The sequence below is a fragment of the Polaribacter aquimarinus genome, assembly GCF_003129485.1.
In the GTDB taxonomy this organism is placed as follows: domain Bacteria; phylum Bacteroidota; class Bacteroidia; order Flavobacteriales; family Flavobacteriaceae; genus Polaribacter; species Polaribacter aquimarinus.
This window is the reverse complement of the sequence record NZ_QFFG01000002.1, coordinates 230,686-461,371: the sequence shown is the minus strand read 5'-3', so window position 1 is coordinate 461,371 and position 230,686 is coordinate 230,686. Positions and strand designations below refer to the sequence as shown.

Here is a 230,686-nt window from a genome sequence, read left to right as displayed (position 1 = left end):
TTGATTGCTAAATTGAATAGCAGCTAACCCTTGTTTGTTTTTTTCAACTTTAGAAGAAGCATCCCCGCCAAAAACATAAATATTTCCATTTTTAATAATGCTAGCAAAAGAATAAGTGGCTACAGGTAAATTGCGAAGAACTTTATACTTAAGGTTTTTTTGTAATGTATTATTGGATGTAATTTCTACACCATCCAAAAATTCTTGTTTTTCCATAAGGTAAAAAACCGCAACCGAATCTGTCTTTTTAAAAGTAAACTTAGTTGTTTGATAGTTAATATGTGATATGGTAAAATTTACATTTTCTAATGTTTTTAAATTGATTAGAAAATTTCCTTTCTCATTCGAGTAAATAATTTTATTTGGTAAAAAAATATGGGCTTTTTCAATTGGTTGTTTTGTCTTAAAATCTAAAACTACACCTGTAACTTTTTGAGAAAAACCCTTCAAGAAAAGAAAAAAAAAGAATGTTGAAAATATGTATTTCATTTAAGAAGTTTAACTAGTTTTATCAAAAATTATACCTATTTCTCGTTTTCTTCAATATCTTTTGTTAAATCTAAGTTTCTCAACGTAGGGTTTACAGCTCCTATGGTAATTACTGTTAATAACGTCATGGTTCCTCCAAAAACAACAGCAGTTACAGGGCCTAAAAGTTTTGCAGCCAAACCACTTTCAAAAGCACCTAATTCATTAGAAGAACCTACAAACATGGAGTTTACAGAAGATACTCTTCCTCGCATATCATCTGGGGTTTTTAATTGTAAAATTGTCTGACGAATTACCATTGATATTCCATCAGCTGCTCCACTAATAAAGAGTGCTAAAACACTCACCCAAAAGAGTGATGATAAACCAAAAGCGATAATACTTAACCCGAAAATAAAGACAGAAATCAACATTTTTTTTCCTGTTTTTTTATTAATAGGAATATAGGTGGTTAAAAACATGGTTACAATACTACCAATAGAAATAGATGCGTTTAAAATTCCAAACCCTTCTGGTCCAACTTTTAAAACATCTTGTGCAAAAACAGATAAAATAGCTACAGTTCCTCCAAATAAAACTGCAATCATATCTAAGGTTAAGACTCCTAAAATTTCTTTTGTTTTAAACACAAATTGCACTCCTGCTTTTAAACTATCTTTAATCGGTTCGCCTATTTTTTTATTTAAAATTGGCTTTTTCTTGATAAAAAACATAAAAAACAGAGATAGAATTACCAAAACAAATACCAAACAAAGTGTCATATCTACACCAATCCAACTAATAAAAAACCCTCCAAATAACGCCCCAGAAACAGATGCGGTTTTCCAGGTACTTGTACTCCAGGTTGCTGCATTATGGTATATTTTTTTAGGAACTAATAATGCTACTAAAGAGAAAATTGTAGGGCCAAAAAAAGAGCGTAAAAATCCGCCAAAAAAAACTAAAGCATAAATGCAATATAAGATTGATTTTGTAGACCAATTACCCACAATACTATCTGATGTTAAAAAAAACAACCCCAAACTTATCATAGAAAATGCTGCTGTACATAGTGCTAATAAATTGCGTTTTTCTCTTCGATCTACAATATGGCCTGCAAATAAAGCCATAGAAAAAGCTGGAATAATTTCCATTAACCCAATAATTCCAAGAGATAAAGGGTCTTTTGTAATAGAATAGACTTGCCATTCTATAACAATAAATTGCATTGACCAACCAAAGACCAACAAAAATCTTACAAATAAAAAAATATTAAACTCTTTTATTCTTAATGCTGCATAAGGGTCTTGTTTAGCCATGAATTGCTATGGTTGTTTAATAAAGTGTGTAATCTTTTAGAAAAAAATTAACTCAATTTCATATCCATTAAAATGGCAAAAGTTTGATTGATGTCTTCTTCTTTAACTACAATTGTCATTTCATTAGTAGTAGAAATAATCTCTTGCAGCGGAATATCTGCCCAAGCTAACTGTTTTAAAATAAAATAGTAAATACCTGATTGTTCTAAATTTTCTTGAGGCAACTTTATAGTAATGGATGCCAACTCTAACATACTATGTGTAAGCGATTCTTGTTCAAAAATTTCTTCTACATACGGCCTTAAATTCTTACTAGTAACAATATTTGTTTCAAAAATTCCTTGAGAAACCGTTAAAAAATAATCTGAATTCTCTGACGATTTTGTTAATATTTTCGCAATTTCCCTTAATAACGAAGGTGTGTTTTTAAAGGTAAAATCGCATAAATCTGATCGTACTATAACATCGCCTAGATCTAATGCTAGCTTTTTTATGTTTTTTCTTATGCGTAATTCACTTGCAGGAGACAATCTGTTAATTGCCATCATTACTGCACCAACTTTAACTTCTTTTTTTAAAACAGTTGATACTTCAGGTAAAATAATTCTTGCTAAGGAAGAAACATTAATTAATTTTTCATTTAATGCTTCTTCAATAAATGGAGTTTTTCTAATTGTACTTTCAACAACTTCTTGTATTGTTTTCATAATAATTGTTTAATAAATTACAACAATGTTCAAAATTAAACAATTAATCTAAATTATCAGCCAATTTTTTAAATTCTTTTTTAGGATTTTTATTCTTGTACAAAATACCGTAAACAGTATCTATAATTGGGGTTTTTGCTCCGTTATTTTCCTTAATTTTAAAAGCGCTTTCAGTTGCATAATACCCTTCTGCAATCATACTCATTTCAATTTGAGCGGACTTTACGGTGTAGCCCTTACCGACCATGTTTCCAAATTGTCTATTTCTACTAAAAATAGAGTATCCTGTAACTAATAAATCTCCTAAATAAGCAGAATTGTTAATGTTTCGTTTCATTTTATGTACTTTTTTTATAAAACGTTTCATTTCACGAATGGCATTACTCATTAATACAGACTGGAAATTGTCTCCGTAACCCAAGCCATGCGCTATACCTGCAGCAATGGCATAGATATTTTTTAACATTGCTGCATATTCTGTTCCAATAATATCATCAGATATTTTTGTTTTGATATACCAACTTTCTAAAGAGGTGCCAACAAAAGAAGCTTTTGTTTCATCTTGACAAGCAATCGTTAAGTAAGATAAGCGCTCCATGGCAACCTCTTCTGCATGACACGGTCCTGTGATTACTCCGATATTTTCTAGTGGAATATTATGAACTTGGTTAAAATGCTCTCCAATAATTAAACCTGTTTCTGGCACAATACCTTTAATTGCTGAAAAAATAATTTTATCATTTAAAGAAATCGACAACTTTTCCATTTCTTTCATCAAAAAAGCAGACGGAATTGCAAAAATTAAAACATCATAATTAGCTACGGTCGTATTTATATCTGAGGATAAATCTAATTGTTCAGCATTTAATTCTGCAGAACGTAAATAATTTGGGTTATGTTCATTTTCTTTAATATGTTCTATGGCTTGTTCATTGCGCATATACCAACCTACTGTCTCTAAATTTTCTGATAGCATTTTTACAATGGCTGTTGCCCAACTTCCTCCTCCTAAAACCGCTATTTTATTTTGTTCGTTCATCATACATTCATTTAACTGTTTCAAAAGTAATAAAATTACTATCTTTTAATGAATGCTTATTTGAATTATTATATTTGTGATGTATATAAGCTTGTTTATGAAAAAAATAATTCTTTTATCTTTTTTACTTTTTTTGATAGTTTTTTCTTGCAAAGAAAAATCAACTACAAAAAACACAACTCAACCTAAAAAAGAAGAAAAAAAATCGACAAAAGCAATAAACGTTTCTATTTTAAAAAAAGAGTTTATAATTAAAGATTTAAACGATATTTCTCATAAAATTTGGGTGTATTTACCTCCAAACTATCAATCTTCAAAAGAGAATTATTCTGTAATTTATATGCAAGATGCTCAAAATTTATTTGACAATGTTACTTCTTTTGTTGGCGAATGGGGTGTTGATGAAACCTTAAATGAACATTATAAAAAAACAGGAAATAGTTTTATTGTTGTTGGGGTTGAAAATGGGGGAGAAAAAAGAATTGAAGAATACACACCTTGGAAACACAAAAAATATGGAGGAGGAAAAGGAGCAATTTATGTTGATTTTTTAGCCAAAGAACTCAAACCTTTTATTGATGCAAATTATAGAACTAAAACTGATGCAAAAAACACAGCTATTATTGGTAGTTCTCTAGGTGGATTAATCTCATTTTATGGCGGTTTAAAATACCCTGATATTTTTGGAAATATTGGTGCTCTTTCTACTTCTTTCTGGTTTTCTGACAATGTAATTGATTTTGTCAAAGAAAATGGAAATCAACAAAACACCAAACTTTTTTTATTAGTTGGCGGAAAAGAAGGTGACTCTATGGTACCCGATACTAAAAATATATTCAATTTATTAATAGAAACAGGGTTTCCTAAAGAAAATATCGTAAAAAAAATTGTTCCAAAGGGAGAACATAACGAAGCTTTTTGGAAATCGGAATTTCTAGAAGTTATTACATTTTTATATAATTAATAAACCATGAACGTACAAATAATTAATAAATCAAAACACGCAACTCCTAATTACGAAACTGGTAGTGCAGCAGGAATGGATTTAAGAGCAAATATCGATACAGCTATCACATTAAAACCATTAGAAAGAGCTATTGTAAAAACAGGGTTGTTTATAGCTTTACCTGATGGTTTTGAAGCTCAAGTAAGACCTAGAAGTGGTTTGGCTGCAAAAAAAGGAATTACCGTTTTAAATTCTCCAGGAACCGTAGACGCAGATTATCGAGGCGAAATTGGAGTTATTTTAGTGAATTTATCTAATGAAGATTTTATTGTAAATGATGGAGAAAGAATTGCACAATTAGTTGTTGCTAAACACGAGAGAATAAATTGGAAAGAAGTAGAAACTCTATCTGAAACAGAACGTGGAACAGGTGGTTTTGGAAGTACCGGAGTTTAAACAAATTATTAATAATAAAAATTTAAAAATATGATTTTAGGAGTTTGCGAATGGTTAAGCACCAAAACAAATTTTACCACAAAAAATATAAGAATATTATTTGTTTTAATGGTTTTATTAGGTGGTTTTGGTATTGGAGCTTATTTAATTCTTTGGTTGGTAAAAATATTGTCTAAGGAATAAATTTAAATGTTTTTATAAACCTGACTCATTTTTCTAAACTTATCAAGTAATAATTTGTAAGGAAGAAAACTATGAGAAAAATATCTATACCCTTGTTTTTTATAAAACTGAAATGCTTGTGGTTGCTCGTCCATAGCATCTAACCAAACAATTGAGTATTCTTTTTGATGTGCTTTTTTTTCTAACCAAGTAAGAAGTCTTTTTCCAACTCCTTTTCCTTGTATTTTTTGATGTAAATAAATACGATGTAATTTTACCTGTTTTTCTACCAACATACCTTCTAATTTTTCATCCCAAATTATTCTAAAATTACCTACAACTTCATCATTAAATAGAATAAAATAATACTCTGCATTTTGTTGAGATAATTCTTTTAAAATATTTTCTTTAGCATATTGAGTTTTTACATACCAATCTCCGTCATCATTCCAAAAATGATTATAAGCTATAGGGTAAATTTCTTTCATTAAAAGATACAGCCTTTTGTGGTCTTCAGCTTTTATTTCTTTTAAACTTATTTGTTTTGTTAACCTTATCATTCATCTAAATTATAAAAGAATTCTTGGTTTGATAAAAAAACATAAAATTTACACAAATCTTAAATTATATGTTCTTTTTGAAAACAAAAAACTGCCATAGATTGATTACTTCTATGGCAGTTAATAATAATAGTTAGAACTTTTAAAACTTATTCTTGATTTTCAATAGCATCTTTTATTTTACCTTCTAGTTCTTCCATTAACTCAGGATTGTCTTTTATAAGTCCTTTTACAGCATCTCTACCTTGACCTAATTTGGTTTCTCCGTAACTAAACCAAGAACCACTTTTCTTTACAATCCCTAATTCTACACCAATATCTAAAATCTCTCCAACTTTAGAAATTCCTTGTCCATACATAATATCAAATTCTGCAATTTGAAAAGGTGGTGCAACTTTGTTTTTTACAATTTTAACTTTAGTAGAGTTTCCAATAACCCTGTCTCCGTCTTTAATTTGGGTTCTTCTTCTGATGTCTAAACGAACTGAAGCATAAAACTTTAATGCGTTTCCTCCGGTTGTTGTTTCTGGATTTCCAAACATCACTCCAATTTTTTCTCTTAATTGGTTGATAAAAATAACCGTACAATTCGTTTTAGAAATAGTACCCGTTAGTTTTCGTAATGCTTGAGACATTAAACGAGCATGAAGACCCATTTTCGAATCTCCCATTTCTCCTTCAATTTCAGATTTTGGAGTTAATGCGGCAACAGAATCAATAACAACAATATCTATTGCTCCAGAACGAATTAAGTTATCTGCAATTTCTAATGCTTGCTCTCCATGGTCTGGTTGAGAAATGATTAAATTATCAACATCTACTCCTAAGTTTTCTGCATAAAACTTATCAAAAGCGTGTTCTGCATCTATAAAAGCTGCAATTCCTCCTGCTTTTTGAGCTTCTGCAATGGCATGAATTGTTAAGGTTGTTTTACCCGAAGATTCTGGTCCGTAAATTTCAATTACTCTTCCTCTTGGGTAACCTCCAACTCCTAAAGCTAAATCTAACCCTAAAGAACCAGATGAAATTGCATCTACATCTTCTGTAACCACATCTCCTAATTTCATTACAGAACCTTTACCGTAAGTTTTATCTAACTTATCTAAAGTAAGTTGTAAGGCTTTTAATTTGGCTTGCTTTTCTTTATCTGTCGCCATAAATCGTGCTGAGTTTTTTATTTTTTAAAGTGAGACAAGTTACAAAAAACTACTTTTAAAATCCTAATATTTTAATTTCATTTTTATAGTATTTTTACACAAATTAAATCTTAAGATGAGTTCTAAAGTTTCTATTAAAAATTTAAACAGTATTGTTATTATTGATAAAGGTGAACTTATTAGTTTTAGGGTATATGATACCGAATATATTCATCAAAAAGGAAATAAAGGTTGGCGAAAATCTGACGATGAAATGTTTCCTATCATTGGTCCTGTTTCTAAAAATAATTATGTAGTTCATACCAAAAACGGAGATGCAATTCAAGATCAACATGGTTTACTAAGAGAATTAGAATACGTTCTTAATTATTCTAATGAAACTTCTGCTAGATTTATCAAAAGATACAAAAAGAATACACTTGTTAAAAACAGTAAATATCCAGAAAAATCTTCGGAAGAATTTTTGAATTGGCCTTTTAATTTTACTTTCGAAAAAACTTTTACTTTAAAAAATAATGTTCTCACAATTGAGTTCATCATCAATTCTGAAAAAGGAATGCCGTTTATGTTGGGTTATCATCCTGCTTTTTTATTATCTAATTCTGGTAAAGAAACTTTTATTTCTAAAGGTACAGAACACAATTTAGAAGATGTTTATAAAGCTGGTTCAAATGCATTTCCAATATTAAATTCCAATGCTATTTTACTAAAAAATAGCGATAAAAAAGATGTGAAAATTTCTACAATAGGTTTTAATAATTTTATGCTTTGGACAGAAGTAGATAATATGGTTTGTATAGAACCTATTACACAATATACTTCTTATACAAATCAAAAATTTTCTGAAGAAAACATGTCTTTATCAAAAGGAAAAAATATGTTTTCAGTAGCAATAAAATTGATGTAGTTTTGATAGAAAAACATCGTCATTTTATCATTTATAAACCTTACGGGTTCTTATCTCAGTTTATTAACAATCAAACTAAACGAAAGAAAAAATTATTAGGAGAATTGTATGATTTTCCAAAAAAAACCATGGCAATTGGCAGACTGGATGTAAAATCTGAAGGTTTGTTATTATTAACAACAGATGGAAAAGTAAGCGACTTTATAACAACTAGAGGTAATGTTGAAAAAGAATATTATGTACAAGTTAATGGTGAGATAAATCAAGATAAAGTTGATCTTTTAAAAAATGGTGTGGAAATAGGTTTTGATGGAAAAAAATACATCACAAAAAAATGTAAAGTTTCTATAATTAAAACACCTAATTTTCCAAAAAGAACTCAAAAAATTAGAGATGATAGACATGGACCTACTTCTTGGATTTCTATAACCTTAACTGAGGGCAAGTTTAGACAAGTTCGAAAAATGACTTCTGCTATTGGACACCCAACATTAAGACTAATTCGTATTAGAATTGGAAATGTTAATTTAGGAACTTTAAAAGTTGGAGAAGTTAAAGAAATATTATCTTTTTAAAATTCGTTTTTTTACTTTTGTTCCATCAAAAAAAATTATTATGAAAAAATTACTCCTTTTAAGTTTCTTTCTAGTTCCTTTATTTGCCTTTTCTCAAGAAAATGAGCAAATGACTTTAGAGCAAAAAGAAATTTTGAAAAAAAAGTTTGATAGTATTGAAGCTTCTTTTAATTATAAATATGGTAAAATAACCCTTCAAAATGGTATTGCAGAATTAAATGTACCAGAAGGTTATAAATATCTTGGACCTAAACAAAGTGCATTTGTTTTATCAGATTTATGGGGAAATCCACCTTCTGAATGTTTAGGTTTATTATTTCCAAAAAATATGTCTCCTTTAAGTGAAGATTTTACTTACGCAGTAGAAATCACTTATTCTGATGAAGGATATATTAGTGATGAAGATGCGAAAGATTTAGATTATGATGATCTTTTAGATGAAATGCAACAAGATACTAAAGTTGGTAATGAAGAACGTAAAAAACTTGGTTACGAATCTATTTTTTTAATTGGATGGGCTTCTGAACCTTATTATGATGCTGAAACAAAAAAATTACACTGGGCTAAAGAATTATCTTTTGAAGGATATGATAAAAACACGCTAAATTATAATATTAGAGTTTTAGGTAAAGAAGGATATTTAAATTTAAATGTTATTGGAGATATTGATGTTTTACCTACAGTTAAAAAAGATGTAGATTATATTTTATCTAGTGTTTCTTTTACTGAAGGAAATACCTATGCTGATTTTAACCCTGAATATGATAAAGTTGCAGCTTATGGAATTGGTGGTTTAATTGCTGGAAAAGTGTTAGCAAAAGCTGGTTTTTTTGCTTTAATTTTAAAATTTTGGAAAGTTATAGCTATTGCGGTTGTAGGCGCTTTTTCTATATTTAAAAAGAAAATTTTTGGTTCTAAAGAAGCTTAAAATTATTAACTAAAGAGTGTAACTTTTATTACAAAAAAAGAAAAATTATCTTTCTAATTTTGAATTATGAATGATAATTCTAATACAACTTTATATATAGTAGCTGTAATAATTATTTTACACTTTGTAGTTGGTTTTGGGTATTTGGTTTATAAAATGACAAAAAAAAATGATCAAATTTAATCCCTTTCCATTCTAATATGTGGAATTCCATCTTCTAAATACTCCTCTCCTACTTTATTAAATCTAAGAGAATTGTAAAATTTAGTGAGATAAACTTGCGCAGAAATTGTAATTTTTGAAGAATTAAAATGATCTTCTATGGCTTTAATAGAAGCTTCCATTAAATGAAAACCATAACCATATTTTCTTTCAGAAGCAGCTACCACTACTCTACCAATACTACTATTATCAAAATAATCTCCAGGTTTAAAAAGACGCGTATACGCTATAATTTTATCATTTTTAAAACCAAAAACATGTAATGCTTTCTGATCTTTAAAATCTAAATCTTGGTAGACACAATCTTGTTCAACCACAAAAACTTCAGAACGTAACTGTAGTATTTGGTACAATTCAGAAGTTGTTAATTCAGAAAAAGATTTTGTGATGAAGTTCATTAACCAGCACAAGAAATTTTGTTTACTCTATTTTGATGTCTTCCACCTTCAAATTCTGTATTTAAGAAAACATCTACAAAACCTATTGCTTGTTGTAAAGACACAAAACGAGCAGGAATCGTTAAAATATTAGCATTATTATGTTGTCTTGTTAGTGCAACCAATTCATTATTCCAACACAAAGCAGCTCTTATACCTTGGTGTTTGTTTGCCGTCATTTGTGCTCCATTACCAGAACCACATAAAATAATACCTAATGCTGCTTTACCAGATTCTACAGCATCAGCTGTAGGGTGAATGGCATCAGGATAATCCATAGAATCATTTGTATTGGTTCCAAAATTTAAAACTGTATAACCTTTATTCTCTAAATGTTTTATAATTTCGAACTTATATGCTGTACCTGCGTGATCATTACCAATGGCAATTGTCATAATTTATTGATTTTAATTGTGTTGTATAGTACAAAAATATAGAAAATAGCGGTTATGAACAGTTATAAACAATCAAAATTTATCAATTTTTAATAACTACTTATTTTTAAAGCTTTTACCTGTTTTAAGGGAATGTTAAGAACTTATCATTAAAAACTCGAAACTTTTTTTGGTAATTCTAATTATTATTACAATACAAGGAAGAACTTAACATATGCAAATTTTATTATGCCTTTTTGATAAAAGTTTATCAACAAAAAATTTACAATTTGTTTACATTAAAAATTATAAAACTTATGAGATTTTTATGTGAATACCTGTTTATAACTTATGTTAATAACTCTAAATTTTTATTGATTTTTAAGCTTTTAAATATCTAATAACTTGTCAATGATTTTTAATAAGTCAGTTTTAAAAATAGAAAAGTAAAATTTTATAGTAACTATTCACATACTATTATAAACATCATTGTTTTTTTAAAATTTTATAAAAGAAAAATAATTATAATATAAGATGTTGATAAGTGAAAAGAAAAAAATATAAGAAAGGAAAATAAAATTTAAACTGTTTCTATTTTCTTTTCAGCTTTTAAAAGATAAGTGGTGTCTTTTTGAATTTCTGAAGCTTTTGTAGGTGTATCAACTTTATTTAAAGAAGAATTTACAGTCATCACTGTAACTACTACTCCAGTAAGGAATATAATTGCAAATAAAACGATTATTTTACGTAGATTTTTCATCTTTACAGTTAGCTGTTTGTATTATAAAGACGTATTATTTTAGAAAACGTTACAAAAAAATTAAGATTTATTTAACTTTTTAGTTAATTGATAATAAAGTTAATAGCTTTTTCTATGATTTTCACAGTTACTTTTCCAGTTCCAATCAACTCTCCATCTGCTTGAATAAAAGGTTTTGAGTTTTGTGGAATTATGGTAATTTCTTTCGTTTTATAAGTTTCCACTTTTTTATGATTTACTATTTTACCAGAATATAATTTTGGTAAATTAAAAACCATATCAAAAAAAGTTAAATTTTTAGCAATGGTAATATCTAGCAAACCATCAGAAGGATTTACATTTTTAGTAAACTGCATACCTCCACCAGAAAATTGACAAATTCCGATTACTGTCATCAAACAGCTTTCTTCTAGCTTTTTATCATCAAAACTCATTTTAAAAGTAGATTTTTTATAAAATAGCAATCCGTAAATTCCGGCTAAAACATAAGAAATACCTCCTAACTTTTTTAAAGATTTTAGTTTGTTAACAATATAACCATCATACCCTAAACCTGCTACATTGTTAAAATAATGTACTTTTTTATTCTCTGTTTCTAAAACACCAATATCTTGTAAAATGGTCTTTTTTTGATGGATGATTTCTATAGCTTTTTCAATATTGTTAGGTATGTTGTAGGTTTTTATCCAATCATTTCCAGTACCTAAAGGAATCACACCAATAGTTATATCCGAAGTTTTTATGTATGTTTGCAGCATTATTCCGTTAACTACATGATGTAGTGTTCCATCTCCACCAATCGAAATAATAGTTCTAAAACCTTTTTGAATTGCAGCTTGCACCAATTCAATTTCGTGTTTAGAAAACTGTGTAAAAACAAAATAATAGTCAATTTTCTTGAGTTTTAACAATTGCTGAATTTTACTCCACTGTTTAGAAAAATTCCGATTTCCAGAAGTAGGATTTGCAATTAAAAACCAAGAATTAGACATAAAATAAAATTAATAAACTACCAAAATACAAAATTACTATCATAACAATTTTTTAATAACAATAGTAGTTAATTATCGTATTTTGGTAACATAAATAATAGAAAGGTTATATGCCAAGAAAGAAGAAAAAAATATATAAAAAGAAAGGGAAAGTTATTAAAGATTTAACCCGAAATATATTTAAAATATTAAACCAAGACAGTGATAAGTTTTACAATTACAAACAGATTGCTGCACAATTAGGGATTTCTGATACCGATGGAAAAACCCAAGTTTTAAAAAAGTTAGCAGAACTAACTGCTACTAAAAAAATTAAAGAAGTAGATAGAGGTAAATATCAAATTAACGAAGACCGAAAGTATTCTATTGGAAAAATAGATACCACATCTAATGGAAATGGATATTTTATTTCTGATGATTACGAAGACGATATTTTTGTACCCAATGTTAACCTAGGAAAAGCGTTACATAACGATACTGTAAAGGTTTATGTTTATAAAAAACGAAGATCTAACAAATTAGAAGCAGATGTTGTAGAAGTTTTAGAACGTGCAAAAACAGAATTTGTTGGTGTTTTACAAATGAGTAAAAATTTCGGATTTGTATTGCCAGATAGTAATAAAATGTATGCAGATATTTTTATATCGCAAAACAAACTAAATGGTGCTGAACACGGAGATAAAGTACAAGCTACGATTACTGATTGGCCAGAAAAATCTAAAAATCCGTTTGGAAAAATTACCAAAGTTTTAGGGAAACCAGGAGATCATAACACAGAAATGCATTCTATTTTGTTAGAATACGATTTACCTTATGAATTTCCAGAGGAAGTAGAAAAAGATGCAGAAACGCTTTCTTTAGAAATAACCAAAGAAGAAATTGCCAAACGTAGAGATATGCGAGGTGATTTAACCTTTACCATAGATCCAAAAGATGCTAAAGATTTTGATGACGCATTATCATTTACAAAATTAGAAAATGGGAATTATGAAATAGGAATTCATATTGCAGATGTATCTCATTATGTACAACCAAAAACCATTTTAGATGATGAAGCTTATGACAGAGCAACATCTGTATATTTAGTAGATAGAGTAGTACCAATGTTACCAGAAATGTTAAGTAATGGTGTATGTTCTTTAAGACCGAATGAAGAAAAATTAACTTTTTCTGCTGTGTTTAAAATTAATGAAAAAGCACAAATTATCAACCAATGGTTTGGTAGAACAGTTACGTATTCAGACAAACGTTTTGCCTATGAAGAAGCTCAGGCAATCATCGAAAATAAGAACAATATCATTCCGTCAAATGTTTCTTTAACAAGACAAGAATATACAGTTGATGAAAACATTGTAGAAGCCACTTTAAAATTAGATGAATTGGCTAAAATCCTCAGAAAAAAGAGGATGAAACAAGGTGCAATTTCTTTTGATAGAGTAGAAGTAAAGTTTAATTTAGATGAAGAAGCGAATCCTGTTGGAGTGTATTTTAAAGAAGCGAAAGATGCTAATAAACTCATTGAAGAATTCATGTTGTTAGCAAATAGAAAAGTAGCAGAATTTATTGGAAAAGCAAAAGGCGGAAAACCATCAGGAAAAACTTTTATTTATCGTGTACACGATGAACCAGATGTCGAAAAATTAGCGTCTTTGCAAAACATCATCAGTAAATTTGGGTATAAAATAGATACCAATACAAGAGAATCTACTTCAGATTCTTTAAATAAATTATTAAGTGATGTACATGGTAAAGCAGAATCGAATATGATTGAGACTTTAGCAATCCGTTCGATGTCTAAAGCAGTGTATACTACACAAAATATTGGTCACTATGGATTAGCATTTGATTATTATAGCCATTTTACATCACCTATAAGGCGTTATCCTGATGTTATGACACATCGATTACTTCAACATTATTTAGATGGCGGAAATAGCGCAAAACAAGATGTTTATGAAGAAAAGTGTAAACATTCTTCAAAACGCGAAGAATTAGCAAGTAAAGCAGAACGTGATTCTATTAAATATATGCAGGTTAAATATATGCAAGACCACAAAGATGAAGTTTTTGATGGTGTAATTACTGGTGTTACAGAATGGGGAATTTACGTTGAAATTACAAAAAATAAATGTGAAGGAATGGTTAGAATTAGAGATATAAAAAGCGATTATTATATTTTTGATGAAGAACAATATGCAATTGTTGGGCAATCTACCAAACACTTGTATCAATTAGGAGATGATGTAAAAGTGCAGGTAAAAAAGACTGATTTAGAACGTAAACATTTAGATTTTAATTTAATTGAGGATTAAATTAAAAAAAAAATGATATTCCAAAAATTAATTATAAGTTTCCTTTTTTTATTATCAATACCTGTTTTGATTTTCTTTAGAAAGAAAACTAGTCAGAATATTAGAAAAAGTATTAGTTATAAAAATGATAAACTTTTACATTTTTATAAGATTAGTTATTTTGTTGTAAATAAGATTTATCCAATATTAATTCTAATTTTTTTAATGCTTTTTTGGTTTGATATTATAGAAATCCCAATAAGAAAATAAAATATTATGATTTTAACCACAACAAACAACATCGAAAACTTTAAAATAGTAGATTATTTAGGCATTGTAACAGGTACAGCTTACGATTCTAGTTATTCATCAAACGGAAAAAAAATGTCTTTTAAAGATATGTTTAGTATGTCTAAATATAGAGAAATGTACACTTTAGGATTAGAAAGTATTAAAGAAAAAGCCTTTCAAAATTTAAAGGAAAATGCACTTAAATTAAAAGCGAATGCGGTTGTAGGTATTCAACTAGATGTAGAACCGCTTGCAAATTCTAACACTTTATTAGTTTCTATTACGGGTACAGCAGTTAGAGTAGAATAGTTTTGTAATTACTTGTAAAATAGTAAAATACGTCATATGACGTATTTTTTTTGGTTTCTATTTGGATGATTTTTGTAAAAAACAAACGATTATGAAATCAAAATTACTTTTATTATTCTTTATTCCTTTTTTAAGTTTTGCACAAACTCAATTAGGAAGTCAAATTAATAATCCAAATGAAAATAATATTAAACCAAGTAAATTTGGAACAGGTGTAGCAGTTTCAGCAGATGGAAGTATTGTTGCTGTTGGAGCTCCTGGTAATAACGAAGACAGTTTTGTTAGAGTTTTTAAATACATAAACAACGATTGGCAACAATTAGGAAATGATATTGTAAACGAATCTGTTTTAGAAAAAGTAGGTTCAAGTGTTTCTTTATCTGCAGATGGAAAAACAATTGCTATTGGAGCTGTAGATGGAGGAAATTTAGATGAAGGAGTTATTAGAATTTATCAATTTATAAATGATAAATGGGAAAAACAAGGAGAAGATATTGTTGGTGATGGTACTCAATTTTATTTAGGTTATAAAGTTATTTTAACACCTAATGCTAAATTTTTAGCAGCAACTGCATACAGAAATAACTCTTCTAAAAAAGGTACAGTAAAAGTGTATGAAAATATTTCTGGAACTTGGACACAAAGAGGTACAAGTTTAGAAGGAGAATTTAATTATGATGCTTTCGGATATTCTATAGACTTATCAGATGATGGAAATGTATTAGCAATAGCTAACAAAGGGAGGCAAAAAGTGAAAGTTTTTAAATTTAGTAATAACGATTGGATTCAAATAGGTAATGATTTTACAGATTTAAAAACGACCACAAGAGAGTTTTTAAGTGTTTCTTTATCTTCTAATGGAAATAGAGTTGCAGTAGGATCTAGTACAGGAGTATCTATTTATGAAAACAATAACGATTCATGGAATTTAGTAGGTAATAAAATTAGTTATGGAAGCGTAAATTCTATATCATCAGATGGTACAAAAATAGCCATAAGTTCTCCCTACAATTACACTGTAAAAAATTATAACCTTATTAATAATACTTGGACACAAAGAGGTATAGATGTATCTACTTGGAGAAGTAGTAATTTTGGTGAGTCGTTAGCTTTATCTTCAGATGGAGATACTTTTATAGCTGCAAGCAATAAAGCTTTCCCAAGAGTATATTCTTTTTCTAGTGAGTTGCTCTCACTTAAAAAAAGTAGTCTTGTAAAATCGATTTCTATATATCCAAATCCGGTTAGAACTAATTTAAACTTGAAGGTTTCTAATAGTATTGTAATAAAAGAAGTAACTCTTTTTAATCTTTTAGGAAAAGAAATGTTTAAAATTAATAATTCTTCTATTGATATTTCATTGTTTCCTAAAGGAATTTATATTGCTAAAATAATTACAAATAAAGGTTCTATATCTAAAAAAATAATAAAAAATTAAAGTTCTTGTATCGTTAATTTTTTCATCTTTGTCACAATAAAAGACTAAAAAAGTCTTTATAATGGTATACTTATTGATTTAAGTATATCAACTAAACCCTAAAAAGATGAAAAAATTATTTTTTATATGTGCTTTTTCACTGTCTTTATCAGTATCAGCACAATCAATAATCACAAAAAATTTAGGAGATTTCTCTACGTTAAAAGTTTATAACGGAATAGAGTTAGAGTTAATAAAATCAGATTCTCAAAAGTTAGAAATTACAGGCGAAAAATCTGGAAAAGTAAAAATTAAAAATGTAAACGATATTTTAAAAATTTCTTTAAAATTTTCTTTAAACCCATCTGAAAACTCAGCTGATGGTAAAGTATTAATAAGGTTATTTCATAATAAAAATATTGTTATTATAGATGCAAACGAAGGAGCTACGATTACTGGTAAAGATATTAATCAAGATAAATTAACAGTAAATGCACAAGAAAGAGCTTTTATTAATTTAACAACTGTAGCAAAAGATTTAAAAATTAGAACTTCATCTGGAGGAATTGTTAAATTATCGGGTTCAGCTATTAACCAAGAAGTTGATGTAGATTTATATGGAATTTACAATGGTTTTAATATGAATATTTCTGGAAACTCTTCAGTAAAAGCTGGAACAGGTGCTAAAGCAGAAATTTTTGGGGGTGAAACTTTAAATGCCAAGGTAAGTTTTGGTGGTTCTATATTTTATAAAGGTAACCCCGAAGTTATTAAAGATAAAAAAGTTATTGGAGGGATTATTCAGAAAAGAAGTTAGAGTAATAATAAACTTACTATAATAACCTTTTTTGTATCTTTGTATTATTAAAAATTAAAAAAATGAACAGTTTAGCGATATATTTTGGAATGATTGGTGGACCACAAATTATAATTATAGTTGTGGTAATTCTCTTATTATTTGGAGGAAGAAAAATTCCTGAGTTAATGAGAGGTTTAGGAAGTGGAATTAAAGAATTTAAAAATGCTGCTAAGGAAGAACCTGAGGAAAAATTAGAAGAAAAGAAGTAATTCTAAATTATACAAGAACATAAAAAAAGCTCAATTTGTATTAACAAGTTGAGCTTTTTAGTTTCTTAAATTAAAAAAATCCCCCAATATTTTTAATTCAATTTCTTATTCAACAAATATATATTTCAAAAAGAGATTTTTCAAAAATTTGTTTTAAACAGGAAGGTTTTTGCCTTTTTTGGGACGAATGGGAATATATTAATTTAACAAACCTTGCAAAGATTGTCTACTAAAACTTCTAGAAACAGGGATATAAAATGAAACAAATTGAGATTTTAACAAATAACCTCTTGCGTTTCCTTTAATATCTGATACAAAGCTAGTATTTATAATATAAGATTTATGACAACGTATAATATTTGGATAATCGTTTAAAGTGTCTTCAATTTTAGTTAATGTAACACGAAGTATTTTTTCTTTTAAAGTGTCTTCATCTTTTTTAATAAAGAAACTAGCATAATTTCCTTGAGAAGTTATATAAATAAGATCCTTGATTTTAATTTTTAAGTGTTCTTTTTTGTTGTCAGAATAAATAATAATTTCATTTTTAAACGTTTTTTGTTTCTCTAATATTTTTTTCTTTTTTTGGTCACGAATTTCAGATGCTCTTTTTTCTCTTTTCTCTCTTACATTTTTTTCATTAGTAAAAATGACTAAAAACACAGGAAGTACACCCACAAGAAAGGTGTAAAGTAAAAAATCAACATAAGTAATGTTTGCAATTCCTCTCTCTTTTTTATAAAGACCTCCATAGTACCATAGAATAGATCCAACAAAAAAAATTGTAATAATGGTAAAAAAAACATTTTTTCCAATAGTCCAATTATCTTCGTCAAAATAATTTTTAAAAAAAAGAGGAGGAGCATATAATGCAAAAAATGAACCTAAAAAAGTTATCAAACCTATTCCTAAAGTATATTCAAAAAGAATTTCTTCTAAAGAAGCTAAAGTAAAAGGTTTAAAAATGTATAGAAAAACAAAAACAAAAACCCCAAAAGTAAAACTTGTTCTTAACTTAAATTGTACTGAAGGATTAAAATAATATGGTGTAGACAACCAAGAAAGAATTGATTTCATATTGATTAAGAAATTAAATTTTTAAGATTATCTTTTTTAAAACTTCTTGATATTGGAATTTGATTTGGTAATAAATCTGACTCCAAATAATAACCTCTTGCGTTTCCTGAAATAGAATTCATAAATTTAGAATTTATGATATAAGATTTATGACAACGGAAAATAGTTGATTTTTTATGAAGCTTTTTAGCAATATTAGATAAAGTGTTTCGAATAATTTTTTCTTCTAAACCATCCCCTTTTTTCAAATAAAAACTAGCATAATTTCCTTGAGAAGTAATGTAAACTAAATTGTCTAAATTAAAAGTAATGGTTTCTTTTTCATTATCTCCAAAGATTTTTATTTCTTCATTTTTACTTTCTAACTGCTGAGAAACTTTAAACTCCATAATTTCTTTAGAAGTTCTTTCTCTGTGAATTCTATGAAGCTTTTCACTAATATAAGTAAAGGTAATTAAAGGAAATATTGCTAGAGAAAAAGTATAAACAAAGAAGTTTTTAAGAGTTAATAACTTCATATTATCAGTATTTTGAAAAAAGGAATTATAATAATAATTACCAATTGTAATAATAAAAACTAGAAGAAATAGAAATAAAATATTTTTCCCCACAGTCCAATTTTCATCTTTAAAAAAATCTTTAAAAATAAAAGGTAGAAAAACAAAGAAAAAAAGCATGGTAAAAAAAGTTACCAAACCAAAACCTCCTGTATATAAAAAGATATTGTTTAAAATACTAGGTATACCAAAAGGTTGAAAAGTAAAAAGAAATAGAAAAATAAAAAAACCAACTCCAAAAGATAATAGTAAATTAAATTTTGGAGAATCAATAAAAAAATATGGTTTCTTAATCCAGTTAAAAAATTGCATTTGTTTGTGGTTTCACAGCTAACCTAACAAATATAAAGTATTTTATTCATTTTTCTTTTTTGGTTTTGCATTCTTCATGGCTTCACCAATCTGATTACTAGCTGTAAAACTTGCTACCATATCATTTAACATTTGACTACCAGCTTGTGGTGAGTTAGGTAGTAAAATTAAATTACTGTTGGTTTCTTGTCCAATAGACTGTAAAGTATCATAATGTTGAGTAACTACAATTAAAGCCGATGCCTCTTGACTATTGATTCCTACTTTATTTAAGACTTCTACTGATTCTTCTAAACCACGAGCAATTTCACGTCTTTGGTCAGCAATACCTTGTCCTTGTAAACGTTTACTTTCTGCCTCTGCTTTTGCACGCTCAACGATTAAAATACGTTGTGCATCACCTTCAAATTGAGCAGCAATTTTTTCACGTTCAGAAGCATTAATTCTATTCATTGCTTCTTTTACTTGAGCATCTGGGTCAATGTCTGTAACTAATGTTTTTATAATATCATAACCATAGGTCATCATTGCATCATTTAATTCAGACTTTACAGCAATGGCTATGTCATCTTTTTTTACAAAAACATCATCTAATTTCATTTTTGGAACTTCTGCACGAACAACATCAAAAACATAAGAAGTAATTTGATCATGAGGGTAATCTAACTTATAAAAAGCATCATATACTTTATCACGAATTACTTTGTACTGGACAGATACTTTAAGTTTTACAAATACATCGTCTAATGTTTTGGTTTCTACAATTACATCTAATTGTTGAATTTTTAGACTCAACTTCCCTGCAACTCTGTCAACCAAAGGAATTTTCATTTGTAGACCAGAATGACGAATACTTTGAAACTTACCAAAACGTTCGATAATAGCAGCGGTTTGTTGTTTTACCATAAAAAAGGCAGCAAAAACAATTAATACACCAAGTACAATAAGAATAGGAATTACAGGTAACATAGTAAATTTTTAAAAAGTTAATAATAGGTTTATGTAAAGATACTTAATCTTTTAAGTATTTATATGTATAAACTATATGTAAAATGTTACAAAAAAACCTCATAAAATATTTTATGAGGTAAGTTTAAACAAACTGTATATTATAAATGTTATTCTTTTGGAAAGATTTTGTTCAGTTTTTTATTGAACTTAATCCATTTTTTATATTGTTTTTTAGAAAGTAAGTTTTTAACTTTTTTATCGAGTTTCTTATCTTCAGCTTTAAGGGTTTCAGTGATAGGTTTTAAGTTTTCTTGCACTTTTTTATAAACCCTTGGTTGTTCTGAAAAATCACCCGTTTTTATGGCTTTTTTCTGAAAACTTTCAACCATTACTTTGGTACTTTTTAATAAAAAAGAGTTAATTCTTTTAATATCATTAATAGACTTATTATAACTTTCTAAAGTTTTAGAAAACGTTTTACCTGTTTTAGAAGAGAGTTTTACTCCCGATTTTTTTACTGCTTTTTTTACATCATAGATTACAATACCCACTTGTTTTTCAACTTGAAAATTTGGTTTTGGAGGGGCGTCATGTACCTGGGGTAATCCGTTTTGACGTACACCGTTATTTCTCATTTGTGCTTGAGAAACAATTGTAAAAACAAGAATAAAAAGGATGAATAAATTTTTCATAATTATAGTTTTTTTATCGCGTTACCAATTCGTTTAATGGTTTCTTCTTTACCAATCATAGCGATAATATCAAATAAATGAGGTCCTGCTAATTTACCAACTAAAGATAAACGCAAAGGTTGCATTACTTTACCAAAACCAATTTCCTTGCCAGAAATCCATTCTTTGATGACTTTTTCTGTGTTTTCTGATGAAAAATCTTCAATGCCCTCAATAACAGTGATCAACTCTTGCATTAAATCAGCAGTTCCTTCTTTCCAGTTTTTCTTCGATGCTTTTGCATCGTATTCAGTTGGAGTTTCAAAAAAGAATGATGATAATTCCCAAAAATCTGCAACAAAAACAGCTCTTTCTTTTATTGATGAAACTACTTTTAAAACAAAATCTGAGTCTTTAGAAATTCCTTTTTCTGCTAAAATAGGAAGAAATAAATCAGTTAATCCTGCATCAGGTTTCTGTTGCATATATTGTTGATTGAACCATTTTGTTTTATCCGGACTAAATTTTGCCCCAGATTTTGAAACGCGTTTTAAATCAAAAGTTTCCACTAATTCTTCTAAAGAAAAGATTTCTTGTTCCGTTCCAGGATTCCATCCTAAAAATGCCAACATATTTATAAAAGCATCAGCAAAATATCCATCTTCTTTATATCCTCGAGAAACATCACCTGTAACCTCATTTGTATATTCTAACGGAAATACTGGGAAACCTAATTTATCGCCGTCACGTTTGCTTAATTTTCCTTTTCCAACAGGTTTTAAAATTAAAGGTAAATGTGCAAATTTTGGAGATTCCCAACCAAAAGCTCTGTATAGTAAAGAGTGAAGTGGTAGAGAAGGCAACCATTCTTCTCCACGAATTACGTGAGAAATTTCCATTAAATGATCGTCTACAATATTTGCTAAATGATAGGTTGGCATTCCATCAGATTTAAACAATATTTTATCATCTAAAGCATTGGTATCTATTTTAATTGTTCCACGTATTTCATCTTCTAAAATCAAGGTTTCATCTTGTGGTGTTTTAAAACGAATCACAAATTTATCACCCGCATTAATTCTTTGTTGTACATCATCATCAGACAAAACTAAAGAATTTACCAAACGCCCTTTTTCTCTGTTGTGCCAGTTGTAAATAAACGTTTTTCCTTCTGCTTCATGACCTTTTCTATGAGAATCTAATTGCTCTGAAGTATCAAAAGCATAATACGCCCAACCAGTTTCTATTAATAAATCAGCATATTTTTTATACAATTCTTTGCGTTCTGATTGTCTATAAGGACCAAATTTTTCGTTTTTTCCTGGGCCTTCATCAAAAGGAATATTACACCATTCTAGAGCATCAATAATATATTGTTCTGCATTGGCAACATAACGCGTTTGATCTGTATCTTCAATTCTTAAAACAAAAGTTCCGTTATTTTTTTTGGCAAAAAGGTAGTTATACAAAGCGGTTCTTACACCTCCAATATGTAAAGGTCCTGTAGGGCTTGGGGCAAAACGAACACGAACATTAGATTCCATTTTTTCTAAATTTTAATGGCGCAAAGATAGTTTTTATTAGAGAGAAGAGAAATTAGAGCTAAGAAAAAAGACGACCTTTTTAGAGGTTTTAGTATTTTTAACTGATGAAAATGAAAAGACATTGTGATTTATGCGATCATCAAACATTTAACTTAAAAAAGGGAAGTATTTGTGGAGCTACAAAAAGAAAACCTGATTTTAATGGAACATGTGTAAGAATTGAGTTTAACAATAGCTTAAAAGAACAATTAGAAGAACTTCATATAAATCTTGAAGATCAGATTATTATGAAAAAGAAGTTTGATTCAAGCTTAATATTGAACCCGGTTTTTGGTCTTATTGTTGTTGCAATGGGATATTATTTGTGGAAATATATTCTTAATAAAGGCTTTATTGCTTTTATACCTGCAAGTATAATTGCTATAGGTTTATATATAATTAGGAATCCTTTTACTCAAAAAAAGATAATTAAAAATGAAATTTCTATTATTAAAGGTGAAATAAATGAAATTAAAAATGTCTTAAAGTTATATCAAGTTTCTTATGAAGCTAAAGTTGAATTTACCAAAGAAGTTCATGGAAAACAAAAAGGAAAAGGACACATTAAAATTTTAAAGTAATCTAAAACTTACGATAAACCCCAAAATTAATCGCTGCTTTTTTAGGTACATTATTACCAAAGAAAGCGCTTGCAAAACTTGCAGTTACTCCAAAATTATCAGAAAACTCCCCAATTCCTTTTAGTCCAAAAGCTCCATATTCTTGGTCGTTTACATATAAACCAGTAAAAGTATTCTCGGTTGGTAAGGCAATATTTCCGTTTTTAAAGGATTTTACAATATCTAAAAACCCAACAACCCAAATGCTTTTTGAGATCTTATGTCCCAATTCTCCACCAACTTTAAAGTTGGAGCTGTAATCATTGGTTCTAATATTCGCTCCAGCAAAAGTTTGTAGGTATGTTTTCCCAAAACTCTTTCCTGCTAAAAACAAAGGTGTTAATGTCCAAGCATCATAGCCAGTTCTAATCCCTGAAGTTGGCTCATAAGAACCCGTATTTGCCTCTAAAGATACTTGACCTGATAACAACCAGTTTTTGTTAGAAAAATTACGTTTTACGCCAATTTCTATATTTCCTAAAGCGGGTTTTTTATAATCTTGTCCACAGTTAATACAACTTACTCTTGGGTCTTCAAAACCTTTGATAGAAATATTTTTTAGAGGAAGATTTACAATTAAAGTTGTTTTATCGTTTAAACCATATTCTCCATAAAATTGAAATGTATTGTCTGTATAGTTTCCAAAATTACTGTAATCTGGATCACCAAATAATGTATCGTAATTTGAAATTGTTGTGAAAGACAATTGGGTATAGAATTTACCTTCTTTTTGTGTCCAAGGACTTTGTGAAAAGGCAGAAATACTAATGAATAAGAATAAAAGTTTTGTTAGATGTTTCATTTTTATAAAATTTATAACAACTTAGTAGTAATGTTTCTAATATACTTACAAAATTGTTTTAACAATTATTTGATGCTAAATTTATTCTAAAAAGAGTATTTTTATTAGTTGATTATGAGCGGATTTAAAGTCATAGAGAAAAAACTACATCAATTTACACGTAAGTTTTATACAAGCGAGTTGATAAAGGGCGTAATTATGTTCTTGTCTTTAGGTTGTTTGTATTTGTTTTTCACTCTTTTTTTAGAATACTTTTTATGGCTAAAACCAACTGCTAGAACCCTATTATTTTGGTTGTTTATTGTTGTTGAAATTTTTTTATTGATACGCTTCATTGCTTTTCCTGTTTTTAAATTGATAGGTTTCCGAAAAGGAATTTCTTACGAAGAATCTTCAAAAATTATTGGAAGTCATTTTCCAGAAGTAAAAGACAAATTATTAAATGTTTTACAATTAAAAGAAAACGCAAATCCATCTGATTTGTTATTGGCAAGCATCCATCAAAAATCGGAAGAATTGCAACCCATTCCGTTTGTAAAAGCAGTGGATTTTAAACAAAACACGAAGTATTTAAAATATGCTGTTATTCCTTTTTTAATCTGGTTAATTACTTTATTTACAGGAAATAAAACTATTTTCTCTGAAAGTTTTGAACGTGTGGTAAATCATCAAAAAGCATATACACCACCAGCGCCATTTGCGTTTTCTCTTACCAATTCAACTTTAAAAGTCATTCAAGGAAAACCGATAACAGTTCAACTAGAAACTGTAGGAAATGTTTTGCCAATTGAAGCTAAAATTTTGTTTGATAATCAACAATACTACCTTCAAAATAACGGAAATGGAAAGTTTTCCTACACATTTTCTGATGTGCAATCACCAATTGATTTTTATGTTGAAGCAAACGGAGTTCAATCTCAAGATTATCAGATAGAATTGATAAAAACGCCTACAATTAATAACATTTCTTTGGAGTTACAATATCCAAGATATTTAAGAAAACGTAATGAAACTGTACAGAATTCAGGAAACATTATTGTTCCAGAAGGCACAACAATTACCTGGTTAGTTAAAACAAATCAAACACATTCTGTAGCTTTTATTAATAATAACTCAAGAGCTCTTTTTGATGTAAAAAATGATAATGAATTTGCTTATTCAAAACGAATTAGAAAAGCTTTGAATTATAAAATAGCCTCCTCTAATCAAAATTTAAAAGATTATGAAAATTTACAGTTTTCTGTAGATGTTGTTAAAGATGAAAGCCCACAAATTTCTGTCACCACAAATATTGATAGCATTTCACGTGCCACCGCTTTTTTTGCAGGACAAATTTCTGATGATTATGGGTTAAAAAAACTACAGCTTATTTACTACGATGAAGACAAATCTGATGAAAAAAAATCATTTGATTTACCAGTCACTAAAGAAAATATTCAAAACTTTTTTTATCAATTTCCAGAGGGATTGAATTTAGAAAATGGTGTTAATTACGAAATGTTTTTTGAGGTTTCTGATAATGATGCTGTAAACGGTAGCAAAAAAGCGAAGAGTAAAGTTTTTAATTATCGTCAAAAAACCGATGAAGAGGTAGAAGAAGAATTGTTACAAGAACAGAAAAACACACTAAACAATATAGAGAACTCTATTACCAAACAACAAAAGCAGCAAAAAGAGTTAGAAAAGGTTCAGAAAGATTTACAGGGTAAGAAAAAAATTAATTGGAATGATAAAAAGAAGATTCAGAAATTTATAGAACGTCAGAATCAATACAACCAAATGATGCAACGTCAAACAGATAAGTTGCAAGAAAATTTAGATGAAAAGAAAGAGGAAAGTGAAAATCTTCAGGATAAAAAAGAGGAATTAAAAAAGAGAATTCAAGAACTTAAAAAATTACAAAGACAGCAAAAGCTATTGGATGAAATTCAGAAAATGGCTGAGAAACTGAATAAAGATGATTTGTTAAAAAAGTCAAAAGAATTAGCACAACAAAGCAAACAACAAGAACGTAGTTTAGAGCGTATTTTAGAATTGACAAAACGTTTTTATGTTGAACAAAAAACAATGCAAATTGCCAACAAAATTGAAAAACTATCTAAAAAGCAAGAAGATTTAGCTAATAAAAAAGAGAATACTTTAGAGGCTCAAAAAGAAATCACAAAAGAATTTAATGAGATTAAAGAAGAACTCAAAGAACTCAATAAAGATAATGAGAAGTTAAAAGAACCTATGGAGCTTCCAGATGTTGATGATGAAAAAGAGGAAGTAGATGAAGAGTTGAACAAATCAGAAAAAAACCTAAAAGAAAATAAATCATCAGATGCAAAAAAGAATCAGAAGAACTCATCAAAAAAGATGAAAGAAATGAGCTCCAAAATGCAACAACAAATGCTAGAAATGGAAGGGGAGTCTATGGAAGAAAATATGGAGGACTTGCGCAAAATTTTAGAAAATCTGGTCATATTTTCTTTTCAGCAAGAAAATCTAATGAACAAATTTAGCGAAACTTCAACTTCTCATCCAGATTTTGGTAAAGATTTAAAAAGACAAAATCAATTAAAAACCTACTTCGAACACATAGATGATAGCTTGTATGTTTTGTCCATGCGTTTGCCAAAAATTTCTGCAAAAATTAAAGACGATTTATCCACAACACATTACAATTTAGATCAATCTTTAGAAAATTTTTCTGAGAATAGATTCACAAACGGAGTTTCTAACCAACGTTATGTAATGACTGCTGTAAATAATTTATCAGACTATTTAAGTAATATTTTAAATAGTATGAAAAATTCTATGTCTATGAAAATGGGCAAAGGAAAAAAAGGCAAGGGAAGTGGTTTTAGTTTACCTGATTTGATAAAAAAACAAGAAGGTTTATCAAAGAAGATGAAAAATGGAATGAAGAAAGGCAAAGGAAAGGAAGGAAACAAACCAGACAAACAAGGTAAGGAGGGTAAAAAAGGTGAGAACGGAAAAAAGGGTGATAAAGGAAAGCAAGGAAAAGGAGGTAAACCTGGAGAAAATGGCAAGAAAAATGGAAAAGGAGAAGGTGGTTCTAATGATGATTTAGACGGTGAGATTTATGAAATTTATAAGCAGCAAAGTTTATTAAGACAAGAGTTACAAAATCAGATTAGAAAATCTGAAGAAGGAGGAAATGGTGTGAATACTGAAGCAAGAAAAGCTTTAAAAAAAATGGAAGACCTAGAAAATGAAATCTTAGAAAAAGGATTCAATGCTGGAACACTCCAAAAAATGCAAAACTTAAATTACGAATTATTAAAGTTAGACAAAGCAGCTTTAGAACAAGGTAAAGACAAAAAGCGCAAATCAAATGCTAATTTAAAAGAGTTTCAAAAGAGAAATATAAAAGCGCTACAGTTTAAAAAACAGTATTATAATCAAACCGAGATATTAAACAGACAATCCTTACCTTTGCAGCAAAATTATAAAAAGAAAGTCAGAGCATATTTTTCTGACAAAAAGAAAGAGTAGGTATGATTACTTTTAATTATGAAACTTCATTTGAATTAAAAGATGAAAATCTTTTAGAAAAATGGATTGAAAATGTAGTGTCAGATCAAGAGTTTTCTATTGGTGAAATCAATTATATCTTTTGTGATGATGCTTACCTTCATAAATTAAATGTACAGTTTTTAAATCATGATACTTTAACAGATATTATCAGTTTTGATAATACTTTGGGTAAACAAGTTAGTGGCGATATTTTTATTTCTGTAGAAAGAGTAGTGGAAAATGCAAAAGACTTTAAAGTCAGTTTTGATGAGGAATTACATCGTGTAATGATTCACGGAGTTTTGCATTATATGGGATATAAAGATAAAACGGATGATGAAAAGCAGCAAATGAGAACAGCTGAAGACAAGGCGATATTAGTTTTAAGTAATTGGTAATCAGATAAATAAAACCAAAGTTTCACGTGGAACTATAAGATAATGAGTTTATTTTCAACAACATACGATGTAATTGTAGTAGGTGGTGGTCACGCAGGAAGTGAAGCTGCTGCTGCTGCTGCAAATATGGGTGCACATACCTTGTTAATTACAATGAATTTGCAAAACATTGCACAAATGAGTTGTAATCCAGCAATGGGCGGAATCGCAAAAGGACAAATTGTAAGAGAAATAGATGCTTTAGGAGGATACAGTGCAATTGTAACCGACAAAACAGCAATTCAGTTTAAGATGCTGAATAAATCTAAAGGTCCTGCAATGTGGAGTCCAAGAGCACAGTCAGATAGAATGCAATTTGCGGAATGTTGGAGAACCATGTTAGAGCAAACTGATAACTTAGATTTTTATCAAGATTCTGTGAATGGGTTGTTGTTTGATGGTGATAAAATTATTGGAGTAAAAACAGCTTTAGGCTTAGAGATAAAATCTAAAACGGTTGTGATAACTGCTGGAACATTTTTAAATGGTTTGATTCATATAGGTGATAAATCTTTTGGTGGAGGTAGAGCAGGTGAAGGAGCATCAAGAGGAATTACTGAGGATTTAGTTGCGAAAGGTTTTGAAGCCGGAAGAATGAAAACAGGAACACCTCCAAGAGTAGACGGTCGTTCTTTAGATTATTCTAAAATGACGGAACAACCAGGAGATGAAAATACCGAGAAGTTTTCATATTTACCAATTACAAAAAATCTAACAAAACAACGTTCTTGTTGGTTAACATATACCAACCCAGAAGTGCACGATTTATTAAGAGAAGGTTTTGAAAGATCTCCAATGTTTAATGGTAGAATTAAATCAACTGGACCCAGATATTGTCCTTCTGTAGAAGATAAAGTAAATCGTTTTGCAACAAAAGATAGGCATCAAATTTTTGTTGAGCCAGAAGGCTGGACAACCTGTGAAATGTATGTAAACGGATTTTCTACATCTTTGCCAGAAGACATTCAAGACAAAGCAATTCGTTCTATAGCGGGTTTTGAAAATGTAAAGTTTTTCAGATACGGTTATGCTATTGAATACGATTATTTTCCGCCAACACAATTGACACATTCTTTAGAAACCAAGTTGATTCAGAATTTGTTTTTTGCAGGTCAAATTAACGGAACTACAGGTTATGAAGAAGCTGCGGCTCAAGGTTTAATGGCTGGTGTAAATGCGGCACTAAAAGTACAGGAAAAAGATGCTTTTATTTTAAAAAGAAATGAAGCCTATATAGGTGTTTTAATTGATGATCTAATTACAAAAGGTACAGAAGAGCCGTATCGAATGTTTACGTCAAGAGCAGAATACAGAACATTATTAAGACAAGACAATGCGGATTTGAGATTAACTCCAAGGTCTTTTGAATTAGGTTTGGCGTCTCAAGAAAGAATGGATCGTGTTTTAGAAAAGCAACAAAAAACAGATTTATTAATTCAGTTCTTAGAAAAAACTAGCGTAAAACAAGAAGAAATAAATCCGATTTTAGAAGCTAAAAATTTAGCTGTAGTGAGTCAATCTATGAAGCTTTTTAAAATTGCATCAAGACCACAATTGGATTTTTCTGATTTTTCTGATGTAGAAAAATTATCTATTTTTATTGAAGAAAACAATATTGACCAAGAAATTATTGAACAGGCAGAAATTCATTTAAAATATTCTGGTTACATTGCAAAAGAAAAAAATAATGCCGATAAATTGAACAGATTAGAAAACGTTTCAATTCCTTCTCAGTTTAATTATCAAAAAGTAAAGTCGCTTTCATTTGAAGCAAGAGAAAAGTTGAGTAAAATTCAACCAACATCTATATCACAAGCCAGTAGAATAAGTGGTGTTTCCCCCAGTGATATTTCTGTTCTTTTGGTTTATATGGGAAGATAAAAATTGTGTGAAAATTGCAAATGTTCCTCGTGGAACATTTTAGAAAAAAGAAAAATTATGGGGAAAAAAAGAGAACTTCATAAAAGGCTTGTACCTTTTATAAACTGTAAAGACTATACAGTGTCCAGAGAAACTTATGAGGTAATGTTTAATCCAGAATACGATATGATGGTAACGTCTCCAGTTCCTGTTGATTTGGAAAATTATTATCAAAGTGAAGATTATATTTCTCATACAGATAGTAAAAAATCGATTCTAGATAAAGTTTATCAATCTGTAAAAAACATCACTTTAAAAAGAAAATTATCTTTAATCAATTCTTTTAAAACGGAAGCAAAAAATATTTTAGATGTTGGAGCAGGTACAGGAGATTTTTTAAAAATATGTGTAAGTAATAATTGGAATGTTTTAGGAGTTGAACCAAATTCTAATGCACAAAACATTGCGAAAGAAAAAGGAATTATTTTAAAAGATGATTTATTAAAAATCACAAATCAGAAATTTGACGTCATAACACTTTGGCACGTTTTAGAACATGTAGAAATGTTATCAGATTACATTACCAAACTAAAAGAATTACTATCAGAAAACGGAAGGTTAGTTATTGCTGTTCCAAATTATAAAAGTTACGATGCTAAATATTACAAAGAGTTTTGGGCTGCTTTTGATGTTCCAAGACATCTTTGGCATTTCTCTCAATGTTCTATTCATAAAATTTTCTCTGAAGAAAATATGATCGTAGAAAAAACACTCCCAATGAAATTTGATGCGTATTATGTTTCTTTGTTGAGTGAAAAATATAAAACAGGTAAAATGAATCCGGTAAGAGCTTTTTACCGAGGATTTATATCAAATCTTAAAGCCAGAAGTAGTTCTGAGTATTCTTCTTTGATTTACGTACTAAAAAAGTACTAAAAAACGATTTTAAACAACGTGTTTCGGTTTTTATTGTAGAAAACAAACAAGTTGTCGCCAAAAACAATAAAACCTCTTAAAACGGCTATTTTAAGAGGTTTTATTATAAGAGTTTCTTATTGTTTGTGTTTTATGTAATAAGTTTTAACTATTTAACAAAAACACACCCCAAAGCGTAATGATAAAATAGACAGCTAACGACATCGCTCCTGCATAATCTTTTGCCAAACGTTGTCCAATCAATAAGAAAATTAAAGTGATGGCAGAAAGCTCTACACCCAATAAAGCAATTTCTTTTGTTCCTGAAGTATATAATTGGTAAACTCCAAAAACCATTAATAAGCTAGCAACAACTTCTATTACTAAAATAATAGCCAATAGCAAAGGAACACTATTTTTAAAAGGAGAGTTTTTAAAGTGATCTTTGATAAAATCTATATTTCCTTTCCAATCTGTTAATTTATCTATTCCAGATTGTAAAAAAGTAACAATTAAAAAAAGTAAGATTAAAACTTCTGTTGGGTGGTCAGATAAAAATTTCATTAGCATTATTTCTTAGTAAAGTTTTTAAAAAAATTTTGTACTTTTTTAGAAGCTTGTTTAATATCTTCTTTTGCGTCTTCTGCAAAATCGGCTATATGTTCTGCAGCCTCACTAGCAAACTCTGATCCTTTTTCTGAAATTACATCAAAAGCTTCTTTTGCGTCCTCAGAGAATTCATTTGCTTTTTGTTTTACTTTGTCTATATTTTCGTCACTAAAAGCATCATTGAGTTTTTCTTTAGAACTTTCTAAAATATCTTTAGCAGCATCTTTAATTTTAGAAATACTGTCTTTAGTGTTTACTCCTTTAGAATTAAAGTTTTCAGGAGTTTCTCTTTTGTATAACAAACTCTTTTTATATAACATAACTATTTGATTATTAATTAAATATACTGTATTTTTAATTTATTTAAATGCCTGATCTACAGGTTCCCAAAGTTCTATTTTGTTGCCTTCGTTATCTAAAATCCAGCCAAATTTCCCATATTCAAACTCTTGTATTTCACCAAGAATAGTAACGCCTTCTTTTTTGAGTTCTGCCAGTAATTCAGTTAGATTTTCAACTCTATAATTGAACATAAAATCTTTTTTTGATGGCTCAAAATGATTGGTGTCTTTTGTAAAAGGACTCCATTGTGTAGAACAATCATTTCCTTCTTTGTCTTTCCACCAAAAAGTACAACCCCAATCATCTGTATTAAACCCTAAATGTTTTTTATACCAATCTTTAGACGCTTTTGGGTTATCACTTTTAAAAAATAAACCACCAATTCCTGTTACTCTATTCTTCATTGTTATTTGTTTTTAATTGCAGATTCATAAGTGCTTATCCATTCGTCAACTGATATTTTACGAACCAATTCAGCAATCAATTCATAAGGGATTTCTTCTAGTTTTTTAAAACGGACACAACTTTTTCCCATATCTAATTTTCGCTTACAATATTTTGGGTATTCTGCAACAAACCAGTCGTGTATTTCTTTGTTTGCATAAATACCTGAATGGTAAAAGTTTACAGAATTTTTTTGTGAAGCAAAACTCATAAAAGGTAATGGCTCTTTTGGATTACAATGGTAGCCATCAGGATAAACAGAATGTGGAACAAAATAACTTATAAAGCTATACTGCATACCTTCTTCAAATCCTTTAGGCAAATTATCTTTAATTGTTTTACGTAGTCTATGCAACGTCTCTTTGCGCTCTTCTGGAACTTGTGAAATATAATCTTCGGGTGAATTTGCTTTATACTGCATAATTTTATTTTTTACGTTGCAAGATAATTCCAGAAATTAAGGAAATGATAAAACCAATTATGGTTACTAAAATAAGCATAAATAATGCTGCTGTTGTACTTGTCATTTTTACAATTTCATCTTCTTTTCCTTGTTCTATTAATTGTTGCTCATAATTTGCAAAAAAAGAGGGATCAATAAATTTGGTATAGATAAAATCTGCAAAAGCAATACCCAAACCAACTAAAAACGCAATTAAAACTCCTATTTGTATTGCTTTCCCTAACGATATAAATCCATCATTTTCTTTGTCTCGGTAATGTTTTATCCCAAAGAAAATAAATGAAAGCGATAGAAATATAGATAAATACCCTAATAATTCATTAGTAGAATAGTCTAAATTATCAATTCCAAAAAAAAGATGGATAAAGAAAATTATAAACCCTACAATTAATCCATAAAAACCAAATTTTAAAACTGTACTTTTCATCTGATTATAAATTTTAAGTTAAGTAATCGAAAGTAGAAAAAGAGTCCTAAAGACAGTTCATACTAAAGTACCAAAATCAAAAATCAATGCTTAAATGTAGGAAATTTAAATGATTTGATAGGATTTTGCAATCTGAATTGCTTGTGTTCTTCTTTTTGCATTTAACTTTAACAGTAGATTAGAAACGTGCGTTTTTATAGTGCTTTCGGATAAAAATAAAGTATCAGCAATTTCTTTATTGGACAAGCCTTCTGCTATTTTTTGAAGCACTTCATACTCTCTTTTGCTGATTTCTAAAGCTTCAATTTTTTTGTAATCAATTTCAGTTGATACTAAAACAGGCTTTTGTAAACTTTTTTTATGAATGTAAATTCCTACAAAAAAGAAAACTACTGCTATGATTGCAATTACAATTTCGGTTTGTAAATTATTAGATATTAAAGCGTATTTACTAAATTGAAAAAGTAAAAGAATAGCTAAAATTAATAAGCTAAAAACAAGAACTGTTTTTTTCATTTAGCAAAATTTTGCTTTAATTTTATCTACGATTGTTTGCGCTAATTTTTCTTTGCTTTCAATTGTCCAACCTGCAACGTGAGGAGATAATATCACATTTTCAGCATCAATTAAATATTGGAAAGCATCAGGCATTTTATCATCAGAAAATAAATTTTCGAAAGATGATTTTTCGTATTCTAAAACATCTAAACCAGCACCTAAAATTTTTCCTGATTTTAATGCATTAACTAAATCTTTGGTAACTACAGATGTTCCACGTGCAGTATTTATCAACCAGAAACTTTTTAGAAATCCATTGATGAAATCTACATTTACCATTTGTTTTGTGAGGTCTGTTTGTGGTGTGTGTAAACTCAAAACATCTGCTTTTTCTTGCAACTCTTGTAAAGAAACTTGTTTACAATTATCATCGCCAACATTTGGTTTTATATCGTAACAAATGACATCAACATCAAAACCACGTAATTTTTTTGCGAATGATTTCCCCATATTTCCATAGCCAATTAAACCTATGGTTTTTCCATCGAGTTCAATTCCTCTGTTTTCTTCTCGCAACCATTTTCCTTTTCTAACCTCTTTATCGGCTTTATTAAGTTTATTGAAAAGCGATAATAACATTCCTAAAGAATGCTCACCAACCGCATTTCTATTACCTTCTGGAGCTGCAATTAATTCGATGTTTTTAGACGCAGCATAATCACAGTCTATGTTTTCTAAACCCGCACCAACTCTACCAATAAACTTTAGATTTGTGGCTTTGTCTAAAAAATCTTTGTCAATTTTAAAACGACTTCTAATGATAAAACCATCATACAAATGAATTTTAGCTTCAATTGCTGCTTTTAATGAGGTGTAATCTTCATCGTTTTGAAACCCTAAATCATTTAATTGATTAATTAAAAGAGAGTGATTTGTATCTAGGTGTAGGATTTTCATTGTTAATTTCTTATTCCTTTCATTTTTAATACTCTATCAAATAAATCATCATCCTGAATCAAATAGAATTCAGCATATTTTATAAATTCTTTTTTTGTTTTTGTTAGAGCTTTTAAACATTGTATTTTACCATATGGGAAGGGGTAAAATGATTCTTTCTTCTTTTTATTTGCAATACTTGAGTATCGATTAAGTGAAATACAATACCCTTCGAATTCATCAGTTTCAAAATTAAATTTTTCTCCTAAATAAATCTCAAAGTAAGATTCACCTCTAGGGTCAAGTTCATTAACACTCATTATTTCAATGAACTTCTTACCCTTTTTATATATTATTTTAGATTGACTTAATTCTTTAGAAATTTTTATTTTTTTAAATCGGTTTTCTAAAAACAAATCATCAAAGACTTTGGATGATATTTCTAAAAAGATCTTCTGATAATCTGAATGTGATAGTTTTTTTTGAAAAAAATTAAACATTTACTTGTTTTCAGGAATAAATCTCTTCCATTAAGGAAGGTTAGGATAGGCTTTTAATATTGTTCTTTTTCATTAGGGAAATCACCACTTTTTACATCATCAATATAAGATTTAAAAGCACCAGTCATATCTTTGTATAAATCTAAATAGCGTCTTAAAAAACGAGGATGAAACTCGTGTGTCATTCCAATCATATCGTGAGTCACTAATACTTGTCCGTCTACACCATTTCCACCTCCAATTCCTATAACAGGAATCGAAATTGCTTTTGCTACTTTTTGAGCTAATTTAGCAGGCACTTTTTCTAAAACTACCGCAAAACAACCTAACCTCTCTAACAATAAAGCATCTTCCATAAGTTGTTCAGCTTCCTCTTCTTCTTTCGCTCTAACAGTATAGGTTCCGAATTTATAAATAGATTGCGGAGTTAAACCTAAATGTCCCATAACCGGAATTCCAGCATTTAAAATTCGTTTAATAGATTCTTTAATTTCTTTACCACCTTCTAATTTTATAGAGTGTGCCCCACTTTCTTTCATAATTCTAATAGCAGAACGCAACGCTTCTTTTGGGTCAGATTGATAACTTCCAAAAGGTAAATCAACCACCACTAAACACCTATCAATTGCTCTTACTACAGAACTTGCGTGGTAAATCATTTGATCTAATGTAATTGGCAAAGTGGTTTCGTGACCAGCCATTACATTAGAAGCAGAATCGCCCACTAAAAGCACATCTATACCTGCGCCATCTAAAATTTTAGCCATAGTAAAATCGTAAGCAGTTAACATAGAGATTTTCTCTCCATTCTTTTTCATATCTACCAGAGATTTTACGGTAACTTTTTTATATTCTTTCTTTGCTACAGACATATATTTAGTGTTTTAGAATGATGTAAATGTAAGAAAAAGGAACAGATATAAAACAAGTTAATGTTTCGTTAATCTTAAAAAGCTTAGAAAAAGGAACTTGTTTTTTTGATTAGTTTTAGCTTTTTATAAATCAAACTTTTATGCCAAGAATTATCACATTCCTAATTGCAGTTATTTTTTCGATAACATTATCAGCTCAAAATAAATCAGAAGAAAAAGCAATTAAACAAGTTATATCAACTTTTTTTGATGGTTTACACAAAGGAGATAGTACTATTTTAAAAAGCACATTGCACAAAGAAATAAAAATACAAACAACATTCACTAATAAAAAAGGAGAAAAAAACTTAAGAACTCAAACTAAAGAAAACCTATTAAAAGGAGTTACCAATAAAAAACCATCTGATACCTATTTTGAAAAACTACTCTCTTATACTATTAAAATTGATGGAAATTTAGCTTCAGTTTGGACGCCTTATGAGTTTTATTTAAATGATAAATTTAGTCACTGTGGAGCCAATTCTTTTCAACTATTTAATAATAACGGAAAATGGGAAATTATTTATTTGGTAGATATGAGAAGAAGAGCAAGTTGTAAGGCTTCAAATCAAAAAAAATAGCATTATATTTGGGTTTTATTTTTATAAATGGCACAAGAGCAAGTTGTATTAAATACCGATAAATGGATAGATAATTATGCAGATTATATGTATAATTATGCTGTGGTTCGAGTAAATAATAGTGATTTAGCAAAAGATTTAGTACAAGACACTTTTTTTGCTGGATTAAAATCTGCTAAAAATTTTCAAGGAAAATCTACAGAAAGAACTTGGTTGGTGTCTATTTTAAAAAGAAAGATTATAGATCATTATAGAAAAATTAATTCTAAAAAAGGACAAGCAGAGGTTCGAATGAATTTTTATACTGATGGAGAAAATGAAGGAAATTGGCTAGAGGAAAGAGTGCCACAAAGTTGGGATAACCAATCTGAAAAATCTATTGAAAACGAAGAACTAAAGAGTCAGTTAGAGTCTTGTATAGACGCTTTACCAGAAAAATACGGGATGGTATTTAGGATGAAAACCATTCAAGAGTTTGAAACAGAGGAAATTTGTAAGGAGTTAGATATTACATCGTCAAACCTATGGGTTATTATACACAGAGCAAGAACGCAGCTTAGAAAGTGTATGGAAGATAACTGGTTTAATATTTAGAAAATGTTTAAGAGTTTAAAAATAACTTGCGATGAAGCTACTACCATATGTGATAAAAATCAATATGGTGAAGCTACTTTGTTAGAAAAATTAAAGTTAAATATTCACTTTATACGATGTAAAATTTGTTTTAAATACACAAAACAAAATATGACATTGACTAAGATTTATAAAGGTCACGCAAACAGTTGTAAAAGTTTGAAGCACTGTATGCCTGAGAAAGATAAAAAAGCTCTTAAACAAGAGTTGGAAAAAATGAAAGCATAAAAAAGATTTTTCGTAGTTTTTAAAAAACTACATTTTTTGATTTTTTGTTAGATTGAAACGGGATTTATAGAAATATAGATTCCGTTTTTTTATTTTTGACAAAACATTTAGCAATTCACTATGCACTTCTTACCTGAAAATATTGACAATTACGTAGTAGCACACTCTCAAGAAGAGCCTATAATTTTACAAGAATTAAGTAAAGAAACTTGGCAAAAGGTTCTAAACCCAAGAATGTTAAGTGGCGCTTTTCAAGGACGTGTTTTGTCTATGATTGCTAAATTGACTCAACCTAAAACCATTTTAGAAATAGGAACTTATACAGGTTATTCTGCATTGTGTTTAGCAGAAGGATTACATTCTGATGGAAAAATCATCACTATTGATAAAAATGAGGAATTAGAAACCTTACAAAACAAGTATTTTGAGAAGTCTGGTTATCAAAATAAGATTGAGCAATTGGTGGGAGATGCCACTAAAATCATCCCCAAAATTGATGAGAAATTTGATTTGGTATTTATTGATGCAGACAAATCGAATTACATTAACTACTTTAATTTAATTATCGATAAAATGAATCCTGGAGGTATTATTTTATCAGATAATGTACTCTGGAGTGGAAAAGTAGTGGAAGAATTAAACCCAAAAGATATTGATACAAAGATATTGATAGCTTACAACAAGCATCTAAATACAGATGATAGAATTGAAACTGTTTTATTGCCTATTAGAGATGGTTTAACAGTAAGCCGTGTAAAATAAGTTTTTATTATTTCTGCTTTTGCAAGAATGACAAACTGAAAAAATTAATCTTTAAAAACTTCTAAAGCTGGAGTTGCTTTTAAGTTAAAATCGAATAATGCTTGGTTTTCCCAAGAAGAACCATTTGTAGCACTTGCTCCATTAAAAGCAACCCATTCTGCACCCCAATACCCAAACCCAACTCCTTTTTTCAAGGACTTTACAATGTTTTTAATTTTTACCAGATAGGCTTTTTGACCTTCTAAAGTTGCCGGAAATTGAGGATAAATAATTTGAGAATTTTCACCAATAACGTTATTAGTATGGTCATTCCACCCCAAAGTAAAAGGATAGGAAGTTTCTGCTAAAACAATATCTTGCGTGTAATTATTGTCTAAAAACTGTAATTGATTTTCAAAAACATCCAAATCTTTTCCATGCCATTTTGGATAATAAGAAACTCCAATTAAATCGTACTCTAAAGGTTTTACCAAATCAAAAAACCATTTGGAGTCTTTAAAATCTGCCTTATGTATCATAATTTTGGTTGTAGAATTATGATTTCTAACTGCGGCAATTCCTTTTTCTAAAAGTTGAATAAATTGTTCTTTGTTAGAACCAATATTTCCGATAGGTAGTAAAATTCCTGGATCAATTTCATTGCCTATTTGAATAATATCAGGCTCGATTTTATCCATAATTTTAGAAGTATAATTGTAAACACTGTCTTTTAAAATAGTAAAAGAAGCATTTTTCCAAGCTTTCGGAATTACTTGATTTCCCGGGTCTGCCCAAGTATCTGAATAATGAACCGTTAACCAAACCTTAAAACCTAAGCGTTTTAATTCTTTAGAAAATGTTTGAACTTCTTTAAAACTTGCGTGTTCGTCTTTTGGAGAATGCCACAAACGCAAACGAATGGTGTTTACATCATTTTCTTTTAAAATTTGTAAAAGGTTTCTTTGTGTACCATTTCTGTTATAGAAAGAAAGTCCTTTTTTTTGAATTGTTGGGTAGTAAGAAATATCTACTGCAGCATAAAAAGGTTTGCTTAAGGGTTTGGTAATTTCTTCCTCTTCTTCTCTTTCTTCAGAAACAACTGAGGTAGCATTTTTACAGGAAATAAGTATAATTAAAAAGAATAAAAGTAGATATTTTATCGCTCTTTTCAAGACTAAAGGTTACGTTTTATAGGCCCCGTTAAATCGTCTATATCTTTTTTAACTCTTTGAAATTCATCACTAATACCTTTGGTAGTTTCTTTTGCAGTATCAGTTACAGAGTCAGTAGTAATTTTTTGCTTTTCAGAACTATCTTTAATCTCTTTTTTAATATCGTTGGTAGCATCTTTTACTTGACGCATTCCTTTACCTAAACCTCTTGCAATTTCTGGGATCTTATCAGCACCAAAAACCATTACTACGATTACCATAATCACCATAATTTCTGGACCACTAATAAATAACAACATAGAATTCATATTGCAAATATAATTACTTTTTAGTCAACATTCGCTTAATCTCGTTCAATTTCATTAACGCTTCTATTGGGGTTAATGTATCTATATTGGTGGCTAAAATTTCTTCTCTAATATTTTCTAACAATGGGTCATCTAACTGAAAAAAACTAAGCTGCATATCTTCATGTTGAGTTTGTTTCAATACATCTTTTACTTCATCATTTTTGTTGTTTTCTTCTAATTTTTTTAGAATTTTATTAGCTCTATGAATCACCATATTTGGCATTCCAGCTAATTTTGCAACGTGAATTCCAAAACTATGATTAGATCCACCAGAAACCAATTTCCGCAAGAAAATGATATTGTCTTCTAACTCTTTAACAGATACATTATAATTTTTGATGCGCTCAAAAGTAGTTGTCATTTCATTTAGTTCGTGATAATGTGTAGCAAACAATGTTTTTGCTTTTGATGGATGTTCATGCAAAAACTCAGAAATTGCCCAGGCAATTGAAATTCCATCATAAGTAGAGGTTCCTCTTCCAATTTCATCTAACAACACCAAACTACGTTCAGAAATATTATTTAAGATGGATGCAGTTTCATTCATTTCTACCATAAATGTAGATTCGCCCATAGAAATATTATCACTAGCACCAACTCTGGTAAAAATCTTGTCTACAATACCAATTTTAGCATTTTGAGCAGGCACATAACTTCCCATTTGTGCCAATAAAACAATTAAAGCAGTTTGTCTTAAAATGGCAGATTTACCAGACATATTTGGTCCAGTAATCATAATGATTTGCTGTTGATTTCTATTTAAAACAACATCGTTAGCAATGTATGTTTGATCTATAGCCAATTGTTTTTCAATAACAGGATGACGTCCATTTTTGATGTCTAAATCTGTACTTTCATCCATAATCGGACGCACATAATTGTTGTCAATTGCTAAAACAGAAAAACCTAACAAACAGTCGATTTTTGCAATAATTTGTGCGTTTTCTTGCACTTTTTGAACAAAACCAATAATATATTGCAATAATTTAGAAAAAATTTTTTGTTCTAAAACCTGAATTTTTTCTTCCGCGCCTAATATTTTGGTTTCATATTCTTTCAGCTCTTCTGTAATGTATCTTTCAGCAGAAACTAAGGTTTGTTTTCTAATCCACTCTTCAGGAACTTTATCTTTGTGCGTATTCCTAACCTCAATATAGTAACCAAAAACGTTGTTAAACGCAATTTTTAAACTGCTGATACCTGTGCGCTCAGTTTCACGCGTTAACATATTGTCTAGATATTCTTTTCCAGAGGATGAAATGGCACGTAAATCGTCTAATTCTTGATGTACTCCATTGGCAATTGCATTTCCTTTATTAATGTTTACAGGCGCATCATCAAACAAGGTTTCAGAAATTTTTTCAATTAAATCACTACAATTGTGCAACTGATTTCCTAGTACCTTAACAGTAGCGTTTTCGCTACTTTCAGCTTCATTTTTAATGGGCAAAATCGCTTTTAAAGAATCTTTTAAAAGCACAATTTCTCTAGGAGAAGCTTTGCCTGTTGCCACTTTAGAAATGAGTCTTTCTAAATCTGATATTTGTTTGAGTTGATAGGTAACTGTCAGAGAAAAATCATCAGAATCTATAAAAAACTTCACCAATTCGTGACGGTTTTTTATTTCATCAATATTTTTAAGTGGTAATGCTAACCAACGTTTTAACAAACGCCCACCCATTGGTGAAATGGTTTTATCAATAACATCTAAAAGCGTTACAGCATTAACAGAATTCGGATTGTATAATTCTAAGTTTCTAACCGTAAAACGATCCATCCAAACATAATTATCTTCAGCAATTCTGCTAATTTGTTGAATGTGCTTTAATTTATTGTGTTGTGTTTCCGATAAATAATACAATACTGCACCAGCAGCAATAATTCCGTTTTTTAAATCCTGAACACCAAAACCTTTTAAGTTTTTAACTTCAAAATGATTTTGTAAAGTTTCATTGGCATATTCAGTTTGAAAAACCCAATCATCTAAATAGAAAGTATAGTATCTGTTTTCAAACAATTCTAAAAATTGTTGCTTGTTTTGCTTTTGCACTAAAACTTCACTTGGAGAAAAATTTTGCAACAATTTATCAATGTATTCTGCGTTACCTTGTGCTACTAAATACTCACCCGTAGACACATCTAAAAATGAAATTCCGAGTTGTTTTTTATCAAAATGAACCGCAGCTAAAAAATTATTTTTCTTGGTTTGTAAAACTTCATCATTCAGAGAAACCCCTGGAGTTACTAACTCTGTTACACCACGTTTTACAATGGTTTTAGTCATTTTTGGATCTTCTAACTGATCACAAATGGCAACACGCATTCCTGCTTTTACCAATTTAGGTAAATAGGTATTTAAAGAATGATGTGGAAAACCTGCCAAAGCAGTTTCAGAATCGCTTCCTGCACCTCTTTTTGTAAGCGTTATTCCCAAAACTCCAGCTGCTTTTTTAGCGTCTTCACCAAAGGTTTCATAAAAATCTCCAACACGAAAAAGCAACATTGCATCAGGATATTTATTCTTGATGGCATTGTATTGTTTCATTAAAGGAGTTACCTTTTTCGCTTTTGATTTTGCCAAGTTTTTGGAAATTTTCAGTTAGTTTTGCGAAGTTACAAAAAGTAGGCTGTATACAGTATTCAGTAAAACAGTTTTTTACTGTTGACTGCTACTGCCAACTGAAAACTGAATTATGAGGAAATTAAAGAATAACGAGTTAGGTAGAATTTCGGTGGATGAATTTAAATCTACTCCAAAAACACCACTTATTGTCGTTTTAGATAATATAAGAAGTTTAAACAATATTGGTTCTGTTTTTAGAACTTCAGATGCTTTTTTGATTGAAAAAATCTACTTGTGCGGCATTACTGCTACTCCACCAAATAAAGATATTCATAAAACAGCATTAGGCGCAACAGAATCTGTAGACTGGGAATATGTAGAAGACACGCTTACGCTTATTCAAAAATTAAAAGATTTAAAAATTAAAGTTTTAGCTATTGAACAAGCTGAAAATAGCACAAAATTGAATACTTTTTTTCCTGAAAAAAATCAAAAATATGCTATTGTGATGGGTAATGAAGTTAAAGGTGTACAACAAGAAGTGGTAAATGCTTCAGATATGTGTATCGAAATTCCGCAATTGGGGACAAAACATTCATTAAATATATCTGTAACAACAGGAGTTGTTTTATGGGATTTGTTTCAAAAACTACAATAGAAATCTTGTTTTTTAAATCTAAAATTCTATTTTTAGGAGTTGAACAATTTAAAAGGAAATAACATGTACTTAAATGAAGAAAATTTAGATGGGTTTACAATATATTTAATGCCTGACCCACCAGGAGAACAAGAAGAAGAAAATTCGAGTAATGAAGATAAAGAAAAGTTAAAATAAATTAAAGTTAAACACCTTGTTTTACAAGGTGTTTGAGTTTTATGAAGAAAAGATGTTTTGTATATATATTTATTTTTTTGAGCTTAAATAGTAAGTCTCAAGAGGTAAATAATGTATTTAACAAAAAGGATTCTATTTCTTTACTTTTAAAAAAATATAGAACAACAAAAGATTCATTATTTTTAAATGAATATTATTATCAGAAAGCCTTATACTTTAAAAAAAAATACAAAACAGATAGTAGTTTCTTTTATTATAATAAATCTAAAAATATTTCAGTTCTATTAAAAGACTCTCTTAAGGCAGGAAAAACGCTCTTGTCTATGGCTTCTATTCTAAGAAAAGAAGGAGATTTTTTAGGTAGCGAAATTACTACAATACAAGGTTTACGACTTGTTGAGCCTTTGGGAGATATTAGATTAATTTTTGATTTATATAATGAATTAGGTATAGCGTTACTTAACCTTAGAAGATATAAAGAGTCTCGAAAGATGTTTAACAAAGCTTATGAAATGGCTTTAAAGGGTAATAGCAAATCTAAAAAAGATAAAAATACAGCCATTTTTTTTATTAATATGGCAATTAATTACACTAAAGAAGGAAACTACAAAAAGTCAATTGAGTATAGAAAAAAATGTTTGAAAATAGACAGTTTAAAAACCAATCATCCTAAGACTTATGCGGGTGTTATAGGTGGTATTGGCTCCAGTTATTTTAATTTAGGAGATGCAGCTTTAGGGTTAAAATATTATTTAGAAGCTTTAAAGCTTAGAAAAAAGATAAATTACAAACTAGGAATCTGTACAAGCCATACAATGATAGGGTATTTGTATCTTCAAGAAAAAAACTTTAAGAAAGCAAAAGAACACTCTCTTAAAGGGTTAGAATATGCAAAACTAATAAATTCTTCGCCTAGAATGTTACAGAATTACTGGCAACTGTCGCAAGTAGTAGAACCAAAGAAAGCAAAAGAATACTTAAAAGAATATATTTTATTAAATGAAAAATTAATAAAAAAAGAACGAAACGCTAAAAACAGGTTTGCAAAAATTATTTTTGAAACAGAGAAAAAAGATATTGAGAATGCTACTTTAAAAACAGAAAATGATAAAAAACAACTCCAATTAGAAAGTGAAAAACAACAAAAATTAATTGGATGGTTAGTTGCTGGTACAAGTATTTTATTTATTGCTTTTGGATATGTAATTGTTAACAATAGAAAGAAAAAATTATTATTTAAAGCTAAGTTACAACAAATAGAAGCTCGAGAAAAAGAACGACAACAAATTGCAAAATCGTTGCATGATGAAGTAGCAGGAGATATTAGAATTTTATATAAAAAACTTAAAAAAAATAATTTAACAGAAGAATCTAAAGAGCTAGATAGAGTTAATAATAATGTTAGGAATTTATCACATCAACTAAGTAGTGTTTCTTTTGATGAGGTTTCTTTTAAAGACCAAATTGTTAATTTAGTATCAGATTATTTTGATGCCAATTTCTTAATTAGAGTTAAAGAAATAAACACTGTTCAATGGAAAGAAGTTAACAACTCTATAAAAAGAACTTTATTTTTAACTATTAGAGAAAGCCTTCAAAACATTGATAAATATGCAGAAGCTAACAATGTAATTCTAGGTTTCGGTTGCTCAAAAAAATCATTAATTTTATCCGTTAAAGATGACGGAAAAGGATTTGATATCAACTCAAAAAAATCAGGAATTGGCCTAAAAAATATGAAAGAAAGAATTGAAGAAGTTAATGGTCTTTTTTCAATAGAAAGTGAACCCAAAAATGGAACTACTATAACTATAGAAATCCCTAACAATGGAAAACAAAACTAGAATTTTAATCGTAGACGATCACCAATTGGTAATTCAAGGAATTCTATGTTCACTTAAAGAAGTGGGAGATTTTCATGTGGTAACTGCAAATACTTGTGATAAAGCTTTTCAGTTAATAAAAACGCATCAGAACACCAACCCTTTTCAACTTTTATTTACCGATTTAAGCTTTGATAACACTACAGAAGATTCTCTTTTAGATGGCGGTGAAGAACTCATAAAAGCGATTAGAAATAATAATTTTGACATTAAAATTGCTGTGATTACGGGGCACACAGAAACCAATAGGGTGTATAATGTAATTCGTAATTTAAATCCGAATGCGTATTTACTAAAAAGTAAATGCGATGCTACAGAAATTGGTTTTGCTGTACAAAAAATGTTAGTAGATGATTACTATTATACACACGAGATTCATCAAAAAATAATGAGAAGAAACATCATTCAAATTCAAATGGACGATGTTGCAATTCAAATTTTAAAAGAATTACCCAATCACCCAAAGATTTCTAATTTAGAAGGAATTATAAATAAAGGAGATGGATCTTTTTTAAAATTACGTTCTATTGAAACCAAATTAGGTAATTTAAGAGCAGACTTAAATGCTAATAATAATACAGACTTGGTTTTAAAAGCCAAAGAGTTAGGTATTATTGATTAAAAACACACTTTTGCGGAAATCCACATTTTAAACTTCGGTTTTTTACAATATTATCTTTTTTTTCTAATTTACTTTTGAAGTGTAGATGTTTAACCAAACAAATACAATTAAAAAAGGGATTAATTGCAGATATGAAATTAGGGGTTCATGTCTAATATTAAGAAGAAAAAGGAAAAAGCCTTTCAGTTTAACTGAAAGGTTTTTTTATATGCCTAAAATCATTTTTGCAATTAAGAAATAAATTAATATTCCAAAAATATCGTTAGAAGTGGTTATAAAAGGACCCGTGGCTATTGCTGGATCAATTCCTCTTTTATTTAAAAACAATGGCACAAAAGTACCTATGAGGCCTGCAACTACGATAACAGCAACTAAAGATACTGAAACGGCTAAAGCAAGATCAATTTTTCCTTTAATAATCCATACAAACAAAAGTAAAAAAAGAGCTAAAATAAAACCATTTAAAAGAGCTAAAAGCATTTCTTTTAACAGCCTACTGTTAATACTTCCTTTGACATCATCGTTAGCCAAACCTTGAACTATAATTGCAGATGATTGCACACCTACATTGCCTGCCATTGCTGCAATTAAAGGTGTAAAAAAGAAAAGTGCAGCATATTTTGAAAACACTCCTTGAAATCCTTCCATAATTAAAAAAGCTCCAATTCCGCCCACTAAACCTAGAAATAACCAAGGTAAACGTGCTTTGGTAAGTTGTAAAATACTGTCATCAGAATCTACATCTTGTGTTAAACCTGCTGCCATTTGATAATCTCTTTCTGCTTCTTCCTTTAAAACATCAACAATATCATCAATCGTAATTCTACCCACTAGAACATTGTTATCATCTACAACAGGTATGGCCTCTAGATCGTACTTTGCCATGATTTTTGCAACCTCTTCATCGTCCATATTAACATGAACCGCATCTACTTTAGACTTAGAAATTTCAGCAATTTTTTGATCAGATTTTGCAATAATTAAATCTTTTAAAGATAGTCTTCCAACCAATTTTTCTTCTTTATCTACTACATAGATAGAATGTACTCTGGTAACATCTTTTGCTTGACCACGAATTCTTCTCATACAACCAGCAACCGTCCAAGTTTCATAGACCTTTACCAATTCTTTTGCCATTAAAGAACCGGCAGTTTCATCATCATAAGACAATAGTTCTTTAATATCTGCAGCTAATTCATCATCGTCTAAAGCATTAATTACGCGTTCTTGTCTGTCTTCAGAAAGCTCTCCAATAATGTCTGCGGCATCATCAGAATCCATTTCCTCTACTTCTTCAGCAATCTCTTTGGCAGATAGATTTTCAAGAATTTTCTCACGAATATCTTCGTCTAATTCCATTAAAATTTCAGACGTTTTTTCACTATCTAAAAGTTTAATGATATAGATGGCTTCATCAAAGTTAACTTCATCTAAAACTTCGGCAATATCTGCATAATGTACTTCCGCAAACAATTTAGAGATTGCTTTGTCATCGCTATTTTGAATGAGGCTTGTTAGGTTTTCGAAAAAGTCGTCAGTGATTTCAAATGCCATTATCTGAGATTTTTTGCGTGAGTAAAATAAAAGCCTCAACAGATAATTGTTCAGGTCTTTTCGCAAATATAGGGTCTTCTTTTAAAGAATCCGAAAGTTTAAAGGATTTTAAACTAGAACGCAACATTTTTCTTCTTTGATTGAATGCCGTTTTTACAACTCTAAAAAACAAATTTTCGTCTACAGGAAGTGTGTAATTTTCTTTTCTGATGCATCTAATAACTCCAGAATCTACTTTTGGAGGCGGATTAAAAACGCTTGGAGGAACAGTAAATAAATACTCAACATCAAAAAAAGCTTGCGTTAACACAGATAAAATTCCGTAAACTTTACTTCCTTCTTTTTCGGCAATTCTTAGAGCAACTTCTTTTTGAAACATTCCAGAAAACTCTGGCACATATTCTCTGTTTTCAATAGCTTTGAATACAATTTGAGAAGAAATATTATAAGGAAAATTACCAATAATTGCTACTTGTTTTTTTTGAAAGAGTTCTTGAATTTTTTGCTTTAAAAAATCGCCTTCAATAATTTCGAATTTTTCTTTTGTTGTATCTAATTGAATGTGTTCTATAGGAAAGGTTTCTTTTAGGTATACAACAGATTCGCTATCTAATTCTAAAACGGTAACTTTTGGTTTTTTCTCTAATAGGTATTTGGTTAAAACCCCCATTCCTGGACCAATTTCTAAGACATCTTCATATCCATTTTCTGTTAAAGTATCTGCAATTTTTTTTGCGATGGTTTCATCCGTTAAAAAATGTTGACCTAAATATTTTTTTGCTTTTACAGACATAATTAATTCCTAGTATTAGTAGGGTAAAATTCTTTAATCAATTTTAATTCGGTTCTAAACGCTAACATTTTATCTCCAAATTTTTTGATCCCTTCTAAACGTAATTCATCTGCATCTTCTTTGTAATATGCATCTAAATCTTCTCTAGTATTTGTGGTATATTGAACAGAATAGGTTCTACCTCCCATTTCTTCATCAACTAAAACTTCAGTTAATTTTGCTGAAATAAATTTACCTGAATTTAGCACATCAAGAATATGTGTTTCCATCCACGTTAGCCATTCATTATGTAGGCTTTCATCAATATTTATAGTTACGTTGTATATATACATTATTTTTGGCTTTTTGGTTGGTTGTTATTTGTTGTTGGTAATTTATAAAAGTTTTCAGACTAGAAACCAACAACTAAATAGTATCTCCTCTAATTTTTCGGTATTTTTTTCTAGCTTCCACCAAATAAATGCTAGAAGGATAATCAAAAATAATCTTTTGATAGTATTCTGAGGCTTTTTCCGGATTATTTAAATGATTGTTGTACAATTCAGCCAATTCGTAATGTGCGTCATCAATTAAAATTCCTTCTGAATTTAATGCGATTACCTTCTGAAAATTTGCAATTGCTTTTGTAAATTCTTTCTGTTTAATGTAAAGTTTTGCTTGTTTAAAAAGTGCTTCATCTTCAATAGGTTGCCCTTTAAATTTTTGATGAATAATATTTAAAGTGTCAATTGCCTCTTGTGTTTTATTTTGAAAAGCTAATAATTCTGCTTTTGAATATTGAATTAAACCTGAAGGAATAGAATCTACAGGTTCATTGTCTGTGATGATTAAAAATAATTCTACAGCATCATTAGCAATGAGTTGAGTTGTTGAACCTTTTAAAACTTTTAACTGCGCTTTTGCCCAAGTAAAATCTCCTTTAAAATAAGAAGTTTGCGCCACTTTAAAACGTGCTTTTTGCGCTAATTCATCTCCTTTTAATTGGGTTTGAATTTGCGAAAAATAAATTAATGCCTTATTGTATTTACCTGTAAACACTAAAATATCACCTAATTTAAGTTTGATTCTTGCCTTGTCGAATTTTGAACGAGAAAAACGTAAAGCCTCTTCTAAAACTTGCTTTGCTTTTTCAGGTTGATTTTTCTGAAAAGTTAAAAAATCAGCATATTCAACTTGTAATTTTATAGTGAGTGTATTTTTCCCAAATTCTTTAAAAAGTGTTTGAAAGAGCGCCTCTGTTTCTGGATTGTTGGTAGCAACAGCAATTTTAGAAAGGTATAAGTTCGCATCAATTTTTTCTTCGTTTAAAAAGGAATTATTTGTGATGAAATCAAAAACCTGTTGTGCTGCATCATAAGCTGCATTCTCAAAAGCGATTTTACCCAAACTAAAAATAGCCGCTAACTCTTCTGGATTTCTTTGATACAATGCTTTTTCTTGAATAAATGCTTTTAAATAATCTTTTTGTTGGGTGAATAACCAGCTTAATAAGACGTTCCAAACATCTTTTGGATTGCTTGCAGATTTTCTTAACAATGTTTTTCTGAATAAAACATTGGCTTCATTTTCTGCATCATCAGTAATGTATCTGCTTGTATAACGCTGCACTAAATTGTAGTAATTAATGTTTTTATCAACCAAATCTATGTACGATTCAAACATTTTTTTAAAGTCGCCTTTTTCTCCATAAATCTGAGCAATTTGAAAACTATAATTGGCATTTTCGTTTTTAGCCATCGTTTTTTTATAAGCTAAAATTGCATTATCCAACAAATTATAATCTTTAAAAACACGACCTATAATTCCGCCATAAGAAGCATTTTTATCAATAGAATTTAAAGCAATATCATAGTTTGTTTTTGCCAATTCTTTTTGCTGTTGTCGCTCATAATTATACCCTAAATAGACATACAAATAACCTTGGTGAGCGTTTCTTTTTATTTTTGATTTTAATAAATTTTCTGCTTCTAAAAACTTTTCAGTTTCTTGATAGCAGGAAATCAATCTACTTAAATAAGTGGTGTTAAAAGGACTCTTGTTATAGAGTTTTTTAAAAATTTGTGTAGCTTTTTCATATTCACCTTCTCTATAATAACTTTCACCTAACAAATAATCGCTTTGTGAATAGCTAATACTACTGATAGTAAGGAAAAAAAGGAAAATAATTTTTTTCATATCATTCAAAGATAATCAACATATATGTTAAAATTTTATTAAACCAAGAGTTTTTGAAACGTTCTTTTGTAACATTTTGGCACGAAAGTTGTCTATACTATAAATAACCAATCAAAATTAAGATTATGAAAGATCTAACCAAACAATACGAAATCGCAAAAAACAACTCAATTGAGTTTATGAAAAATGGACAAATAAGCGCTTATTTAAATGCTCTTATAGAGATGAATAGATATAAAAGATTAATGGTTGCTATTGTAGCAAATTAATCAATTACACTAAAACCAGTATAGGGAATCAAGACTTCCGGAACTTGAATTCCATTTTCTGTTTGATAATTCTCTAAAATTCCAGCCAAAACACGTGGTAAAGCCAAAGAGCTTCCATTTAATGTGTGTGCTAATTCACTTTTACCTTCCTTATTTTTAAAACGAAGTTTTAACCTGTTTGCTTGAAACGTTTCAAAGTTTGAAGCAGAACTAATTTCTAGCCATCTGTCTTGCGCTGTAGAAAACACTTCAAAATCGAAAGTTAAAGCAGCCGTAAAACCTGTATCACCTCCACACAAACGTAAAATTCTATACGGTAGTTTTAATTCACGCAAAATATCTTTTATGTGTTCTACCATTCCGTTTAAGGCACTGTAAGAATTTTCTGGATGTTCAATTCTAACAATTTCTACTTTATCAAATTGATGTAACCTGTTTAACCCACGAACATGCGCACCATAGCTTCCTGCTTCACGTCTAAAACAAGGTGTGTAACCTGTTGCTGTTATTGGAAATTCAGATTCTTGCATTAAATTTCCACGAAACATATTAGTAATGGGCACTTCTGCAGTCGGAATCAAAAATAAATCGTCTTCAGTAGCGTGGTACATTTGTCCGTCTTTATCTGGTAATTGACCTGTTGCAGTTGCAGAGGCAGTATTTACCAAATGCGGAACTTGATATTCTTTGTAGCCAGCTTCAACATTTTTATCAATAAAATAATTGATTAAAGCTCTTTGTAATCTTGCACCTTTTCCTTTATACACAGGAAAACCTGCGCCCGTAACTTTATTTCCTAATTCAAAATCGATGATGTCATATTTCTTGGCTAATTCCCAATGAGGTAAAGCATTTTCACCTAAATTAGGGATGGTTCCTTCACTAAAAATAATCTCATTATCTTCTTCAGAAGCTCCAACTTTTACAGAAGTGTGAGGTATATTAGGAATTTGATATAACAAGTTCTGCAAGTCATCAGCAAAAGTATTTAAGCTTTCTGCTAATTCTTTAGATGTTGTTTTTAACTGACCTGTTTTTTCTTTTAAAATGTTTGCTTTTTGGATTTCTCCAGATTTAAAAAGGCCGCCAATTTCTTTAGACATTTTATTAGATTCTGCCAACACATTGTCTAACTCAACTTGAGTTTTTCTTCTGTTTTCATCAGCAGTTAAAACCTGCTCAATAATTGTTTCAGCATCCGCAAAATTACGTTTTGCTAAACCCTCTAAAACAATTTGCTTGTTGTCTCTAATAAATTGTACTTGTAACATTTTCTATGCTTTTAAAGCAGCAAAGATACAGTAAGCTTAAGACTTAAACAACGCAGATTTAGAGATTGTTTTTTATATAATCTCTTGCTGTTTTCTCGTCTTTTTTTATCTGATGAATTAATGCGCTAATTGAGTCAAATTTTTGTTCATCACGCAAAAAATAGAGGAGTTCAATAGTTAAGTTTTTGCCATATAAATCTTGGTTAAAATCAAAAAAATGCACCTCTATGGTTTGATGATTTCCATCTACTGTAGGTCTATTTCCAATATTCATCATTCCAAAAGTTTCAAGACCATCTATATTGGATTTCACAACATAAACACCTGTTTTAGGAATGAGTTTATAATCTTCTTTTACATCAATATTTGCAGTAGGATACCCAATTTTACCCCCCAATTGTTTTCCGTTAACAACGTTTCCGTTTAGCATAAAATGATACCCTAAATAATTATTAGCCGTTTTTAAATTTCCGGAGAGCAAAGCGCGTCTTATTTTGGTAGAACTTACAGAAACATCATCAATATCTTGAGCAGGAATTTCTTCTACTACAAAATCATACAAGTGACTATATTCAGTTAACTGAACAATATTTCCTTCTCTATTTTTACCAAAATGATGGTCGTAACCAATAATTAATTTAGAAATATTTAATTGATTTACTAAAAGATCTCTTACAAATTCGAGAGCAGTCATTCTTGAAAATTCTTTACTAAAAGGGTGTATTATTAAATAGTCTAAACCCGTTTTTTGAAGTAGAGATTTTTTTTCTTCAATAGTATTAATTAACTCAATATTGCTATCTTTTTGCAAGACCATTCTTGGATGAGGGAAAAAGGTTAATAATACTGACTTTTTATTTGCATTTTTAGCATCAGAAACCAATTTTTCAATAATTTTTTGATGTCCAAAATGGACACCATCAAAAGTACCAATAGTCACAAAGGTTTTTTCTTGAGAAGAGAATTTGGAAATATCTTGAATTGTATTCAAAAAAGGAAATTTTAATATTACAAATGTACAATAACTTGGTAGTAATTTTTAAAAATCTATGTGGTTGTTTTTTATTGTAAAAACATAAAAATGAGGTGATTTTTTGTTAAAATCATAAAATTAACATCCTAATAATAGGAAATTCAAAAAAATTTGTATTTTGCATATTAGTTAACAAATAATTCAAATTATGATAAAAAAGATTTTACTTCTAGCGTTTATAGCTTTTAGTAGCCTAACAATGGTCGCTCAAACTACTGTTACGGGTACTGTTACCGACGCAAAAACAGGAGAAACAATTCCCGGAGCAAACATTAAAGTCTCCAGAAAAGCGGTTGGAACAAACACAGATTTTAATGGTAATTTTGTTCTAAAAGTTTCAAACAACCCACCTTTTACATTAGAAATATCTGTTCTTGGGTATAAAATGGAAAAAGTTGAGATTACTAAAAACAATCAAAAACTTTCAGTTAGACTTAAAGAAAATGAAACCTCTTTAGATGAAATTGTAGTTTCTGCATCTAGAACTCCAGAACGTATTATGGAATCTCCAGTAACCGTAGAAAGAATGGACACCAGAGCTATTAAAAATACCTCAGCTCCAACTTTTTATGATGGCTTAGAAAATTTAAAAGGGGTAGATGTAAATACCAACAGTTTAACATTTAAATCGGTAAATACCCGTGGTTTTGCAACTTTTGCTAACACGCGTTTTATGCAATTAGTTGATGGAATGGACAATTCATCACCAGCATTAAATTTTGCTTTAGGTAATTTATTAGGAATGTCTGAACTTGATGTTAAAACTGTAGAATTATTACCAGGGGCGTCATCTGCACTATATGGTGCAAACGCTTTTAACGGAATTATGTTTATGACTAGTAAAAGTCCATTTGAAGATCAAGGTATAAGCACTTCTTTAAAAGGGGGAATCACAAGTCAAGATGCAGCAGGAAACAACGAATATTATGATTTTAACGTTCGTATGGCTTACGCTTTTTCAGATAAATTTGCTGCAAAGGTTACTTTATCATACTTAGATGGTACAGAGTGGCATGCAACTGACTACAGAAACACAAGAAGTAGACAATTTATTGCTGGAGATAGAAACTCTGACAGAAACTACGATGGTTTAAATGTTTATGGAGATGAGGTTTCAACAAACTTAAGAGGTGTAGCAGAAACTTTAGAATCTTTAGGGATATTACCTTCTGGAGCATCATCTTTAGTGCCAAGTGAAAGTGTAAGTAGAACAGGTTATGATGAAAGAGATTTAATGTCTTATGAGGCTAAAAGTGTAAAGTTTGGAGGTTCTTTAAATTATAGACCATTTGGTGATGATCGATTGGAAGTTATTTGGAACACCAAGTATGGAGTTGGTAACACAATCTATCAAGGAACTAACAGATACAATATACAAGATTTCTTTATGGAACAACATAAATTAGAGTTCCGAGGAAAGAATTTCTTTGTAAGAGGATATTTAACCAGCGAAGATGCAGGGAATTCTTACGATTCTCGTTTTGCAGCAATTAACATTAACAGACAATGGAAAGATGATAATACTTGGTTTGGTGAATATGTAGGAGCTTATGTTCAATCTACTTTAGGAGGAGCAACTTCTGATCAAGCACATGCTATAGCAAGACAAACAGCTGAAACTGGTAGGTTAATTCCTGGTACTCCAGGTTTTAAAGCCGCTTTTGATAAAGTAACAGCAGATCCAGACTTAGTTACAGGTTCTAAGTTTCAGGACAATACAAAATTATATCACGTAGATGCTAATTACAACCTAAAAGATCACATTGATTGGGCTGAGTTTCAAGTTGGTGGATCGTATAGATTATATTCATTAAATTCTAATGGAAGTATTTTTACTGACAACGATGGTCCAATTGATTATGATGAATTTGGAGTTTACACACAAATGCAAAAGAAATTTTTAGAAGATGATCGTTTAAAGTTAACAGCTTCTATTCGTTATGACAAAGCGCAAAACTTTGATGGTAATTTCTCACCAAGAGTATCATTTGCATACGCAGCAGGAGATAATAAAAACCAAAACTTTAGAGCTTCTTTTCAAACAGGTTTTAGAAATCCAACAACTCAAGATCAATATATTGGTTTAAATGCGGGTAGAGGGTTTTTAGTTGGTTCTGCTCCAGATAACTTAGATAGATATAAAACACAACCTTTAACGGTTAGTGGTAGTGGACAGCAATTTACGGGTTCACCAACTGTTTCTATTTCAGGAAGAATGGCATACGAAAATGCTTTTTCTGAGGCTTCATTAAGAGCATTTGGTGGAGCAGTAGCGACAGGAGTTGCTCAAGGTATGACTTCTCAACAAGCTGCTTTTGCTAATGCAGGATTATTAAAATCTGCTAATGTACAATTGGTTAAACCAGAAAGAGTAACTGCTTATGAAGTTGGTTATAGAGGTTTGGTTCCTGCAGGAGATTCTAGAATTACTGTTGATTTAAGTGTTTATTACAATATTTACGAAGATTTTATTGCAAATAAAAATGTTGTAGTTCCTTTTTATGGAACAGTAAATAATTTTAGTGGAAACCCAAATACTCTTCCAACTGATGTAAACTCACAGATACTACTTGGAGCAATTTCTAGCGAAGATTATACAGCATTTCAAACCTATACAAATTCTGCAGCAGATGTAAGTTCTTATGGAGCATCAATTGGATTAAATACAAGAATTTTAGATGGTTATAATTTAGGTGTAAATTATACTTTTTCAAAATTCGATTTTGATCAAGCTAGTGACCCAGACTTTCAAGCAGGCTTTAATACACCAGAACACAAAGTAAAAGTTCAGTTTGGTAACCCGAATGTATTCGAAAACTTTGGATTTAATATCAATGCAAGATGGCAAGATGAATACAGATGGGAGGCAACTTTCCATGAAGCTACAATAACAGCAAGAACTATTATTGATGCTCAAATTAACTATACAGTACCAAGTTTAAAATCTGTATTTAAATTGGGAGGATCTAACTTAACAGGTAATGAATATCTAAGTGCACCAGGTGTAGGAGCAATAGGTTCTCAGTATTATTTATCATGGACAATTAATAATTAAAAAATAAAATCTTTTATGAAGAATTATAAATATTTAGTATTGTTTCTTTTATCACTTGGTTTTGTCTCTTGTGATGATAGTGGAGACTTAGATGCAATTGTAGAAGAAGTTGTACCAGTGGTGCAACTAGAGGCAAACGGATTAAATTTCTCAAAGTACATTTCTTTGGGTGCATCATTTACAGCAGGTTTTACAGATGGAGGGCTATTTAAAGCAGCTCAAGAAAACTCTTTTCCTAATATTTTAGCGGGTAAATTTAAATTAGCAAATGGTGGGGATTTTAAACAACCTTTAATGAATGATAATATAGGTGGTTTATTATTAGGTGGTAATGTTATTCAAGGCCCAAGATTATTTTTTAATGGAGCTACTCCTCAAGTACTTTCAGCAACACCAACAACAGAGGTAACCACACCTGTTGGAGGAGGTTTAAATAACTTAGGCGTTCCTGGAGCAAAGAGCTTCCACTTACTCGCAGCAGGTTATGGTAATGTCCAAGGAGTGGCGTTAGGTTTAGCAAATCCTTATTATGCTAGAATGGCAACGAGTCCTACTGCAACTATTTTAGGAGATGCAATGGCACAACAACCTACATTTTTTACATTGTCTGAAATTGGAGGAAATGATGTGCTAGGTTATGCGACTTCAGGTGGTTCAGGAGTAGATCAATCTCCTTCTGCAGCCAACCCAACAGGAAATTTAGACCCAAGTACCTACGGAGGTAATGACATTACAAATCCTTTGGTTTTTAAAAATGTCTTTTCCAATTTAGTGACTACATTAACTTCTGGAGGTGCAAAAGGTGTTGTGGCCAATGTACCTTATATTACTACATTAGCACATTTTACAACGGTTCCTTATAATCCAGTACCTTTAGATGCAGCTACTGCAGGTCTTGTTAATGGTGCTTATGCGCCTTATAATGGAGGAATACAACAAGCCTTTGGTACACTAGTTCAATTACAAGTTATGACTCAGGCTCAAGCTGATGCAGAAATAGCTAAAAGAACTATTAACTTCTCTGCAGGACAAAACGCAGTTGTAATTGTTGATGAAAATTTAACAGATTTAGAAGCAATTAATCCAGCATTTGCAGGATTAAAGCAATACAGACAAGCGACTTCAGATGATTTATTAGTACTGACAAGTTCTTCTTTTATAGGAACTTTAGCTGACCCAAATAATCCGTTAAGTATCAACGGAGTTGCTGTTCCTTTAGCAGATAGATGGGTATTAACACCAGAAGAGCAATTAGCTATAAAAACTGCTACAGATGCTTATAATCAAGCTATAGACGAAGTTGTTGCATCAAACCCTAATATTGCCCTAGTAGACTTTAAAGGGGTATTGCAGGAAGCATCAATGGGTATTTCTTTTGATGGTTATAATATGACTACAAAATTAGTTACTGGCGGATTAATCAGTTTAGATGGTGTTCATTTAACAGCAAGAGGTTATGCTTTAATGGCCAATAAAATTTTAGCTGCTATGGATGCTAAATTTGGTTCTAATTTTACGAAAGCTACTAATGGTTTAGCAAAAGCAGGAGATTATCCTACAAACTTTTCTCCAATGTTGAGATAGAAATCATTAAATTTTAAAAATAAAAAAGGTTGAGCATTATTTATGCTCAACCTTTTTTATATAAAGTCTCATGGTTATTAAGAAAGCATCATCGTAGCTTTTTTAACTCCTTTAACTAATGTGTCAATTTCTTCTTTTGTATTGTAAAAAGAGAAGGAAGCTCTTATGGTTCCTGGTATTTTATAGAAATCCATAATAGGTTGTGCACAGTGATGTCCCGTTCTTACAGCAATACCTAATTTATCTAAAATAGAACCAATATCATATGGATGAATTTCACCTACATTAAAAGAAATTACAGCAGTTTTATTTTTTGAGGTTCCAAAGATTTTTAATCCATCAATTTTTAGTAATTCAGCTGTAGCATATACTAACAATTCGTTTTCATATTCAGCAATAGCTTCAAATCCTATTGAGTTCATATAATCAATGGCAGCTCCAAAAGCAATTCCACCACAAATATTTGGCGTTCCTGCTTCAAATTTATGAGGCAAACCAGCATAGGTTGTTTTTTGAAAAGAAACAGTTTCTATCATTTCTCCTCCACCTTGATAAGGAGGTAGTTTTTGTAACCATTCTTCTTTACCATACAACATTCCTACTCCTGTTGGACCACATAATTTATGAGCAGAAGCTACATAAAAATCGACATCTAAAGCTTGTACATCTGGTTTTATATGAGGAGTTGCTTGAGCCCCATCAATTAAAACTGCTGCACCAAACTTATGCGCAGTAGAAATAATTTCTTCAATTGGATTTATGGTTCCTAAGGCATTAGAAACGTGATTACAAAATACTAATTTAGTTTTTGTAGAAACTAATTGATGAAAGACATTCATTTGCAATTCGCCTTCATCATTCATTGGAATTACTTGTAATATTGCACCCGTTTTTTCACATAACATTTGCCAAGGCACAATGTTAGAATGATGTTCTAAAGCAGAAACTATAATTTCGTCACCTTTTTCTAAAAGAGAAGCAAATCCTGATGCTACCATATTAATACTATGTGTTGTACCAGAAGTTAAAATGATTTCATAAGGCTTTTTTGCATTAAAATGTTTTTGAATTTTAATACGTGCTTCTTCATATTTATCTGTAGCTTCTTGACTTAAAGTATGTACACCTCTGTGAATATTCGCATTATAATTACTGTAATAATCTACAATAGTATCTATAACAACTTGAGGTGTTTGAGAAGTGGCAGCATTATCAAAATACACCAAAGGTTTTCCGTGAACAGTTCTATTTAGTATTGGAAAGTCTTCTCTAATTTTATCAACATTCATCATACAAATCATTTTATGATGCAAAGATAAAGGTTGATTTTTTAAACCAATAAAAAAGGTAATAAGAATTTCTTATTATACTACTTTAGAAACCAATTTTACTAAAAAACCAACTCCGTTTTGAATATTAGCAATCGAATTTGCTTTTTGATTGTTCGATAAAGTAGCATTATTAATCTCTTTTAAAACAGCTAGGGCATTAGCATTACTGATATTACTTTCAGAAATAAATGTATCTATTTCTGATGTTTTTAAACTTGTTAAACCCGCTAACTGATTTTTAAATTCTGCGTCTGTTTGGTTAGCAGCTTTTTCTGCTAAAGCATTCCAATCGATATCACTCATAGCTTTTATTTTATAATCTGTTCTACGTTTAATAATTTACCCATTCCTAAACCTGTTTTGTTTAGTAAACTATCCATTTTGCTTTCTATTTCTTTAAAATTTAGCTTGTTACCTGTCAACTGATTTATAGCTGACAAAGCACTTTCTTCAGCATCTTTAACCTTTACAGCAGAATTGATAATGTTTTGCAATGATGAAGTTGCTTTAGCGTAAGAAATAAAATTGGTGTTTAAACCCGAAACTATTTTTTGCTGTTGATTTAACAGTAAATCTTGTAAAGAATCTCTTTTTCTGTTGATAACGGGAATAATCGCTTCAATAATATTTGGTAATTCTTTTTTATAATCAACATCTGCAGGTAATAAATTTTGATACTTTTTAATAATTGCTGGAGTGTATTTGTTAGTGATAAAATTGTTTAAACGTGCTCTTCTTTCTGTAAATAATTGATTAACCAAAGAAATGTTTAATTGATGCATAGCATCACCTTCATCAATCACACTTTTAGAGAGTTTTGCTGTAGAATTAGGCAAACTTGCACAAGACAAGAAAAAAGCTATTACAAAGAATAAAATGAGGTTTTTATACATTAGTTGGATGGATTAGGAGTTAGAAAAATATTCTTTATTCTGTTGATGATTCCTTGTAAAATGCTAAAAATTGCATCCGAAGAAAAACCACCTATTAAAGCCAAAACACTTTTATTAAAAAGATTTATTTTTTGTGGATCAGAAGTATAAAAAGCTATAATTTCTGACATAATTAAACCGGCAATAATCCCTAAAATGATTTGTGATAAATACGAAATGGCATTTTCTGGAATTAGAGAACCATTTTTTAAAGATGTACTAACATCTTTTAACAAATAGAATAACACACCTAAACCTGCAACTGACCCTAAATAAACAACATTTAGAAGAAGTGGAACTCCACTGTTATTCATCATTCCTTTGTCTAAAGAATCATTATTCACCTCAGTTGTCATTCCAGTAGCGATGTATGCAACTAGAAAAAATAATGCCAATAGAATTAAATTTCTGAGTAAAGGAAGTTTTTTAAAAATCGATTTTCCATTACTATCCTGATTGAGCTGCTTGGTAAAACCAATGGATTTTGGTGTAGCAGGTGCAATGTTTTTGCACAACAAATTGTGTGCGTTTATCAAATCATCAACATTACTATTTTGAATTAAAGTATTCACTTCTGTGTTTACAATAATTCCGTTATAAACAGCAAAAGAAAGCATACTGTTTATTTCTTTACTAAGTTCAGATATAACATCTTCAGAAATGCCGGGAACTTCTTTTTTGGTTGCTGTTTTTTTAGTTGCAACTTTACTTGTAGAAGGTTTAGAGTTGGATGAAGTAGCGGTCATAATTTTTAGTTGATTAAATACGATGTATAAAACTATTAAAATCAATGATTTAAGATTAGAGCAGAAAACCCCAATTTTAAATTCAAGTATTTTTACTGATGTGAAAACTTATAACTAATTGTGTATTTTTACTGAAATAAATATTTTTAATGAAACTTTTCAAACGAATTTTACTGCTATTATTGGTTTTAGTTATTGTAGCAGTTGTTTATAACTATCCAAAGTTGAATATCTTATCAGGCTATTCTGCAAAAAGTACTGCGTCTTCAGTATTTGTAGCGGGGAGAACTTTAGAATTTACGGATACCACTGACAATAATTTTTCTCCTGTTAATTTGGCTTCAGATGAGGTAGATTTAGAAAAGAAAATTGCCATTTCTTCAGCTTTTGGATTGCTTACAAGAAAGGCCGTTTATAGAAAAGGTTTAGGAAGCGTTTTAACCTTAACAGAAGATGATGAAACTGCTAGTTATTTATCACCGAAAAGATTAAAGCCAGATAACGCAACCCCTTTTCCCTATGGAAATGCACCTCAAAAAGATACGGTTTTTGCTAACATCAATTACAATAAATTAAATAGTACTATCGATTCTTTGTTTCAAGAAAAGAATCTAACCAGAGCAGTTTTAGTAGTTTATAAAGATCAAATTATTGCAGAGAAATACAATAGAGGTTTTACTAAAGATTCTAAAATTCTTGGATGGTCTATGACCAAAAGTATTTTAAGTACTGTTTTTGGGGTTTTACAACATCAAGGTAAGATAAATGTAACAGATAAAGCACCCATTGAATCTTGGCAAAATGATGAACGAAAAAACATAACTATTCATAACTTACTACAAATGAATTCTGGTTTAGAATGGGATGAAAATTATGATGAAATTTCTGATGCAACCAAGATGTTGTTTTTAGACAGAGATATGACCAAAATGCAAGAAAATAAGCCTTTGGTAGGTAAACCTAATGAAACTTGGAATTACTCTTCAGGAACTACAAATTTACTCTCAGGAATTTTAAGAAAACAGTTTACAACACATCAAGAATATTTAGATTTTTGGTATTCAGATTTCATCGATAAAATAGGGATGAACTCTATGGTTTTAGAAGCTGATTTAAGTGGAAATTATGTAGGTTCTTCTTATTCTTGGGCCACTAGCAGAGATTGGGTAAAATTTGGTTTATTGTATTTACATAATGGAAATTGGAACGGAGAAAAACTCTTTACTAAAGATTGGGTAAATTATGTTACGACACCCACACCAACTTCTAACGGAATCTATGGAGCACAATTTTGGTTAAATGCCAACAAACAGTTTAAAGATGTCCCTGCAAATATGTATTTTGCTGATGGTTACCAAGGACAAAGAGTATATGTTTTACCAGATCAAGAAATGGTTATTGTGCGTTTTGGATTGTCTAATTTTGATGAAAATGAATTTTTAAAAGGAATTATTGGAAGTCTAAGAAAATAAAAGTTTCTAAAATAGAAGTTATTTTTTCTCTTTTAATAAACTTAATATTAATGATACAAAACCAATACTCATAACAATATAAGAATTGGTATTGTCTTTTGCTTTATCAATTTCTAAAAGATGAATACCAAAAGTAATTAAGATGATTCCAAGGATTAAAAAAACGAGTTTTAGATTTTTATTCATCATTCATAATTTCTTCTAAGATACTGATTTATAGATAAAATAAAAAACCACTCTTTAAAAGAGCGGTTAAGTTTTGTCGATAAAGCATCAATAATTCTTATAAATCAAACCCAATATTTACACCTAATTTGTTGGCAATAATTTTGGTAATACGTTGTTTTACTTCAGGTATTTTTACACTTTCTAAAACTGTATTGGCAAATGCAAACATTAGTAAGGCTTTACCTTCTTTTTGCGGAATTCCACGTTGTTGCATATAAAATAAAGCATCATCATCTAATTGACCAATAGTACAACCGTGAGAACATTTTACATCGTCAGCAAAAATTTCTAATTGAGGTTTTGCATTAATTGTAGCTCTATCACTAATTAAAACATTGTTGTTTTGTTGATATGCATTAGTTTTCTGAGCTTCTTTTTCAACGATTACTTTTCCGTTAAAAACTCCAGTAGAACGCTCGTCATAAATTCCTTTATAATCTTGATGAGATTCACAATTTGGTGTAATATGATGTACTAAAGTATGATGATCTACGTGTTGTTTTCCTTCAATAATGGTAATTCCTTTTAATATAGAATCTATATGTTCTCCTTTTTGATAAAAGTTTAAATTGTTTCTAGTGATGTTTCCTCCGAAAGAAAACGTATGCACAGAAACAATAGAGTTAGATTGCTGTTCTATATAAGAATTGTCAACTAAAGAAGCAGTAATTTCATCATTCTGAATCTTGTAATAATCTACATTCGAAGCTTTGTCAGCAAAAATTTCTGTAACGGCATTTGTTAATACAGCGTTACTGGTTAAACTTTGATGACGTTCTATAATTTGAACTTGAGAATTCTCTCCAACTACAATTAAATTTCTTGGTTGCAACATTGTTGCAGCTTCAGAACCTGTTGTAAAATTGATGATTTGAATCGGTTTTTGAACCTCTGTATTTTTAGGAATATTAATGTAAGCACCCTCTGTAGCAAAAGCCGTGTTTAGCGAAGTTAAGTTGTCTTGCTTTGCTATTTTATTAAAATACTTTTCAATTACCGGTTTGTATTTATCTTTATTTAAAGCAGAAGACATTAAACAAACATCGTAGTTTTCGTGTGTAGTTTGCGATAAAAATGAACTGTATTTACCATCAATAAAAACAACTTTATAAGAGTCTATCTCATGAATAAAAAACTGTTTTACATCAGCTAATTCAATAGCGGTAATTTTATTTGGAAATAAGCTATAATCTTGCTTTAAAACCGAATTTAAAGAAGTGTATTTCCAAGCTTCTAGCTTTCTTGTTGGAAAACCTAAAGTTTCAAAATTTTCTAGAGCTTCAGATCTAATTTCGTGTACATCAGAATTGGTGTCTACACGATTTTCAAAAGCGACATATGATGATAATAATTTATCTTTTAATTCCATTATTTCAGTCTTCAGTTTTCAGTCTTCAGTTGGCAGTTTATCATTTGGATTATAAATAAACTATTTTGTGACTGAGTATTTTTTATAATTTCTGTTTTAGTAAGCGGTTTTTGACTGCATACTGCAACTGTTTTACTACAAAACTTATACAAGTTCTTGCTTAATCCAATCATAACCTTTTGCTTCTAATTCTAAAGCTAAAGAAGCATCACCCGTTTTAACGATTTTTCCATCGTGTAAAACGTGTACAAAATCGGGTACAATGTAATCTAACAAGCGTTGATAGTGCGTAATTACAATTACAGCATTGTCTTTAGATTTTAACTTGTTTACACCGTTAGCAACAATACGTAAAGCATCAATATCTAAACCAGAATCTGTTTCGTCTAAAATGGCTAATTTTGGCTCTAACATTGCCATTTGAAAGATTTCGTTACGTTTTTTCTCACCACCAGAAAAACCTTCGTTTAAAGAACGCCCTAAAAACTTTCTGTCTATTTCTAATAATTCTGATTTTTCACGAATCTTCTTTAGCATATCTTTAGCAGGCATTTCTTCTAAACCTTTAGCTTTTCTAGTCTCGTTAATCGCAGTTTTAATAAAGTTAGTTACAGATACCCCAGGAATTTCTACAGGATATTGAAACGATAAAAACACACCATTATGTGCTCTTTCTTCTGGCGCTAATTCGCTAATATCTTCACCATTTAATTCGATGGTTCCGTCTGTAACTTCGTATTCTTCTTTACCAGCAATAACGTTTGCCAAAGTACTTTTTCCAGCACCATTTGGCCCCATTATTGCGTGAATTTCTCCGGCTTTTACTTCTATATTTAATCCTTTTAAGATTGCTTTTCCGTCAATTTCTGCGTTTAAATTTTCTATTTTTAACATTTTAATTCTGCTTTAAGCTTTTGCCAATGGCTGTATGCTATTTAATTTTATTATTTACTATCCAACTGAACCCTCTAAAGAAATTTCCAATAATTTTTGAGCTTCAACCGCAAATTCCATTGGTAATTTGTTTAAGACTTCTTTACTAAATCCATTTACAATTAAAGCGATTGCTTTTTCTGTATCGATTCCACGTTGATTGCAATAGAACAATTGGTCTTCACCAATTTTACTAGTGGTTGCTTCGTGTTCTATTTGTGCCGATTTGTTTTTGGTTTCTATATATGGAAATGTATGAGCACCGCATTCATTTCCCATTAATAAAGAATCACACTGTGAGAAATTACGTGCATTTTCTGCTCTTGAGTTTATTTGTACTAAACCTCTATAAGAGTTTTGTGATTTTCCAGCAGAAATTCCTTTAGAAATAATAGTTGACTTGGTATTTTTACCCAAGTGAATCATTTTAGTTCCAGTATCTGCTTGTTGGTAATTATTGGTTACTGCAATCGAGTAAAACTCACCCACAGAATTGTTTCCTTTTAAAATACAAGAAGGATATTTCCAAGTAATCGCAGAACCAGTTTCTACTTGTGTCCAAGAAATTTTTGCATTGTTTTCACATAAACCTCTTTTGGTTACAAAGTTGTAAACACCACCTTTTCCAGATTCGTCACCAGGAAACCAGTTTTGAACCGTAGAATATTTAATTTCTGCATCATCCATAGCAATCAATTCTACAACTGCGGCGTGTAATTGATTTTCATCACGTTGAGGAGCTGTACATCCTTCTAAATAAGAAACATAACTTCCTTTGTCTGCAACTACTAAAGTTCTTTCAAACTGACCAGTACCGCCTTCATTAATTCTAAAATAGGTTGATAGTTCCATTGGACATCTTACGCCTTTAGGAATGTAACAGAAAGATCCATCAGAAAAAACAGCAGAATTTAAGGCTGCATAAAAGTTATCTGTAGTGGGCACAACAGAACCAATATATTTTTTCACCAATTCGGGATGTTCTTGAATTGCTTCAGAAATAGGCATAAAAATAATGCCTTTTTCTGCCAAAGTTTTCTTGAAAGTAGTTGCTACAGAAACAGAATCCATAACAATATCTACAGCAACATTGGCCAATTTCTTTTGCTCATCAATAGAAATTCCTAATTTTTTGAAGGTTTCTAGTAAATCAGGATCAACTTCATCTAAAGAGTCTAATTTTGGTTTTTGTTTCGGCGCAGAATAATATGCAATTTCCTGGAATTCAGGTTTCTTATAAGTAACATTTGCCCATTCTGGTTCTTCCATTTTAGACCAAACACGAAATGCTTCTAAACGCCATTCGGTCATCCATTCTGGTTCGTTTTTCTTTTTAGAAATAGCACGAACCACATCTTCATTTAGTCCTTTGGCAAAGGTTTCACTTTCTATATCTGTATAAAAACCGTACTCGTATTCTTTGGTTTTTAATTCTTCGCGTAAGTCGTCTTCAGTATATTTTGACATCTTTTTTTCTTAATTTTTAAAGTGAAAAACTTTCTCCACACCCACAAGTTCTATTTGCATTTGGGTTGTTAAATACAAATCCTTTTCCGTTTAAACCCCCAGAATATTCTAAAGTAGTTCCTACTAAATACAAGAAACTCTTTTTATCGACAATAAGTCTTACATTGTTTTCTTCAAAAATTTTATCGTCTTCACTTTTTTTATTGTCAAAAGTTAAATCGTAAGATAAACCTGAACAACCTCCACTTTTTACGCCAACTCTAACATAATCTTTTGTTGCGTCAAAGCCATCTTCTGTCATCAATTCGATAACTTTTTTCTTAGCTGTGTCTGATACTTTTATCATAATTTTAAATAGATTAAATCTAAATTGTGTGCAAATATACGATATAAGTCGAATAAAATAGTTAACCTTTCATTACCAAACTTAATTAAAGCATTGGTTTTATTGATTATTATTGAAAGTCAGAGTTGTTGATAAAATCGAAATCAGAAAGTGAAAGTAAAAAAGCTTTTAAATCGGCTTTATCTTTTGGAGATAAACCTACTCCACCATGATTTACTTTTTTCATTAATGGATCTATAGTAGAAGATGGTTTTAATCCTTCTGAATAGTGATTGATAACTTCTTCTATTGTTGTAAACCTACCATCGTGCATGTATGGGGCGGTAAATGCTAAATTTCTAACTGATGGAGATTTAAATTTTCCATTATCTGCAGGATCTCCAGTCACTGCTCCTAGACCTAAATCTGTAAAAGTAGCATCCAAACCATTATTATGGAATTTATTGTCTGTCCAAAGCGGATTGTTATTACTTCCATGACAATGAAAACAATCTCCTTTAGCTTCGTCCATAAAAACATCAAATCCGTTTTGTTCTTCTGGAGTTAGTGTCGTTTCTCCTCGTAAAAATTTGTCGAATTTAGAATTGCCAGAAATTAAAGTTCTTTCAAATTGGGCAATGGCTTTAGTTACCAAAATGGAATCAATTTTTGAAGTTCCAAAAACTTGTTTAAATAAAGTAGGATATTCTGGGTGGTTTTTAAGTTTCTGTTCAACATCGGCCCAATTAGAATGCATTTCTATAGGATTTGAAACGGGTTCAAAGGCTTGACCTTCTAAACCAAAATCTTTTCCGTCCCAGGCAAAACGTTCATCAAAGTTCCAAGCTAAATTGAATAATGGCATCGAATTTCTTGTTCCGAAATTGCCATCTACTCCGTCGCTAAATTTTTGGTTATCTGTAAATGCATTTTTAGGGTCGTGACAAGTTGCACAAGATTGGGTTCCATCTCCAGAAAGAATTTTGTCGAAAAAGAGTTTTTTCCCGAGCGCAACACCTTCTTCTGTCAATGGATTGTTTGTCGGAATTATTGGGGCAATTAATTTATCTGAAAAAAGCGATGGAATTTCTAAATTATATGGAACAGGTGTATATACTTCTTCTTCTTTTGATGAGCAACTCATCAGAAGAAAAAAAGAGAAAAGAAATATACTTGTTTTTTTCATTTTTTGAGACCTTTCTATTGCTTTCAAGGTGAATGTTGATTTATTTATTGAGACACATCGCCTAAAGAAAAAACAGTTTTTCCATTGGCACGCATTAATTTTTGAGCTTCAAAATTTGGCATTAAGACTGTGTTTAATTTGTTCAAATCCCAAGTATTTGGATTTTTAAACCATTCTGCAATATTGACTTTAATGGTAATTTCTGCGTTGTTAATAATGCTTATTGTTCCTATATTAACTTCGAAAGAAGTGTCTTCAAATTTTAAATTATTTGGATCTGATCTGTCTACGGCTCTTATTGCGTGATAGTTAAAATTTGCATCTTGATTATTAGAATCTTTGTATTTGCCATCAAACTGCATGTAATGGTAGCCTCCTCCTAACATTGAAGGAACATTAAAATTGACTGAATTTAAATCTTGATAAACTCCATCAATATTATCTATATCTTTAAAACCAAATGTAAATTTTAATTGATAACTCCCTGATGTAATTTTTTTTGGGAGATTTATTGCGAATTCATTTCCATTTTTTAAATCAACTAAGCTATAATTGCTAAATGTATAAGTTTCATTACCATTAATAAAATGTATATTAGAGAGTATGTACCGTAATCGTTCAATACTTATTTTCTCTCCATTTTGATTAACAAATTTAAAAACACTAAAATCTCTAGATGATAAAGAAGTTCCATCCCAGTTATGAGTAAATTTTAGTTTTATTTGATGACTGCTGTCAATTTCATTTTCATTGTTACAAGAAACAAAGGATATTAAAATGATAAGAAAATAGAAGTGTTTTTTCATTTTTCTTTAAGTTTCAGAATTAAAGCATCTGTAAAACCTTTATTTTTAGTAATATCTTTATCAGCGCTTTTACTTTCACCAACTGCTACTATAGAGTTGTTATTGAGTTCTTTTATATCATATAAAAAGTCAATTTCAGAACCTCCAATGGTTTTTTTCCAAAGTAGATTTCCATTGTTATCTATTTTTAAAATTAAAGCATCATTTTGACCTTTATTTATAAACCCATTATCTGTGCTTCTCGAACTACCCGCAATTAAAAAACCATTATCTTGAGTTTTAGTAATGGATCTAGCCGTTTCAAAACCGCTAGCTCCAATAGACTTTTGCCAGATTAAATTTCCATCTGAGGTAATTTTTAGCATCCAGATATCTGCAGCCCCATTATTTAAAGTAACATCTTTATCAGAACTTCTTGTGTCTCCAACGATTATAAAATCACCTTCGTTTGTAGTTGCAATTCCTCTTGCTTCGTCAATTTCAGAACCTCCAAAACTTTTTTCCCAAATGAGTTTTCCATCTGATGCAATTTTTAGTATCCAGAAATCGTAACTCCCTTTATTGTTAGAAATATTAAAGTCATCGCTGTCTGATGAAGCTGCAATCAAATAAGAATTGTCTTGAGTTTCTACCACTCCAAAAGGAGTATCGGTGAAAGATCCACCAAAATACTTGCTCCATTCTAGATTTCCAGAATTATTTAGTTTTATTACCCATACATCTCCACCCGCATGTTTAATATTTGCAGATTTAGAATTTCCTTGACCATCAGAAGCAGTTATGTCTAAAACACCTGTAATTAAGTATCCGTTGTCTTTAGTTTGTATAAGTGTTATTCCGTAATCTGAACCCTTAAAACCAAAAGTTTTTTGCCAAGAAATGCTTCCATTTTTAGTAAGTTTTATTAGTAGGAAGTCTTTGGAACCAGCACTGGAAATATTTTTATCAATACTTTGGCTATAACCTAAAATTGCATAACCACCATCAGTTGTTTCTATAATTTTTTCTCCTCGATCATCATCTGACCCACCAAATATTTTACTCCATAAAAGCGTATTGTTACCAGAGAATTTCATTACCCAAAAGTCAAAACTGGTATCATTTTTTGAGGTAATATCGCCATTATTACTCTGAGTATAACCCAATGTTATATAGCCACCATCTGCAGTATGAGTAACTGATTTTATAACATCGTTATTAGATCCTCCAAAGGTTTTAACCGATAAAACTTCAATTGTTGCGGGAGTAATATCTGGTAAAGATATAGTAGATTCTTTAGAACAACTTGTGAAAAAAAATAGACAAAAAATGAGCCAATAATTTTTCATGAATTAAAGTTATGAATTACTTTTTCTAATGATAAAAAGTCCTCTATTAATATCACTAATAATAATATTTCCACTTGGTAAATATGGGTAAACGTTCCATGCCCCATTAAAAGCAGTATTGTTATTATTAGGATAAGTATCAAAAAAACCGACTTCATTAAATTGTTTGTTTTCAATACTAGAAATATCAATAATTTTTACACCTGCAGTATAATTTGCTTGATAAAAAAGGTTGTCTTTTACATAACCATTGTGATCTATGGCCGCGGTTGTTCCTTCATAATCAAAATGATGAATAGGGTTGTCTAAATCTATAAGATCGAAAACAATAGTTCTTGTATTTACACCTTTGTCTCTTTCATCCAATTCATCACCCAACAAAAAATACCTAAAATCTTCTGTAAACCAACCTTGGTGTGTGTAGCCAATATCTGAATAGGTAATTGAAGAAATTTTCTGGGGATTTTCTTTGTCGGTAACATCAACAATAACAACTTCATTTTCGTTACTTCCTATTAGAATTTCTTTGTCTGTATAGTCGGTATCTGGGCCTTTATAAGTTACTACTTGTGCATCATGAGAATAGGAGCTATCTGCAAATCCGCCAGCAGGAGTAGGTTTAAAAGGAGCATTGATGTCAACAAAATGAGGGCCACCCGCAAAAGTTTTTGTTCCTACTGCGTATGCAAAACCACTTTCTTCGTTTATTACGATATTATGCGCTTTTCCAAAACCAGTATAATCTCTGTCTGAAGTAAATTCAACAGGAGGGTTACTAACTTTTCTTAAACGCCCTAAATTAAAAAGTTGCATTCCATGATCTTCTGCTTCACTAACAATATACGCGATAGAATTGTGAACCTTTATGTCTCTCCATGGGCTACTAACTGTTCTAGTTTTTAAGGTTCCTAAAATTATAGCATTTTTTGGGTTAGTAATATCGATAAAAGTGACTCCTTCGTCTGTTCCCATTAAAGCATATTCTTTTTTTGTTACAGGATCTACCCAACCCCAACAATCATTTCCTTTTGTACCTCCTAATAAATTAAGCGGAATATGAGTTAGTAAATCATAGTCCTTGCAAGGATATTCTCCTGCAAAACCATTTTCACATTTAGCAATAGGTTGTATTAATATTTGATTTTCTCCTTCAAAAACATCTGTTTTTGAACAACCAAAAAGTAAAATACTTAAAAGAAAAAATAGTTTTTTCATTACTTTATATTTAATTCAAATAATGTTTCTAATATTAAAAACGCTGATTTGAGAGAATATTATTTTGATAACTTTCAAAAATACTATTTAAAATGAAAAAAAAGCGAATATCTATGTTAAAGTAATTCTGTCCTTTTTTAGATTGTACCTATCTTTGCAGCATGTTAGAAGATAAAAACCCACAAAAAACATCGTTAGCTGAACTTGGTGAGTTTGGTTTAATTCGCCATATTACTAAATTTTTTAAAATACATCAACCCTCTACTTTAAAAGGGGTTGGAGATGACGCTGCGGTTTTAGATTCTTCAGACAAACAAACATTGGTAACCACAGATTTGTTAATAGAAGGCGTACATTTTGATTTAAGTTATATGCCCTTAAAACACTTGGGCTACAAAGCGATTATCGTAAATTTATCGGATGTTTATGCAATGAATGGTGAAGCAGAACAAGTTACGGTTTCCATAGCGGTTTCTAATCGTTTTTCTTTAGAAGCAATAGAAGAATTGTATGCTGGAATTCAGTTGGCTTGTAATACTTATAAAGTTGATTTAATTGGTGGTGATACAACCTCTTCTACCAAAGGAATTTTAATTTCTGTTACTGCAATTGGTACCGCTGAAAAAGATAAAGTTGTTTATAGAAATGGTGCAAAAGAAACGGATTTAATTGTTGTTTCTGGAGATTTAGGTGCAGCCTATTTAGGGTTGCAAGTGCTAGAAAGAGAGAAACAAGTTTTTCAAGTTGATCCTAACAATCAGCCTGATTTAGAAAATTATACCTATTTAATAGAAAGACAATTAAAACCAGAAGCACGAAAAGATGTGGCTGGAATTTTAAAAGAATTAGATGTAAAACCAACGTCTATGATTGATATTTCTGATGGACTTTCTTCTGAATTGTTTCATATTTGTACACAAAGTAAAGTAGGGTGTAAAATTTATGAAGACAAACTACCTTTAGACCCTCAAGTAATTTCTGCTTGTGAAGAATTTGAACTCGATTCTACAATGGTCGCTTTAAGTGGTGGTGAAGATTATGAACTTTTATTTACTGTGCCAATTTCTGATTTTGATAAAATAAAAGCCAATCCAAATTTTTCCATTATTGGTCATATAACAGCAGAAAACCAAGGTTTACAATTAATAACAAGAGCTAACCAAGAGATTGAGTTAAAAGCTCAGGGTTGGAATGGATTGAAAGAAGACTAATCTATTTTATATATTACCATAAGCATTCTTAAAATCGGTAAACATACGGGTAACAATTTCTTTCGGATCTCCTTTGGTTAGGCTTTCAAAAGAAATATAGCCTTTATAGTTATTCGCTTTCAAAATAGGAGCAATTTTCTCCATATTTACTTGTTCAGGAACTCCATTTGTATACACCAATTCTTTTAAAAACCAGTAGTTTGCATAAGGAGCTAATGTTGCAATTTCTTCATAAGGATTTCCTCTTCGAACGCTGCCAACATCTAATATTAACCCAAACCATTCAGAGTTAACTCTTTTTAAGATATCTATCACTTCATCTGCTTTGTACAAAAACTCATTATGATGTTGCATGCCTAAAAGCACTCCTTTCTTTTCAGCGTATTTGGCACATTCTTTAAAATCTGCTACCATCCAATCTTTAACTTCATCTCTGGTTGCTCCTTTGTGTTTGCCAAAACCTGGGAAAACCCTCATAATAGAAGCACCCAATTTAGATGATACTTCTAGCCAATTTTTAATCAACTCAATATCTTTTGTTCTCTTAGTTTTATTTGGTGTTAAAAAACTATTTCGAACACCAGTCCAAGTAATATTTAAACCCAATTCTAGTGCCTTTTTCTTAAGCTGAAAAAGAGTTTTATCTTCAGGTATATTTGGATAAGTTGAAAAATAATAGCCTGTTAAATCTACTGCGTCTAATCCTAAATTTGATGCAAATTCCATCATATCATAAAAGTTCATCTCACCACTTCTCAATTGTTCGTTAAAGGTATATGCATTAACACTAAACTTTACTTTTGCAGTAGTTTTTGTTTCTAAGATATGATTTGTAAATAAAGAATTTGATACTAAACTATTAGAACTTAATAATAAAGGCGCAAGTGCAAAACTTCTTAAAATATCTCTTCTTTTTTTATCCATTTTAGTGATTTCTTTTAAGTGATTAACTTGATTTTTAATTATGTAAGGTTACCAAAGTAACAGATTTTTTTTAGAAAATCAAATTTAACAAAGCTTCAAAAATGTTTTTAAAGTCGAAATCAAATCATCGGTATTTTCGATATGACTCATATGACCATTAGGAAAAACCACAAAATCAGAATTGGTCTTTTCTGCTTCTTGGATTGCAGCCTCATAGTTCATTACAGGGTCTTTTTTACCAATAATTATTAACTTTTTAAAACTGTTTTCGTCTAAAACATGATTTCTATTAAGTCTAATACGCATTCCTTCTTGAGCTGCAATATAGCCCTGAATAGGAGTTTGAAGTGCTTCATATAAAGCATTTTCTATTTCCTCTTTGTAAATAGTTTTACTTTTTGGACCAAATAAATTGACAAAAGACATTCTAACCATGCTTTCGAAATTGGTCTGAATCATTTTATTTGCTCTAGCTCTTAAGGTTTTACGATCATCATCATCAGCATTTGAAGTGGAATTCATTAAACATAACCCTTTTATCTTCTGAGGATGTTTTTCTGCAAATGCCAAAGCCACATATCCGCCTAAAGAATGTCCAATTAAAAAACACCTTCGAATGCGCAGGTGTTTTAGAACAGCTTCTATAGCTTCTGCAAAAAGTTTCATTGAGTGCACATAACCCAAACAATCGGATTTTCCATGACCTAACAAATCAATAGTAATTACTCTATTTCGCTCAGAAATATGTGGTGTAATTTTATCCCACATCGAAGTGTTTTCTAAAAAACCGTGGATTAAAATAACTGCAGGACCTTTTCCAGAATCGGAAAAAGAAATATGTGCATTTTTAAATTTGATTGATTTCTGCATCACGCAAAAATATGTATATTTCAAGAATAAAAATGAACCAATTAATGAACAAAACAAAAGAAATTTGGATTGGAGGTTTTGCACTCTTTTCGCTCTTTTTTGGAGCAGGAAATTTAATTTTACCCCCAAGTTTAGGAGTAAAATCTGGCTTAGATTGGTGGATAGTAGTTTTAGGTTTTGTAACTACAGCAGTTACCATTCCTATTTTGGCAATTTTTGCACATGCCAAATTACAAGGAACTTTATATGATTTTGGTAAAAAAGTATCTCCTCTTTTTAGTACAACTTATTGTTTATTGATTTATTTGATTGCTATTGCAATTCCATCACCAAGAACAGCTGCGGTTACTCATGAGATGACTGTTCAGCCATTTGCTGATTCAGGTGCCATTTATACAAGTATTATTTACTTTGTAATGGTGTTTATTTTTGCAATTAATCGTTCTAGAATTATAGGTTTAATAGGTAAGTTTTTAACCCCTATTATTGTATTAATTTTATTGGTAATTATTGGAATTGCCATTTTTTATTCACCAAGTTCTGTTGCTCCAACAACATTTAAAACCCCTTTTGTAGATGGACTTTTAGAAGGTTATCAAACATTTGACGCTATTGGAGGTGTTGTGGTTGGTGCTGTTATTATTATCTCTTTAAATTATAGTAGCCATACAAGTTTCGAAGCAAGAAGAAATTTAATTAGAAAAGCAGGTTTAATAGCAGGAACAGGATTATTATTGATTTACGGAGGATTGATTTTAAGCGGATCTCTATTTTCATCAACTTTTACAGAAAAGGCATCAAGAATCGAAATATTATCAGGTTTAAGCACGCAAACGTTAGGTAATTTTGGAACCACTTTTTTAAGTATTTTGGTAGCTTTGGCTTGTTTTACAACAGCAGTTGGAATTGTTACAGGAACAGCTGATTATATTAAAGGGATATGTAAAGATTCACAAAAAGCATACATTATTACTGCTGGCATTGCTTCTGTAATTGGTATTATAGTTGGGAGTTATCAAGTAGATTTTATCATCACATTAGCAGTACCTGCCTTAATGTTTTTATATCCCATAACTATAGTTTTAATTTTATTAAACATTGTACCAGAAAAGTATGCTTCAAAACAAGTATTTAGAGCAGTTGTCTTAGTTACTTTTTTATTTAGTATTCCAGATTTTTTAGGTTTTATTATTCCACGAGAAAACTTAACAGAAATTAAAAACATTATTCCTTTAGCAAATTTTAGTTTAGGGTGGGTAATTCCTGCTTGTTTGGTGTTTATAGCGTTAAACTTAAGAAAAAACAACAATTAACTATCTGGTTTTTTTAAGAAGAAATTACCAGTCAAAGAAGTAGATTGATTACCCTAGAGCTAGCTTGCTTTTAGACACTTTTATTACTTGGGCCCTTATATTTTGAAACATTTTTAAAATGGTAATACTTTCTTTGCCCAGTCTTTTTAGCGCAATATTTAGAGCCATCATCAGTAAAACCAAAATAGGTTTTTTAGTAAAACAAACTATAAGAGCACAAGTAAAAAAACTTGTGCTCTTATACAACATTACTCTGTTGAGATTGGGGGAAATAATTTATTTTTTGATAAAATCAACTTAAACTTACATACAAAATTAGAGTATTTTCGTTTAATAAAAATTGACCTATGGTAATAAATGCTTTTTAAGAAATAGATTTTCGAATCCTACTAAGGCTTTCAGTAGTAATACCTAAGTACGAAGCAATATGATAGTTTTTTACACATTTCTCGATTTCGACATAGTTTTCTCGAAATTTCTGATATCGTTCTTTGGCAGATAAAGACAAGTATTCTATGATTCTTTTTTGAAAACCAGCAAATGCTTTTTCTAACTTTTTTCTAAAGAAAGATTCTAATCTTGGAATTTTATCAAAAACTTCATCAATATCCGATTTCGAAACTTTGTAGATTACAGCATCTTTTAGACATTCTAAACTCATTACTGATTTTTGATTGGTAAAAAATGCTGTATAATCGCTAATCCACCAGTCTTTTATAGCAAATTGTATGGTGCTTTGTTTTCCAGATTTCTGAATAAAATAAGAACGTAAACAACCACTATAAGTGTAAAATTGATAGGTAACATTATTATTTGGAGTTAACAATATATCTCCCTTTTTTAATTCTATTTTTTCAAACCTATTGTTTATATAGCGAATCTCTTTTTCTGAAAGAGCATAGTTTTTGAAAATTTCTAATGCTATTGAAATTTGATTTTCCATTTTTAGTAATGCAAGAAGAATAGCTTAAAGATACTAAAAAAATAAAAGTTTAAGATTTTGGGAATAAAAAATTAAATAATTCCTAGCATTTTAAGGTAATCTGAGGTTGTTTTAAGGAATCATTTTCAAAACTCAACACATTAATAAGAATAAATTTAGAATAGATAAAACTATTAAGAATGAAGTACAAATTCTATACAAACCTCTTCGTTTGTTTTAATCTTAGAAGTATGATTAAAAAATACATTTTGACCATTAAATTCAGCTTCAATTAACCAATAAAAACCTTTAAAATAAGCGTTACTACAAATAGCTCTAAATTCCGATTTTTCTACAAGTTTTATTTGATGTGGATATAATAAAACTTTGTTGCTATAAATAACAATTTCGTTTACATCATCAAACAAAGCGGCAACATATCTTGATGTTGGATTTTGATAAATTGATTTTGGAGAATTGTTGACTAATATGCTGTTATTACGGATTACAATCAGTTTATCAGCAAAAGAAAGTGCATCATTTTTGTCATGCGTAGCTACAATACAAGCAATATTTTTTTCTTTTAAATATGCAAAAAGTCTTCTACGAAGACCACTTTTTTTAAAGTTATCAATTTGTCCAAAAGGTTCATCTAGCAACAACAATTCAGGCTCTTTAGCCAATGCTCTGGCAATAGCAACACGTTGTTTTTGTCCTCCACTTAAATTTTTGACTTTTGTATGTTCAAAAGCTTTCATTTGAATGACTTCCAGCAATTCTTGAGTTCTAGCTTCACTTTCTTCTGGATAAAAACGAGATAAGAATTTTTTAATATTTTCAGATACAGAAATATAAGGCATCAAGTCAAAATCTTGAGCAACATATTTAAACTTTTCAAAACCAGGGACTAAGTTTTCTGCTGGACCTGTAATTTGTTCATCGTTCCAAAAAATAGTACCTTTTTGTAAATCAAATAACCCGTAAATGGCTTTTAAAAGTGTCGATTTTCCACAACCACTTTCGCCCATAATACACAAGTGTTCTCCTTTGTTAACCTTGAAAGAAAAATCATTTAAAACAGGTTTGTTTTTTGTATATTGATAGGAAATATTGCTAACTTTTAACATATTGCAAAAGTAGTTCTTTCCACATAAAAAACTCAAACCTAGGTTTGAGTTTTAGAAAGTCATTATAATTTGTAAAACGGTTTTTAACCGCATTTACATTTCCATATAGCATTACCAGCAAAGAAAGATTTTACTCCTTTGTTTACCCAAACTTTGTTTTTAGCATCCCATTTGTGCAGTACACATTCTTTACCGTTTTTACATCCTTTTGCACTTTTACAAGATACTGTTCCGTTTCCATCAAAATCAGCAGTAGGGCAAATGTTTAACTTTGCAAACATAATAATGGCTTCTTTTTCATCAATTCCTATAGATATGGCTTCATCTACAGAATTAAAAATACATAGTGTTTTTACTCCATCAATTTCTTTAATAGTTGATACACCTTTGAATCTTACTGATTCAAAAGCAGTTTCTTTTGCTTCCATAATAAAAAAGTTTTAGATTAGACTTCTTTAAAGATACATAAAAAAACGTAAATACCTGATAATTAAGTAGTAGTAAAAAATAAAATTAGATTTCTAATTTGCTTTTTTAAACTTTTTATCGGTTTCAATAATTAAAACTAACTCTTTATTTTAGATTTAGGTGGATTTGGTAATTGATCAAATCCCATATTAAATAATGTAAATCCAAAAATATCTGAATATTGCTCAATGGTTTTTGCAACCGGAGTTCCTGCGCCATGACCAGCATTGGTTTCTATTCTAATTAAAGTTGGATTATTCCCGGTTTGTTTTTCTTGCAATTCTGCTGCAAATTTAAAACTATGCGCAGGTACAACTCTATCGTCATGATCTCCTGTGGTTACCAAAGTTGCAGGATACTGTACACCTTCTTTTACATTATGAACAGGTGAATATCCTTTTAAATATTCGAACATTTCTTTGCTATCGTTTGCTGTTCCGTAATCGTAAGCCCATCCTGCGCCAGCAGTAAATGTATGATAACGTAACATATCTAAAACACCAACAGCAGGTAATGCCACTTTCATTAAATCAGGTCTTTGTGTCATGGTTGCACCAACCAATAAACCACCATTAGAACCCCCTCTAATGGCCAAATAATCTGAAGAAGTGTATTTATTCTCGATTAAATATTCTGCTGCTGCTATAAAATCATCAAAAACATTTTGTTTTTGCATTTTCGTACCCGCAATATGCCATTTTTTACCATACTCACCTCCACCACGTAAATTTGGAACTGCATAAACACCACCTTGCTCCATCCAAACTGCGTTTGCAATACTAAAAGAAGGTGTTAAACTGATATTGAACCCTCCATAACCATATAAAATTGTTGGATTTTTTCCGTTCAATTCCACACCTTTTTTATGCGTGATTATCATTGGTACTTTTGTACCATCTTTTGATGTGAAAAAAACCTGTTTACTTGTAAAAGCATCAGCATTAAAGTCTATTGAAGGCTTCCAATAGGATTCATATTTACCACTCTTTGGGTCGAATTTATATAATGAACCTGGAGTGTTGTAATTGGTAAATGAAAAATACATTTCTTTTGCATCTTTTTTTCCTCCAAAACCACCTGCAGAACCTACTCCTGGTAATTTTACTTCACGTATTAATTTTCCATCAAAATCATATTGAAATACTTTAGAGACTGCATCTACCATATATTCTGCAAAGAAATAGCCACCACCAGAAGAAGGACTTAATACATTTTCTGTTTCAGGAATAAAATCCACCCAATTTTCTGGTGTTGGGTTACTTGCGTCTACAGTAACCACTTTCTGGTTGGGTGCGTTTAAGTTGGTTTGTAAATACAATTTACTACCTCTATTATCAATTACATAAGAATCGCTTTTTACATTGTCTAAAACTGTAATTAACTTACTATTTGGGTTTGATAAATCTTTGATAAATAATTTATTACCAGAAGTAGAAACAGAAGCTGTAATTACCAAATACCTATTGTCTTCTGTTAAATAACCACCAACATATCTGTGTTTTTCAGCTGCTATTCCACCAAAAATAACTTTATCTGTTTTTTGAGACGTGCCTAATTTGTGATAATATAATTTGTGTTGATCTGTTTTTGCAGACAACTCACTCCCTTTAGGTTTATCGTAACTAGAGTAGTAAAAACCTTCATTTTTATACCAAGAAATTCCAGAGAATTTTACATCAACCAAAGTGTCTTCTTTTATCATTTTTGATTCGGCGTCCATTACTATAATTTTTCTCCAATCAGAACCACCTTCAGAAATTGCATAAGCCGTAGTTTTTCCATCCTCAGAAAAACTTAAAGAACCTAAAGAAGTTGTTCCATCTTCAGAAAATGTGTTTGGATCTAAAAAAACTTCAGCCTCTCCATCTCCTTTTTTACGATACACTACATATTGATTTTGTAGTCCATCATTTTTATAAAAATAGGTGTAATCTCCTTCTTTAAAAGGACGACCAACTTTTTCGTAATTCCATAATTCTGATAAACGAGATTTTAATTGATCTCTGTAAGGAATTTTACTTAAATAATCGAAAGTAACCTCATTTTCGGCCTTAACCCATTCTTCAGTTTCTTTGCTTCTATCATCTTCTAACCATCTGTAATTGTCTACAACTGCAGTTCCAAACAGGGTATCTATAACTGGTTTTTTTTATAGTTTCTGGGTAAGTCACTTCTATATTTCTTTGTTTCATTTCTTCTTTACAAGACACTAAAATAGCACTTGCCATTACAATAGGTAAAATAAATTTGATTTTCATATGAGATGTTGATTTGAGTGCTATCAAAATTAGTAGTTATTTAACATATTGTCAGTTATTTAACAGTTTTTAACGTTTCCAATCTTGTATTCACTAAAATTTGTAATTATTAGTGTTTAAAAACGACTACTTTTGCGATTGCTAACCCAATGTTAGTGAGATTTTTTAATATGACAGAGAATTTAACAAAAGCAACCTTTTTAGAAAAGGTGTTTAATTTTGAAGAAAACAAAGAATGGAAATTCGAAGGCGATAAACCCGCTTTAATAGACTTTTATGCAGATTGGTGTGGACCTTGTAAAATGTTGGCACCAGTTTTAGAGCAATTATCAGAAGAATACAAAGGGAAAATAGACATTTACAAAATAGATACTGAAGCTGAGCAAGAATTATCTGCTGCATTCGGAATAAGAAGTATTCCATCTATGTTATTTTGTCCTACAGATGCAGAACCGCAAATGGCAAATGGAGCTTTACCAAAAGCAGATTTAGAACGTATTATTGCTGAGGTGTTGAAAATAGAAAAATAATTAGTTAAATAATTTAATGTAATAAAACTCGAAAATTAATTTTTTCGAGTTTTATTTTTATAAAATTTTAATACATAAGAGTTTTATGCATATTAAAATTATGTATATTTGATGCAAGTCATACAAACACATTTTATAATATGGGAAATCAGAAATTATATAAAGGGTCTTTGCAAACTATCATTTTAAAATTATTAGAGAGTAATGATAAAATGTATGGTTATGAAATTACGCAACACGTAAAAGAATTGACAAAAGGTGAATTAAACATTACAGAAGGTGCTTTGTATCCTGCGTTGCACAAGTTAGAAGCTGATGGTTTACTAGATGTAGAGGTTGCAAAAGTGGGAAATCGTCTCAGAAAATATTACAAATTAACAGAAAACGGCACCAAAGAAACTGCCAATAAATTGGCAGAAATGCAAGAGTTTTTAAGAACGATGCACCACTTGGTAAATCCTAAATTTAGTTTGAAGTAAGATGAAACTAACCGAAATTCACATAGAAGAACTATACAAATTCACCAAAAAGCATTACGTAGAACATTATGATGTTCAAACAGAATTGGTAGATCATTTAGCGAATGATATTGAGCAAATTTGGGTAGAAAATCCAAGTCTATCATTTGAAGAAGCTAGAGATAAATCATTTAAAAAATTTGGCATTTTTGGTTTTATGGATGTTATCGAAGCCAAACAAAAGCAGATGAGTAAAAAGTACACTAAAATACTATTCAAATTTATTAAGGAATGGTTTCGTTTACCTAAAATTATAATAACAGCAACTATTTTTATAACGTTCTATACAGTTATACAATCGCATATTTCAAAAGGGATAGTATTTACAACTTTACTATTTGTAGCTTCTTATGAAATGTATTTGGTTTGGAAAAGAAGAAAAAAACTAAAAAAAGAAGAAAAGGTTTTTCTTTTAGAATCTATGATAAAACAAACTAGCGCAGGTTTTACAACCCTAACATTAATTAATGCATTAAACTTTATTAATATAGCTGATATAGAATTTAATAAATTGTCTCTATTTTGGATTTTGTTTTGGGCTTTATTATTAACATTATGTATAATCGTTTCTTACATTGTTAACGTAATACTTCCAGAAAAATCAGAAGAATTGCTTGAAGAAACCTATCCAGAATATAAAATTTCTTAAATTTTGTAACAAAACTATTTTTTAAACAACTAATTACCAACTCGACAAACCAAGTACATATGATTTCACATTTTTTAAAGCTAGAATGGAAACAATTTTTTAGATCTGCTGCTTTTGGAAAAAGTATAGGAGCAAAAATTCTAATCGGTTTTTTTGCCATCTATTTTATTTTAATTTTTTTAGGAATGGGTTTTGGTGGTTTTTTTGCTATCAAAGAAATGTATCCAGATAAAGACCCGTTAATGGTAGTCAATTCTTTTTTATTATTTGCTATTACAGGCGATTTAATGTTTCGGTATTTAATGCAGAAACTGCCAGTAATGAATATTAAACCTCTTTTAATTTTACCCATTAAAAAGAAAACGATTGTCAATTATGTTTTGGTGAAATCATCTTTCTCATTTTTCAATATCTTGGGTTTGTTTTTTTATATTCCTTTTGCAGGAGTTTTAATCAGTAAAGGGTATGATACTAATGGCGTTTTAGGATGGGTGTTTTTAATGATTTTATTAATACAATCTGCCAACTTTTTAAACTTTTTAGTTAATAAAAATAACATTGCTTTTGGAGTAATGTTAGTCGTTTTATTAGGTGGGTATCTCGTGCAACGTTATGAAATTTTCAATTTAGCAGGTTTTGTTGGTCAAGGTTTCGATTTTATTTATCAAAATCCAATTTATGCTTTCCTTGGAGTTGTTTTATTGGTGGTTTTGTACCTACTTAATTACAAACAACTAAGAAGTCAAGTATACTTAGATGAAGCAATTGCTACAAAAGTAAAAGAAGTAAACTCGTCAGATTTATCTTGGTTAAATAGATTTGGAGATGTTGCTCCCTTTATGAAAAACGACTTGCGATTAATCACCAGAAATAAAAGAACAAAATCATCCTTTTTTATATTGATTATTGGGTTGTTATATGGTTTATTTTTCTACCCACAACCTATATACGCAGACAAAGAGTTTTTGTTTGCTTTTATTGGGGTCTTCTCTACAGGAGCATTCTTAATTAATTTCGGGCAATTTATTCCTGCTTGGGATAGTGGCTATTATAATATGTTAATGAGCCAGAATTTTAAATACGAACGTTATTTAAAATCAAAATTTACACTAATGAGCGCTAGTGTAATTATTCTATTTGTGTTAGGTATACCTTATGTTTACTTCGGATGGAAAATTTTAGTGGTACACTTTGCTGCTGCAATTTACAATGTGGGTGTAAATACGCATGTAATTTTGTATGGAGGTTCTTTTAATAGAAAAAAAATAAATTTAGATCAAAAAGCAGCATTTAACTATCAAGGTACGGGTGCAGTACAGTGGATAATTGGAATTCCGTTAATGCTCTTACCAATGGGGGTTTTTGCACTTCTAAACTGGTTAGTAAGCTTTGAAATAGCAGTATCAGTTTTAGCGGGCTTAGGTTTTATAGGTATAGCTTTGCACAAAAAATTAATGGCTGCAATTACAAAGAAATATGTAGCATCAAAATATATAATGATTCATTCTTTTAAACAAGAAAACTAACACACCAAACAATGATACAAACAACAGAAATTTCAAAAAAATACGGTAAAACAGAAGTTTTAAACATAGATGCATTAGAGATTCCTACAGGTCAAAGTTTTGGATTGGTAGGTAATAATGGAGCTGGAAAAACAACTTATTTTAATATTCTTTTAGATTTAATTAGACCTACAACTGGCGCCATTACAAATCATAATATTGTGGTACATCAAAGTGAAGAATGGAAGAATTTTACAGGCTCTTTTATAGATGAATCTTTTTTAATAGGGTATTTAACACCAGAAGAGTATTTCGATTTTATTGGTGATTTACGCGGAATGAATAAAGCGGATGTTACTAATTTTTTAGGGCAATTTGATGAGTTTTTTAACGAAGAAATTCTTGGGAAGAAAAAATATTTAAGAGATTTAAGTAAAGGGAATCAGAAAAAAGCCGGAATTGTTGCTGCAATGATGGGAAATCCGCAAGTGGTTATTTTAGATGAGCCTTTTGCCAATTTAGATCCTACCACTCAAATTAGATTGAAAAAAATTATTAAAGACTTAGCAGAAAACAAAGAAATTACGGTTTTAGTTTCAAGCCATGACTTAACACACGTTACTGAAGTTTGTGAAAGAATTGTGGTTTTAGATAAAGGAAATGTAGTTAAAGATATTAAAACATCATCAGCAACTTTAAAAGAATTAGAAAGCTATTTTTCTGTATAAGTAGGCGATTCTTAATTAATTACTATTTTTACACTCTTGTTTATACTATTTTCTAAAGAAATTAGTTGTAAATAAGAGTTTTTTAGCTTTCTTAGCTTTTTAAAACAATCGTTTAATCAAGATTTATTTGTGTGAAATACACCAAAAAAATAGTTTTTATCGCAGTAGCTTTTGCGCTTTTGTATTCTTGTAGTACAAAAAAAGACACCGTAATCAGAAGAAATTGGCATTCTTTAAATACAAAGTTTAATGTATTGTTTAATGGTAAAGAATCCTTTAAGAAAGGGGTTGAAGCCATAAATGAGAAGTATAAAGACGATTGGTTTCAGCAATTACCTATTGAGCCCATTAAGTTTATAGAAGATAAAATTATAATTTCAAATTCTGGAATGGGAGCTGGTTTTGGTGATAGCAATAACGAAATAAAAAAAGCCACGACACCCTTTGGTATTGCAGAAGAAAAAGCTGTAAAAGCCATTCAGAAACACGGAATGAACATCAATGGTATTGAGCGTAACAATCAAATTGATGATGCTTATTTATTGTTGGGTAAAGCCAGGTATTACGAACAACGTTTTATTCCTGCTATAGAAGCATTTAACTACATTATTGCAAGTTACCCTTTTGCAAGTTTAATTAACGAAACTAAAATTTGGAGAGCCAAAGCTAATATTAGAATTGATAACGAAGAATTGGCAATTGAATCTTTAAAATTATTAATAGAAATAAAAAAAGGACAAGAAGAAAACTTGCCAGAAGAAATTAAAGAACAAGCACATACGGCTTTAGCAATGGCGTATGTAAAAACGGATAGTATTCAAAAAGTAAAAGAACATTTAATTAAAGCCACAAGAACTTTAAATAACAAAGATCAGGGAGCAAGAAATTTGTTCATCTTAGGACAGCTATATAGTGCCGAAAATAAAAAAGATTCTGCAGTTTTAGTATTTAATAAATTAGTCAACTTTAAAAAAGCACCTTACAAATACAAAATCCACGCAAATATCGAAATTGCTAAAAATACAACCAACGATTCTTCTAGAGTGGCTTTATTAGATAGAATGTACAGTCTAATTGAAAATAGAGATAACAAAAAGTATTTAGATGAATTGTATTATCAAGTAGGTGTTTTACATGAAGCAAACGACAGTACTCATTTAGCAATGAATGCTTACAATAAATCTTTAAAATATAACGGAGGTACAAAACAAAAAACATTTACTTACGAGAAACTAGGAAATTTATACTTTAAAAATTCGAAGTATTTAGTGGCCAATTCTTATTACGATAGCGTTTTGCAAGTTTCTACAGATACTTTAAATTTAAGAATTAGAAGAATTAAGAGAAAATATAAAAACTTAGCATTGTTAATTAAATATGAAAATTTAGTTATCAAGAATGATAGTATTTTAAAAATTGCATCACTTTCTAAAACAGATCAAGAGGCCTTTTTTCAAAAATATATTGATAATTTAAAAAAGAAAGATGAAGAAGCTGCACAACTAAAGTTGAATCAGCAAGCATTTGGGAATTCTTTTGGAGGAAATTCTTTACAATCCAAATCAAAAGGTAAATGGTATTTCTATAATTCACAATCTTTGAGTTTTGGTAAAACAGAATTTATTAAAATATGGGGAAATAGAAAGTTGGTAGACGATTGGAGATGGTCATCAAAAATAAATACAACAAACTCAAAAGATTCAACTCAAGTAAACCAAAAAAGTACACGTTACGATTTGGCGAGTTATATCAAAACCATTCCTACAGATAAAAAAGAAATAGATACTTTAAAGTTAGATAGAAATCAAGCTTTATACGAATTAGGATTGATTTACAAAGAGCAGTTTAAAGATACTACTTTAGCCATTCAAAGATTAGAAAGGGTAGAAAGTTTAAACCCCAAAAAAGAATTAATTCTTCCGATCAATTGGCATTTGTACCAAATTTATAAAAGTAAAAACAATACTTCTAAAGCAAGTATATACAAAAATGTAATTCTTACAAAGTACTCAAAAACAAAATTTGCACAGATTATTCAAAATCCAAATGCAATAATAAAAGAAGAAGTTGAGGTTAATGAAATAGAAAAAACTTACAAAGAAATTTATTATTTATACAAGGGTAATAAGTTTGAAGAAACGGTATCTAAAACCGATGAAATTTTGCCTAAAATTCAAAATTCAAAATTAATTGCTAAATTTGAACTTCTAAAAGCTTATGCCATAGGTAAGTATAAAGATAAGGATGCGTATAAAACAGCACTAGAATATGTTGCTGTCAACTATGGAAACACAGAAGAAGGTAAAAGGGCAAAAGCAGTAATTAAACAATTAAGTAAGTAAAAAATGTTTAGTAATAAAGATAAAAACCCACAAAAATCTAAAACTATGGAGAGAAATGTGATAGCAAAAAACACATTGATGACTGGAGATATAAAATCAGAAGGAGATTTTAGAATAGATGGAACTTTAGAAGGAACTTTAAAAACCTTAGGAAGAGTTATAATTGGTGTTGATGGTTATATAAAGGGAAATGTAGATGCCACAAATGCAGATATAGAAGGTAAATTTTCTGGACAATTACAAGTTTCAAAAACGCTTACGGTAAAAGCAACTGCTAATATTTCTGGAGATGTGGTTATTAGTAAACTATCTGTAGAACCGGGAGCCACATTTAACGCAACTTGTTCTATGAAAGGAGCTGTCAAAGAACTGAACCAATCTAATGAGCAAAAAAACAAATCAGAAAAAACCGCTTAATAAAGCGTTAGCACTTTCTGGTGCTGGCTTGCAAATGGGTTTAACCATTTATCTAGGTTTTTTATTAGGAGAATGGTTAGACTCAAAGTTTGCAACCACTTTTTTAACTGAAACCATTACATTAATAGCCATTTTTTTAGCCATGTATTCTTTAATAAAACAAGCTAATAGAATTAATGATTAAGAGTGTTCTTGTTTTTTCTACGGTCTTCTTTTTTCTATTTTTAATTAGTTTTTCATTACATCAATTTTTTATAGAAAATCAAGTAATAACGTTACCTTTTTCTTTAAAAAAAATATATCTTTTTCACTTAGTTTTTTCGCTATTAATTTGCACCAATTTTTTATTGCTTTCAACTGTTGATAAAATTTTTGAACAGCTAGGGTTTATATATTTAGGCACTATTGTTTTAAAGTTAGTGCTTTTTTGTATAATCTTTTATAAATCAATATTTACAGAAGAAAATTTATCATTTGCTGCAAGAATCTCTTTATTTGTTCCAATGATTATATTTTTATTAACAGAAGCTGTTTTTGTAGCTAAAATTTTGCAGAAAAAACAATAATAAACAAATAGCTAAAAAAAACGTTTGTCATTTTGAATTATTGCATATCTTTGCGCCGAATTTAGAAAGCGTATTTTAACAATGAAGATTGCACAAAAAACAATCAAGTTTCTTTTAATAGCAGCAATAACCTTATTTACTTCGGTAGGTTTTGCATCAGGATCTGATAAAAAACACGATAATCAAAATGACGGAGGTCGTGTAAATACAAAAGAAGAAGTTGAAGCATATATTTTGCATCACATTAAAGATTCTCACGATTTTTCTTTATTTTCTTACACAAATGATGCTAACGAAAGAAAACACATTGGGTTTCCTTTACCAGTAATTTTATGGTCAAGTGAAGGTTTGGTGACTTTTATGTCATCAGAATTTCACCATAATGATGATGGTCACGTAATTGTTGAGAAAAAAGGATTAAAATTCGCAAAAATTCACTCTAAGATATATGAATTAGATAAAGGAGCTTCAACAGTTTCTTTTGATGATACTCACCACGCTACAAATGCACACAAAGTGCTGGATTTTTCTATTACTAAAAGTGTTGTAGGTATATTATTAATTGGTTTCTTGTTGTTATTTTGGTTCTCTAGATTAGCTAAACAATACAAAACTCAAAAAATTCCTACTGGATTTGCGAGAGTTTTAGAACCTTTAGTATTATATGTTCGTGATGAAATTGCAAGACCAAATATTGGTGATAAACACTACAGAAGATTTACAGGGTATTTATTAACGGTATTTTTCTTTATATGGGTGTTAAACTTAGCAGGTTTAACTCCATTAGGATTCAACGTAACTGGTCAGTTAGCAGTTACAGGATGTTTAGCAATTTTTACATTAGTAATTTATACAGTAAGTGGTAATAAAGGATACTGGATGCATATGATATGGATGCCAGGGGTTCCTGTTTTAATTCGCCCAGTTTTAGCAATTATAGAATTAGCTGGAGCCTTATTAATTAAACCATTTTCATTATTAGTACGTTTGTTCGCAAACATTTCAGCAGGTCATATTGTGGTAATGAGCTTAATTGCAATTATGTTCACTTTAAAAGAATCTTTAGGGGTTGTAGGTGCAACAGGATTGTCTTTAGTATTATCATTTTTTATAACATTAATTGAAGTTTTAGTGGCTTTTTTACAAGCTTATATCTTTACAATGCTTTCAGCATTATTTATTGGTATGGCAGTAGCAGATCACGACGAGCATCATTAATACAAATTTGTTTAATTTAATATAAATACATTTATTATGTACAATTTAATTGGAGCAGGATTAATCGTAATCGGAGCAGGAATTGGACTAGGTCAAATCGGTGGAAAAGCAATGGAAGGTATTGCTCGTCAACCTGAAGCAACTGGAAAAATCCAAACAGCAATGATTATTATCGCTGCATTATTAGAAGGTTTAGCATTTGGTGCATTATTCTTAGGAAAATAATCCAAACAAAAACAAAAAATAGTCTTCTGTAACGGTTGGTTACAGAAGCTATTTTAAAAATTAAACATCAAGAAAAAAATATATAATTAGTTTATAGAATGGAAACTTTATTAAACGATTTTTCACCAGGGTTATTTGTAGTTTCATTAATCTTATTATTAGCGTTAATCGCTTTAATGGTAAAATTTGCTTGGAAACCAATTTTAAATTCTTTAGAAGAAAGAGAATCTGGAATTGAAAACGCATTAGCTGCTGCAGAAAATGCACGTAAAGAGATGCAAAATTTACAAGCAGATAATGCTAAATTAGTAAAGGAAGCAAGAGCAGAAAGAGATGCAATGATGAAAGAAGCAAGAGATATTAGAGATAATATGATTGCTGAAGCTAAAGAAGATGCAAAAGAAGTAACAACTAAGTTAATCGAAAATGCACAAGCTTCAATCGTTCAAGAAAAACAAGCTGCATTAGCAGAATTAAAAAAGAACGTTGCAGAATTATCTATTGGTATAGCTGAATCAGTAATTAAAAAGGAATTATCTAATAAGAAAGATCAACTAGAATTAGTTGAAGGAATCTTAAAAGATGTTACTTTAAACTAGTTGTAAAATGAAAGACGCAAGAGCAGCATTACGTTACGCAAAAGCTATCTTAAATTTAGCTAAAGACACTAAGTCAGAAACTAAAGTAAATGACGATATGTTATTTATTTCTGATACTATAGCTAAGAATGATGATTTTGAAGTAATGTTAAGAAGCCCTATTGTAAAGGCTGCTGATAAAATAAAAGTATTAAACGCTTTATTTGAAGGTAAAGTAAATAACGTTACTCTTGGTTTATTTCATTTGTTAGAAGACAATAAAAGAATAGCAATGTTAGCTTCTATTGCAAAACAATATGTAATCATTTATGATTATTATAAGCATATGCAAGAAGCTAAAGTTACTACTGCTGTTCCTTTAACAAAAGAAGTAGAAAAACAAGTTTTAGCTAAAATTGTTGCCTTAACTGGTGAAAAAGCAAATTTAGTAAATGAAGTAAATCCAAATATTTTAGGAGGATTTATTTTACGTGTTGGAGATGTGCAGTATGACGCAAGTATCTCTAACTATTTAAGTGAATTGAAAAAGGAATTTGACAACAGTCATTACATTCCAAAAATTTAATAATACATCAAATTATAAAAGATGGCAAGTATTAAACCAGCTGAAGTATCAGCAATTTTAAAACAACAGTTAACAAATTTTGAAGCAAAAGCTACTTTAAACGAAGTAGGAACTGTGTTACAAGTAGGAGATGGAATTGCACGTGTTTACGGTCTTTCAAATGTTCAATATGGAGAATTAGTAGAATTCGAAAATGGATTAGAAGGTATCGTATTAAACTTAGAAGAAGATAATGCAGGTGTTGTATTATTAGGAGCCTCTACATCAGTAAAAGAAGGTTCTACAGTTAAACGTACAGAAAGAATTGCTTCTTTACAAGCAGGAGAGGGAGTTGTTGGACGTGTGCTAGATACTTTAGGAAACCCAATTGATGGTAAAGGACCTATTAAAGGAAAGACTTATCAAATGCCTTTAGAGCGTAGAGCTCCTGGGGTTATTTTTAGAGAGCCTGTAACAGAGCCATTACAAACGGGTATTAAATCTATTGATGCAATGATTCCTGTGGGTAGAGGTCAACGTGAGTTGATTATTGGAGACCGTCAAACAGGTAAATCTACAGTTGCTATTGATACCATCTTAAACCAAAAAGAATTTTTCGATGCTGGTGAGCCAGTATATTGTATATACGTTGCAGTAGGGCAAAAAGCATCTACAGTTGCAGCAATTGCAAATATGTTAGAAGAAAAAGGAGCCTTAGCGTATACTACAATTGTAGCAGCAAATGCATCTGACCCTGCAGCAATGCAAGTTTATGCACCATTTGCAGGAGCAGCAATTGGAGAGTACTTTAGAGATACAGGTAGACCAGCTTTAATTATTTATGATGATTTATCTAAACAAGCTGTAGCATACCGTGAAATTTCTTTATTATTAAGAAGACCTCCAGGACGTGAGGCATATCCTGGTGATGTATTTTACTTACACTCTAGATTATTAGAGCGTGCTGCAAAAGTGATTAATGATGATAAGATTGCTAGCGAAATGAACGATTTACCAGATTCTTTAAAAAGTATTGTAAAAGGTGGAGGTTCTTTAACTGCATTACCAATTATCGAAACACAAGCAGGAGACGTATCAGCATATATTCCAACAAACGTAATTTCGATTACAGATGGACAAATCTTCTTAGATGGAGATTTATTTAACTCTGGTGTTCGTCCAGCAATTAACGTAGGTATTTCTGTATCGCGTGTTGGTGGTAACGCTCAGATTAAATCAATGAAAAAAGTATCAGGTACATTAAAATTAGATCAAGCTCAGTTCCGTGAATTAGAAGCGTTTGCTAAGTTTGGTTCAGATTTAGATGCTGCAACAATGAGTGTAATTTCTAAAGGTCAACGTAATGTTGAAATCTTAAAGCAAGCTCAAAATGATCCTTTTGCTGTAGAAGACCAAGTAGCAATTATCTATGCTGGTTCTAAGAACTTATTAAAAGATGTTCCTGTAGACCAAGTAAAGAAATTCGAAAAAGATTATATCGATTACTTAAACGCAAAACATAGAGATACTTTAGATGTATTAAAATCTGGCAAATTAACACCAGAAGCAACTGCTGTTTTAGAAGCTGCTGCATCAGAGATTTCAACGCATTTTGCATAAAAAATAGTTGTCATTCCCGCGAAAGCGGGAATCTCAAAATTTCAATAGAATGGCAAACTTAAAAGAAATACGTAATAGAATTACCTCTATTAAATCAACAATGCAGATTACATCTGCCATGAAAATGGTATCTGCTGCAAAGTTGAAAAAAGCACAAGATGCTATTACGGCAATGAGACCGTATTCATCTAAACTAACTGAATTGTTGCAAAATTTAAGTGCAACTTTAGATAGTGATGCTGGTGGAGTATATTCTACACAAAGAGAAGTTTCTAAAGTTTTATTAGTAGTAGTAACGTCTAATAGAGGTTTGTGTGGTGGTTTTAACTCATCTATCTCTAAAGAAGTTATTAAAACTGTAGAAGAGAAATATAGCAATGTTGAAGTAGATTTATTTTCTATTGGTAAAAAAGGAACAGATACTTTATCAAAACAATTTAATGTTGTTGCTACAAGAAATGACATTTTTGATGATTTAACTTTTGATAACGTTGCTGCAATTGCAGAAAAGTTAATGAGTTTATTTGCTGAAGGGACTTATGATAAAATTGAATTGGTTTACAATCAATTTAAAAACGCGGCTACTCAATTGCCACAAGTAGAACAATTTTTACCAATTAAACCAATTGAAGGGGGAGATGCATCAGCTATAAATTCTGATTACATTTTTGAGCCATCAAAATTAGAAATTGTAGAAGCTTTAATACCAAAGTCTTTAAAAACGCAATTATATAAAGGAATTAGAGATAGTTTTGCATCAGAACACGGAGCACGTATGACTGCAATGCACAAAGCAACAGACAATGCAAAAGAACTAAGAGACGAATTGTTATTAACATATAACAAAGCACGTCAAGCAGCAATTACCAACGAAATCTTAGAGATTGTTGGTGGGGCTGAAGCCTTAAATAACTAAAATTATCTTTAGATATAAAAAAAAGCTTTACTGAAACAGTAAAGCTTTTTTTTATAATTTTTAAAAATTAAAAATTGTTCCAGAATGGCTCGCACAATGCCATGAAAAAGGAGCATAGTAGCAAGCTTTAGCTGTGTAAGATAACTTCAAGTTACGCGCATCAAATTTTAAAGTAATTGAAGCTTTAACAATAGCTAAAGATAAAGATAAAGTTACACTAGGGTTTTTTGCTGATAATGTTGCACTTCCCATAGACATACCAGCTAGTGATACAGAAATAGTTACTGTTTCATCTTGTTTGTTTAAAGAATAACAGACTTTTAAATCAATTGGAGATCCTACAATAGTTATACAACCTCCTTGTAAATGAGATAGGATATCACCTTGTTCTACATTCATGTGTGTTAAATGACTCATAATATTATATGTTTAAGTTAATAATAATGTAAAACTAAAGCATTATAAAACAAGGGTTTAGAGTATTTGTACGTAAAATTTTAAATAAGAGTATATCTATATTTTTCTTTAAATTAGTAGGTATAATAACTTGGTACAAGATTTGATTTACTTTATAAAAAGAAAGAATGAAAACAATTAAAATTTTATTAACAACTCTAATAGTTTTTGGTTTTACACAATGTAGAAGCTCAAAGTTTGACCAAACACCACCTTTTAAAATACTTAAAGCTACTTATACAAATTGGATGGGTGGACAACCAAGTGTTAAGAGTACAAAAGTAGAAATTCACTTATCTAAAAGCAATATAACATCATTTAATACATTATACTTTAACAAGCAAAAAGCTAACTTTGAAATAATAAAACTAAAAGAGAAAACTGTATTAATTGCTCATTTTAATACATCTATAAAAAGAGATATTATTTTAAACGCAGACCCTACTAAAGAACTTAAAAATGAGTTCCCAATAAGCATAAAATTACCGTTTGAGTTAAAAAAAGATGAAGCTATAATTAGTTATAAAGAGAATAATAATATAAGATATTTTAAACTAAAAAATTTAAAAGAAGTAAAATAGATTTTAGTTAAAGTATTGATAATGAAAACATAAACCACTTTTATAAAAGTGGTTTATTATTTTTGGCACGCAATTTGAATATTCTTAAGCATAACCGTAAAACGAAAGCTTATGAAATCAATAAAACTACTTTTCGCAACCCTAATTATAGGATCTTTTTTAAGCTCTTGTACAGTTTTTTTAGAAGACAACATTATTGTAGATGATTTCTCTTTAGAAGAAATTGTTTCTGGTCATGATTTGTGGTACATAGATTACCATAGAACAAACGGTAACGGAGATATTCCTTATGTTTCAAAAGCATTTACATTATCATTTGTAAACGGTACTTTATATGCTAATAACAATATTGTAGATATTGGTAGAACTGGAAATGGTTTAGGAATAGATGTTGGAACTTACAATACATTTAACGGACTTTTAGAAACAAATCACGATATGGATGGTGCAAATGATTTTGAAATAACTGTTTTATCAAATAACGAAATAAGTCTTTATAATTATAGACAAAACGTAAATTACTATTTAATAGGGTATCAAGTAAATGAGTTTGATTATGATAAACTGTTTTACGAAAACATAGAATACTTTTTGCAAGAATATATTGCTTGGAAAAAAGTAGATGCTCAAGGAGGAATTCCAAATGCATTTGATGATGAAAACCATTTAGCTTTTACACCAGAAAATATAACAACCTTTTATAGTTCTCAAGATGATTTTGGCACGCAAGTTGATTATATTAATTGGAACTATGTTGGAGGATATGAAATCTTTGATGTTACAGGTTACGAAGATCTTAAAATTTTAACATTGAATTATGATGGTGGAGATATCGAAGAGTTCGAATTAAGCGTTATTAATGATGGAAAAATACGTTTATATAATGTAAACTCAGAAACAACGTACGATTTTTCAGGAAGAGGGTTTGTACAATATCTAAAAGGAGGAAAATCTAAAAAAGAAGCTAAAGATATTGTAAGGAATGATAACAGAAAACGTACTAAAATAATAAGAAAAACAAAGAATAGAAGAAATTTAAAATAAAGTTTGGTTAGTTGATTTTTGGTTGGTTATTTCTCAATAACCAATTGAAAGAGAAACCGTCCTGAGGAGGACGGTTTTTTCTTGTTCATAATTTATGAAAAATTAACTTCTATTAATAGCTTCTAAATTGCTCAATTTTATACTTTTAAGAATTAAATAATGTCAGGTATTTATGAATAAAACAGCATTTATTACAGGCGCTACATCTGGAATTGGAAAAGCAACTGCAGAAATTTTTGCCAAAAACAACATCCGATTAATTCTTTGCGGAAGAAGATTAGAAAGATTACATCAACTGCAAGAAAAATTAAGCAACCTAACAGAAGTTATTATTTTACAATTTGATGTTTCTAAAAGAGAAGAAGTAAATAAAGCAATTAGTTCTCTTCCAGAGAATTTTGCACAAGTTGATATTCTTATAAATAATGCAGGTAATGCCCATGGTTTGTCAACTATTCAAGATGGAAATTTAGACGATTGGGATGCAATGATGGATATTAATGTTAAAGGATTACTCTATGTGTCAAAAGCCATAATTCCTCAAATGACAAAAAGAAACGATGGTTTTGTTGTGAATATTGGTTCTATAGCTGGTAAAGAAGTGTATCCAAACGGAAATGTATATTGTGCCTCAAAACACGCTGTAAATGCTTTAAATAAGGCTATGAGAATAGATTTAAATAAACATAATATTCGTGTATCAGGAATTCATCCAGGAGCAGTGGCAACCGAGTTTTCTGAAGTTCGTTTTAAAGGCGATAGCAAAAAAGCAAAAGCTGTTTATACAGGGTATCAGGCACTGCAAGCAGAAGATATTGCAGATATTATTTATTTTGTAATATCAAGACCTTATCATGTTAACATAGAGGATTTAGTAGTATATCCAACTGCTCAGGCTAGTGCAACAATTTTGAATAAAGATTAGAAAATGGTAAAATCAGAAATTGTAATTGGATGTATGTCTTGGGGCAAATGGGGAAAACAACTTTCTACCAAAGCACAAATTGAAATGATTCAGTTTTGTGTTAAAAATGGTAATACAACTTTTGATCATGCAGATATTTATGGAGATTATACTACAGAAGCAGAGTTTGGTAAAGCACTCTTAGAATCTGGAGTTTCACGCAAAAAAATACAGTTGGTTTCTAAATGTGGAATACAATTAAAAGATGGGATTAGAAATCATAAAATAAAACATTATAATTATACAAAAGAGTACATTATTAAGAGTGTAAATCAATCGTTACTGAATCTAAAAACAGATTATTTAGATACATTTTTATTACATAGACCAAGTCCTTTAATGCAAGCAGAAGAAATTGCAGAAGCTATTTTAGAACTAAAAGAATGTAAAAAAATTATCAATTTTGGAGTATCTAATTTTACGCCTTCCCAAATTGATTTACTCGCGGATAAAATGTCTGTTCAAACAAATCAAATTGAGTTTTCTTTAACCCAAAATTTGGCAATGAATAATGGGAGTTTAGATCAAATGTTGCAAAAAAATATACAACCAATGTGTTGGAGCCCTTTAGGGAGTGTCTTCAGAAAAGAGAATCAACAATCAAAAAGGATTTTAAATGTTCTTCAAAAATTGAAAAAAAAATACTTGGTTTCTGAAGATGTGCTCTTATTATCTTGGATTTTAAAGCATCCTGCAAAAATTTCTCCTGTTATAGGAACCACCAATAAAGACAGAATTTTAAATGCAAATAAAGCGCTTACAGTAGATTTAGATTTAGAAGATTGGTTTGAGTTATTGGAGGCTAGTACAGGAATAGAAACTGCATAAAAATGATTAATAAAAGACTTTTAATCAAAAACCTGCTTTCTCATAACGATGAGAATAGCTTTTATGACAAAAAACAAAAATTATCACTAGAATCTAAAGACGGAAAAGCTAAATTTTTAAAGCATATTTGTGCACTTTCCAATTCCAATCCATTTAACAATTCTTATATTGTTATTGGAGTAGAAGACACTGAAAATAAAATTATTGGTGTCGATTTTTTTGATGATAGCAAAATACAAAATTTGGTAAATGCTTATCTAGAAAATCCTCCAAAAATTGAATACGAAAATGTTCCTTTTCCAAGATTACCTAGACATAAAGTAATTGGTTTGGTAACCATTCACCCAAACAATAAAATTACATCTCTTAAAAAAAACGCATGGAAATATCGAAAAGGAACAGCTTTTTATAGAAGAGGAAGTAATTCTATGCCTATTTCTAAAAGTTTTGAGTTGCGTAATTCTAATACAGCAATAGTTGATGCCATAGAAAACAATGCACGTAACAATATCGAGTTGACGTTAGATGGTGTTTTCGACTTCATCAATAATCATAAACCACGATACAACCCAAAATATAAAGTATTTAATGAACAATTTGTATTGTGTTGGGCTGGCGAAAAAAAAATAATTAACAATCAAGAGTATTTTACTAGGGTAGACATAGAACTGATTAATGAGCAAGTAAAACTCTTTTTTTCTGCCTTAGATGATGTTCAGATTTCCTATAATCAGAAATCTTTTATTGTTACTGAGTATATTTTTTTAGGCTTAGAAAAACAAGAAAAACTTTATCCTTTAGAGAAAACAATTATAAATTTTAAAGAAAATGGAAAACATGATATAGTAAAAGAGTTTTTGTTTAAACCTCCAAAATTCGATGCTTCTATTATTCATCATATTTACATCAGCAATTCTTTAATTGTTTCAAAAATAGATAAAGGAATATTACTTTCTGATGCAGAACGTAAAGATGTTTTAAATTTACCAACTAACTTTTTAATTTGCTATTTGCATGGGTTTTTAGAAGTTACAGAACAGTTAAAAAAAGCAAAAAACTATATAAAAACTATAGAAGATAAAACCACCTACATAAAGTATAAAGAAGCGATGAGAGTTATTCGAAAAGTGAAATATAATAATTAATGTTTTGAGTTCATTAAAAAAAAGTAAAACTCCCTGGCCAACACAACAAGCTATGGAGCAAGTCTATAAAATGAAACTTTGGGGTAAGAATAATACCAGATTTTATTCTGGAGAGGGTTCTCACAATCCTAAAATTGTAAATCCTTACCTTAATGTTGTTGCTGACTTTTTGAACTCTTTTAAAAATCCACTAACGGTTTGCGATTTAGGTTGTGGAGATTTTAATATAGGTAAGCATTTGGTAGACTTTACAAAACATTATTTTGCGATTGATATAGTTCCTCAGTTGATAAAACACAATAAAGAAAAGTATCAAAAACCTAACTTAGAGTTTTTGTGTTTGGATATTTCTAAAGAAGATATTCCTGAAGCAGATTGTGTAATTCTAAGACAGGTTTTACAACATTTATCTAATGAAGAAGTACTAAGTATAACAAAAAAGCTAAAAAATTATAAATACGTTATTTTAACAGAGCATTTGCCTAATGGAGAATTTACGCCCAATAAAGATATTATTTCTGGACAAGGAATTCGATTAAAAAAACAAAGTGGTATCGATTTACTTTGTGCTCCTTATTATTTAGAAATTAAAGGCCAAAAAGAGTTATCAAAAATTCACTTAGAAAATACAAAAGGTATTATAAAAACAGTATGTTATAAAACAAGATGATGGGAGAAGTGTTTTAAATCAAAAAACCGAACAATTCTGTTCGGTTTTTCAAAAAAAGTAAAATTTACTTCTTATTTACTTCTTTAATATATTTATCTAAAGCCATTGTCATAGAAGGTGTTTCTGGTGTTGGTGCTGTAATATCGCACTTTAAACCTGCTTCTGTAGCTGCTCTTACCGTAGAATTACCAAAAACGGCTATTCTTGTATTGTTTTGTTTAAAATTCGGGAAATTCTTTAATAAAGATTCAATTCCAGAAGGACTAAAGAATACCAAAACATCATAAAATACATTTTCTAAATCTGATAAATCGCTTACAACAGTTCTATATAAATCTGCTCTCGTCCATTTAATTCCTAATTTATCTAACTCAGCAGGAATTAAAGGTTTTAGCTTATCTGAAGACGGTAATAAAAAGTTTTCAGTTTTGTGTTTTTTAATCAATTTTGTTAGTTCAGGAAAAGTTCTTTTACCTACATAAATCTTACGCTTTCTATATACTACATATTTTTGCAAGTAATAAGCAACAGCTTCTGATTGACAGAAATATTTCATGTCATCTGGAACCTTAAAGCGCATTTCTTCTGCGATTCTAAAGAAATGATCTACTGCATTTCTACTAGTTAAAATTATTGCAGAAAAATTTTTCAAATCTATTTTTTGACCTCTAACCTCTTTCACAGGAATTCCTTCTACATGAATAAAAGGTCTAAAATCTATTTTTACCTTTTGTTTGTCCGATAAATCAAAATAAGGAGATGTTTCTGCTTTCGGTTCAGGTTGCGATACTAATATCGTTTTCACTTTCATACGCTTTCGTTTTATAGTATTAAAACATCAATTTAAACAAAATCAATAGCGGTGCTATTTCGAAGGCGCAAAGGTACAAAATAAAATAAAACAACTTACTAAAAATCAGCTTTTTGTTGTTGAAAAAATGAAGTAGAAAACGAGTAAAAAATAAAAGTATGGAAAAAAAGAGTAAAAAACGAGTGCTTAATTGCGAATATTGCACTAAAACCACACCTAAAAATAGAAAAAAACAAATGGAATATAAGTAGCTAAATTTAGAGACTAAGAAAAAACGAACTCTTTTTTTTATTTTAAAAACAATAGAAAGTAAGTATTCAATTCCCCATTTAATCATAAAATAGAAAAACACAGATAAAAAAATTATGCAAAAAGAAAAAAAACTATTGGTAAATTGCTTTGAGTAAAAAATTAAAAAATTATACAAAACCATTGATAAAACTAAGCCAGAAAATAATGAAATAAATATCTGAAAAGAATTAAAATAACTAGTATCTTCCTCAACCTCATCCTCTATAAAACTTTTTGATAGTAAAGAAAAAGCATAGCCTTTTAATTTTTCAGGATTCGTTAATTTTAAAACAAAAATCACCAACAACAGAATCATAAAAATAATGGTTATCCAATAGTTGTTAGAGTATGTTCTTTCTAGTGCTTGCAACGTTCTTGTTTTGTTTAAGATTAACACAAAATTAGTAATAATTTGGTGTATATTTGTCTTACTTACTACATGATTATTTTTTTATGTCGGACGCATTAGTCATTATTCCTACTTATAACGAAAAAGAAAACATCGAAGCTATTATAAAAACTGTTTTCGAGCAAGAGAAAAATTTTGATATTCTTGTGGTTGATGACAATTCACCAGATGGAACAGCTAAGATTGTAGAAAATTTAATGATTGAGTTTCCTAATCAACTTTTTATCGAAAAAAGAAAAGGTAAAAATGGATTAGGTACTGCTTATATTCATGGTTTTAAATGGGCTTTAGCCAGAAAATATGAATACATTATTGAAATGGATGCTGATTTTTCTCACAATCCCAAAGATTTGGTAAGGTTATACAATGCTTGTCATATAGAAGGAGGTGATGTTTCAGTTGGATCAAGATATGTAGATAACCAAGTAAATGTAGTGAATTGGGATATTAAGCGACTATTACTTTCTTATTTTGCTTCTAAGTATGTGCGTTTTGTAACGAGGATTCCGGTATTTGATACCACGGCGGGTTTTGTTTGTTGGAAACGTAATGTTTTAGAAACTATACAATTAGATAAAATAAAATTTATTGGCTATGCTTTTCAGATAGAAATGAAATTTAAAGCATGGAAGCATAAATTTAACATAAAAGAAGTATCGGTAATATTTACAGATAGAGATTTAGGTGCTTCAAAAATGAGTGGGAATATTGTTTCAGAAGCGCTTTTTGGAGTAATAAAAATGAGATTAAAAGGATTGCCAAAATAAAGGAACTATGAGTACTTATTTAATAAAGAATGCAACTATAGTTAATGAAAACAAAACTTTTTTAAGTGATGTTTTTATAGAAAATGAAATTATAAAAGAAATTTCAAACAATATCATTGCACCCGAAAATACAGAAATTATTGATGCTACAGGAAAATATCTAATACCAGGATTTATTGATGACCAAGTGCATTTTAGAGAACCTGGTTTAACACATAAAGCAAATATTGCTTCAGAAAGTAGAGCAGCAGCAGCAGGTGGAATAACAACTTTTATAGAACAACCCAACACAGTTCCACAAGCTACGACTCAAGAATTATTAGAAAATAAATTTGAAATTGCTTCAAAAACATCTTATGTTAACTATTCTTTTATGTTTGGAGGTACGAATACCAATTTAGAAGAATTACTAAAAACCGATCCAAAAAAAGTAGCAGGTATTAAATTATTCTTAGGTTCATCTACTGGAAATATGTTGGTTGATGATGTAGAAGTTTTAGAAAAGATTTTCTTATCAACAAAAATGATTATCTCTGTTCATTGTGAAGACGAAGCAACCATCAGAAAAAATACAGCAGAGTTTAAAGAAAAATACGGAGATGACATTCCAATTAAATATCATCCCGTTATTAGGAGTGAAGAAGCGTGTTACATCTCGTCTGCAAAAGCAATAGAGTTGGCAAAAAAAACAGGCGCTCGTTTGCATATTTTTCACGTTTCTACAGCCAAAGAAACAGAACTGTTCAGAAATGATATTCCGTTAGAAGAAAAACAAATTACTGCTGAAGTTTGTATTCATCATTTATGGTTTAACGATACAAATTATGAAGAAAAAGGAACATTAATTAAGTGGAATCCTGCTGTAAAAACCGAAAAAGACAGATTAGGCTTATGGGAAGCTTTATTAGATGATAGAATTGATGTTTTAGCTACAGATCATGCACCTCATACACTAGAAGAAAAAAGTAATGTTTATACCAAGGCTCCTAGTGGTGGTCCTCTAGTACAACATGCAGTTACAGCAATTTTAGAAAAGGTGAAAGAAGGTGTGATTCCTATAGAAAAAGCTGTTGAAAAAATGAGTCATAATCCTGCTAAATTATTTCAAATTAAAAAACGCGGCTTTATTAAAAAAGGGTTTTATGCTGATTTAGTTTTAATTGATCCAAATAAATCACAAACGATTTCTAAAGATAATATTTTATACAAATGTGGTTGGTCTCCTTTTGAAGGAACAACATTTTCATCAACCATAACACATACTTTTGTAAATGGTAATTTGATATATAATGAAGGTGTTTTTAATGAGGAAATTAAAGGAAAACGTTTGACATTTAATCGTTAAAATGAAAAAAATAAGTACTTTTTTAATGTTTGTATTCTTATTATCTTGTACAAGTAATACAATTTTTGAAAAACCTAAAGATTTAATTCCAAAAGACACAATGAGTCTTTTAATTGAAGATTTATTGCTTGCAAATGCTGCAAAATATATCAAAAACAAAAATTTAGAAAACCAAATAAATTATGTTCCATTGGTTTACAATAAATATAAAATAGATAGTATTAGGTTTACCAGTAGTAGTTTTTATTATGCCTCAGTTATAGATACTTATAAAGAAATTATAGAAGATGCAAAAAACAGTTTAGAAAAGAAAAAAAGGTATTATACTAAATTAAAAACTCAGCTTGATTCTATTAGACGAGATTCAATATCAAAATCTAAAAAAAATTTAACAAAGCTAGAAACAATTAAAGACTCTAATCTTGAGTAAAATCTTTGCTAATACTTGTTATAACAGGATTAATTTTTTCTAACTGAAAATTTAAACGTTTTTCAATTTTTTCTGAAGAATATTTTGAAATTGAATGCGCACTTCTTGCAGAATACTTTGAAATTAGAGGCTCTTTTCCTGTAAATTTTGATACAACCCAAGCAAACCTCCAAAAGATTGCTGTTTGCCAAGATTTAATTTGTATTGATGGTCTTTTTTTACCAAAAGCATCTGCAATCAAAAAGAAAATGTCTTTAAACGATTTATTTTCTGAAACTAAAATGAATCGTTCGTTCTTAATTGTTGAATCCATTAATTGTATCATAGCTTTTACAACATCTTTTACTCCAACAAAACCTGTAATTCCTTCTGTGTAAAATTTAAATCCATTAAAAACTTGAGAAAACAATTTACCAGAACCCGCATTAAAAAAACCACTTCCTAAAATTACACCAGGATTTACAATTACTACCTCAACTCCTTCTTGACTTGCTCTCCAAACTTCCATTTCTGCGCCAAATTTGGTTATTGAATATCCGTTATTATCTGCTTCTTTATTCCATTCGTTTTCTTCTGTAATTAAGTTTCCATTTAAGGAATTCCCAACAGATGCAATAGAACCTACAAAACATAATTTTTTAATTTTAGCGTCAATAGAAAGATTTACCACAATTGCAGTTCCGTGAATATTCACTTTTCGCATTTCTATATAATCTTTCGGATTAAAAGAAATGAGTGCTGCACAATGATATACTTTTTCAACATCAATAAAAGCAGGAATCATAGATGGCACATCAGTAATATCTGCTTTAAACCACTCTATTTTAGAAAATAATGAATCATCATCCGCATAAAAAGAAAAGACCTCTTTGGTTTTATTCACCTTGTCTTCAGAACGATAAGTAGCGCGTACTTTTTCATCATTTTTTATCAAATGATATAACAAATGTGCGCCAACTAAACCTGTTCCTCCTGTGACTAAAATCATACTGCTAATTTAGATTTTTTTCATTGATAAATGTATCTTTGCCATCTGATAAATTTACAATGATGAAAAACTTTATTGAGGAATTAAAATGGAGAGGAATGTTGCACGATAGCATGCCAACAACAGAAGAACATTTGTTAGAAAGTATGCGAAGTGCTTATGTAGGTTTTGACCCAACTTCAGATTCTTTACATATTGGTAATTTGGTTCCTATTATGTTATTGGCACATTTTCAAAGATGTGGACATCAACCTATAGCTTTAGTTGGAGGTGCAACTGGTATGATTGGAGATCCTTCTGGTAAATCTGCAGAACGTAATTTATTGGATGAAAAAACATTACGTCATAATCAAGAAGCTATTAAAGCACAGTTAAGTCACTTTTTAGATTTTACTTCTGATGCTGATAATGCTGCTGTTTTAGTGAATAATTACGATTGGATGAAAGATTTTTCGTTCTTAGAATTTATTAGAGATGTTGGAAAACACATCACTGTAAATTATATGATGGCTAAAGATTCTGTAAAAAACAGAATTGGTACAGAATCTAAAGAAGGAATGTCTTTTACCGAGTTTACCTATCAATTAGTGCAGGGTTATGATTTCTTGCATTTATATCAAAATAACAACGCTTCTATTCAAATGGGAGGTTCTGACCAGTGGGGAAATATTACCACAGGAACAGAATTAATTAGAAGAATTGGTGGCGGTAAAGGATATGCAATTACTTGTCCTTTAATCACAAAATCTGATGGTTCTAAATTCGGAAAATCTGAAGGTGGAAATGTTTGGTTAGATGCCAAAAGAACATCACCTTATAAATTTTACCAATACTGGTTAAATGCTTCTGATGAAGATGCAGAGAAGTATATTAAAATCTTTACGTTTCTAGACAAAGAAACCATTGATGCTTTAATTGCAGAACACACAGAAACTCCACATTTACGTTTGTTACAAAAGAAAATTGGTGAAGAAGTTACTGTATTGGTTCATGGAGAGGAAGCTTTAGAAAATGCCATAAAAGCTTCTAACATTTTATTTGGAAAATCTACTGCTTCTGATTTAAAATCATTAGACGAACAAACTTTTTTAGATGTGTTTGATGGTGTACCACAAGCCTCTGTAACTTCTGCTGATATTGAAGAAGGTTTGGATATGATTGGTGCTTTAGCTGCCAAAACCAACTTCTTAAAATCGAATGGTGAAGCAAGAAGAGCGTTAAAAGAAAATGCAATTTCTGTAAATAAAGAAAAGGTTAAAGAAGATTTTACGATTTCTAAAGCAGATTTAATTGCTAATAAATACGTATTATTACAAAGAGGTAAAAAGAATTACTTTTTATTGAATGTAACCGATTAAAAATGATAACGCCAATAGAAGAACTAGATTTTAGCAACCTTTTTGCAGTTGTTATAACCATTCTTCTATTGGCGTTTTTTGTTTTTATTAGATATTTAGTTTTCTCTGGAGCCTATCATTTTTTCTTTTTCAATCTCTTTAAAAAGAAATTTCAAAAACGATTTTTAAGCAAGAAAAAGCTAAAAAGGAAACAGTTACTCAAAGAAATTTATTGGTCTACTTTAAGCGGACTCATTTTTGCCGTTTTTATGGTTTTGTGTTACTATTTATGGAGCATAAACGCCACTTTAATTTACACAGACATTTCTAAATACACTCTTTTGTATGTACCTTTAAGTGTTTTTCTTTTTTTGTTTTTACAAGACACTTATTATTATTGGGCTCATAGATGGATGCATCACCCAAAAGTGTATAAATACGTGCATTTAGTGCATCATAAAAGCATTCATACTTCTGTATGGACTTCTTTTTCTTTTCATCCTTTAGAAACCATTTTACAAGCACTTTTTTTACCACTCATCATTTCTATTTTGCCAATGCATTTTTATGTAATCATTGCAGTTTTAAGTATTATGACAATTTCTGCTACCATAAATCATGCTGGTGTAGAAATTTATCCTTCAGGAAAATTTGGAAAATGGTTTCAACTTATTTTTATTGGAGCTACCCATCACGATAAACATCATACCAAATTCAATTATAATTACGGATTGTATTTTACTTTTTGGGATAGAATAATGAAAACAGAGTTTGAAGTAAAAACAAAAAGAGCAGAATAAATTCTGCTCTTTTCTAATAGATTATTTACAAACTCCCCCAAGTTTGCTATCTATTTTTTTTTATTTTTTGCCAATTTTTATCCGCTTTTTTCTTGATTTCATCTGCACCTTCTTCTTGCCAAAGTTTTAGTGTATTTGTGCCCCAAGCATTGTAAAACAAATACAATTTACCTTCTCTAATTTCGAAAGTTTTAGGGTTTATGGATACTTTTTCTCCTTTTACACCAATGGCATAGGCACAATAACCACCGTAAGCAGGAATGTATTTTTTTGGTGATTTTTTAAAAGTTTCTAAGTTTTCTTTTGTAGAAAACTTGAATTTTACTCCATCATAAGTTGTGGCAAATTTTTTATCTCCTTTTATAACTTTGTCATTAAAATAAGCAACTACATCATAACCTTGGGCAACATATCCTTTTTTTACATTATAGTCTTGTGCAAAAAAAGTAGTGGAAATAGTAAGTAGAAATAGTGTGATAAACGTTTTCATTTGTCGAATTTTAGACCATAGTCGATGAAAACAAGAATGAATTACACTTTTTGTTAATTATTTTTAAAAATTTATAACACCATCAAATTACAACCACGAATATCAGAATTGTCAAAGCGTCCAATAATTTCAAAGGTTCCGTTTTGATAGACTTTTCCTAAATCTTGTGTGGCAATAAAAGAACAAGAATTATAATTCGCCAAATCAATTACGTTAATTCCGCCTGTTTTTCCTGATTGCTGAATGGTTAACGCGTCTTCTGTATCTCTGGTTAGAATTTTCATCCAAGGAGGTGTTTCAAAAACGCCATTTCCTTTAGAATATCCTTGACTTAACAGTTCTGTCATTCCGTATTCTGAGTGAATGTTGTCCACACCAAAACCGTTTTGTAAAATCTGATGTAATTCTTGACGAACTAATTCTTTTCTTTTGCCTTTCATTCCTCCAGTTTCCATAATTATGGTGTTTTTTAGGTTGAATTGTTGTTGTTCTACCAAATCTAACAATGCAAAAGAAACTCCTATTAGCAACACTTTTTGACCTTTTTCGTCTAATTCTATGAGTTTTTCAGTTAATTCTTGCAAATTATTGAGGTAAAACCCACTTTCTGAATTCTTTGTTTTTTTAATTAAATCATCCACCATAAAAACCAAAGAAGAACCTATTCTTTCTAAATAATTAGGTAACAATGCCAGCACTACATAGTCTGTGATTTTTCCATAAAAATTTGCAAATCCTTTTAAGTAACTTTCTTTATAAACTTCGATGTCTGTTACGTAGTGTTTGCTAGTGGTTTGTCCTGTTGTGCCAGAACTGGTAAAGGTTTCTTGTACTTCATCTAAAGAAGAGATTACTTTTCTGCTTTTGAAAAATTGAATCGGCAAAAACGGAATTTCTTCTACTTTTTTAACATCGGAAGGATGCATATATAACAAGTCGCAAAAAGAACGATACACCTTATTATTTTTAAACTGATGCCTAAAAATTTCTATAGTAATTTGAGTAAAATCTTTTTCAGATTGTATGCTGAAAATTCGTTCTTTCATAATTTTTACAAAAATACCATTATTCAACGCAACCTTTTTAAATTTTTTACATCTTGTAGATATGAAAGTAATTTTTATCTTTTTTTCGATTGTTTTTTTAACTTCTTGTCCAAATGAAACAGGTATTTTAGAAGTTGAGAAAACTTTAATAATTGCATCCAAAAAAGTAGAATGTGTAGGTGTAAGTAGCCAACAATGTTTTTTAATAAAAGAAAACGAACAACAAAGTTGGGAATATTTTTATGACTCAATTAATGATTTTAATTACGAAGAAGGTTTTGAATATGTAATTTTAGTAATAGAAGAAGAAATCGAAAATCCCCCTCAAGATGCATCATCAATTAAATATTCTCTTGTAAAGGTTATTTCTAAAATTAAAAAAACTTCAGAAAATTTACCCAATTAATTATGAAACTTAAAAGCCTCTTTGTTCTTTTTTTTTCAGTTGTAATTCTTTCTTGCGAAAGCAATGAAACGGTTATAAATTCAGATAATTTATTAATAGGTTATTGGGTAGAACCTAGTTATAATGGAGAAATTACAACTTTTAAAAGAAGTAGTTCAATGCCAAAAGAAAGTTATGGTATGAGCTTTAATGCAAATAATATATTCATCGAACGTACTTCTGGCTTTTGCGGAACACCACCCCTTACTTATTTTAATGTTCAAGGAACATTCGAATTAGAAAATACAATTATTAGTATATCTACTAATAGTTATCCCAGTAATTTTGCCTGGAGAATTGTATCTATTTCAGAAACAGAATTAGTGGTTAAAAGAGAGATTACAGATCAAGAAAAGGAGCATAGAAAGTTAATGGATTTGTTTAATGACATTAGCAATTTAGCCTATTCAAAAGCATGCTCTAATTCATTAGATTGGTCATATGTGGCTTATGGTGTTAAGGCTTGTGGAGGACCACAAGGTTACATACCTTATTCAAAAAATATAGATACCAAAGCCTTTTTAAAAAAGGTAGAAGAATATTCGAAAGCAGAAAAAGAATTTAATATTAAATGGGGAATTGCTTCAGATTGTGCTGTTGTAAATCCTCCCAAAAGCATAGAATGCAAAAATAATTACCCAATTTTAAAATATTAATAAACAATTATAAATGAAGAAAATTATTATACTTTTATTAGGAGTGCTTGTGTTGACCTCTTGTTTAGAAAGTAATGATAGAATAAATTTTGATTATGAGCTTTTGCCAATTGATGAGTATACAGTTCCAAACTCTTTTACACTAGGAGAAAAAGACACAGTTAATTTAAAATATACTTTTAAAAACGGATGTTATAGCTTAGATAATGTGTATTACGAATACCAAGATACAGCTAGAATAGTTGCTATTAGTGCCTTGGTAGAGTTAGATAAAGCTTGTACAGAAGCAATCGTACAATATGAATATAATTTAATTGTAACAGCAACCCAAGAAGAAGATTATGTGTTTAAATTTTGGAAAGGAAAAGATAGTAATGGTGAAAATATTTTTGATGAAGTGATAGTTCCTGTAAATTAGACGCATCAAACTAAAAGAACTCATAGCAAAATGTTGCCAACAAGAATTGGCTGCTCAATCAGAATTATATCAATTATATGCTGATGTTCTTTTTACGTTGTGTTTAAAATACTCGAAGAATTATCAAGATGCAGAAGATACATTACAAGATAGTTTTATTACTATTTTTGATAAAATTAAACAATACAAAAATAAAGGTTCTTTTGAAGGTTGGTTAAAACGGATTACAATTCGAACAGCTATTCAAAAATATAGAGATAAAGCACCTTTACAAATTATAAAAGAATTGCCTTTTAAAGAAGAGGTAGAAGAATTAAATATAGAAAATACAACTCTCAGTCTAGATGTTTTATTAGATTTTATTCAACAATTACCAGATAGATATAGATTAGTTTTTAACTTATATGTTTTGGATAGTTATTCTCATAAAGAGATTGCAGAATTACTTAACATTACTCAAGGAACATCAAAATCGAATCTGTCTAGAGCTAGAAAAATATTAAAAGAAAAGTTAGAAATTCATCAGAAAAAAATAAAAGAAGCTTAAACAATGAACAATAAAGATTTAGATAGGTTATTTCAAGAGAAACTCAAAAATTTGGAGGCAACTCCAAATGCAAGGGTATGGAATAATATTGAATCTAAACTAAAAAAGAACAAAAGAAGAGTTGTTCCCTTTTGGTGGTATGCAAGCGGAGTTGCGGCTTTATTTATTTTAGGCCTTTATCTATTTCCTTTTTCTAATAATGATGATATTCTTGACAAAAATGATTCCAAAATTATAATAACTGAAGCTCCAAAAGAAGCAAAAGAAACAGATGTTGTTACTAAAAATAATTCTATAATTCAACAAAAAAATGACCAAGAAAAAGTAAGAATTGTTAATGAAAAAAGAACCTTTATTAAAGGTTATGCTAAAAAGAAAGAAACTCTTAAAAAATCTGATGAAACAAAGAAGTTAGTTAGCAGAAAAAACGCTATGAAAAAGAATTTTTTAGCTAACAATTCTTTAGATAAAAACGAAATCAAGATTGCGAATAAGAAAGAAATTGAAAGTTTGAATAACAAAGAGGTTACTAAAAAAGAAAAAAACAAAATTATAGAGAATAAATCACTAACAAAAAAAGTTAATTTTTCTAAATTTATTAATAATAAAGATACTGTTATAATCACAAAATCTAAAAAAAATAAATGGGCAATTTCTCCTGTTTTTGGGTTTTTAAATTCAAATTCTTTTACAAATACCTCTCCAATAGAAAAAAACCCATCGAACTCTACAACTGGTAAAAGTTCTTTTTCTTTCGGTGTTCAGGTAGGGTATCAAATAAATAAAAAATGGAGCATACAAACGGGTATTCATAGACAACAAGTAAGCTATACTAATAGTAAAGTAACGATATTTCCTTCCGTTTCATCAAGTACATCGGTTGTAATTTTAGACAATAGTTCTAGTTTTTCACTTGAAAAAATCCAAAATCAAAACTCTAATATTTCAGATGGTTCTAAAGTAATTATTCCTAGTTTAAGGGGAGATTTAAATCAAACTTTTGGTTATATAGAAATTCCTTTTGAAATTAAATATCGTTTTTTGAGTATTAAAAAATTCGATACTCAAATTGTAGCAGGCTTTAGTTCATTGTTTTTAAATAAAAATGAAATAAATTTAAAGACACAATTTCAATCTGAATTTGGAAGAGTGAATAACTTAAATAATATAAACTTTAGTGGAAACTTTGGTTTTGACTTTAATTATTTAGTATCAAAAAAATGGTCTATTAACTTTAATCCAATGTTTAAAACTCAATTAAATACATTTAGTAATAATGCTAATGGATTTTCTCCATTTAACATTGGACTTTATACTGGCGTTAGATATCGATTTTAACCTTTTAACGCTTTTTTTTTAACATTTAACTTTTTTTTTAATTGTTTTAACGAAAAATTTTAACGATAATTTAATTAACTATTTAATTTTGTGTTACTGATTTTAAATTAGAAAAAGAAAATGACGTTTTTAGCAACTACATATAGAACCCTAAGCGGAACTAAAGAAATTATAGAAATACCTAACAAAAAAGAAACAGAATGGGTTATTTATGAGAATGGAAAACCTAAATATTATACTGATTTTTATGACTTAGAAATAGAATCTAATGCGATGATGAACAGTTTGGTATTATGTACAAAAAGATCTTTAGATGAAGTTTTAGAACTTATAAATAAAAAAAACGATATCAAATTATCTGTTCCAAAAATTTCGCGTTTAGGTTTTAAAAAGAAAATTAAGTCTGTAGAAAAAGAATTAGATTTAGAACCTATACCAGAAAAATGGTTAGCCTATTCTTTATAGATTTTTACAGTTAGTTTCCCTTTATCATCCATAGAAGCTCTATACATTCCTGCTGTATTAAATTCAAAAGACATATTTCCTTCTTTATCTAAAGCTACAACACCGCCTGTGCCACCAAGTTTAGTAAGCTTGTTTTGTATAACATCTTTTGTGGCTTCTTTTAAAGTTTTTTGTTGATATTCCATTTGTGCAGAAATATCATAAGCAACTTGACTTCTAATAAAGTATTCTCCCCAACCTGTAGATGAAACCCCACACGTTCTATTATTAGCATAGGTTCCAGAACCAATAATTGGAGCGTCTCCAATTCTTCCCCATCTTTTATTGGTCATTCCACCTGTTGATGTTCCTGCAGCAATATTCCCCTGTTTATCTAAAGCTACACAACCTACAGTTCCGAACTTTGCATTTTTAATATCTGCATCATAAAAAGCAGCTTTTTTGTTATTATGATCTAACTCAGTTTTATTTCTGTTTTTTATTTTTTGTAGAGAATTGTAACGTCTATCTGTGTAAAAATAACTTGGGTCAACAATTTTTAGCCCTTTTTCTTTAGCAAATTTAGAAGCGCCTTTTCCTGAAAGCATTACATGGTCTGAATCTGTCATTATTTTAATCGCCAACTCTATTGGACTTTTTACATTTGTAACTCCTGCAACTGCTCCTGCATTTAGGGTTTTTCCATCCATAAAAGAAGCATCTAATTCGTTGGTTTCTTCATGGGTAAATACAGCACCTTTTCCAGCATTAAACAATGGAGATTCTTCCATGACTTGAATAGTTTTCATCACTGCATCTTGGCAAGTCCCTCCATTTTCTAATATTGCATATCCTCGTTTTATAGCTTCCTCTAGTTTTGCTTTATAAGCAGCTTCTTTTTCTGCAGACATATTTTTCTTTAAAATTGTTCCAGCTCCTCCATGAATAATAATTGCAAAATCATTAACTTTTTTATTTGTTGTAATATCTGAATCTATATCAACATCATAATTTTGTTTTGACTTTGGTTTACAACATAAAATTAAAGTAATTGATAAAACTAAAAATGTTATTCTCTTCATTTTAATTGTTATTTATTAAACAAATTGCATGTTTTTGTTTAATTTATTTGTTTGTAATATTATTTGTAAATTCGTTTTTCGAATTTAAACAACATAAACGAAACTACAAAATGACTGATTTTGGAATGGACAAAGCCTTAAAACATCTAGGGTTACAAGATATAAATAATGGAACATCAACAGGGCAAGAAAATTTTTCTTATGGAGAAATCATAGCATCTTATTCTCCAGTAGACGGAAGATTAATTGGTAAAGTAAAAGCATCTACCAAAGAAGATTATGAAAAAGTAATGGAAACTGCAACTAAAGCATTTTTATCATTTAGAGATATTCCTGCTCCACAAAGAGGAGAAGTTGTTCGTCAGTTTGGTAATAAACTTCGAGAAAAGAAAGAAGCCTTAGGTAAATTGGTTTCTTATGAAATGGGAAAAAGTTACCAAGAAGGTTTAGGAGAAGTACAAGAAATGATTGACATCTGCGATTTTGCAGTTGGATTGTCTAGACAATTAAATGGCCAAACCATTCCTTCTGAGAGACCTGGACATGTTATGAGAGAGCAATGGCATCCTATAGGCGTTGTTGGTATTATATCTGCTTTTAACTTTCCTGTAGCAGTTTGGGCATGGAACACTGCTTTGGCTTGGATTTGTGGAGATGTTTGTGTTTGGAAAGCATCAGAAAAAACACCTTTATGTGCGGTAGCTTGTCAGAATATTATTGCAGAAGTTTTAAAACAAAATAACTTGCCAGAAGGAATTTCTTGTATTATAAATGGAGATTATAAAGTAGGTGAAATGATGACTAATGATGCTAGAATACCTTTAGTCTCTGCAACTGGTTCTACCAGAATGGGAAGAATTGTTGGAACAACAGTTGCAAAGCGTTTTGGAAAATCGTTGCTAGAATTGGGGGGTAATAATGCTATCATTATTACACCAAGCGCAGATTTAAAAGTTGTTGTTCCTGGTGCTGTTTTTGGTGCAGTGGGAACTTGTGGACAACGTTGTACTTCTACACGTCGTTTAATTATTCATGAATCTGTTTATGATAAAGTAAAAGAGGCAATTGTTGGTGCTTACCAACAAATAAAAATAGGAAATCCTTTGAATGAAAACAATCATGTGGGACCATTAATTGATAAAGAATCTGTAAACACTTATTTAGCTGCGATTGAAAAAGCAAAAGATGAAGGTGGAGCTATTTTGGTAGAAGGTGGTGTTTTAGAAGGAGAAGGTTATGAATCTGGTTGCTATGTAAAACCGGCAATTATTGAAGCTGAAAATCATTTTGAAATTGTACAACATGAAACGTTTGCACCAATTTTATATTTGATGAAATATACTGGAGAACTAGAAAATGCTATAGAAAAACAAAACGGAGTTGTCCAAGGTTTGTCTTCATCAATTATGACAAACGAGTTAAAAGAAGCAGAGAAATTCTTGTCTTACGCGGGTTCTGATTGTGGAATTGCCAATGTAAATATTGGAACTTCTGGCGCAGAAATTGGAGGTGCTTTTGGTGGTGAAAAAGAAACAGGAGGTGGTCGTGAATCTGGTTCCGATGCTTGGAAAGTGTATATGAGAAGACAAACAAATACCATTAATTATTCTGATGAATTGCCTTTAGCACAAGGAATTAAGTTTGATTTATAAAAAAGTCAAAATTTTAATTCAATTAAAGAAAGTTATAATTAAAAAGCTCCTACTTCTTAACAGAGTTGGGGTTTTTACTTTAATAAAATGAAATATATTTCCACTTCGAATCAAAATTTTATATATTTACATTATACGCTAAATCAGCGTGTTGGAATTGCTAATTTAATCTTTTATTATTCAAAACATCACTTTATATAATTTTATAAAAATGAGCTACATCGTATTAAACCCAAGACATATTGCAGATGCTTTTGACAGAGATATTATTATTGCAAACTTAGATTCAGGAATTTATTACACTTTAACAGGGTCTATTTGTAAACTTTTTAATGATTTACCGATAAATAAATCTGAAGCACTTAATCTTGTAAATGAAGATGAATCCATGATTAAAGTATATAATCAATTAATTGAAGAAGAAATATTTATAGAATCTCCAGTAGAAATAGACTTTAATATTAAAGGCTTAAACTCAAAAGATTCTCCTTCAATGTTAAAGAAATTTGACGACCTACAAGACTTATTGGTATTAGACCCAATTCATGAAGTAGAATCTGAGAAATGGAATTCAGATTCTAAACGATAAATAGTGAGTTTGGTTCAGGCATACTTTGAAAAAGCTTTATCTAAAATTTCCTCTGAAGAAAATATCTCTCATAAGAATTATAAAATTGGAAAAAGATCTTTTCGAGTAAATTATAACTCAGATAATATTTTAAAAGCCTTAGGAAGTAGTATCTCACATCTAACAGTTTTTCAAACCTTAGATTTTAATCTTGAGATTTTTTGCATGGATTTGTCAGTAATGAAGCACAAAATCTATAAACCAAGTTGGGTTTTAGATTCTTTTGTTAACGGTTATTCAAAAAAATTAGATACAAAGCGATTTCGAGTTTTTTATCCTTCTGAAATGAATCGTATTTATTTATTCGATCAAAAGTTAAACATAGGTCTAGCGTTGTATAATAAAATAGAACAGATTCCTTGGTGGGAAAAAACATTTTCTTTTAGATATATTTTTCATTGTTGGACTTTAGGTTTTAATGCTCAACTCATACATTCAGGAGCAATAAAGCAAAGTAAAAAAGGAGCATATTTAATTACAGGAGCAAGTGGTTCAGGTAAATCTACATCTTGTTTAAGCCTTTTAAGAGGTGGTTTTGGATACCTTGGAGATGATTATGTGTGGATAGAAAAAGAGAAAAGTTGGATGGTTTATTGCTTGTATCAAACTGCAAAAATTGTCAAATCAACTTTATATGACAGGTTTCCTGATTTAAAAAAATATGTTTTAAATAAAAATCTTATTGGAAGCGAAAAGTATGTGCTTGATCTAGGGTTCATTTATCCAAAAAAAATGTGCAAAAAAGCTAAAATTTTGGGTATTTTAATTCCTCAAATTAATCATTCTGAAGAATCAATAATTTCTAAAACAAATTCTCAGTCTGCAATATTATCAATTGCTCCAACAACTTTATATCATTTACCCCACAGTAGGGAAATCGCTTATAAAAAGATAATGAACCTTTGCGTATCAATGCCAAAATACCATTGGAATCTATCTCAATATGATGAAATCAATTCAAAAGCATTTTCAAAATTCAAATTAAATGAATAAGATTTGTACAGTTATAATTCCGGTTTTTAATGATTTTGTTAGACTTGAGAAAGCTATTCTTTCAATTCTAAATCAAAAATGTAACCTTAAGTGGGATATTATTATAATTGATGATGCTTCCGACAAAAATGATTACAATACTTTTTTCGAAAAGTTTAAAAATAACTCAATTATTCGTTTTTTTAGAAATAAAGTAAACCTTGGTCCTGCTTTTGCCAGAAACATTGGTTTAGATAATGCAATTGGAGATTATATTTCTTTTTTAGATTCTGATGATTGCTGGTCAGAAGAGAGAAGTTTTGAATTCTTTTCGTTGATTTGTTCATCCGAAGTAGATTTAGTTTGGGGGCAAACAAAATACTTTGTTGATGAAGGAGTTAATTATTCTTGGTATAAAAATGGAGATATTGTTTTCAAAAATTTAGTAGGCTCAATTGCTTATAAATTCTGTAAAAAATTATCTAAAATTAGGTTCGACCCTAGCTTAAGGTATGGAGAGGATAATGATTTTTGGTTGCAACTAGTAGACAAGAATGTTAAAATAAAAAAAACGAATTCTATTGTCCTTAATAGGTATATTCATGGGGAAAACATGACATTTAATAAAGAGTTTAATTCAAATAAAACAACATTGGAATTATTGAAAAATCGCTTAAAACAAAAATAAATATGAAAAGGACAGTAGATATAATAATACCTGTATTTAATGGTGATAAATTTATAAATGAAGCTATTGATTCAATTTTAAAGCAATCCTATCAAGATTTTAGAATTTTGATTGTTGATGATGGCTCTACTGATAATACAGTTTCTGTTGTAAAAAAGTATCTAGAAAAAAATAAAAATATTCTTCTTTTTGAACAACCTCATTTTGGGCAGCCAAAAACTATAAATCGAGGATTATCTGAAACAACTGCAGAATTTATTTGTTTTCTTGATGCCGATGATTATTGGGAAGAAACTAAGCTAGAAAAACAATTAGATTATTTTGATTCTAATAAAGATGCTTCTGCTTGTTTTACTATGATAAAAGAGTTTGAATCTTTTGAGGACAATGGTGTTGTTCAAAACTACAATGCTAGAAAAAATACTATGAAGGGAGTTTCTAAAACTACAATTATGTTTAAAAGAGGTTTATTAGAATTGTATAATTTCTTTGATGAAGATCAATTCATCGGAGTTTTTATAAATTGGTTTAGCAAAATGATAAAGGATAAAATAATTTATGATACTATAAATGAAGTTCTTGTACACAGAAGGGTTCATGACACTAATTTTACTAAAACTATAAATAGAATGGATTATTTACAATTTCTAAAAAAACATCTAAAAAGCGGCTAATATTTTATGCGTTTTTATTTAAAACTATCTAGTTTTTTCGGCTTTATAAAATATCTTAAGGAAATGGAAATATTCTCTAGTAAGACTTTTTATAAAGGTACCTTTGTTGGAATTTTTGCTATTTCTTTTTCTCTTTTATGGCCACTATTATTCGCTAAATCGTTTATAGGAATTCAAGAAGGTACAATTAATTATAGTTTAATTAGTATTACCATAATTAGTTTTCTATTAGCTCAGTTTTTGTCTTATTATCAAGTCAAGATTAATATTAATTCTGTAGATGAATTTTCAAGCAATTCAATAAAAAAGCTAAGAGAATCTATATTGAGTTTAACTTGGGCTAAATATAAGGTTATCGATAGAGTTTATTTGGTAGATGTATTTATGACTTATTTTTGGAGAATAAGAGCTGGTGTACTACAATTATTAAGTCAGTTTATACCTAATATTTTAATCTCTTTTTTTTTGGCTGTTTTTGTTGTATTGTTTTTTCCTAAACTATTTTTAATATTTAGTATACTCTATTTTATTACGTTATTGATTCAAGTCATTAGTTCAATAAAAGTCAGTGTATTTGTCGATAAATTTCATGACTCATGGAAGACTCAAACATTTAACCTCAATAAATTTTTTGATCAATTATTATTACTTAAAATGGGTAGAAATAATAAAAAATCAGAATCTTTATTTATGAACGAATCGGAAATTTTTATAAAAAGTAATAGTAGAGTTTTAAACTCTAAATCATCATTAAAAATTCTAGATCAATCTATAAACATTCTTGCTAAAATTATTTTTATATTGTTTGGAGTATTTCTTATTAAGCAAAAAGAAATGACATGGTCTGAACTTATAATTGTGTTTTTTGTTTTAAATATTATTCAAACAAAACTTTCTACGATTCCAACAAATTTATTGAGTATTTTAGATGCGTATTTTTCATATTTAAAAATCATCAAACTTTTTGATATAAAAAGTCTTCATAATACAGTTGAAAGAAAATCAGTATCTAAAACTTTTAATGATATTCAAAGTATTAAATTTAAAAGCCTGTCTATTTCTATTGGAGAAAAAAAACTAATAAATTCAATTGATGTTAATTTAAAAAAAGGCAATCTTTATTTAGTAAATGGGATTAATGGTAGCGGAAAAACGACATTAATTGAAACAATTCTTGGGATGCATCCCGCTATCTGTAAACAAATAATTGTAAATAAGAATATTATATCTAGTAAAGAATATATTAGTTATAAATGTAATTTTTCTTATGTCCCGCAAGAAGTAAATTTATTTAGTTCTAGTATAAGAGAAAATTTATTATTTGGAAATGAAATTGAATTTAAGAGCATAAAAGAACACTTTTTATGGGCAAATCAATTAGATGAGGAGAGATTTATAGGCGAAAATGGTAAAGGCCTTTCTGGAGGTGAAAAGAAAAGACTTGTTATTCTTAGAGAAATCTTCTATCCCTCGAGTTTAATTGTTTTTGATGAACCCGAAAATGATTTGGATGATGCATCGTTAAATTTTTTTACTAAGCTTATTAATGAACTTAAAAATGATAAAATTATTATTGTGGTAACACACTCTAATTCCTTTATAAATAATCTAGAATTTAAAAAAATTCTTTAACATGAATATCAATGATATTGTTTTAAAAGCCTGCTTATCAAAAACAAAAAAAGACTTTAGTAAATGGAACTGCGATCTAAATAAATATGAAAATCTTGACTTATTAGATGGAAGAGGAGCTAAATTAGTTCCTTTTTTTCTATCAAAACTTAATCAATATCAGCTAGATTCTGTTCATCAAGAAAGACTTAAAGTTATATATAGATATTTTTGGCTTAAATCTAACTTTTTAGAGCATGAGACCAAACAAGTCTGTGAAATGTTAAAAAAAATAAGTGTAGAGCCTTTAATTTTTAAAGGGATGAGTCTTGCATATAATTATGATAACATAGCCTACAGACCTACATCTGATATAGATATACTTATACCATATGATAAGTTTAATCCTGCTTTGCGATTATTAAACAAAAACGGTTATATATTTCCAAAATCATATTTTAGTTTAATAAACTTTTTTTCAAAGTGGAATTATAATTTTAATAGTCATGCTTTCTCTATATTACATAAAAAGAAAAAAATTGAACTAGACTTGCATTGGAGTATAAGTCATTTGTTAACAAAAAAAGGATTAGATTATATTTTATTAAATGCAGTTCCTCACCCTAAGTTTAAAAATGCTAAAATTCCAATACTTGAACATGAAGCTTATATTTCTATAATTCATGGATATTATTCTACACATTATGAAAATTGGGCGATAGATTTATTAATGATGAAAAACTTAAAAAATAAGTTTAACATTGATGAGCTTTGGAAAATTGCTGAAATTGATAATAAAATGGACGTCTTTCATGCTGCTTTAATAAAATTAAAAAAATTTGATATTGATTTTAGAAAGGTAACTTTTAATTTTTTTGACAAAAATAATCTTTTAATAAAAAAGAAATCTAAGTACTCCATTAAACAAAAGCTGTACAATATTAAATATCAATTTTACCGTATTTATGGGTGTAATCTTTCTTTTTTTGAAAGAAATTATATATTTCTTCAAATGCTAATTTTTCAAATTATTCATAAAGTTTTTTATGCCTCAGAAATTAATAAATATTTCAAGGAATATAAATAAAGCCCTGTTTTTTTTATGAATTGTGATAAAATTAAACAAATGAAGAAAGTATCAAGGTGTTCATTTGTTAAGAAATTAGCTCTATACCCTTTTTACCAACAATTATTTCCTGTGATAAACTTCTGACCAAGAAAACATAGATTTATTATGGAAAAAATTGAATATTGCGCTTTGTGGTTTGGGGCGTTATGCAAATATACTAGCAAAAGGTTTGGCAGAGTATAAGCTTAGTATATTATATGAAATAATAACTGTAACTTTTGGAAAAACAGAAAGATGGAAAAGCAAGTATATTATTTCACAAAAGAATATTTATAATAACGAAAACTTTCCATCAATTTTATATTTGATGAAGTATAAAGGACAACTAAAAATCCATCGAAAAATAAAAAGGAGTTGTTCAAGGGTTATCTACTTCAATTATGAAAATGAGATGAAAGAAGTAGAAAAATTCTTGTCTTATACCCGGGTTCTGATGCTTGGAAAGTGTATATGAGAAAACAAACAAATAACATTAATTATTCTGATGAATTACCCTTAGCACAAGGAATTAAGTTTCATCTATAGAAAACAGCAATTTAAGTTATTACTTAAGCAAAAAGTGTAGCAAATGCTTCTTCTATTTTACCTACTAAAATAAGTTTGATGCCGTAGTTTTTTCTTGGAATTTTATTGTATTTTGATACAACAAAACTCCTATAACCTAATTTCTCAGCTTCAGTAATGCGTTGATCGATTTTTGATACAGGTCTTATTTCTCCTGCTAAACCCACTTCTGCCGCAAAACACACATTTGGATTTATTGCGACGTCTTGATTACTTGATAAAATGGCAGCTACTACTGCTAAATCTATAGCAGGATCATCCACATTAATGCCACCAGTAATGTTTAAAAACACATCTTTTGCGCCCAATTTAAAACCTGCTCTTTTTTCTAAAACCGCCAATAACATATTCAGTCTTTTTAGATTATAACCTGTTGTAGAACGTTGAGGTGTACCATAAACCGCAGTAGAAACTAAGGCTTGAATTTCTATCATTAAAGGACGAATACCTTCTAAAGTTGAGGCAATTGCGGTTCCGCTTAAATCGGCATCTTTCTTAGAAATTAATATTTCTGATGGATTGGAAATTTCTCGCAAACCATTAGAAAGCATTTCATAAATCCCCAATTCTGAAGTTGAACCAAATCTGTTTTTCTGACTTCGTAAAATTCTGTAGGTGTGATTTCTGTCGCCCTCAAATTGTAAAACAACGTCTACCATATGTTCTAAAATTTTTGGTCCTGCAATGTTTCCTTCTTTGTTGATGTGACCAATTAATAAAACTGGAGTTGCGGTTTCTTTGGCAAATTTTATGAGTTCAGCTGATGTTTCTCGTATTTGAGAAATACTTCCAGGAGAAGCTTCAATTGAATTGGTGTGTAAAGTTTGTATGGAATCAATTACCAAAACTTCGGGTTCTGTTTCTTCAATATTTTTGAAGATTTGTTGGGTATTGGTTTCTGTTAAAATTAAACAATTAGAGTTTTCTGCATCCAAACGTTCTGCTCTCATTTTTATCTGAGATTGACTTTCTTCACCAGAAACATACAACACTTTTTGACTAATATTTAAGGCAACTTGTAATAATAAAGTCGATTTTCCAATTCCTGGTTCACCACCTAAAAGTGTTACAGAACCTTTAACTAAGCCACCACCTAAAACTGTATCTAACTCGTTGTTATTGGTTACAACTCGTTCTTCTGGATTTAGAACAATATCAGCAATTTTTAAAGGTTTATTTATAGTCTGTTTTGCAGTTGTAGATTGTTTCCAAACTCGTTTTTCTTCTTTTTGAATTACTTCTTCTACAATAGTATTCCACTCTTTACAAGCGCCACATTGTCCTACCCATTTTGCGTGTTGTGTGCCACAGTTCTGACAGAAAAAAGTTGTTTTGGTTTTGGCCATTTTTTTGAGTTGCAAAGGTTGAAAGTTTCAAAGTTACAAAGTTTGTAAATAATGATGTACTTTTTTGCAGAATATAATGTTGGCGGATAGTTGCGTTAGCGATTGAAACGACATCCTTTTTGCTCTTTTGCAAAAAGATATAGTGGAAAGCGCGACCTTTAGGGAACGCCCAACTTCTCGATACAATTTTTAAAAAATTACTCGAAGTTATTTATTCTTATTATAAATTGGTAAAAACAAGAATGCTAAACCTCCAAAAACGATAATCATTGCGGTTTGCGCAGTCCACATAATCCAACCAAAAGCGGTAGCAGGTTCTGTAGGAATATCGAACAAAGCCAAAGCTCCAGCCACAGCTATTGGGTACAAACCAATTCCGCCATTGGTAGCAGCAATACTAAAGCCACCAGCAATAAAACCGATTAGAATTCCGCCTAAAGGAACATTTAAACCTTCGATTGCAGGAATTGTTGCCCAAAACATAGCCACATACATCGCCCATATAAATACTGTGTGAAAAATAAAAGCCCATTTATTTTTCATTTTAAAGATGCTTGTAACGCCTTCAATTAAGCCAGAAACAAAGGTTTTAATTTTTAGTAAAATTCCTGATTTTGCTTTTTTAACAAAAGATGTAAAAACATAAAAACCAATACTTAAAACAGCTAAACCAATGATGATTTTTGTTGGGTCGAAATTTTTAGTTAATAGTTCGTAGATAAAATCGAATTGGACAAAAAGTGTGATTAAAATGATACATAACATCATAATTAAATCGGCAATTCTTTCTGCAACTATGGTTCCAAATCCTTTTTCAAACGGCACATCTTCGTAGTTTGTTAATACCAAAGCTCTAGAAACTTCACCTGCTCTTGGTAGTGCTAAATTGACTAAATACCCAACTAAAACAGCGAGAACACTGTTGGTGAATTTAGGTTTAAACCCTATAGGTTCTAACATAAATTTCCATCTGTAAGCTCTTGACAAATGGCTTAAAATTCCGAAGAAAAGTCCGAGGAAAATCCAGCTATAATTAGCTTCTTTAAAATAGCCGATTAAAACATCAATAGATATTTTAGAGATAGAATACCAAACTAAAAAACCTCCCAAAACGAGAGGTAGTATAATTTTTAAGGTTTTTTTAATGTTCAAAATTATGTAAGTGTATTGTCTTTTTCGTTAGGAAAAACTAATGATGGTTTAAAGTTTTTAGCTTCTTCAAAATCCATAAATCCGTATACAATTAAAATTAAAACATCTCCCACAGCAACTCTTCTTGCAGCAGCTCCATTTAATGTAATTTCTCCACTTCCTCTTGGACCAGGAATAGCATAGGTTTCTAAACGCTCTCCATTATTATTATTTACTATCTGAACTCTTTCGCCTTCGATAATGTTGGCAGCATCCATCAAATCTTCATCAATGGTAATGCTTCCTATGTAATTTAAATCTGCACCTGTAACTTTTACACGGTGGATTTTAGACTTTACTACTTGTACTAACATGCTGCAAAAATAGGTTTTTTTTGGTTACTAATTTTTTAATTGAATGTTATCAATCAATCTAATTTTACCTGCAAATACCGCAATAAAAGCACGATATTTTTTGTTAGATTCTTTATTTTTTATGGTTTCTAATGATTTTTCTTCAGCAATCGTAAAATATTCTAACTCTAATAAAGATTGCTTTTTAAACTGATTTTCTACCCATTCAGATACATCATTAGCATTTTCTGTGCCAAATTTCTTACGTGCTTTTTTTAGTGTTTTATAGATAAAAGGCGCAGCATTTCTATGCGCTTCAGTTAATCTAGCATTTCTAGAACTCATTGCTAAACCATCAGCTTCTCTAAAAATAGGACAACCTTTAATTTTTACATTTAAACGGTGCTTTTTTACCATTTTTTTGATGATTTGTAATTGCTGAAAATCTTTTTGCCCAAAGTAGGCCTTGTGGGGTTCTACAATTTCAAAAAGGGTTTTTACAATTGTGCCAACTCCATCAAAATGACCCTCTCTAAAATTTCCTTCCATTTGATGTTCTAAACCATCAAAATCGAATTTTTTAGATGAAACATTATCGTCATAAATTTCCTTTACAGATGGTAAAAACAAAACGTCACAAGACACACTTTCTAACAATTGGATATCTTCATCAATAGTTTTTGGGTAATTGATTAAGTCTTCTTTTTTATCAAATTGAGTTGGATTTACAAAAATACTTACCACCACAAAATCATTTTTTTTCTGTGCTTTTTTTATTAAAGATAAATGCCCCCTGTGTAAAGCTCCCATAGTTGGCACTAAACCAATGGATTTATTTTGCTCTTTACAGGTTGATAAATACGTTTTTAATTCTAGTTTCTTCGTAAAAATTTTCATCCTTAAAAATTAAGTAAAGTCTGCAAACTTACCATTTTAACACGATATTAGCATAAAAATTTGTATTTTTGCGCTTCTTATAAAAAGAGTTTGATTTAATGAAGGACAAGAGAATATTATTTGTTTCCTCGGAAGTAGTTCCTTACTTACCAGAAACAGAATTATCATCAACAGCCTTTAATGCTGCGAAAAACGCACATTCTAAAGGAGTACAAACAAGAATTTTTATGCCAAGGTTTGGTGTCATTAATGAAAGAAGACATCAGTTACACGAAGTTATTCGTTTATCTGGAATGAATTTGGTTGTGAACGATATGGATATGCCATTAATTATTAAAGTAGCATCTATTCCAAAAGAAAGAATGCAAGTTTATTTTATAGATAACGAAGAATACTTTAAAAGAAAGGCGGTTTTTACTGATGAAGATGATAATTTGTTTCCTGACAATGATGAAAGAGCGATATTCTTTGCCAAAGGTGTTGTTGAAACAGTAAAAAAATTAAACTGGGCTCCAGACATTATCCACGTTCATGGATGGATGGCTTCTTTACTTCCATTATACATTAAAGAATTTTACAAAGAAGAACCATTATTTACAGAAAGTAAAATAGTTACTTCGCTTTATGAGAGTAGTTTTGAAGGTACTCTTAATGAAAAACTTTCAGAAAAAGTTAAATTTGATTTTGAAAGCGAAGATAAATTAGCAACAATTAAAACACCAAGCTATACAAATATTTTAAAAAGTGCCATAGAAAATTCCGATGCTATTATTCATGGTAGTGAAGAAGTTTCGGATGAATTAAATTCTTTTATAAAAGAGAAAGAGGTGGCCGTTTTAGATTATCAATCTGAGAATTTGAAAGAAAGTTATTTAAATTTTTATGCCGAATTAATTGAGGCTAATTAATTGTAAAGTTGTGAGAAAATATTATAGAAAAAGCACATTAGCTTGCGCTTTAGCTTTGTTATTTGTAAGTGTAATATCTTGTGAAAAAGATTTTGCAGAAATAGGAACAAGTGTTATTAGTAATACTAAATTTGGAGTAAAAGATACAATATTAGAGGTGTTTGTTACCCAGAAAGATATAGACGCAGTAAGAGGAGATAATATTGTTGTAGGTTCAACTGGAGATTTTTGGCTAGGTGTTTATGCTAACGATGATTATGAAAAAATAGAGTCATCTTTGGTAACACAATTAGCAACTCAAGGAAATATAACTTTAAATGATGGAGCCTCTGAAACAACAACCATTACGACCAGTATGGATAATGCTTTTTTAAAGTTTCCATACGTTGCAACTTTAAATGGAAAAAAAGATGTAACTGTAAAAATTAACGGAAAAGACAGTACTTTTATGGTGCCTTCTTACACTTTAGACAATGTTCTCGGAACAACTGCTAAAGGAGTAAGTTTAAAAGTTTACAGAAATAACACTTATTTAAGTGAACTTGATCCTCAAAACCCAGCCAAAGTAAACTCTTATAAATCAGATGCAGTTTATGAAAAAGGAGATTTGTTAAGTAAAGATGCTAACTTTACATTTATCCCTAATGCTAATGATACAATATATATTTATGACAGGTATTTAAAAAATGGTACGAGTTTTAAAGATACTTTAAAGTTAACAAATGCAAATCCATTTTTAACGATTCCTTTAGATGTCAATAAAATAAAAACAATTCTTTTTGACAAGATAAATTCTTCTGAATTAACTACCCAAGAGGCACTAAATGATTATTTTAGAGGATTAATTATTGAAGCATCTGGAGATGAAAATTCACTGGTTCCTTTTAGTTTTGTCAATCTAGGACAACAATTTTTAACACCTAGTTTAGAAATTAATTATACAAATACTGTTGAAAACAAGTCAACTAATGAAGTAATTGATACAATAAAAAACAGTATTTCTTTTAGATTAACAGGTATTCAAAATAGAATTTATAAAATGACTGACGAGGTGAATTCACCTTCTTCAAATCAAGTTATAATTCAAGGTATGGCTGGAAAAGGAGCAGAAGTAAAAATATTACAAGGAAATCAACTGCAGGAATTAAAATCTAAAAATTGGTTAATTAACGATGCAACTTTAACCTTTTACATTGATCAAAGTAGAGATACAACAGCAGTTCCTAATAGACTATTTTTATACAAAGAAGTACAGCAACAATCTGTTCAAATTCAAGATACCCATAGGGAAGGGTTTGCAACTTTTTCGGGGCTATTACAAAAAGAAAATAATAAAAATACAAGTTACAGTTTTAGAATTACAGATCATGTTTCTGATGTTTTAGGTGTTAACTCTCTTGAAAATTCAAATTTATTTTTAAGAGTTTATAATACAACAGACAACCCAATACTTAATAATGTATTAGACACTATTGTAAAAAGTTATAATTGGGATCCAAGAGCTGTAACTATTTTTAACCAAAACCCAAGCAACGGAATTATTAAAGGTACTAAAAAAGCCCAGCTAAAAATTTCGTATACTGAGAAAAAGAAATAAAATCAAACTTAATTAATACAAGTAATTGTTATGTGTGGAATTACAGGTTACATCGGCTACAGAAAAGCATATCCAATAGTAATTAACGGATTAAAAAGATTAGAATACCGAGGTTATGATAGTGCTGGAGTGATGATGTATGATGGAGATAAAATACATTTATCTAAAACAAAAGGAAAAGTTTCTGATTTAGAGGTAATCACTAATAAGGAAGAAGAAAGAAAAAAAGGAAATATTGGAATGGGCCATACTCGTTGGGCAACACATGGAGTTCCTAATGATGTTAATTCTCACCCCCATTTTTCTCAATCAGGAGATTTAGTTATAGTACACAACGGAATTATAGAAAATTATGATACCTTAAGAAAAGAATTAATCTCTAGAGGTTATACCTTTAAAAGTGATACAGATACAGAAGTTCTTGTAAATTTTATAGAAGAGATAAAAAAACAAGAAGGATGCAAATTAGGTCAAGCAGTTCAATTGGCTTTGAATAGTGTTATAGGTGCTTACGCGATTTCCGTTTTTGACAAAACAAAACCAGATGAAATTGTTATAGCTCGTTTAGGAAGTCCGATTGCAATTGGTATTGGTAAAGACAATTCTGAGTTTTTTGTTGCTTCTGATGCTTCTCCTTTTATTGAATTTACAAAAGATGCTATTTACTTAGAAGATGAAGAAATGGCTATCATTAAGTTAGGTAAAGGAATTAAAGTACGTAGAATTCATGATGATGCATTAGTAGACGCTAAAATTCAAGAGTTACAAATGAGTCTAGACCAAATTGAAAAAGGAGGCTATGACCATTTTATGTTAAAAGAAATTCATGAGCAACCTAAAGCTGTTATAGATACATACAGAGGAAGAATGTTAGCAGATAAAGGTATGGTGAGAATGTCTGGGATAGATAACCATATGAATAAATTCTTAAATGCTGATAGAATTATTATAGTAGCATGTGGTACTTCTTGGCATGCTGGTTTGGTTGGAGAATATCTAATTGAAGACATGGCAAGAATACCTGTCGAAGTAGAATATGCATCAGAATTTAGATATAGAAACCCAATTATTACTTCAAATGATGTGGTTATTGCAATATCCCAATCAGGAGAAACAGCCGATACTTTAGCTGCTATAAAATTAGCTAAATCTAAAGGAGCTTTTGTTTTTGGTATATGTAATGTAGTGGGTTCTTCTATTGCAAGAGAAACCCATGCAGGTGCTTATACCCACGCAGGACCTGAAATTGGTGTTGCATCAACAAAAGCTTTTACAACTCAGATTACAGTACTTACTTTAATATCTTTAAAGTTAGCTTCTAAAAAAGGCACACTATCTAAGTCTGCATTAAGAATGTACTTGCAAAAAATGCAGTTAATTCCTAATAAAATAGAAGAACTTCTCAAGATAGACGATAAGGTTAAAGAAATAGCAGCTGTATATAAAGATGCACCTAACTGTTTGTATTTAGGAAGAGGTTTTAATTTTCCGGTTGCTTTAGAAGGAGCTTTAAAGTTAAAAGAAATATCTTATATCCATGCCGAAGGGTATCCTGCAGCAGAAATGAAGCATGGGCCCATTGCTTTAATTGATGAGAATATGCCAATTTTTGTTATTGCTACTAATAAAGGGCATTACGAAAAAGTAGTGAGTAATATTCAAGAAATAAAATCTAGAGCTGGAAAGATAATTGCAATAGTTACAGAAGGTGACACTACAGTTAAGGAAATTGCAGATCATGTGATAGAAATTCCAGAAACAGAAGAAGCTTTGACTCCTTTATTAACAACAATCCCTTTTCAGTTGTTGTCATATCACATTGCTGTTATGCTAAATAAAAATGTAGATCAACCGAGAAACTTGGCAAAATCTGTTACCGTTGAATAATAACGTTAAAATTTTAATAAAAGCCTGCTTTTAAAAGCAGGCTTTTTTTATTGTCTAACTTCAAATGTAATAGGAATACTATAACTAACTCCCACAGGAATTCCTCTTTGCTTACCTGGAGTCATTTTAGGTAAAGAACCTATAATTTTTGTTACTTCTTTTTCTAATACTGGGTGTGGTCCACGTGTTTTTACGTTAACCACTTTTCCAAATTTATTGATTGTAAAGATTACAAATAATCTTTTTTTACCAGCTTGTAAACCGAGTCTACTAGCTAAACCAACATCAAATTTTTTTCCAAAGTGATGTGTTACTTTTTTTGTAAAACATTTTTTTAATTGATTATTATTCCCTTTACAACCTGGATACACAGGCACGTTTTCAATTAGAATAAAAGGAATATCTTCTACAACTTCTTCTGCTTCTTCAATTTCAACAATATCCTCGGTGTTTACTACTACTCCTTCACTTTCGTCTGTTTCTGTAGATTCTACAACAGTTTCTTCAATTTTTAAATCGTCTTCCACTACTTTTATTTTTTCAACAATTGGTGGAGGTGTTTTTTGTGGTGGAGGTTTTATTTCTTGAATTTCAATGATTGGTATATCTTCTTTCATGTCATCCACCATATTAGCATGCCCTAAGCTACCCAAATCATTTTTATCAAATGTTTTATGTTCCATCAAAGAGTATGTTATAAATAAGGTAAGTGTTAAACCTATTTGTAAGAAAATTTTACTATAATTTTCTAATTGCTGTTTTGGATTCTTTTTAATTTCCATTTTATAACCCTTTAAAATTTATAAATATAATTTTGCTATTTAAAATATTTTTACAAAAATTATCAAATTCTTAAAAATTTGACTTTTGATTATAAAATTATAAATTAAAATAGGGTTAAAATATGATTTTCATCATAATTTGTCATGCACTTTGGTTGGTGTATTATTATTCCAAAGCGTAAGAATATCAGTAGCTACACTTGCACCGCTACCTGCCGCTATAGCAAACTGGCTTCTCCATCCAGCGATAGTGCCACAACAATATAATCCAGGTTGAATTAAATGGTGGTTGTTTTTTAGTTGAATTCTATCTTTTAAAGGGTTAGCTCTTTCGTGAGGAATTAGGTATTTTTCAAGTCCAATGATGTTAAAGGGTTTGGAGTAGTTTAGAGCTATAATTACATTATTTGAAAAATAAGTTTTTTTATTTGTGTTTACTTCATAGCCTAATTTATGTGGTAATACAGATAAAACTTTTTCTTTCTCTATTTGATTAATATTAGGGTATAAATAAGATAATTGCTCTTTACCGTCTTGTAAAATATCCTTTCCAAGAGTTTTTGGTTTTAATCCTAATACATTATTAAACAAAGCATCTTGTAGATGAGAAGTTCTTTGATGTAGTATAATCCCGATTTTTTTATTTTGAGCGTATATTTTATTTTGAGCAGAACCTAAAACAAAAGCACACTGCATTCCTGAAACTCCTCCACCAATTATTAATACATCAAAATTCATATTAAACGAATAACTCTTTTATGTTGGCTGCAAAAAGTTTTACAGCTATAGCTAATAAAATTACCCCAAAAACTTTGCGAATAATTTGAATTCCTGTTGGACCAATCAGACGCTCTATTTTAGAAGATGTTTTTAAAACAATATATAAAAAGATAATATTTAAAACTACTGCGATTATTATATTTTCAATTGCAAATTCTGCTCTTAAAGATAATAAAGTAGTTAAACTTCCTGGGCCAGCAATTAATGGGAATGCTAAAGGAAAAACTGTAGCTGTAATTGAAGCAGAACCACTACTGTCATCTTTATAAAGAGTAATACCTAAAATCATTTCTAAAGCAATAAAAAATAAAATAAAAGCACCAGCAACCGCAAAAGAATTCACATCGATGCCTATTAAATTTAATAAACTTTGTCCAACAAAAAGAAATAAAATCATAATGAAACCAGCTATTAAAGATGCTTTTTCTGATTGAATATGACCCACTTTTTTTCTTAAATCTATAATAATTGGAATGTTTCCAATAATATCTATCACTGCAAATAAAACCATAAATGCAGTAAGAATTTCTTTATAATTAAAATTCATCACACTTTTAATTTTTTGCAAAATTAGTTAACTAATTTTATGAAAACAGAAAAAAAATGAAAAATATTAGTTTATTTTTGCGAAATGTTTCAGTTAGGAAAGACAATAGTTTCAGAAGATATTATAGAAAAAGACTTTGTTTGCAACTTATCCGCTTGTAAAGGGGCTTGTTGTGTAGATGGAGAAGCTGGTGCTCCTTTAGAAAAAGAGGAAACCAAAATATTAGAGAAAATATATCCGAAAGTAAAACCATTTTTACGTAAAGAAGGTCTAGAGGTAATAGAAAAAGAAGGCACTTGGACAAAAAGTGAATGGGGAGAATTGGAAACCCCACTAATAAAAGGTGCAGACTGCGCTTATGTAATTTTTGATGAACAAAATACCGCCCTTTGTGCTATCGAAGAAGCTTATAACCAAGGAGAAATTGATTGGAAAAAACCTGTTTCTTGTCATTTATACCCAGTCAGAGTTAAAGATTATAGCGAGTTTGCTGCAGTAAATTATCATAAATGGGAAATTTGTGATGACGCTTGTTCTTTAGGTAAAGAATTGCAAGTGCCAATTTATAAGTTTGTAAAACAAGCTTTAGTAAGAAAATTTGGTGAAGATTGGTATTCTGAATTAGAAAAAGTGGCAGAAAAGCATTTAGAATAATTTTTTTATTAGAAATAAAGAATTATTGTAATGGAATTCTTAAAGCAACTTTAGTTCCTAGCGGGTTTTTATTTTCATCGACCAAATCGTTAAAAATTAAACTAAAAGGGTTTTTAAAATCTTTAATAAAGTTATTGAGGCGCTCTTTGGTTAGTTCGATACCTATCGATTTTTTATGAATTACCTTATTAGATTTTATTTTGGCCGAAGCTGTTCTCCCAATACCATTATCTTCGATATCAATTTGAATATATTCTTTAGAGAGTTTAAAAACACTTAATTGTATGGTTTTATCTCCTTTTTTTGACGAGAGACCGTGCCAAAGAGCATTTTCTAAAAAAGGTTGCAATACCAACGGAGGAACTTTTATTGTAGAAATATCTAAATCATCTTCTACTTTTATCGTGTAATTTATTTGGTTAGAAAACCTAATATTTTCGATGTTCATATATAAATCTATAATATTTAATTCTTCTTTTAAAGAAACCTCTTTAACTGTAGAAGATTCAAGAATTTTTCGAATTAGTTTAGAAAATTTATTTAAATAATGAACTGCATTTTTTTGTTCGTTATTTACAATGTAATGTTTAATTGAGTTTAATGCATTAAAAATAAAATGAGGATTCATTTGGCTTCTTAAAACATCTTGCTCTAGTGTTAAAATCTTTTTTTCTTTATTCAAAGAGATTTGTCTGTACACAAAATATAAAACAGTTGCTAATAATATTAAAACGATAAAACTGATAATAATAAAATTTCTGTTTTTAGAAAGTTCTAATGCTGCAATTTCATTTTGTTTTGCTAAACTTTTTATCTGATTTGACTTACGCTCACTATCGTATTTAATAATTAAATCGTTTACATATTTAGAGGTTTTGTCGTTTAATAATTCGTTTGCTGTAGCGGTATACTTTTTTTGATAATTTAAAGCTTCTTTATAATTTCCTGTAAGCTCGTTAAATTCTGAATAATTTGTATAAATCTCGGTTAAAGCAGTTTTATAGTTTCTTTTTTCAGCAATTTTTAAACTTTTTTCAAAATGTTTTTGGGCTTTATTAGTCTTTTTTGTTTTAGTATATAGCCATCCTAAGTTGTTGTTAATAAGAGAAATATAATATTTATTCTTAACGCTTTTAGCAATAGGGACAGCATTTTTTAAGTATTCCTCTGCGATTACATAATCTCCTTTTTTAATATGAAGTTTACCAAGCCTATTATAACAAATCATTCTACCGTAATGATTATTTATACTTTGATCTATAGCCAATGCTCTTTTAGTATACTCAATAGCCAAATCTAGACTGTCTTGTGCTTCTTTTACTTTCGCAATATTTTCATTATTGATAGATACAGACCATTTGTTTTTAGATTTTTCTGCAATATCGATTGCTTTTTTAAAGTTTTTTTCAGCTAAAATATATTGTTCTAGCAAGAGGTAAATATTACCAATACTATTGTAAGAAACCTCCATACTTCTTAAAATTCCGGAATTAGGATTCTTCTTTTTCTCGGCAATTTCTAATGCTTTTTTATTAAAGTTTATTGCAGAGGTGTAAATGTTTTTACGTCTATAATCTACACCTAACATGTTTAAGCTAAATATTTCGAATTCATCATTTTTATTATCTTGAGAAATCTCTAAAGCTTTTTTGTGAACTTCAATTGCTTTGTTGTAGTCAGAATATTTTCTATAAATATTGCCAAGTTTAATGTATTCGTATGCCAAACCATCTTTATAATTTTCTTTTTGAAACCTTTCTATAATTATTTTTACTTTGGTAGAATCTCTTTGAAAAGGTTTTAATAATTTATCTATTTTTTTATACGTGTTAGGTTTTGTAGTTAAAATATTATCAACAGTTATTTTGAAATCTGTTTTTTTCTTTTGAGAGAAAGCACCAAAAGTCAAATTAAACAAAAGAAGATATATTATAAAATAATTTTTCATTTAGGTATTTTAAAGCTTTTCTAAAAAAGCAGATTTTTTTTGTCTTGAAACTGGAATTTTAGCGTTGTTCTCTAAAACAACATAACCATCAGATTTAATAAACTCTTTAATTTTATTTAGGTTAATAATATAGGAGTTGTGAATTCTAAAAAAGTAATCGCTAGGTAATAATTCATCAATTTCTTTAAGTTTTTTTGTAACCACCATTTTTTTATTCCCTAAAAGAAATAGTGTAGAATAATTACCATCAGAAGCAACATAAATAATTTCTCTAGGTTCTAAAAAAACCAATTTTCCATCTGTATTAATTGTAATTTTTTTATGATTTAGTTTATCATTAAACTTTAATAAGATGTCTTCAAATTTATCTGCACTAAACCCTTTAGAAATATGTTTTTTTACTTTAGTTAAAGCATCTCTTAAATCATCTGTATCTATAGGTTTTAAAAGGTAATCAATAGCCTCTTTTTTAAGTGCGGTAATCGCATATTCGTTGTAAGCAGTTGTTATTATTACAGAAAAATCTTTTTTTTCTAATTTTTCTAAAAACTGAAAACCATCCATAGTTGGCATTTCAATGTCTAGAAAAAGACAATCTATTTCAGAAGCTTGTAAATACGTTAATGCTTTTTCTGGTTCGGTAAAAGTGGCAACAACTTCGAGTTCTTCTTCGAAATTAGACAACTCCCATGATAAACCTTGTATAGCTTTAGGTTCATCATCTAAAATTACTGCTTTTATCATAAAGATCAATTTTATCAAATTTAAAATTAATTTTTAAAAAACAATTAAAGCATGTGTAAATTGATTCTTTTTCAAAGAAAATAGTGTTATTTAACTTATAAATGGAGAATCTCTTATAAGAAAAACGAATTACCATTTATACAAAATATAGAACAACTTATACAAAACCTCTTTGTCTTTATTAATAATAATGAAACATTTGTGTATAATAAAATATTAACCCAAATACAATTATTATGAAACTGATTAAAACAATTTTGTTGTGTTTTTTCCTTTTAGGAATTAGCAACCCTACGAATGCACAAATTTGGAAAAAACTTAAGAAAAAAGCACAAGAAAAACTTTCAAAGACAGAAGATAAACTCATTGATAAACTTGATAAAAAAACTGACAAAAAAATAGACGAAACCATAGATGGTAAAAAGAAGAAAGAAAAAAAGATCATTCAATCTAATGAATTACCAAAATTTACAGGAGGTTCTGGGGTTTTAAAATTATACAGCCACGGATACGAATATATAAGTAAAGATGTTGCTGTTTCTGTATATGGTAATTTTTCAAAGAGTAATTTATCATCATCTGTAAAAACATACAACGAAAATAGAGTTATAAAACCTGTTGATGCTTATCCAGAGGGATATGCACTTGCTTTTAATGGTAGTGGTTTTTTAAATCCAAAAGGAGGTCAAATTACGATTCATCATGCAGATAGCACTAAAGTAGTTTTCTCTGTAAAAGGAACTTGGAATACCATAGAGGGTAATAAACCTGTTGCAGGTTCTTTTGTGAGCTTAAATGTTTCTGAGATTGTTGATAAAAGAATTAACAACAACTCAAATAACACCAAGATTAAAAATGAAACAAATAAGAATATAGAAAACGAAAATTCAAATAATAATTTTTATAAGAATAATAGAAACAATTCAAATGTTGCTATACCAAGTAGTTTTTCTTTTACCTCTAGTTTAGAAGTAAAAATGACTTCAAGTAATGGGGGAAGTGCTGATTTAGAGTTTCTTTTAGGGAATTACTCTAACATTTATGCCATGTCTGTAGCAGCTGGAGAAATGGGGAATGGCGGAAAGGTCTATAATGTAGTTACACCAAATAGCATTACAATGTTTATGGATGTTGGTGGGATGAAGATGAAAAAAACAGTACCTCAACAACAATTATCTCAAACAAATTTTGGAAATAAAGTACCTGCAAATCCCGATGAATTGAAAAAAACAGGAAAAACAAAAACGATATTAGGATATACTTGTTATGAATATAAATACATTAACGAAGGAGGTTATGTAAGTGTTTGGGCAACGAAAAACTTCCCTATGAAAAACACAAATATTACCATGTTAGGAATGCGAGAAGGTGGAATAATAGAAGGTTTTGTTTTAGAAATAGATATGAAATCTAAGAATGAATCTGGTAATATGAAAGCGATAAAGTTTAATAAAAATAAAAGTGTAAAGATTAACACTAATGAATATAAATCAATGGGATTTTAAAAAATTAGAACTATGAAAACAATTTTATATTTAGCAATTTTCTTTTCAGCTTTCAATTTAAAGGCTCAAGAAGTTTTTATTCCTGATGCAAATTTTAAAGCCTATCTTTTAGCTAATAATTCTATTAATTTAAATAAGGATAGTAAGATTAGTATAAGTGAAGCTAATAATTATTCTGGAACAATTAGTGTAAAAAATAAAGGAATTACAAATTTAAAAGGAATAGAAGAATTTATAAATATTACAACTCTAAGATGCGATGATAATTTTATTACAGATTTAGATTTATCAAAAAATGTAAAGCTAACAAATTTAATCTGTAGAGATAATTATATTAAAAACATCAACTTAAGCAATAATAAAAAATTAAGAGAAGTTAATATTACAAATAACAAGATAACTAATATTACAATAGTTAATAACACGGATTTAGAAAAATTTTATGCTGATGAAAATGAACTTACAAGTATAAATTTCTTATCTAATATAAAATTAAACACCTTATACGTATCTAAAAATAAATTAAAAACAATCGATGTAAGTAATAACGTGCTTTTAAGAGAGTTTTATTGCAATGACAATGAGATTGTTTACTTAAATGTTACAAAAAACCCAGAGCTAAAATCTTTATACTGCCAATCTAATAAAATTGTACACTTAAACATTTCAAAAAATACAGTTTTAACAAAACTAAACTGCAGTAACAATCAACTAGGTGCTTTAAATATTGCAAACTCAAATAATTCAAGTATTCAGCTAATGAATGCCAAAGAAAATCAAAATTTATCTTGTATTCAAATAGATGCAAATTTTACACCAACTGCAAATTTTCAAAAAGATATAACTTCTAATTTTGACTCTAATTGTGGAATTCCAACTACGAATAATCCAAATGGAAGTTCAACATGTTTTGATCCACCAGTTATAAAATATTTTAAAGGATTTTATCAAACCACAGAATGGATGAAAACTGGAGGTCAAAAAATGGGTAATGGCCTTCAATCGATGTTTTACAGAATACAAATACCACAAAACAGCAATGGAGGTTTAAGAACACTAAATGTAAGTTCTTGTAAGTTTGATAGTTCTAAAGGAACTTTATATGTAGCTAAAGGAGATTGTGATAATTTAAATCAAGATGCAAAATTTGCCAAAAGTTGTAGTGGAGGAGGTGTAACATATTACAATGGTGCAGCTAATGACAATACTACATATACCATTGAGTGGAATAGTGATCCACAAGGAAGTCAAATAGATGCAGCTGCAGACCCTTTCTTTTGGGAATGGGAATATAATGGCCCAGAAGCCTGTGAACCGGCTACTATAAATGACATTCAGGTAGATAGGGAAAACGGAAAAGCAACGATTACCTTTACAGAAAATGGTAATAATGGTAATTATCAAATTTATCTAGTCGAAGAAGGTGAATATCCACTATTAGGAGATACCAAAAAAGTTGTTGGAGCATCTCCAGCAATTATTTCAGGGTTAAAAAAGAATAAATATTATAAAATATATATTTCTGCACCTTGTAGCAATTCAGAATTTCAAAGTGGTTTTGGGGTTTATGACAATGAACTTTTTAACACTTTTTCAGATACTATGCCAGAAAATGATACTATTTGTGATGCTATAGAAATTGAGTTAGATAAGCCATCTGTTTCAAATGCTTTTGTTAATTTAAATGCTACTACAGAAATAAATGAACCCACGGGAAGTTGTTTTAACAGTAATGCAGAACAAACAGTTTGGTTTCAGTTTATTGCACCTACAAGTGGTAAGGTTAAAATTACTACAGATTTAAACCCTCAAGGAACAAACGATAATACAGAGATAGCTCTCTATAAAAAACCGACAAATTGTTCAGATGCCTCTACTTTAGGAGCAGCGTTAGCTTGCAATCAAGATGGAGGAACTGTTGGTGATGGAAATAATTCAACAATAATTAAATCTGGATTAACACCAGGTGAACGCTACTATGTTCAAGTTGGTGGTTCTACAGATGGTTCTTTTGGATTAGAAATACATACGTTACCAGCAGACACTCAAACAGAAGCAGTTTTATTACCAATAGATAACCCAGCAACAGAATATAGTTTAGCAGATGCAACTTATTCCGGGATAAATACAAGTTGTGGAACACCTATCTTAGATTATTGGATCTCGATAATTGCGCCAGAAAGTGGTAAAATTTCAATAAATGTAATTACAAACACACTAAAAACTGCAAAAATTGATATTTATGAAATAGTAAATAATGTGTTAACCAGTTTAGGTGTTTGTGGAGATGGAAACTTATCTTTTAAAACTTCGCAAACAGGAACTCAAATTACAGGTTTAACTCCAGGAAAACAATATTATATTATGGTATTCCCAGAGGTAGGAAAAGAGTTTAATAGCTTTTCGTTAGAGGTTAAAGACGCTAACACTCTTTCAACAAGCCTAGAACTATCTTTAGAAAATCTATTAAGTATATATCCAAATCCTGCAAAAGATAATTTACAGATAGAAATGAAAAATTCACAAAAAATAGATGAAGTTCAAATCTTTTCTGTTGTAGGTAAAAGAGTTTTAAAAATAAATGTTAATACTGATAAGACGTTATTAAACACGTCAAAATTATCTAAAGGAATTTATATTTTAAAAGCAAAAGTGAATAATAAAATAATATCAAAAAAATTAATAATAAATTAGGATTACATTATAAAAAGAGAAAGTTAAAAACACAATTCATATAATATTGGGTTAATATGTATAATTGTGCAAACAGCATCAAAGAAGTTTGATGCTGTTTTTTTATGGCACGTTATTTGATTTTAACAAGTCTTTAACATTTAAAACTTTCTAATTATGAAAAACCTAAAAAAACTACCAACCAAACAATTAGAAAAGTTCTCTAACATTTTTACACAGTTAGGGCTTGTATTAGTGCTCTTTATCGTTTACATCACTTTAGAGCACCAAACCGTTCAGAAAACAATACCCATTTCAGATGTTTATGAACCCGAAACGGTTTATATAGAACCTGATAGAGTAGTAAAGTTTGTAAAAGAAGTAAAATCGAAACCTAAGAAACAGACTCCTAAGAAAGTTCAAAAATTTTTTCCGGATGAAATTAAGAAAGGTGATAATGATTTACCAGAAATTAAAATATTTAACACCTCAGAAGAAGATCCACAATTAATAGATATAGAGAATGTGCAAGTGGTAAAAATTGAGAACCCTATAATTGAAGATGTAGATTTTATAAACATACAAAATGCACCTATTTTTAAAGGATGTGAAAGTTTAACTGAAGAGAAAAATAAAATTTGCTTTGAAAGGAAAATGAAACAGTTTGTTCAACGTAATTTTGATATAGATTTAGCTAGTGATTTGGGTTTAAAATCGGGGAATCATAAAATTTATACCCAATTTGTTATTGATAAAAAAGGTAAAATAGTTGATTTAAAAGTTAAAGCTACTCATAAACAATTAGAAAGAGAAGCCAATAGAATTATACTTAAAATACCAAAATTTACTCCTGGTAAACAAAGAGAAAAACCAGTAAGGGTCAAATATACTTTGCCAATTTTATTCAATATTCAATAAAAATAGTTTACCCAACCTTTGGTTGGGTTTTTTGTGGAATCTTTTTATATTTTGTTACTTTTGTGAGTATGAGAATCAATCAATTTTTAGATGCTACTTATTTAAAAACAGCAAACCAAGCCAACCTTACGGAAGAAGAGAATCGACATAAAGTGGTTAATTTGGTTAATGAAGCAATACTTTATGATTATAAATTAGTAATGATTCGTGCTAAACATATTCCCTTAGCCAAAGAAATGCTAAAGAATTCAAAAAAAAGAATTTTAATAGGAACAGTAATTGGTTTTCACGAAGGGACTGCTACTATCAAAGAAAAAATAGAAGAGGCTAAAGAAGCAATTTATCTAGGAGCAGATGAATTGGATTTTGTCATAAATTACAAGGCACTTAAAGCAGGAAATTTAGAATTGGTAAAAGAAGAAGTGACTAAAGGCATAGAATTATGTGTAAACAATAAAAAGGTAGTAAAATGGATTATAGAAGTAGCAGCCTTATCAGAACAAGAAATAGTTGTAGTTTCGCAACTAATTAAAGAGATTGTTTTGAGTAAATTTGAACAAAAAAATGCTAAAAATGTTTTTGTAAAATCTTCAACGGGGTTTTATAAAACAAAAAACAATTTACCAAATGGAGCTACATTTAAAACAATGAAGCTTATTGCCCAACATGCAAAACCTTTAAAGATAAAAGCTGCAGGTGGAGTAAGAGATTATCAAACAGCGCTAAAAATGATTTCTTTAGGAGTGGATAGAATAGGTACTTCTTCGTCTAAAGAAATTGTACACAAAGCACAAGCTCCAAAATCAGATTATTAGCTTTGATGATAAAAAATTTGATATTTTTAAGAATGTTACCAAAAGTATTAAATTAAAATAAATAGTTATAAAATTATAGAATGATAAAAAGATATTTACTCCTAGTTTTATTATTTCCTTCAATTCTGTTTTCTCAAATAGAAAGGTTCCCAGTTTTTGATGTCTGCAAAGGATCTGAAATAGAATCTTTAGAAAATTGTTTTTTATCAACAACAAAAAAACATTTTTTTGCTGATTTTAAGGTTCCTCCAATTGTAGAAAATGAAAATTTTGTTGGCACAATAAAAGTTGTTTTTGTAGTTACAGCCAAAGGTGATTTTGAGGTAATTTTTGTGAATACGCCCTACAATGAAATAAAGAATGAAGCAAAAAGAGTTTTTAAAAATTTTCCAAGAATTACACCAGGTTGGTACAATAACCACGCTACAGAAATGAAGTTCGTATTACCCGTTCGATTTCCAATAACAACTAACGCATCAAAATTAAATATCACAAGAGAAGATAAAGCCATAGACAAGAAAGAAAACTTATTGGATGTTGTCGAAAAAAGTAGAATAGCAGACTCAACCTTTTTAGAACATAATAGTCATTTGAATATTCCTTTTACGCACCAACGATATGTAGATTATGAATTCGCAATGCATAAAGTTAGTGGTACACATACTGCTTCTAAACCTTATACTTATAATGAAGTTAAAGAGTATTATAATATTACAAAAGAAAAAAAGAAGTTCTTAAAACCTAACAAAAGAACTTGGGTTGGTAACAAAATATGGAATGAACATTTGGTGCAAGTTAAAAAGAAAGATTACTGGCTTACGATAGATTTCCTATTAGACACTCAATTAGGAAAAGATAATTCAAATTTAGCCTATACGTTTAATAACACCAGAGCTTTGAATGTTAATGGAGCTATCGGCAAAAATTTCTCCTTTTCTACAACTTATTATGAGAGTCAAGGAAGGTTTGCGAGTTATATTAATAGTTTTATAGAAAATCCAGCTTTAAATGTTAGGCCAAAAAATTCTGAAGGTTTAGTTCCAGGTAGAGGGAAATCTAAAAGACATAGAACAGACTCTCATGATTATCCTGTAGCTGAAGGGTATTTAGCTTATACACCTAATAAATATTTACAATTTCAATTTGGTAATGGTAAAAACTTTATTGGTGATGGCTATCGTTCTTTTGTTTTGTCTGATGTTTCATCTCCAACAACTTATTTAAAATTAAAAGCAAATATTTGGAAATTTCAGTATACAAACATTTGGATGTGGAATACAGAACCTTCGATAACATCTATATCAGATCCAAATGAACACGCCAGAAAATACATTGCTACTCATTATTTAAGTATTAATATATCAAAAAGACTAAATTTAGGTTTTTTTGAGACAGCTATTTCAGCAGGAGAAAGTGGCTTTGATGCAGGTTTTTTAAATCCATTAATTTTTTATAGATCTTTAGAGTTTAACAGAGGTGAAGATGCAGGTAATGCAATTTTAGGATTAACAGGGAAATATAAACTAAATGACAATATTTCTCTGTATTCTCAATTAATGGTAGATGAGTTTTCTTTTAACAAACTAAATTCTTTAGGAAGATGGGAAAACAAGTTTGCAATCCAATTAGGTACAAAATATTTTGATGCGTTTAAAGTGAAAAATTTGTTTTTACAATTAGAATATAATTATGCAAGACCGTATACATTTGCACATAAATCACCAATTTTAAATTATGGTAATTACAGCCAACCAATGGGGCATCTTTGGGGTGCTAACTTTTGGGAAGCAGTAGCTATAGCTAGATATAAAAAAGATAGATGGAGTGGTGCTGCTAAAATTATTATTGGAAAAAAAGGGTTTGATCTTCAAGATCAAGTAGTAAGTTATGGTGGCGATATTTACCAATCGTATAATATTCGCTTTAGTGATACCGATAATGTTTTAGCGCAAGGAAATACTGCAAATATCTTTATTGCTGATGTAAACGCGAATTATTTGGTAAATCCATCCAACAATACCAATTTATTTGCTAGTTTATCTTACAGAAACTTTACTCCTAATACTTCTTTAATTGGTTATCCTAAAGGAACTAACGTTTGGTTTTCAGTAGGAATTAAAGCAGATTTATTCAATTGGTATTTCGATTTTTAAAAATTTATCATATAATTTATAAAGAATAAGTAATTTTATATATATTTGTAATGTGATTTTTAAGTAAATCACACTTTTTCTTTTTCATAGCAATTTTCCCACTCATTTTTTGAGTGGGTTTTTATTTTATATTAAAAGCTTCTTAAATTTTATGGTAAAGTCATATTTATCAAATATCTTTGCAAACTAATAGTTGCAAAATGGATTCAGCTGTAATTACAGATACTAAAACTTCTATGAAAGCTATTTTTTCGGACTTTAAACAACTTACCAAAGTTGGTTTATCTCTAAGCGTAGTTTTCTCTTCTGTTGCTGGTTATCTTTTAGCAATAGATGTAATCAATTATTTTACACTTTTTTTATTGGCTTTAGGTGGTTTTTTTATGGTGGGTGCATCAAATGCGTTTAATCAAATTATAGAAAAAGATACAGATGCTATTATGAAACGTACTCAAAACAGGCCTTTACCTACTAGTAGAATGTCTGTTAAGATTGCACTTACTATTGCGATTTTATTTACAGTTTCTGGAATTGCTATATTGTATAGTATAAACCCAAAGACTGCTTTATTTGGTGCAATTTCTATTTTTTTATATACAAGCGTATATACACCTTTAAAATCGGTGACACCCTTAGCGGTTTTCGTTGGTGCAATTCCAGGTGCAATTCCTTTTATGTTAGGTTGGGTAGCTGCAACAAATCAATTTGGTATAGAAGCCGGTTTTTTATTTATGATTCAATTTTTTTGGCAATTTCCTCATTTTTGGGCAATTGGCTGGTTGCAGTATGAAGAGTATAAAAAAGCAGGTTTTAATATGTTACCAATGAACACTAAAGACAAAGGTGCTGTAAAACAAATTATTTTTTATACAGTAATTATGATTTTGGTATCTATAGTTCCGGTTTTAAAACTATCAGGAGCTTTTTATATACATCCAATAACAGCAATTATTGTTGCGCTTTTAGGAATATATATGCTGTATTTTGGAGTTAAATTGCATAGAAGTGAAGAAAATAAAGATGCTAGAAAGTTAATGTTATCAAGTATATTATACATTACTTTAGTACCTATTATTTATGTAGTAGATAAATTTTTACATTAAAAAAATGATGCAGGATCAAATTGTAAACCAAGAATTAATTGTAGCAAATAAAAAATCAGCAAAACCTATGTTGTGGGTTTCTATGATTAGCATGGTAATGTTTTTTGCAGGATTAACAAGTGCTTATGTGATTAGTATGAAGAGAGATGATTGGGTTTCTTTCGATTTACCTCAAGCTTTTTTTGTGAGTACTTTTTTAATTGTGGGGAGTAGTATTACATTGTTTTTATCACAAAAATCCTTAAAAGAAGATAAAAGACAACTCTCTTTAATATTTGTAGTGGCAACTTTATTGCTTGGGGTCGGATTTATTTGGCAGCAATATGTAGGCTTTAATCAACTTAGAAGTGTAGGACTATTTTTTACTGGTCCAGAAAGTACAGTATCAACTTCTTTCATCATTGGCATTACATTTATGCACGTTTTACACCTTATAGCAGGGGTTATCGTGCTTTTAGTTGTTATTTATAATCATTTTAAATACAAGTACAAATCAGACAATATGCTTGGGTTTGAACTAGGTGCAATCTTCTGGCATTTTGTAGATATACTATGGATTTATCTATTTTTCTTTTTCTATTTTATCAAGTGATAGAAAATGATTAATTTTGGCAAACTATTTTTAAGACTAAACTAATAGAAAAATTATATGGAAGCAAACATTGCTATACCTACAGAAAGTAAAGATACTTGGAGTGGAGGAAGTGCTAAACCCTTCGGAGCAAGTTATGGTAAAATGATGATGTGGTTTTTTATCGTATCTGATGCATTAACATTTTCAGGGTTTTTAGCCGCTTATGGTCTAACTCGTTTTAAATTTATAGACTCTTGGCCAATTGCAGATGAAGTCTTTACACACATCCCTTTTATACATGGAGATTACCCAATGTATTACGTTGCTTTTATGACGTTTATACTTATTTTCTCCTCAGTTACTATGGTACTAGCAGTAGATGCAGGACATAAAATGCAAAAAAGTAAAGTTGCTTGGTATATGTTTGCAACTATTATAGGTGGTTTAATATTTGTTGGTTCTCAAGCATGGGAATGGAATACTTTTATAAAAGGATCTTATGGTGCTGTTAAAACAACAGATGGTAAAATTTTACAGTTTGTAAAAGACGGTCATCAAATTGCATTGTCTGATTTTGTTGTTGGTGAAAGAACCGACGGTAGAGTTCAACACGAAAGAACAAATGGATTATGGTTTGAAAAAGAAGCTACAATATCTTCTTATTCTATAGATCAAGTTATAAAAGGATATAACGCAGATCCATCAATACAAATAAAATCAGAATTAATTAATGCTGATGAAAAAAGCAAAGTAATTCTTTCTAGAGAAGAAGGATCTGCTCAATTAGCAAAAACAAAATTGGTTGTAGAGGGAGCAAACTTAAAGGTAAATGAGTACGGAAATACCATTTTTGCAGATTTCTTTTTCTTCATTACTGGTTTTCACGGATTCCACGTTTTTTCAGGAATCGTAATTAACATTATTATTTTCTTTAATGTAATCTTAGGTACTTACGAAAAAAGAGGACATTATGAAATGGTAGAAAAAGTAGGATTATATTGGCACTTTGTAGATTTAGTTTGGGTATTTGTATTTACATTCTTCTACTTGGTATAATTAAAAACAATAACAAAAGATGGCACACGCACACGAATCTAATGTAAAAAGAATATGGATAGTATTTGGTTTACTATCTGTAGTAACTATAATAGAAGTTGGTTTAGGTATCGTTAAACCTGAGGCTTTACACCTTACAAGTTTTTTAGGAACAAGTCCTTTAAACTGGATATTTATTATATTAACTTTAGTAAAAGCATACTATATTACCTGGACTTTCATGCACATGGAAGGTGAAAAAAAATGGTTTAGACGCTCTGTAGTTTGGACGGCAGTTTTTCTAATCTGTTACTTAGTAACTTTACTTTTAATAGAAGGTGATTATTTGTATAGTACTTTAGCACCATTAGTAAGATGGTAATTTAAGAAAATATTAAGGTGGTTTTAACCACCTTTTTTTAGCTCTCATAGTATCTTTGTAATTAGATTTATTTAAACAAAATGACCAACAGAAACAAAAAAAGAATAGTTCTTTTTCTGCTTTTTATATTTCCTTTAATATGTTTTTTGATATTATCTACAGGAGAAAATAATTTCACAAAACTTCCTGTAGTATCAGAGAATATTATTGATATTTCTCAAGCAAATAACTCCAAAAAATTTCAGTTAAAAGAGCATATCTCTATAGTTTGTTTTCTAGGAGATAATGTAAATATCAACAAGTCAGGACTTTTAAATTTAAATGAAAAAGTGTACAAGAAATTTTTAGATTATAAAAAGTTTCAAATTTTAGCTTTTTATTCTAAAAGGAATGAACAAGAAGTTCAAAAATTAAAAAAAGAAATAGGAGCTTTTACTGATATGCAAAAGTGGAAATTTATTGCAGCATCTAAAGAAGAAATAGAAGTGTTTTACTCAAGCTTTTCATTTGATGAACCTTTGGTTAATCTTTCATCATCAAAAGCGTTTTTAATTGATAAAAATGTAAATTTAAGGGGTAGGTTAAATGATGATGGTAAAGGAGGAAAACTTTATGGATACAATTTAAATTCAGTTGCTGAGTTAAACGGAAAACTTAAAGACGATGTTAAGGTATTGTATTATGAGTATTACGCAGCATTTAAAGAAAAAAATAAAAACAAAGCAAATAGAAAAGAAGTAGGGTTATGAATAAAAAGTATTCGTACATAGGTATTTCATTTATTATTTTACTGTTTGGAATTTACACAGTACCAAAAGTTGTAAATCATTTTAAAGAATCAGGATTACATAAGTTTAATAAAGTTCCAGAGTTTTCTTTTACAAATCAAGAAGGTAAAACCATAACCAATAAAAGTTATGAAGGTAAAGTATATGTTGTAGAATTTTTCTTTTCTACTTGTCCCACTATCTGTCCAATTATGAACCAAAAAATGGTTACTATTCAAGATGCTTTTTTTGGAAATCCTGAGTTTGGAATAGCATCAATTTCTATTACACCAGAAATAGATACCCCTAAAATACTTAAAGAATATGCCAAAAACCAAGGAATAACTCATAAAAATTGGCATTTACTAACAGGTAAATCAGAAGAGGTAATTTATGAATTATCCAACAAAGGTTTTAAATTATATGCTGGGAAAGGAAATGAAGATCACGGTGGTTTCGAACACTCAGGATTGTTTGCTTTGGTTGACAAGAACGGCTTCATTCGTTCAAGAAAAGATGAATTTGGAAACCCTATGATGTATTACAGGGCTATAGAAGAACAAGGTTTTCCAGATCAAATTAAAGAATTAAAAGAAGATATAAAACTGTTGTTAAATGAGTAATTTATCACTACAAGAAAAAAAATATAAGAATATAATTAAAGTGTTATCAATTTTAATTCCATTAGCGGTTGCCGCTCTATTTGGTGTAAATTTAAAAAAACTAGGTTTTGATGTAAAACCACTTACTTTTTTACCACCAATTTATGCATCTATAAATGGTTTAACTGCAGTTCTTTTGGTAGTAGCTGTAGTTGCAATTAAAAAAGAAAATAGAAAATTACATGAACAATTAAACACACTAGCAATTGGTTGTTCCTTATTATTTTTGTTAATGTATGTGGCTTATCATATGACTTCAGATTCTACCGAATTTGGTGGAGAGGGAGCAATCAAATACGTTTACTACTTTATATTAATTACCCATATTGTACTCTCAATTGTGGTCATTCCATTTGTTTTAACTACTTTTATGAGAGCTAAATTGGGTAAGTTTCCAGAGCATAAAAAAATAGCAAAAATCACTTTTCCTTTATGGTTATATGTTGCTGTTACTGGTGTTATAGTGTATCTAATGATCTCTCCATATTATGTTTAAAAAACATTTTTTTTTAATTATTTTATTGATGTTTTTTTCATCGAAAACCTTATTCTCACAATGTGCAATGTGTAAAGCTGTTGTAGAAAATGGAGATGTTTCTATGGCTGAAGGTGTTAATAATGGAATCACCTATTTAATGGTGTTTCCCTACCTTTTAATTGCTGCTTTGTTTTACATAATATATAAGTATAAAAGGAAAGCCAAAAATTAACATTACTATAAGAGTAAAATATTGTAACATATTTTACTTTTAATCGTCTTATAAACACTATCAAAAAGAAATATTTTTCTTTGCCGATAATTTGTAAGATAATTATACCAACCAAAAACAATACGTTTTGAAAACTAAACTTATACTTTTTGTAGCTTTTTTAATGTCCTTAGCTACTTTTTCACAAAAAAAATGGACATTAAGAGAGTGTGTAGACCAAGCTTTAGAAAAAAATATTACTATTCAACAAAATAAACTAAATTTAGAATTGGCTAAAAAAGATGTAGCCATTGCTAAAGGTAATTTTTTACCAAATTTAAACGCTAACACTGGCGGGAACTTAAATTTTGGTACTGGATTTGATCCAGTTTCTCAAGATAGAGTAAATACAAGTTTTTTTGGAGGTTCTATGGGAGTTAGCTCTGGTATTACGGTATTTAATGGATACAGAAATACTAATACATACAAGCAAGCTCAATTAGGAGTTGAATCTAGTATGTTAGATTTAAAGAAAATAGAAAATGATATCTCTCTATTTGTAGTTAATGGTTTTTTAAATGTATTATTTGCTAAAGAAAACCTTAATGCAGCTAAGGTTCAGTATGAAATTAGTAAAAAACAAATCGAAGCAGCAAGAAGTAGATTTAAGGCAGGTGTTATTGCTAAGGGAGAGTTGTTAAATACAGAATCTACTGCAGCTTCAAATCAACAAAATGTAATTACACAAGAAAATGCTTTAGATTTAGCGCTATTAAATTTAGCTCAGTTAATTCAAGTTCCTTTAGAAACCTTTGATGTTGCTCCCATAGATGTTGGAAATCCTTCGGCAAATTTATTTTACAAAAATTCTACTACGGTTTACAATAAATCTCTAGAGAGAATGCCAGAAATTGAAAGAGCAAAATTAGCGATAGAAAACGCTGATTTAAATATCGATATTTCAAAAAGTTTCTTTTTACCATCGGTAACTGCATCTGCGGGTTTATCTACTAATTACGGTTTTAATTTAAACCTCCCAACAGGTGCTTCAAATCCTCAGTTTTTTGATCAATTAAATGATAATTTTGGTTATGGAGCAGGTTTTAATGTTAGTATACCAATATTTAATCGTTATCAGACCAAAAATAGAGTTGCTCAATCAGTTATCAATAAAGAAATTTTCGAAACAAGGTTAGAGAGTGAAAAATTAGCTTTAAAACAAACTATAGAACAAGCTTTTTTAGATGTAAAAACTGCTTTAAAAACATTTGAAGCTGCTAAAATTTCTTTAGATGCTCAAAAAGAAGCTTTTAAAAATGCACAAGAAAGATATAACTATGGAGACATGACATTATTCGATTTTGAACAAGTAAGAACCCGTTTAGTAAATGCACAAGCAGCTATGATTCGTTCTAAGTACGATTATGTTTTTAAAACAAAAGTTTTACAATTTTATTCTGGAGATTTAGTTTTAGATTAAGTAATAGAAATTTTAATGAGAACCTCATAGGAATCAAAACCTATGAGGTTTTCTTTTTTTGAAATACTATCTTTGTAAAAAATAAATAGCATTGGCAATTATCCTTAACATTGAAACTGCAACTAAAAATTGTTCAGTTAGTTTAGCCAGAAATGGAGAAATTTTAGGAATAAAAGAATTGAATAATGGAAATTATTCGCATGCAGAAGTATTACATCCCTACATTGTTGATGTTGTAAAAGAAGCTAATATTAATTACAACCAAATTGATGCTGTAGCTGTAAGCAAAGGACCAGGGTCTTATACAGGTCTTAGAATTGGAGTTTCTGCCGCAAAAGGACTTTGTTTTGCGTTTAACAAGCCTTTAATTTCTATTAAAACGTTAACCTCTTTAGCCCATGCAATTGTGATTGATAATGGGATTATTGTACCCATGTTAGATGCTAGAAGAATGGAAGTTTATGCTGCGGTATACAATGATAATTATGAACAAATAAGAGCCATAAAAGCAGAAATTATAAATGAAAATTCCTTTTCTGAATATTTAAAAGAAAATAAAGTTTATTTCTTAGGAGATGGTGCACAGAAATGTAAAGAAGTTATTACTCATAAAAATGCAGTCTTTATTGATAGTAAGTTTCCATCTGCAGAAGAAATGGCAAAACTATCCTATATAAAGTATAAAATAAGCGACACCGAAGATGTCGCTTATTTTGAGCCTTTTTATTTGAAAGATTTTGTGGTTATTCCAGAAAAGAAAAAGAAACCACTTTTTTAAAATCTATTCAGATTTATTAATGTTTACTCTATGAGGGTAAGGGATTTCTATTCCTGCTTTGTCTAATTCTAGTTTTGCAGCTTCAGTTACTTCAAAATATACATCCCAATAATCGGCTGTGTTACACCAAGGTCTTACTGCAAAGTTCACAGAACTATCTGCCAATTCTAAAACAGTAACAGCTGGAGCTGGTTCTTCTAAAACTTTTGGGTGCGAAGTTAAAATATTCATCAAAACATCTTTAGTTTGTTTAATATCAGCATCATAAGAAACACCAATTACTAAGTCTACCCTACGAGTTCCTTCAGTAGAATAATTTACAATGTTTCCATTGGATAAAATTCCATTTGGGATGATGATTTCTTTATTAGATAACCCTGTTAATTTTGTAGTAAAAATTTCAATTTCTTTTACAACTCCAATTTCACCTTGAGCTTCAACCAAATCTCCAATTTTAAATGGTTTAAAAATCATAATTAAAACCCCCCCAGCAAAATTACCTAAAGAACCTTGTAAAGCTAAACCAACAGCTAAACCAGCAGCAGCTATAATTGCAGCAAAAGAAGCAGTTTCTATTCCTAATTTTGCAATTACAGTAATAAATAATAATAGTTTTAAAGCCCAACTTATTAAATCACCTAAAAACTTTTGCAAAGTTGTGTCTACTCCACGTTTTCTCATTAGGTTTCTTGAGGTTTTTACAATAATAGTAATGGCAAACAAACCAATAATTAAAATGGCCAATGCAACTAATACTTTTGGAGCATATTCTACTAATAATTCTTTCATTTTTTCAATATATTCTTCCATATTTGTTTTTGTTAGAAATGAATTGTAAAAATAAGGTTTCTTACTAAGAGAAGAAAAAATATATTACAATATAAGAAAGGAAATTATACCTATACAAGCGGGTATGGTCTGAATGTACAGAATACGATTTTTTTTTGTAGAATAAGCACCATATAGACCAGCAATGGCAACACAAACTAAAAAAAAGATAGCGAAATTAGAGTTGTTAGAAAAATAAGACCATATTAAACCAGCAGCTAAAAAGCCATTATACAGCCCTTGATTTGCTGCTAAAACTTTTGTTTCTTCTGCAAACTTTTTGTTCTTTAACCCAAAACTTTTAATTCCTTTTTTGGTAGTCCATAATACCATTTCTAAATACATGATATAAATATGGATGACAGCAACAAAGAGTACAATTGAAATTTGAAAGTAATTCATAATTCTTAGAAATTTAAAAAGCGATTTAATATATAGATATCAAATCGCTTTTAGTGTAGTTAGCATATTATAGTAGTTAATTTACTTCGAAAGTAATTTTTAAGTTTACTCTAAATTCGGTAACATCATCACCATTAACAACTGCACTTTGTGATTGTACAAATACAGATTTGATGTTTTTTACTGATTTAGCTGCTTGTTTAACAGCCTTATTTGTAGCGTCCTCCCAACTTTTTTCAGAGTTTGCTAGCACTTCGATAACTTTCATTACTGCCATAATCTTTTTTTTATGTATTTAGTAAATATATCAAAAAATATTTACAAGAACTCTAATGTTAATTTAATGTTACCAAAATGTTGCGTAATTGTAATTTACAAGCTATATTTGTAATGGAAATGTTAACCCTAAAAAATATAATTATGAAAAATCTAATAACAATTATTGTTTTATGTATAGCAACAATAGGTTTTGCGCAACAAAATGAACCTAATTATGAAGCTGAAGGAGATTTGGTAAAAGCTACTTATTATCATGAAGATGGATCTATCAATATTCAAGGATACTTTAAGAATAAAAAACTAACAGGTAAGTGGGTGCGTTACGATAAAGAAGGAAATAAAGTTCAGATGGCATTTTATAAAGATGGAAAAAAAGTTGGAAGGTGGTTTGTTTGGGCTAAAGAATCTTTAAAAGAAATACATTATGATGATAATGCTATAGTTAGTGTAAATTTATGGAAACATGAAGCTAAATTAGCAATGAATAAATAGTACTAAGAAATTTTTAATTTTATATTAAACCTTCAAAAAAATATAACTTTCTTTGAAGGTTTTTTTTGTCCTGAAATTTGAATATAAGAACAATGCATACTTATGTGTGGGCTATATTTTTGTTCATTAGATAAGAAGTATCACTTCTATAAAACTATAATATATATTTTAGCCGCTATAAGAAGAAAGTTTAAAATTATATTTATTTATGAGTAGGCTTTAAAGAAGAAGTTGTTAAAGAATTAATAGGTGTTGATAAGTAAGTAGAAAGGTATGTAATTAAATAATACACAAGGGTAATTTTAAATTCTGTTGCATAAAAAAACTCAGAACTTAATAAGTTCTGAGTTTTTTTATGCTTTACAATTACTTTTAGATTACTACTCTACAATTAAAGTAAAAGGGATACTATATTTAACTCCTACAGGTTTTCCTCTTTGTCTACCTGGTTTCATTTTTGGTAGTTGTTTCATTACTTTAATAACTTCACTCTTAATTTTTGGATGTGGAGCTCTTGCATTCACATCTACAATATTACCTTTTTTATCGATTTTAAAACCAATAAATACTCTCTTCCTACCTGGATCTAAACCTAATTCATTAGGCAATTCTGCATCGAATTTTCTAGAGAAGTGCTTCTGTACCATTTTACTAAAGCATGCTTTTAACTGGTTTTTACTTCCTTTACAACCTGGAAAAACAGGCACATCTTCAATAATCATAAAACTTACATCTTCTACAACTTCTTCAACCTCTTCAACTTCTACAATTTCTTCAACTTCAACTGCTTCTGTTTCATCAGTTTCAGTAGATTCAATAACAGTTTCTTCAACCTCTTTTTCATCTTCTACAACTTCAATTTTTTCTGGAGCTGGTGGAGGTGGAGTTTTTGGCTTTACAGGTTCTATTCTTTCTGTAATTGGAATTTCTTCCTCCATTTCAGCATTCATATTTACTGTTCCTAAATCTCCGATAGTTTTGTCGTATGTCTTTTTCTCTATAGCAGCATAGGTTACAAAAAGGGCTAATACAAGACCTATCTGCATAAAGATTTTACTGTAGTTTTCTAAATTCGACTTTGGATTTTTCTTAATTTCCATGATAAAGAGTTTTTAATAGTTCGCTAATTTAATTAAATTATTGGTTTATATACAAGTCTTAGCCTTAATTAACGTTAAATTTTTTAAAAATTTGTACAAAAACTATAAAAGCTATGACACTACCCAACACATTTGCAAGAACATCTTTGTAATCTCCTGTTCTGTACAAAGTTAATGACTCTTGTAACACTTCAATAATTATGCCATAAATTATACAGGCAAAAAGAACAATATACTTAAGTTTTTCTTTTTTATAAAAAGAGATTAACCAAGTAATCGTCAATAAAAAATAGGCAAACAAATGATAAATTTTGTCTGAATTACCAAAACTTATCTCTGTTTTTGGCACCTTCATTAAGCTTAAATAAGCAATAGCAATTGTTAATCCAATTGCAATAATAAAAATATTACCCTTGAATAAGTTTTTGATAACCTTCTGCATCTAATAAATTAGCGATTTGAGAATCGTCAGAAATAGAAATTTTAATCATCCAACCCTTGTTGTAAGGATCTGAATTCACTAATTCAGGTTCATCTTCTAATTCTTCATTAAATTCAATTACTTCTCCTGTTAAAGGCATAAATAAGTCTGATACAGTCTTTACAGCTTCTACAGATCCAAAGACCTCTCCTTCTTCTACAATGTCGTCCAAGGTATCTACATCTACATAGACAATATCTCCAAGTTCTCCTTGTGCAAAATCAGTAATTCCAATAGTAGCAATGTTATTTTCAATTTTAATCCACTCGTGGTCTTTTGTATATTTTAATTCTGATGGAATATTCATTTTTATTTAATTTTTAATTTCCGCCTAAGTTATAAATAATATTAAATCCGCCATTAATAGCTTGCCTTGGAAAGGTAGTAGAAATAGCATAGCTTGTATTTTGATGATTATAATAGAATGAAGCTGTTAAGTTACTACTCAATCTATAATCTGCTGTAAATTTAATTGAAAATAACTTTTGCCCACCACTAATTTGATTATTATCTTCAGTTACCGATCTAATTTGGGTGATATTGTCTCTTAAAGAAACATCTGCTCTTAGGTTAATATCTCCCTTTAAAGTAGTTTTCTTACCTGTAAATCTTGTATTTAGCTTTACATCTTTAAATACGTATCCTAAACCAAAAATATATTCAGTTCCTTTAATATCGGTTAAAGTACTATTATTAAAATTCATTGTTAAAGTTCTATCTCTTTTTACTTCTCCTCTTAATGAAAATGAATTTCTCATTTTCATATCTAGCTTAATTAAAGGCGAAAATTCATCAACAAGAGTTACTGCAGAGACTAATAATTCTGGTTCAAAATTACCTGCAGTATTTTTAGAAGTACCATCGAATAATAAATTATTTGTAAAACTTGAAACAGTATAAGAAGATCTGTACCCATGTGAAACAACAAAATTGCTAAAATTCTTTTTAAAGAATTTAAATTTCATTAAACCATTATAACGTAATGTCCAATTAGGAATTGGAATGTTTCTAAATAATCCTGTACTTACTTTATCTGGATTTTCACCAGAATAAGCAGCCATAAAAGCAGGTAATAAAACTTGTTGGCTATCACCACCAAAACCACTTACTGTTCCATCTGGGTTAAAAATTGTATTAGGGTTGTTTAAATCTATACCATTTTGAGTAGCTAACCTTTTAGAAACATCAACTCTATAGTTTCTTAATTTTTGAAATAAAGCATCACTGTCAGAAAAAGCGGTAGAAATCATTGAGTGACTGGTGCTAAAGTTTCCGGTTTCAAAAACACTAATACTAGTATCTATAATTCCAAATTCTGAACCATCATCAATAACATCCAATTGTTGAGAGTAATCTCTTGTTTTAATTTTATTTCCTCTAACATCAATGTTTAAATCTTTAAAAGGTTTTAAGGTAAAAGTGTAATCTAATTTATTGTAATGTGTTTTACTATAAGTTTTATTAAAATATTCGCTATTAGAAGCGTCTCTTGGACCTACTAACCATCCGTTTTCCAGAGCTTTGTTTCTGATATCTACTTGACTTCCAAAAGCAAAACCAGTTGTAGGACCACCTAAAAACCCAAAATCCTCAACAAATCCAGGTAACAATTGCCCGTTATTTTCACTGTAACTTATTTTACCTTGTTTTACAGAGGTTAATAAATCGTAAGTGCCTTTTAAAATCTGTTTGCCAATAGATAATTTTTTCTTTTGGTTAATTCTACCAGGTGTTGGGGGTAAACCATTACCTTTTAATCCTTTGGTATTTTTTCGTTGCGATTTTGAAAGTAAAAGTCTTTCAAAACCTAAGCTTTTGTAGAAACGATCAAAATTTATAGTTGTGTTTAAATTATGAGTATTTGCGTTTTGGATGACATTTCCGATAAGATTTACAGAGGGAACTTGTACACCATTTATGTCTATTTCTCCTTGGGGTGCAGCTTGCCAATCAAAATCTGCAGTGTAAGCATAATCAGCTTTTATAAACTTTAAAAAAGGAATTTTATTAATTGGAATGTTGTAAGTAGCGTTTAATTTTTGATGATATTGATTAGGTCTTCCTGTATTAAAGAAATTATCAAAAACTTGTAATTCTTCACCGTTTCCAAAAGCATCATAAATATAACTATTAGTTGCGTTAAAGTTTAATTGTAATGATTTAGTTAAATCGAAACCTACAGTATAATCCCAATCAAATAAAAATCTACGTTGTTTTAATTCTGGTTGTGCCAATAAGCCTGGAACCAAGTTTCTAGATTGTTGTTCATTATAACTTCTATTTACGCTAGAGTTAATTGCTAATGTTTTTGGAATAGGGTTAAAGTTAAAATCTTTTAGCAATTGCCAATATTTTCCTTTTAGAGAATCTAAATTTTTAAAGGGTTCAATTGGTTTAGATGAAAATGTATGGTTGTAAGAAGCTGAAGCTCTTACGTTTTCATTTATTCTTTTTTGAACATTATAATCTCTATGAAATTCTTTGTTATGAGCATAAGATACTGCTAAATTTTCAACATCATAAAACCTAGGTTTTTTGGTCGAATTTGGATTTCGATTCTTTTTTACATTGGTAAAACTAATACTTGTTCTTTTTGTATAATCTCTTGAAAACTCGCTATTAGGGTTTTGAGCAATAGCGTCTTTTAATTTTACATCTTGGTACTGTGGATCAAATTTTGGGTCGATAAATCGTTCTCCTATACTATATGTCATGGGCAATTGAATTCCCCATTTTTTTGGTGTTAATACCTTTCCTAAATTAATACTGGTAGATACATCGTATTCTTTAGTTTCATCTAATGATCGTTGATTTACTCTGTCTTCTACATTTCCAAAACCAATCGTTTTCATACTTCCAGTTAAAGAAACATTGGCAACATCAGCAAAATTTGCATCAGCATTAACTACAGCAGCCCAACCTCCTTTATTGTCAAAACCAGAAGAACGTAATTCATTAAACCAAATTTCTCCACTTCGCTGAGTTGTAGAAGTGTTTTTTAAACCTAACATTATTGTTCTTAGTTGTGCTAGAGTGGGGTTTCCTTTTACGCTAATGGTATAAGGAGTATTTGGGTCTTGTTGAGTAGAAGTGTAAATTTTATTAATTGGGGCAACAGTGTTTCCTAGTGCATCTCTTTCTAGTTTTACTTTACCAAAATTTTCTAAGAAAGCATCTAAATTATTAGCTTCAGGCCAAATATCTAAAGCTGTAGCAGAAGAGGTACTAACTTTTAAAGGAACTTCAATTTGATAAAAGTTTTCGTTTAAATCTGTTCCTAGACGAATAATACCAACCAAGTCATCATCAGCTAAAACATCTGAAGCATTATTTTTTTGCAAATGCATAAACATTTGTAAGTTTTTAAATCTTCTTAAATCTACACTAATATTTTTATAAATGGCTCTTACACTATTTGCAGGTAAATTATTTACTTTTAATGAAACAGATTGCTCGTTTTGCAATTGTACAGTTGTACTACCTTGTAAACGTTCTCTTTCTATTCCGGGAGGTTGAATGTAACTCCCTTCATTTTGTTCTATACTAACTACACCAACTTCAAAATCATTTAATTCGTTCTGCGTTAAATCTCTATCAGGATCAATATTAGGATCTAAAGTTCTTACATAACGTCTCCAATCTCCACGAACTAAATCTAACTCACCAAAACGAATAACAACAGGCATTTTAAAGTTTGTTAAGAACATTCTAATAAAACGAATACTATTAAAATCTGCAATACCATTTACAGGTGTACCACTTCTTATAGGAACTCTAAATTGATACCACTTTGTTTCTTGTTTGTTGCCATTTTCTAAGGTAACGGTGGTTGTTTTTTCATCAACAACAAAGTTCTTCCCTTTTACCAAATCGTTTTTATTCATAGAGATTTTGTATTGAAAATAACTTTCAACAGTATTCATGGTTTGGTCTCTATTAATATCTTCTACATCTGGGTATGTTGTTGCAGAAGTAGGATAAGGTTCTGGAGATTGATTTAAAGTAGGTGAGTTACGCTCTGGATTATTAAAATCTTTATACCTAGTTATAATCGATGCATTAGCAGCATCTAATTGGCTTCCTCTAAAAAAGCGAAAGTTATCTGCAGCAGGATCCACTAGATTTGCATAATTACCAATACCGGTTAGTTTTTTTTCGTCTTCATCAGTAATTCCATCAAAACCAACATCTTGATTTAATCTAGCAGCATCATCTTCACTAAATGCATAAATTATTGATGGATTTGTGGGTACAATTCCCCACCTTGTTGGATCTGTATTTTGATTACCTCCTAACTCTGGTAACCCATTTTCATACATTTTACGGTTATCTTTTAATATATCTTCAGAAACATTACCTAAGTTAATGTATAAATCTCCAATTTGATTATTTGGATCTGCTGGATTTAACCCTAGAGGTAAACCTTCTTCTGTGGTTAATGAGTAATTTTGATAAGGGTCCATTACCCAAAACTGAATGTATTCTACATTGGCAACATCAAAATTATTCGTATTCAGCGGGCGCATAATTCCACCCCAATTTGTTTCAGGATCTGGAAGTTCTACCTTATCATTACTAAAAGTTGCATTTGGATTAAAATTGTATGAACCTCTTTCTGATGGAAAATAGGCTAAATCTAAAGTTCTAATTTGTGCATTTTGAGTGATATCTAATTGTTGATTAGGAAAAAGCTCATTAAAGTTAATTTGTCTTGTTTCTGCCCTTGACAGTTCATCGGCATCCACGCTATTTGGCGTGTCACCAAAACCATAAAAAATTTGATCTACACTATACCAAGCTAATTTTGCTCTTTTATAATTGTAAGATAAATCATCTTTTTCTCCATTAAAATTTGGAAAATATTTAGGTGTACTTGCTTCATACCAATCTAAAGGAGAAATTAAACTAATTGGTATTTGAGACGCTTCAAAATCATCAATATATGAGGTTGCAGCACCAGCAACATCAATTCCGCTTGGTGTTCCTGGAAGTAAATAGGCCATATCTGCTCTAATAGAAAGATTAGAAGTAACATCTGTATCTACAAAAGGTAGTTTATTCGCTAGTTTGGTAAAGTAAGGAACTTCTGTAGAGTAATCTATATTAGCCCCAAACATGGTGTTATTTATAGGGTCAGCACCAAAGTTAACTTTAGGAGTTAATGGTCTCTCCATAACATTTAATACAGTTGCCCCAACGGTAAATTTTTCAGAAAACTGATGTTCAACATCAATACCCATAAAAGTTTTTCTTTGTTGATTAAATACTGCATTATTTTCTGTTGACACACTTATAGGGGTTCCAGAAGCTTTTAAACCAGGGTCTATAATTTGAACACGACCTAAGTTATAATCTACAACAAAATCTACGCCTTCTACTAATTGCCTTCCGCCAGCGGTAACTGTTACAGAACCTCTTGGAACATTAAACCCTCCAATTGGAATACCACCAGAATTTTCTGATTTAAAATATCCTTTTAAAAAGTACTTGTCTTTATTTTGGAAATTGTTTTGAATGTTAATTTTAGTGTTTAAGTACAATTCTTTAAATAAAAAGGCTTCATCAACATTTTCATCTAAACCAAAATTATCATTCGGACTGTTTTTAACCAAATCTTTACCAAATGGTTCAGGTTCAGGGAAAAAGATATATCCGTTTTGAGAGTTTACCGTAACGCCTTCTACATAGTCAAAAAATCCATCAGGACTTCTAAATTGTGTCTGGTCTAATTGGTCTAATCTTAAAACTTGTATTAAAGGAGTTGTAGAAATACCCGTAGTTTGTGCATTCTGTAATGTGTTAGAAGGAATACCAGTTTGATCATCTCTATATTGAATTTCAAATCGAAAACCATCTCTTGACAATGGAAATGCACCTAAAGCATAAACATTTTTCATCATTAAACGCCAAGTAGGAAATGCTTCTTCTTCACCCGAGGTTAAGTTGGTGCGTTTGGTTTGTAAAATTTCGCTACGCAATAACTTTACAGCTAAGTTTTCTGGAGATTGTACACCGTCATTAGAAAACTCACCAACTTTAAAAGATTTTTTTGTACTACCTGTAACAGTTCCTGCAACTGTATATTCGTAAGCAACTGCTAAAACTTCTCCATCATTTAATCTTCTGTTTAAAGAAATAAAACCTAGTTGAGGATTTAAAGTATATTCATTAACATCAAGTTTTCTAGCGTTTTCTAAAGTAGAATAATCTGTTCCGGGTTCCATTCCAAAACGATTTCTTAGAGAGGTTTCTACTGTAGAAATATTTCGAATATCCGATAATGTATTGGCCTCATAAATATTGTTTGCTTCATTAAAAGGAAGGTTTCCTCCAGAAACTACAGCTTGGTTACTACTTGGTGTTACATTTTGATTAACCATTACTGGTTTTTTAGATTCACCAATATCTGCAAAGGCAACAATACTTCTAAAGTCTTCTGTACTTGCATTTCTATTTGTTATCCAAACCTCTATTCTAGTTACATTAATCTGACTATTAATTAAAGGGTAGTTTTTAAGCGAATTTGCATAATTATCTATAAAATATTGCGATAAGAAGAAGTGACGATCAGTGTCATAATCAGTTGCTCTTAATTCAAAGGGCTGAATAGATGCACCACCCTCAGCAACTACGGTGTTACTTTCTGAATTTTGTTGAGAAAATACAGCTGTTACTTTAGTTTTACCAAATTGTAATTGTGTTTTTACACCAAACAAACTTTGCGCACCATTTATCAAAGAATTTTTTATGGGCATAGAAATATTACCAGCTTCTATTCCCTGTAAAATATCATCTTCTGTAGGTGTATAATCGATTTTAACTAAATTTTGAAAATCAAAAGTAGATTGTGTATCATAATTCGCAGTAAACTCCAATCTTTCACCAACTTTTGCACGTAAACTCATATTTATTTGTTGGTCAAAATCGAAAACGAAACTGCTTCTATTTTCTTCAGACAATTGAGGATTTTCCGTGTTCTGATAAATGAAACCTAACTTTAAGTTTAAACTACCCGTTGGGGTAACTTTTATCGTATTTCCTCCAAAAATTGTTTCGAAAAAATCTGAGTTTACATAATAGGTTGGAAGTAAATCTCTTTGTGCATTTTTAGAACCTTTTTTCTTACTATTTGTTGCACTAACTTTGTCTTTAAAGTATTGCAACATATTTCTTTTTAAAAGATATTGTTCGTATTCTTTTCTTGTTAAATAGACAGGTGTCCTTGTGGAATAATCACCAATCTTTTCAACAATTACATATCGATTTAATTCTTTATCGAATATGACCGTTTTTTTAGCCAAATCATCTAAAAACAGCCCACCTTTCTGATTTTGTTTAAAATCATATCTCAATTTAAGTGTGTCCTTTTTAACTATAGTAGAATCTTTCTTCGGAGTAGTTTGAGAAAACAAAGAAACATTTACTAAAAAAGTAAATGTTATTAAAAAAAATAGTTTGTTAAAAAAAGTATTCAATTGATTATAAACTTTTTAAGGATAGTTTTATGAGTTTTTCTACGGTTGCATCTGGGTTTTCTTTTAGAATTCCAGATAGAACTTTATCTGATTGTTTTTTATTAAAACCTAAAACTTCTAAAGCAGATAACGCTTCTTCTTTATTTGTATTGTTTGATGCAATCGAAACTTCATTTATATTAAAGGTTTTTAAAATTTTATCTTTTAAATCTACAATTACTCTTTGCGCAGTTTTAGCTCCAATACCTTTTACAGATTGAATTAAAGCCACATTTTCTGATGCAATTGCATTTTGTATTTCTTCAGATGTCATTGAAGAACACATAGTTCTAGCAATACTTGGGCCAACGCCAGAGACTGAAATTAATAATTTAAAAACTTCTCGTTCGGTTTTGCTTATAAAACCAAAAAGAGTATGTGCATCTTCTCTTATTGAGAAATGAGTGTATAAAATTACATTTTCTTCTGCTGGTAAACTAGAAAAAGTATTTAAAGAAATGTGTAATAAATAACCAACACCATTGCAATCTATAACAACTTCGGTTGGGCTTTTTTCAACTAATCTTCCTCTAATTTGAGTAATCATAAACTATTTTTAGGCTTCTAAAGTAATAATTTTATTTATTTCTTTTCTCTTTTTCTTGAGCATCTACAACAGCTAGTGCAGCCATATTTACCATTTCATCTACACTAGAACCTAATTGTAAAATATGAATAGGTTTACTTAAGCCCAAAATTACTGGTCCAACAGACTCAGCTTCATCTACTTGTTTTAATAATTTATAAGTAATGTTCGCAGATTCTAAGTTAGGAAATACCAGTGCATTCACTTTTTTTCCATTTAATTTTGAAAAAGGAAATTCTTTGGCTAACATTTCTGGGTTTAATGCAAAATCTGCTTGAATTTCTCCATCAACAACAGTTTCTGGAAAATGACGATGCAAATAAGAAATAGCTTCACTAATTTTTTTGGAAGTTTCGGTATTAGAAGAACCAAAATTAGAAAAAGATACCATGGCTATGTTTGGTTTCATTCCAAACATTTTTACAAAAGCGGCTGTCATTTGTGTAATTTTAACCAAATCTTTTGCGGTTGGGTTTACATTAATAGTGGTATCAGCTAAAAATAATGGACCTTGTTTGGTAAGCATTAGATTACTTGCTGCTATTTTTGTAACACCTCTATCTTTTTCAATTAATTCTAAAATAGGTTTTACTACAGTTGGATATGGTCTCGAGTATCCAGTAATTAAAGCATCTGCTTCACCTACATTAACCATCATAGCTGCAAAGTAATTGCGTTCTCGCATTAATTTTTTAGCTTCAGATAAAGTTCTTCCTTTACGTTGTCGGTTTTTCCAGTATATCTCTCCAAAACGATTTCTTCGTTCTGTTTCTTCGTCTGTTTTTGGATCAAAAATTGGAACATTACCATCAAAACCTATTTCTTCTTTTAATGCTAGAATAACGTCTTTTCTTCCTAAAAGTATGGGCGTTCCTAATTTTTCTTCATATACTCTTTGAGCAGCTTTTAATACATCTAAGTGATCTGCTTCTGCAAAAACTACTCGTTTTGGATTACTTTTTGCCCTATTGTGCAATAATCTAATTTCTTTGCTTCCAGAACCAGAACGCTCCATTAATCGTTCTCTATAATTATCCCAATCTTCAATTGGTTCTAAAGCAACTCCAGATTCTATTGCAGCTTTAGCAATTGCAGGTGGGATTTCGTAAATTAATCTTGGATCGAAAGGTTTAGGAATGATATATTCTCTACCAAAGGTTAAATTAATTTCATCGTAAACGATGTTAACTTGTTCAGGTACCGTTTTTTTAGCTAAATCTGCTAGAGCATAAACAGCAGCCATCTTCATTTCTTCATTAATTTTTGTTGCTCTTACATCTAAAGCGCCTCTAAAAATAAATGGAAAACCAAGTACATTATTTACTTGGTTTGGATGATCTGATCTACCAGTTGCCATAATAATATCTTTTCTAGTGGCTATGGCTAAATCGTAATTAATTTCTGGAACAGGATTCGCCATTGCAAAAACAATAGGATCTTTTGCCATTGAGAGTAACATCTCTGGTGTAACAACATCACCCAATGATAAACCTATAAAAACATCTGCGTTAATCATTGCTTCTTCAAGCGAATTTAAATCTATGTCAGTAGCAAATTCGGCTTTTTGAGAGGTTAAATTATCTCTATCTTTTCTAATTACGCCTTTGCTATCGCACATGATAACATTTTCTCTTTCTACGCCCAGTTCTAAATACAATCGCGTACAAGAAATAGCAGCGGCTCCAGCACCATTAACAACAATTTTAACTTTGCTAATGTCTTTTTCTGTAATTTCTATTGCATTTTTTAATGCAGCAGCAGAAATAATTGCTGTACCATGTTGATCATCATGCATTACAGGAATATTTAATTCCTCTTTTAAGCGTCTTTCTATTTCAAAAGCTTCAGGAGCTTTAATGTCTTCTAAGTTAATTCCGCCAAATGTTGGTGCAATTGCTTTTACAGTTTCTATGAATTTGTCTACGTCTGTGGCATCTACTTCAATATCAAAAACATCGATGTCTGCAAAAATTTTAAAAAGTAATCCTTTTCCTTCCATAACGGGTTTAGAAGCTTCAGGGCCAATATCACCTAAACCTAAAACCGCAGTTCCGTTAGAAATTACTGCAACTAAATTACCTTTAGAGGTATATTTGTATGCATTGTTTTTGTCTTTAGCAATTTCTAAACAAGGTTCTGCAACTCCCGGAGAATATGCCAACGCTAAATCGTGTTGTGTTGCATATTTTTTTGTGGGTACTACAGCAATTTTACCTGGTTTTGGTTTTGCGTGATAGACTAAGGCTTCGTGTCTTTTTCTTGAATTACTCATAAAAAATCTACTATTGGATTGAAACCTACAAATATAGGTTTTTCAATTGAAGAGCAAATGAATTAGAGAAAGAATAACACTATCAATTTGAGTCTAGAAAGTTAGTTTTTTAATGATGTTGTTTTCAGAAAAATTTATTGTGAATGATAGTGTACTTAAATTTGCTTTTAATTGTGCAAATTCTTTATTATTATTCCAAGTAATATTTAATTGGTTTTCTTTAGAATCGTTAATTACTATTTTACCTAAAAACGCTTTAGAAGTATTTCTTAAACGCATTATTCTAAGTTGTTTTAAAACAACTTCTTTTTTAAGACCTTTTTCGATATCCTTATTTGTAAGTGTTGTCCTGTTAATTTCTTTGTGACCCCCACTACCACCTTTGTTAGCCGCTGCATAATTATTTTTCCCAGCAAAAAGATCTAGATACCAGACTTGTGGAATCCCTGGCATAAACATTTGAATAGCTCTTGCTAGTAATAGTTTTTGTTCATTTTCATTTAAAGCACTAAAAAATGTTGCATTTACTTGATAGTAAGAAATTTTATTTCCAGAAGCATCAAACAAGTTTTTTACTCTTCCACCACGTTCTAAAACAGTGTTCATTATAAATTCAATTTCTGTATCTTCTAACAAACCTTTGTTATACTTTCCATTAACATCTTTTCCTTTTAAATCTAAAACAGGGATACCATCATGACAACCTAACATATTTACAGTTTTGTAGCCTTTATTAATAATATTTTTTACCCAAGCTAAAAGCGCTTTAGAATTTGCCGTTTCGAGTGTGTGAATCATTAAACCCGGTAGGAAAAAATCGTAAATTTGATAACCTTCTTTAGCAACTTCATCATGTAAATTTAGACCATATTCAGCATGAATTTCTGGTAAAAGGATTAAATCATTTTTTTGAGCTATTTGATTAATTCTTTCTAAATATTGCCAGGTGCCAGGCTTGTTAAAAAAATTAGATTTGCCAATTTCTTTATGTAAATATGCAAAAGCATCTAAGCGAAGAATTTTACAACCAAAGTTTCTTACTTTTGCCAACGTTTTTTCGTAAAAATTCCAAACTAACTCAGATTTGGCATTTACATCCATTTGACCTAAAAACGTTTTTTTTGATTCAATTATTTTTAAAATTGTTGATTTTAAATCTGAATTATCAAAATTTAAAGTTTCGAAATCTTCTTTATATTCTATAACTTTATTTACTTTTTTACAGATTTCTTCTTTTTTAATTTTAGATATGTTTTGAAGTACATCTAAATCTGAAACTGATATTTTTTGATAATTTATTTCTTGATAAAAAGTATTCCAATAGGGTTTTTCAGATCCATCAGGAAATGGAACTTTTAAAATAGGAAGTCCAGATTTTCTCATAAAAAGTTTGTTGAGAAATTCTTCTTTTGGAATTATAATATCATCAGCATTTTTAACTCCATTATTTTCCCAGAAAGTATTCCAATTGATAAAGAAATCTTTAAATTTAGATGCTTCTCCTTTTTTTAGTAAGTCTTTAAACTGAGGAGAGTTAACCGATAAATGGTTTAAAACAATATCAAACTTTAGCATAATGCCTAGTTCTTCTAAAGTTTTTAGATCTTCTTTTGAAACTAAATCTTTGTTTATATTATAATCTATAATAGAGAATCCTCTGTCTAAATCGCTGTTAAAAAAGGTTGGCAGCACATAGAATAAAGAAAAAACATCTTTAAACTCAGGTCTTTTAAGCATTGTAATAGTGTCGCCTAATTTTTGTCCAATACTATCTGGATATGCATTTAGCATAACTCCGTTTAAAATTATATTGCCTTCTTGTTGCATAAGATTTTAATACTATAAAAGTTTAGATAAAATATTTATATTATTAGGTAATCTACCTACATTTTGAAGTTTTAAAGCCGCTAATTGTAATGCTACTAGTAGGCAATCTTCTATTGGTTTTTCTTTTATATAAGCAAATAAAAACCCTGACCAAAATGCGTCTCCAGCACCAGTAGTGTCTAATACTTTTTCTACTTTTATTGCAGGTAATTCTATAGTGTTTTGCCCTTTTTGAGACAATTTAACACCTTTACTTCCTAAAGTTAAACAGATAGTTTCTACGCCCAAATTGTGAAAAAAGTCGAAAATTTCTTGATGTGGTAATGTTGTTTCAAAAAGACGTAACATATCATCTTCACTAATTTTTATTAATGGATTAAATTTGCAAAAGGTTTTAATAACATTTATAGCTTCTTCTTTAGAATTCCATAATTTTTTAGAATAGTTTAAATCTATACTTAATTTGCAGCCTAAATTGTAAGCTTCTTCTGCCTTTTTTAAAATTGTAGTTTGCGCAGGATCTTTGCTTAAAGCAAAACAAGTTGTATGAAATATATTAGTTTGCTTAAGTGTTTCTGTAGTTATTTGATCTTCTGTAATGTAATAATCAGCTGCACGAAAAGGAATAAAATCTGGCGTTCCGTCTGATTTTGAAACAAAGATTACACTTGTAGGTTTGTTTTCTATTTTTTTTATACTATTTGCATCTACGTCTACTTCTGCTAACCTTTTAAAAATGTATTCGCCAAATCCATCGTTACCAACAGCGGAAATCATTACTGGTTTTAAGCCTAATCTTGCAGAGTTCATTGCAACGTTAGTAGGCGACCCCCCTAAATATCTGTGATAATCTCTTGTATTATTTATAAGTACATCAGATTGATGTCCAATGAAATCGATTAGAATTTCACCAACACAAAGGATGTCAATTTTTTTATTTTTTTTATTCAATGTCAATTTTTCTAAAATTATCTATTTAATTAAGTTTAGAAAGTAATATTAACTAGTATTCAATACTATATTTTGCTACTTAAAACTTCATTTTTATTAACCTCTTTTGGTTCTTTTAATCTAAATGCTAAAAAACCAGCGATAACAAATAATGCACCTCCTAATAAAATGGCATTAATAGCACTATTGTTTAATAGGTTTTTAACAATAGGACCAAATGTTACGGTTTGAATTCCCATTGGAATTACAATCATCATATTTAAAATTCCCATATAAACACCTCTTCTTTCTTGAGGCACAATTTTAGAAACCATAGAATATGGTATTCCCATCATTGCAGCCCAACCAATTCCAAATAAAATCATTGGTAAAATAACATACATAGGATCTTGGATATGAGGAATACTTAGCATTGCAATTCCGGTTAAAAATAAACTTAATACATATACTTTTTTTCCTCCCCACTTTAACGCTAATGGAACTAATGCTAAAGCAAAAACTATTGTAGAAATATTATATGTTGTGTTCATTTTTGCAGCCTGACTTAAAGCCTGAGATTTATCAAAACCCATACTTTCTTCAAACATTGGAGAAATAAATTGCCAATAAATAAATAAAGCATACCACTGAAATAAGTAAACAGCTGATAATTTCCACATAAATTTAGGCATGTCTTTTATTGCCTGAACAATTTCTGAAAAAGGATTTTTTATTCTCTGTATAAAAGGTAATGCATTATGTTTTTTAATTTCTTCTAATTCTTTATCAGAAGGAGGTATTTCTGGTGTTTTTATAACAGACCAAAGTATGGTTGAAACAGATAGGATTGCGCCTATGAAAAAAGAATAATATAACCATTTAGGAATAACAGTAGCATTTTCCGTTATTGTTTCTGCACCACCAAACCAATCTTGAAAAAGAAATATAGAGGCGTTTGCTAACACAATACCTGCACCAACAAATAGACTTTGCATTTGATAGCCAAAACTTAGTTGTTTGTTTGGTAACTTATCTCCAACAAATGCTCTATATGGTTCCATTGCCATGTTGTTACCAACATCAAGAATCCAAAGCAAACCAACTGCAAACCATAATGATGGACTATAAGGAAAAGCAAATAAACACAAACTACCAATTAAAGCGCCAATTAAAAAAAAAGGTTTTCTTCTTCCCCAACGCGGAGACCATGTTTTGTCTGAAATTGCTCCAATTATAGGTTGAATAATTAACCCAGTAACTGGACCAGCCAAATTTAACAAAGGTAAATCTTCATGACTTGCACCCAAAAAAGAAAATATTGGATTAACAGCTGTTTGTTGCAAACCAAAACTGAATTGAATTCCTAAGAATCCTACATTCATATTAAAGATTTGCCAGAAACTTAAATTGGGCTTTTTTAACATAATCGTTTTTTAATGATGAAACCAAATTGGTAGAAGAAAGAGTCAATAGAAAATATTATTGACTCTTTTTTCATAATTCAAACTTACATTCAATAATAATCACTCAAATTTAAAAACTGTATTTTAATGATAAAGATGTAGAACGACCAGTAATAGATCTTGCTCTTACATAACGATCAGTACCATTTATAGCAACACCATCTTGCCCTTCAACTTCAGTAATACCTACTGTATCGAAAAGGTTATTTACGTTTAATGCTAGGGATAATCCTTTTGTTAAACCTACTTTTCCTAAAAAGTTAATATAAGCATAACCAGGTTGTATTAAATCATTCGCATCAGTTGCAAAAGATTTTGAAGTCCCTAATACAGTAATTCCAAGTATATTTTGTTTTTCTGTACCAAAAGTATAAGTTGGTGCTATACTGTAAAGAAAATCTGCTTGTCTTCTTGGTTTGTTACCGTCGTTAGCGCCGTTACCTCCTCTATCTTCTTTGATTTTAGCATTAGTATAAGTTGCAGAGCCATTAATAGAAAAATCTCCAAAATTAAAAGCACTTTCTACTTCTAAACCAGTAGCAGAATATTTACTACCAACTGTGTTTTGTAGTTCAAAACCTGCTGCTTCATCTGTTATTGAAGAGAAACCAGTTACATTTAATGTTCCGTTATCAAAACGTCTTTTATATCCAATTTCAAATTGAGATACTTGATCGTATTGCACATCAGCAGTACCATCTGCTTTATAAGAATTTCTATCTGAAGCTCTACCAGAAGCACCTAAACTATATCTACCAAAAACAGCTGCATCATCATTCATTTTATAATTTAAACCCGCAGAGTAAGAAGTAAAACTATATTCGTCTGAAACAATTTGATTTTGATTTGGTTGTACAATAGGAACCATTTTTTCTATTGGTTCTATTATGTTGTTTCTATTTACATCAAATTCTCCAACTTGGTTTCCAGAGGCAATTGTTCCATCTACTCTTACATTTTCGAAACGAACACTTCCACTAAAATTTAATTTTTCATTTAAATCTGCATCTACAGCTACATAAGGAGAGTTTACTGTGTGTTGTGTATTGTATTTACGTTGACAACAATTGCCCCAAACTGGAGTTCCGTATGCATACTGACCACCTCTTGATAAGCCATCTACATTTACCAATCTAGCATCTCCGCCCCCTCTTACTTCTTGTAAGAAAGAATTCCATTGCCAAGAAATTTTTGTATTTTGAGTAGCGGTAAAGTAACCAGCTGTTACAGCTACATTGTCAGTAATTTTTTTACTTACTTTTAAATCGTTCATCACGTTGCTTAAATCATCAATAGTAGTATCGAAAACGTGTATGTTTTGAATTAATCCATTTGAAGGATTATAAGCAGTTCCATTGTCAGCATAACTTAATGTAGCTGGTTGAGGTATTGGTAAACCTGCTACAAAAGCATTCGTTTCTCCAAAACCAGCTGAAAAAGGAGCAATAAAAGCACCGTTATTAATAGATACCCTACCATTATTTCTAACTTTCCATCCATCACCTAGATTAAAAGAAAATTCTACACCTACAGATTTAGAAATAACGTTATTACCATCTCTAACATCTCTAGAACTTCTATTTCTATCACTACTTGTTGGACCAGAACTTTCTTGTAAATATTTTGACTGTAATCCATCTGTAGTTATGTCAAAACCAGGTAGGTTTGCATAAGTAGGATTTGCGTCTGTACCTTTTAATAACATTGGCATTGGCATATACATTGCAGTTCTGTCATTTAAAAATTTTAAATAAGTACGTATGTATCCAGATTTAAACTTTTTTGTAATGTTAGCTTTAATTTGTCCACCCTTATTGGCATTAAAACCCGTCGTTCTTGGGCCTTCCCCAGTTCTCATAAATCCTCCAATATGGAAAGATAAACCGTTTTCTAAAGGCGCTCCATACTCGAAATCTACTCTATTTGTATTGTAGTCTAAACCAACAGTTGTAGCTACAGAACCACCTTCTGTACTTCCTGTTTTACTAATTAAGTTAATAATTCCTGCAGGACCATTTGAGGTTTGTGTAGATGCAGATCCACCTCTAATAGCTTCTACTCTTGCAACATTAGCATCTGCTCTTAACCAGTTGTCAGAATTACCAAACGAAGTGTCACCAAATAGATTTAAGGGTAAACCATCTTCTTGTAATTGTAAATATCTAGAACCACCAGACGAAACAGGTACACCACGAACATTAAAGTTAGAATTACCTTCTCCAGCAGAAGATTCTGCACGTATACCAGGTATGTTTCTAAAGATTTCACCAGTTGTTCTGGGTGAAGATTGCTCTATTTGTTTTATACCAATTGTAGAAATAGAAACACTAGATTCTATTTTAGATTTTGGGTTTACAACACCCGTAACAATAATTTCATCTAAAGATTGTGCATTCTCTTTAATAACAATATTTAAAGTTACTTTGGTAGAGTTAATGATAACTTCTTTTGTAAAATTATCAAAACCAATGTAAGAAGCAATTAATGTGTAGGTTCCGTTTTCAACATTTTTAATTTCATAATTTCCATCAAAATCTGTAGTAGCTCCCTTGGTTGTCCCTTTAAGTATAATATTAACTCCAGGAATTAACTCTCCGTTTTGGTCTGTAACAGTTCCAGAAATGGTAGATTGTGCTATTAAAGTTGAAGATGTAAGTATCAACAACATTAAAAAAGCTTTTTTAAAGTGTATTAATTTTTTCATTTTAATTGTGAATTTAATAAAAAGTTAATTATTTCATTAACAAATGTATTTTTATAACAAGTATTTTTGTTAAATAAATAAATCGAAAACGTTTTCGATTTACCGAAAACGTTTTCGACCGAGATAATTTTGTACATTTAGAGGGTAATATTATACCTCTAAGAACTATTTAATACTTTTTATTTTGGTTACATTAAAACAAATTGCGGAAGAGTTAGGAATTTCTATAACTACTGTTTCTAAAGCACTAAAAGAATATCCAGATGTTAGTAAAAAAACAAGAAAGTTAGTAAGAGAAACTGCTTCTATGTTAAATTATAAACCGAATTCTTTTGCTGTAAACTTAAGAACCAAAGAATCTAAAACTATTGGTTTAATAATTCCTGAAATTGTACATCACTTTTTTTCTAGTGTAATTAAAGGAATAATTTCTCAAGCAGAAAAAAAAGGATATTTAGTAATTACATTACAATCAAATGAATCTTATGAATTAGAAAAAAAACAAATAGATTTATTGCTAAGTAAAAGAGTAGATGGAATTTTAATTTCTTTAGCAAACGGTACTGGAGATTTTAAGCACATAACAGAAGTAATCGAACAAGAAACTCCTATCGTTATGTTTGATAAAATAGCAAAAACGGTAAAATGTTCTAAAGTTATAATAGATGATAGAAAAGCGGCCTATAAAGCTACCCAACATTTAATAAATATTGGTTGTAAAAGAATTGCTCATTTTAGAGGTCCTTTATTGCCACAAAATTCTATAGATCGTTTTTTGGGCTATAAACAGGCATTAATAGATAATAATTTATCTTATGATGCTTCTCTTGTTTATTTATTAAATGATATGAGTTTTGAAGAAGGAAAATTTTATGCCAACCAACTTTTAAAAGACCATAAAGATGTAGATGGTATTTTTATTAATACAGATTTGGTTGCTATTGGTGCTATCTCAGAATTTAATAAGAAAGGTATAAAAGTGCCAGAACAAATAAATGTAATTGGTTTTAGTAATTGGTTTATGGCTTCAGTAATATCACCTTCTTTAACAACTGTTAATCAGCCTGGTTTTCAAATGGGAAAAAAAGCTTTTAAAATTTTATATAAAGAAATAAAAGACAGAAAGAAAAGAAAAAATATAAGTTATAATGAAGTAATTTTAGAAACAGATTTAATATTTAGAGATTCTACAAATAATTAATTGTTTTTTTTTTGGTTTAATCAAACAAACAACTTTTGGTGTTATTATTGCTTCAATATTAAGAAACTATTATAGCTTGTTTAACAAAATTTAAAGATATGGTTGTAACATATAAACTATGTTTGCGTCTATCAACTAAAACCAATCATGAAATACCCTTTTTTTCTATTCTTATTTTTAATTTCTATTCCATTATTTTCTCAAATACAAGGAAAAATTACAGACAAAAAAGGAGAACCTTTATCTTTTGTAAGCATTTATTTAGATAAAACTATTACAGGAACGACTTCTAATGATAATGGAGATTATGTTTTAAACATTAAAAGAAAAGGGAAGCAAATAATTGTTTTCCAAATTTTAGGGTACAAGACTATAAAAAAAGTAGTAAATATTACTTCTTTTCCTTTTAGATTAGATATAATATTAGAAGAAGAAAGTGTTCGTTTAAGTGAAATTTCTATTTCTACAAAAGACAATCCTGCTAATCGAATTATTAGAAATGTTATTGCAAATAAAGACAAAAACACAGATAAGTTTGCAAAATATACTGCAAAATTTTACTCAAGAGGATTGTATAAAATTAAAGATGCACCGGAGAAATTTTTAGGAAGAAATATGGGCGATTTTGGTGGTGGTTTAGATTCTACCAGAAGTGGAATTATCTATTTATCAGAAACAGTTTCTGAAATAAAGTACCAAAAGAAACCAAAAAAATTCAAAGAAAAAATTATCGCTTCTAAAGTTAGTGGTAGAGATAATGGCATTAGTTTTAATAGAGCAGAAGATGCTAATATTAATTTTTATCAAAATAGTGTAGAGTTTGGTAATGATCTAGTCTCGCCAATTTCCAACAATGCATTTAGTTATTACAAATTTAAATTAGTAGGAACTTTTTATGATAAGAACGGAAAACTCATCAACAAAATAAATTTGATTCCAAAACGAAAAAATGACCGTGTTTTTAATGGTGCTATATATATAGTAGAAGATGATTGGGCTTTGTATGGGGCAGATGTTTCTGTTACTGGAGCGCAAGTAAATATTCCTGTTGTAGATGTTTTACATTTAAAACAAGATTATAATTATTCAGAACAAAACGATGCTTGGGTTTTAATCAGTCAAAGTATAGATTTTAAAGTAAATGTATTCGGGTTTAAGTTTGATGGACGATTTTCATCAGCTTATTCCAAATACAATTTTACACCAAATTATAAAGAAAATACTTTCACAAACGAGGTTTTAACCTTCGAGAATGAGGCAACCCAAAAAGATACTGTGTATTGGAATAAACTAAGACCAGTTCCGTTAACAAAAGAAGAGGTTAAAGATTACAAAATAAAAGATAGTATTAAAGTTGTTAGAAAGTCTAAAAAATATTTAGATTCTGTAAATAAAAAACAAAATAAGTTTAATGTATTGTCTCCAATAACAGGTTATACATACAGAAATTCTTTCGAAAAATGGTCTTTATCTTTTAATGGTTTAATAGATGAACTTAGTTTTAATACAATTCAAGGGTTTAATGCATCCTTAGGTTTAAGTTATTTTAAAAGACAAAATGAAAAAGGAAAATGGTGGAGAGCAGGCGTAAAGGCAAACTATGGTTTTTCTGATGAACAAGTAAGACCAACATTTTACTTTAGTAAAAAATGGAATAATATCTCGCGCCCAAGAATGTCTATTTCTGGTGGAATTACAACTGCTCAATTTAATGGAAGAGAGCCGATTTCTAAATTCGATAATATGCTTCGTTCTTTGTTAAAAAGAAGAAATTATATGAAAATTTACGAGAAATCATTTGCTAGAATTGCATATTCAGAAGAAATAAAAAATGGTGTTTATTTTTCATCAACTTTAGAGTATGCAAATAGAAAACCGTTATTTAATAGTACAAATTATTCTTTTGGAAGACAAAGTAAAAATGCACCTTATACCTCTAACAACCCACTAAATTTAGCAGATTATACAAACGCTGCGTTTGCAGAACATAAAATAACAACTTTAAATGTTGGTGCAACATTTGTTTTTAATCAAAAATACTTGTCTTATCCAGATAGAAAATTTAATGTTGGCAATTCTAAATACCCTACTTTAAGTGTTAATTATAGAAAAACATTTGGAGCATCAAATTCTGATTTGAATTCAGATTTATTTACAGCAAATTTACGTCAGAATATAAATGCTGGAAACTATGGAAATTTTAGATACAATATAAGAGGAGGTTTGTTCTTAAAGCAAAAAAATATTGCTTTTATGGATTACTTGCAAGTTAACGGAAATGAATTGCTTTTCGTATCAGACAACTCTTTAAATAGTTTTGGGTTGTTAGATTATTATCAATTATTTACCAATGATAAATATGCAGAAGCGCATATAGAACATAATTTTAAAGGGGCTGTTTTAGGCAAAATTCCATTAATTAATAAATTAAACTTGCATTTAGTTGGTGGCACTAAAACATTATTTATGGCTGATAAGAATGCGTATACAGAATATTCTGTAGGACTTGGAAATATTGGTTTTGGAAAATGGCGTTTTTTAAGAATAGATTATGTGCAATCTAATTATGCAGGCATAAAAAATGATGGTTTTTTATTTAGGTTGAGTTTTTAGACTATTTTTGTTCTAAATGAAAATAATTACTCTTTTTTTCGGAATAACAACAGATTTAGTGGGTGCTACTCAACTAGAAATTAAAGTTGATGAAAACACTTCTGTACAACATTTTAAAAGTTTGATAAAAGAAAAATACCCAACTTTAGAAAACATAAATTCGTATGCGATTGCGGTAAACGAAAGTTACGCGACAGAGGCACTAATTTTAAAAGAGGGTGATACTGTAGCTATAATTCCGCCAGTTAGTGGAGGATAGAATTTATCGTAAATATTTTTTATCAATATAAAAAGTACCAAAAGGTAAAATAGAAGCTAATAAAACAATACCTAACGTTTTATTATCCCAATTCATTTCTTTTTTGATAACAATTGCAAGAACTATATAAAGCATAAAAAGGATTCCGTGTGGCATTCCTAAAAGTTTTACATAAGATTCTTCACCTTGAAAATACTTGATAGGTACTGCTACAAAAAGCAATAATAAGTAAGAAACCCCTTCTAAAAAACTAACAATTCTAAAGATACTTTTCATTTTTATGAAGTATTGATAATTAGATTGCAAAGATACATTTTGAATCACTATTTTTGTTGATGAATGGAAAGAACTTCAATAAAAATTAAATCTGAAAAACTGAATTTACAAGAATGCTATGATTTTGTAGAAGACGATTCTTGTGGCGGAATAGCTGCTTTTATCGGTACGGTTAGAAATGATACACAAGGAAAAGAAGTTATTCAGCTCGATTTTTCTACCTACAAACCTATGGCGATTAAAGAAATGCAAAAAATTGCAGATGTAGCTTTAGAAAAGTTTGATATCAAAAAAATTGCCATTCATCATGCAGAAGGAATGTTACAAATTAGAGACATTCCAGTAATTATTACTGCATCAGCAAAACATAGAAAAGCAGCTTTTGAAGCCTGTGAATTTGCAATTGATACTTTAAAAGAAACTGTTCCTATCTGGAAAAAAGAACATTTTTCTGATGGAGAGGTTTGGGTAAACGCACATCCATGATTTATGTGCAGTATCCAGTTCTCAGCAACTGAGTACTACCTACTGAGTACCACCCGATACTAACTACTAACTGTCTTTCGACTTTGCAACCATAAATAAAATTGTAATCCAAATAAAATAGCACCAGACAATAAATGTATAGCCTGTGTTCCTAAAGGAAATTCTGCATAATACATTAAAATTCCTGTAATGGTTTCTAGAAAAATTAAGAAGACAATCCAATTTACTAACTTATAACCTAAACCTTTAGCTTGATTTAAATAAAACATACCTAGGTTTACTAAAACAATAGCAATGGTAAACGATCTATGAAAGTAAAATTTAAAACTAGGATTCATTAAACTATAATTTTTATTTTCAAAACCTAGCAGTTTTACTTGTTCATCAATAAATTGTCTTACTTGTGTACCCATTGCAATTTGTATCAAAGAAAAAATTACAGAAGCAATTAATAGTTTATTAAAAAGGGGATGATATTGATATGTTTTTCTATCAGAAACAATAAATTTTAACCATAATAAAAGTGCTATAATAATCAAACCAACTACCATATGAATGGTAATTATGGTTGGCGTTAAGTTAGAATCTACAACAGTTTTGCCTAACCAAGCTTCAAAAAGCATTAAAAAGAAAGCGCCAAAAGCTAAATATGGAATCCGTTTGTCAGATTTCCAAAATTTAGAAGCCCTATAAATCAAAAATAGAAAAACAAAACCAGCTAAAACAGAAACTAACCTATTAATATATTCTGTCCAAGTATGGTATTTATTAAATTTATTATAGTTGTGTTTAGTATATTTAGACCAATTTTCAGTATTAAATTCTGCAGCGGTTTTAATGTCTTTTTCTGCAACAAATAAAATTTCATCTTTAATGATGATAAAACCTTTTTTAAATTCTGTATTGGCTTTCCAAGTAATTTGTTCTTCGGATGTTGGCGGAATGTAATATCCAAAACATTTTGGCCAATCCGGACATCCCATTCCAGAACCTGTCATTCTAACCACTGCACCAGCTAAGAATATTAAATAGACAGAAATTATAGCTAGTTGAACAATTTTTGGAAATCTACTTTTCATCGAACGAAATATGTTTTTACAAAAATACGTCAAAAAAAAAATCGCTTAAAATAAATTAAGCGATTTGTTACTATGTAAAAAAATTCTAAATAATATTATTAGATAACTCTAACGTCTACTGCGTTTAAACCTTTTCTACCTTCTTTAAGATCAAATTCTACTGCATCACCTTCTCTAATTTCGTCTACTAATCCTGAAACGTGCACAAAGTGCTCTGTTTTTGAACCATCTTCAATAATAAATCCAAATCCTTTTGATTCATTAAAGAATTTTACTGTTCCGTTTTTCACTGTATAAATAATAAATGTTAATAATAATGCAAAGGTAATATTATATATGATTGTTTTTACAAAACTTCTTTTTTTAACAGTTTTGACAAATCATTTTTTTAAAAACTATTAAAAAATGTATTCTTACTAGTTTAAAACTATAGTTTAAAATTTTTTAAAAAAGATATTTTAAGAATGTCAATAAAAATAAAGGTTTCAGCGATTTTGTATTTGTAAATTATTGATATACAATTTGTTAAAAATCTAATTTTTGAATAGTAAAATTACTAAAATCACAATTTTGTTAAAAACTTCAAGGGTTTTGTGAATAAGTATGACTTTCATTTTGGAACAAAAATAACAATCTTTGTAAGGGTCAATATCCGGCTAAAATTAACACTAACTTAATATTCGTATCTCGTGGAAATTACACATATCATTAAAAGAGACTATCAAACAACTCCTTTTGAGTTGGATAAAATTACAAGAGCCATAGAAAAAGCTATGGATAATGTAAATAACGGAACAAGAAGCGATGCTATTGCTATCTCTAACATTGTAAACGGAGCTCTTTTAGAAAGAAAGTTAAATGAGCCACATTATACACCAACTGTAGAACAGGTTCAAGATTTGGTTGAAATAAAGTTAATGGATAGTCCTTTTAGAGATGTAGCCAAAGCATACATATTATATAGAGATGAACAAGCAAGGAGTAGGCAGAAAAATATTTTTGAAAAAAGATTAAACCTTAAGCCATACGAATACCCTAATCTATACGAGTATGTAGATGCGATAAGACACTCTTATTGGATACACACAGAATTTAATTTTACAAGCGATATACAAGACTTTAAAACACATCTTTCTGAAGTAGAAAGAAGTTCTATAAAAAATACAATGTTGGCCATTTCTCAAATAGAAGTAGCTGTAAAGTCTTTTTGGGGAGACATTTATAAAAGAATGCCAAAGCCAGAAATTGGTTCTGTTGGAGCTACTTTTGCAGAAAGTGAGGTACGACACCATGATGCATATTCTCATCTATTAGAAATTTTGGGTTTAAATAACGAGTTCGAATCGTTAAAAAAGAATCCTGTAATGATGCGTCGTGTAAACTATTTAGAAACTGCTTTAAAGAGTGCAAATAGCGAAGATGATAAAGAATATTCGGAGTCTATTTTATTGTTTTCACTATTTATTGAACACGTTTCTTTATTCTCTCAGTTCTTAATAATTATGGCATTTAATAAGTTTAAAAATGCTTTAAAAGGGATTTCTAATGTTGTAGAAGCAACCTCTAAAGAAGAACAAATTCACGGAGATTTTGGAATTGACATTATTAAAATTATTAAAAGTGAAAACCCTGAATGGTTTAATGAAGAACATTCTTTAATGGTGCAAGAAATGTGTAGAGAAGCATTTTATGCAGAAAGTAAAATTGTAGATTGGATTTTTGAAAAAGGAGAATTAGACTTTTTACCTAAGAAAGTTATCAATGAATTTATTAAAAACAGATTTAACAAATCTTTAGAAAGTATAGATGTACCTCAAGTATTCGATATTGATGAAGATTTACTTTCTCAAACAGAATGGTTTGATGATGAAATTATAGGAACCAAACACGGAGATTTCTTTGTAAAAAGATCTATTAACTACAGTAAAAGAACAAAAAGTATAACTAGCGACGATTTATTTTAAACTATGAACCAAACAAAACAAACAGCACAGTCAGCATCTACAACAGACCACGAAAAATTAATTGAAGCAAGAAACTCTTCTAGAAAAGAGATTCTTGATAAAATGAATACACCAGAAATTAAATGGTTAACAGAAAATAGTCGTAAATTTTTAGAATCAGGTTATTTAACAGAAGGAGTTACACCAGAAGGAAGAATAAGAGCCATTGCAGAAAATGCAGAAAAGATTTTAAAAAAGCCAGGTTTTGCTGATAAGTTTGAAAAATATATGGCAGAAGGGTTTTACTCTTTAGCTTCTCCAGTTTGGTCTAATTTTGGAAAAAGAAGAGGTTTGCCAATTAGTTGTTTTGGGTCTCACGTTGCCGATGATATGGGAGATATTTTATTCTCACAATCAGAAGTGGGTATGATGTCTAAGTTAGGTGGTGGTACTTCTGGTTATTTCGGAAAATTAAGACCTAGAGGAGCAGAGGTTAAAAATAATGGTTCATCTTCTGGTTCTGTACACATCATGCAATTATTCGAAAAAATGGTTGATGTAGTTAGTCAAGGTTCTGTAAGAAGAGGTCGTTTTTCTCCATATTTACCAATAGATCATCCAGATATTAAAGAGTTTTTAGAAATTGGAACAGAAGGAAACCCAATTCAAGAACTAACGCATGGAGTTACTGTAGGTAACCAATGGATGCAAGAGATGATTGATGGAGATGTTGAAAAAAGAAGTATTTGGGCTAAAGTTTTACAATGTAGAGGAGAAATAGGATATCCATACATCTTATTTAGAGACAACGCTAATAATGGTACAGTTGATGTTTATAAAGACAAAAACTTAGAGATTTACGCAAGTAACTTGTGTACAGAAATTATGTTGCCTTCTAATGACGAATGGTCGTTTGTTTGCTGCTTATCATCCATTAATCTATTACACTATGACAAGTGGAAAGATACAGATGCTGTAGAAACATTAACCTATTTCTTAGATGCAGTAATGGAAGAATTTATTACTAAATTAGAAGTATATAAAGATTCAGAAAATAGAGACGATCAGTTTACGTTCCGTTTTATGGAAAAAGCGTACAACTTTGCAAAATCTAATAGAGCTTTAGGTTTAGGAGCTTTAGGATGGCACTCTTTATTGCAATCTAAAATGTTACCTTTTGATAGCGCAGAAGCGTATTCTTTAAACAGCGAAATTTTTAAGTTGATTAAAGAAAAATCTTACAAAGCATCAGAAGAAATGGCTAAAGAATATGGAGAGCCAGCAATCTTAAAAGGTTACGGAAGACGTAATACAACCTTAAATGCAATTGCACCTACAACATCTTCAGCATTTATTTTAGGACAAGTATCTCAAGGAATTGAGCCAATTTGGTCAAATGTATATGTAAAAGACATTGCAAAAATTAAAACAACGATTAAAAACCCAATTTTAGAAGCTGTTTTAGAAGAAAAAGGAAGAAGTACACCAGATGTTTGGAGAAGCATTCGTGATAATGATGGTTCTGTACAACATCTAGATTTCTTGTCAGAGCACGAAAAAGATGTGTTTAAAACCTATTCAGAAATTGATCAAAATGTAATTGTATATCAAGCTGCAAATCGTCAAAACCATATCGATCAAGGACAATCGATTAACATTATGGTACATCCAGACATGCCAATTAAAGACGTAAACAAAGTATATGTTAATGCGTGGCAATTAGGTGTAAAATCGATGTATTACCAACACAGTATGAATGCAGCACAGAAATTCAAACAAAAGAAAGAATGTGCTTCTTGTGAAGGATAGAAAATTTTAAAAAGTAATATAAAAAGAGAAGTCGAAAGGCTTCTCTTTTTTGGTTTTTCAATTATTAGATGTATGTTTACTATTCGCAAAAATAATGCACGCTTTTACAGTTGAATTGTATATGATAAAAAAAATTCTGTTTTCTACTTTTTTAGCATTGTTGGCGGTAGTGCTCTATTTTAACCCTAATTTTAAAACAATTGCTACGGGTGTTGCCATTTTGTTATTTGGCATGATTATGTTAGAAGAAGGGTTTAAAGTGTTTACAAAAGGACCACTACAAAACATTTTAAAGAAAGCAACTGACAAACTTTATAAAGGGATAACAGCAGGTGCTTTGGTAACTGCACTAATTCAATCGAGTTCATTAGTTTCTGTTATTACAATTTCATTTATAAGTGCTGGTTTAATAACTCTTTCTGGAGGTTTAGGATTAATTTTTGGGGCTAATATTGGTACAACTGCTACAGCTTGGTTGGTTGCTGGTTTTGGTTTAAAAATTAAAATATCAGCATTAGCAATGCCCATGTTAATTTTCGGACTTATTTTTTCATTTAAAAAGAATGCTACTTTAAAAGGAGTTGGAAATGTTTTAGCAGGTTTAGGTTTTTTCTTTCTTGGTATTCATTACATGAAAGAAGGCTTTGACTATTTTAAAGACTATATAGATTTAACTCAATTTGCAGTTTCTGGGTATTTAGGAGCAATCATCTATGCTGGTTTAGGTATTGTTATAACAACAATATTACAATCAAGTAGTGCAACGTTAGCGTTAATTTTAACAGCTTTAGCAGCCGGCCAAATAGAATACCAAAATGCACTTGCATTAGCTATTGGTGCAAATGTTGGTACAACCATTACAGCAGTTTTGAGTTCTTTAAGTTCTAATACAGCGGGTAAAAGGTTGGCAGTTGCACATTTAATTTTTAATGTTTCTACAGGATTAATTTCGTTAGCACTTATATTTCCTTTGGCAAATTTTGTTAATTCTTTATCAGAATTTTTAAATATAGGTAGCAAAGATTATACACTAAAACTAGCCATATTTCATACTATTTTTAATGTACTTGGAGTTCTGTTAATGATTCCGTTTATTAAAAGATTAGAAAAATTCTTGCTAAAACTATTTATAGATTATAAAGATAAAGCTATTGATGAACCAAAGTTTTTAAATACGGCGATATTAGAATTTCCGGGTACTTTAATATCAGCTGTTTTAAACGAATCTAAATACTTATATAAAAAAGTAATTTTTAAAATAGTATCACACGCCTTAAGTATTCACAGAAATGATATTAAATCTGATGAAAAAATAAAAGATATAATTAATAAATCTGATGAAATTATTCTAACCGATGTTGAAGATATGTATTACACAAAAGTAAAAAATATCTACGGCCAAATAATACATTACACAGCCAAGGGTCAGCAAGATTTAAAGCTTACTAAGCAACAAAATAAGAGATTAGCAGAAATAAAATTGGCAAATAGAAGAATGGTCGAAATTATTAGAGATTCAAGAGAATTAGAGAAGAATGTTACTAGATTTTTAGATTCTGATAATGCCTATGTTAAAAAAGAGTACGACAAGTTTAGGAAAAAGGTAGTTAAAGTCTTAAGAGTGATTTATAAATTTAGAAAAAACGAAGAAAAGGAAGTGTATTTTAATCAACTGATGAATTTAAAAAAGGAGGCTAAAAATGCAATTCACTCTGATAATAAATCATTAGATAAATTAATAAGAAAAGAATTGATTACTACAGATATGGCATCATCTTTAGTAAATGATAATGTTAATGTTAATGATTTAATTAAGAGGTTAATTCAGGTAGCAGAATTATTATATTCAGAAAAAGATGTCATCTTAGAAAACGAAAAATAAATAAAATGGACTGGGAAAAACTACTTTCTTTAAAACGCTTTGGCGATACCGAAAAAAGACCAAGAATAGCTCAAGATGAAACTCGTTTGGGTTTTGATGTAGATTTTGATAGAATTATATTTTCGTCTGCTTTTAGAAGTTTACAAGACAAAACTCAAGTAATTCCGCTATCAGAAACCGACTTCGTACATACTCGATTAACGCACAGTTTAGAGGTTTCTGTAGTGGGTAGAACCTTAGGTAGAAGAGTTGGCAAAGTCTTGTTAGAAAGACATCCTAACTTAGTTGGTTTGGGATATACGTTTAACGATTTTGGAGCAATTGTAGCAGCCGCTGCAGTTATGCACGATATTGGCAATCCTCCTTTTGGGCATTCTGGAGAAAAAGCCATTGGCGAGTATTTTGCAACAGGTAAAGGTTTAAACTACAAAGAACACTTAACGTCAAAAGAGTATCAAGATTTAATCGATTTTGAAGGTAATGCCAACGGATTTAAAATCTTAACCGAAAGCAGAGAAGGAATTTCTGGAGGTTTACGTTTAAGTTATGCAACTTTAGGTGCGTTCTTAAAATATCCTAAAGAAAGTTTGCCTAAAAAACCTACGAATCATATTGCAGATAAAAAATATGGTTTTTTTCAGTCCGAGAAAGAAGCTTTTATAGATGTAATGAATGAACTAGGTATGAAACAAAAATCGACTTCTGCCATTTCTTTTTATAGACATCCACTAGCCTATCTTGTAGAAGCTGCAGATGATATTTGTTACACTATAATAGATTTTGAAGACGGAATTAATTTAGGCCTAATAGATGAAGATTATGCTTTAGAATATTTATCTAAGTTGATAAAAAACATCAATAGAGATAAATATTATGCTTTGCAACATACAACAGATAGAACTGCTTATATAAGAGCAATTGCAATTAGTGCATTAATTGAAGAAGCTGTAGACATATTTTTAGTTAATGAAGAATCTATTTTAAATGGCAGTTTTGAAAAATCTTTATTAGATAAATGTAAGTATGAGGCACAAATTAACGACATCATTAAAATTAGCATCGAAAAAATATACAATAGCAAAGAAGTTTTAGAAAAAGAAGTAGCTGGATATAGAATTATTGCCGATTTATTAGATGTATTTGTAACCGCCCTAAATAATAAATTTAATGGTAATTCATCTAATTTCGACAAATTAGTATTGAATTTATTACCTAAAGAATATCAAACAGAAAGCGATACATTGTATAAAAGAATAATGCAAATATGCAGTTATGTTTCAAGAATGTCTGATAGTTACGCCATACGCATGCACAAAAAATTAACAGGTAATAGTATTTAGTTTAAAAAAAATAGCTTTATTTTTAATACCTAAAATACTCAATATGAAGCACTTTTAAATTATTTTAAATGCAAGTGTTTTGTTAATTTTTTTAAATAATTCTTAAAAATGATGAATAATGTTATAAAAATTACTTTTTTTTTCCTGTTCTCATGTTTATTTTTTAATTGTAAATCTAAGACAGTGAAGAAACCAGAAGAAGAAAACAAAATTACTTTTTCAGAAAAAAATGTTGTAAAAGAAATTTACAACGCCAAAAAATCGATGCTTTTGGTGCTAAACTATAAATCGGGGATGAACCAACCCATAACATTTAATTACAAAGTATTAGACCTACCTTCTAAAGAGATAATTAAAACAGGTGTTTTTATTGGTAATAAAATAGAATGGCTGGATAATACAAGTCTAAAATGTTATGAACATACTGGTATGATTCAAAAAGAAGACAAATCCCCAGATAATTATAAAATTATTAAAATTACAAACCCTAAATAAATTTATATGAAGAAAATTTACAAAGTATTTACTTTTTTAATTGCAGTATTCACAGTTTTAAATGCTTGTCAAAAAGAAAAAGTAGAAGAACAAAAAGAAATAGCAATTAAAGAAGTAAAAATAAAACAGAAAAAGAAAGACCCAAATGTTGTTCATAAAAAAGGGATAGAACATATTGCTGAATATCAAAAACAAATTAGAAAACCTGTTGATGAGGAGAACTCAACATACGAAAAGGGATACCTAATTAGAGAATACAATAAGGCAAGAAAAGAGGTAACATTAAAAAAAGGAGCTAGTTCAGTTACTGCAGTTTTTACAGAAAGAGGTCCAGTAAATGTACCTGGGAGATGTAGAGGGATTGCTGTAGACCCAACTAATAGTAATAGATGGTTTGTAGGTACTGTTGGTGGAGGAGTTTGGCTTACTGAAGATGCAGGATCAACTTGGAAAAGTTTAACAGATAACCAAATTCCTAACTTAGCAACTTCTACAGTGGTCATTAGTCCACAAGATGCCAATACGCTATATGCGGGTACTGGTGAGCCATTTAGAAATGGAGATGCCATTGGCGGTTCAGGTGTTTTTAAAACAACAGATGGAGGAACAACATGGCAACACCTTACAGCCACAATTTCTTTAGGAGATGTTGGTAGAATGATTATTAATCCTAACGATAAAGATAATGTTCTTATCGCAACAACTACTGGAATTTATAGAACTGTTAACGGAGGAACTTCTTGGTCAAGAGTTTATAATTCTTCAGGAAGAAGAGTACAAGATTTAGATGCAGACCCTTCCGATTTTAATATTCAATATGGTTCTGTTAGAAATTTAGGAATTGTAAAATCTACAGACGGTGGTGTTACTTGGGCAACGGTTTTTGATAGAGCTACCTACAATAGTAATCATGATAGGTTTGAAACATCTGTTTCTCAAGCAGACCCGAACACTGTTTTTTTAAGTGTTTATAGCCCAACTAGAAATGATGTAGGTACAGCTACAGTAGGTGTAAATACAGATTTTTATGTATCTAGAGATAAAGGAGCTACTTTTACAAACTTACAAACTACAGGAACAAAAGAATCTGCAAATTTAGTAACAGGACAAGGTTGGTATGATAACGTTATCATGGGACACCCATACAATAAAGATGTTTTTTATGTAGGTGGTATTGCTGTTTTTAAAGTAACGATTTCTGGAAGTAATTTTACCTCTACTTCGATTGCTTCTGGTTATGACTCTTCCCAAATTAATTCTAGTGTTCATGTAGATCAACATGGACTCTTCACAATTCTTGGAAATAATCAAGAATTTAAAATTTTATTGGCAAATGATGGAGGAGTTTACAGCACTTCCTCCAAACTAGACCCAGGAGCTACAGAAGGAGATTGGTCTGCGGCTACCGTTGGTAAAAATAGTACTCAGTTTTATGGGGCATCAAAACAAAACGGACAAAACAACTATTTAGCTGGTGCTCAAGACAACGGTTCTTGGATTTCACAAGGAAATAACTCCGATAAAACAAAATCTTATATAAAAGTTTTAGGAGGTGATGGTTTTAATGTGATTTGGCATTACGATAAGCCAGGTAGTTTTATGGTAGCTTATCAATTCAACAATATCGCTAGATTTGTTAATTATTCAGGTGCACGTGCAAACACTCCAGATTCAGATAGTAGTAAATCTCCATTTATTTCTAAAATGTCAAATGCAGATAATTATCCAGATGTTGTGTTTACCATTTCTACAAGTGGAGTTTGGAGATCTACTGACTTTGCTGCTAATTGGAATTTAATTCCAATAACAGAAAATTTTACAACATCTTACGCGACACCTTTAAATGTTAAGGTATCTCAAGCAGATCCAAATATTGTTTGGGCAGGAGGTAGAATGACAGAAAATGGAAGTTATACGATGCATGTTTCTCAAGATAACGGTAAAACCTTTACCAAAACAAATGTTTTTGACAATCCATTAGGGACTCATAATTATTATGTTTCTGGTATGAACCCATCTTATACAGAACGAAATAGATTTTATTTAACTTTTTCTGGTCAAGGTGCTGCCAAAATTTTAAAAACCGAAGATTTAGGAAATACATGGACAGATATTTCTGGTTTTACCACGGGTGTAACTACAGGTTTTCCTGATGTAGCGGTACATAGCGTTTTAGAAATGCCATTTGATAAAAATATTATTTGGGCTGGTACAGATATAGGGATTTTTCAAACAACGGATGGTGGTGCAAATTGGAGCATAGTATCAGGTTTTATACCCGTTGCTGTCTATGGTATGAAAATTGTAAATGACCAAGTAGTTATTGCTACTCATGGTAGAGGTGTATGGTCTGCTACAGTAGCTGAATTAAGTAGTTTTACCCCTGCAAAGTTTTTAAAACCTATTGTAATAACTAGCACCCAAAAAGCTATCCAAACTAATTCTGCTCTAATTAGTTATAAGGTTAGTGATGATGAAGTATCTAGAGTTAAAATTTATATCGATGATGTACTAAAAACCGAAATAACTCAAGATTTTAATGCTACAGATACCTATACCTACGAAACAGAAATTTTAACAGAAGGAGTGCACAAAGTTGCGGTACAACAGTTTGATGATACAAACAACTTAGAAACCCTTGTTGAGAATAATGATTTTGCTATTGTAGATTTTAAACCAGCGAGTCCAGTTATAAAAATTACTGAATTTACCGCAGAAGATGCTTATGCATATAATGACAGTTTTAAAATAGACAATTTAAATAATAATGTAACTACAAATGTTTTAAATAACTCAGAACATCCTTATTTAAATAACAAAACGTATTCTATGGTTTTAAAACAACCACTAACTATTACTGCTACTAGCAGCGAATTTGAATATGAAGATTTTGCTATAGTAGAACCTTATACTGATGACTTAAAAGATTTAACTCAATTTTACGATTATGTAATTATAGAAGCTTCGAAAGATTTAAACAATTGGGTTACATTAGATAAATATGATGCAAGAAGATATCCTGAGTGGTTAGCTCAATCTAATAGAACAGTCGAGTTAATGGATATTTCTGAAGCCTTATTTAAAAAACAATCTATTAATTTAACCAGCAAAGGTTTTACTATAGGAGATACAGTTGTGTTTAGACTTTCTTTAGTAACCGATCCTGGAACAGTATCTTATGGTTGGGCAATAAAATCGATAAATAAAAATGCAACAGCATCTGTAAATGAGGTATTATCTGGTAAAAAAGTATTTACTGTATATCCATCAATTTCGAATGGGACTTTTACTGTACTTGCTAAAAATACTTTAGGTAAAACCAAAATGAATATTTTTGATATAAGAGGTAGAAATGTGTTTAATCTTAATTTAGATTTTTCTAAAAATGAAAAACAAAAAATTAATACTGCATTAAAATCTGGAGTTTATATGGTTCATATTACCGATGAAAATAATAAAAAATCTTCCAAAAAGATTATTATAGAATAGAAAGAGAAATCTGTTATTCATAAAAAAAGACGCTATTAATAGCGTCTTTTTTTATGAATAACATTAAAATTTATTTGCTAAGTTTTTAGGGTCTAAGCCAATTTTATGTTGAAGTTTGGTAATTGCTCCATGTTCAATAAATTCATCAGGAATTCCTATGAGTTTAACTTTATTCGTATAGTTGTTGGTTGATGCAAATTCTAAAATACAACTCCCAAATCCTCCATTTATAGTTCCATCTTCTACAGTAAAAATGGTTGGATGTTTTTCAAAAATTTGATGCAATAATTTTTCATCCAAAGGTTTTACAAAGCGCATATCGTAATGAGAAAAATTGTCTTTGTGTTTGAGAGTTTTTATAGCTTCAGAAACATTATTTGCAATTGTTCCAATAGATAAAATGGCAGTTTTATTTCCGTTTTTAAGACATTTTCCTTTTCCTATTTCAATTCTTTCAAACGGTTTTTCCCAGTCTTTAATGTTTCCATAACCTCTTGGATAACGAATTGCAATTGGATGCTCTAATCCTAATTGAGCTGTAAATAAAATATTGCGCAATTCAATTTCATTTCTTGGAGCAAAAACTATCAAATTTGGGATACATCGTAAATATGCCAAATCAAAAACTCCATGATGAGTAGCGCCATCTTCACCTACTAAACCAGCTCTATCCATACAAAAAATTACAGGCAGATTCTGTAAAGCCACATCGTGAATTACTTGGTCATAAGCACGCTGTAAAAAAGTAGAATAAATATTGCAAAACGGAATTAAATCTTGTCTAGCCATACCTGCAGCCAAAGTAACTGCATGTTGTTCTGCAATACCCACATCAAAAGTTCTTTCAGGGTATTTTTCCATCATAAACTTTAAAGAACTTCCTGTTAACATTGCTGGTGTAATTCCGACAATTTTATCATTTTGGTCTGCTAATTCAACAATAGTTTTTCCAAAAACATCTTGATATTTAGTAAATAAACTACTTTCTTTTTTTATTCTTTCGCCAGAAATTTTATCAAATTTTCCAGGAGCGTGATAGGTTACTTGATCTTCTTCTGCTTTTTGTAAACCTTTCCCTTTTGTCGTGATAATATGTAAAAATTTAGGGCCTTTTATAGATTGTAAACGTTCTAATTCAGATAAAAGTTTTGGTAAATCATGACCATCAATAGGGCCAGAATAATCAAAATTTAAGGCTTTTATGATATTGTTTTGTACAGCTAATTTTTTATCTCTTTTAACCTTAGTTAAATATTCTTTTACAGCACCAACAGAAGGGTCAATTCCAATGGCATTGTCATTTAAAATGATGAGCAAATTGGCTTTTGAAACTCCTGCGTGATTCAAAGCTTCAAAAGCCATTCCACTCGCAATAGAGGCATCACCAATAACTGCAATATGATGTTTTTCTGTTTCTTTTTTTAAATTAGATGCGATTGCCATACCTAAAGCAGCAGAGATAGAAGTTGAAGAGTGTCCTACTCCAAATGCATCAAATTCACTTTCTTTTATTGACGGAAAACCAGCTATACCACCAAATTGTCTGTTGGTATGAAAGTTGTCTTTTCTTCCTGTTAAAATTTTGTGCCCATAAGCTTGATGACCAACATCCCAAACCAATAAATCTTTAGGTGTGTCAAATAAATAATGAAGTGCAATTGTGAGTTCTACAACGCCTAAACTTGCACCCAAATGTCCTTCTTTAGTCGATACGATGTCAATAATAAATTCCCTCAATTCTTTCGCTAATTGCGGTAATTGTTCAGGATTTAATTTTCGTAAATCTTCTGGATTTGATATATTGTCCAACAATTTTTTTGACATTCTACAAAAATACAATAATCCTTTTTTGTAATATTGATTTTTAAATTCATTTAAAATGATTCAGCCTTTTGATGACGAATACTTTATGAAAAAAGCTTTACAGGAAGCACAAACGGCTTTCGATAAAGTTGAAGTTCCTGTAGGAGCAGTTATTGTTTTAAACAATCAAATTATCGCAAGAGCACATAATTTAACAGAAACCTTAAATGACGTAACTGCCCATGCAGAAATGCAAGCATTTACAGCTGCTGCAGATTTTTTAGGTGGAAAATATTTAAAAGATTGTGTGCTATATGTAACTTTAGAACCTTGTCAAATGTGTGCAGGTGCAAGTTATTGGGCACAAATAGGGAAAATAGTTTATGGAGCTTCAGAACCAGAAAGAGGTTTTAAAAACTTAAAAACTACGTTACATCCAAAGACAAAAGTTGTAGAAGGAATTTTAGAAAATGAGTGTTCGCAACTTCTCAAACGTTTTTTTATTGAAAAGCGAAACTTGAATTAATCTTCTTCATATTCTAAAATATCAGAAGGTTGACAGTCCAAGGCTTTACAAATAGCTTCTAGAGTAGAAAAACGGATAGCTTTAGCTTTACCCGATTTTAAAATGGATAAATTTGCTGTTGTAATGCTAATATTTTTTGCCAATTCTTTACTTTTCATTTTGCGTTTGGCAAGCATAACGTCTAAATTTACTCTGATTGCCATATTTTATATTGTTAAATCGTTTTCTTGTTTTGTTTCTTTAGCTTTTGCAAATGCATCACTTAAAAAAAGAAAAAATAAGCCTAAAATTGTAGCTAAAAAAAGAGTGTTATTGATACCTAATTTAAGATCTTCAAGGACTACTATTTGTATAATTATTCTGTATATCCATTGACCAAAACCAAATATCAAAAAACATTTCCCTGTTTTTTTAAAATTATTCACAACCAATTCAGAGAAATAATTTCCATTAGCTAAATCGTTTAATGATTTTTTAAAATAATAAATACCTCTTAAAAGCTGAAATATAATAATCACACCAATAAGAATAATTATTATAAATGGTGTTAAATTCATATCAACAACATCAATATTCATGTCCATAAAATTTAGCACGAGTGATTCAGCTTTGTTCTTTTTTAGGTTAAATACAATAGGGAATCCAATTGTTAAAACTAGAATCCCAAATATTGCAAAATAATAGTAAAAAATTATCAGTTTTTTAAGTATGGATATTGATTTCATAATAAATAAATTATTGTTTAACGATAACAAATGTAGTAAAATTATTGAAAAACAATAATAAAATATTAAATAAAAATAATTTTAAGTTTTAGGTAATAAAAAAATCAGAAGCTAAAAACTTCTGATTTTTATAAAATATGGTGTAATTTTTACATCTAATCTCTAGACATAAAAATCTGTAAAACATACCAAAAAAGCAACATTAAAGAGGCAAATAAGCCTAATGATGCAGGTACGTAATCTTCTGTTCCGTATTTGTTTATCATATTAGAAGTTTGATATAATATAGAACCCCCTGCTAATAAACACATAGCAACAGAAAACCATAAACCTAAATCAAAACCAAATAAAGCCCCCGCAATTATTAATCCGATTGCAATAAAAAAGCCTACAGTTAAACCAGCTTTTAAAAATGAAAAATCTTTTTTGGTGATAAATACTATAGCTGAAATTCCTACAAACAAACCTAAAGTTACAATAGCAGCTTGTTGTATTAACTCTGGGCCTCCAGTGTACATTATAGCGATATATAAAAGAGGAACAAAAATAATGGCTTGGGCAAAAACGTATAATGCATACGCCATGTATTGTATATTTCTATCCGCAGTTTTTAAAACGGTGCTTTCAGCATAATTGGTAATCAACATAAAACCACCTAACATTACCAACCAACGCCAACCTTGAGTCATAGATAACATAAACTCTACAACCATAGAACTTTGGAGTAATAAATATTCAAAGAGAACGAATAATAAAATTCCTCCAGCAACGTGAGTATAGGTTTTCTTGTAAAACTCTACACGAACTTGATCTGTAGCTTCAATTAGTAATGTTTTGTTTTCAAAAGTGTTTTCCATAGTTTTTAATTTTAATTGATAATATTTTTTATACCTTTTTAATAACGTTAGTTACAATGCCCCAAATTACAAAATCGTTTTCTTCTGTAATGTTTATGATAGGGTAATCAGGGTTTTCCGGTTGTAACCATACTTCATTTTTTTCTACACGTAAACGTTTTACCGTAAACTCACCATCTAAAAAACAAACTGCAATTTTATTGTTGGCAGGTTCTAAACTTCTGTCAATGACTAATAAGTCGTTGTCATCTAAACCGGCATCTATCATAGATTGTCCTTTTACTTTAGCAAAAAAAGTAGCATCTTTATTCTGAATTAATTCATCATCAAGAGAAATACGCGTTTCTCTAAAATCGTCTGCAGGTGATGGAAATCCAGCAGAAATTCCTGTATCAACAAAAACAGCACCATTTCCTGATGAAGCTTTTGGTGTAAAAAAAGTAAGTGTTTTAGATGTTTTCATTATGCTGCAAATTATAACTTTTCTCGTAATAAATTAGAATATCGTTTTGCAATTATTACAGATGTATTTTCTTTTTTCAAAAAAAGGAAATAACATATAGAAGAAATTTTTTCTTGACGCTTCTGCTACCAAAATTCGATTAGATTTACATTTAGGACAAGATATATCGTTTCCATTTTTATCTTTTTGATAACTTCTAATAGCATTGTAAATTGTGGCAGCTTTCTCAAAATCATTATTATGAACTAATAATTTTACACCACCAATAGCATTGCTTACTAAAGGATCTGTATCTATGGTCTTTTCGTCCATTAACATTGTTTTGAAACCCTCAGAATCTAATTTAGATTTTATAACATGAGCTTCTGTAGAATATTCAAAAACGGCTAAAATTTTGTAATTATCATTCATAAAATGTAGGTTATGTTACCTTAATAATTTCGTTGATATTAGTTGTAAACCTTGGCGATAAGCGCTCTTGTCTCATTTTCCAAGTACGTTTTAAATCTTGATTTGCCAATTTAATTTTATCAGATTTATACTTTTTATTCAGATTGTCTATGGCACTCATTAAAGGTTTGTGCTTAGGGTTTTCATGCAAAAATAAATTCAATTGATAATTATCATTAGGAACTAAACCTGCAACAATAACACCAGCTCTTTTGTATTTTATACCGCTTTTGAAAATAGTTTTTACGGCTTCTACTGCAGCGTTTGCAATGGTTAATGTAGAGTCTGTAGGATATGAAAAACATACAGTTTTACTTGCTTTATGCTGTTGAATATCTTTTTTATGCCTGTCGCTAGAAAGTTGCACAATTAATAAATGACAACTCGATTTTTGATTACGTAATTTTTCTGCACAACTTGTAGCAAAGGTTGATATTCGTTCTTTAATATTGTCTATATCAGAATAAGTATATTCGAAACTACGTGTAGTGGCAATCATTTTTTTTGATGAAACTTCTTCTAAAGGAATTTTTGAAATACCTTGTAAATCTTTCTGTAGCCGCCATTCTACAATAGAAAAGTTTTTTAGAACCCAATCGCTAGAAACTTGTGTAAAATCGTAAGCAGTTTCTATTCCTTTGGCTTGTAAACGTTTTTGTAATCGTCGACCAATTCCCCAAACTTTTCCAATCTTTGTCCATTTTAGCGCTTTAATTCTGTTTTCATCAGAATCTATTACACAAATTCCTTTGGATTGTTTAAGATTAGAACGTGCAATTTTATTGGCAACTTTACTTAATGCTTTTGTGGGTGCAATACCAACGCAAGTGGGTATGCCTGTCCATTTTGAAATACGAGTTCTAATTTGAGTAGCGTATTCTTTTAAATCATAATTTTCAAACCCTTTTAGTTGTAAAAAAGATTCATCAATAGAATATACTTCTATATCTGGAGAAAAATCACCCAAAATATTCATTACTCTTGCACTCATGTCTCCATATAAAGGATAATTGGAGGACAACACTGTAATATTATTGTCTTTACAAAACTGTTCCCATTTAAAAATAGGCGCACCAAAAGGGAGCTCTAATTTCTTAGCTTCATCGCTCATAGAAATTACGCATCCATCATTATTACTTAAAATAGCAACAGGTTTATTTTGTAAGTTCGGATTAAAAACCCGTTCACAAGAAGCATAAAAATTATTACAATCTACAAGTGCAAACATGTTATAAAAGTATCAAAAAAATGAAGGCAAATAAGGGTTGTTAATATCTTATTCTGTTAAAAAAGCTCATTTTATGATTGTGTAATTTTATGATATGCTTTTTTCAATTTCCGAATTACAGACTCAATTTCTTCTAAGTTTAAATGTCCAAAACCAAAACGAATGGCACAAGTTTCTTTATCTTGATACAAGATTGTTTTGGGTAAAAATAAATCGTTTTTTTCTGTTTCTTTAGCCAATTTTACCAATGCTATTTTAGGCGAAAATGTAATCCAAATTGCCAAACCTCCAGAAGGAATCTTCCAAGATGCTATTTTTGCAAAATATTTAGTAAGTAGTTTACATACAAAATCGCGTCTTTGTTTGTAAATAATGATATTTTTTTTCTTGAGACGATAAATTTCACCTTCGTGAATCAATTCCGAAAGCATTTGTTCTTGTATCAAATCTCCTTGGTTATCTAATAATTGTAAATAGTTATTGGCTTCAGCAATTAAGTTTTTTGGAGCAATAACAAAACCAGTTTGAAAACTTGGAAATAAAGATTGTCCAAGTTTACCTAAGTAAATTACCATTCCGTCTGCATCTGCACTTGCCATTGGTAATATTGCAGAACCATCAAACTGAAAATCGTAATCGTAATCATCTTCTATAATGGCAAAACCGTATTCTTTTGCCAATTCTACCAAAGCCAATCTTCGTTTTATACTTAATGTTGCTAATGTTGGGTAATCTCTTTGGGCACATACGTACACACATCGAATACTTTCTTTTGTAAAATTATTTTTGATGTAATTAACATCTAAACCTTCATCGTCTACAGGAATGGTTTTAATATTTGCATCAGCTTGTTGAAAAATCATATTTGACGCATAATTACTTAACTGCCCCACTAAAATCACATCATTAGATTTTATAAGTAGTTGAGAAACAATGTATAAACTCATCTCTGTACTACGCGTACTCATTAAATTATTGGGTCTTATGTTAAAACCTCTTGTTGCGTTTAAATAATTACACAATTGTTTTTTAAATAGCGATTGAGAAAACTCAGTGGGTCTGTTCCACTTTTTGATTAAGTTTTTTCGTTTCATAGCAGCACTATACCATCTTGTGAATTCGTGTACTGGATGCAATCTTAAATCAGGTTTTCCATCATTTATAGTATAGGTTGCATTTGTTAATTGTGCAGTAGATGCTAAATGAAAGGATTTTTGAAAAGGAAAACCTGTTGTTGTCGCATAGGTAGTATCATAATAAACTTTTTCTGAAGTAATTTTAATAGGTTTTTCATCAACCTCTAAAACGTAAGTTCCTTTATTAGGAATGATTTCTACCCAACCTTGTGAAGCTAATTCTTCATATATAGCAACAGCAGTATTTCTATGAATTCTTAAAAGATTACTTAATTTACGGGTTCCAGGTAAAGCAGTACCTTTATTAATATATTTAAGTTGAATTGCACTAATAATTTGTTGGGAAACTTGTATATATATAGGTTGTGATAGCTTTTTATCAAAAGCTATTAATTGTTTTAAAAGATTTTCAACCGGACTATTAGACATTTTAAAACTGGACTACTTTAATCGTCCGGAAAGTTACCACTTTTGCATCGTTTTTAAATTATTAAATATGAGAATTAAAATCACCTTAGTATTAGGATTAATATCTTGCATTTTTCAGACAAATGCGCAAACAGATACCATAAAAAGAGATACTTTAAATGAAGTTGTTATTACTACCAATAGAATTGATATTCCTTTTAAAAAGAATTCAAGAACTATTCAAATTGTAACAGCAGATATCATTAAAAAAAGTGCTGCAACAAATATTGCAGATGTATTACAGCAAGTGGCAGGTGTAGATATTAGAAGAAGAGGTACAGCAGGAAGTCAAGCAGATTTATACATTAGAGGTGGTGGTTTTGATCAAACTTTACTTTTAATTGATGGTATAAAAATGGATGACGCACAAACAGGGCATCACACATTAAATGCAGCTTTACCACTAGAAGTTATCGAACGTATAGAAATAATAAAGGGTCCTGCAGCAAGAGTTTATGGACAAAATGCGTTTACTGGGGCGATAAACATTGTAACCAAAAAGAAGTTAAATAATAACGTTTCTGCAAATGTAGAAGCAGGATCTTTTGGGCAATTAAATGGTTCAGTTACGTTAGAGAAAGATTCTGAAAATACAACACTAATTGCACATATAGGTACATTAACCTCTGATGGTTATAGAGTAAATTCTGATTATAAAAATTACAATTATTTTGTAAAAGGTGTTTTTAACAAACAAATACAACCAATAAATGTTATTGCTACTTTTTTTGATAAAAAATTTGGTGCGCAAAATTTTTATACACCCGAATCTTTCGGATTTAATGAATATGAAGAAACACAAAATAGCTTAATTGGAGTTTCAACTAGTTTTAAATCAGAGAATTTTAAAATTACTCCAAGAGTTTATTGGAGAAGAGGTCAAGATATTTTCTTATTAAAAAGAGATGACCCTGCTTTTTACAGAAATCTACACATTACCAATAAAGTAGGTGCAGAAGCTAATGCCTCTTATAATTCTAATCTTGGAATTACAGGTTTTGGATTAGATGTTTCTAGAGTGTCTATAAGCAGTAATAATTTAGGTCAACGAGACAGAATAATGGCGAACTTATTTTTAGAGCATCGTTTTAATTTAGGCAATTTTGATATTACTCCAGGGGTTGCAGTTACGTATTTTTCTGATTTTAAATTTCACGCTTTTCCAGGTTTAGACATTGGATATCGTTTTTCTGAAAAATTTAAAGTTTATGGTAATATTGGTACTACTTTTAGAATACCTACCTATACAGATTTATATTACAATGATAGAAGTACTTCAGGGAATCCAAATCTACAACCAGAAGAAGCTTTTGCTCAAGAAATAGGTTTCAAATATACAAATGGTGCTTTTTCTGGAAATTTATCTTTCTTTAATAGAGATTCTGATAATTTGATAGATTTTATAAGACCAGATGCAAATACAAACGTGTTTACAGCTACAAACATTGCGAATGTTAATACAAAAGGTTTTGAAGTAGATGCAAATTATGGCTTTAAAATAAATGAGTTTCAGCAAAATATTGCAGTAGGATATACTTTACTAGAGGATGACATTATAGATCAGAATAGAGATTTATCTCGTTATTCTTTAAATACCTTAAAACATCATTTTACTACTCGATTAAGAACACAGTTGTTTAAAAATGTGAGTCAGAATATTATTTATAAACATGCAGAACGTTTAGACGGACAAAGTTATAATGTTTGGGATGCATCAATAATGATTAATCTAAATAAATTAGAATTTACATTTACTGCAAATAATATTTTTAGTGCAGATTATGTAGAATCTGGTTTTGTACCAATGCCAGCAAGCAATATCTTATTTGGATTACGTTATAATTTTTAAAATTATTGCACATCACAACTGAAAAAACCTTCGATAAAAATCGAAGGTTTTTCTTTTTTATTGTAACAAATTGTTATTTTAGACTACTTATGTTTAGAAGCAATAATTGCTATGAGTAATTTCTTTTCTTCTATGCAATAGAACAAGCTTTTATTTCATAAGATTTCTTTATATTTATTCACCTTTAAAAACGAATTGTTATGATGGAATGGTTTCAAGAATTATCTTCTTTTCAAAAGACATATTGGATAGTTACAGGGATTTCTACCCTTATTTTTTTAATTATTTTGGTAACCACTTTTATTGGCGCTGACGCTGATGATATTGGTGATGTTGATGCAGAAATAGAAGCAGATACAGGTGCAGGATTTCAGTTTTTTACACTAAAAAATTTAGTAGGATTCTTTACTATTTTTGGTTGGAGCGGAATTGCTTGTATAGATGCAGGGTATTCAAAATCGACAACCATAATTATTTCATTACTCTGTGGCTTAGCAATGATGTTTGTTATGGCAGCTATGTTTTATTACATCAGTAAATTAACTTCTAGCGGAACCTTGAAAATGCAAAATGCTTTAAATTCTATAGGTGAAGTATATTTAACCGTTGGTGCAAATAGAAGTAAAACAGGCAAAATTCAAATAAAAATTCAAGGTGCTTTAAGAGAATTAGAAGCGTTAACAGATGCTAATGAAGATTTAAAACAAGGAACAATTATTAAAGTGATTGAAGTAACAAATAACGGAATATTAATTATAGAACCTCAAAAATAAAAAATTACTATGCTAAATTTTATTATACTACAAAGTAGCCCGTTTGCGGGTTTAGTTGGAATCGGAATTGCAATTCTATTTATTTTTATATTAATAGTTGCAATGATAAAGCGCTACAAAAGATGTCCATCAGACAGAATTTTGGTAGTTTATGGAAAAGTGGGTGGTGGTGAATCTGCCAAATGTATTCACGGAGGAGCCGCATTTATTTTTCCTGTAATTCAAGATTATGAATTTTTAGATTTAACGCCAATTTCTATAGAAGTTAATCTGGTAAATGCACTTTCTAAGCAAAATATTCGTGTAAATGTTCCCTCAAGATTTACTATTGGTATTTCTACAGAACCAGGTATTATGCAAAATGCAGCAGAAAGATTATTAGGTTTAGGTCAGAACGAAATTCAGGAATTAGCGCAAGAAATCATTTTTGGACAGTTGCGTTTGGTAGTTGCATCGATGGATATTGAAGAAATAAATTCTGATAGAGATAAATTTTTAACCAATATTTCTAAATCAGTAGAATCAGAATTAAAGAAAGTAGGTTTGAAATTAATTAACGTAAATATTACAGATATTGTTGATGAATCTGGTTATATAGAAGCTTTAGGTAAAGAAGCAGCAGCTCACGCTATTAATGCAGCAAGAAAATCGGTTGCAGAAAAAACTAGAGATGGTTCTATTGGTGAAGCAAATGCGGTACAAGATGAAAGAACACAAGTAGCAGCTGCAAATGCTCAAGCTGTAGATGGAGAAAATACGGCAAAAATTGCAGTAGCAAATTCAGATTCTTTACGTAGACAAAGAGAAGCAGAGGCAGAAAGAGTAGCAATAGCATCAGAAAAAGTACAAGCTGCAAACGCGTTAAAAGAATCTTATGCTGCAGAACAAGAAGCAGAATTGGCAAGAGCAGAAAGAGAGCGTTCGTCACAATTGGCAGATATTATTGTTCCTGCTGAAATTGACAAACGAAAAGTAGAAATTGATGCAGAAGCCGCCGCAGAAAACATTAGAAGAATTGCAAAAGGAGAAGCAGATGCAATTTTCTTAAAAGCACAAGCAGAAGCAAAAGGAGTGTATGAAGTATTAACAAAACAAGCGCAAGGTCTAGATCAAATTGTAAAAGCAGCAGGAAACGATTCTCAGAATGCAGCTTTATTATTAATTGCAGATAAATTACCAGAGTTGGTAAAAACACAAGCAGAAGCCATTAAAAACATTAAAATTGATAAAGTAACCGTTTGGGAAAATGGAGGAGGAAAAGATGGTAAAACATCTACTTCTAACTTTATTTCTGGAATGTATAATGCCGTCCCTCCTTTACAAGAAATGTTTAATATGGCTGGTATGCAATTACCAGATTATTTAAAAGGAAAAGACATTACAGATATCAAAACAGAAGATGTAATTGATACAAGTAGTGATTCTACTTCTAAATCTTAATTTTTTATTTTAAAAAACCATTATTATTAAAAAGATAATGGTTTTATCATTTTATATAAAAATAATTTTCATTTTTTTAACTTTGATTTTTAAATTTTAAGGTTATGAGTTTAAATTTAACTCAGATTGATCGTGTTGAAACAATCACCAAAGAAGATTTTATAAAAAACTATTTTAAACCTCAAAAGCCACTAGTTATTGAGCGTTTTATAGAAGATTGGCCGGCATATAAAAAGTGGAGTTTAGATTATATGAAAGAGGTTGCAGGTGATAAAATTGTGCCTCTTTATGATGACAGACCCGTTGATTATAAAGATGGTTTTAATGAACCTCATGCAAAAATGAAGATGTCTGAATATGTAGATTTATTACAACGTGAACCCACAAAATTTAGAATCTTTTTATGGAACATTTTAAAAGAAGTACCTGTTTTGCAAAAAGACTTTTCATATCCAGATTTTGGTTTACGTTTAATGAAAGGTTTGCCAATGTTGTTTTTTGGAGGTAGAGATTCTTATACTTTTATGCATTATGACATCGATTTAGCTAATATTTTTCATTTCCATTTTGAAGGAAAAAAGAAATGTATTTTGTTTGATCAAAAACAAAATGAGCATTTGTATAAAATTCCACATTCTTTAATAACTAGAGAAGACATCGATTTTAACAATCCTAATTTTAAAAAATGGCCAGCATTAAAAAATGCAGAAGGTTATTTGGCAGAATTAGAACATGGAAATGTATTGTATATGCCAGAAGGCTATTGGCACTATATGCGATATATTACTCCTGGGTTTTCCATGAGTTTAAGGGCCATTGCCCGTAAGCCTCAAAATTTGTCAAAAGCCATATATAATGTTTTTATCATGCGCTCTCTAGATAATATTATGAGAAGGTTAAGAGGTCAAAAATGGATTGATTGGAAAAATGAACAAGCAATTATAAAAACGAATAAAAGGTTAGAAAAGAAATAGATTATTTCTTTTAAGGTATTATTTGATTGATTTTTAGTAATTTGCCAAAGTTAAACAAATATTTCCCCAACTTATGAAGGCTTGTCCGAAATGTAAATCTGTGTCTAGGCACAGAATGAAAAGAAGCGTTTTTGCTAGATTGATACCAGGTACAAGAGCTTATGCTTGTGATAAATGTAATACGAAATACACCTGGTTTTCTTTTATTAACCGATCTTTAAGAATTTAAAAAAAGCCTCACAATTGTGAGGCTTTTTTTTATGATTATAATCCTTTTATCCACCTATAAACATCATTACCATTTGCAAATAATAATAGTGCAATTAGAAGTATAAACCCTGTTACTTGAGCATACTCTAAGAATTTATCTCCGGGTTTTTTCCCCGTAATCATTTCCCAAAGTGTAAAAACCACATGTCCACCATCTAAAGCTGGTATTGGTAATAAGTTCATAAAACCTAACATGATTGATAAAAAGGCAGTTATGTTCCAAAATGTTTGCCAACTCCAAGTAGTAGGAAAAATATCCATTATAGCTTTAAATCCTCCCAAACCTTTATAAGCACCTGTACTAGGATTAAAGATTTTCTTTAATTGCTTTACATAATCAGTTAAAGTTTTCCAAGATTTATTCCACCCTGCAGGAATTGCTTCAGCAAAAGAATATTCTATTTCAGAAAGCTGATAATAGCCTAGTTTTTCCATGTCTTTAAAAGATAATTGCCCTAAACTAACGCCTAATTTACCATCTTTAGTTACTTTTACAGAAACCTCTTTAGTTTCAGAACCTCTTTTTACAGTTACTGTAATATCCTGATTTTTAAATTTATTTAATTCTGTTTGAGCTTGGTCAAAGTATTTGATAGGATTTCCATTAATAGCAGTAACTATATCTTTCTTTTTTAAATCAGCATTTTGGTTAGGAGACCCTTCCGAAATTCCTGCAATAGCAAAAGGATATCTTGGTAATAAAACTGCACCTGCATCTTTACCTCTGTCTACTAATTTAGAAATAAAATTTTCAGGAATCTCTTTGTCTATTACTTCTCCATTTCTCTCTATTTGAAAGTTATTCCCGTTAACAAAACCTAAAGTCAATTCAGAAAATTTTTTAATTTTTTCTCCATCAATAGTTAAAATTTTATCACCAGTTTCAACACCTAAATCCATAGCAAGTGAATCTTGTACCCAAACACCATCAGCTACATTTTCGTTAGGCAAAAACTTTTCACCATAAGCCCACATTAAGCAGATATAAATAAGAATTCCTAGAACAAAATTTACAAATACACCACCTAACATAATAATTAGACGTTGCCACGCAGGTTTAGAACGAAACTCCCAAGGTTGAGCAGGTTGTTTCATTTGTTCGGTATCCATACTCTCATCAATCATTCCAGATATTTTTACATATCCTCCTAAAGGAATCCAACCAATACCATAAACAGTTTCACCTATTTTTTTCTTGAAAAGAGAGAATTTATAATCAAAAAATAAGTAGAATTTTTCTACTTTGGTTTTAAACAATTTTGCAGGGATAAAGTGCCCTAGCTCGTGCAACACAATTAATAAAGATAAACTTAAAATAAATTGCGATGCTTTTATTAATATTTCCATTCAGCGTTAAATCATAATTAAAAAACGCACAAATGTACGTTTTTAAAGAGAGTTGTAAAAGAACTATCAAAACTTGATTTTTATTTTAACAAAGATTTTACAAAGTATTTGGTTTTAATTGCTTTTCTGTGGGGTTTTTAAGTCGTAAATTTGCAGGTATAACTAGTTATATGGAACTTAAATTCTTTAAAAAATCGATACCTACACTTATTTTTTTAGTGATTTTTTCTGCTATAGGAATTACAGTTTTTTATCATTTATTGAAACCAAATAATAGACTTAAAATTTATAGTCCGGTTGATGTAAATCCGCGTTTGGTTGATGATAGTATGTTGCATATTCAAAAAAATCATATTGTTGCCGATTTTGAGTTAACAAATCAGAATGGTGAAATTATTACCAATCATAACTACAAAAACAAGATTTATATAGCCGATTTCTTCTTTACACGTTGCCAAACGATTTGCATTGCAATGGCTTACAATATGAATGAATTGCAAGAGTTTTATAAGAATGATGATGATATTATGTTCTTATCGCATTCTGTAACTCCTGTTATAGACAGTGTACCTGTTTTAAAAGAATATGCAGATAGAAAGGGCGTTATTGATGGTAAATGGAATGTAACTACAGGAAGTAAAAAACTCATTTACGACTTAGCAAGAAAAAGCTATTTTGCAGTTTTAGATGAAGGTAATGGTGATGAAAATGACTTCATACATACAGAACAATTTGTGTTGGTGGATAAAGAAAGAAGAATCCGTGGTTATTATGATGGTACTGAGAAAAAAGATATGGAAAAACTAAAGAAAGATATTGTTTTGTTAAAAGAAGAATATGCTACTAAATAACTTGTTTAGAATCATTCTAAATTCCTATCTTTGCTTTCCAAATTATAAAAATTGAGCACAATTGCATCTTTACATATTGGAGAGGTAGGCTACATTTCTGAAGAAGCCTTAGATTTTATTCCTTTAAAATTATTAGAAATGGGTTGTTTACCAGGTGCTGAGGTAGAACTGATTCAAATAGCGCCATTAAAAGACCCAATTTATATTTGTGTAAACGGAAGTCATTTAGCGATTCGCAAAGAAACTGCTGCTCAAATTCAAATCCTAAAAAGTTAAAACTAAATGTCTAAAAACGATATAAAAGTAGCTTTAATAGGAAATCCTAATACTGGAAAAACATCTCTTTTTAATCAACTTACAGGATTAAATCAGAAGGTAGGAAACTATCCAGGAATTACGGTTGATAAAAAAGAAGGAGTTAGCAAACTATCTTCGACTCAGAATGCAATTATTACAGATTTACCAGGAACGTATAGTATAAATCCTACGTCTTTAGACGAAAGCATTGTTCTAAAAACCTTATTAAAAAAAGATATTAAAGAATCTCCAGATGTTATTTTGGTGGTTGCAGATGTAGAAAATTTAAAACGAAACTTATTACTTTTTTCACAAATTAAAGACTTAGAAATTCCGACAGTTTTGGCAATCAATATGGTTGATCAAATGGATAGAAAAGGAATTACTATTGATGTATCACTACTACAAAAAGAATTGAATACAGAAATTGTTTTAATTAGTGCAAGAAAAAACGAAGGAATTCAAGAGGTAAAAGAAGCTATTATTCGATGCCACGTTGCTGCAAAAGCATCTCCTTTATGTGGCATTAATCATAAAATAGATCCAGATTATTTTGATGCTTTAAAAGTAATCAGTCCAAATTATTCTTTGTACGAATTATGGTTAATGGTTACTCAAAATAATTATCCAGATTCAATCACCAAAGAAGAAAAAGACAAACTTGTAGCTTTTAAAAAAGATATTTCTAAGCTAAAAAGGTATCAACATAAAGAAACCATTTATCGCTATCAAGAGATTAATAAAATTTTAAAAAAAACATATATAGTTGATAAAACTAAAGCGAAAGATTTAAGAAGTAAATTAGACAAAGTCTTTACTCATAAAATCTTTGGATATGTGTTTTTTGTCTTTTTATTGTTGTTGATTTTTCAATCTATTTTTGATTGGGCAAGTTTCCCTATGGATTTGATTGACGGCACATTTGCAGAATTTTCTAGTTATGTAAAAAGCAATCTTCCGAGTGGGATTTTTACAGATTTGTTAACTGAAGGAATCATTCCAGGAATTGGTGGAGTGCTTATTTTTATACCGCAAATTGCCATATTATTTATGTTTATTGCTGTTTTAGAAGAAACCGGTTATATGAGTCGTGTTGTTTTTCTGATGGATAAAATAATGCGTCGTTTTGGGATGAATGGTAAAAGTGTAATTCCTTTAATTTCTGGAACAGCTTGTGCTATTCCTGCAATTATGGCAACTAGAACTATTTCTAGTTGGAAAGAACGATTAATTACCATTTTAGTAACTCCTTTTACCACTTGTTCTGCAAGATTACCTGTGTATGCAATTTTAATTGCGTTAATTATTCCAGATACTAAAATCTTCGGATTTTTAAATTTACAAGGCCTAGTGTTATTGTCTTTATATGCTTTGGGTTTTGCAACTGCTATAATAGCTGCCTATATCTTACAAAAAACATTAAAGATAAAAACGAAATCATTTTTTGTGGTAGAAATGCCAAATTATAAACTACCATCTGTAAAAAATGTGTTTTTTGAAGTAGTCGAAAAGACAAAATCTTTTGTTTTTGAAGCTGGAAAAATCATTTTAGCATTGTCTATTGTATTATGGTTTTTAGCATCGAATGGCCCTAGCTCTTTTGATAATGCAGAGAAAAATACAATAGAAAATGTTGCAAACCAAAATTTATCTGACGACGAATTGCAACAAAAAATTGCTTCAGCTCAATTAGAGAATTCTTATATCGGAATTTTAGGAAAAACGATTGAACCAACTATAAAACCATTAGGTTACGACTGGAAAATAGGAATCGCTTTAATTACATCATTTGCAGCAAGAGAAGTTTTTGTAGGAACTTTAGCAACCATATATAGTGTAGAAGCAGATGATGAAGATACTTCTACAATTAAACAAAAAATGGCTTCTGAGATAAATCCAGATACAGGTAAAAATCGTTTTAATTTCCCTGTTGGGATGTCTTTAATGGTTTTTTACGCATTTGCAATGCAATGTATGGCAACATTGGCCATTGTAAAACGTGAAACTAAAAGTTGGAAATGGCCATTAATTCAGATGTTTGGTATGGCTTTGTTAGCTTATGTTTCTTCATTAATCACGTTTCAAATTTTAAGCTAATGCAAGAAATAATAACTTACACTTTAGTTGCTGTTGCAGTTTTATTTTTGATAAAAAAATACATTTTCCCATCAAAAAATCATAAGAACTGCAATTCAGATTGTGGTTGTCGTTAATTCTTTAACACAAAATTAGTATCTTAGAGCAGTAAGGTTTTCTATTTTTGGAGACATATTTTTAAATCACATTTTAATATTATAAAAATGAAAAAATCAATTTTAACTTTGGCGATTTTTACAATTGCATTAATCTCATCAACAGAAAATTTTGCTCAAAAATTTCCTAAAATGGATGTTAGTCCTATGGATGCGGCTACACACCCTAATAATTGGAGAGAAGCAGATAAATTGGTAAAAGTTATTTATAGCAGACCACAATTAAAAGGAAGGTCTTTAGATAAATTGGCTCCAAAAGATAAAGTTTGGAGAACGGGTGCAAACGAAGCTGCAGAAATTACTTTTTATAAAGATGTTACTTTTGGCGGAAAAGAAGTTAAAGCCGGAACCTATACTTTATTTGCAATTCCAACTGTTGGAGATTGGACAATAATTATAAGCAATCACAAAAATGTATGGGGTTCTTATTTCTATAAGAAAGATATGGATGTAGTTAGAGTTTCTGGTAAAGTTTCGAAATCAGATAATACTATAGAAGCATTTTCGATTGTTTTTGAAGGTGAAGGAAATAATGCAACCATGTACATGGGATGGGGAAAAACTATTGTTTCAGTAGCTGTTAAAGGATAAGTCTAAAGAAATTATAAAAAAACCGCAATTTTAATTGCGGTTTTTTTTATTTACTTTAATAAAATCTTTTTGTTCGTTTTGCCTTTATCTGTTGTGATTTCAGCAAAATAGATTCCCTTTTTTAAGCTATTTATTGAAACTTCATTAGTATTTGAATTAAAATTAGTTCTTAAAACTTCCTTTCCTAAAATATCATATAGCTTAAAAATTGTTTCTTGACTTGTTAAGCCTTCTATTTTAATAGTGTTTTCGTTTAATTGATAAATAGAAATGTTGTTTAAAAAGTTTTCTTTATCAATTGAAAGAGATTGTGAGTTTGTATGTAAATAAAAACGTCCAATTCCATTGCTATCCTCATTTAGAGTTACTGAAAAAGAATTATTATTATCAAGGTTATGAAATGTGTTAGTGTTTTTATCTTCTAAGAAAACCATTAAACCGCTTGGTAAATTATTAGGATTTGCACTGAACTTTACTACTTCATTCGCTTTTGCAGATAAACTTATAGGGACTATTAAGTTTTCATAATTATTTTGAGGAATAGATTGAATTGTATAATCTTTACCATTACTATCCTTTAGTAAATGTGTATTTACATCAAAATTAGCTGTAGAAAAGTTTTCTATGTCTTCATTGGTGTCAAAGCCTTTTGTTGCTGTTGCAGAATAGATAATATCTGTATTGATTTTAATATTTTCTTTTTCAACAAATAATTTTATAAAAGGTATGGACTCTGAATTTCTGTTAAAAATATGTGTTCCAGAAGAGGGTTTCTTGCTTTTTCTACTTTTATTAAAATACAAATCAGGTAAATCAGCTATTGTTTTTACAAAAAAGCCTTGACCTGGAGCTATAAATTTCTCATCTGAAGTAACTAATTGTGTAACTGCTACATATTTTGATTGTGTATTGTCCCAAACGTATGCAGCATTTATAGCCAATCTACCTAAATTATCGAAAAGATAACTATTGTTATTATTTTTGTTTAAAGGAATGTAAGCAGAGAATGGGTTTCCAACAGCATTCCATTTATCCGCCAACACAGAGTTGTATAAATTATCTACTTGTAGCGTTCCAGTAAAAGTTAGGTCACCGTCATTATGTCTAGACATAGAATAACCTTTACCCATATCAAAAGTGAGATTTACATCGGTATTTGAATCATAATATTCCCATTTAGCGTTGGCGGCATTAGCGTCATTGTAAGCAGCAATTGCGTACTTTTCATAAGATGGAGGAGTGAAATTTATTCTTATTAAGTTATTAGAATTACCTGCGAGAGCTCTTATTTTTTGACCAATTACAGGCGGTGAAACCAAACTCCATTTTTGATCTAACAAACCACCTCTTTTGTAAATAATATTTCCAGAAGAAGCTCCATTTGCTATAAGTACTCCACTATCAGAACCATTAGAATTTATGGTTAATGTACCTGTATTTGTTACTTTACCATTCACGGTAATCGCTTTTGTTTTTTCTATAGTAGTTGTACCTGTATTTGTAAAATCTCCAACAACTAAATCAGCTATATCCATAACACTGGTTTTTCCAGATAAAACTTCTACATTTTCATTGGTATTTGGTATTCTTCCTTGACTCCAATTACCAGGTGTAGACCAGTTTCCACTGGTGGCTGTAAAATTGTTAATACTGTAAGTAATTGTATAGCTTTGTGTACCAGTGTCAGAGCCATCACTAGCTTGAAGAACTATAGGATAACTACCAGTTTGTCCAGAACCATCTCCAGAAATTTTTTGAGTAATATTAATTTTACGAACTATACCAGATAAATCTATTACATAATAGATACCGGATCTATTTAAAGAAATATCAGTTACTACTGCAAAACGCGCCTCACTAGCTATACCATCTGTGTTTCCTTGTACTCCATCACCAGCAAATGTGGTAACATCTCTACTAGGAGTTATTTTTCGTATTTTCCGATTGCTTACATCTGCAACGTAGATATTACCTAATTTATCTATGGTTAAACCTGTAGGTTGATTAAAACTAGCGGAAGTACCATTTGCATCGATATTACCAGTACTACCTGTTCCAGCAAAAGTAGAGACTACACCTGCAGAAGTAATTTTTCTAATGTTATGATTTCCATATTCTGCTATAAAAACATTAGAGCTGGCATCTATTGCTACCCCAAAAGGTTGATTGAAACTTGCTGCAGTTCCAGTTCCATTTGCGCTACCGGCAGTACCTGAACCTGCAAAAGTAGTTACATCTCCATTTGGTGAAATCTTTCTAATTTTATGAAATGTAACATCTGTTACAAAAATGTTTCCGTTTATATCTATAGCTAAATCAGACGGAAATGCAAAACTAGCGGCAGTACCATTTCCATCTGTACTTACAGCAGCCCCAGAACCTGCATAAGTAGTTACATCTCCATTCGGTGTAATTTTCCGAATTTTATTATTACCTGAATCAGCAATATATATGTTACCAATAGCATCTACTTCAAGCCCTCTTGGGCTATTAAAGCTAGCGGATGTTCCATTTGCATCTGTACTACCGGAGGTTCCCGTTCCTGCAAAGGTAGTTACATCACCATTTGGAGTAATTTTACGAATTTTATGATTGTTAGTGTCGGCAATAAAAACATTTCCATAATTGTCTGTGGCTATACCAAAAGGTTGATTAAAACTAGCATCAGCGCCATTTCCATCTGCATTACCAGACACAAAAGTACCGGCTAAAGTAGAAACAAGAACTTCATCAGTTACACTTAACCAACTTGGTTTGGTTGTAGCAGTAATAGTAACAGGGTCACCATCATTATCGTTAGAAGTTATCGAATAACAATAGTTGATGCCGTGATTTAATGTTGTAATAGCTGAAGAGGTAATTGTGGGTGAGGTATTTATAGTTGTAAAAGTTTTTATCGTACCATAGCTTGTACCGTTTGAATTTGATGCATAAGCTGCAAAAGAATATTGGGTATTTGAGAATAAATTGGATATAGTTTCTGTAAATGTTGATGTTCCGCTACCATTATCATCTTTAAAAACAGCAACACCATCTATTTGTGGATTTGCATTTAAACTTGTTACCGAATAAACGATTCCTCTTTCTGTAACACTTGCATCTCCTGCATCAGTTACATCTCCCCCAAAAACCACAGTAGATGCAGTTATGGTTGCAGCATCATTTGTAGTAACTGTTGGTGGTAATTGAATGGCAATAGAAAAACTTTGATTTACAGAGCCCCCATTTCCATCATTAGCATTTATGACAACAGGATGATTTCCAGTTTGTCCTGTAGGAGTTCCACTCAGTTTTTTTACAGAAGTTATTTTTCTAATTTTATCATCTCCGGTAGTAGCTACATAAAGATTTTCTGATCTATCTATTATGATTCCAAGAGGAGTATTAAAAGTTGCTTGTGAAATGATACCATCAACAGAACCAGCAACAACATTACCCGTTAAGGTAGTTACATCTCCACTTGGTGTAATTTTTCTTACTTTATGTAAAAATTCAGCTATATATAAGTTCCCATTAGCATCAATTGTGATTCCACTTGGTGCAGCAAAACTTGCAGATGTACCATTTCCATCAGCAAAACCTGCCGTTCCTGTACCAGCAAAAGTGGTTACGTCTCCATTTGAGGCAATTTTCCGAATGTTATGATTCCCGATTTCAGCAACATAAATATTGCCTGATGCATCAACAGCAATACCACCAGGTTGATTAAAACTTGCGGAAGTACCATTCGCATTTACTGCCCCAGCAGACCCAGTACCTGCAATAGTAGTTACATCTCCATTAGGTGTAATTTTTCTAATATTATGAGAACCAAAATCGGTAACATATAAGTTTCCAGAAGTATCAATTGTTAAGTTAAAAGGAGAGCTAAAACTTGCAGCGGTTCCATTTCCATCTGCACTTCCATAAGTCCCTGAACCCGCAAAAGTAGATACAGTTCCGTTTGGAGTTATTTTGCGAATGGTATTGCCACCTAAAGATGCTACATAAAAATTTCCATAAGAATCAATAACGATTCCTCTGGGTAAACTAAAACTTGCAGCTGTTCCAATACCATCAGTAGCTCCAGCAGACCCAGTACCTGCAAAAGTAGATACAACTCCTTCAGGAGTTATTTTACGTATTTTATGGTTATTATAATCAGCTACATAAATATTGCCAGCAGGATCAATAGCCATTTGAGAAGGGTCATTAAAACTTGCAGCTACTCCCGAGCCCTCATCACTACCTGCCGTTCCAGAACCTGCTATTGTAGACACTAATTTTTCATCTGATAAAGTTAACCAACTTGGTTTGGTTGGAGCAGTTATGGTAAGAGGGTCTACATCTGCATCTTTGTATTCAACAGTGTAATTATATAAAGTTTGTTGTCCAGCAGTTGTGATTGGTGTAGAAGTAAATGCAGGAATTGTATTTGTAGTTGTAAACGTTTTTACAGAACCATAACTTGTACCATCAACATTTATAGCATAAGCTCTATAAGAATATTGTGTATTTGCTTTTAAACCAGTTATACTCTCTGAAAAAACACCAATACCATTACCGTTTGTATCTTTAATGGTTTTATTATCACCAATAGAAGGTGTTGCATTATTACTTGTAATTGCATAAACAATACCCCTTTCTGTAACTGTATTACCACCATCAGCTAAAACAGTACCGCCTAAAGTAACTGAATTTTGAGAGATAGTATTTGCATCTGCAGTTGACGTTGTAGGAGTAGCTATTCCTATGTTTTTATCATTTGTAGCGTTACTGTTAAAGGCAAAAATTAAGAAAGAAAAAAGCAAAATGTATACATCCAATTTACGTAAACGTAAAGCGTAGAAAAAAATCATAGTTAGTTGTTTTTGAGTAGGGAAGTCTTTCAAAGATAGTCTTTTAATATGGGAAAACTTTGATTACTTGTATTTTAGTTTATTGTTTTACTTGCTACAATCAGCCAATTATTTACTTTACTCTTTTGTAGAATAACCGTAAATTTGCAGCTTCTAAAAGAAAAATGATGCAGTACAATCACCAAGAGATAGAAAAAAAGTGGCAAGAGTTTTGGGCAAATAACCAAACTTTTAAAGCCTCAAATACTTCTGAAAAACCCAAGTATTATGTGTTAGATATGTTTCCTTATCCTTCTGGAGCGGGTTTACATGTTGGGCACCCTTTAGGGTATATTGCATCTGATATTTACGCACGTTACAAACGTCATAAAGGCTTTAATGTATTGCATCCTCAAGGTTATGATTCTTTTGGCTTGCCTGCAGAACAATATGCTATTCAAACAGGACAACATCCTGCAAAAACAACAGAAGAAAATATTAAAACCTACAGAAGACAATTAGATCAAATAGGTTTTTCTTTTGATTGGAGCAGAGAAGTAAGAACTTCAAATCCAGAGTATTATAAATATACACAATGGATCTTTATTCAATTGTTCAATTCTTGGTATAATAAAGATGCTGATAAATCTGAAGATATTGAAACTTTGATTTCTGTATTCGAAAAAGAAGGGAATGCAACAGTAAATGCTGTTTGTGATGAAGATATCATTTCTTTTTCTGCAGATGAATGGAACAGTTTTTCAACAACAAAACAACAAGAAATACTATTACAATATCGTTTAACATTTTTGTCTGATACAGAAGTTAACTGGTGTCCTGCTTTAGGAACCGTTTTAGCTAATGATGAAATTGTAAACGGAGTTTCAGAACGTGGAGGACATCCAGTAGTTCGTAAAAAAATGACACAATGGTCTATGCGAATTTCAGCTTATGCGCAACGTTTGTTAGATGGTTTAGAAAAAATTGATTGGCCTCAACCACTTAAAGATTCACAAACCAATTGGATTGGTAGAAGTCAAGGAGCAATGGTTTCTTTTGATGTTTTAATGACTGATGAAATTAAGAATAACCATTCTGATAAAAATCCATTTAAAATCGATGTTTTTACAACACGTCCTGATACAATTTTTGGAGTAAGTTTTATGACATTAGCTCCTGAGCATGAATTAGTTTCTAAAATTACAACAGAAGCTCAAAGAGCAGATGTTGAAGCCTATATAGAAGCTACTTCTAAACGATCTGAAAGAGATAGAATGTCTGATGTTAAAACCATTTCTGGAGTGTTTACTGGTGCGTATGCAATTCATCCTTTTTCGGGCGAAAAGGTTCAAATATGGATTGGAGATTATGTGTTAGCAGGTTATGGTACTGGTGCTGTAATGGCGGTTCCTTGTGGAGATCAGCGTGATTATGATTTTGCAAAATATTTCAATATTCCAATTCCTAATATTTTTGAAGGTGTAGACATTTCTGAAGCTGCACATTCTGATAAAGAAGGAACAGTCATTGCAAATTCCGACTTTTTATCAGGATTAAAGTATCAAAAAGCACTAAAATTATCCATTTACGAAATGGAAAAACGTGGTTTTGGTTATGGAAAAATAAATTACAGGTTGCGTGATGCTGTTTTTAGCAGACAACGTTATTGGGGTGAACCATTTCCAGTGTATTACAAAGATGGAATGCCACAAATGATTGACGCAAAACATTTACCAATTGTGTTGCCTGAAGTAGAAAAATACTTACCGACTGAAGATGGAAAACCACCTTTAGGAAATGCAGAAGTTTGGGCTTGGGATGTTAATCAATCAACGGTTGTCAGTAATCAGTTAATTGATAATGAAACCGTTTTTCCACTTGAACTTAATACAATGCCAGGGTGGGCAGGAAGTTCATGGTATTTTAACAGATATATGGATGCTGGTAACACACAAGAATTTGCAAGTAAAAAGTCTTTACAGTATTGGCAAAACGTAGACTTATACATTGGTGGTTCTGAGCATGCAACAGGACATTTATTGTATGCGCGTTTTTGGCAAAAATTCTTGTTTGACAAAGGTATTGTTCCTGTAGATGAGTTTGCAAAAAAACTAATTAACCAAGGAATGATTTTAGGAACCAGTGCTTTTGTTTATAAAACAACTGTATTTGTAAAAAACGGTTGTGCTATTGATAAATCTAATGACGATGTAATTGAAAATATACCAACTCTTTTTGTTTCTAAAAATCTATTTAGTTCTGATGATGAGTTTGAAAACGTTGTTAAAAATTACTTGTTAGACAAAAAATTATTAAATCCTAATTTTGAGGATTTAGTAATGATTACTAAAAATGCGATTCACGCAGATGTTTCTTTAGTTAATGCTTCTGATGAGTTAAATATTGAAGGGTTTAAAAATCATCCTTTAAATCAAGATTATAAAAGCGCTGAATTTATCACTGAAACTGACAATACTTTCAAAGTTTCTAGAGAAGTAGAAAAAATGTCTAAATCAAAATATAATGTGGTAAATCCAGATGATATTTGTGAAGAATATGGAGCAGATTCGTTGCGTTTATTCGAGATGTTTCTAGGTCCCTTAGAGCAAGCTAAACCATGGAAAACTTCAGGTATTTCTGGAGTATATTCTTTCTTAAAGAAACTATGGAAATTATTCTATAATGGCGAAAAGTTGTCTATTTCTGATGCAACACCAACAAAAGAAGAGTTAAAAACTTTACATAAAACCATCAAAAAAGTAGAAGAAGATATTGAGAATTTCTCTTTTAATACTTCAGTATCTACTTTTATGATTGCAGTAAATGAGTTAACAGCACAAAAGTGTAATAAACGTGAAATTTTAGAACCTTTATTGGTGCTGATTTCGCCTTATGCACCACATATTGCTGAAGAATTATGGAGTCAGTTGGGTTATAACGAATCTATTTCAACAGTAGATTTCCCAAGATTCGAAGCAAAACATTTGGTAGAGAGTGCTAAGAATTATCCAATTTCTTTTAACGGTAAAATGCGTTTTACGTTAGAATTACCTTTAGATATGAGTAAAGAAGAAATTGAACAAACTGTTATGGCTCACGAAAAAACACAAGCGCAGTTACAGGGTAAAACTCCTAAAAAAGTAATTATTGTTCCAGGTAAAATTGTAAATATAGTAGGTTAACTAATTATAAATATATAAAAATGAAATTACTAAAATATATTAATATCCTAGGGTTACTATTACTTTTTTCAAGTTGTGCTTCTGGTTATAGAGCTATTAATCTCAATAATTTAAATTATATCTCAACCTCAACAGATAAGGGTGTTGTATTGGAGTATAAATATGAGATTTTAGAAAAAAAATATAAAAAGAAAGAACTTGTAAAAGGGATTAGGCTTATTGCTGTGAAAATTAAAAACAATAGTCAAAGAGATTTAGTTTTTGGAAAAGACATTAAGCTTACTTATGATGATAAAAGTACTATTTATGTTATGGAGAATGAAAAGGTCTTTGCATTATTAAAACAAAGTTCTGCTTCTTATTTATGGTATTTACTATTAACACCTATGAATTTGTATACAAATCAAACCCAAAACGGTTTTACAAGACAAACGAGTTCTACACCTATAGGTCTCGTTATTGGCCCTGGTTTAGCAGGAGGTAATATGATTGCAGCTGGTTCTGCTAACACTAAATTTGAAAAAGATTTATTAGAATATAATATCAATGGGGTCACAATTAAAAAAGGTGAGACAGTATCTGGTTTAATAGGCATAAGATCAGATGATTATAATTCAATTAAAGTAAAAATTGATTAGTTAAAAGACACCATAAAAATATCTAAAAGTCGTTACTAATTTGTAATGACTTTTTTATTTAAGTATCTTGTCGTTCTCATTAAAAATAAAAAGAATGAAACCTAATAAATTTTATGTTTTAATTGCTTTCGGAATGCTTTTTGTTGCTTGCAGACAAGAAAACTCTTTAAAAGAATATTTGGTTAATACTTGGCAAACTACTTATTTAAAAATAGAAATGCCAACGATTAACAGAACAGATTCTTTAGAGGTTTATGAAGACAAATTTGAGGGTAATCCAGAGCTGGTAGCGCAATCAAAATACAACAAAGATGGTACTTTTTCTGCTTGGTTTGTTAATCAAGAAGGAAAACATGTTTCGCCATCTAAAGGAAAATGGAATGTAGTTGGTGACTCTCTTTTTGTTGATTTTTTTTATAACGGAAAAGATGTAAAAGCAAGTTATCATATTACAAAAACAGCAGAAGGTTTTATTGGTGTGAGCAAATATGATTGGGATGAAGATGGAGATTCTGACGATACATTAACCATGAAAACTAAAAGCATTAAAATAAATTAATTTGTTTCGATTTAAAAATATTTCACTAAGGATACGAATTTTTTTATCCATGATTTTATTGGTGTTGTTGGCATCAATTTTAATCTTGGTAGTTACAGTGTATCAATATGATGAACAAACAAAAGACTATAATATTCAGCGTTTTGAAAGAAAAGAAGCCATAGCAAAAGAAACCATAGAATTAGAGTTAAAGAATAAAACCACTTACCCCGTAAATACCAAAAATCTATCAAAAATCTTTCAGGAACGTATTTATGAAGTTTCTTCAATAAATAAAATAAATATTACCATTTTCGATTTACATGGAAATTTACTGATTTCATCTAAAACAAATGCCTTCGAAGACAACAATATAAAACCTTTAGAGTACAATACATTAAATGACTTGGCTCAAAATTCAAATCATAAAATTTTAAAAATGAGAGAAGAAGAGGGTTTAAGTTATCAATCTTCATATTCTTACATAAACGATCCAAAGTTTAAAAGAATAGGTATTTTAGAATTACAATTTACACAAGACAATTCCGAAATAGAAGAAGAATTAGAAGAGTTTATTAAAAGATTGAGTTTAGTTTACATTTTAATGTTCTTAATCGCTATTGCTTTTGCCTATTTTTTATCAAGTTACATAACACGTTCTATCAAGAATATTTCAGAGAAAATGCGTCAAACACGTTTAAATGAACGTAACGAAAAGATTATTCTGGATCAAGCTAGTTCAGAGATTGAAGTGTTGGTAAATGCGTATAATAATATGATTGATCAGTTGGAAGAAAGCGCAGTAAAGTTGGCAAAAAGTGAGCGTGAACAAGCTTGGAGAGAAATGGCTAAACAGGTAGCACACGAAATTAAAAACCCATTAACCCCAATGCGATTAACAGTTCAAAGTTTTGAGCGTAAGTTTAATCCTGAAGATAAAAATGTAAAAGAAAAATTAGCAGAATATAGCAAAACATTAATTCAGCAAATAGATGTAATGAGTTCTATAGCTTCTGCATTTTCGGATTTTGCTAAAATGCCAACTCAAAAAAGAGAAAAAATAGAAATTATTAGTGTTGTAAAATTAGCTTTAGATATTTTTAATGAAAAATTTATAAAATATCAACCAAAAGAAAATGAATTATATGCAAATTTAGACAAAACACAGTTAATTAGAATAGTAACAAACTTGGTTAAAAATGCTATTCAAGCTTCAGAGAAAGAAGAAAATCCATTAGTTGAAGTAAAAGTTTTATCAGAAAAAAAGAACATAAAAATTATTGTTTCTGATAATGGAAAAGGAATTTCTGAGGATGTAAAAGATTTGATCTTTGAGCCTAAATTTACCACAAAATCCAGTGGTATGGGATTAGGATTGCCTATGATAAAGAATATTATTGAAGCATATGAAGGAACAATTTCATTTACTTCTAAAGAAGGATTTGGAACCGTTTTTACAGTAATTATACCTAAAACTTAAAAAACAATAAAAATGAATTTTCAAAATATATTAGTGTCTTCAGAAAATGGTTTAGCAACCATAATTATTAACAGGCCTAAAAAATTAAATGCTTTAAATAAAGAAACTATAGGAGAGTTGCATGCTGCATTTGAAGCTTTAGAGAATAATAAAAATATTAAAACAATTATTTTAACAGGTAGTGAAGAAAAAGCTTTTGTTGCTGGAGCAGACATTTCTGAATTTGCACATTTTTCTGTCGCTGAAGGAGGCAATTTAGCTAGACTAGGGCAAGAAATTTTGTTTGATTTCATAGAAAATTTATCAACCCCAGTAATAGCAGCGATAAATGGTTTTGCTTTAGGAGGTGGATTAGAATTAGCGATGAGTTGTCATTTTAGAATTGCATCAGACAATGCTAAAATGGGGTTGCCTGAAGTTTCTTTAGGAGTTATACCTGGCTATGGAGGTACACAACGTTTGCCTCAATTAATAGGAAAAGGCAAAGCAATGGAAATAATCATGACAGCTGGAATGATTTCTGCGGATGAAGCTAAAGAATATGGATTAGTTAATCATGTTACAAATCAACAAGAATTATTACCATTGGCAAAAAAATTAGCAAGTAGAATAAAAAGAAATTCTTCTATTGCCATAAGTGCAGCAATTAGGGCTATTAACGCTAATTATAAAGATGGGGTTAACGGCTTTGATATTGAAATAGAAGAGTTTGGTGAATGTTTTGGTACAGAAGATTTTAAAGAAGGGACATCAGCTTTTTTAGAAAAAAGGAAACCTAATTTTAAATAAAAAAAGCGAACCTAAAAAGGTTCGCTTAAACATTAATTTTTTTGATGAAATAATTTTTTAAATTTTAAAATCATTTACATAGATTCTATTGTCTGTGTATATTATTACCTTGTATTTTCCTGAGTAGTTTTCAGATAATTTATATACTCTATTTAGAACACTTCCTCCATTTAGAGTTTCAGTAAAAATAACATCATCTTCATAATATAAAACTACTTTTAAAGATTGATTGTTAAAAGCAATTTTAGATACTAAAAGCATATTATCTTCTGTTCTTACCACAGGCTTAAAAACTTTAGGTGTATTACCTAAAAAAGTAACTACATTATTCTTTATACTAAAAGATTTAATTAAAATTTCAAAATCCTTGTTTAACTCTGCAGTGTAGTTTCCGTTTTTTAAAGCAGATAGGTCAAATATCTTAGAATAGGTACCATTTTTTTGAATTTCATTTTTATAAATAGTTATTCCATTTTCATCTTTAATAGTTATAGTCTGACCTTTTTTAACGGCATTAAATTCAACTTTAACTCTTTTACTCTCTACAATATTTGTAGGTTCAGTGGTCTCTTTCGCATAGCCTAATAATGTTCCAAACATTAATGCTACTAATAGGGTTTTTTTGATAGTTGTTTTCATTTTTTTCTCATTTAATGATTAATAACGCTGCAAAGTTATATAGGAAGTCAAGTTCTAAAAACAACAAAATTGGCTACTTTATGTGTTATTTTAATAAGTAATACGTCTGTTAGTATTGTACATGGTTAAAATAGTATATAATAATGGTAAATATATATACTATGCACGCATATTAAATTTTAATAAAAGTTTAAATAAAAAAAGCGAGTCTTAAAAGACTCGCTTCCATCATCAAAATTGCAGTAGTACTTTGATGAAACAATTAACTAAATTTTTTACCTATATCTTATGATACAAAAAGTATACTACAAATATATGGCTGATAAGAATGTTTAAAAACAACAAAATTGGCATCTTTATATGCTAAATTAGCATTAATCATAGAGTAAAAAGCACTTGTGATTAATATGGTACATATTTTTGGTAATTGTATACATATATTTAGAATATAGTGTTGTAAATTTGATATAAATTAAAATTATGAAAAATGTTAAACCAACGTTAGAAAAAATTAGTCCAGATTTTGGAAGCTCTATTTTGGTAAAAAAGCATACTGAGTTTTTAAAAGAAATAAAAGCTTTTTGGCATTTTCATCCAGAAATCGAATTAGTATATGTAAATAAGGGGAAAGGTAAAAGGCACATTGGTAATCATTTGTCGTATTTTAATAATAGCCAGTTGTTATTAATTGGATCTAATCTACCCCACAATGGGTTTACAGATAGATTAACTACTAACGGGTCAGAAACCTTAATACAATTTAAACCAGGTTTTTTAGGAGATGATTTTTTTGAGGTAACAGAAATGAAACCTATTAGTAATTTATTTGAAAAAGCAAAAAAAGGAATACTTTTTGGAGTAAAAACGAAGCAAAAGTTAGGCCCGAAAATTGAAAAAATCTCTGAGAAAAAGGGCTTTAAACAAATTTTAATTTTATTAGAAATTTTACACACACTTTCTAAATCAGATGATTACACTTTATTAAATGCTGATGGTTTTGCCTTAGAAACTCAAAAACAAGATAGTAGCAAAATAGATATTATTTTTAAACATATTAATGAAAACTTTAATGAGCATATCAGTTTAGATGAAATTGCAGATTTAGTAAGTATGACAGTACCTGCTTTTTGTCGTTTTTTTAAAAAAACAACAGGTAAAACTTTTACAAAATTGGTAAATGAGTATCGTGTTGTTCATGCGACTAAATTGTTAGCAGAAAGTCAAACAAGTATTACAGATATCTGTTTTGAATGTGGATTTAATAATTTTTCTCATTTTAATAAATTATTTAAAGAAATAACAGGTAAATCTGCTTCTAAATATAGAGGAGAAATGAGAGATTTAATTCAACAATAAAATCATGGAAGATAAAATTGATAAAGCAATAGAATATTACACCTTTAAAAGTAACGAATTACTAGTTTTTGTTAATAAAAGTAATAATCTGTCTGTTGAAAAAATTATTGAGTGTGGTGAAGAATTGGCTGTTTTAGAAAATAAAATTACAGCTTTAGAAGTTGCAAAAGAGAATTAATTATTTAATTCCATTCCATTCGTCATAGAATTGATTAAGAAATCCTTTCATATAAATATGTCTTTCAGAGGCGATTTTCTTTCCAGTTTTTGTATTCATTTTGTCTTTTAGAAGTAATAATTTTTCATAAAAATGATTAATCGTTGGAGCAGTAGATTTTTTATATTCTTCTTTAGTCATTTGTAAATTTGGTGCAATCTCTGGGTTGTATAAAACTCTATTTTTAAATCCACCATAATTAAAACAACGTGCAATACCAATAGCACCAATGGCATCTATTCTGTCTGCATCTTGAACAACTTCTAATTCTTTTGAGGTAAATTTTGTTGCATTTTTATCTAAAGAATTTTTGTAGGAAATATGTTTAATAATATTGATAACATGATTGATGATACTACTATCAACATTTTGCCTTTTTAAAAATTCTCCTGCTAGTTTAGGACCAATAGTTTCATTACCATTATAAAATTTTGGATCTGCAATATCGTGCAATAAAGCAGCTAAAGAAACTACAAAAACATCAACATTTTCTTTTTTAGAGATTAATAATGAGTTTTTAAAAACACGCTCAATATGAAACCAATCATGTCCTCCTTCAGCATTTTCTAGCTCATTTTTAACAAAACTGATAGTATTATCAATGATCTTTTCTTGATTCATTTTACTTTCTAGAAGTTAGTTCTTTTTTAATTTTCTTCGCTTCAAATTGCATAACAAAAAGCATTGGAGCAAAAAAAAGAGGCAAAAACGTTTGAAAGGAAATTCCTTTTTCAATAGTAGAAAAAACAGCTAGGATAATCATTAAAATAACAACAATTGCCTGAATAAGAATCATTGTTTTTTGTTTTTTCAATTTTTTTAAAAGTTCTTCTGTTGTAAATGTAGAAAACTGTGATGGCATTTTTTTGTTTTTATAAAAATAATAAATCCACGTTTACTAACGTGGATTTAGTCTTATTTCAAAAAAGATTAACAATACTCTTCGTAAGCTTGCGCCAAGTTTTGAGCAATCATTTGTGCTGATCTTCCCTCTATATGATGACGTTCTAACATGTGTACTAAATTACCGTCTTTAAACAAAGCCATAGCTGGCGAAGAAGGAGGAAAAGGAATCATATACTCTCTAGCTTTTTGAGTAGATTCTTTTTCTACACCTGCAAAAACAGTAGTTAAATTATCTGGAGTTTTATCAGCGCCTAAAGAAGCGATAGCTCCTGGTCTAGCAGTTCCTGCAGCACAACCACAAACAGAGTTTACTACTACTAAAGTTGTTCCTTTTTTAGCCATTGCTTTTTCTACATCTTCGCCGGTATATAATGCTTCAAAACCAGCGTTAATTAACTCATCACGCATAGGTTTTACTAATTCTTCTGGATACATAATTTCTAAATGATTTAATAATGCAAATATAAATACAAATCACACAGAATTCAAGTTTGTCTGCATACTTCTTTCAATGCATATATCAATTTTATTGATATGTAACAATCATCTTAAAAAAGCTACCTATTATGTATATTTGAAAAAAATTAAAAAAAGTATGGGAAATTTCACCAAATGGTTGGGAGCAGGTTTAGGATTTACTTTTGGAGGTCCAATTGGTGCTGCAATTGGTTTTGCAATTGGTAGTTTTCTGGATGGTTTTTCTGAAGACGAATTTAAACAAGAACAAATAGATTATAAGAGAAAAAAAAAACCAAGAAATAGAAAAGATACTGTAAATACACAGTCTGGAGATTTCGAAATGAGTTTGTTGGTTTTAGCATCAATAGTAATAAAATCTGATGGTAAAGTAGATCAGCGTGAGTTAGATTTTGTTCGGTCTCAATTTCTCAGTATGTACGGAAAACAAAGAGCTAATAATGCTTTTAAACTTTTTAAAGGTATTGTAAAGAAACAAATTTCTGCGCGTCAGGTATGTATTCAAATAAGAGAGAATATGTCTCATGCTTCTCGTTTACAATTAATTCATTTTCTATTTGGCATTGCTAAAGCAGATGAGTTTGTAGTTGAGGCAGAAGTCGAAGAAATAAAAAAAATTGCTGGTTATTTATATATCAATCAAAATGATTTTGAATCAATAAAAGCCATGTTTTATGATGCTTCTGGAAATGCTTATAAAATTTTAGAAATTGAAAAAACGGTTTCTGATGATGAAGTAAAAAGAGCTTACAGAAAAATGGTTAAAAAATACCATCCCGATAAATTAAGAGATTTAGGGGAAGAGCATTTAAAAGGTGCCAAAGCAAAATTTCAGAGTATACAAGATGCTTATGAAAAAATTAAAAATGAAAGAGGAATGTAATTATTTGAAGCTCTAGTTTTATGAAAGAGAATGTATATGATGTTGTTGTAATTGGTGGTGGTCCTGCAGGTGGACAAACTGCAAGAGTATTATCTAAAAAAGGGATTAAAGTACTTCTAGTAGAAAAGTACGTTTCTTTTAAATTGAATAATTTTTCTAGTGCAGGTATGACTTTAGCTCCTTTAGAGGAATTTCAGCTACCAGAATCTGTAGTTGGTGCTTATTGGAAAGATCTTGTGATACAATGCACCAAAGACATTCATATTTGGAAAGGTGAAGTTAAAAAAGGCGTTGTTTTAAATTTCCAAAAATTACGAGAGTTTTTAGCTGAAGAAACTCTAAAAAACGGAGGTACAGTTTTAATGGGTTATAAATACCTTAGCAAAAAACTAATTGATAATCATGTAGAAATAACTTTACAAAATTCATCAAATAAAGAATTAAAGAAAGTAAAATCAAAAATTGTAGTTGATGCAACTGGTCCCTTAAGAAAGGTAATGTTTGATGCTAATGAACAACAACCAGAAATGATTTTAGGTAGTGGGACAGAATATGAGATTGAAGTGTCACAAGAAATATATGATAAATATAAAGATAAACTTCTTTTTTTTCTGGGACATAAATGGGCAATAAAAGGTTATTCTTGGATTTTTCCTATGGAAAATAGAATACTAAAAGTTGGTGCAGGTAAAACACATTTAAAATCATTAGATCAAGATAAAACAGATAAAACCACAAGAAGCATTACAGAAAAAATAATCTCTGAATATTTGCAAGCTAAAGATTATAAGATTGTAGATAAACATGGAGGTATTATTAGATATAGCAAAGGGTTAAAAGATATATTTTATAAAGATAAAGTTGTTGGTGTTGGTGATGCTATTTCTGCCATAAATCCAAGAGGAGGAGAAGGGATAAGATATGCTATGCAAAGTGGATCTTTAGCAGCAATATATATACAAGGTTATCTAGAAACTGGTAAAGATAACTTCAAAGAATATCGAAAAGTTTGGCTAAAACAAAAGTCAAAAAAATGGAAATTAAGTGAGTATTCTGCAGCAAGAATGTACAGCAAATATTCAGACGTTCAAATAGAAAATAGAATACGTTTTTTCCATAAAAATTTCTCTATTGATGATATGATTGATAGCCTTTTTAACTTTAAATATAATAACGTGTTGTTTAGAGCTTTACAATACAGTTATGTAAAGCTTATATATTTCTTTAAAAACGAAAAATTTTAAAACTCTTTTCGTTTAAAATTCTTAATTTCGCAATCTTATAAGAAAAGTGAGATAATGAAAGCGAAATTTCCTGAATATAAAGGACTTGACTTACCAAAAGTAGCAGAAGAAATTCTTAATTATTGGCAAGAAAATGACATCTTCGAAAAGAGTGTAACTTCAAGAGAAGGTGCTAAACCTTTTGTGTTTTTCGAAGGGCCACCATCTGCAAATGGTTTACCAGGTGTACACCATGTTTTGGCAAGGGCTATTAAAGATATTTTTCCGCGTTATAAAACTATGAAAGGATACCAAGTAAAGCGAAAAGCTGGTTGGGACACTCATGGTTTGCCAATAGAATTGGGTGTTGAGAAAGAATTAGGAATTACAAAAGAAGATATCGGAGTTAAAATTTCTGTTGAAGAATACAATGCAGCTTGTAGAAAAGCGGTAATGCGTTACACAGATATTTGGAACGATTTAACTCAAAAAATGGGTTATTGGGTAGATATGGATGATCCATATATTACCTATGAACCAAAATATATGGAGTCTGTTTGGTGGTTATTAAAACAGATTTATAACAAAGAGTTAATTTATAAAGGCTATACAATTCAACCTTATTCGCCAAAAGCAGGTACAGGTTTAAGTTCTCACGAATTAAATCAACCAGGAACCTATCAAGATGTTACGGATACTACAATAGTTGCTCAATTTAAAGTGATAGCAAATTCATTACCAGAATTTTTAAAGAAATACGATAACCTAAACTTTATTGCTTGGACAACTACACCTTGGACATTGCCAAGTAATACTGCATTAACTGTTGGGCCAAAGATTGACTATGCAGTGGTTGCAACTTACAATCAGTATACTTTTGAACCTGTTCATGTCATTTTGGCTAAAAATTTAATCGGGAAACAATTCTCTGGAAAGTATGCTGTAACAGAAGATTTAGAAGTTTTAAAAAACTATTCTAGAGATGATAAAAAAATTCCATATTTTATTTGTGATGAATGTAAAGGTGCAGATTTAGTTGGTATAAAATATGAGCAATTATTAGATTATGTTTTGCCAAATGATAATCCGAAAGATGCTTTTAGAGTAATTGCAGGAGATTTTGTAACCACAGAAGACGGAACTGGAATTGTACATACAGCACCAACTTTTGGAGCAGATGATGCTTTGGTTGCGAAACAAGCAATTCCAGAAATTCCTCCATTATTGGTAAAAGATGAGAACGATAATTTAGTTCCGTTAGTAGATTTACAAGGTAGGTTTAGACCAGAAGTAACTGATTTTGCAGGTAAATATGTTAAGAATGAATATTATGCTGATGGTGAAGTACCAGAAAAATCTGTAGACGTAGAAATTGCCATTAAACTAAAAATAGAAAATAAGGCTTTTAAAGTCGAAAAATACAAGCACAGTTATCCAAATTGTTGGAGAACCGATAAACCAATTTTATATTATCCTTTAGATTCTTGGTTCATCAAGGTAACAGATGTAAAAGATAGAATGCACGAGTTGAACAAAACCATTAATTGGAAACCAGAATCTACAGGAACTGGTCGTTTTGGAAATTGGTTGGCAAATGCAAATGATTGGAATTTATCGAGATCTCGTTACTGGGGGATTCCATTACCAATTTGGAGAACAGAAGATGGTAAAGAACAAATTTGCATTGGCTCTGTGTCAGAATTAAAGGAAGAAATGGCAAAAGCCGTTAAAGCTGGTGTTTTGAAAGCTGATATTTTTGCTGATTTTGAAGTTGGAAATAATGCTGACGAAAACTATGCAAAAATAGATTTGCATAAAAATATTGTTGATGAAATTACTTTAGTTTCAGCATCAGGAAAACCTATGAAACGAGAATCTGACTTAATTGATGTTTGGTTCGATTCTGGTTCTATGCCTTATGCCCAGTGGCATTATCCTTTTGAAAACAGAGAAAAAATAGATGGAAATACCTCATATCCTGCAGATTTTATCGCAGAAGGAGTAGATCAAACAAGAGGCTGGTTTTATACGTTGCATGCAATCTCTACTATGGTTTTTGACTCTGTTGCTTATAAAAATGTAGTATCTAACGGATTGGTACTAGATAAAAACGGACAGAAAATGTCTAAACGTCTTGGAAATGCAGTAGATCCTTTTGAAACTCTTGGGAAATACGGCGCAGATGCAACTCGTTGGTATATGATATCAAATGCAAATCCTTGGGACAATTTAAAGTTCGATTTAGAAGGAATTGAAGAAGTAAAACGTAAGTTTTTTGGTACACTCTACAATACCTATTCTTTCTTCTCTTTGTACACAAATATCGATGGTTTTTCTTATGATGAAGCTGATATACCTTTAGAAGAAAGACCAGAACTAGACAGATGGATTTTATCAGAATTACACACTTTAATCAATAAAGTTGATAAATTCTATGCAGATTACGAACCAACTAGAGCAGCAAGAGCTATATCAGATTTTACACAAGAATATTTAAGCAATTGGTATGTGCGTTTAAGTAGAAGACGTTTTTGGAAAGGAGATTATCAAACAGACAAAATTTCTGCATATCAAACATTGTATACTTGTATGTTAACTATTGCTAAGTTAGCATCACCAATTGCGCCATTTTTTATGGACAGATTATATCAAGATTTAAACTCTGTTACTAGTAAAGAATCTTCAGAAAGTATACATTTAGCTGAATTCCCTGTTTTTAATGAAAGTTTAGTTGATAAGAGTTTAGAGCGAAAAATGGAAAATGCTCAGATTATTTCTTCTTTAGTTTTATCACTTAGAGCAAAAGAAAAAATAAAAGTACGTCAACCTCTGCAAAAAATTATGATTCCTGTTGATAGTGAACAACAAAAAGAAGAGATTTTAGCGGTGTCAAACTTAATTAAACACGAAGTAAACATTAAAGAAATTCAAATTTTAGAGGATGCTTCAGATATTTTAATTAAGCAAATTAAACCTAACTTTAAAGCTTTAGGCCCTAAATTTGGAAAAGAGATGCGTTTTGTGGCTGGTGAGGTTCAGAAATTTACACAAGAAGATATTAACAAAATAGAAAAAGAAGGTGAAATTTCTATTGAAATTAATGGAAAAAATATTATTTTAGAACGCGCAGATGTAGAAATATCATCGAAAGATATCGAAGGTTGGTTAGTTGCCAATGAAGGCTTGTTAACGGTAGCTTTAGATGTTACAATAACTGAAGATTTACGTAAGGAAGGAATTGCTAGAGAATTGGTAAATAGAATTCAAAACGCACGTAAAGACTCTGGTTTGGAAGTAACAGATAGAATTAAACTTACAGTCTTAAACTATCAAAACTTACAACAATCTATCTCAGATAATAAAGGCTACATTATGAGTGAAACATTAACCAAAGATTTGGTTTTTGTAGATGAATTAAAAAATGGTATAGATATTGAATTCGACGCCATTAAGAGTAGAATATTAATAGAAAAAATGTAAGATTATGTCAGATATTAAAGTAAAATATACAGGAGAAGACTTACAAGAGTTTAAAGAAATCATCAACAAAAAAATAGCTAGAGCTCAAGAAGACTTAGCATTGTTAAAAGCAGCATATAAAAATGATGCAGATAATGGTACAGATGATACTTTATCATCTTTTAAATCTTTTGATGAAGGTTCTGAAGTAATGAACAAAGAAAAAAATGTACAATTAGCTATTCGTCAAGAAAAGTTTATTAGAGATTTAAAGAATGCCTTATTACGAATTGAAAACGGAACTTATGGTGTTTGTAGAGTTACAGGTAAATTAATTCAGAAAGAACGTTTAAGATTGGTTCCTCATGCGACTTTAAGTATTGAGGCCAAAAGGAAACAATAACTATTAAAATTATTAGAAGCTTCTTTTTTAAGAAGCTTTTTTTTTATGAGAATCATCTTATATTTATTGCTGTTTTTTTCAACTACGTTTGTTTTTTCTCAAAAAAAAGTTACAAAGAAGTTAGAAACTTCTGCAATTAAAATTAATATTTATACTATTGGGTTAGATGATATTATTTTAGAAAAATCAGAATCTAATTTTGTAGAGGTGTTTTTATATGCCGAAAACTACGATGAACAATTGATTAAAATTTTAGATAATAATAAGAATCTAGATATAAAGTTTTCTTTTGAAGGGTATGAAACTAGAGAGGTGATTTTTAGAAAATTTATCACAAAAAGATTACAAAGAGCTAATGTTGTTGTAAAAATACCTGTTGGAAAAGAAGTGTATATTTATGGAGAAAACGTTGATATTGAATCAAAAAATTTAAAGAATAATTTAGCGATATATATTGAAAACGGAATTATAAAACTTAATAAGATACAAGCAAATACACTTATAAAACTCTATTCAGGTAATGTTTATGGAGTTATAAATAGTAATATTGATGTAACTTCTAATCTTGGAAAAATTGAAGTTGATGGTATTTCATATAAAAAAAAATATCAAAGAATTTCTAAAAAAAAGAGAACAGATCTCTACATAAAAAGCATTAAAGCTAATATTTTCTTAACTACCAAAAAAACATAATAATATTACTATTTTTGTGTGTATAAATAAAAAACAATGTCAAAAAAAAACCTTGCCATATTCACTATTTTAATAGCGATTATTTTAGATCAAGTTATTAAAATATATGTAAAAACTCATTTTGTATTAGGCGAAGAAGTTGTTATTTTCGATTGGTTTAGAATTCATTTTACCGAAAACAATGGTATGGCAATGGGTTTTGAATTTGGTGGAAAAGGAGGTAAATTGTTTTTAACGTTATTTAGATTAGTAGCAGTAACCGCACTTGTATATTGGTTATCTCAGAATATAAAAAGGAAAGTACACAATGCCGTCATTGTTGCAATATCTTTAATTTTTTCAGGAGCTGTTGGTAATATTATTGACTCTGTTTTTTATGGTGTTATTTTTAATCACCCAAAACACAGTGTAGCTACTCTTTTTCCAGAAACAACCAACGGAAAGTTGTTTTTTGGTAAGGTGGTAGATATGTTTTATTTTCCTTTATGGAAAGGTACACTTCCAGAATGGATTCCTTTTATAGGGGGAGAATTTTATACTTTCTTTCAGTATATTTTTAATCCAGCAGATGCTTTTATTACTGTCGGAGTTGTTATCCTTTTTCTTTTTAACAAACAAGCTTTTCCTAAAGAAGAAAAAGTAATCGAAGAATAATCTTTTAGTATCTTTAAAGAAAGTTTTATTATGAGTCGCTTTCTTAAATATCTTTTCGTTTTTTTTATTGGCTTTTTTATTGCCAAAACTTTTTTTTGTAAAAAAGAGAAGAATCATAAAAAAGAAGAAATACAAGTCGTAGTAAACTCCATAAAAAAAATGAGTAAACTGATTGTTTCCAGAGGAAGCTTTTCTGAAATTTATAATTATTCAGATTCTAAAAAATATTTTTACGATTATATTTCTTTTGATAAAAGAGCCATAGTAACAGTAAATGCAGAAGTAGAAATTGGTTATGATTTATCAAAATTAGAAATCCAGATAGATTCTTTGCATAAAAAAATTATTATAAATAAAATTCCTGAAGAAGAAATTGTGATTTCTCCAAAAGTAAAATATTATGATTTGCAACAGAGTAATTTTAACACTTTTTCTAAAGAGGAGCTAAATAAAATCAATCAAAATAGTATTGATAAAATTAGAAAAACAATTGCGCTTACTGATTTAAAAAAGAAAGCAAAAACTCGATTCTTTGAGGAAATATCTAAAATATATCAACTTTCGGTAATTTATAATTGGCAAGTTGTAGATAAAACCAATTCAGATTTTCTTCACAGTTTAAAAGAATAAAAAAAAGGAAGTTAATAATAAATTTAACTTCCTTTTTTTATTCTTAATCAAAACCAGCTCCAGGATCTTCAGGACTGGCAGCTTGTGCTTTTTGAGGATTTAGTATGAGGTAAGTTCCTAAAGCAGTTAATGCTGCATATTTACCATAATTTCCAATCTTTTTAATTGCTTCTTTACGAGTAATGTCTTGAGTGTTTTTTGTGTCTTTTGCCATGATGTATGTCTTTTAAAATCTCGTTATTATTCTAAAACTATTTTCTTGTTCAGCTTTCCAGAATCCCACTGAATCTTAACTAGATAAACACCTTTCGATAAATTAAGAAGCGCAAAATCTTTAACACCATTAGAGGTAAAAGAAGTTTTTAATACTTGTTTTCCTAAAATATTAAAAATAGAAACTTCTGCTTTTTCTTGATTTAAACCTGTAATTCTTAAAGTAGTATTGTTTAATTTATAAACACTCACGTTTTCTAAAGATTCATTTTTATCAATACTTAAAGAACTTTCTGTAGTATGTAAATAAAATCTTCCTATTCCGTTTTGAGCATTAGCCAAAGTAATTTTATAGTTACTGTTGGCTTCATCTAAACGAGTAAAAGTATTCGTTTCTCTATCTTCTAAAAATACTTTCATATTAGTTGCAAAATTATCTGCGTCTATTGAAAAAGTAATTTCTTTACCTGCATTGGCATTAACTCCTATAGGCACAACCATATTATGGTAATTGTTGTTAGGTAAAGCTTGTTTCATAAAATCTATACCTTCACTATCACTTAGTAAATGTGTATATATATTAAAACTAGTAGATTGCCCTGTAAAAGTACCAACGTCAAACCTTGGGTCTAAGCCTGTTGTTTTACCTTCCAAATAGTTTATTTCTGTATTCTTAGTATTTTTGCCATCATTCAAAGATAAAGTGATTTTAGGGTTTGAAGATTTATAGAAAGTAACTCCATTTTGATCACTTTGCATAACTTTTGTAAATGTAACAGAAGTAGATAGTGCATTAGAATTTACAAAGAATCCTTGTCCAGGGTGAATTTGGCCAGTAGCCAATGGAACATAAGCACTAGTAGTTGCATTCCAAACATACACATTTTCATGAGTATTTGTTAGAGGTGTTGCATTTACAGATAAAAAAGTAGCAATATTGATGTGAGCAGGACTAGGATTACCAATTAGAGTCCATCTGTTTTCATTAGCTCCACCAATATCATTTGCAGAAATATTTTTATTTACTGGATAAGGAGGAAAAGTACCTGCAAAAGTATAATCTCCAGCACCAGTTCTTTTCATAGAATATCCAGTTCCAGAACCAAATGTTGTTGCACCTGCATTATTTTGATAATAAACCCAATCTCCATCAGCATCACTTGTATTAATATATGTGGCAACAGCCTCATTATTACCTGCACCACTGGTGTTAATTCCATTAGCATCATTCCAAGTATCATCATATTGTTCATTAACAACCGGAGAAGAAATTAAATGCCAATTTGTATCAGCTACACTAACTTTATATATAAATTCTCCATTTACTGTTGCTGAACCATCTATTATTATAGAGCCTCCACTATTAACTGTTAAAGATGAACTTGCATCTATGGTTAAATTATTTGCTACAGCTCCTGTACTAGAACTAATAATGGGTTTATTTGTAACATTAGGTATTCTAATATGGTCTGATGCAATTGGTACAGTTTCATAACCCCAGTTACTAGCAGTTGCCCAATTAGTATTGGTAGTACCAAAAAACTTGTTTGGTAAGGCACTTCCTTTAAATGCCGTTTTAACCCCTGTTGGCCATGTAAAAGTACCTGTAGTAATTGATGCTGCATTGTTTATCATAGTTGCACAGTTAACAAGTGTACCATTACAATCTGTAGAACCATTATAAAAACCTAAACTAGATGTTACTCTAGCAGTAATACCATCTGTTAAGTCAGAACCACCGTTAGAAAGTTTAGTACCCGTTAAAACTGCAGTTTCAGTTCCGTTAATAGCACTTGTTTCTCCCCAAAAAGCTAAAAAAACGGTAGGCGCTCTTTTTGCACCAATGTACGCGTATAATTGGTCACCAGCAGCTAAATTAAAACCTGAATCTATTTCATTTACTTGCCCAATATTTGCAATACCTGTAGTGCCATTATTATTTGCAAAGTTGACTTGTATTACAGTTCCTGCACCTAAAGTTTTACCTGTATTATTAGTCCACTCACTTACCCCTTCTCCAGTAGGAGAGCTAAAAGCAGCACCAGTCCAATCATCATCATCAAAAAATATTTTTGTTCCAGCCAAACAATCATCAAGCAAAACAAAAGCATAATCAGATTGAGATGGTGTAACAATTTTATTCATCGCAATTATTGCAATATCTCCCATAGCATCTATAGTGCCGTTGTTGTTTTGGGAAAAATTTATTTGAAAAACAAATAAGAAGAAGCATGTAGCTAAAGTACATTTTTTTAAAAAAGTAGTTTTTTTCATAATTTTTTATTTTATTCTCAAAATTATACAATATGCGTATAAAAAAAACAGGTATAATTACCTGTTTTTAAAATAAAGTATATTTTACTTTTTTAACTTCTTGGTGGGAATAAACCTTGTAAGCAGATAATGTAATTAATACCTAATGAAGGTTGAATATTGCTAAAAGAATTTCCGGATCCAGTCATAGAAGCTGTTGCTGTAGCAGAAACATTAACAGGAATACTTTGTCCACCATATTTCTGACCTGGACTAGCTTCACTAGAATAGTTATCTGCTCCAGTATTAGCTAATATCCCAGCGGCGGGGTTAGCTTCATCTGCGCTTCCATCTTCATTGTTAACAGGTATATCTATTGTCCCTGCAGTCTCACTTACAGATATAATATGATTGTGAGGAGGTAAGTTATTAGTAGATAAAGTTGTAAAATCATTTCCTAGCATTTGACCTTGGCGTATAGGTGTTATTCCTGGGCCGTTCCCTGCTCCTATAGGAGCTCTCCCACGTAAATCTGGCAAACCAAAAGTGGTTCTACCATCTCCACCATAAGTTGTTCCTAAAATTGAAAATAAAGCCGTGTTTTGGTTTATAGCTAATAATTGACCATGACAAAATGCCCAATTTCTTGGTGCAAAGTTTCCTGCAAAAATCTTAACGATTCCTATGTACTCATCCATAATATATATTTTTTTATTGGTTAAACATATTCAAATGTACAATCAATAATAAAGCTATTATAGAGCGCAAATTCTTAAAAATTAAAAAGGGTATAAATACGAGTTGTACAAGTATTTATACCCAAAGGAAGTAACAATTAGTTGTTATAGGTTGAAAT

The 230,686-nt window shown here is 29.9% G+C and carries 224 protein-coding genes and 2 pseudogenes (2 of these 226 running past the window's edge); 123 read left to right on the top strand and 103 right to left on the bottom strand.

The features are described from left to right. The 4 genes in view from DIS07_RS05570 to DIS07_RS05555 are tightly spaced (at most 47 nt apart) and all read right to left on the bottom strand, a layout consistent with a single transcriptional unit that may run on beyond the window. Window positions 1-489, bottom strand: the 5' end (the start) of a protein-coding gene (locus DIS07_RS05570) for a Kelch repeat-containing protein (RefSeq protein WP_109404242.1). The gene continues 852 nt to the left of window position 1, outside the view; the window shows 489 of its 1,341 coding nt (coding positions 1-489); the start codon lies at window positions 487-489; its stop codon lies off the left edge, out of view. Between the two features lie 35 nt (window positions 490-524). Beyond that, complete coding sequence (locus DIS07_RS05565; protein WP_109404241.1) at window positions 525-1,787, bottom strand: MFS transporter; 1,263 nt, start codon at window positions 1,785-1,787, stop codon at window positions 525-527. 47 nt (window positions 1,788-1,834) lie between these two features. After that, window positions 1,835-2,494 carry a hypothetical protein gene (locus DIS07_RS05560; protein ID WP_109404240.1) on the bottom strand — a complete coding sequence of 220 codons (660 nt, stop codon included), beginning with the start codon at window positions 2,492-2,494 and terminating at the stop codon, window positions 1,835-1,837. Window positions 2,495-2,537: 43 nt separating this feature from the next. Continuing rightward, window positions 2,538-3,533 (bottom strand): NAD(P)H-dependent glycerol-3-phosphate dehydrogenase, encoded by a 996-nt coding sequence (locus DIS07_RS05555; RefSeq protein WP_109404239.1) that lies wholly within the window; start codon window positions 3,531-3,533, stop codon window positions 2,538-2,540. 97 nt (window positions 3,534-3,630) lie between these two features. Here DIS07_RS05555 and DIS07_RS05550 point away from each other — a divergent pair, with 97 nt between their 5' ends. The 3 genes from DIS07_RS05550 to DIS07_RS05540 are packed head-to-tail and all read left to right on the top strand — an operon-like array spanning window position 3,631 to window position 5,118. Continuing rightward, complete coding sequence (locus DIS07_RS05550) at window positions 3,631-4,497, top strand: alpha/beta hydrolase (RefSeq protein ID WP_109404238.1); 867 nt, start codon at window positions 3,631-3,633, stop codon at window positions 4,495-4,497. Window positions 4,498-4,503: 6 nt separating this feature from the next. Continuing rightward, window positions 4,504-4,935 carry a dUTP diphosphatase gene (gene dut, locus DIS07_RS05545; RefSeq protein ID WP_109404237.1) on the top strand — a complete coding sequence of 144 codons (432 nt, stop codon included), beginning with the start codon at window positions 4,504-4,506 and terminating at the stop codon, window positions 4,933-4,935. A 30-nt stretch (window positions 4,936-4,965) separates the two neighbouring features. Next, window positions 4,966-5,118 (top strand): PspC domain-containing protein, encoded by a 153-nt coding sequence (locus DIS07_RS05540; RefSeq protein ID WP_109404236.1) that lies wholly within the window; start codon window positions 4,966-4,968, stop codon window positions 5,116-5,118. Window positions 5,119-5,120: 2 nt separating this feature from the next. Here the strand turns inward: DIS07_RS05540 and DIS07_RS05535 are convergent, their stop codons facing one another. Together DIS07_RS05535 and recA are read right to left on the bottom strand one after the other, a co-directional pair. Then, window positions 5,121-5,657: a GNAT family N-acetyltransferase gene (locus tag DIS07_RS05535; RefSeq protein ID WP_109404235.1), complete on the bottom strand. Its 537-nt coding sequence runs from the start codon at window positions 5,655-5,657 to the stop codon at window positions 5,121-5,123. 149 nt (window positions 5,658-5,806) lie between these two features. After that, window positions 5,807-6,814, bottom strand: a complete 1,008-nt coding sequence (gene recA, locus DIS07_RS05530; RefSeq protein ID WP_109404234.1) for a recombinase RecA — start codon at window positions 6,812-6,814, stop codon at window positions 5,807-5,809. Between the two features lie 115 nt (window positions 6,815-6,929). Between recA and DIS07_RS05525 the strand changes: the two genes are divergently transcribed. The 3 genes from DIS07_RS05525 to DIS07_RS05515 are packed head-to-tail and all read left to right on the top strand — an operon-like array spanning window position 6,930 to window position 9,224. Then, window positions 6,930-7,721, top strand: coding sequence for an aldose 1-epimerase (locus DIS07_RS05525; RefSeq protein ID WP_109404233.1), 792 nt, complete (start codon window positions 6,930-6,932; stop codon window positions 7,719-7,721). Between the two features lie 5 nt (window positions 7,722-7,726). Then, window positions 7,727-8,296, top strand: coding sequence for a pseudouridine synthase (locus tag DIS07_RS05520; protein ID WP_109404558.1), 570 nt, complete (start codon window positions 7,727-7,729; stop codon window positions 8,294-8,296). A gap of 40 nt (window positions 8,297-8,336) precedes the next feature. After that, complete coding sequence (locus tag DIS07_RS05515; RefSeq protein WP_109404557.1) at window positions 8,337-9,224, top strand: DUF2167 domain-containing protein; 888 nt, start codon at window positions 8,337-8,339, stop codon at window positions 9,222-9,224. A 179-nt stretch (window positions 9,225-9,403) separates the two neighbouring features. Here DIS07_RS05515 and DIS07_RS05510 read toward each other — a convergent pair whose 3' ends face one another. The 4 genes from DIS07_RS05510 to DIS07_RS05495 all read right to left on the bottom strand — a co-directional run bounded on the left by DIS07_RS05510 (window position 9,404) and on the right by DIS07_RS05495 (window position 12,009). Beyond that, on the bottom strand, window positions 9,404-9,844 hold the full coding sequence (locus tag DIS07_RS05510) for a GNAT family N-acetyltransferase (RefSeq protein ID WP_109404232.1): 441 nt from the start codon (window positions 9,842-9,844) through the stop codon (window positions 9,404-9,406). Beyond that, complete coding sequence (gene rpiB, locus DIS07_RS05505; RefSeq protein ID WP_109404231.1) at window positions 9,844-10,278, bottom strand: ribose 5-phosphate isomerase B; 435 nt, start codon at window positions 10,276-10,278, stop codon at window positions 9,844-9,846. Before rpiB ends, DIS07_RS05510 begins: the two co-directional genes overlap by 1 nt. Window positions 10,279-10,837: 559 nt before the next feature. After that, a complete protein-coding gene (locus DIS07_RS05500; protein WP_109404230.1) occupies window positions 10,838-11,017 on the bottom strand; it encodes a hypothetical protein in 180 nt (59 codons plus the stop codon). Window positions 11,018-11,100: 83 nt separating this feature from the next. After that, window positions 11,101-12,009 carry a diacylglycerol/lipid kinase family protein gene (locus DIS07_RS05495; protein ID WP_109404229.1) on the bottom strand — a complete coding sequence of 303 codons (909 nt, stop codon included), beginning with the start codon at window positions 12,007-12,009 and terminating at the stop codon, window positions 11,101-11,103. A 110-nt stretch (window positions 12,010-12,119) separates the two neighbouring features. On the opposite strand from DIS07_RS05495, the gene rnr reads away from it, so the two are divergent. The 5 genes from rnr (at window position 12,120) to tatA (ending at window position 17,385) form a co-directional block, all read left to right on the top strand. After that, on the top strand, window positions 12,120-14,321 hold the full coding sequence (gene rnr, locus DIS07_RS05490) for a ribonuclease R (protein ID WP_109404228.1): 2,202 nt from the start codon (window positions 12,120-12,122) through the stop codon (window positions 14,319-14,321). Between the two features lie 255 nt (window positions 14,322-14,576). Continuing rightward, entirely contained in the window at window positions 14,577-14,900 is a 324-nt protein-coding gene (locus tag DIS07_RS05485) for a YbjQ family protein (protein WP_109404227.1), read from the top strand. Window positions 14,901-14,991: 91 nt separating this feature from the next. Next, window positions 14,992-16,338 (top strand): T9SS type A sorting domain-containing protein, encoded by a 1,347-nt coding sequence (locus DIS07_RS05480; RefSeq protein WP_109404226.1) that lies wholly within the window; start codon window positions 14,992-14,994, stop codon window positions 16,336-16,338. 106 nt (window positions 16,339-16,444) lie between these two features. Next, window positions 16,445-17,134 carry a head GIN domain-containing protein gene (locus tag DIS07_RS05475; protein ID WP_109404225.1) on the top strand — a complete coding sequence of 230 codons (690 nt, stop codon included), beginning with the start codon at window positions 16,445-16,447 and terminating at the stop codon, window positions 17,132-17,134. Window positions 17,135-17,196: 62 nt separating this feature from the next. Beyond that, window positions 17,197-17,385, top strand: coding sequence for a twin-arginine translocase TatA/TatE family subunit (gene tatA / locus DIS07_RS05470; protein WP_109404224.1), 189 nt, complete (start codon window positions 17,197-17,199; stop codon window positions 17,383-17,385). A 198-nt stretch (window positions 17,386-17,583) separates the two neighbouring features. On the opposite strand, the gene DIS07_RS05465 is transcribed toward tatA, so the two are convergent. The 5 genes from DIS07_RS05465 to gltX all read right to left on the bottom strand — a co-directional run bounded on the left by DIS07_RS05465 (window position 17,584) and on the right by gltX (window position 22,497). Further along, window positions 17,584-18,462, bottom strand: a complete 879-nt coding sequence (locus DIS07_RS05465) for a LytR/AlgR family response regulator transcription factor (RefSeq protein WP_109404223.1) — start codon at window positions 18,460-18,462, stop codon at window positions 17,584-17,586. 5 nt (window positions 18,463-18,467) lie between these two features. Next, the gene (locus tag DIS07_RS05460; protein WP_109404222.1) at window positions 18,468-19,331 is read right to left on the bottom strand and encodes a LytR/AlgR family response regulator transcription factor; all 864 of its coding nucleotides are present in this window, start codon (window positions 19,329-19,331) and stop codon (window positions 18,468-18,470) included. 42 nt (window positions 19,332-19,373) lie between these two features. Then, the gene (locus tag DIS07_RS05455; RefSeq protein ID WP_109404221.1) at window positions 19,374-20,300 is read right to left on the bottom strand and encodes an SPFH domain-containing protein; all 927 of its coding nucleotides are present in this window, start codon (window positions 20,298-20,300) and stop codon (window positions 19,374-19,376) included. Window positions 20,301-20,449: 149 nt separating this feature from the next. Beyond that, window positions 20,450-20,974 (bottom strand): hypothetical protein, encoded by a 525-nt coding sequence (locus DIS07_RS05450; protein ID WP_109404220.1) that lies wholly within the window; start codon window positions 20,972-20,974, stop codon window positions 20,450-20,452. A 2-nt stretch (window positions 20,975-20,976) separates the two neighbouring features. Next, window positions 20,977-22,497 (bottom strand): glutamate--tRNA ligase, encoded by a 1,521-nt coding sequence (gltX, locus tag DIS07_RS05445; RefSeq protein ID WP_109404219.1) that lies wholly within the window; start codon window positions 22,495-22,497, stop codon window positions 20,977-20,979. Window positions 22,498-22,607: 110 nt separating this feature from the next. Between gltX and DIS07_RS05440 the strand changes: the two genes are divergently transcribed. Next, window positions 22,608-23,117 (top strand): hypothetical protein, encoded by a 510-nt coding sequence (locus DIS07_RS05440; RefSeq protein ID WP_146190710.1) that lies wholly within the window; start codon window positions 22,608-22,610, stop codon window positions 23,115-23,117. A gap of 1 nt (window position 23,118) precedes the next feature. Here the strand turns inward: DIS07_RS05440 and DIS07_RS05435 are convergent, their stop codons facing one another. After that, on the bottom strand, window positions 23,119-23,958 hold the full coding sequence (locus tag DIS07_RS05435) for a hypothetical protein (protein WP_109404217.1): 840 nt from the start codon (window positions 23,956-23,958) through the stop codon (window positions 23,119-23,121). A 114-nt stretch (window positions 23,959-24,072) separates the two neighbouring features. On the opposite strand from DIS07_RS05435, the gene DIS07_RS05430 reads away from it, so the two are divergent. From DIS07_RS05430 to DIS07_RS05415, 4 genes are read left to right on the top strand one after another with little or no spacing between them, the layout of a single operon-like run. Next, window positions 24,073-27,459 carry a DUF4175 family protein gene (locus DIS07_RS05430; RefSeq protein WP_109404216.1) on the top strand — a complete coding sequence of 1,129 codons (3,387 nt, stop codon included), beginning with the start codon at window positions 24,073-24,075 and terminating at the stop codon, window positions 27,457-27,459. 2 nt (window positions 27,460-27,461) lie between these two features. Next, window positions 27,462-27,878 carry an rRNA maturation RNase YbeY gene (gene ybeY, locus DIS07_RS05425; RefSeq protein WP_109404215.1) on the top strand — a complete coding sequence of 139 codons (417 nt, stop codon included), beginning with the start codon at window positions 27,462-27,464 and terminating at the stop codon, window positions 27,876-27,878. Between the two features lie 42 nt (window positions 27,879-27,920). After that, window positions 27,921-29,798, top strand: a complete 1,878-nt coding sequence (gene mnmG, locus DIS07_RS05420; RefSeq protein WP_109404214.1) for a tRNA uridine-5-carboxymethylaminomethyl(34) synthesis enzyme MnmG — start codon at window positions 27,921-27,923, stop codon at window positions 29,796-29,798. A 57-nt stretch (window positions 29,799-29,855) separates the two neighbouring features. Then, window positions 29,856-30,713, top strand: a complete 858-nt coding sequence (locus DIS07_RS05415) for a class I SAM-dependent methyltransferase (protein WP_109404213.1) — start codon at window positions 29,856-29,858, stop codon at window positions 30,711-30,713. A 144-nt stretch (window positions 30,714-30,857) separates the two neighbouring features. Here the strand turns inward: DIS07_RS05415 and DIS07_RS05410 are convergent, their stop codons facing one another. The 9 genes from DIS07_RS05410 to panB form a co-directional block, all read right to left on the bottom strand. Continuing rightward, window positions 30,858-31,256 carry a DoxX family membrane protein gene (locus tag DIS07_RS05410; RefSeq protein WP_109404556.1) on the bottom strand — a complete coding sequence of 133 codons (399 nt, stop codon included), beginning with the start codon at window positions 31,254-31,256 and terminating at the stop codon, window positions 30,858-30,860. Window positions 31,257-31,261: 5 nt separating this feature from the next. Continuing rightward, complete coding sequence (locus tag DIS07_RS05405; RefSeq protein ID WP_109404212.1) at window positions 31,262-31,621, bottom strand: hypothetical protein; 360 nt, start codon at window positions 31,619-31,621, stop codon at window positions 31,262-31,264. Window positions 31,622-31,660: 39 nt separating this feature from the next. Then, entirely contained in the window at window positions 31,661-32,047 is a 387-nt protein-coding gene (locus tag DIS07_RS05400) for a VOC family protein (protein ID WP_109404211.1), read from the bottom strand. Window positions 32,048-32,049: 2 nt separating this feature from the next. Further along, window positions 32,050-32,508: a DUF1801 domain-containing protein gene (locus tag DIS07_RS05395; RefSeq protein WP_109404210.1), complete on the bottom strand. Its 459-nt coding sequence runs from the start codon at window positions 32,506-32,508 to the stop codon at window positions 32,050-32,052. Window positions 32,509-32,512: 4 nt separating this feature from the next. Beyond that, window positions 32,513-32,977: a DUF4199 domain-containing protein gene (locus DIS07_RS05390; RefSeq protein ID WP_109404209.1), complete on the bottom strand. Its 465-nt coding sequence runs from the start codon at window positions 32,975-32,977 to the stop codon at window positions 32,513-32,515. A gap of 105 nt (window positions 32,978-33,082) precedes the next feature. After that, window positions 33,083-33,493, bottom strand: a complete 411-nt coding sequence (locus tag DIS07_RS15235) for a response regulator transcription factor (protein WP_109404208.1) — start codon at window positions 33,491-33,493, stop codon at window positions 33,083-33,085. Beyond that, on the bottom strand, window positions 33,494-34,432 hold the full coding sequence (locus DIS07_RS05380; protein WP_109404207.1) for a 2-hydroxyacid dehydrogenase: 939 nt from the start codon (window positions 34,430-34,432) through the stop codon (window positions 33,494-33,496). It lies immediately after the preceding gene. Window positions 34,433-34,434: 2 nt separating this feature from the next. Beyond that, entirely contained in the window at window positions 34,435-34,911 is a 477-nt protein-coding gene (locus DIS07_RS05375) for a hypothetical protein (protein ID WP_109404206.1), read from the bottom strand. Window positions 34,912-34,964: 53 nt separating this feature from the next. After that, window positions 34,965-35,783 (bottom strand): 3-methyl-2-oxobutanoate hydroxymethyltransferase, encoded by an 819-nt coding sequence (gene panB / locus DIS07_RS05370; RefSeq protein ID WP_109404205.1) that lies wholly within the window; start codon window positions 35,781-35,783, stop codon window positions 34,965-34,967. Window positions 35,784-35,923: 140 nt separating this feature from the next. Between panB and DIS07_RS05365 the strand changes: the two genes are divergently transcribed. The 4 genes from DIS07_RS05365 (at window position 35,924) to DIS07_RS05350 (ending at window position 38,026) form a co-directional block, all read left to right on the top strand. Further along, window positions 35,924-36,403: a nuclear transport factor 2 family protein gene (locus DIS07_RS05365; protein WP_109404204.1), complete on the top strand. Its 480-nt coding sequence runs from the start codon at window positions 35,924-35,926 to the stop codon at window positions 36,401-36,403. 27 nt (window positions 36,404-36,430) lie between these two features. Then, complete coding sequence (locus DIS07_RS05360; RefSeq protein ID WP_109404203.1) at window positions 36,431-36,997, top strand: sigma-70 family RNA polymerase sigma factor; 567 nt, start codon at window positions 36,431-36,433, stop codon at window positions 36,995-36,997. Window positions 36,998-37,000: 3 nt separating this feature from the next. Next, on the top strand, window positions 37,001-37,264 hold the full coding sequence (locus DIS07_RS05355; protein ID WP_109404202.1) for a hypothetical protein: 264 nt from the start codon (window positions 37,001-37,003) through the stop codon (window positions 37,262-37,264). Window positions 37,265-37,384: 120 nt separating this feature from the next. Beyond that, a complete protein-coding gene (locus tag DIS07_RS05350; protein ID WP_109404201.1) occupies window positions 37,385-38,026 on the top strand; it encodes an O-methyltransferase in 642 nt (213 codons plus the stop codon). Between the two features lie 44 nt (window positions 38,027-38,070). On the opposite strand, the gene DIS07_RS05345 is transcribed toward DIS07_RS05350, so the two are convergent. From DIS07_RS05345 to mutS, 3 genes are read right to left on the bottom strand one after another with little or no spacing between them, the layout of a single operon-like run. Then, window positions 38,071-39,177 carry a glycoside hydrolase family 53 protein gene (locus tag DIS07_RS05345; protein WP_109404200.1) on the bottom strand — a complete coding sequence of 369 codons (1,107 nt, stop codon included), beginning with the start codon at window positions 39,175-39,177 and terminating at the stop codon, window positions 38,071-38,073. A gap of 2 nt (window positions 39,178-39,179) precedes the next feature. Continuing rightward, a complete protein-coding gene (locus tag DIS07_RS05340) occupies window positions 39,180-39,485 on the bottom strand; it encodes a Sec-independent protein translocase subunit TatA/TatB (protein WP_109404199.1) in 306 nt (101 codons plus the stop codon). 13 nt (window positions 39,486-39,498) lie between these two features. Further along, window positions 39,499-42,072, bottom strand: a complete 2,574-nt coding sequence (gene mutS / locus DIS07_RS05335; protein WP_394340967.1) for a DNA mismatch repair protein MutS — start codon at window positions 42,070-42,072, stop codon at window positions 39,499-39,501. A 148-nt stretch (window positions 42,073-42,220) separates the two neighbouring features. On the opposite strand from mutS, the gene DIS07_RS05330 reads away from it, so the two are divergent. The 4 genes from DIS07_RS05330 (at window position 42,221) to DIS07_RS05320 (ending at window position 45,430) form a co-directional block, all read left to right on the top strand. Beyond that, on the top strand, window positions 42,221-42,748 hold the full coding sequence (locus DIS07_RS05330; protein ID WP_109404197.1) for an RNA methyltransferase: 528 nt from the start codon (window positions 42,221-42,223) through the stop codon (window positions 42,746-42,748). Between the two features lie 39 nt (window positions 42,749-42,787). Beyond that, complete coding sequence (locus DIS07_RS15060) at window positions 42,788-42,925, top strand: hypothetical protein (RefSeq protein ID WP_181374543.1); 138 nt, start codon at window positions 42,788-42,790, stop codon at window positions 42,923-42,925. 77 nt (window positions 42,926-43,002) lie between these two features. Then, window positions 43,003-44,769: a tetratricopeptide repeat-containing sensor histidine kinase gene (locus DIS07_RS05325; protein WP_181374542.1), complete on the top strand. Its 1,767-nt coding sequence runs from the start codon at window positions 43,003-43,005 to the stop codon at window positions 44,767-44,769. Continuing rightward, on the top strand, window positions 44,753-45,430 hold the full coding sequence (locus DIS07_RS05320) for a response regulator transcription factor (RefSeq protein WP_109404195.1): 678 nt from the start codon (window positions 44,753-44,755) through the stop codon (window positions 45,428-45,430). The genes DIS07_RS05325 and DIS07_RS05320 overlap by 17 nt, the downstream gene beginning before the upstream one ends. Before the next feature lie 204 nt (window positions 45,431-45,634). Here the strand turns inward: DIS07_RS05320 and mgtE are convergent, their stop codons facing one another. The 4 genes from mgtE to DIS07_RS05300 all read right to left on the bottom strand — a co-directional run bounded on the left by mgtE (window position 45,635) and on the right by DIS07_RS05300 (window position 49,952). Next, complete coding sequence (mgtE, locus tag DIS07_RS05315) at window positions 45,635-46,984, bottom strand: magnesium transporter (RefSeq protein ID WP_109404194.1); 1,350 nt, start codon at window positions 46,982-46,984, stop codon at window positions 45,635-45,637. After that, window positions 46,974-47,777, bottom strand: coding sequence for a 16S rRNA (adenine(1518)-N(6)/adenine(1519)-N(6))-dimethyltransferase RsmA (rsmA, locus tag DIS07_RS05310; RefSeq protein ID WP_109404193.1), 804 nt, complete (start codon window positions 47,775-47,777; stop codon window positions 46,974-46,976). Before rsmA ends, mgtE begins: the two co-directional genes overlap by 11 nt. 2 nt (window positions 47,778-47,779) lie before the next feature. Continuing rightward, window positions 47,780-48,109 (bottom strand): DUF4286 family protein, encoded by a 330-nt coding sequence (locus DIS07_RS05305; RefSeq protein ID WP_109404192.1) that lies wholly within the window; start codon window positions 48,107-48,109, stop codon window positions 47,780-47,782. 73 nt (window positions 48,110-48,182) lie between these two features. Further along, on the bottom strand, window positions 48,183-49,952 hold the full coding sequence (locus DIS07_RS05300) for a tetratricopeptide repeat protein (protein ID WP_109404191.1): 1,770 nt from the start codon (window positions 49,950-49,952) through the stop codon (window positions 48,183-48,185). Between the two features lie 125 nt (window positions 49,953-50,077). On the opposite strand from DIS07_RS05300, the gene DIS07_RS15055 reads away from it, so the two are divergent. Then, window positions 50,078-50,221 carry a hypothetical protein gene (locus DIS07_RS15055; protein ID WP_181374541.1) on the top strand — a complete coding sequence of 48 codons (144 nt, stop codon included), beginning with the start codon at window positions 50,078-50,080 and terminating at the stop codon, window positions 50,219-50,221. Here the strand turns inward: DIS07_RS15055 and serS are convergent. Next, complete coding sequence (gene serS, locus DIS07_RS05295; RefSeq protein WP_109404190.1) at window positions 50,218-51,492, bottom strand: serine--tRNA ligase; 1,275 nt, start codon at window positions 51,490-51,492, stop codon at window positions 50,218-50,220. The two genes, DIS07_RS15055 and serS, sit on opposite strands and share 4 nt — an antisense overlap. Window positions 51,493-51,550: 58 nt before the next feature. Further along, on the bottom strand, window positions 51,551-52,483 hold the full coding sequence (locus DIS07_RS05290) for a bifunctional riboflavin kinase/FAD synthetase (protein ID WP_109404189.1): 933 nt from the start codon (window positions 52,481-52,483) through the stop codon (window positions 51,551-51,553). Window positions 52,484-52,673: 190 nt separating this feature from the next. Here DIS07_RS05290 and DIS07_RS05285 point away from each other — a divergent pair, with 190 nt between their 5' ends. Together DIS07_RS05285 and DIS07_RS05280 are read left to right on the top strand one after the other, a co-directional pair. Continuing rightward, entirely contained in the window at window positions 52,674-55,580 is a 2,907-nt protein-coding gene (locus DIS07_RS05285) for a TonB-dependent receptor (protein WP_109404188.1), read from the top strand. A gap of 15 nt (window positions 55,581-55,595) precedes the next feature. Further along, on the top strand, window positions 55,596-57,164 hold the full coding sequence (locus DIS07_RS05280; protein WP_109404187.1) for an SGNH/GDSL hydrolase family protein: 1,569 nt from the start codon (window positions 55,596-55,598) through the stop codon (window positions 57,162-57,164). 77 nt (window positions 57,165-57,241) lie between these two features. Here DIS07_RS05280 and DIS07_RS05275 read toward each other — a convergent pair whose 3' ends face one another. The 4 genes from DIS07_RS05275 to DIS07_RS05260 all read right to left on the bottom strand — a co-directional run bounded on the left by DIS07_RS05275 (window position 57,242) and on the right by DIS07_RS05260 (window position 60,218). Then, the gene (locus DIS07_RS05275; protein WP_109404186.1) at window positions 57,242-58,456 is read right to left on the bottom strand and encodes an aminotransferase class V-fold PLP-dependent enzyme; all 1,215 of its coding nucleotides are present in this window, start codon (window positions 58,454-58,456) and stop codon (window positions 57,242-57,244) included. A gap of 72 nt (window positions 58,457-58,528) precedes the next feature. Beyond that, on the bottom strand, window positions 58,529-58,798 hold the full coding sequence (locus DIS07_RS05270; protein ID WP_109404185.1) for a hypothetical protein: 270 nt from the start codon (window positions 58,796-58,798) through the stop codon (window positions 58,529-58,531). 5 nt (window positions 58,799-58,803) lie between these two features. Then, the gene (locus DIS07_RS05265) at window positions 58,804-59,388 is read right to left on the bottom strand and encodes a hypothetical protein (RefSeq protein WP_109404184.1); all 585 of its coding nucleotides are present in this window, start codon (window positions 59,386-59,388) and stop codon (window positions 58,804-58,806) included. Continuing rightward, window positions 59,388-60,218, bottom strand: a complete 831-nt coding sequence (locus DIS07_RS05260; protein ID WP_235869098.1) for a hypothetical protein — start codon at window positions 60,216-60,218, stop codon at window positions 59,388-59,390. The genes DIS07_RS05265 and DIS07_RS05260 overlap by 1 nt, the downstream gene beginning before the upstream one ends. Before the next feature lie 104 nt (window positions 60,219-60,322). On the opposite strand from DIS07_RS05260, the gene DIS07_RS05255 reads away from it, so the two are divergent. Further along, a complete protein-coding gene (locus DIS07_RS05255; protein ID WP_109404182.1) occupies window positions 60,323-61,645 on the top strand; it encodes a serine hydrolase domain-containing protein in 1,323 nt (440 codons plus the stop codon). 18 nt (window positions 61,646-61,663) lie between these two features. Here the strand turns inward: DIS07_RS05255 and DIS07_RS15050 are convergent, their stop codons facing one another. From DIS07_RS15050 to DIS07_RS05215, 9 genes are all read right to left on the bottom strand, one after another. Further along, window positions 61,664-61,831: a hypothetical protein gene (locus DIS07_RS15050; RefSeq protein ID WP_181374539.1), complete on the bottom strand. Its 168-nt coding sequence runs from the start codon at window positions 61,829-61,831 to the stop codon at window positions 61,664-61,666. A gap of 97 nt (window positions 61,832-61,928) precedes the next feature. Next, window positions 61,929-63,242: a Fe-S cluster assembly protein SufD gene (sufD, locus tag DIS07_RS05250; RefSeq protein WP_109404181.1), complete on the bottom strand. Its 1,314-nt coding sequence runs from the start codon at window positions 63,240-63,242 to the stop codon at window positions 61,929-61,931. A gap of 144 nt (window positions 63,243-63,386) precedes the next feature. Next, entirely contained in the window at window positions 63,387-64,136 is a 750-nt protein-coding gene (sufC, locus tag DIS07_RS05245) for a Fe-S cluster assembly ATPase SufC (RefSeq protein ID WP_109404180.1), read from the bottom strand. 57 nt (window positions 64,137-64,193) lie between these two features. Further along, window positions 64,194-65,642 (bottom strand): Fe-S cluster assembly protein SufB, encoded by a 1,449-nt coding sequence (gene sufB / locus DIS07_RS05240; protein WP_109404179.1) that lies wholly within the window; start codon window positions 65,640-65,642, stop codon window positions 64,194-64,196. A 16-nt stretch (window positions 65,643-65,658) separates the two neighbouring features. Beyond that, a complete protein-coding gene (locus tag DIS07_RS05235) occupies window positions 65,659-65,988 on the bottom strand; it encodes a HesB/IscA family protein (RefSeq protein WP_109404178.1) in 330 nt (109 codons plus the stop codon). Between the two features lie 109 nt (window positions 65,989-66,097). After that, window positions 66,098-67,153 carry a cytochrome-c peroxidase gene (locus DIS07_RS05230; RefSeq protein WP_181374538.1) on the bottom strand — a complete coding sequence of 352 codons (1,056 nt, stop codon included), beginning with the start codon at window positions 67,151-67,153 and terminating at the stop codon, window positions 66,098-66,100. Window positions 67,154-67,197: 44 nt separating this feature from the next. After that, window positions 67,198-67,959: an MbnP family protein gene (locus DIS07_RS05225; protein WP_109404176.1), complete on the bottom strand. Its 762-nt coding sequence runs from the start codon at window positions 67,957-67,959 to the stop codon at window positions 67,198-67,200. Continuing rightward, the gene (locus DIS07_RS05220) at window positions 67,956-69,287 is read right to left on the bottom strand and encodes a hypothetical protein (RefSeq protein WP_109404175.1); all 1,332 of its coding nucleotides are present in this window, start codon (window positions 69,285-69,287) and stop codon (window positions 67,956-67,958) included. Before DIS07_RS05220 ends, DIS07_RS05225 begins: the two co-directional genes overlap by 4 nt. A gap of 9 nt (window positions 69,288-69,296) precedes the next feature. Continuing rightward, on the bottom strand, window positions 69,297-70,502 hold the full coding sequence (locus DIS07_RS05215) for a choice-of-anchor B family protein (RefSeq protein WP_109404174.1): 1,206 nt from the start codon (window positions 70,500-70,502) through the stop codon (window positions 69,297-69,299). 161 nt (window positions 70,503-70,663) lie between these two features. Between DIS07_RS05215 and thiL the strand changes: the two genes are divergently transcribed. Next, window positions 70,664-71,713 (top strand): thiamine-phosphate kinase, encoded by a 1,050-nt coding sequence (gene thiL, locus DIS07_RS05210; RefSeq protein ID WP_109404173.1) that lies wholly within the window; start codon window positions 70,664-70,666, stop codon window positions 71,711-71,713. 6 nt (window positions 71,714-71,719) lie between these two features. Here the strand turns inward: thiL and DIS07_RS05205 are convergent, their stop codons facing one another. Both DIS07_RS05205 and DIS07_RS05200 read right to left on the bottom strand, forming a co-directional pair. Next, entirely contained in the window at window positions 71,720-72,637 is a 918-nt protein-coding gene (locus DIS07_RS05205) for a sugar phosphate isomerase/epimerase family protein (protein ID WP_109404172.1), read from the bottom strand. Between the two features lie 84 nt (window positions 72,638-72,721). Next, window positions 72,722-73,507, bottom strand: coding sequence for an alpha/beta fold hydrolase (locus DIS07_RS05200; RefSeq protein ID WP_109404171.1), 786 nt, complete (start codon window positions 73,505-73,507; stop codon window positions 72,722-72,724). Window positions 73,508-73,551: 44 nt separating this feature from the next. On the opposite strand from DIS07_RS05200, the gene brnQ reads away from it, so the two are divergent. After that, complete coding sequence (gene brnQ, locus DIS07_RS05195) at window positions 73,552-74,820, top strand: branched-chain amino acid transport system II carrier protein (RefSeq protein WP_109404555.1); 1,269 nt, start codon at window positions 73,552-73,554, stop codon at window positions 74,818-74,820. Window positions 74,821-75,184: 364 nt separating this feature from the next. On the opposite strand, the gene DIS07_RS05190 is transcribed toward brnQ, so the two are convergent. The 4 genes and pseudogenes from DIS07_RS05190 to DIS07_RS05175 form a co-directional block, all read right to left on the bottom strand. Beyond that, window positions 75,185-75,763, bottom strand: a complete 579-nt coding sequence (locus DIS07_RS05190; protein ID WP_109404170.1) for a Crp/Fnr family transcriptional regulator — start codon at window positions 75,761-75,763, stop codon at window positions 75,185-75,187. A gap of 173 nt (window positions 75,764-75,936) precedes the next feature. Then, complete coding sequence (locus DIS07_RS05185; protein ID WP_109404169.1) at window positions 75,937-76,869, bottom strand: ABC transporter ATP-binding protein; 933 nt, start codon at window positions 76,867-76,869, stop codon at window positions 75,937-75,939. Window positions 76,870-76,952: 83 nt separating this feature from the next. After that, complete coding sequence (locus tag DIS07_RS05180) at window positions 76,953-77,297, bottom strand: hypothetical protein (protein ID WP_109404168.1); 345 nt, start codon at window positions 77,295-77,297, stop codon at window positions 76,953-76,955. A gap of 137 nt (window positions 77,298-77,434) precedes the next feature. Next, window positions 77,435-79,595: pseudogene (locus DIS07_RS05175) on the bottom strand (prolyl oligopeptidase family serine peptidase). 170 nt (window positions 79,596-79,765) lie between these two features. Here DIS07_RS05175 and trxA point away from each other — a divergent pair. The 15 genes from trxA (at window position 79,766) to atpG (ending at window position 91,972) form a co-directional block, all read left to right on the top strand. Continuing rightward, window positions 79,766-80,125 carry a thioredoxin gene (gene trxA, locus DIS07_RS05170; RefSeq protein ID WP_109404167.1) on the top strand — a complete coding sequence of 120 codons (360 nt, stop codon included), beginning with the start codon at window positions 79,766-79,768 and terminating at the stop codon, window positions 80,123-80,125. Between the two features lie 140 nt (window positions 80,126-80,265). Continuing rightward, window positions 80,266-80,604, top strand: coding sequence for a PadR family transcriptional regulator (locus tag DIS07_RS05165; protein ID WP_109404166.1), 339 nt, complete (start codon window positions 80,266-80,268; stop codon window positions 80,602-80,604). 1 nt (window position 80,605) lies between these two features. Continuing rightward, window positions 80,606-81,292, top strand: coding sequence for a hypothetical protein (locus DIS07_RS05160; RefSeq protein WP_109404165.1), 687 nt, complete (start codon window positions 80,606-80,608; stop codon window positions 81,290-81,292). A gap of 59 nt (window positions 81,293-81,351) precedes the next feature. After that, complete coding sequence (locus tag DIS07_RS05155) at window positions 81,352-82,818, top strand: DUF5687 family protein (protein ID WP_109404164.1); 1,467 nt, start codon at window positions 81,352-81,354, stop codon at window positions 82,816-82,818. A gap of 11 nt (window positions 82,819-82,829) precedes the next feature. Continuing rightward, the gene (locus DIS07_RS05150) at window positions 82,830-83,525 is read left to right on the top strand and encodes an ABC transporter ATP-binding protein (RefSeq protein ID WP_109404163.1); all 696 of its coding nucleotides are present in this window, start codon (window positions 82,830-82,832) and stop codon (window positions 83,523-83,525) included. A 131-nt stretch (window positions 83,526-83,656) separates the two neighbouring features. After that, complete coding sequence (gene porW, locus DIS07_RS05145) at window positions 83,657-85,867, top strand: type IX secretion system periplasmic lipoprotein PorW/SprE (RefSeq protein WP_235869097.1); 2,211 nt, start codon at window positions 83,657-83,659, stop codon at window positions 85,865-85,867. Window positions 85,868-85,870: 3 nt separating this feature from the next. After that, a complete protein-coding gene (locus DIS07_RS05140; protein ID WP_109404161.1) occupies window positions 85,871-86,284 on the top strand; it encodes a bactofilin family protein in 414 nt (137 codons plus the stop codon). After that, window positions 86,250-86,468, top strand: coding sequence for an AtpZ/AtpI family protein (locus DIS07_RS05135; protein WP_109404160.1), 219 nt, complete (start codon window positions 86,250-86,252; stop codon window positions 86,466-86,468). Before DIS07_RS05140 ends, DIS07_RS05135 begins: the two co-directional genes overlap by 35 nt. Then, entirely contained in the window at window positions 86,461-86,850 is a 390-nt protein-coding gene (locus DIS07_RS15145) for a DUF6168 family protein (RefSeq protein ID WP_109404159.1), read from the top strand. The genes DIS07_RS05135 and DIS07_RS15145 overlap by 8 nt, the downstream gene beginning before the upstream one ends. An 81-nt stretch (window positions 86,851-86,931) precedes the next feature. After that, entirely contained in the window at window positions 86,932-88,068 is a 1,137-nt protein-coding gene (gene atpB, locus DIS07_RS05125) for a F0F1 ATP synthase subunit A (RefSeq protein WP_109404158.1), read from the top strand. A gap of 36 nt (window positions 88,069-88,104) precedes the next feature. Further along, window positions 88,105-88,293 (top strand): ATP synthase F0 subunit C, encoded by a 189-nt coding sequence (atpE, locus tag DIS07_RS05120; RefSeq protein WP_013993139.1) that lies wholly within the window; start codon window positions 88,105-88,107, stop codon window positions 88,291-88,293. Window positions 88,294-88,391: 98 nt separating this feature from the next. Beyond that, on the top strand, window positions 88,392-88,892 hold the full coding sequence (locus DIS07_RS05115; protein WP_109404157.1) for a F0F1 ATP synthase subunit B: 501 nt from the start codon (window positions 88,392-88,394) through the stop codon (window positions 88,890-88,892). A 7-nt stretch (window positions 88,893-88,899) separates the two neighbouring features. Continuing rightward, window positions 88,900-89,457 (top strand): ATP synthase F1 subunit delta, encoded by a 558-nt coding sequence (gene atpH / locus DIS07_RS05110; protein WP_109404156.1) that lies wholly within the window; start codon window positions 88,900-88,902, stop codon window positions 89,455-89,457. A 21-nt stretch (window positions 89,458-89,478) separates the two neighbouring features. Continuing rightward, on the top strand, window positions 89,479-91,056 hold the full coding sequence (gene atpA, locus DIS07_RS05105; protein ID WP_109404155.1) for a F0F1 ATP synthase subunit alpha: 1,578 nt from the start codon (window positions 89,479-89,481) through the stop codon (window positions 91,054-91,056). Between the two features lie 49 nt (window positions 91,057-91,105). Continuing rightward, window positions 91,106-91,972 (top strand): ATP synthase F1 subunit gamma, encoded by an 867-nt coding sequence (gene atpG, locus DIS07_RS05100; RefSeq protein WP_109404154.1) that lies wholly within the window; start codon window positions 91,106-91,108, stop codon window positions 91,970-91,972. 60 nt (window positions 91,973-92,032) lie between these two features. Here the strand turns inward: atpG and DIS07_RS05095 are convergent, their stop codons facing one another. Then, a complete protein-coding gene (locus DIS07_RS05095) occupies window positions 92,033-92,389 on the bottom strand; it encodes a hypothetical protein (protein ID WP_109404153.1) in 357 nt (118 codons plus the stop codon). A gap of 167 nt (window positions 92,390-92,556) precedes the next feature. Here DIS07_RS05095 and DIS07_RS05090 point away from each other — a divergent pair, with 167 nt between their 5' ends. The 6 genes from DIS07_RS05090 (at window position 92,557) to DIS07_RS05065 (ending at window position 97,660) form a co-directional block, all read left to right on the top strand. Then, window positions 92,557-93,009 (top strand): hypothetical protein, encoded by a 453-nt coding sequence (locus DIS07_RS05090; RefSeq protein WP_109404152.1) that lies wholly within the window; start codon window positions 92,557-92,559, stop codon window positions 93,007-93,009. Between the two features lie 111 nt (window positions 93,010-93,120). Then, window positions 93,121-94,053 (top strand): hypothetical protein, encoded by a 933-nt coding sequence (locus tag DIS07_RS05085; RefSeq protein WP_109404151.1) that lies wholly within the window; start codon window positions 93,121-93,123, stop codon window positions 94,051-94,053. 172 nt (window positions 94,054-94,225) lie between these two features. Further along, window positions 94,226-94,978: an SDR family NAD(P)-dependent oxidoreductase gene (locus tag DIS07_RS05080; RefSeq protein WP_109404150.1), complete on the top strand. Its 753-nt coding sequence runs from the start codon at window positions 94,226-94,228 to the stop codon at window positions 94,976-94,978. A gap of 3 nt (window positions 94,979-94,981) precedes the next feature. Further along, the gene (locus tag DIS07_RS05075) at window positions 94,982-95,845 is read left to right on the top strand and encodes an aldo/keto reductase (RefSeq protein ID WP_109404149.1); all 864 of its coding nucleotides are present in this window, start codon (window positions 94,982-94,984) and stop codon (window positions 95,843-95,845) included. 2 nt (window positions 95,846-95,847) lie between these two features. Continuing rightward, entirely contained in the window at window positions 95,848-96,990 is a 1,143-nt protein-coding gene (locus DIS07_RS05070; RefSeq protein ID WP_109404148.1) for an ATP-binding protein, read from the top strand. Between the two features lie 52 nt (window positions 96,991-97,042). Further along, window positions 97,043-97,660 (top strand): class I SAM-dependent methyltransferase, encoded by a 618-nt coding sequence (locus DIS07_RS05065; RefSeq protein ID WP_109404554.1) that lies wholly within the window; start codon window positions 97,043-97,045, stop codon window positions 97,658-97,660. 64 nt (window positions 97,661-97,724) lie between these two features. On the opposite strand, the gene DIS07_RS05060 is transcribed toward DIS07_RS05065, so the two are convergent. Together DIS07_RS05060 and DIS07_RS15245 are read right to left on the bottom strand one after the other, a co-directional pair. After that, complete coding sequence (locus tag DIS07_RS05060; RefSeq protein WP_109404147.1) at window positions 97,725-98,471, bottom strand: uroporphyrinogen-III synthase; 747 nt, start codon at window positions 98,469-98,471, stop codon at window positions 97,725-97,727. A gap of 19 nt (window positions 98,472-98,490) precedes the next feature. Next, window positions 98,491-99,159 (bottom strand): DUF4271 domain-containing protein, encoded by a 669-nt coding sequence (locus DIS07_RS15245; protein WP_353888577.1) that lies wholly within the window; start codon window positions 99,157-99,159, stop codon window positions 98,491-98,493. Between the two features lie 56 nt (window positions 99,160-99,215). On the opposite strand from DIS07_RS15245, the gene DIS07_RS05050 reads away from it, so the two are divergent. Genes DIS07_RS05050 through DIS07_RS05040 form a run of 3 tightly spaced genes read left to right on the top strand, consistent with a single transcriptional unit; the run spans window position 99,216 to window position 101,713 of the window. Further along, window positions 99,216-99,938: a polyprenol monophosphomannose synthase gene (locus tag DIS07_RS05050; RefSeq protein WP_109404145.1), complete on the top strand. Its 723-nt coding sequence runs from the start codon at window positions 99,216-99,218 to the stop codon at window positions 99,936-99,938. Window positions 99,939-99,945: 7 nt separating this feature from the next. Beyond that, on the top strand, window positions 99,946-101,283 hold the full coding sequence (locus tag DIS07_RS05045; protein WP_109404144.1) for a dihydroorotase: 1,338 nt from the start codon (window positions 99,946-99,948) through the stop codon (window positions 101,281-101,283). A 1-nt stretch (window position 101,284) separates the two neighbouring features. Next, a complete protein-coding gene (locus DIS07_RS05040; RefSeq protein WP_109404143.1) occupies window positions 101,285-101,713 on the top strand; it encodes a DUF4296 domain-containing protein in 429 nt (142 codons plus the stop codon). On the opposite strand, the gene DIS07_RS05035 is transcribed toward DIS07_RS05040, so the two are convergent. Next, window positions 101,700-102,701, bottom strand: coding sequence for an NAD-dependent epimerase/dehydratase family protein (locus tag DIS07_RS05035; RefSeq protein WP_109404142.1), 1,002 nt, complete (start codon window positions 102,699-102,701; stop codon window positions 101,700-101,702). The two genes, DIS07_RS05040 and DIS07_RS05035, sit on opposite strands and share 14 nt — an antisense overlap. Window positions 102,702-102,760: 59 nt before the next feature. On the opposite strand from DIS07_RS05035, the gene tyrS reads away from it, so the two are divergent. Together tyrS and DIS07_RS05025 are read left to right on the top strand one after the other, a co-directional pair. Further along, complete coding sequence (tyrS, locus tag DIS07_RS05030; protein WP_181374559.1) at window positions 102,761-104,059, top strand: tyrosine--tRNA ligase; 1,299 nt, start codon at window positions 102,761-102,763, stop codon at window positions 104,057-104,059. Window positions 104,060-104,061: 2 nt separating this feature from the next. After that, window positions 104,062-104,838: a sterol desaturase family protein gene (locus DIS07_RS05025; RefSeq protein ID WP_235869096.1), complete on the top strand. Its 777-nt coding sequence runs from the start codon at window positions 104,062-104,064 to the stop codon at window positions 104,836-104,838. 46 nt (window positions 104,839-104,884) lie between these two features. Here DIS07_RS05025 and DIS07_RS05020 read toward each other — a convergent pair whose 3' ends face one another. Together DIS07_RS05020 and DIS07_RS05015 are read right to left on the bottom strand one after the other, a co-directional pair. Then, entirely contained in the window at window positions 104,885-105,328 is a 444-nt protein-coding gene (locus tag DIS07_RS05020; RefSeq protein WP_109404140.1) for a YHS domain-containing (seleno)protein, read from the bottom strand. 71 nt (window positions 105,329-105,399) lie between these two features. Then, complete coding sequence (locus DIS07_RS05015; protein ID WP_109404552.1) at window positions 105,400-106,374, bottom strand: LuxE/PaaK family acyltransferase; 975 nt, start codon at window positions 106,372-106,374, stop codon at window positions 105,400-105,402. Window positions 106,375-106,435: 61 nt separating this feature from the next. On the opposite strand from DIS07_RS05015, the gene DIS07_RS05010 reads away from it, so the two are divergent. The 6 genes from DIS07_RS05010 (at window position 106,436) to DIS07_RS04985 (ending at window position 110,243) form a co-directional block, all read left to right on the top strand. Next, entirely contained in the window at window positions 106,436-106,780 is a 345-nt protein-coding gene (locus DIS07_RS05010; RefSeq protein ID WP_109404551.1) for a DUF4377 domain-containing protein, read from the top strand. Window positions 106,781-106,782: 2 nt separating this feature from the next. Further along, on the top strand, window positions 106,783-107,475 hold the full coding sequence (locus DIS07_RS05005; protein ID WP_109404139.1) for a hypothetical protein: 693 nt from the start codon (window positions 106,783-106,785) through the stop codon (window positions 107,473-107,475). Window positions 107,476-107,488: 13 nt separating this feature from the next. Beyond that, window positions 107,489-107,893, top strand: a complete 405-nt coding sequence (locus DIS07_RS05000; protein WP_109404138.1) for a hypothetical protein — start codon at window positions 107,489-107,491, stop codon at window positions 107,891-107,893. Between the two features lie 4 nt (window positions 107,894-107,897). Beyond that, window positions 107,898-108,440: an RNA polymerase sigma factor gene (locus tag DIS07_RS04995; RefSeq protein ID WP_109404137.1), complete on the top strand. Its 543-nt coding sequence runs from the start codon at window positions 107,898-107,900 to the stop codon at window positions 108,438-108,440. A gap of 3 nt (window positions 108,441-108,443) precedes the next feature. Then, window positions 108,444-109,778: an outer membrane beta-barrel protein gene (locus DIS07_RS04990; protein ID WP_109404136.1), complete on the top strand. Its 1,335-nt coding sequence runs from the start codon at window positions 108,444-108,446 to the stop codon at window positions 109,776-109,778. 120 nt (window positions 109,779-109,898) lie between these two features. Further along, window positions 109,899-110,243 carry a hypothetical protein gene (locus DIS07_RS04985; protein ID WP_109404135.1) on the top strand — a complete coding sequence of 115 codons (345 nt, stop codon included), beginning with the start codon at window positions 109,899-109,901 and terminating at the stop codon, window positions 110,241-110,243. On the opposite strand, the gene DIS07_RS04980 is transcribed toward DIS07_RS04985, so the two are convergent. Then, window positions 110,231-111,304, bottom strand: a complete 1,074-nt coding sequence (locus DIS07_RS04980) for an isoaspartyl peptidase/L-asparaginase family protein (protein WP_109404134.1) — start codon at window positions 111,302-111,304, stop codon at window positions 110,231-110,233. The genes DIS07_RS04985 and DIS07_RS04980 overlap by 13 nt on opposite strands. A gap of 110 nt (window positions 111,305-111,414) precedes the next feature. Between DIS07_RS04980 and amaB the strand changes: the two genes are divergently transcribed. The 8 genes and pseudogenes from amaB to DIS07_RS15165 form a co-directional block, all read left to right on the top strand. After that, window positions 111,415-112,956, top strand: coding sequence for an L-piperidine-6-carboxylate dehydrogenase (gene amaB / locus DIS07_RS04975; protein WP_109404133.1), 1,542 nt, complete (start codon window positions 111,415-111,417; stop codon window positions 112,954-112,956). 211 nt (window positions 112,957-113,167) lie between these two features. Then, window positions 113,168-113,545, top strand: coding sequence for a hypothetical protein (locus DIS07_RS04970; RefSeq protein WP_109404132.1), 378 nt, complete (start codon window positions 113,168-113,170; stop codon window positions 113,543-113,545). Window positions 113,546-113,548: 3 nt separating this feature from the next. Beyond that, window positions 113,549-114,577, top strand: coding sequence for a hypothetical protein (locus DIS07_RS04965; protein ID WP_109404131.1), 1,029 nt, complete (start codon window positions 113,549-113,551; stop codon window positions 114,575-114,577). Then, on the top strand, window positions 114,570-115,244 hold the full coding sequence (locus DIS07_RS04960) for a glycosyltransferase family 2 protein (protein ID WP_109404130.1): 675 nt from the start codon (window positions 114,570-114,572) through the stop codon (window positions 115,242-115,244). The genes DIS07_RS04965 and DIS07_RS04960 overlap by 8 nt, the downstream gene beginning before the upstream one ends. A gap of 2 nt (window positions 115,245-115,246) precedes the next feature. Next, a complete protein-coding gene (locus tag DIS07_RS04955; RefSeq protein WP_109404129.1) occupies window positions 115,247-115,918 on the top strand; it encodes a glycosyltransferase in 672 nt (223 codons plus the stop codon). 63 nt (window positions 115,919-115,981) lie between these two features. Then, window positions 115,982-117,550 (top strand): ATP-binding cassette domain-containing protein, encoded by a 1,569-nt coding sequence (locus DIS07_RS04950; protein WP_181374537.1) that lies wholly within the window; start codon window positions 115,982-115,984, stop codon window positions 117,548-117,550. 1 nt (window position 117,551) lies between these two features. Then, complete coding sequence (locus DIS07_RS04945) at window positions 117,552-118,616, top strand: nucleotidyltransferase family protein (RefSeq protein ID WP_109404127.1); 1,065 nt, start codon at window positions 117,552-117,554, stop codon at window positions 118,614-118,616. A gap of 328 nt (window positions 118,617-118,944) precedes the next feature. Next, a pseudogene (locus tag DIS07_RS15165) lies at window positions 118,945-119,183 on the top strand (aldehyde dehydrogenase family protein); the annotation flags it as partial. Window positions 119,184-119,206: 23 nt separating this feature from the next. On the opposite strand, the gene radA reads toward DIS07_RS15165, so the two are convergent. From radA to panC, 4 genes are all read right to left on the bottom strand, one after another. Further along, window positions 119,207-120,568 (bottom strand): DNA repair protein RadA, encoded by a 1,362-nt coding sequence (gene radA, locus DIS07_RS04935; RefSeq protein ID WP_109404126.1) that lies wholly within the window; start codon window positions 120,566-120,568, stop codon window positions 119,207-119,209. 207 nt (window positions 120,569-120,775) lie between these two features. Then, window positions 120,776-121,720 carry a lysylphosphatidylglycerol synthase transmembrane domain-containing protein gene (locus tag DIS07_RS04930; protein WP_109404125.1) on the bottom strand — a complete coding sequence of 315 codons (945 nt, stop codon included), beginning with the start codon at window positions 121,718-121,720 and terminating at the stop codon, window positions 120,776-120,778. 2 nt (window positions 121,721-121,722) lie between these two features. After that, the gene (gene panD, locus DIS07_RS04925) at window positions 121,723-122,073 is read right to left on the bottom strand and encodes an aspartate 1-decarboxylase (RefSeq protein ID WP_109404124.1); all 351 of its coding nucleotides are present in this window, start codon (window positions 122,071-122,073) and stop codon (window positions 121,723-121,725) included. Window positions 122,074-122,100: 27 nt separating this feature from the next. Next, window positions 122,101-122,949, bottom strand: a complete 849-nt coding sequence (gene panC / locus DIS07_RS04920; protein WP_109404123.1) for a pantoate--beta-alanine ligase — start codon at window positions 122,947-122,949, stop codon at window positions 122,101-122,103. Between the two features lie 98 nt (window positions 122,950-123,047). On the opposite strand from panC, the gene DIS07_RS04915 reads away from it, so the two are divergent. From DIS07_RS04915 to glmS, 3 genes are read left to right on the top strand one after another with little or no spacing between them, the layout of a single operon-like run. Then, complete coding sequence (locus tag DIS07_RS04915; protein ID WP_109404122.1) at window positions 123,048-123,857, top strand: glycogen/starch synthase; 810 nt, start codon at window positions 123,048-123,050, stop codon at window positions 123,855-123,857. Between the two features lie 10 nt (window positions 123,858-123,867). Further along, on the top strand, window positions 123,868-125,454 hold the full coding sequence (locus DIS07_RS04910) for a DUF4270 family protein (protein ID WP_181374536.1): 1,587 nt from the start codon (window positions 123,868-123,870) through the stop codon (window positions 125,452-125,454). Window positions 125,455-125,484: 30 nt separating this feature from the next. After that, window positions 125,485-127,341 carry a glutamine--fructose-6-phosphate transaminase (isomerizing) gene (gene glmS, locus DIS07_RS04905; RefSeq protein ID WP_109404120.1) on the top strand — a complete coding sequence of 619 codons (1,857 nt, stop codon included), beginning with the start codon at window positions 125,485-125,487 and terminating at the stop codon, window positions 127,339-127,341. Between the two features lie 47 nt (window positions 127,342-127,388). On the opposite strand, the gene DIS07_RS04900 is transcribed toward glmS, so the two are convergent. From DIS07_RS04900 to DIS07_RS04890, 3 genes are all read right to left on the bottom strand, one after another. Beyond that, window positions 127,389-128,123, bottom strand: a complete 735-nt coding sequence (locus DIS07_RS04900; protein ID WP_109404119.1) for an energy transducer TonB — start codon at window positions 128,121-128,123, stop codon at window positions 127,389-127,391. A gap of 132 nt (window positions 128,124-128,255) precedes the next feature. Beyond that, window positions 128,256-128,861: an NAD(P)/FAD-dependent oxidoreductase gene (locus tag DIS07_RS04895; RefSeq protein WP_109404118.1), complete on the bottom strand. Its 606-nt coding sequence runs from the start codon at window positions 128,859-128,861 to the stop codon at window positions 128,256-128,258. Between the two features lies 1 nt (window position 128,862). Further along, complete coding sequence (locus DIS07_RS04890) at window positions 128,863-129,450, bottom strand: MarC family protein (RefSeq protein ID WP_109404117.1); 588 nt, start codon at window positions 129,448-129,450, stop codon at window positions 128,863-128,865. 84 nt (window positions 129,451-129,534) lie between these two features. Between DIS07_RS04890 and DIS07_RS04885 the strand changes: the two genes are divergently transcribed. Beyond that, the gene (locus DIS07_RS04885) at window positions 129,535-130,104 is read left to right on the top strand and encodes a DUF3109 family protein (protein ID WP_109404116.1); all 570 of its coding nucleotides are present in this window, start codon (window positions 129,535-129,537) and stop codon (window positions 130,102-130,104) included. Between the two features lie 22 nt (window positions 130,105-130,126). Here the strand turns inward: DIS07_RS04885 and DIS07_RS04880 are convergent, their stop codons facing one another. Both DIS07_RS04880 and DIS07_RS04875 read right to left on the bottom strand, forming a co-directional pair. Next, a complete protein-coding gene (locus DIS07_RS04880) occupies window positions 130,127-132,052 on the bottom strand; it encodes a tetratricopeptide repeat-containing sensor histidine kinase (protein ID WP_109404115.1) in 1,926 nt (641 codons plus the stop codon). A 9-nt stretch (window positions 132,053-132,061) separates the two neighbouring features. Further along, complete coding sequence (locus DIS07_RS04875) at window positions 132,062-132,796, bottom strand: LytR/AlgR family response regulator transcription factor (RefSeq protein WP_109404114.1); 735 nt, start codon at window positions 132,794-132,796, stop codon at window positions 132,062-132,064. A 236-nt stretch (window positions 132,797-133,032) separates the two neighbouring features. On the opposite strand from DIS07_RS04875, the gene DIS07_RS04870 reads away from it, so the two are divergent. The 15 genes from DIS07_RS04870 (at window position 133,033) to tsaB (ending at window position 148,330) form a co-directional block, all read left to right on the top strand. Further along, window positions 133,033-134,301, top strand: a complete 1,269-nt coding sequence (locus DIS07_RS04870; protein WP_109404113.1) for a DUF4412 domain-containing protein — start codon at window positions 133,033-133,035, stop codon at window positions 134,299-134,301. Between the two features lie 12 nt (window positions 134,302-134,313). Next, a complete protein-coding gene (locus tag DIS07_RS04865) occupies window positions 134,314-136,995 on the top strand; it encodes a T9SS type A sorting domain-containing protein (protein ID WP_109404112.1) in 2,682 nt (893 codons plus the stop codon). A 156-nt stretch (window positions 136,996-137,151) separates the two neighbouring features. Further along, window positions 137,152-137,892, top strand: coding sequence for an energy transducer TonB (locus DIS07_RS04860; RefSeq protein WP_109404111.1), 741 nt, complete (start codon window positions 137,152-137,154; stop codon window positions 137,890-137,892). A gap of 68 nt (window positions 137,893-137,960) precedes the next feature. Beyond that, the gene (gene deoC / locus DIS07_RS04855; RefSeq protein WP_109404110.1) at window positions 137,961-138,707 is read left to right on the top strand and encodes a deoxyribose-phosphate aldolase; all 747 of its coding nucleotides are present in this window, start codon (window positions 137,961-137,963) and stop codon (window positions 138,705-138,707) included. A gap of 80 nt (window positions 138,708-138,787) precedes the next feature. Then, window positions 138,788-140,860, top strand: a complete 2,073-nt coding sequence (locus DIS07_RS04850; RefSeq protein WP_109404109.1) for a gliding motility protein RemB — start codon at window positions 138,788-138,790, stop codon at window positions 140,858-140,860. Between the two features lie 200 nt (window positions 140,861-141,060). Further along, window positions 141,061-141,963, top strand: a complete 903-nt coding sequence (cyoE, locus tag DIS07_RS04845) for a heme o synthase (protein WP_109404108.1) — start codon at window positions 141,061-141,063, stop codon at window positions 141,961-141,963. 4 nt (window positions 141,964-141,967) lie between these two features. Further along, a complete protein-coding gene (locus DIS07_RS04840) occupies window positions 141,968-142,555 on the top strand; it encodes a cytochrome c oxidase subunit 3 (RefSeq protein ID WP_181374535.1) in 588 nt (195 codons plus the stop codon). 57 nt (window positions 142,556-142,612) lie between these two features. Beyond that, on the top strand, window positions 142,613-143,593 hold the full coding sequence (locus tag DIS07_RS04835) for a cytochrome c oxidase subunit 3 (RefSeq protein ID WP_109404107.1): 981 nt from the start codon (window positions 142,613-142,615) through the stop codon (window positions 143,591-143,593). Between the two features lie 19 nt (window positions 143,594-143,612). After that, window positions 143,613-143,954: a cytochrome C oxidase subunit IV family protein gene (locus DIS07_RS04830; protein ID WP_109404106.1), complete on the top strand. Its 342-nt coding sequence runs from the start codon at window positions 143,613-143,615 to the stop codon at window positions 143,952-143,954. A gap of 146 nt (window positions 143,955-144,100) precedes the next feature. Beyond that, window positions 144,101-144,703: a hypothetical protein gene (locus DIS07_RS04825; protein ID WP_235869095.1), complete on the top strand. Its 603-nt coding sequence runs from the start codon at window positions 144,101-144,103 to the stop codon at window positions 144,701-144,703. Then, window positions 144,700-145,344, top strand: coding sequence for an SCO family protein (locus DIS07_RS04820; protein ID WP_109404104.1), 645 nt, complete (start codon window positions 144,700-144,702; stop codon window positions 145,342-145,344). The genes DIS07_RS04825 and DIS07_RS04820 overlap by 4 nt, the downstream gene beginning before the upstream one ends. Beyond that, on the top strand, window positions 145,337-145,879 hold the full coding sequence (locus DIS07_RS04815) for a DUF420 domain-containing protein (RefSeq protein ID WP_109404103.1): 543 nt from the start codon (window positions 145,337-145,339) through the stop codon (window positions 145,877-145,879). The genes DIS07_RS04820 and DIS07_RS04815 overlap by 8 nt, the downstream gene beginning before the upstream one ends. 28 nt (window positions 145,880-145,907) lie before the next feature. After that, entirely contained in the window at window positions 145,908-146,093 is a 186-nt protein-coding gene (locus tag DIS07_RS04810; RefSeq protein ID WP_235869094.1) for a hypothetical protein, read from the top strand. Window positions 146,094-146,220: 127 nt separating this feature from the next. Continuing rightward, window positions 146,221-147,552, top strand: coding sequence for a TolC family protein (locus tag DIS07_RS04805; RefSeq protein WP_109404101.1), 1,332 nt, complete (start codon window positions 146,221-146,223; stop codon window positions 147,550-147,552). A 91-nt stretch (window positions 147,553-147,643) separates the two neighbouring features. After that, window positions 147,644-148,330 carry a tRNA (adenosine(37)-N6)-threonylcarbamoyltransferase complex dimerization subunit type 1 TsaB gene (gene tsaB, locus DIS07_RS04800; RefSeq protein ID WP_109404100.1) on the top strand — a complete coding sequence of 229 codons (687 nt, stop codon included), beginning with the start codon at window positions 147,644-147,646 and terminating at the stop codon, window positions 148,328-148,330. Between the two features lie 3 nt (window positions 148,331-148,333). Here tsaB and DIS07_RS04795 read toward each other — a convergent pair whose 3' ends face one another. The 3 genes from DIS07_RS04795 to DIS07_RS04785 all read right to left on the bottom strand — a co-directional run bounded on the left by DIS07_RS04795 (window position 148,334) and on the right by DIS07_RS04785 (window position 149,837). Beyond that, window positions 148,334-149,140: a mechanosensitive ion channel family protein gene (locus tag DIS07_RS04795; protein ID WP_109404099.1), complete on the bottom strand. Its 807-nt coding sequence runs from the start codon at window positions 149,138-149,140 to the stop codon at window positions 148,334-148,336. A 63-nt stretch (window positions 149,141-149,203) separates the two neighbouring features. Further along, entirely contained in the window at window positions 149,204-149,560 is a 357-nt protein-coding gene (locus DIS07_RS04790) for a DUF1304 domain-containing protein (RefSeq protein WP_109404098.1), read from the bottom strand. 76 nt (window positions 149,561-149,636) lie between these two features. Then, window positions 149,637-149,837, bottom strand: a complete 201-nt coding sequence (locus tag DIS07_RS04785; protein WP_109404097.1) for a dodecin family protein — start codon at window positions 149,835-149,837, stop codon at window positions 149,637-149,639. A 143-nt stretch (window positions 149,838-149,980) separates the two neighbouring features. Between DIS07_RS04785 and DIS07_RS04780 the strand changes: the two genes are divergently transcribed. Further along, window positions 149,981-150,331, top strand: a complete 351-nt coding sequence (locus tag DIS07_RS04780; RefSeq protein ID WP_109404549.1) for a toxin-antitoxin system YwqK family antitoxin — start codon at window positions 149,981-149,983, stop codon at window positions 150,329-150,331. Window positions 150,332-150,711: 380 nt separating this feature from the next. Here the strand turns inward: DIS07_RS04780 and DIS07_RS04775 are convergent, their stop codons facing one another. The 10 genes from DIS07_RS04775 to DIS07_RS04730 all read right to left on the bottom strand — a co-directional run bounded on the left by DIS07_RS04775 (window position 150,712) and on the right by DIS07_RS04730 (window position 169,208). After that, entirely contained in the window at window positions 150,712-151,431 is a 720-nt protein-coding gene (locus DIS07_RS04775; RefSeq protein ID WP_109404096.1) for an energy transducer TonB, read from the bottom strand. A gap of 64 nt (window positions 151,432-151,495) precedes the next feature. Beyond that, the gene (locus tag DIS07_RS04770) at window positions 151,496-151,873 is read right to left on the bottom strand and encodes a VanZ family protein (RefSeq protein WP_181374534.1); all 378 of its coding nucleotides are present in this window, start codon (window positions 151,871-151,873) and stop codon (window positions 151,496-151,498) included. Next, window positions 151,839-152,219 (bottom strand): glycine cleavage system protein GcvH, encoded by a 381-nt coding sequence (gcvH, locus tag DIS07_RS04765; RefSeq protein WP_109404095.1) that lies wholly within the window; start codon window positions 152,217-152,219, stop codon window positions 151,839-151,841. The genes DIS07_RS04770 and gcvH overlap by 35 nt, the downstream gene beginning before the upstream one ends. 13 nt (window positions 152,220-152,232) lie before the next feature. After that, window positions 152,233-159,387, bottom strand: a complete 7,155-nt coding sequence (gene sov, locus DIS07_RS04760) for a T9SS outer membrane translocon Sov/SprA (RefSeq protein WP_109404094.1) — start codon at window positions 159,385-159,387, stop codon at window positions 152,233-152,235. 4 nt (window positions 159,388-159,391) lie between these two features. Next, window positions 159,392-159,973 (bottom strand): Holliday junction branch migration protein RuvA, encoded by a 582-nt coding sequence (gene ruvA, locus DIS07_RS04755; RefSeq protein ID WP_109404093.1) that lies wholly within the window; start codon window positions 159,971-159,973, stop codon window positions 159,392-159,394. Between the two features lie 31 nt (window positions 159,974-160,004). Further along, on the bottom strand, window positions 160,005-162,284 hold the full coding sequence (locus tag DIS07_RS04750) for an NADP-dependent malic enzyme (RefSeq protein ID WP_109404092.1): 2,280 nt from the start codon (window positions 162,282-162,284) through the stop codon (window positions 160,005-160,007). 93 nt (window positions 162,285-162,377) lie between these two features. Further along, on the bottom strand, window positions 162,378-164,111 hold the full coding sequence (locus DIS07_RS04745) for an alpha-amylase family protein (RefSeq protein ID WP_109404091.1): 1,734 nt from the start codon (window positions 164,109-164,111) through the stop codon (window positions 162,378-162,380). A gap of 12 nt (window positions 164,112-164,123) precedes the next feature. Beyond that, on the bottom strand, window positions 164,124-165,062 hold the full coding sequence (locus DIS07_RS04740) for a carbohydrate kinase family protein (RefSeq protein WP_109404090.1): 939 nt from the start codon (window positions 165,060-165,062) through the stop codon (window positions 164,124-164,126). Between the two features lie 65 nt (window positions 165,063-165,127). Beyond that, a complete protein-coding gene (locus DIS07_RS04735; RefSeq protein ID WP_394340963.1) occupies window positions 165,128-166,423 on the bottom strand; it encodes an MFS transporter in 1,296 nt (431 codons plus the stop codon). 151 nt (window positions 166,424-166,574) lie between these two features. Next, window positions 166,575-169,208, bottom strand: coding sequence for a TonB-dependent receptor (locus DIS07_RS04730; RefSeq protein ID WP_109404088.1), 2,634 nt, complete (start codon window positions 169,206-169,208; stop codon window positions 166,575-166,577). A gap of 181 nt (window positions 169,209-169,389) precedes the next feature. Here DIS07_RS04730 and DIS07_RS04725 point away from each other — a divergent pair, with 181 nt between their 5' ends. The 3 genes from DIS07_RS04725 (at window position 169,390) to moaD (ending at window position 173,281) form a co-directional block, all read left to right on the top strand. Beyond that, the gene (locus tag DIS07_RS04725) at window positions 169,390-170,409 is read left to right on the top strand and encodes a LacI family DNA-binding transcriptional regulator (protein WP_109404087.1); all 1,020 of its coding nucleotides are present in this window, start codon (window positions 169,390-169,392) and stop codon (window positions 170,407-170,409) included. A 147-nt stretch (window positions 170,410-170,556) separates the two neighbouring features. Next, a complete protein-coding gene (locus DIS07_RS04720; RefSeq protein ID WP_109404086.1) occupies window positions 170,557-173,022 on the top strand; it encodes a DUF5686 and carboxypeptidase regulatory-like domain-containing protein in 2,466 nt (821 codons plus the stop codon). A 16-nt stretch (window positions 173,023-173,038) separates the two neighbouring features. Then, the gene (gene moaD, locus DIS07_RS04715) at window positions 173,039-173,281 is read left to right on the top strand and encodes a molybdopterin converting factor subunit 1 (protein ID WP_109404085.1); all 243 of its coding nucleotides are present in this window, start codon (window positions 173,039-173,041) and stop codon (window positions 173,279-173,281) included. Between the two features lie 3 nt (window positions 173,282-173,284). On the opposite strand, the gene DIS07_RS04710 is transcribed toward moaD, so the two are convergent. After that, window positions 173,285-173,557 (bottom strand): DUF3817 domain-containing protein, encoded by a 273-nt coding sequence (locus DIS07_RS04710; protein WP_109404084.1) that lies wholly within the window; start codon window positions 173,555-173,557, stop codon window positions 173,285-173,287. Window positions 173,558-173,620: 63 nt separating this feature from the next. On the opposite strand from DIS07_RS04710, the gene DIS07_RS04705 reads away from it, so the two are divergent. Further along, window positions 173,621-174,043 carry a molybdenum cofactor biosynthesis protein MoaE gene (locus DIS07_RS04705; protein ID WP_109404083.1) on the top strand — a complete coding sequence of 141 codons (423 nt, stop codon included), beginning with the start codon at window positions 173,621-173,623 and terminating at the stop codon, window positions 174,041-174,043. Between the two features lie 59 nt (window positions 174,044-174,102). Here DIS07_RS04705 and DIS07_RS04700 read toward each other — a convergent pair whose 3' ends face one another. Continuing rightward, window positions 174,103-175,122, bottom strand: coding sequence for a COX15/CtaA family protein (locus DIS07_RS04700; RefSeq protein ID WP_109404082.1), 1,020 nt, complete (start codon window positions 175,120-175,122; stop codon window positions 174,103-174,105). Between the two features lie 98 nt (window positions 175,123-175,220). Continuing rightward, window positions 175,221-175,412 carry a cold-shock protein gene (locus DIS07_RS04695; RefSeq protein ID WP_109404081.1) on the bottom strand — a complete coding sequence of 64 codons (192 nt, stop codon included), beginning with the start codon at window positions 175,410-175,412 and terminating at the stop codon, window positions 175,221-175,223. A 399-nt stretch (window positions 175,413-175,811) separates the two neighbouring features. Here DIS07_RS04695 and DIS07_RS04690 point away from each other — a divergent pair, with 399 nt between their 5' ends. The 6 genes from DIS07_RS04690 (at window position 175,812) to DIS07_RS04665 (ending at window position 186,080) form a co-directional block, all read left to right on the top strand. Further along, entirely contained in the window at window positions 175,812-177,086 is a 1,275-nt protein-coding gene (locus DIS07_RS04690) for a ribonucleotide-diphosphate reductase subunit beta (protein ID WP_109404080.1), read from the top strand. Between the two features lie 3 nt (window positions 177,087-177,089). Next, on the top strand, window positions 177,090-178,874 hold the full coding sequence (locus tag DIS07_RS04685) for a ribonucleoside-diphosphate reductase subunit alpha (RefSeq protein ID WP_109404079.1): 1,785 nt from the start codon (window positions 177,090-177,092) through the stop codon (window positions 178,872-178,874). 94 nt (window positions 178,875-178,968) lie between these two features. After that, on the top strand, window positions 178,969-180,756 hold the full coding sequence (locus DIS07_RS04680) for a Na/Pi cotransporter family protein (RefSeq protein WP_235869093.1): 1,788 nt from the start codon (window positions 178,969-178,971) through the stop codon (window positions 180,754-180,756). 5 nt (window positions 180,757-180,761) lie between these two features. Beyond that, window positions 180,762-182,096: a deoxyguanosinetriphosphate triphosphohydrolase gene (locus DIS07_RS04675; protein WP_109404078.1), complete on the top strand. Its 1,335-nt coding sequence runs from the start codon at window positions 180,762-180,764 to the stop codon at window positions 182,094-182,096. A 183-nt stretch (window positions 182,097-182,279) separates the two neighbouring features. Next, the gene (locus DIS07_RS04670; RefSeq protein WP_109404077.1) at window positions 182,280-182,591 is read left to right on the top strand and encodes a hypothetical protein; all 312 of its coding nucleotides are present in this window, start codon (window positions 182,280-182,282) and stop codon (window positions 182,589-182,591) included. Window positions 182,592-182,597: 6 nt separating this feature from the next. Continuing rightward, window positions 182,598-186,080: a T9SS type A sorting domain-containing protein gene (locus DIS07_RS04665; protein WP_109404076.1), complete on the top strand. Its 3,483-nt coding sequence runs from the start codon at window positions 182,598-182,600 to the stop codon at window positions 186,078-186,080. A gap of 63 nt (window positions 186,081-186,143) precedes the next feature. On the opposite strand, the gene dxs is transcribed toward DIS07_RS04665, so the two are convergent. Further along, entirely contained in the window at window positions 186,144-187,904 is a 1,761-nt protein-coding gene (gene dxs / locus DIS07_RS04660; protein ID WP_109404075.1) for a 1-deoxy-D-xylulose-5-phosphate synthase, read from the bottom strand. 55 nt (window positions 187,905-187,959) lie between these two features. Here dxs and DIS07_RS04655 point away from each other — a divergent pair, with 55 nt between their 5' ends. After that, on the top strand, window positions 187,960-188,409 hold the full coding sequence (locus DIS07_RS04655) for a nucleoside deaminase (RefSeq protein WP_109404074.1): 450 nt from the start codon (window positions 187,960-187,962) through the stop codon (window positions 188,407-188,409). Here the strand turns inward: DIS07_RS04655 and DIS07_RS04650 are convergent. From DIS07_RS04650 to DIS07_RS04620, 7 genes are all read right to left on the bottom strand, one after another. Further along, window positions 188,406-188,612: a helix-turn-helix domain-containing protein gene (locus DIS07_RS04650; protein ID WP_109404073.1), complete on the bottom strand. Its 207-nt coding sequence runs from the start codon at window positions 188,610-188,612 to the stop codon at window positions 188,406-188,408. The two genes, DIS07_RS04655 and DIS07_RS04650, sit on opposite strands and share 4 nt — an antisense overlap. A 3-nt stretch (window positions 188,613-188,615) precedes the next feature. Continuing rightward, window positions 188,616-189,134 carry a DUF2975 domain-containing protein gene (locus tag DIS07_RS04645; RefSeq protein ID WP_109404072.1) on the bottom strand — a complete coding sequence of 173 codons (519 nt, stop codon included), beginning with the start codon at window positions 189,132-189,134 and terminating at the stop codon, window positions 188,616-188,618. A gap of 155 nt (window positions 189,135-189,289) precedes the next feature. Continuing rightward, window positions 189,290-189,991, bottom strand: coding sequence for a Bax inhibitor-1/YccA family protein (locus DIS07_RS04640; RefSeq protein WP_109404071.1), 702 nt, complete (start codon window positions 189,989-189,991; stop codon window positions 189,290-189,292). 28 nt (window positions 189,992-190,019) lie between these two features. After that, window positions 190,020-190,454 (bottom strand): LexA family protein, encoded by a 435-nt coding sequence (locus tag DIS07_RS04635; protein WP_109404070.1) that lies wholly within the window; start codon window positions 190,452-190,454, stop codon window positions 190,020-190,022. A 33-nt stretch (window positions 190,455-190,487) separates the two neighbouring features. Continuing rightward, a complete protein-coding gene (locus DIS07_RS04630; RefSeq protein ID WP_109404069.1) occupies window positions 190,488-190,865 on the bottom strand; it encodes a putative signal transducing protein in 378 nt (125 codons plus the stop codon). Between the two features lie 10 nt (window positions 190,866-190,875). After that, window positions 190,876-192,132: a Y-family DNA polymerase gene (locus tag DIS07_RS04625; RefSeq protein WP_109404068.1), complete on the bottom strand. Its 1,257-nt coding sequence runs from the start codon at window positions 192,130-192,132 to the stop codon at window positions 190,876-190,878. A gap of 71 nt (window positions 192,133-192,203) precedes the next feature. Continuing rightward, window positions 192,204-193,697 (bottom strand): aminotransferase-like domain-containing protein, encoded by a 1,494-nt coding sequence (locus tag DIS07_RS04620; protein ID WP_109404067.1) that lies wholly within the window; start codon window positions 193,695-193,697, stop codon window positions 192,204-192,206. Window positions 193,698-193,764: 67 nt separating this feature from the next. Between DIS07_RS04620 and DIS07_RS04615 the strand changes: the two genes are divergently transcribed. From DIS07_RS04615 to DIS07_RS04600, 4 genes are all read left to right on the top strand, one after another. Beyond that, window positions 193,765-195,585: a TonB-dependent receptor plug domain-containing protein gene (locus tag DIS07_RS04615; protein WP_109404066.1), complete on the top strand. Its 1,821-nt coding sequence runs from the start codon at window positions 193,765-193,767 to the stop codon at window positions 195,583-195,585. Between the two features lie 203 nt (window positions 195,586-195,788). Continuing rightward, on the top strand, window positions 195,789-196,358 hold the full coding sequence (locus tag DIS07_RS04610) for a hypothetical protein (protein ID WP_235869092.1): 570 nt from the start codon (window positions 195,789-195,791) through the stop codon (window positions 196,356-196,358). A 9-nt stretch (window positions 196,359-196,367) separates the two neighbouring features. Beyond that, window positions 196,368-197,798 carry a flotillin family protein gene (locus DIS07_RS04605; protein WP_109404064.1) on the top strand — a complete coding sequence of 477 codons (1,431 nt, stop codon included), beginning with the start codon at window positions 196,368-196,370 and terminating at the stop codon, window positions 197,796-197,798. Window positions 197,799-197,902: 104 nt separating this feature from the next. Beyond that, entirely contained in the window at window positions 197,903-198,772 is an 870-nt protein-coding gene (locus tag DIS07_RS04600) for a cupin-like domain-containing protein (protein WP_109404063.1), read from the top strand. A gap of 264 nt (window positions 198,773-199,036) precedes the next feature. On the opposite strand, the gene rseP is transcribed toward DIS07_RS04600, so the two are convergent. Continuing rightward, window positions 199,037-200,389, bottom strand: coding sequence for an RIP metalloprotease RseP (rseP, locus tag DIS07_RS04595; RefSeq protein ID WP_109404062.1), 1,353 nt, complete (start codon window positions 200,387-200,389; stop codon window positions 199,037-199,039). A gap of 170 nt (window positions 200,390-200,559) precedes the next feature. Here rseP and DIS07_RS04590 point away from each other — a divergent pair, with 170 nt between their 5' ends. From DIS07_RS04590 to DIS07_RS04570, 4 genes are all read left to right on the top strand, one after another. Beyond that, complete coding sequence (locus DIS07_RS04590) at window positions 200,560-201,240, top strand: SCO family protein (protein WP_109404061.1); 681 nt, start codon at window positions 200,560-200,562, stop codon at window positions 201,238-201,240. A gap of 51 nt (window positions 201,241-201,291) precedes the next feature. After that, window positions 201,292-201,516 (top strand): FeoA family protein, encoded by a 225-nt coding sequence (locus DIS07_RS04585; protein ID WP_109404060.1) that lies wholly within the window; start codon window positions 201,292-201,294, stop codon window positions 201,514-201,516. Between the two features lie 6 nt (window positions 201,517-201,522). Then, a complete protein-coding gene (gene feoB / locus DIS07_RS04580; RefSeq protein WP_109404059.1) occupies window positions 201,523-203,634 on the top strand; it encodes a ferrous iron transport protein B in 2,112 nt (703 codons plus the stop codon). A gap of 203 nt (window positions 203,635-203,837) precedes the next feature. Then, window positions 203,838-204,380: a DUF2911 domain-containing protein gene (locus DIS07_RS04570; protein WP_109404057.1), complete on the top strand. Its 543-nt coding sequence runs from the start codon at window positions 203,838-203,840 to the stop codon at window positions 204,378-204,380. A gap of 50 nt (window positions 204,381-204,430) precedes the next feature. On the opposite strand, the gene DIS07_RS04565 is transcribed toward DIS07_RS04570, so the two are convergent. Continuing rightward, window positions 204,431-209,218, bottom strand: a complete 4,788-nt coding sequence (locus DIS07_RS04565; protein ID WP_109404056.1) for a T9SS type A sorting domain-containing protein — start codon at window positions 209,216-209,218, stop codon at window positions 204,431-204,433. Window positions 209,219-209,385: 167 nt separating this feature from the next. On the opposite strand from DIS07_RS04565, the gene DIS07_RS04560 reads away from it, so the two are divergent. From DIS07_RS04560 to DIS07_RS04540, 5 genes are all read left to right on the top strand, one after another. Continuing rightward, window positions 209,386-212,379: a leucine--tRNA ligase gene (locus DIS07_RS04560; protein ID WP_109404546.1), complete on the top strand. Its 2,994-nt coding sequence runs from the start codon at window positions 209,386-209,388 to the stop codon at window positions 212,377-212,379. Between the two features lie 20 nt (window positions 212,380-212,399). Further along, complete coding sequence (locus tag DIS07_RS04555; RefSeq protein ID WP_109404055.1) at window positions 212,400-213,017, top strand: hypothetical protein; 618 nt, start codon at window positions 212,400-212,402, stop codon at window positions 213,015-213,017. A gap of 94 nt (window positions 213,018-213,111) precedes the next feature. Then, window positions 213,112-213,576, top strand: a complete 465-nt coding sequence (locus DIS07_RS04550) for a hypothetical protein (protein WP_146190709.1) — start codon at window positions 213,112-213,114, stop codon at window positions 213,574-213,576. Window positions 213,577-213,625: 49 nt separating this feature from the next. Then, window positions 213,626-215,035, top strand: coding sequence for a sensor histidine kinase (locus DIS07_RS04545; protein WP_109404053.1), 1,410 nt, complete (start codon window positions 213,626-213,628; stop codon window positions 215,033-215,035). A gap of 12 nt (window positions 215,036-215,047) precedes the next feature. Then, window positions 215,048-215,824, top strand: a complete 777-nt coding sequence (locus DIS07_RS04540; RefSeq protein ID WP_109404052.1) for an enoyl-CoA hydratase/isomerase family protein — start codon at window positions 215,048-215,050, stop codon at window positions 215,822-215,824. A gap of 57 nt (window positions 215,825-215,881) precedes the next feature. Here DIS07_RS04540 and DIS07_RS04535 read toward each other — a convergent pair whose 3' ends face one another. Then, window positions 215,882-216,463: a DUF3244 domain-containing protein gene (locus DIS07_RS04535; RefSeq protein ID WP_109404051.1), complete on the bottom strand. Its 582-nt coding sequence runs from the start codon at window positions 216,461-216,463 to the stop codon at window positions 215,882-215,884. A 480-nt stretch (window positions 216,464-216,943) separates the two neighbouring features. Here DIS07_RS04535 and DIS07_RS04530 point away from each other — a divergent pair, with 480 nt between their 5' ends. Both DIS07_RS04530 and DIS07_RS15045 read left to right on the top strand, forming a co-directional pair. Next, entirely contained in the window at window positions 216,944-217,819 is an 876-nt protein-coding gene (locus DIS07_RS04530) for an AraC family transcriptional regulator (protein WP_109404050.1), read from the top strand. A 4-nt stretch (window positions 217,820-217,823) separates the two neighbouring features. Next, window positions 217,824-217,997 (top strand): hypothetical protein, encoded by a 174-nt coding sequence (locus tag DIS07_RS15045; protein ID WP_181374533.1) that lies wholly within the window; start codon window positions 217,824-217,826, stop codon window positions 217,995-217,997. Here the strand turns inward: DIS07_RS15045 and DIS07_RS04525 are convergent, their stop codons facing one another. From DIS07_RS04525 to DIS07_RS04515, 3 genes are all read right to left on the bottom strand, one after another. Beyond that, the gene (locus DIS07_RS04525; RefSeq protein ID WP_109404049.1) at window positions 217,998-218,657 is read right to left on the bottom strand and encodes an HD domain-containing protein; all 660 of its coding nucleotides are present in this window, start codon (window positions 218,655-218,657) and stop codon (window positions 217,998-218,000) included. 1 nt (window position 218,658) lies between these two features. Then, window positions 218,659-218,898 carry a hypothetical protein gene (locus DIS07_RS04520; protein WP_109404048.1) on the bottom strand — a complete coding sequence of 80 codons (240 nt, stop codon included), beginning with the start codon at window positions 218,896-218,898 and terminating at the stop codon, window positions 218,659-218,661. Window positions 218,899-218,966: 68 nt separating this feature from the next. Then, on the bottom strand, window positions 218,967-219,377 hold the full coding sequence (locus tag DIS07_RS04515; RefSeq protein WP_109404047.1) for a BrxA/BrxB family bacilliredoxin: 411 nt from the start codon (window positions 219,375-219,377) through the stop codon (window positions 218,967-218,969). 160 nt (window positions 219,378-219,537) lie between these two features. Between DIS07_RS04515 and DIS07_RS04510 the strand changes: the two genes are divergently transcribed. The 7 genes from DIS07_RS04510 (at window position 219,538) to DIS07_RS04480 (ending at window position 227,364) form a co-directional block, all read left to right on the top strand. Continuing rightward, the gene (locus tag DIS07_RS04510) at window positions 219,538-220,302 is read left to right on the top strand and encodes a TerB family tellurite resistance protein (protein ID WP_109404046.1); all 765 of its coding nucleotides are present in this window, start codon (window positions 219,538-219,540) and stop codon (window positions 220,300-220,302) included. A 20-nt stretch (window positions 220,303-220,322) separates the two neighbouring features. Beyond that, the gene (locus DIS07_RS04505) at window positions 220,323-221,546 is read left to right on the top strand and encodes an FAD-dependent monooxygenase (protein WP_109404045.1); all 1,224 of its coding nucleotides are present in this window, start codon (window positions 220,323-220,325) and stop codon (window positions 221,544-221,546) included. 54 nt (window positions 221,547-221,600) lie between these two features. Beyond that, the gene (gene ileS / locus DIS07_RS04500) at window positions 221,601-225,005 is read left to right on the top strand and encodes an isoleucine--tRNA ligase (protein WP_109404044.1); all 3,405 of its coding nucleotides are present in this window, start codon (window positions 221,601-221,603) and stop codon (window positions 225,003-225,005) included. Window positions 225,006-225,009: 4 nt separating this feature from the next. Continuing rightward, window positions 225,010-225,387, top strand: a complete 378-nt coding sequence (locus DIS07_RS04495) for a TraR/DksA family transcriptional regulator (protein WP_109404043.1) — start codon at window positions 225,010-225,012, stop codon at window positions 225,385-225,387. Between the two features lie 45 nt (window positions 225,388-225,432). Beyond that, window positions 225,433-226,080, top strand: a complete 648-nt coding sequence (locus tag DIS07_RS04490; protein ID WP_109404042.1) for a hypothetical protein — start codon at window positions 225,433-225,435, stop codon at window positions 226,078-226,080. A gap of 36 nt (window positions 226,081-226,116) precedes the next feature. Then, entirely contained in the window at window positions 226,117-226,734 is a 618-nt protein-coding gene (locus DIS07_RS04485) for a lipoprotein signal peptidase (RefSeq protein ID WP_109404041.1), read from the top strand. Between the two features lie 159 nt (window positions 226,735-226,893). Then, the gene (locus DIS07_RS04480; protein ID WP_181374532.1) at window positions 226,894-227,364 is read left to right on the top strand and encodes a DUF4230 domain-containing protein; all 471 of its coding nucleotides are present in this window, start codon (window positions 226,894-226,896) and stop codon (window positions 227,362-227,364) included. A gap of 43 nt (window positions 227,365-227,407) precedes the next feature. Here the strand turns inward: DIS07_RS04480 and DIS07_RS15040 are convergent, their stop codons facing one another. The 4 genes from DIS07_RS15040 to DIS07_RS04465 form a co-directional block, all read right to left on the bottom strand. Continuing rightward, window positions 227,408-227,578, bottom strand: a complete 171-nt coding sequence (locus DIS07_RS15040; RefSeq protein ID WP_181374531.1) for a hypothetical protein — start codon at window positions 227,576-227,578, stop codon at window positions 227,408-227,410. A 26-nt stretch (window positions 227,579-227,604) separates the two neighbouring features. After that, window positions 227,605-229,851, bottom strand: a complete 2,247-nt coding sequence (locus DIS07_RS04475; RefSeq protein WP_109404039.1) for a T9SS type A sorting domain-containing protein — start codon at window positions 229,849-229,851, stop codon at window positions 227,605-227,607. Window positions 229,852-229,943: 92 nt separating this feature from the next. Further along, window positions 229,944-230,528: a phage tail protein gene (locus DIS07_RS04470; RefSeq protein WP_109404038.1), complete on the bottom strand. Its 585-nt coding sequence runs from the start codon at window positions 230,526-230,528 to the stop codon at window positions 229,944-229,946. A 144-nt stretch (window positions 230,529-230,672) separates the two neighbouring features. Beyond that, window positions 230,673-230,686, bottom strand: partial view of a response regulator transcription factor gene (locus DIS07_RS04465; RefSeq protein ID WP_109404037.1) — the final stretch only. It continues 667 nt past the right edge of the window; 14 of the gene's 681 nt are visible here — the last part of the coding sequence; its start codon lies beyond the right edge, outside the window; the stop codon is at window positions 230,673-230,675.

Excerpts from the sequence above, each read along its gene's own strand:
- DIS07_RS05565 (WP_109404241.1), bottom strand. The coding sequence starts at position 1,787 with ATGGCTAAACAAGACCCTTATGCAGCATTAAGAATAAAAGAGTTTAAT.
- DIS07_RS05560 (WP_109404240.1), bottom strand. The coding sequence starts at position 2,494 with ATGAAAACAATACAAGAAGTTGTTGAAAGTACAATTAGAAAAACTCCA.
- DIS07_RS05555 (WP_109404239.1), bottom strand. The coding sequence starts at position 3,533 with ATGAACGAACAAAATAAAATAGCGGTTTTAGGAGGAGGAAGTTGGGCA.
- DIS07_RS05550 (WP_109404238.1), top strand. The coding sequence starts at position 3,631 with ATGAAAAAAATAATTCTTTTATCTTTTTTACTTTTTTTGATAGTTTTT.
- dut (WP_109404237.1), top strand. The coding sequence starts at position 4,504 with ATGAACGTACAAATAATTAATAAATCAAAACACGCAACTCCTAATTAC.
- DIS07_RS05540 (WP_109404236.1), top strand. The coding sequence starts at position 4,966 with ATGATTTTAGGAGTTTGCGAATGGTTAAGCACCAAAACAAATTTTACC.
- DIS07_RS05535 (WP_109404235.1), bottom strand. The coding sequence starts at position 5,657 with ATGATAAGGTTAACAAAACAAATAAGTTTAAAAGAAATAAAAGCTGAA.
- recA (WP_109404234.1), bottom strand. The coding sequence starts at position 6,814 with ATGGCGACAGATAAAGAAAAGCAAGCCAAATTAAAAGCCTTACAACTT.
- DIS07_RS05525 (WP_109404233.1), top strand. The coding sequence starts at position 6,930 with ATGAGTTCTAAAGTTTCTATTAAAAATTTAAACAGTATTGTTATTATT.
- DIS07_RS05515 (WP_109404557.1), top strand. The coding sequence starts at position 8,337 with ATGAAAAAATTACTCCTTTTAAGTTTCTTTCTAGTTCCTTTATTTGCC.
- DIS07_RS05510 (WP_109404232.1), bottom strand. The coding sequence starts at position 9,844 with ATGAACTTCATCACAAAATCTTTTTCTGAATTAACAACTTCTGAATTG.
- rpiB (WP_109404231.1), bottom strand. The coding sequence starts at position 10,278 with ATGACAATTGCCATTGGTAATGATCACGCAGGTACAGCATATAAGTTC.
- DIS07_RS05500 (WP_109404230.1), bottom strand. The coding sequence starts at position 11,017 with ATGAAAAATCTACGTAAAATAATCGTTTTATTTGCAATTATATTCCTT.
- DIS07_RS05495 (WP_109404229.1), bottom strand. The coding sequence starts at position 12,009 with ATGTCTAATTCTTGGTTTTTAATTGCAAATCCTACTTCTGGAAATCGG.
- rnr (WP_109404228.1), top strand. The coding sequence starts at position 12,120 with ATGCCAAGAAAGAAGAAAAAAATATATAAAAAGAAAGGGAAAGTTATT.
- DIS07_RS05485 (WP_109404227.1), top strand. The coding sequence starts at position 14,577 with ATGATTTTAACCACAACAAACAACATCGAAAACTTTAAAATAGTAGAT.
- DIS07_RS05480 (WP_109404226.1), top strand. The coding sequence starts at position 14,992 with ATGAAATCAAAATTACTTTTATTATTCTTTATTCCTTTTTTAAGTTTT.
- DIS07_RS05475 (WP_109404225.1), top strand. The coding sequence starts at position 16,445 with ATGAAAAAATTATTTTTTATATGTGCTTTTTCACTGTCTTTATCAGTA.
- tatA (WP_109404224.1), top strand. The coding sequence starts at position 17,197 with ATGAACAGTTTAGCGATATATTTTGGAATGATTGGTGGACCACAAATT.
- DIS07_RS05465 (WP_109404223.1), bottom strand. The coding sequence starts at position 18,462 with ATGAAATCAATTCTTTCTTGGTTGTCTACACCATATTATTTTAATCCT.
- DIS07_RS05460 (WP_109404222.1), bottom strand. The coding sequence starts at position 19,331 with ATGCAATTTTTTAACTGGATTAAGAAACCATATTTTTTTATTGATTCT.
- DIS07_RS05455 (WP_109404221.1), bottom strand. The coding sequence starts at position 20,300 with ATGTTACCTGTAATTCCTATTCTTATTGTACTTGGTGTATTAATTGTT.
- DIS07_RS05450 (WP_109404220.1), bottom strand. The coding sequence starts at position 20,974 with ATGAAAAATTTATTCATCCTTTTTATTCTTGTTTTTACAATTGTTTCT.
- gltX (WP_109404219.1), bottom strand. The coding sequence starts at position 22,497 with ATGGAATCTAATGTTCGTGTTCGTTTTGCCCCAAGCCCTACAGGACCT.
- DIS07_RS05440 (WP_146190710.1), top strand. The coding sequence starts at position 22,608 with ATGAAAAGACATTGTGATTTATGCGATCATCAAACATTTAACTTAAAA.
- DIS07_RS05435 (WP_109404217.1), bottom strand. The coding sequence starts at position 23,958 with ATGAAACATCTAACAAAACTTTTATTCTTATTCATTAGTATTTCTGCC.
- DIS07_RS05430 (WP_109404216.1), top strand. The coding sequence starts at position 24,073 with ATGAGCGGATTTAAAGTCATAGAGAAAAAACTACATCAATTTACACGT.
- ybeY (WP_109404215.1), top strand. The coding sequence starts at position 27,462 with ATGATTACTTTTAATTATGAAACTTCATTTGAATTAAAAGATGAAAAT.
- mnmG (WP_109404214.1), top strand. The coding sequence starts at position 27,921 with ATGAGTTTATTTTCAACAACATACGATGTAATTGTAGTAGGTGGTGGT.
- DIS07_RS05415 (WP_109404213.1), top strand. The coding sequence starts at position 29,856 with ATGGGGAAAAAAAGAGAACTTCATAAAAGGCTTGTACCTTTTATAAAC.
- DIS07_RS05410 (WP_109404556.1), bottom strand. The coding sequence starts at position 31,256 with ATGAAATTTTTATCTGACCACCCAACAGAAGTTTTAATCTTACTTTTT.
- DIS07_RS05405 (WP_109404212.1), bottom strand. The coding sequence starts at position 31,621 with ATGTTATATAAAAAGAGTTTGTTATACAAAAGAGAAACTCCTGAAAAC.
- DIS07_RS05400 (WP_109404211.1), bottom strand. The coding sequence starts at position 32,047 with ATGAAGAATAGAGTAACAGGAATTGGTGGTTTATTTTTTAAAAGTGAT.
- DIS07_RS05395 (WP_109404210.1), bottom strand. The coding sequence starts at position 32,508 with ATGCAGTATAAAGCAAATTCACCCGAAGATTATATTTCACAAGTTCCA.
- DIS07_RS05390 (WP_109404209.1), bottom strand. The coding sequence starts at position 32,977 with ATGAAAAGTACAGTTTTAAAATTTGGTTTTTATGGATTAATTGTAGGG.
- DIS07_RS15235 (WP_109404208.1), bottom strand. The coding sequence starts at position 33,493 with ATGAAAAAAACAGTTCTTGTTTTTAGCTTATTAATTTTAGCTATTCTT.
- DIS07_RS05380 (WP_109404207.1), bottom strand. The coding sequence starts at position 34,432 with ATGAAAATCCTACACCTAGATACAAATCACTCTCTTTTAATTAATCAA.
- DIS07_RS05375 (WP_109404206.1), bottom strand. The coding sequence starts at position 34,911 with ATGTTTAATTTTTTTCAAAAAAAACTATCACATTCAGATTATCAGAAG.
- panB (WP_109404205.1), bottom strand. The coding sequence starts at position 35,783 with ATGTCTGTAGCAAAGAAAGAATATAAAAAAGTTACCGTAAAATCTCTG.
- DIS07_RS05365 (WP_109404204.1), top strand. The coding sequence starts at position 35,924 with ATGCCAAGAATTATCACATTCCTAATTGCAGTTATTTTTTCGATAACA.
- DIS07_RS05360 (WP_109404203.1), top strand. The coding sequence starts at position 36,431 with ATGGCACAAGAGCAAGTTGTATTAAATACCGATAAATGGATAGATAAT.
- DIS07_RS05355 (WP_109404202.1), top strand. The coding sequence starts at position 37,001 with ATGTTTAAGAGTTTAAAAATAACTTGCGATGAAGCTACTACCATATGT.
- DIS07_RS05350 (WP_109404201.1), top strand. The coding sequence starts at position 37,385 with ATGCACTTCTTACCTGAAAATATTGACAATTACGTAGTAGCACACTCT.
- DIS07_RS05340 (WP_109404199.1), bottom strand. The coding sequence starts at position 39,485 with ATGAATTCTATGTTGTTATTTATTAGTGGTCCAGAAATTATGGTGATT.
- mutS (WP_394340967.1), bottom strand. The coding sequence starts at position 42,072 with ATGAAACAATACAATGCCATCAAGAATAAATATCCTGATGCAATGTTG.
- DIS07_RS05330 (WP_109404197.1), top strand. The coding sequence starts at position 42,221 with ATGAGGAAATTAAAGAATAACGAGTTAGGTAGAATTTCGGTGGATGAA.
- DIS07_RS05320 (WP_109404195.1), top strand. The coding sequence starts at position 44,753 with ATGGAAAACAAAACTAGAATTTTAATCGTAGACGATCACCAATTGGTA.
- mgtE (WP_109404194.1), bottom strand. The coding sequence starts at position 46,984 with ATGGCATTTGAAATCACTGACGACTTTTTCGAAAACCTAACAAGCCTC.
- rsmA (WP_109404193.1), bottom strand. The coding sequence starts at position 47,777 with ATGTCTGTAAAAGCAAAAAAATATTTAGGTCAACATTTTTTAACGGAT.
- DIS07_RS05305 (WP_109404192.1), bottom strand. The coding sequence starts at position 48,109 with ATGTATATATACAACGTAACTATAAATATTGATGAAAGCCTACATAAT.
- DIS07_RS05300 (WP_109404191.1), bottom strand. The coding sequence starts at position 49,952 with ATGAAAAAAATTATTTTCCTTTTTTTCCTTACTATCAGTAGTATTAGC.
- DIS07_RS15055 (WP_181374541.1), top strand. The coding sequence starts at position 50,078 with ATGAAAGATCTAACCAAACAATACGAAATCGCAAAAAACAACTCAATT.
- serS (WP_109404190.1), bottom strand. The coding sequence starts at position 51,492 with ATGTTACAAGTACAATTTATTAGAGACAACAAGCAAATTGTTTTAGAG.
- DIS07_RS05285 (WP_109404188.1), top strand. The coding sequence starts at position 52,674 with ATGATAAAAAAGATTTTACTTCTAGCGTTTATAGCTTTTAGTAGCCTA.
- DIS07_RS05280 (WP_109404187.1), top strand. The coding sequence starts at position 55,596 with ATGAAGAATTATAAATATTTAGTATTGTTTCTTTTATCACTTGGTTTT.
- DIS07_RS05275 (WP_109404186.1), bottom strand. The coding sequence starts at position 58,456 with ATGATGAATGTTGATAAAATTAGAGAAGACTTTCCAATACTAAATAGA.
- DIS07_RS05270 (WP_109404185.1), bottom strand. The coding sequence starts at position 58,798 with ATGAGTGATATCGATTGGAATGCTTTAGCAGAAAAAGCTGCTAACCAA.
- DIS07_RS05265 (WP_109404184.1), bottom strand. The coding sequence starts at position 59,388 with ATGTATAAAAACCTCATTTTATTCTTTGTAATAGCTTTTTTCTTGTCT.
- DIS07_RS05255 (WP_109404182.1), top strand. The coding sequence starts at position 60,323 with ATGAAACTTTTCAAACGAATTTTACTGCTATTATTGGTTTTAGTTATT.
- DIS07_RS15050 (WP_181374539.1), bottom strand. The coding sequence starts at position 61,831 with ATGAATAAAAATCTAAAACTCGTTTTTTTAATCCTTGGAATCATCTTA.
- sufD (WP_109404181.1), bottom strand. The coding sequence starts at position 63,242 with ATGGAATTAAAAGATAAATTATTATCATCATATGTCGCTTTTGAAAAT.
- sufC (WP_109404180.1), bottom strand. The coding sequence starts at position 64,136 with ATGTTAAAAATAGAAAATTTAAACGCAGAAATTGACGGAAAAGCAATC.
- sufB (WP_109404179.1), bottom strand. The coding sequence starts at position 65,642 with ATGTCAAAATATACTGAAGACGACTTACGCGAAGAATTAAAAACCAAA.
- DIS07_RS05235 (WP_109404178.1), bottom strand. The coding sequence starts at position 65,988 with ATGATAAAAGTATCAGACACAGCTAAGAAAAAAGTTATCGAATTGATG.
- DIS07_RS05230 (WP_181374538.1), bottom strand. The coding sequence starts at position 67,153 with ATGAAAAAAACAAGTATATTTCTTTTCTCTTTTTTTCTTCTGATGAGT.
- DIS07_RS05225 (WP_109404176.1), bottom strand. The coding sequence starts at position 67,959 with ATGAAAAAACACTTCTATTTTCTTATCATTTTAATATCCTTTGTTTCT.
- DIS07_RS05220 (WP_109404175.1), bottom strand. The coding sequence starts at position 69,287 with ATGAAAAATTATTGGCTCATTTTTTGTCTATTTTTTTTCACAAGTTGT.
- DIS07_RS05215 (WP_109404174.1), bottom strand. The coding sequence starts at position 70,502 with ATGAAAAAACTATTTTTTCTTTTAAGTATTTTACTTTTTGGTTGTTCA.
- thiL (WP_109404173.1), top strand. The coding sequence starts at position 70,664 with ATGTTAGAAGATAAAAACCCACAAAAAACATCGTTAGCTGAACTTGGT.
- DIS07_RS05205 (WP_109404172.1), bottom strand. The coding sequence starts at position 72,637 with ATGGATAAAAAAAGAAGAGATATTTTAAGAAGTTTTGCACTTGCGCCT.
- DIS07_RS05200 (WP_109404171.1), bottom strand. The coding sequence starts at position 73,507 with ATGCAGAAATCAATCAAATTTAAAAATGCACATATTTCTTTTTCCGAT.
- brnQ (WP_109404555.1), top strand. The coding sequence starts at position 73,552 with ATGAACAAAACAAAAGAAATTTGGATTGGAGGTTTTGCACTCTTTTCG.
- DIS07_RS05190 (WP_109404170.1), bottom strand. The coding sequence starts at position 75,763 with ATGGAAAATCAAATTTCAATAGCATTAGAAATTTTCAAAAACTATGCT.
- DIS07_RS05185 (WP_109404169.1), bottom strand. The coding sequence starts at position 76,869 with ATGTTAAAAGTTAGCAATATTTCCTATCAATATACAAAAAACAAACCT.
- DIS07_RS05180 (WP_109404168.1), bottom strand. The coding sequence starts at position 77,297 with ATGGAAGCAAAAGAAACTGCTTTTGAATCAGTAAGATTCAAAGGTGTA.
- trxA (WP_109404167.1), top strand. The coding sequence starts at position 79,766 with ATGACAGAGAATTTAACAAAAGCAACCTTTTTAGAAAAGGTGTTTAAT.
- DIS07_RS05165 (WP_109404166.1), top strand. The coding sequence starts at position 80,266 with ATGGGAAATCAGAAATTATATAAAGGGTCTTTGCAAACTATCATTTTA.
- DIS07_RS05160 (WP_109404165.1), top strand. The coding sequence starts at position 80,606 with ATGAAACTAACCGAAATTCACATAGAAGAACTATACAAATTCACCAAA.
- DIS07_RS05155 (WP_109404164.1), top strand. The coding sequence starts at position 81,352 with ATGATTTCACATTTTTTAAAGCTAGAATGGAAACAATTTTTTAGATCT.
- DIS07_RS05150 (WP_109404163.1), top strand. The coding sequence starts at position 82,830 with ATGATACAAACAACAGAAATTTCAAAAAAATACGGTAAAACAGAAGTT.
- DIS07_RS05140 (WP_109404161.1), top strand. The coding sequence starts at position 85,871 with ATGTTTAGTAATAAAGATAAAAACCCACAAAAATCTAAAACTATGGAG.
- DIS07_RS05135 (WP_109404160.1), top strand. The coding sequence starts at position 86,250 with ATGAGCAAAAAAACAAATCAGAAAAAACCGCTTAATAAAGCGTTAGCA.
- DIS07_RS15145 (WP_109404159.1), top strand. The coding sequence starts at position 86,461 with ATGATTAAGAGTGTTCTTGTTTTTTCTACGGTCTTCTTTTTTCTATTT.
- atpB (WP_109404158.1), top strand. The coding sequence starts at position 86,932 with ATGAAGATTGCACAAAAAACAATCAAGTTTCTTTTAATAGCAGCAATA.
- atpE (WP_013993139.1), top strand. The coding sequence starts at position 88,105 with ATGTACAATTTAATTGGAGCAGGATTAATCGTAATCGGAGCAGGAATT.
- DIS07_RS05115 (WP_109404157.1), top strand. The coding sequence starts at position 88,392 with ATGGAAACTTTATTAAACGATTTTTCACCAGGGTTATTTGTAGTTTCA.
- atpH (WP_109404156.1), top strand. The coding sequence starts at position 88,900 with ATGAAAGACGCAAGAGCAGCATTACGTTACGCAAAAGCTATCTTAAAT.
- atpA (WP_109404155.1), top strand. The coding sequence starts at position 89,479 with ATGGCAAGTATTAAACCAGCTGAAGTATCAGCAATTTTAAAACAACAG.
- atpG (WP_109404154.1), top strand. The coding sequence starts at position 91,106 with ATGGCAAACTTAAAAGAAATACGTAATAGAATTACCTCTATTAAATCA.
- DIS07_RS05095 (WP_109404153.1), bottom strand. The coding sequence starts at position 92,389 with ATGAGTCATTTAACACACATGAATGTAGAACAAGGTGATATCCTATCT.
- DIS07_RS05090 (WP_109404152.1), top strand. The coding sequence starts at position 92,557 with ATGAAAACAATTAAAATTTTATTAACAACTCTAATAGTTTTTGGTTTT.
- DIS07_RS05085 (WP_109404151.1), top strand. The coding sequence starts at position 93,121 with ATGAAATCAATAAAACTACTTTTCGCAACCCTAATTATAGGATCTTTT.
- DIS07_RS05080 (WP_109404150.1), top strand. The coding sequence starts at position 94,226 with ATGAATAAAACAGCATTTATTACAGGCGCTACATCTGGAATTGGAAAA.
- DIS07_RS05075 (WP_109404149.1), top strand. The coding sequence starts at position 94,982 with ATGGTAAAATCAGAAATTGTAATTGGATGTATGTCTTGGGGCAAATGG.
- DIS07_RS05070 (WP_109404148.1), top strand. The coding sequence starts at position 95,848 with ATGATTAATAAAAGACTTTTAATCAAAAACCTGCTTTCTCATAACGAT.
- DIS07_RS05065 (WP_109404554.1), top strand. The coding sequence starts at position 97,043 with ATGGAGCAAGTCTATAAAATGAAACTTTGGGGTAAGAATAATACCAGA.
- DIS07_RS05060 (WP_109404147.1), bottom strand. The coding sequence starts at position 98,471 with ATGAAAGTGAAAACGATATTAGTATCGCAACCTGAACCGAAAGCAGAA.
- DIS07_RS05050 (WP_109404145.1), top strand. The coding sequence starts at position 99,216 with ATGTCGGACGCATTAGTCATTATTCCTACTTATAACGAAAAAGAAAAC.
- DIS07_RS05045 (WP_109404144.1), top strand. The coding sequence starts at position 99,946 with ATGAGTACTTATTTAATAAAGAATGCAACTATAGTTAATGAAAACAAA.
- DIS07_RS05040 (WP_109404143.1), top strand. The coding sequence starts at position 101,285 with ATGAAAAAAATAAGTACTTTTTTAATGTTTGTATTCTTATTATCTTGT.
- DIS07_RS05035 (WP_109404142.1), bottom strand. The coding sequence starts at position 102,701 with ATGATTTTAGTCACAGGAGGAACAGGTTTAGTTGGCGCACATTTGTTA.
- tyrS (WP_181374559.1), top strand. The coding sequence starts at position 102,761 with ATGATGAAAAACTTTATTGAGGAATTAAAATGGAGAGGAATGTTGCAC.
- DIS07_RS05025 (WP_235869096.1), top strand. The coding sequence starts at position 104,062 with ATGATAACGCCAATAGAAGAACTAGATTTTAGCAACCTTTTTGCAGTT.
- DIS07_RS05020 (WP_109404140.1), bottom strand. The coding sequence starts at position 105,328 with ATGAAAACGTTTATCACACTATTTCTACTTACTATTTCCACTACTTTT.
- DIS07_RS05015 (WP_109404552.1), bottom strand. The coding sequence starts at position 106,374 with ATGAAAGAACGAATTTTCAGCATACAATCTGAAAAAGATTTTACTCAA.
- DIS07_RS05010 (WP_109404551.1), top strand. The coding sequence starts at position 106,436 with ATGAAAGTAATTTTTATCTTTTTTTCGATTGTTTTTTTAACTTCTTGT.
- DIS07_RS05005 (WP_109404139.1), top strand. The coding sequence starts at position 106,783 with ATGAAACTTAAAAGCCTCTTTGTTCTTTTTTTTTCAGTTGTAATTCTT.
- DIS07_RS05000 (WP_109404138.1), top strand. The coding sequence starts at position 107,489 with ATGAAGAAAATTATTATACTTTTATTAGGAGTGCTTGTGTTGACCTCT.
- DIS07_RS04990 (WP_109404136.1), top strand. The coding sequence starts at position 108,444 with ATGAACAATAAAGATTTAGATAGGTTATTTCAAGAGAAACTCAAAAAT.
- DIS07_RS04985 (WP_109404135.1), top strand. The coding sequence starts at position 109,899 with ATGACGTTTTTAGCAACTACATATAGAACCCTAAGCGGAACTAAAGAA.
- DIS07_RS04980 (WP_109404134.1), bottom strand. The coding sequence starts at position 111,304 with ATGAAGAGAATAACATTTTTAGTTTTATCAATTACTTTAATTTTATGT.
- amaB (WP_109404133.1), top strand. The coding sequence starts at position 111,415 with ATGACTGATTTTGGAATGGACAAAGCCTTAAAACATCTAGGGTTACAA.
- DIS07_RS04970 (WP_109404132.1), top strand. The coding sequence starts at position 113,168 with ATGAGCTACATCGTATTAAACCCAAGACATATTGCAGATGCTTTTGAC.
- DIS07_RS04960 (WP_109404130.1), top strand. The coding sequence starts at position 114,570 with ATGAATAAGATTTGTACAGTTATAATTCCGGTTTTTAATGATTTTGTT.
- DIS07_RS04955 (WP_109404129.1), top strand. The coding sequence starts at position 115,247 with ATGAAAAGGACAGTAGATATAATAATACCTGTATTTAATGGTGATAAA.
- DIS07_RS04950 (WP_181374537.1), top strand. The coding sequence starts at position 115,982 with ATGGAAATATTCTCTAGTAAGACTTTTTATAAAGGTACCTTTGTTGGA.
- DIS07_RS04945 (WP_109404127.1), top strand. The coding sequence starts at position 117,552 with ATGAATATCAATGATATTGTTTTAAAAGCCTGCTTATCAAAAACAAAA.
- radA (WP_109404126.1), bottom strand. The coding sequence starts at position 120,568 with ATGGCCAAAACCAAAACAACTTTTTTCTGTCAGAACTGTGGCACACAA.
- panD (WP_109404124.1), bottom strand. The coding sequence starts at position 122,073 with ATGTTAGTACAAGTAGTAAAGTCTAAAATCCACCGTGTAAAAGTTACA.
- panC (WP_109404123.1), bottom strand. The coding sequence starts at position 122,949 with ATGAAAATTTTTACGAAGAAACTAGAATTAAAAACGTATTTATCAACC.
- DIS07_RS04915 (WP_109404122.1), top strand. The coding sequence starts at position 123,048 with ATGAAGGACAAGAGAATATTATTTGTTTCCTCGGAAGTAGTTCCTTAC.
- glmS (WP_109404120.1), top strand. The coding sequence starts at position 125,485 with ATGTGTGGAATTACAGGTTACATCGGCTACAGAAAAGCATATCCAATA.
- DIS07_RS04900 (WP_109404119.1), bottom strand. The coding sequence starts at position 128,123 with ATGGAAATTAAAAAGAATCCAAAACAGCAATTAGAAAATTATAGTAAA.
- DIS07_RS04895 (WP_109404118.1), bottom strand. The coding sequence starts at position 128,861 with ATGAATTTTGATGTATTAATAATTGGTGGAGGAGTTTCAGGAATGCAG.
- DIS07_RS04890 (WP_109404117.1), bottom strand. The coding sequence starts at position 129,450 with ATGAATTTTAATTATAAAGAAATTCTTACTGCATTTATGGTTTTATTT.
- DIS07_RS04885 (WP_109404116.1), top strand. The coding sequence starts at position 129,535 with ATGTTTCAGTTAGGAAAGACAATAGTTTCAGAAGATATTATAGAAAAA.
- DIS07_RS04880 (WP_109404115.1), bottom strand. The coding sequence starts at position 132,052 with ATGAAAAATTATTTTATAATATATCTTCTTTTGTTTAATTTGACTTTT.
- DIS07_RS04875 (WP_109404114.1), bottom strand. The coding sequence starts at position 132,796 with ATGATAAAAGCAGTAATTTTAGATGATGAACCTAAAGCTATACAAGGT.
- DIS07_RS04870 (WP_109404113.1), top strand. The coding sequence starts at position 133,033 with ATGAAACTGATTAAAACAATTTTGTTGTGTTTTTTCCTTTTAGGAATT.
- DIS07_RS04865 (WP_109404112.1), top strand. The coding sequence starts at position 134,314 with ATGAAAACAATTTTATATTTAGCAATTTTCTTTTCAGCTTTCAATTTA.
- DIS07_RS04860 (WP_109404111.1), top strand. The coding sequence starts at position 137,152 with ATGAAAAACCTAAAAAAACTACCAACCAAACAATTAGAAAAGTTCTCT.
- deoC (WP_109404110.1), top strand. The coding sequence starts at position 137,961 with ATGAGAATCAATCAATTTTTAGATGCTACTTATTTAAAAACAGCAAAC.
- DIS07_RS04850 (WP_109404109.1), top strand. The coding sequence starts at position 138,788 with ATGATAAAAAGATATTTACTCCTAGTTTTATTATTTCCTTCAATTCTG.
- cyoE (WP_109404108.1), top strand. The coding sequence starts at position 141,061 with ATGGATTCAGCTGTAATTACAGATACTAAAACTTCTATGAAAGCTATT.
- DIS07_RS04840 (WP_181374535.1), top strand. The coding sequence starts at position 141,968 with ATGATGCAGGATCAAATTGTAAACCAAGAATTAATTGTAGCAAATAAA.
- DIS07_RS04835 (WP_109404107.1), top strand. The coding sequence starts at position 142,613 with ATGGAAGCAAACATTGCTATACCTACAGAAAGTAAAGATACTTGGAGT.
- DIS07_RS04830 (WP_109404106.1), top strand. The coding sequence starts at position 143,613 with ATGGCACACGCACACGAATCTAATGTAAAAAGAATATGGATAGTATTT.
- DIS07_RS04820 (WP_109404104.1), top strand. The coding sequence starts at position 144,700 with ATGAATAAAAAGTATTCGTACATAGGTATTTCATTTATTATTTTACTG.
- DIS07_RS04815 (WP_109404103.1), top strand. The coding sequence starts at position 145,337 with ATGAGTAATTTATCACTACAAGAAAAAAAATATAAGAATATAATTAAA.
- DIS07_RS04810 (WP_235869094.1), top strand. The coding sequence starts at position 145,908 with ATGTTTTTTTCATCGAAAACCTTATTCTCACAATGTGCAATGTGTAAA.
- DIS07_RS04795 (WP_109404099.1), bottom strand. The coding sequence starts at position 149,140 with ATGGAAGAATATATTGAAAAAATGAAAGAATTATTAGTAGAATATGCT.
- DIS07_RS04790 (WP_109404098.1), bottom strand. The coding sequence starts at position 149,560 with ATGAATTACTTTCAAATTTCAATTGTACTCTTTGTTGCTGTCATCCAT.
- DIS07_RS04785 (WP_109404097.1), bottom strand. The coding sequence starts at position 149,837 with ATGGCAGTAATGAAAGTTATCGAAGTGCTAGCAAACTCTGAAAAAAGT.
- DIS07_RS04780 (WP_109404549.1), top strand. The coding sequence starts at position 149,981 with ATGAAAAATCTAATAACAATTATTGTTTTATGTATAGCAACAATAGGT.
- DIS07_RS04775 (WP_109404096.1), bottom strand. The coding sequence starts at position 151,431 with ATGGAAATTAAGAAAAATCCAAAGTCGAATTTAGAAAACTACAGTAAA.
- DIS07_RS04770 (WP_181374534.1), bottom strand. The coding sequence starts at position 151,873 with ATGCAGAAGGTTATCAAAAACTTATTCAAGGGTAATATTTTTATTATT.
- gcvH (WP_109404095.1), bottom strand. The coding sequence starts at position 152,219 with ATGAATATTCCATCAGAATTAAAATATACAAAAGACCACGAGTGGATT.
- ruvA (WP_109404093.1), bottom strand. The coding sequence starts at position 159,973 with ATGATTACTCAAATTAGAGGAAGATTAGTTGAAAAAAGCCCAACCGAA.
- DIS07_RS04750 (WP_109404092.1), bottom strand. The coding sequence starts at position 162,284 with ATGAGTAATTCAAGAAAAAGACACGAAGCCTTAGTCTATCACGCAAAA.
- DIS07_RS04745 (WP_109404091.1), bottom strand. The coding sequence starts at position 164,111 with ATGCAACAAGAAGGCAATATAATTTTAAACGGAGTTATGCTAAATGCA.
- DIS07_RS04735 (WP_394340963.1), bottom strand. The coding sequence starts at position 166,423 with ATGAATGTAGGATTCTTAGGAATTCAATTCAGTTTTGGTTTGCAACAA.
- DIS07_RS04730 (WP_109404088.1), bottom strand. The coding sequence starts at position 169,208 with ATGAAAAAATTAATACACTTTAAAAAAGCTTTTTTAATGTTGTTGATA.
- DIS07_RS04720 (WP_109404086.1), top strand. The coding sequence starts at position 170,557 with ATGAAATACCCTTTTTTTCTATTCTTATTTTTAATTTCTATTCCATTA.
- moaD (WP_109404085.1), top strand. The coding sequence starts at position 173,039 with ATGAAAATAATTACTCTTTTTTTCGGAATAACAACAGATTTAGTGGGT.
- DIS07_RS04710 (WP_109404084.1), bottom strand. The coding sequence starts at position 173,557 with ATGAAAAGTATCTTTAGAATTGTTAGTTTTTTAGAAGGGGTTTCTTAC.
- DIS07_RS04705 (WP_109404083.1), top strand. The coding sequence starts at position 173,621 with ATGGAAAGAACTTCAATAAAAATTAAATCTGAAAAACTGAATTTACAA.
- DIS07_RS04700 (WP_109404082.1), bottom strand. The coding sequence starts at position 175,122 with ATGAAAAGTAGATTTCCAAAAATTGTTCAACTAGCTATAATTTCTGTC.
- DIS07_RS04685 (WP_109404079.1), top strand. The coding sequence starts at position 177,090 with ATGAACCAAACAAAACAAACAGCACAGTCAGCATCTACAACAGACCAC.
- DIS07_RS04680 (WP_235869093.1), top strand. The coding sequence starts at position 178,969 with ATGCACGCTTTTACAGTTGAATTGTATATGATAAAAAAAATTCTGTTT.
- DIS07_RS04675 (WP_109404078.1), top strand. The coding sequence starts at position 180,762 with ATGGACTGGGAAAAACTACTTTCTTTAAAACGCTTTGGCGATACCGAA.
- DIS07_RS04665 (WP_109404076.1), top strand. The coding sequence starts at position 182,598 with ATGAAGAAAATTTACAAAGTATTTACTTTTTTAATTGCAGTATTCACA.
- dxs (WP_109404075.1), bottom strand. The coding sequence starts at position 187,904 with ATGTCAAAAAAATTGTTGGACAATATATCAAATCCAGAAGATTTACGA.
- DIS07_RS04655 (WP_109404074.1), top strand. The coding sequence starts at position 187,960 with ATGATTCAGCCTTTTGATGACGAATACTTTATGAAAAAAGCTTTACAG.
- DIS07_RS04650 (WP_109404073.1), bottom strand. The coding sequence starts at position 188,612 with ATGGCAATCAGAGTAAATTTAGACGTTATGCTTGCCAAACGCAAAATG.
- DIS07_RS04645 (WP_109404072.1), bottom strand. The coding sequence starts at position 189,134 with ATGAAATCAATATCCATACTTAAAAAACTGATAATTTTTTACTATTAT.
- DIS07_RS04640 (WP_109404071.1), bottom strand. The coding sequence starts at position 189,991 with ATGGAAAACACTTTTGAAAACAAAACATTACTAATTGAAGCTACAGAT.
- DIS07_RS04635 (WP_109404070.1), bottom strand. The coding sequence starts at position 190,454 with ATGAAAACATCTAAAACACTTACTTTTTTTACACCAAAAGCTTCATCA.
- DIS07_RS04630 (WP_109404069.1), bottom strand. The coding sequence starts at position 190,865 with ATGAATGATAATTACAAAATTTTAGCCGTTTTTGAATATTCTACAGAA.
- DIS07_RS04625 (WP_109404068.1), bottom strand. The coding sequence starts at position 192,132 with ATGTTTGCACTTGTAGATTGTAATAATTTTTATGCTTCTTGTGAACGG.
- DIS07_RS04620 (WP_109404067.1), bottom strand. The coding sequence starts at position 193,697 with ATGTCTAATAGTCCGGTTGAAAATCTTTTAAAACAATTAATAGCTTTT.
- DIS07_RS04615 (WP_109404066.1), top strand. The coding sequence starts at position 193,765 with ATGAGAATTAAAATCACCTTAGTATTAGGATTAATATCTTGCATTTTT.
- DIS07_RS04610 (WP_235869092.1), top strand. The coding sequence starts at position 195,789 with ATGGAATGGTTTCAAGAATTATCTTCTTTTCAAAAGACATATTGGATA.
- DIS07_RS04605 (WP_109404064.1), top strand. The coding sequence starts at position 196,368 with ATGCTAAATTTTATTATACTACAAAGTAGCCCGTTTGCGGGTTTAGTT.
- DIS07_RS04600 (WP_109404063.1), top strand. The coding sequence starts at position 197,903 with ATGAGTTTAAATTTAACTCAGATTGATCGTGTTGAAACAATCACCAAA.
- rseP (WP_109404062.1), bottom strand. The coding sequence starts at position 200,389 with ATGGAAATATTAATAAAAGCATCGCAATTTATTTTAAGTTTATCTTTA.
- DIS07_RS04590 (WP_109404061.1), top strand. The coding sequence starts at position 200,560 with ATGGAACTTAAATTCTTTAAAAAATCGATACCTACACTTATTTTTTTA.
- feoB (WP_109404059.1), top strand. The coding sequence starts at position 201,523 with ATGTCTAAAAACGATATAAAAGTAGCTTTAATAGGAAATCCTAATACT.
- DIS07_RS04570 (WP_109404057.1), top strand. The coding sequence starts at position 203,838 with ATGAAAAAATCAATTTTAACTTTGGCGATTTTTACAATTGCATTAATC.
- DIS07_RS04565 (WP_109404056.1), bottom strand. The coding sequence starts at position 209,218 with ATGATTTTTTTCTACGCTTTACGTTTACGTAAATTGGATGTATACATT.
- DIS07_RS04560 (WP_109404546.1), top strand. The coding sequence starts at position 209,386 with ATGCAGTACAATCACCAAGAGATAGAAAAAAAGTGGCAAGAGTTTTGG.
- DIS07_RS04555 (WP_109404055.1), top strand. The coding sequence starts at position 212,400 with ATGAAATTACTAAAATATATTAATATCCTAGGGTTACTATTACTTTTT.
- DIS07_RS04550 (WP_146190709.1), top strand. The coding sequence starts at position 213,112 with ATGAAACCTAATAAATTTTATGTTTTAATTGCTTTCGGAATGCTTTTT.
- DIS07_RS04545 (WP_109404053.1), top strand. The coding sequence starts at position 213,626 with ATGATTTTATTGGTGTTGTTGGCATCAATTTTAATCTTGGTAGTTACA.
- DIS07_RS04540 (WP_109404052.1), top strand. The coding sequence starts at position 215,048 with ATGAATTTTCAAAATATATTAGTGTCTTCAGAAAATGGTTTAGCAACC.
- DIS07_RS04535 (WP_109404051.1), bottom strand. The coding sequence starts at position 216,463 with ATGAAAACAACTATCAAAAAAACCCTATTAGTAGCATTAATGTTTGGA.
- DIS07_RS04530 (WP_109404050.1), top strand. The coding sequence starts at position 216,944 with ATGAAAAATGTTAAACCAACGTTAGAAAAAATTAGTCCAGATTTTGGA.
- DIS07_RS15045 (WP_181374533.1), top strand. The coding sequence starts at position 217,824 with ATGGAAGATAAAATTGATAAAGCAATAGAATATTACACCTTTAAAAGT.
- DIS07_RS04525 (WP_109404049.1), bottom strand. The coding sequence starts at position 218,657 with ATGAATCAAGAAAAGATCATTGATAATACTATCAGTTTTGTTAAAAAT.
- DIS07_RS04520 (WP_109404048.1), bottom strand. The coding sequence starts at position 218,898 with ATGCCATCACAGTTTTCTACATTTACAACAGAAGAACTTTTAAAAAAA.
- DIS07_RS04515 (WP_109404047.1), bottom strand. The coding sequence starts at position 219,377 with ATGTATCCAGAAGAATTAGTAAAACCTATGCGTGATGAGTTAATTAAC.
- DIS07_RS04510 (WP_109404046.1), top strand. The coding sequence starts at position 219,538 with ATGGGAAATTTCACCAAATGGTTGGGAGCAGGTTTAGGATTTACTTTT.
- DIS07_RS04505 (WP_109404045.1), top strand. The coding sequence starts at position 220,323 with ATGAAAGAGAATGTATATGATGTTGTTGTAATTGGTGGTGGTCCTGCA.
- ileS (WP_109404044.1), top strand. The coding sequence starts at position 221,601 with ATGAAAGCGAAATTTCCTGAATATAAAGGACTTGACTTACCAAAAGTA.
- DIS07_RS04495 (WP_109404043.1), top strand. The coding sequence starts at position 225,010 with ATGTCAGATATTAAAGTAAAATATACAGGAGAAGACTTACAAGAGTTT.
- DIS07_RS04490 (WP_109404042.1), top strand. The coding sequence starts at position 225,433 with ATGAGAATCATCTTATATTTATTGCTGTTTTTTTCAACTACGTTTGTT.
- DIS07_RS04485 (WP_109404041.1), top strand. The coding sequence starts at position 226,117 with ATGTCAAAAAAAAACCTTGCCATATTCACTATTTTAATAGCGATTATT.
- DIS07_RS04480 (WP_181374532.1), top strand. The coding sequence starts at position 226,894 with ATGAGTAAACTGATTGTTTCCAGAGGAAGCTTTTCTGAAATTTATAAT.
- DIS07_RS15040 (WP_181374531.1), bottom strand. The coding sequence starts at position 227,578 with ATGGCAAAAGACACAAAAAACACTCAAGACATTACTCGTAAAGAAGCA.
- DIS07_RS04475 (WP_109404039.1), bottom strand. The coding sequence starts at position 229,851 with ATGAAAAAAACTACTTTTTTAAAAAAATGTACTTTAGCTACATGCTTC.
- DIS07_RS04470 (WP_109404038.1), bottom strand. The coding sequence starts at position 230,528 with ATGGATGAGTACATAGGAATCGTTAAGATTTTTGCAGGAAACTTTGCA.